Annotated in this window: 188 protein-coding genes, 6 tRNA genes and 2 pseudogenes (1 of these 196 running past the window's edge); 94 read left to right on the top strand and 102 right to left on the bottom strand. The window is 71.5% G+C overall.

The features are described from left to right. Positions 1-191 precede the first annotated feature (191 nt). Positions 192-3176, top strand: coding sequence for a beta-N-acetylglucosaminidase domain-containing protein (locus tag ACFYYH_RS07110; protein ID WP_388546988.1), 2985 nt, complete (start codon positions 192-194; stop codon positions 3174-3176). A 637-nt stretch (positions 3177-3813) separates the two neighbouring features. Here ACFYYH_RS07110 and ACFYYH_RS07105 read toward each other — a convergent pair. Then, positions 3814-4350: an HNH endonuclease gene (locus ACFYYH_RS07105; RefSeq protein ID WP_046504717.1), complete on the bottom strand. Its 537-nt coding sequence runs from the start codon at positions 4348-4350 to the stop codon at positions 3814-3816. Between the two features lie 270 nt (positions 4351-4620). Between ACFYYH_RS07105 and ACFYYH_RS07100 the strand changes: the two genes are divergently transcribed. The 14 genes from ACFYYH_RS07100 (at position 4621) to ACFYYH_RS07035 (ending at position 24565) form a co-directional block, all read left to right on the top strand. Next, the gene (locus tag ACFYYH_RS07100; RefSeq protein ID WP_388546984.1) at positions 4621-5688 is read left to right on the top strand and encodes a mechanosensitive ion channel family protein; all 1068 of its coding nucleotides are present in this window, start codon (positions 4621-4623) and stop codon (positions 5686-5688) included. Between the two features lie 170 nt (positions 5689-5858). Continuing rightward, the gene (locus tag ACFYYH_RS07095; RefSeq protein ID WP_388546981.1) at positions 5859-7082 is read left to right on the top strand and encodes an ROK family transcriptional regulator; all 1224 of its coding nucleotides are present in this window, start codon (positions 5859-5861) and stop codon (positions 7080-7082) included. Positions 7083-7191: 109 nt separating this feature from the next. After that, entirely contained in the window at positions 7192-8526 is a 1335-nt protein-coding gene (locus ACFYYH_RS07090) for an ABC transporter substrate-binding protein (protein WP_388546978.1), read from the top strand. An 18-nt stretch (positions 8527-8544) separates the two neighbouring features. Further along, positions 8545-9486 (top strand): carbohydrate ABC transporter permease, encoded by a 942-nt coding sequence (locus tag ACFYYH_RS07085; protein WP_388546975.1) that lies wholly within the window; start codon positions 8545-8547, stop codon positions 9484-9486. Between the two features lies 1 nt (position 9487). Next, positions 9488-10399 (top strand): carbohydrate ABC transporter permease, encoded by a 912-nt coding sequence (locus ACFYYH_RS07080; RefSeq protein ID WP_388546973.1) that lies wholly within the window; start codon positions 9488-9490, stop codon positions 10397-10399. Between the two features lie 5 nt (positions 10400-10404). After that, complete coding sequence (locus ACFYYH_RS07075; protein WP_388546970.1) at positions 10405-11670, top strand: 6-phospho-beta-glucosidase; 1266 nt, start codon at positions 10405-10407, stop codon at positions 11668-11670. Beyond that, positions 11661-12710 carry an N-acetylglucosamine kinase gene (locus ACFYYH_RS07070; protein ID WP_388546968.1) on the top strand — a complete coding sequence of 350 codons (1050 nt, stop codon included), beginning with the start codon at positions 11661-11663 and terminating at the stop codon, positions 12708-12710. Before ACFYYH_RS07075 ends, ACFYYH_RS07070 begins: the two co-directional genes overlap by 10 nt. Before the next feature lie 303 nt (positions 12711-13013). Then, on the top strand, positions 13014-14420 hold the full coding sequence (locus tag ACFYYH_RS07065; protein ID WP_388546966.1) for a hypothetical protein: 1407 nt from the start codon (positions 13014-13016) through the stop codon (positions 14418-14420). 146 nt (positions 14421-14566) lie between these two features. Beyond that, entirely contained in the window at positions 14567-15538 is a 972-nt protein-coding gene (locus ACFYYH_RS07060) for a glutamate ABC transporter substrate-binding protein (protein ID WP_388547271.1), read from the top strand. 154 nt (positions 15539-15692) lie between these two features. Then, complete coding sequence (locus ACFYYH_RS07055; RefSeq protein ID WP_388546963.1) at positions 15693-17024, top strand: hypothetical protein; 1332 nt, start codon at positions 15693-15695, stop codon at positions 17022-17024. Between the two features lie 52 nt (positions 17025-17076). Beyond that, entirely contained in the window at positions 17077-20223 is a 3147-nt protein-coding gene (locus ACFYYH_RS07050; protein ID WP_388546959.1) for a tetratricopeptide repeat protein, read from the top strand. A 3-nt stretch (positions 20224-20226) separates the two neighbouring features. Continuing rightward, positions 20227-21666, top strand: a complete 1440-nt coding sequence (locus ACFYYH_RS07045) for a protein phosphatase 2C domain-containing protein (protein WP_388546958.1) — start codon at positions 20227-20229, stop codon at positions 21664-21666. A 129-nt stretch (positions 21667-21795) separates the two neighbouring features. Further along, positions 21796-23154 (top strand): VWA domain-containing protein, encoded by a 1359-nt coding sequence (locus ACFYYH_RS07040; RefSeq protein ID WP_388546955.1) that lies wholly within the window; start codon positions 21796-21798, stop codon positions 23152-23154. A gap of 127 nt (positions 23155-23281) precedes the next feature. Then, entirely contained in the window at positions 23282-24565 is a 1284-nt protein-coding gene (locus tag ACFYYH_RS07035; RefSeq protein ID WP_388546952.1) for an FHA domain-containing protein, read from the top strand. On the opposite strand, the gene ACFYYH_RS07030 is transcribed toward ACFYYH_RS07035, so the two are convergent. Then, positions 24546-25682, bottom strand: coding sequence for a methyltransferase domain-containing protein (locus tag ACFYYH_RS07030; protein WP_388546949.1), 1137 nt, complete (start codon positions 25680-25682; stop codon positions 24546-24548). The genes ACFYYH_RS07035 and ACFYYH_RS07030 overlap by 20 nt on opposite strands. A 229-nt stretch (positions 25683-25911) precedes the next feature. Here ACFYYH_RS07030 and ACFYYH_RS07025 point away from each other — a divergent pair, with 229 nt between their 5' ends. Beyond that, positions 25912-26316: a globin gene (locus tag ACFYYH_RS07025; protein WP_388546946.1), complete on the top strand. Its 405-nt coding sequence runs from the start codon at positions 25912-25914 to the stop codon at positions 26314-26316. Positions 26317-26453: 137 nt separating this feature from the next. On the opposite strand, the gene ACFYYH_RS07020 is transcribed toward ACFYYH_RS07025, so the two are convergent. From ACFYYH_RS07020 to ACFYYH_RS06990, 7 genes are all read right to left on the bottom strand, one after another. Further along, the gene (locus ACFYYH_RS07020; protein WP_388547269.1) at positions 26454-27194 is read right to left on the bottom strand and encodes a hypothetical protein; all 741 of its coding nucleotides are present in this window, start codon (positions 27192-27194) and stop codon (positions 26454-26456) included. 14 nt (positions 27195-27208) lie between these two features. Beyond that, positions 27209-27646, bottom strand: coding sequence for an acyl-CoA thioesterase (locus ACFYYH_RS07015; RefSeq protein ID WP_388546945.1), 438 nt, complete (start codon positions 27644-27646; stop codon positions 27209-27211). 1 nt (position 27647) lies between these two features. Then, positions 27648-29312 carry an energy-dependent translational throttle protein EttA gene (gene ettA, locus ACFYYH_RS07010; RefSeq protein ID WP_388546943.1) on the bottom strand — a complete coding sequence of 555 codons (1665 nt, stop codon included), beginning with the start codon at positions 29310-29312 and terminating at the stop codon, positions 27648-27650. 384 nt (positions 29313-29696) lie between these two features. Further along, a complete protein-coding gene (locus ACFYYH_RS07005) occupies positions 29697-31130 on the bottom strand; it encodes a Cys-Gln thioester bond-forming surface protein (RefSeq protein WP_388546939.1) in 1434 nt (477 codons plus the stop codon). Between the two features lie 225 nt (positions 31131-31355). Next, positions 31356-31976 (bottom strand): single-stranded DNA-binding protein, encoded by a 621-nt coding sequence (locus ACFYYH_RS07000; RefSeq protein ID WP_388546936.1) that lies wholly within the window; start codon positions 31974-31976, stop codon positions 31356-31358. A 118-nt stretch (positions 31977-32094) separates the two neighbouring features. Further along, positions 32095-33984: a GTPase gene (locus tag ACFYYH_RS06995; RefSeq protein WP_388546934.1), complete on the bottom strand. Its 1890-nt coding sequence runs from the start codon at positions 33982-33984 to the stop codon at positions 32095-32097. A 346-nt stretch (positions 33985-34330) separates the two neighbouring features. After that, on the bottom strand, positions 34331-35920 hold the full coding sequence (locus tag ACFYYH_RS06990; RefSeq protein WP_388547267.1) for a dynamin family protein: 1590 nt from the start codon (positions 35918-35920) through the stop codon (positions 34331-34333). Between the two features lie 316 nt (positions 35921-36236). Between ACFYYH_RS06990 and ACFYYH_RS06985 the strand changes: the two genes are divergently transcribed. Continuing rightward, positions 36237-36309: transfer RNA gene (locus tag ACFYYH_RS06985), tRNA-Arg, on the top strand. A gap of 656 nt (positions 36310-36965) precedes the next feature. On the opposite strand, the gene ACFYYH_RS06980 is transcribed toward ACFYYH_RS06985, so the two are convergent. Then, positions 36966-37832, bottom strand: coding sequence for a helix-turn-helix transcriptional regulator (locus ACFYYH_RS06980; RefSeq protein WP_388546933.1), 867 nt, complete (start codon positions 37830-37832; stop codon positions 36966-36968). A 221-nt stretch (positions 37833-38053) separates the two neighbouring features. On the opposite strand from ACFYYH_RS06980, the gene ACFYYH_RS06975 reads away from it, so the two are divergent. Next, positions 38054-38830, top strand: coding sequence for an SDR family oxidoreductase (locus ACFYYH_RS06975; RefSeq protein ID WP_388546931.1), 777 nt, complete (start codon positions 38054-38056; stop codon positions 38828-38830). Between the two features lie 268 nt (positions 38831-39098). Here ACFYYH_RS06975 and ACFYYH_RS06970 read toward each other — a convergent pair whose 3' ends face one another. Beyond that, positions 39099-39842: a class I SAM-dependent methyltransferase gene (locus ACFYYH_RS06970; RefSeq protein ID WP_388546929.1), complete on the bottom strand. Its 744-nt coding sequence runs from the start codon at positions 39840-39842 to the stop codon at positions 39099-39101. Between the two features lie 131 nt (positions 39843-39973). On the opposite strand from ACFYYH_RS06970, the gene ACFYYH_RS06965 reads away from it, so the two are divergent. The 3 genes from ACFYYH_RS06965 (at position 39974) to ACFYYH_RS06955 (ending at position 44930) form a co-directional block, all read left to right on the top strand. Next, positions 39974-41560: a histidine kinase gene (locus tag ACFYYH_RS06965; RefSeq protein WP_388546926.1), complete on the top strand. Its 1587-nt coding sequence runs from the start codon at positions 39974-39976 to the stop codon at positions 41558-41560. Then, positions 41557-42213: a response regulator gene (locus tag ACFYYH_RS06960; RefSeq protein ID WP_388546924.1), complete on the top strand. Its 657-nt coding sequence runs from the start codon at positions 41557-41559 to the stop codon at positions 42211-42213. Before ACFYYH_RS06965 ends, ACFYYH_RS06960 begins: the two co-directional genes overlap by 4 nt. Positions 42214-42467: 254 nt before the next feature. Then, positions 42468-44930: a tetratricopeptide repeat protein gene (locus tag ACFYYH_RS06955; protein WP_388546921.1), complete on the top strand. Its 2463-nt coding sequence runs from the start codon at positions 42468-42470 to the stop codon at positions 44928-44930. A gap of 598 nt (positions 44931-45528) precedes the next feature. Here ACFYYH_RS06955 and ACFYYH_RS06950 read toward each other — a convergent pair. Then, positions 45529-46782: a hypothetical protein gene (locus ACFYYH_RS06950; RefSeq protein ID WP_388546918.1), complete on the bottom strand. Its 1254-nt coding sequence runs from the start codon at positions 46780-46782 to the stop codon at positions 45529-45531. A 521-nt stretch (positions 46783-47303) separates the two neighbouring features. On the opposite strand from ACFYYH_RS06950, the gene ACFYYH_RS06945 reads away from it, so the two are divergent. Then, positions 47304-50756 carry a tetratricopeptide repeat protein gene (locus ACFYYH_RS06945; protein WP_388546916.1) on the top strand — a complete coding sequence of 1151 codons (3453 nt, stop codon included), beginning with the start codon at positions 47304-47306 and terminating at the stop codon, positions 50754-50756. Positions 50757-51007: 251 nt separating this feature from the next. Further along, complete coding sequence (locus ACFYYH_RS06940; protein ID WP_388546913.1) at positions 51008-52234, top strand: YbhN family protein; 1227 nt, start codon at positions 51008-51010, stop codon at positions 52232-52234. A gap of 29 nt (positions 52235-52263) precedes the next feature. Here the strand turns inward: ACFYYH_RS06940 and ACFYYH_RS06935 are convergent, their stop codons facing one another. Continuing rightward, positions 52264-52929, bottom strand: coding sequence for a TetR/AcrR family transcriptional regulator (locus ACFYYH_RS06935; protein WP_388546910.1), 666 nt, complete (start codon positions 52927-52929; stop codon positions 52264-52266). A gap of 113 nt (positions 52930-53042) precedes the next feature. Here ACFYYH_RS06935 and ACFYYH_RS06930 point away from each other — a divergent pair, with 113 nt between their 5' ends. Continuing rightward, on the top strand, positions 53043-53843 hold the full coding sequence (locus ACFYYH_RS06930) for an SDR family NAD(P)-dependent oxidoreductase (RefSeq protein WP_388546908.1): 801 nt from the start codon (positions 53043-53045) through the stop codon (positions 53841-53843). 154 nt (positions 53844-53997) lie between these two features. Here the strand turns inward: ACFYYH_RS06930 and kdpC are convergent, their stop codons facing one another. The 4 genes from kdpC to kdpF form a co-directional block, all read right to left on the bottom strand. Next, positions 53998-54624 carry a potassium-transporting ATPase subunit KdpC gene (gene kdpC, locus ACFYYH_RS06925; RefSeq protein ID WP_388546905.1) on the bottom strand — a complete coding sequence of 209 codons (627 nt, stop codon included), beginning with the start codon at positions 54622-54624 and terminating at the stop codon, positions 53998-54000. A gap of 129 nt (positions 54625-54753) precedes the next feature. Continuing rightward, positions 54754-57015, bottom strand: a complete 2262-nt coding sequence (gene kdpB / locus ACFYYH_RS06920; protein ID WP_388546903.1) for a potassium-transporting ATPase subunit KdpB — start codon at positions 57013-57015, stop codon at positions 54754-54756. Next, a complete protein-coding gene (gene kdpA / locus ACFYYH_RS06915; protein ID WP_388546900.1) occupies positions 57015-58679 on the bottom strand; it encodes a potassium-transporting ATPase subunit KdpA in 1665 nt (554 codons plus the stop codon). Before kdpA ends, kdpB begins: the two co-directional genes overlap by 1 nt. A 37-nt stretch (positions 58680-58716) precedes the next feature. After that, on the bottom strand, positions 58717-58806 hold the full coding sequence (gene kdpF / locus ACFYYH_RS06910) for a K(+)-transporting ATPase subunit F (protein ID WP_388546898.1): 90 nt from the start codon (positions 58804-58806) through the stop codon (positions 58717-58719). A gap of 665 nt (positions 58807-59471) precedes the next feature. On the opposite strand from kdpF, the gene ACFYYH_RS06905 reads away from it, so the two are divergent. The 3 genes from ACFYYH_RS06905 (at position 59472) to ACFYYH_RS06895 (ending at position 62340) form a co-directional block, all read left to right on the top strand. Then, complete coding sequence (locus ACFYYH_RS06905) at positions 59472-60197, top strand: fasciclin domain-containing protein (protein ID WP_388546895.1); 726 nt, start codon at positions 59472-59474, stop codon at positions 60195-60197. Positions 60198-60430: 233 nt separating this feature from the next. Then, the gene (locus ACFYYH_RS06900) at positions 60431-61246 is read left to right on the top strand and encodes an ArsR/SmtB family transcription factor (RefSeq protein ID WP_388546893.1); all 816 of its coding nucleotides are present in this window, start codon (positions 60431-60433) and stop codon (positions 61244-61246) included. A 167-nt stretch (positions 61247-61413) separates the two neighbouring features. Beyond that, entirely contained in the window at positions 61414-62340 is a 927-nt protein-coding gene (locus tag ACFYYH_RS06895) for a phosphotransferase enzyme family protein (protein ID WP_388546890.1), read from the top strand. Positions 62341-62351: 11 nt separating this feature from the next. Here the strand turns inward: ACFYYH_RS06895 and ACFYYH_RS06890 are convergent, their stop codons facing one another. Then, positions 62352-62813 (bottom strand): DUF1772 domain-containing protein, encoded by a 462-nt coding sequence (locus tag ACFYYH_RS06890; protein ID WP_388546889.1) that lies wholly within the window; start codon positions 62811-62813, stop codon positions 62352-62354. 347 nt (positions 62814-63160) lie between these two features. On the opposite strand from ACFYYH_RS06890, the gene ACFYYH_RS06885 reads away from it, so the two are divergent. Next, the gene (locus ACFYYH_RS06885) at positions 63161-63958 is read left to right on the top strand and encodes a DNA-binding response regulator (protein ID WP_388546886.1); all 798 of its coding nucleotides are present in this window, start codon (positions 63161-63163) and stop codon (positions 63956-63958) included. Between the two features lie 22 nt (positions 63959-63980). Here ACFYYH_RS06885 and ACFYYH_RS06880 read toward each other — a convergent pair whose 3' ends face one another. From ACFYYH_RS06880 to iolC, 9 genes are all read right to left on the bottom strand, one after another. Next, positions 63981-64838 carry an ABC transporter permease gene (locus ACFYYH_RS06880; protein WP_388546884.1) on the bottom strand — a complete coding sequence of 286 codons (858 nt, stop codon included), beginning with the start codon at positions 64836-64838 and terminating at the stop codon, positions 63981-63983. Then, complete coding sequence (locus ACFYYH_RS06875) at positions 64835-67465, bottom strand: alpha/beta fold hydrolase (RefSeq protein WP_388546881.1); 2631 nt, start codon at positions 67463-67465, stop codon at positions 64835-64837. The genes ACFYYH_RS06880 and ACFYYH_RS06875 overlap by 4 nt, the downstream gene beginning before the upstream one ends. Before the next feature lie 117 nt (positions 67466-67582). Then, positions 67583-68179 (bottom strand): DUF4291 domain-containing protein, encoded by a 597-nt coding sequence (locus tag ACFYYH_RS06870; RefSeq protein WP_388546877.1) that lies wholly within the window; start codon positions 68177-68179, stop codon positions 67583-67585. A gap of 72 nt (positions 68180-68251) precedes the next feature. After that, a complete protein-coding gene (gene asnB / locus ACFYYH_RS06865) occupies positions 68252-70093 on the bottom strand; it encodes an asparagine synthase (glutamine-hydrolyzing) (protein WP_388546876.1) in 1842 nt (613 codons plus the stop codon). A gap of 388 nt (positions 70094-70481) precedes the next feature. Next, positions 70482-71981, bottom strand: coding sequence for a CoA-acylating methylmalonate-semialdehyde dehydrogenase (mmsA, locus tag ACFYYH_RS06860; protein WP_388546874.1), 1500 nt, complete (start codon positions 71979-71981; stop codon positions 70482-70484). Positions 71982-71992: 11 nt separating this feature from the next. Then, positions 71993-73879: a 3D-(3,5/4)-trihydroxycyclohexane-1,2-dione acylhydrolase (decyclizing) gene (iolD, locus tag ACFYYH_RS06855; protein WP_388546872.1), complete on the bottom strand. Its 1887-nt coding sequence runs from the start codon at positions 73877-73879 to the stop codon at positions 71993-71995. Next, the gene (iolB, locus tag ACFYYH_RS06850) at positions 73876-74838 is read right to left on the bottom strand and encodes a 5-deoxy-glucuronate isomerase (protein ID WP_388546870.1); all 963 of its coding nucleotides are present in this window, start codon (positions 74836-74838) and stop codon (positions 73876-73878) included. Before iolB ends, iolD begins: the two co-directional genes overlap by 4 nt. A gap of 16 nt (positions 74839-74854) precedes the next feature. Further along, positions 74855-75748 carry a deoxyribose-phosphate aldolase gene (locus tag ACFYYH_RS06845; RefSeq protein ID WP_388546868.1) on the bottom strand — a complete coding sequence of 298 codons (894 nt, stop codon included), beginning with the start codon at positions 75746-75748 and terminating at the stop codon, positions 74855-74857. Next, the gene (gene iolC / locus ACFYYH_RS06840) at positions 75745-76845 is read right to left on the bottom strand and encodes a 5-dehydro-2-deoxygluconokinase (RefSeq protein WP_388546865.1); all 1101 of its coding nucleotides are present in this window, start codon (positions 76843-76845) and stop codon (positions 75745-75747) included. Before iolC ends, ACFYYH_RS06845 begins: the two co-directional genes overlap by 4 nt. A 153-nt stretch (positions 76846-76998) precedes the next feature. Here iolC and ACFYYH_RS06835 point away from each other — a divergent pair, with 153 nt between their 5' ends. Both ACFYYH_RS06835 and ACFYYH_RS06830 read left to right on the top strand, forming a co-directional pair. Continuing rightward, the gene (locus tag ACFYYH_RS06835) at positions 76999-77910 is read left to right on the top strand and encodes a sugar phosphate isomerase/epimerase family protein (protein ID WP_388547265.1); all 912 of its coding nucleotides are present in this window, start codon (positions 76999-77001) and stop codon (positions 77908-77910) included. 244 nt (positions 77911-78154) lie between these two features. Next, positions 78155-78352: a helix-turn-helix transcriptional regulator gene (locus ACFYYH_RS06830; RefSeq protein WP_388546862.1), complete on the top strand. Its 198-nt coding sequence runs from the start codon at positions 78155-78157 to the stop codon at positions 78350-78352. Positions 78353-78574: 222 nt separating this feature from the next. On the opposite strand, the gene ACFYYH_RS06825 is transcribed toward ACFYYH_RS06830, so the two are convergent. Beyond that, the gene (locus ACFYYH_RS06825) at positions 78575-80827 is read right to left on the bottom strand and encodes an MMPL family transporter (protein WP_388546859.1); all 2253 of its coding nucleotides are present in this window, start codon (positions 80825-80827) and stop codon (positions 78575-78577) included. A gap of 142 nt (positions 80828-80969) precedes the next feature. Between ACFYYH_RS06825 and ACFYYH_RS06820 the strand changes: the two genes are divergently transcribed. After that, a complete protein-coding gene (locus ACFYYH_RS06820; RefSeq protein WP_388546856.1) occupies positions 80970-81659 on the top strand; it encodes a TetR/AcrR family transcriptional regulator in 690 nt (229 codons plus the stop codon). A gap of 48 nt (positions 81660-81707) precedes the next feature. After that, entirely contained in the window at positions 81708-82019 is a 312-nt protein-coding gene (locus tag ACFYYH_RS06815) for a heavy-metal-associated domain-containing protein (RefSeq protein ID WP_388546852.1), read from the top strand. Between the two features lie 480 nt (positions 82020-82499). On the opposite strand, the gene ACFYYH_RS06810 is transcribed toward ACFYYH_RS06815, so the two are convergent. The 5 genes from ACFYYH_RS06810 to ACFYYH_RS06790 form a co-directional block, all read right to left on the bottom strand. Then, on the bottom strand, positions 82500-83798 hold the full coding sequence (locus ACFYYH_RS06810; RefSeq protein ID WP_388546850.1) for a citrate synthase: 1299 nt from the start codon (positions 83796-83798) through the stop codon (positions 82500-82502). A 133-nt stretch (positions 83799-83931) separates the two neighbouring features. Continuing rightward, positions 83932-86163: an ATP-dependent RecD-like DNA helicase gene (locus ACFYYH_RS06805; protein ID WP_388546847.1), complete on the bottom strand. Its 2232-nt coding sequence runs from the start codon at positions 86161-86163 to the stop codon at positions 83932-83934. Between the two features lie 343 nt (positions 86164-86506). Further along, on the bottom strand, positions 86507-87298 hold the full coding sequence (locus ACFYYH_RS06800; RefSeq protein ID WP_388546844.1) for a sugar phosphate isomerase/epimerase family protein: 792 nt from the start codon (positions 87296-87298) through the stop codon (positions 86507-86509). A gap of 44 nt (positions 87299-87342) precedes the next feature. Continuing rightward, positions 87343-88503 carry a dihydrodipicolinate synthase family protein gene (locus tag ACFYYH_RS06795; protein WP_388546842.1) on the bottom strand — a complete coding sequence of 387 codons (1161 nt, stop codon included), beginning with the start codon at positions 88501-88503 and terminating at the stop codon, positions 87343-87345. Continuing rightward, complete coding sequence (locus ACFYYH_RS06790; RefSeq protein WP_388546839.1) at positions 88500-89651, bottom strand: Gfo/Idh/MocA family protein; 1152 nt, start codon at positions 89649-89651, stop codon at positions 88500-88502. Before ACFYYH_RS06790 ends, ACFYYH_RS06795 begins: the two co-directional genes overlap by 4 nt. Before the next feature lie 138 nt (positions 89652-89789). Between ACFYYH_RS06790 and ACFYYH_RS06785 the strand changes: the two genes are divergently transcribed. From ACFYYH_RS06785 to ACFYYH_RS06775, 3 genes are all read left to right on the top strand, one after another. Beyond that, the gene (locus ACFYYH_RS06785) at positions 89790-90881 is read left to right on the top strand and encodes a LacI family DNA-binding transcriptional regulator (protein WP_388546836.1); all 1092 of its coding nucleotides are present in this window, start codon (positions 89790-89792) and stop codon (positions 90879-90881) included. 262 nt (positions 90882-91143) lie between these two features. Continuing rightward, positions 91144-91920: a sugar phosphate isomerase/epimerase family protein gene (locus ACFYYH_RS06780; protein ID WP_388546834.1), complete on the top strand. Its 777-nt coding sequence runs from the start codon at positions 91144-91146 to the stop codon at positions 91918-91920. A gap of 278 nt (positions 91921-92198) precedes the next feature. Beyond that, positions 92199-94025 carry a glycoside hydrolase family 3 protein gene (locus ACFYYH_RS06775; protein ID WP_388546831.1) on the top strand — a complete coding sequence of 609 codons (1827 nt, stop codon included), beginning with the start codon at positions 92199-92201 and terminating at the stop codon, positions 94023-94025. Positions 94026-94187: 162 nt separating this feature from the next. On the opposite strand, the gene ACFYYH_RS06770 is transcribed toward ACFYYH_RS06775, so the two are convergent. The 6 genes from ACFYYH_RS06770 to ACFYYH_RS06745 all read right to left on the bottom strand — a co-directional run bounded on the left by ACFYYH_RS06770 (position 94188) and on the right by ACFYYH_RS06745 (position 105444). Further along, positions 94188-95630: a S28 family serine protease gene (locus tag ACFYYH_RS06770; protein ID WP_388546828.1), complete on the bottom strand. Its 1443-nt coding sequence runs from the start codon at positions 95628-95630 to the stop codon at positions 94188-94190. Positions 95631-95739: 109 nt separating this feature from the next. Further along, positions 95740-99648, bottom strand: coding sequence for an ABC transporter ATP-binding protein (locus ACFYYH_RS06765; protein WP_388546827.1), 3909 nt, complete (start codon positions 99646-99648; stop codon positions 95740-95742). A gap of 132 nt (positions 99649-99780) precedes the next feature. Further along, entirely contained in the window at positions 99781-100653 is an 873-nt protein-coding gene (locus ACFYYH_RS06760; RefSeq protein WP_388546826.1) for a serine hydrolase, read from the bottom strand. 231 nt (positions 100654-100884) lie between these two features. Continuing rightward, on the bottom strand, positions 100885-102555 hold the full coding sequence (locus ACFYYH_RS06755; protein ID WP_388546824.1) for a thiamine pyrophosphate-binding protein: 1671 nt from the start codon (positions 102553-102555) through the stop codon (positions 100885-100887). Then, positions 102552-103622, bottom strand: coding sequence for an agmatinase (speB, locus tag ACFYYH_RS06750; RefSeq protein WP_388546822.1), 1071 nt, complete (start codon positions 103620-103622; stop codon positions 102552-102554). Before speB ends, ACFYYH_RS06755 begins: the two co-directional genes overlap by 4 nt. 259 nt (positions 103623-103881) lie before the next feature. Next, positions 103882-105444, bottom strand: coding sequence for a sodium:solute symporter (locus tag ACFYYH_RS06745; RefSeq protein WP_388546818.1), 1563 nt, complete (start codon positions 105442-105444; stop codon positions 103882-103884). A gap of 115 nt (positions 105445-105559) precedes the next feature. Here ACFYYH_RS06745 and ACFYYH_RS06740 point away from each other — a divergent pair, with 115 nt between their 5' ends. Together ACFYYH_RS06740 and ACFYYH_RS06735 are read left to right on the top strand one after the other, a co-directional pair. Continuing rightward, positions 105560-107233 carry a PucR family transcriptional regulator ligand-binding domain-containing protein gene (locus ACFYYH_RS06740; RefSeq protein ID WP_388546815.1) on the top strand — a complete coding sequence of 558 codons (1674 nt, stop codon included), beginning with the start codon at positions 105560-105562 and terminating at the stop codon, positions 107231-107233. 151 nt (positions 107234-107384) lie between these two features. Further along, the gene (locus ACFYYH_RS06735) at positions 107385-108542 is read left to right on the top strand and encodes an acyl-CoA dehydrogenase family protein (RefSeq protein ID WP_388546812.1); all 1158 of its coding nucleotides are present in this window, start codon (positions 107385-107387) and stop codon (positions 108540-108542) included. A 102-nt stretch (positions 108543-108644) separates the two neighbouring features. On the opposite strand, the gene ACFYYH_RS06730 is transcribed toward ACFYYH_RS06735, so the two are convergent. Continuing rightward, the gene (locus ACFYYH_RS06730; protein WP_388546809.1) at positions 108645-109430 is read right to left on the bottom strand and encodes a phosphatase; all 786 of its coding nucleotides are present in this window, start codon (positions 109428-109430) and stop codon (positions 108645-108647) included. A gap of 230 nt (positions 109431-109660) precedes the next feature. Next, positions 109661-110284, bottom strand: coding sequence for a TetR/AcrR family transcriptional regulator (locus ACFYYH_RS06725; protein WP_388546807.1), 624 nt, complete (start codon positions 110282-110284; stop codon positions 109661-109663). A gap of 99 nt (positions 110285-110383) precedes the next feature. On the opposite strand from ACFYYH_RS06725, the gene ACFYYH_RS06720 reads away from it, so the two are divergent. From ACFYYH_RS06720 to ACFYYH_RS06700, 5 genes and pseudogenes are all read left to right on the top strand, one after another. Next, positions 110384-112015, top strand: a complete 1632-nt coding sequence (locus ACFYYH_RS06720) for a carboxyl transferase domain-containing protein (RefSeq protein WP_388546804.1) — start codon at positions 110384-110386, stop codon at positions 112013-112015. Between the two features lie 8 nt (positions 112016-112023). Then, positions 112024-114240, top strand: a pseudogene (locus tag ACFYYH_RS06715) (acetyl/propionyl/methylcrotonyl-CoA carboxylase subunit alpha); the annotation flags it as partial. Positions 114241-114407: 167 nt separating this feature from the next. Then, entirely contained in the window at positions 114408-115349 is a 942-nt protein-coding gene (locus ACFYYH_RS06710) for a hydroxymethylglutaryl-CoA lyase (protein ID WP_388546801.1), read from the top strand. A 7-nt stretch (positions 115350-115356) separates the two neighbouring features. Further along, a complete protein-coding gene (locus tag ACFYYH_RS06705) occupies positions 115357-116517 on the top strand; it encodes an acyl-CoA dehydrogenase family protein (protein WP_388546798.1) in 1161 nt (386 codons plus the stop codon). A gap of 167 nt (positions 116518-116684) precedes the next feature. Further along, on the top strand, positions 116685-117731 hold the full coding sequence (locus ACFYYH_RS06700; RefSeq protein ID WP_388546795.1) for an ABC transporter substrate-binding protein: 1047 nt from the start codon (positions 116685-116687) through the stop codon (positions 117729-117731). Between the two features lie 114 nt (positions 117732-117845). Here ACFYYH_RS06700 and ACFYYH_RS06695 read toward each other — a convergent pair whose 3' ends face one another. Continuing rightward, positions 117846-119543 carry a beta-N-acetylhexosaminidase gene (locus ACFYYH_RS06695; RefSeq protein ID WP_388546792.1) on the bottom strand — a complete coding sequence of 566 codons (1698 nt, stop codon included), beginning with the start codon at positions 119541-119543 and terminating at the stop codon, positions 117846-117848. Between the two features lie 209 nt (positions 119544-119752). On the opposite strand from ACFYYH_RS06695, the gene ACFYYH_RS06690 reads away from it, so the two are divergent. The 3 genes from ACFYYH_RS06690 (at position 119753) to glmS (ending at position 122971) form a co-directional block, all read left to right on the top strand. Continuing rightward, entirely contained in the window at positions 119753-120679 is a 927-nt protein-coding gene (locus ACFYYH_RS06690) for a DUF4429 domain-containing protein (protein ID WP_388546789.1), read from the top strand. A 145-nt stretch (positions 120680-120824) separates the two neighbouring features. Further along, positions 120825-121100: a hypothetical protein gene (locus tag ACFYYH_RS06685; RefSeq protein WP_388546786.1), complete on the top strand. Its 276-nt coding sequence runs from the start codon at positions 120825-120827 to the stop codon at positions 121098-121100. A 41-nt stretch (positions 121101-121141) separates the two neighbouring features. After that, positions 121142-122971, top strand: coding sequence for a glutamine--fructose-6-phosphate transaminase (isomerizing) (gene glmS / locus ACFYYH_RS06680; protein WP_388546784.1), 1830 nt, complete (start codon positions 121142-121144; stop codon positions 122969-122971). 252 nt (positions 122972-123223) lie between these two features. Here glmS and ACFYYH_RS06675 read toward each other — a convergent pair whose 3' ends face one another. Then, positions 123224-123802, bottom strand: coding sequence for an acetate uptake transporter (locus tag ACFYYH_RS06675; RefSeq protein WP_388546781.1), 579 nt, complete (start codon positions 123800-123802; stop codon positions 123224-123226). A gap of 170 nt (positions 123803-123972) precedes the next feature. Then, positions 123973-124494, bottom strand: a complete 522-nt coding sequence (locus ACFYYH_RS06670; protein ID WP_388546780.1) for a universal stress protein — start codon at positions 124492-124494, stop codon at positions 123973-123975. Between the two features lie 290 nt (positions 124495-124784). Between ACFYYH_RS06670 and ACFYYH_RS06665 the strand changes: the two genes are divergently transcribed. From ACFYYH_RS06665 to ACFYYH_RS06650, 4 genes are all read left to right on the top strand, one after another. Beyond that, positions 124785-125480 carry a hypothetical protein gene (locus ACFYYH_RS06665; protein ID WP_388546777.1) on the top strand — a complete coding sequence of 232 codons (696 nt, stop codon included), beginning with the start codon at positions 124785-124787 and terminating at the stop codon, positions 125478-125480. 386 nt (positions 125481-125866) lie between these two features. Beyond that, on the top strand, positions 125867-127084 hold the full coding sequence (locus ACFYYH_RS06660; protein ID WP_388546774.1) for a GlxA family transcriptional regulator: 1218 nt from the start codon (positions 125867-125869) through the stop codon (positions 127082-127084). Between the two features lie 10 nt (positions 127085-127094). Further along, positions 127095-127697 (top strand): oligoribonuclease, encoded by a 603-nt coding sequence (orn, locus tag ACFYYH_RS06655; RefSeq protein WP_388546771.1) that lies wholly within the window; start codon positions 127095-127097, stop codon positions 127695-127697. A gap of 123 nt (positions 127698-127820) precedes the next feature. Next, positions 127821-127893, top strand: a tRNA-His gene (locus ACFYYH_RS06650). Between the two features lie 156 nt (positions 127894-128049). Here the strand turns inward: ACFYYH_RS06650 and ACFYYH_RS06645 are convergent. Further along, complete coding sequence (locus ACFYYH_RS06645) at positions 128050-129117, bottom strand: LacI family DNA-binding transcriptional regulator (RefSeq protein WP_388546767.1); 1068 nt, start codon at positions 129115-129117, stop codon at positions 128050-128052. 294 nt (positions 129118-129411) lie between these two features. Between ACFYYH_RS06645 and ACFYYH_RS06640 the strand changes: the two genes are divergently transcribed. From ACFYYH_RS06640 to ACFYYH_RS06625, 4 genes are all read left to right on the top strand, one after another. Continuing rightward, positions 129412-130746 (top strand): extracellular solute-binding protein, encoded by a 1335-nt coding sequence (locus ACFYYH_RS06640; RefSeq protein ID WP_388546764.1) that lies wholly within the window; start codon positions 129412-129414, stop codon positions 130744-130746. Between the two features lie 3 nt (positions 130747-130749). Continuing rightward, a complete protein-coding gene (locus tag ACFYYH_RS06635; protein WP_388546762.1) occupies positions 130750-131853 on the top strand; it encodes a carbohydrate ABC transporter permease in 1104 nt (367 codons plus the stop codon). Between the two features lie 8 nt (positions 131854-131861). Next, positions 131862-132785: a carbohydrate ABC transporter permease gene (locus ACFYYH_RS06630; protein WP_388546759.1), complete on the top strand. Its 924-nt coding sequence runs from the start codon at positions 131862-131864 to the stop codon at positions 132783-132785. 238 nt (positions 132786-133023) lie between these two features. After that, positions 133024-134433, top strand: coding sequence for a GH1 family beta-glucosidase (locus tag ACFYYH_RS06625; protein ID WP_388546757.1), 1410 nt, complete (start codon positions 133024-133026; stop codon positions 134431-134433). Between the two features lie 307 nt (positions 134434-134740). Here the strand turns inward: ACFYYH_RS06625 and ACFYYH_RS06620 are convergent, their stop codons facing one another. Beyond that, positions 134741-136144 (bottom strand): sensor histidine kinase, encoded by a 1404-nt coding sequence (locus ACFYYH_RS06620; protein WP_388546754.1) that lies wholly within the window; start codon positions 136142-136144, stop codon positions 134741-134743. Beyond that, positions 136141-136845: a response regulator transcription factor gene (locus ACFYYH_RS06615; RefSeq protein ID WP_388546752.1), complete on the bottom strand. Its 705-nt coding sequence runs from the start codon at positions 136843-136845 to the stop codon at positions 136141-136143. The genes ACFYYH_RS06620 and ACFYYH_RS06615 overlap by 4 nt, the downstream gene beginning before the upstream one ends. 122 nt (positions 136846-136967) lie before the next feature. Here ACFYYH_RS06615 and ACFYYH_RS06610 point away from each other — a divergent pair, with 122 nt between their 5' ends. Then, positions 136968-137615 (top strand): hypothetical protein, encoded by a 648-nt coding sequence (locus ACFYYH_RS06610; protein WP_388546750.1) that lies wholly within the window; start codon positions 136968-136970, stop codon positions 137613-137615. Positions 137616-137783: 168 nt separating this feature from the next. On the opposite strand, the gene ACFYYH_RS06605 is transcribed toward ACFYYH_RS06610, so the two are convergent. Beyond that, the gene (locus ACFYYH_RS06605) at positions 137784-138644 is read right to left on the bottom strand and encodes a spermidine synthase (protein ID WP_388546747.1); all 861 of its coding nucleotides are present in this window, start codon (positions 138642-138644) and stop codon (positions 137784-137786) included. A 61-nt stretch (positions 138645-138705) separates the two neighbouring features. Beyond that, positions 138706-139110: a hypothetical protein gene (locus ACFYYH_RS06600; protein ID WP_388546745.1), complete on the bottom strand. Its 405-nt coding sequence runs from the start codon at positions 139108-139110 to the stop codon at positions 138706-138708. Between the two features lie 239 nt (positions 139111-139349). Between ACFYYH_RS06600 and ACFYYH_RS06595 the strand changes: the two genes are divergently transcribed. Then, on the top strand, positions 139350-140885 hold the full coding sequence (locus ACFYYH_RS06595; RefSeq protein ID WP_388546742.1) for a tetratricopeptide repeat protein: 1536 nt from the start codon (positions 139350-139352) through the stop codon (positions 140883-140885). Positions 140886-141021: 136 nt separating this feature from the next. Here ACFYYH_RS06595 and ACFYYH_RS06590 read toward each other — a convergent pair whose 3' ends face one another. Next, positions 141022-141618 (bottom strand): histidine phosphatase family protein, encoded by a 597-nt coding sequence (locus ACFYYH_RS06590; protein ID WP_388546741.1) that lies wholly within the window; start codon positions 141616-141618, stop codon positions 141022-141024. Positions 141619-141836: 218 nt separating this feature from the next. On the opposite strand from ACFYYH_RS06590, the gene ACFYYH_RS06585 reads away from it, so the two are divergent. From ACFYYH_RS06585 to ACFYYH_RS06555, 7 genes are all read left to right on the top strand, one after another. Further along, a complete protein-coding gene (locus ACFYYH_RS06585; RefSeq protein ID WP_388547262.1) occupies positions 141837-142856 on the top strand; it encodes a phosphatase PAP2 family protein in 1020 nt (339 codons plus the stop codon). After that, positions 142774-144102, top strand: coding sequence for a hypothetical protein (locus tag ACFYYH_RS06580; RefSeq protein WP_388546738.1), 1329 nt, complete (start codon positions 142774-142776; stop codon positions 144100-144102). Before ACFYYH_RS06585 ends, ACFYYH_RS06580 begins: the two co-directional genes overlap by 83 nt. After that, positions 144102-145808, top strand: a complete 1707-nt coding sequence (locus ACFYYH_RS06575) for a hypothetical protein (RefSeq protein ID WP_388546735.1) — start codon at positions 144102-144104, stop codon at positions 145806-145808. The genes ACFYYH_RS06580 and ACFYYH_RS06575 overlap by 1 nt, the downstream gene beginning before the upstream one ends. Next, positions 145805-147169 (top strand): AAA domain-containing protein, encoded by a 1365-nt coding sequence (locus ACFYYH_RS06570; RefSeq protein ID WP_388546733.1) that lies wholly within the window; start codon positions 145805-145807, stop codon positions 147167-147169. The genes ACFYYH_RS06575 and ACFYYH_RS06570 overlap by 4 nt, the downstream gene beginning before the upstream one ends. 129 nt (positions 147170-147298) lie before the next feature. After that, a complete protein-coding gene (locus tag ACFYYH_RS06565) occupies positions 147299-147646 on the top strand; it encodes a hypothetical protein (protein ID WP_388546730.1) in 348 nt (115 codons plus the stop codon). A 222-nt stretch (positions 147647-147868) separates the two neighbouring features. Further along, a complete protein-coding gene (locus tag ACFYYH_RS06560; RefSeq protein WP_388546729.1) occupies positions 147869-148561 on the top strand; it encodes a hypothetical protein in 693 nt (230 codons plus the stop codon). A 118-nt stretch (positions 148562-148679) separates the two neighbouring features. Beyond that, positions 148680-148753 (top strand) — tRNA-Lys (locus tag ACFYYH_RS06555). Between the two features lie 146 nt (positions 148754-148899). Here ACFYYH_RS06555 and ACFYYH_RS06550 read toward each other — a convergent pair. After that, positions 148900-150144, bottom strand: coding sequence for a M6 family metalloprotease domain-containing protein (locus ACFYYH_RS06550; RefSeq protein WP_388546726.1), 1245 nt, complete (start codon positions 150142-150144; stop codon positions 148900-148902). A 344-nt stretch (positions 150145-150488) separates the two neighbouring features. Between ACFYYH_RS06550 and ACFYYH_RS06545 the strand changes: the two genes are divergently transcribed. Continuing rightward, complete coding sequence (locus tag ACFYYH_RS06545; RefSeq protein ID WP_388546724.1) at positions 150489-152501, top strand: putative bifunctional diguanylate cyclase/phosphodiesterase; 2013 nt, start codon at positions 150489-150491, stop codon at positions 152499-152501. Positions 152502-152685: 184 nt separating this feature from the next. On the opposite strand, the gene ACFYYH_RS06540 is transcribed toward ACFYYH_RS06545, so the two are convergent. The 8 genes from ACFYYH_RS06540 to ACFYYH_RS06505 form a co-directional block, all read right to left on the bottom strand. Further along, positions 152686-152940, bottom strand: a complete 255-nt coding sequence (locus ACFYYH_RS06540; protein WP_388546721.1) for a hypothetical protein — start codon at positions 152938-152940, stop codon at positions 152686-152688. A gap of 12 nt (positions 152941-152952) precedes the next feature. Continuing rightward, the gene (locus ACFYYH_RS06535) at positions 152953-153840 is read right to left on the bottom strand and encodes a peptidoglycan-binding protein (protein WP_388546719.1); all 888 of its coding nucleotides are present in this window, start codon (positions 153838-153840) and stop codon (positions 152953-152955) included. A gap of 11 nt (positions 153841-153851) precedes the next feature. Next, positions 153852-154493 (bottom strand): hypothetical protein, encoded by a 642-nt coding sequence (locus tag ACFYYH_RS06530; RefSeq protein ID WP_388546716.1) that lies wholly within the window; start codon positions 154491-154493, stop codon positions 153852-153854. 63 nt (positions 154494-154556) lie between these two features. Continuing rightward, the gene (locus tag ACFYYH_RS06525; RefSeq protein ID WP_388546714.1) at positions 154557-154751 is read right to left on the bottom strand and encodes a hypothetical protein; all 195 of its coding nucleotides are present in this window, start codon (positions 154749-154751) and stop codon (positions 154557-154559) included. Then, a complete protein-coding gene (locus ACFYYH_RS06520) occupies positions 154748-157117 on the bottom strand; it encodes a hypothetical protein (protein WP_388546713.1) in 2370 nt (789 codons plus the stop codon). The genes ACFYYH_RS06525 and ACFYYH_RS06520 overlap by 4 nt, the downstream gene beginning before the upstream one ends. Continuing rightward, positions 157104-157949: a hypothetical protein gene (locus ACFYYH_RS06515; RefSeq protein ID WP_388546710.1), complete on the bottom strand. Its 846-nt coding sequence runs from the start codon at positions 157947-157949 to the stop codon at positions 157104-157106. The genes ACFYYH_RS06520 and ACFYYH_RS06515 overlap by 14 nt, the downstream gene beginning before the upstream one ends. A gap of 8 nt (positions 157950-157957) precedes the next feature. Continuing rightward, the gene (locus ACFYYH_RS06510; protein ID WP_388546707.1) at positions 157958-158944 is read right to left on the bottom strand and encodes a hypothetical protein; all 987 of its coding nucleotides are present in this window, start codon (positions 158942-158944) and stop codon (positions 157958-157960) included. A 20-nt stretch (positions 158945-158964) separates the two neighbouring features. Next, positions 158965-159588 carry a hypothetical protein gene (locus ACFYYH_RS06505; protein ID WP_388546705.1) on the bottom strand — a complete coding sequence of 208 codons (624 nt, stop codon included), beginning with the start codon at positions 159586-159588 and terminating at the stop codon, positions 158965-158967. Between the two features lie 38 nt (positions 159589-159626). Between ACFYYH_RS06505 and ACFYYH_RS06500 the strand changes: the two genes are divergently transcribed. Next, a complete protein-coding gene (locus tag ACFYYH_RS06500) occupies positions 159627-160043 on the top strand; it encodes a hypothetical protein (RefSeq protein WP_388546702.1) in 417 nt (138 codons plus the stop codon). An 82-nt stretch (positions 160044-160125) separates the two neighbouring features. Here the strand turns inward: ACFYYH_RS06500 and ACFYYH_RS06495 are convergent, their stop codons facing one another. The 7 genes from ACFYYH_RS06495 to ACFYYH_RS06465 all read right to left on the bottom strand — a co-directional run bounded on the left by ACFYYH_RS06495 (position 160126) and on the right by ACFYYH_RS06465 (position 163226). After that, positions 160126-160512, bottom strand: a complete 387-nt coding sequence (locus ACFYYH_RS06495) for a hypothetical protein (RefSeq protein ID WP_388547260.1) — start codon at positions 160510-160512, stop codon at positions 160126-160128. Next, complete coding sequence (locus ACFYYH_RS06490; RefSeq protein ID WP_388546700.1) at positions 160512-160817, bottom strand: hypothetical protein; 306 nt, start codon at positions 160815-160817, stop codon at positions 160512-160514. Before ACFYYH_RS06490 ends, ACFYYH_RS06495 begins: the two co-directional genes overlap by 1 nt. Positions 160818-160961: 144 nt before the next feature. After that, entirely contained in the window at positions 160962-161564 is a 603-nt protein-coding gene (locus ACFYYH_RS06485; RefSeq protein WP_388546697.1) for a phage tail protein, read from the bottom strand. A gap of 43 nt (positions 161565-161607) precedes the next feature. Continuing rightward, positions 161608-162009 (bottom strand): hypothetical protein, encoded by a 402-nt coding sequence (locus ACFYYH_RS06480; protein ID WP_388546694.1) that lies wholly within the window; start codon positions 162007-162009, stop codon positions 161608-161610. A gap of 218 nt (positions 162010-162227) precedes the next feature. Continuing rightward, positions 162228-162416 (bottom strand): hypothetical protein, encoded by a 189-nt coding sequence (locus ACFYYH_RS06475; protein ID WP_388546692.1) that lies wholly within the window; start codon positions 162414-162416, stop codon positions 162228-162230. Between the two features lie 19 nt (positions 162417-162435). Continuing rightward, positions 162436-162981, bottom strand: a complete 546-nt coding sequence (locus tag ACFYYH_RS06470) for a hypothetical protein (RefSeq protein ID WP_388546690.1) — start codon at positions 162979-162981, stop codon at positions 162436-162438. Next, positions 162978-163226, bottom strand: a complete 249-nt coding sequence (locus ACFYYH_RS06465) for a WhiB family transcriptional regulator (RefSeq protein WP_388547258.1) — start codon at positions 163224-163226, stop codon at positions 162978-162980. The genes ACFYYH_RS06470 and ACFYYH_RS06465 overlap by 4 nt, the downstream gene beginning before the upstream one ends. A gap of 389 nt (positions 163227-163615) precedes the next feature. Here ACFYYH_RS06465 and ACFYYH_RS06460 point away from each other — a divergent pair, with 389 nt between their 5' ends. Further along, positions 163616-163975 (top strand): helix-turn-helix domain-containing protein, encoded by a 360-nt coding sequence (locus ACFYYH_RS06460; RefSeq protein WP_388547256.1) that lies wholly within the window; start codon positions 163616-163618, stop codon positions 163973-163975. Positions 163976-164120: 145 nt separating this feature from the next. Then, positions 164121-164648 carry a hypothetical protein gene (locus tag ACFYYH_RS06455; RefSeq protein ID WP_388546688.1) on the top strand — a complete coding sequence of 176 codons (528 nt, stop codon included), beginning with the start codon at positions 164121-164123 and terminating at the stop codon, positions 164646-164648. A 28-nt stretch (positions 164649-164676) separates the two neighbouring features. Here ACFYYH_RS06455 and ACFYYH_RS06450 read toward each other — a convergent pair whose 3' ends face one another. The 3 genes and pseudogenes from ACFYYH_RS06450 to ACFYYH_RS06440 all read right to left on the bottom strand — a co-directional run. After that, positions 164677-165765 carry an LLM class flavin-dependent oxidoreductase gene (locus ACFYYH_RS06450; protein ID WP_388546686.1) on the bottom strand — a complete coding sequence of 363 codons (1089 nt, stop codon included), beginning with the start codon at positions 165763-165765 and terminating at the stop codon, positions 164677-164679. A 97-nt stretch (positions 165766-165862) separates the two neighbouring features. Beyond that, positions 165863-166582 (bottom strand): decarboxylase, encoded by a 720-nt coding sequence (locus ACFYYH_RS06445; RefSeq protein WP_388546684.1) that lies wholly within the window; start codon positions 166580-166582, stop codon positions 165863-165865. Between the two features lie 475 nt (positions 166583-167057). Then, positions 167058-167781 (bottom strand): annotated as a pseudogene (locus ACFYYH_RS06440) (decarboxylase); the annotation flags it as partial. 153 nt (positions 167782-167934) lie between these two features. On the opposite strand from ACFYYH_RS06440, the gene ACFYYH_RS06435 reads away from it, so the two are divergent. Both ACFYYH_RS06435 and ACFYYH_RS06430 read left to right on the top strand, forming a co-directional pair. Continuing rightward, positions 167935-168885 carry a D-2-hydroxyacid dehydrogenase gene (locus ACFYYH_RS06435; protein ID WP_388546681.1) on the top strand — a complete coding sequence of 317 codons (951 nt, stop codon included), beginning with the start codon at positions 167935-167937 and terminating at the stop codon, positions 168883-168885. Next, the gene (locus ACFYYH_RS06430) at positions 168878-170338 is read left to right on the top strand and encodes an amidase (RefSeq protein WP_388546679.1); all 1461 of its coding nucleotides are present in this window, start codon (positions 168878-168880) and stop codon (positions 170336-170338) included. The genes ACFYYH_RS06435 and ACFYYH_RS06430 overlap by 8 nt, the downstream gene beginning before the upstream one ends. 160 nt (positions 170339-170498) lie before the next feature. Here ACFYYH_RS06430 and ACFYYH_RS06425 read toward each other — a convergent pair whose 3' ends face one another. Then, positions 170499-170996: a DUF3830 family protein gene (locus tag ACFYYH_RS06425; RefSeq protein WP_388546676.1), complete on the bottom strand. Its 498-nt coding sequence runs from the start codon at positions 170994-170996 to the stop codon at positions 170499-170501. Between the two features lie 152 nt (positions 170997-171148). Between ACFYYH_RS06425 and ehuB the strand changes: the two genes are divergently transcribed. From ehuB to ACFYYH_RS06395, 6 genes are all read left to right on the top strand, one after another. Continuing rightward, positions 171149-172099: an ectoine/hydroxyectoine ABC transporter substrate-binding protein EhuB gene (ehuB, locus tag ACFYYH_RS06420; RefSeq protein ID WP_388546673.1), complete on the top strand. Its 951-nt coding sequence runs from the start codon at positions 171149-171151 to the stop codon at positions 172097-172099. After that, positions 172096-172770 carry an ectoine/hydroxyectoine ABC transporter permease subunit EhuC gene (gene ehuC / locus ACFYYH_RS06415; protein ID WP_388546670.1) on the top strand — a complete coding sequence of 225 codons (675 nt, stop codon included), beginning with the start codon at positions 172096-172098 and terminating at the stop codon, positions 172768-172770. The genes ehuB and ehuC overlap by 4 nt, the downstream gene beginning before the upstream one ends. Before the next feature lie 32 nt (positions 172771-172802). After that, positions 172803-173420 (top strand): ectoine/hydroxyectoine ABC transporter permease subunit EhuD, encoded by a 618-nt coding sequence (gene ehuD, locus ACFYYH_RS06410; RefSeq protein WP_388547254.1) that lies wholly within the window; start codon positions 172803-172805, stop codon positions 173418-173420. After that, positions 173410-174225 carry an ectoine/hydroxyectoine ABC transporter ATP-binding protein EhuA gene (gene ehuA, locus ACFYYH_RS06405; RefSeq protein WP_388546668.1) on the top strand — a complete coding sequence of 272 codons (816 nt, stop codon included), beginning with the start codon at positions 173410-173412 and terminating at the stop codon, positions 174223-174225. Before ehuD ends, ehuA begins: the two co-directional genes overlap by 11 nt. A 175-nt stretch (positions 174226-174400) precedes the next feature. Next, the gene (locus ACFYYH_RS06400; RefSeq protein WP_388546666.1) at positions 174401-175162 is read left to right on the top strand and encodes an IclR family transcriptional regulator; all 762 of its coding nucleotides are present in this window, start codon (positions 174401-174403) and stop codon (positions 175160-175162) included. Positions 175163-175315: 153 nt separating this feature from the next. After that, a tRNA-Lys gene (locus ACFYYH_RS06395) sits at positions 175316-175389 on the top strand. A gap of 120 nt (positions 175390-175509) precedes the next feature. On the opposite strand, the gene ACFYYH_RS06390 is transcribed toward ACFYYH_RS06395, so the two are convergent. The 4 genes from ACFYYH_RS06390 to ACFYYH_RS06375 form a co-directional block, all read right to left on the bottom strand. Continuing rightward, positions 175510-175998, bottom strand: coding sequence for a phospholipase (locus ACFYYH_RS06390; RefSeq protein WP_388546663.1), 489 nt, complete (start codon positions 175996-175998; stop codon positions 175510-175512). 538 nt (positions 175999-176536) lie between these two features. Then, on the bottom strand, positions 176537-177124 hold the full coding sequence (locus tag ACFYYH_RS06385) for a lytic polysaccharide monooxygenase (protein WP_388546660.1): 588 nt from the start codon (positions 177122-177124) through the stop codon (positions 176537-176539). Between the two features lie 142 nt (positions 177125-177266). Then, positions 177267-179336, bottom strand: a complete 2070-nt coding sequence (locus tag ACFYYH_RS06380; protein WP_388546658.1) for an SPFH domain-containing protein — start codon at positions 179334-179336, stop codon at positions 177267-177269. Between the two features lie 11 nt (positions 179337-179347). After that, positions 179348-180832 (bottom strand): peptidoglycan-binding protein, encoded by a 1485-nt coding sequence (locus tag ACFYYH_RS06375; RefSeq protein ID WP_388546656.1) that lies wholly within the window; start codon positions 180830-180832, stop codon positions 179348-179350. 181 nt (positions 180833-181013) lie between these two features. On the opposite strand from ACFYYH_RS06375, the gene ACFYYH_RS06370 reads away from it, so the two are divergent. The 3 genes from ACFYYH_RS06370 (at position 181014) to ACFYYH_RS06360 (ending at position 185545) form a co-directional block, all read left to right on the top strand. Then, a tRNA-Lys gene (locus ACFYYH_RS06370) sits at positions 181014-181087 on the top strand. Positions 181088-181574: 487 nt separating this feature from the next. Then, complete coding sequence (locus ACFYYH_RS06365) at positions 181575-183596, top strand: glycosyltransferase family 2 protein (RefSeq protein ID WP_388546653.1); 2022 nt, start codon at positions 181575-181577, stop codon at positions 183594-183596. After that, a complete protein-coding gene (locus ACFYYH_RS06360) occupies positions 183593-185545 on the top strand; it encodes a galactose oxidase-like domain-containing protein (protein ID WP_388546652.1) in 1953 nt (650 codons plus the stop codon). The genes ACFYYH_RS06365 and ACFYYH_RS06360 overlap by 4 nt, the downstream gene beginning before the upstream one ends. Positions 185546-185670: 125 nt before the next feature. On the opposite strand, the gene ACFYYH_RS06355 is transcribed toward ACFYYH_RS06360, so the two are convergent. The 6 genes from ACFYYH_RS06355 to ACFYYH_RS06330 form a co-directional block, all read right to left on the bottom strand. After that, positions 185671-186729 (bottom strand): glycoside hydrolase family 6 protein, encoded by a 1059-nt coding sequence (locus tag ACFYYH_RS06355; protein ID WP_388547252.1) that lies wholly within the window; start codon positions 186727-186729, stop codon positions 185671-185673. Between the two features lie 367 nt (positions 186730-187096). Beyond that, positions 187097-187387 carry a hypothetical protein gene (locus ACFYYH_RS06350; RefSeq protein WP_388546649.1) on the bottom strand — a complete coding sequence of 97 codons (291 nt, stop codon included), beginning with the start codon at positions 187385-187387 and terminating at the stop codon, positions 187097-187099. 1 nt (position 187388) lies between these two features. Further along, entirely contained in the window at positions 187389-187781 is a 393-nt protein-coding gene (locus tag ACFYYH_RS06345; RefSeq protein ID WP_388546647.1) for a hypothetical protein, read from the bottom strand. A gap of 92 nt (positions 187782-187873) precedes the next feature. Further along, positions 187874-188653: an HAD-IIA family hydrolase gene (locus tag ACFYYH_RS06340; protein ID WP_388546646.1), complete on the bottom strand. Its 780-nt coding sequence runs from the start codon at positions 188651-188653 to the stop codon at positions 187874-187876. A 323-nt stretch (positions 188654-188976) separates the two neighbouring features. Beyond that, the gene (locus tag ACFYYH_RS06335; RefSeq protein WP_388546643.1) at positions 188977-189939 is read right to left on the bottom strand and encodes a hypothetical protein; all 963 of its coding nucleotides are present in this window, start codon (positions 189937-189939) and stop codon (positions 188977-188979) included. Positions 189940-190240: 301 nt separating this feature from the next. Continuing rightward, a complete protein-coding gene (locus ACFYYH_RS06330) occupies positions 190241-191608 on the bottom strand; it encodes an ROK family protein (protein ID WP_388546641.1) in 1368 nt (455 codons plus the stop codon). Between the two features lie 47 nt (positions 191609-191655). Between ACFYYH_RS06330 and ACFYYH_RS06325 the strand changes: the two genes are divergently transcribed. Further along, entirely contained in the window at positions 191656-192759 is a 1104-nt protein-coding gene (locus tag ACFYYH_RS06325) for a Gfo/Idh/MocA family oxidoreductase (RefSeq protein WP_388546638.1), read from the top strand. After that, positions 192756-193319: a heme-degrading domain-containing protein gene (locus ACFYYH_RS06320; RefSeq protein WP_388546635.1), complete on the top strand. Its 564-nt coding sequence runs from the start codon at positions 192756-192758 to the stop codon at positions 193317-193319. The genes ACFYYH_RS06325 and ACFYYH_RS06320 overlap by 4 nt, the downstream gene beginning before the upstream one ends. A gap of 150 nt (positions 193320-193469) precedes the next feature. Here the strand turns inward: ACFYYH_RS06320 and ACFYYH_RS06315 are convergent, their stop codons facing one another. The 4 genes from ACFYYH_RS06315 to ACFYYH_RS06300 all read right to left on the bottom strand — a co-directional run bounded on the left by ACFYYH_RS06315 (position 193470) and on the right by ACFYYH_RS06300 (position 196604). Beyond that, positions 193470-194330 carry a fumarylacetoacetate hydrolase family protein gene (locus ACFYYH_RS06315; RefSeq protein WP_388546633.1) on the bottom strand — a complete coding sequence of 287 codons (861 nt, stop codon included), beginning with the start codon at positions 194328-194330 and terminating at the stop codon, positions 193470-193472. Between the two features lie 307 nt (positions 194331-194637). Next, positions 194638-195405 (bottom strand): YidC/Oxa1 family membrane protein insertase, encoded by a 768-nt coding sequence (locus ACFYYH_RS06310; RefSeq protein ID WP_388546631.1) that lies wholly within the window; start codon positions 195403-195405, stop codon positions 194638-194640. Between the two features lie 229 nt (positions 195406-195634). Then, entirely contained in the window at positions 195635-195973 is a 339-nt protein-coding gene (locus tag ACFYYH_RS06305) for a DUF6412 domain-containing protein (RefSeq protein ID WP_388546629.1), read from the bottom strand. A 100-nt stretch (positions 195974-196073) separates the two neighbouring features. Continuing rightward, the gene (locus ACFYYH_RS06300; protein ID WP_388546626.1) at positions 196074-196604 is read right to left on the bottom strand and encodes a winged helix-turn-helix transcriptional regulator; all 531 of its coding nucleotides are present in this window, start codon (positions 196602-196604) and stop codon (positions 196074-196076) included. A 61-nt stretch (positions 196605-196665) separates the two neighbouring features. Between ACFYYH_RS06300 and ACFYYH_RS06295 the strand changes: the two genes are divergently transcribed. The 3 genes from ACFYYH_RS06295 to ACFYYH_RS06285 all read left to right on the top strand — a co-directional run bounded on the left by ACFYYH_RS06295 (position 196666) and on the right by ACFYYH_RS06285 (position 202923). Continuing rightward, positions 196666-198318 (top strand): MFS transporter, encoded by a 1653-nt coding sequence (locus ACFYYH_RS06295; protein ID WP_388546623.1) that lies wholly within the window; start codon positions 196666-196668, stop codon positions 198316-198318. A gap of 365 nt (positions 198319-198683) precedes the next feature. Next, entirely contained in the window at positions 198684-199682 is a 999-nt protein-coding gene (locus ACFYYH_RS06290; protein WP_388547250.1) for an SEC-C metal-binding domain-containing protein, read from the top strand. A gap of 103 nt (positions 199683-199785) precedes the next feature. Then, a complete protein-coding gene (locus ACFYYH_RS06285) occupies positions 199786-202923 on the top strand; it encodes a DUF3427 domain-containing protein (RefSeq protein ID WP_388547248.1) in 3138 nt (1045 codons plus the stop codon). Positions 202924-203091: 168 nt separating this feature from the next. On the opposite strand, the gene ACFYYH_RS06280 is transcribed toward ACFYYH_RS06285, so the two are convergent. Next, positions 203092-203598, bottom strand: coding sequence for an ATP-binding protein (locus ACFYYH_RS06280; protein WP_388546620.1), 507 nt, complete (start codon positions 203596-203598; stop codon positions 203092-203094). Positions 203599-203683: 85 nt separating this feature from the next. Between ACFYYH_RS06280 and ACFYYH_RS06275 the strand changes: the two genes are divergently transcribed. Together ACFYYH_RS06275 and ACFYYH_RS06270 are read left to right on the top strand one after the other, a co-directional pair. Then, entirely contained in the window at positions 203684-204532 is an 849-nt protein-coding gene (locus tag ACFYYH_RS06275; RefSeq protein ID WP_388546616.1) for a helix-turn-helix domain-containing protein, read from the top strand. Next, on the top strand, positions 204529-204732 hold the full coding sequence (locus ACFYYH_RS06270; RefSeq protein ID WP_388546613.1) for a DUF397 domain-containing protein: 204 nt from the start codon (positions 204529-204531) through the stop codon (positions 204730-204732). Before ACFYYH_RS06275 ends, ACFYYH_RS06270 begins: the two co-directional genes overlap by 4 nt. 55 nt (positions 204733-204787) lie before the next feature. Here the strand turns inward: ACFYYH_RS06270 and ACFYYH_RS06265 are convergent, their stop codons facing one another. Further along, complete coding sequence (locus ACFYYH_RS06265) at positions 204788-205771, bottom strand: hypothetical protein (RefSeq protein ID WP_388546610.1); 984 nt, start codon at positions 205769-205771, stop codon at positions 204788-204790. Between the two features lie 234 nt (positions 205772-206005). Between ACFYYH_RS06265 and ACFYYH_RS06260 the strand changes: the two genes are divergently transcribed. After that, on the top strand, positions 206006-206314 hold the full coding sequence (locus tag ACFYYH_RS06260) for a hypothetical protein (RefSeq protein WP_388547246.1): 309 nt from the start codon (positions 206006-206008) through the stop codon (positions 206312-206314). A gap of 307 nt (positions 206315-206621) precedes the next feature. Here the strand turns inward: ACFYYH_RS06260 and ACFYYH_RS06255 are convergent, their stop codons facing one another. Continuing rightward, the gene (locus tag ACFYYH_RS06255; protein WP_388546607.1) at positions 206622-208184 is read right to left on the bottom strand and encodes a DUF445 domain-containing protein; all 1563 of its coding nucleotides are present in this window, start codon (positions 208182-208184) and stop codon (positions 206622-206624) included. 161 nt (positions 208185-208345) lie between these two features. Between ACFYYH_RS06255 and ACFYYH_RS06250 the strand changes: the two genes are divergently transcribed. Further along, a complete protein-coding gene (locus ACFYYH_RS06250) occupies positions 208346-209884 on the top strand; it encodes an SGNH/GDSL hydrolase family protein (protein ID WP_388546605.1) in 1539 nt (512 codons plus the stop codon). A gap of 132 nt (positions 209885-210016) precedes the next feature. Here ACFYYH_RS06250 and ACFYYH_RS06245 read toward each other — a convergent pair whose 3' ends face one another. The 4 genes from ACFYYH_RS06245 to ACFYYH_RS06230 are packed head-to-tail and all read right to left on the bottom strand — an operon-like array spanning position 210017 to position 213700. Then, a complete protein-coding gene (locus ACFYYH_RS06245) occupies positions 210017-210793 on the bottom strand; it encodes a DUF1707 domain-containing protein (protein WP_388546603.1) in 777 nt (258 codons plus the stop codon). Positions 210794-210824: 31 nt separating this feature from the next. Then, positions 210825-211934 carry an ATP-binding cassette domain-containing protein gene (locus ACFYYH_RS06240; protein WP_388546601.1) on the bottom strand — a complete coding sequence of 370 codons (1110 nt, stop codon included), beginning with the start codon at positions 211932-211934 and terminating at the stop codon, positions 210825-210827. A 22-nt stretch (positions 211935-211956) separates the two neighbouring features. Then, positions 211957-212853 (bottom strand): ABC transporter permease, encoded by an 897-nt coding sequence (locus ACFYYH_RS06235; RefSeq protein ID WP_388547243.1) that lies wholly within the window; start codon positions 212851-212853, stop codon positions 211957-211959. 46 nt (positions 212854-212899) lie between these two features. Continuing rightward, the gene (locus ACFYYH_RS06230) at positions 212900-213700 is read right to left on the bottom strand and encodes an ABC transporter permease (RefSeq protein ID WP_388547241.1); all 801 of its coding nucleotides are present in this window, start codon (positions 213698-213700) and stop codon (positions 212900-212902) included. Positions 213701-214056: 356 nt separating this feature from the next. Between ACFYYH_RS06230 and ACFYYH_RS06225 the strand changes: the two genes are divergently transcribed. Beyond that, a complete protein-coding gene (locus tag ACFYYH_RS06225) occupies positions 214057-216690 on the top strand; it encodes a transglycosylase domain-containing protein (protein WP_388546598.1) in 2634 nt (877 codons plus the stop codon). Between the two features lie 223 nt (positions 216691-216913). Here ACFYYH_RS06225 and ACFYYH_RS06220 read toward each other — a convergent pair whose 3' ends face one another. Together ACFYYH_RS06220 and ACFYYH_RS06215 are read right to left on the bottom strand one after the other, a co-directional pair. Next, positions 216914-217216 (bottom strand): co-chaperone GroES, encoded by a 303-nt coding sequence (locus ACFYYH_RS06220; protein WP_046506547.1) that lies wholly within the window; start codon positions 217214-217216, stop codon positions 216914-216916. 110 nt (positions 217217-217326) lie between these two features. Then, positions 217327-217650, bottom strand: coding sequence for a DUF3618 domain-containing protein (locus tag ACFYYH_RS06215; RefSeq protein WP_388546596.1), 324 nt, complete (start codon positions 217648-217650; stop codon positions 217327-217329). 148 nt (positions 217651-217798) lie between these two features. Here ACFYYH_RS06215 and bcp point away from each other — a divergent pair, with 148 nt between their 5' ends. The 5 genes from bcp to ACFYYH_RS06190 all read left to right on the top strand — a co-directional run bounded on the left by bcp (position 217799) and on the right by ACFYYH_RS06190 (position 221655). After that, a complete protein-coding gene (bcp, locus tag ACFYYH_RS06210; RefSeq protein ID WP_388546593.1) occupies positions 217799-218266 on the top strand; it encodes a thioredoxin-dependent thiol peroxidase in 468 nt (155 codons plus the stop codon). Between the two features lie 340 nt (positions 218267-218606). Continuing rightward, positions 218607-220091, top strand: a complete 1485-nt coding sequence (locus ACFYYH_RS06205; protein ID WP_388546591.1) for an MFS transporter — start codon at positions 218607-218609, stop codon at positions 220089-220091. A gap of 69 nt (positions 220092-220160) precedes the next feature. After that, positions 220161-220856, top strand: a complete 696-nt coding sequence (locus ACFYYH_RS06200) for an HNH endonuclease signature motif containing protein (RefSeq protein ID WP_388546589.1) — start codon at positions 220161-220163, stop codon at positions 220854-220856. Continuing rightward, positions 220853-221518 carry an HNH endonuclease gene (locus ACFYYH_RS06195; protein WP_388546586.1) on the top strand — a complete coding sequence of 222 codons (666 nt, stop codon included), beginning with the start codon at positions 220853-220855 and terminating at the stop codon, positions 221516-221518. Before ACFYYH_RS06200 ends, ACFYYH_RS06195 begins: the two co-directional genes overlap by 4 nt. 53 nt (positions 221519-221571) lie before the next feature. After that, positions 221572-221655: transfer RNA gene (locus ACFYYH_RS06190), tRNA-Leu, on the top strand. Positions 221656-221714: 59 nt separating this feature from the next. Here the strand turns inward: ACFYYH_RS06190 and rdgB are convergent. From rdgB to ACFYYH_RS06170, 4 genes are all read right to left on the bottom strand, one after another. Next, entirely contained in the window at positions 221715-222317 is a 603-nt protein-coding gene (gene rdgB, locus ACFYYH_RS06185; protein WP_388546584.1) for an RdgB/HAM1 family non-canonical purine NTP pyrophosphatase, read from the bottom strand. Between the two features lie 33 nt (positions 222318-222350). Beyond that, the gene (locus ACFYYH_RS06180) at positions 222351-222743 is read right to left on the bottom strand and encodes a hypothetical protein (protein ID WP_388546583.1); all 393 of its coding nucleotides are present in this window, start codon (positions 222741-222743) and stop codon (positions 222351-222353) included. Positions 222744-222915: 172 nt separating this feature from the next. Continuing rightward, on the bottom strand, positions 222916-223647 hold the full coding sequence (gene rph / locus ACFYYH_RS06175) for a ribonuclease PH (protein WP_388546580.1): 732 nt from the start codon (positions 223645-223647) through the stop codon (positions 222916-222918). Between the two features lie 191 nt (positions 223648-223838). Further along, positions 223839-224183, bottom strand: a complete 345-nt coding sequence (locus ACFYYH_RS06170) for a glucose PTS transporter subunit EIIB (RefSeq protein WP_388546577.1) — start codon at positions 224181-224183, stop codon at positions 223839-223841. A 163-nt stretch (positions 224184-224346) separates the two neighbouring features. Here ACFYYH_RS06170 and ACFYYH_RS06165 point away from each other — a divergent pair, with 163 nt between their 5' ends. Continuing rightward, positions 224347-225630, top strand: coding sequence for a PTS transporter subunit EIIC (locus ACFYYH_RS06165; protein ID WP_388546575.1), 1284 nt, complete (start codon positions 224347-224349; stop codon positions 225628-225630). Positions 225631-225860: 230 nt separating this feature from the next. After that, positions 225861-227138: a PTS transporter subunit EIIC gene (locus tag ACFYYH_RS06160; protein ID WP_388546572.1), complete on the top strand. Its 1278-nt coding sequence runs from the start codon at positions 225861-225863 to the stop codon at positions 227136-227138. Positions 227139-227320: 182 nt separating this feature from the next. Here ACFYYH_RS06160 and ACFYYH_RS06155 read toward each other — a convergent pair whose 3' ends face one another. From ACFYYH_RS06155 to ACFYYH_RS06135, 5 genes are all read right to left on the bottom strand, one after another. After that, positions 227321-228073 carry an MBL fold metallo-hydrolase gene (locus ACFYYH_RS06155; RefSeq protein ID WP_388546570.1) on the bottom strand — a complete coding sequence of 251 codons (753 nt, stop codon included), beginning with the start codon at positions 228071-228073 and terminating at the stop codon, positions 227321-227323. A 463-nt stretch (positions 228074-228536) separates the two neighbouring features. After that, positions 228537-229487, bottom strand: a complete 951-nt coding sequence (locus tag ACFYYH_RS06150) for a PLP-dependent cysteine synthase family protein (protein WP_388546568.1) — start codon at positions 229485-229487, stop codon at positions 228537-228539. Then, complete coding sequence (locus tag ACFYYH_RS06145; protein ID WP_388546566.1) at positions 229487-229789, bottom strand: MoaD/ThiS family protein; 303 nt, start codon at positions 229787-229789, stop codon at positions 229487-229489. The genes ACFYYH_RS06150 and ACFYYH_RS06145 overlap by 1 nt, the downstream gene beginning before the upstream one ends. A gap of 104 nt (positions 229790-229893) precedes the next feature. Then, a complete protein-coding gene (locus ACFYYH_RS06140) occupies positions 229894-230010 on the bottom strand; it encodes a putative leader peptide (RefSeq protein WP_363085678.1) in 117 nt (38 codons plus the stop codon). Positions 230011-230079: 69 nt separating this feature from the next. Continuing rightward, positions 230080-230686, bottom strand: partial view of an ABC transporter ATP-binding protein gene (locus ACFYYH_RS06135; protein ID WP_388546563.1) — the 3' portion only. The gene runs 182 nt beyond the window's last position; the window shows 607 of its 789 coding nt (coding positions 183-789); the start codon falls outside the window, past its right edge — the gene reads right to left on this strand; it ends in the stop codon at positions 230080-230082.

Below are 230686 nucleotides of genomic sequence, written 5' to 3'. Positions count from 1 at the left end.
GGAGCCGCAGACGCGTACCGCCGGTAAACGTGTGTCGAGTCACGGTCCGTTCCCTGTGCGGCAGTTGAAGGTCCTGCCTATCACAAACCGGCAATTGCGACACAATGGCCACGCGCATTGACACCTTCACCGCGCGGTGGTGGGGTCGTTGCCGCGTGGGTCGGGACCAGGAAGCACGAGGGGAGCAGGACATGCGGCTCGGGCGGAGAAGGGGCACCGCGACCGCCGTCGCGGTCGCCGTGATCGGTGGTCTGCTCGGTACCGCGCCGGGCGTGCTGGCCGCCCCTCATGATCCCGGGTCCCCCGCGGCCGCCACCCCCGGCCGCGAGGGCGGGGCCACGGTGCCCGCCGTGTGGCCCCGGCCGCAGACGATCGGCGCGGCCGGACGGGCCGTACCCCTCGGTGACGAGGTGACCGTCGTCGCGGACGCGGAGGCCGACGCGTACGCCGTGCGGGCGCTGACGGAGGTGCTGCGCGCGGCCGGTGTCCGTACCGTACGCACCGCCCCGTCCCCGTCCGCCACCGGCGGCGGGCCGCTCGTCCTGGTGGGCGGCCGCGGCGCGCGTGACGCGCTGCGCGCCCTGCGCGCGCCGGACAGCTCCGACCTCCCCGCCGGGGGCTACCGGATCGCCGTGGGCACCGTGGCCGGCCGGGGCACCGTCGCCCTGGACGGCGTCGGCGAGGACGGTCTCTTCCACGCCGCGCAGACCCTGCGCCAGCTCATCGTCGGCCGGGCGGGCCGGGCGACCGTCCCCGGGGTGGTCGTACGCGACTGGCCGGGCACCGCCGTCCGCGGGACGACGGAGGGTTTCTACGGGCAGCCGTGGGACCACCGCCGGCGGCTGGACCAGCTCGACTTCATGGGCCGTACCAAACAGAACCGCTATCTGTACGCGCCCGGCGACGACCCGTACCGCCAGGCGCGCTGGCGCGATCCGTACCCCGCCGCGCAGCGGACGGAGTTCCGTGAGCTGGCCGAGCGTGCCCGGCGCAACCATGTGACGCTCGCCTGGGCCGTCGCCCCCGCCCAGGCCATGTGCATGACCTCGCAGCGGGATCTCGGGGATCTCACCCGCAAGATCGACGCGATGTGGGCGCTGGGCGTGCGCGCGTTCCAGCTCCAGTTCCAGGACGTCAGTTACAGCGAATGGCACTGCGACCGGGACGCGGACACCTTCGGTTCGGGGCCGGGGGCCGCCGCGGCGGCCCAGGCGCGCGTGGCGAACGCGGTGGCGGAGCACCTCGGTGACCGCCACCCCGGCGCCGAGCCACTCACGGTGATGCCGACGGAGTACTACCAGGACGGCGCGACGGAGTACCGCACGGCGCTCGCCGAGGCGCTCGGCGCGCGGGTGCAGGTGGCGTGGACGGGGGTCGGGGTCGTGCCCCGCACGATCACGGGCCTGGAACTGGCGGGCGCGCGCGCCGCGTTCGGACGCCCGCTGGTCACCATGGACAACTACCCGGTCAACGACTACGAGCAGGGCCGTCTCTTCCTCGGCCCCTACACCGGCCGCGAGCCGGCCGTGGCCACCGGCTCCGTCGCCCTGCTCGCCAACGCCATGGCCCAGGCGTCCGCGTCCCGTATCCCGCTCTTCACCGCGGCGGACTACGCCTGGAATCCGCGCGGATACCGGCCGCAGGAGTCCTGGCGGGCGGCGATCGACGATCTCGCGGGCGAGGACGTCAGCGCGCGCGAGGCCCTCGCCGCCCTCGCGGGCAATGACGCGTCGTCGATCCTCAGCGCCTCGGAGTCCGCGTATCTCAAGCCGGCGCTGGCGGACTTCTGGCGGTCCCGCACGACCACGGACGGCAAGGCCAGAACGGCCGCGGCCGACCGGCTCAGAGCCGCCTTCACGGTGATGCGGGAGGCGCCGGCACGGCTGGCGGGGACCGCGGACGGCCGTCTCGACGACGAGGTACGGCCCTGGCTCGACCAGCTCGCGCGCTACGGCAGGGCGGGTGAGCTGGCCATCGACATGCTCCAGGCGCAGGACCGCGGCGACGGGGCGGCGGCCTGGCGGGCCTCGCTGGATCTGGAGCCGCTGCGCGAGGCGGTCCGCGAGAGCCGGGCCACGGTCGGCGAGGGCGTGCTCTCGCCCTTCCTGGACCGGGCCGTCGAGGAGTCGTCGGTGTGGACGGGCGCGGACCGGGCCGCGGACACCGAGCGGATCACCGGGGACGGCCGGTCGTACACCGTCGGTCTGGGGGCGGCGCGGCCCGTCGAGGCGGTGAACACCATGTCCGAGCCCGGCACGGGCGCCGGAGCGACCGTCGAGGCGCATGTGCCCGGCCAGGGCTGGCGCGCGCTGGGACCGCTCTCGACGAGCGGCTGGACCCAGTCGGACGCGAAGGGGCTGCGGATCGACGCGGTACGGATCGTCGCGCCCGGCGCGGGCTCCGGCGCGGGTGTCGCGGGTCCCGGCGCGCCGACGCCGTCCGTACGCCATGTCGTGCCCTGGTTCGCCGACGAGCCGCGGGCCCGGCTCGATCTCGTACGCGGCGAGGCGGACGCCCAGATCGGCGGCGAGCCGCAGAAGGTCGAGGCGCGGCTGGCGGCGCGGCGGCCGGGCGTGGTGCGGGGCGCGCTGACGGCGAAGGCGCCTTCCGGCATTCGGGTGACGGTGCCCAAGGAGACGACGGTGCCGCGGGGCTCTCGCACGAATGTTCCCGTCGAGGTCAGCGTCCCCGAGGGAACGCCCGCCGGCACGTACGAGGTGCCGCTCGCCTTCGCCGGCGAGGAGCGCACGCTGACGGTCCGGGCCTCGCCGCGCACGGGCGGTCCGGATCTGGCCCGTACGGGGACGGCCTCGTCCTCGGGCGACGAGACCCCGGACTTCCCGGCCGCGGCCGCGCTCGACGGCGACCCGGTGAGCCGCTGGTCCTCGCCGGTGGAGGACGGCGCCTGGTGGCAGCTCGAACTCGCGCGGCCCGCGCGGGTGGGCCAGGTGGTGCTGCACTGGCAGGACGCGTACGCGAGCCGCTACCGCATCCAGGTCTCGGCGGACGGGCGGAACTGGCGGACGGCGGCGACGGTGAGGGACGGGAAGGGCGGGCGGGAGGCGATCGGCATGGACGCGAAGGACACGCGGTTCGTCCGGGTCCAGGGCGAGGAGCGCGGAACGCGGTTCGGGTACTCGCTGTTCGCGGTGGAGGCGTTCGCGGTGGCGGGGTAGGTGGCGGTGCGCCTCCCGGCGGTGCGCCGTCCGGCGGGGGGTGCGGTGGGGGGTGCGGGTTGTGGGTGGTGCGGGTGCCGGGGCCTCCGGAGGTACATGTCCGGACGGCATGATTTACGGCGCCCCTGGGCGGCCGCTGGATACGGGCGTCCGGACGCCACAAATCACGCTTTAGTGTCCGAACACGCACCTCCTACGACCCCGACCCCCTCCCGCCCGTCGCCCACTGCGGGTGGCCGGGTGGGCATACGCCGGCCGCGGTGGCCTCCTGCCGGTGGGCCCCGTCCGGGTTCCGGATCACCCCGGCCGCCTCGGGGTGCGGACATGTCTCCGGCTGCTGTCGGCCGCCGGCGAGTGAGCCGAAGGGCGCGCCGCTGTCGAAAGGGAGAGCGCGCGGAGGCCGTGAGGAACGAGCGGCCGAGCACGGTCGACCGTCGACAGTGGCACCAAGCGCCCGGAGGCGAACCGAGCCCTCAAAAAAGAAGGTGCGTGAGCCGAAGGGGCGCGTCGGTGCCGAAAAGGAGAGCGCGCGGAGGTTCGTGAGGAACGAGCGAACCGAGCACGGTCGACTGTCGGCATCGACATGAGGCGCCCCGGAGGCGAACCGAGCCCTCAAAAACACAACTGACTCGGATCGTCAGGCTGAAATGCCGTCGATCCGAGCCATCGCGTCCTCCGCGCCGTACGGTTGCAAGTACGGCAACCAGCGCGGATCCCGGTGTCCGGTCCCGATGATCCGCCAGGCCAGGCCCGACGGCGGGGCGGGTTGTTGGTGGAGTCTCCAGCCCAGCTCCCGCAGATGGCGGTCGGCCTTCACATGGTTGCACCTGCGGCACGCCGCCACCACGTTGTCCCACACGTGCTGCCCGCCACGGCTGCGCGGAATGACGTGGTCGACGCTGGTTGCGACACCACCGCAGTACATACAGCGACCGCCGTCGCGGGCGAAGAGCGCACGGCGCGTCAGTGGAACGGGCCCCCGGTAAGGGACCCGTACGAAACGCTTCAGCCGTACGACGCTGGGTGCTGGGATGACTCGGGTCTCACTGTGCATGAAGGCGCCGGATTCCTCGAGGCAGAGGGCCTTGTTCTCCAGGACGAGGACGAGCGCGCGGCGGAGCGGTACGACGCCGAGCGGCTCGTACGACGCGTTGAGGACCAGGACATGCGGCACGGATGCCTCCTATTACGCCGGCGGCGCGTGGCTCGCGCCGGGACGATCTGCTCTCAGTCTCTCCTCATGCCTGGTCGAAACGCCACCACGTCCCGGTAACGGGCTGGGAGTGTTTTCGACCACAACCGGCCCCTTCCCCCGTATTCCGGGCCCTGTGGCGCCCGCCCAGGACCCGCGTGAGCCGTGTCTCTCCGCCGGGTACGGCACCGGAGGAGCCGCACTGCCCCGTTAGTGTGGTGGGACCGCCCGTACATACCTGGAGGTTCTGTCGTGTCCTGGTCCGCCCTCCCGGCCGCCGGTCCTTCGTCGTCCGACCCCGTCACCCTCGACGAGGCGGCCGCTCGGGCGACGGACGCGGCGGGGTGGCTGGAGCAGAACTGGGCGACCTGGCTCGGTATCGCTCTGCGGATCGTGCTGATCACGGTCATCGCGCTGGTGCTGCGCCATGTGATCCGGCGCGCCCTGACCAAGCTGATAGACCGGATGAACCGCAGCGTCCAGTCGGTGGAGGGCACCGCGCTGGGCGGGCTGCTGGTCAACGCCGAGCGGCGGCGGCAGCGCTCCGAGGCGATCGGTTCCGTGCTGCGTTCGGTCACGTCGTTCCTGATCCTGGGCACGGCGGCGCTGATGGTGCTGGGGGCGCTGAACATCAATCTCGCCCCGCTGCTGGCCTCCGCGGGGGTCGCGGGGGTCGCCCTGGGCTTCGGCGCGCGCAATCTCGTCACCGACTTCCTCTCCGGGGTCTTCATGATCCTGGAGGACCAGTACGGCGTCGGGGACACCATCGACGCGGGGGTGGCCTCGGGCGAGGTGATAGAGGTCGGTCTGCGGGTGACGAAGCTGCGCGGTGACAACGGCGAGATCTGGTACGTGCGCAACGGCGAGGTCAAGCGGATCGGCAATCTGAGCCAGGGCTGGGCGACCGCCTCGGTGGATGTGGTGGTCCGGCCGTCGGAGGACCTGGAGCGGGTCCGTGCGGTCATCGCCGGGGTCACCGAGCGGCTGGCCAAGGACGACCCGTGGAACGAGCGCCTGTGGGGCCCGGTCGAGATCCTCGGTCTGGACTCGGTGCTGCTGGACTCGATGACCGTACGGCTGTCCGCGAAGACGATGCCCGGCCAGTCGCTGGGCGTGGAGCGCGAGCTGCGCTGGCGGATCAAGCGCGCCTTCGACGAGGCGGGCATCCGGATCGTCGGCGGTCTGCCGCCCGCCGTGGAGCAGGATCAGGCGCCGGATCCGGCGGCCGGTGTGTCCGCGCCCTCGGCCCTGGCCAGCCCCACGTCCCCGCAGTCGCTGGCGGCGGCTCCGCTCAGCCCGCCGTCGAATCTGGCCAAGTGACGCGATCCGGCACGCTCACCCCCGCAGGTAACGCTTTGATTGCCGCGGGGGTGTGTTGTGCCGGAGAGTATTGACGCCCTCCTGACCCCCGGCTTACTTTCCTCGCACCCCAATAGGAAACCTTCCTAACAGTGTGGGAGAACGAGCAGCGAAAGGCAGGTGTCGCCTCCATGACCGATGTGGCCGGACCGCCCACTCCCTCACCGGGGACGCCGCGCGTGCTGCGGGCCATGAACGACCGGGCCGCGCTCGATCTGCTGCTGGCCCACGGGCCGCTCTCCCGTACGAGGATAGGCAAGCTGACCGGCCTGTCGAAGCCGACCGCGTCACAGTTGCTGGCCCGGCTCGAAGCCGCCGGTCTGGTCGTCGCCACCGGGACCACCGAGGGGCGGCCGGGACCCAACGCCCAGCTCTACGCCGTCAACGCGCGTGCCGCGTACGCCGCCGGGCTCGATGTGAGCCCGCGGCGGATCCTCGCGGCCGTCGCCGACCTCACCGGGACCACCGTCGGAGAGTTCGAACTGCCGACGCCCGGCCGTCGCGCCGAGAGCGTCGTACGGCAGGTGACGGACGCCCTGGAGGGGGCCGTCAAGGCGGCGGGGCTCACCCGCGCCGAGGTCCACCGCACGGTGATCGGGACGCCCGGCGCCTTCGACCCGTCGACCGGCCGGCTGCGGTACGCGTCCCATCTGCCCGGCTGGCACTCCGCCACGCTCCTGGACGAGCTGGCGGCCGTGCTGCCGATGCCCGTCGAGTACGAGAACGACGTCAACCTCGCGGCGGTCGCCGAGCAGCGGCTCGGCGCGGCGCGCGGCCACGAGGACTTCGTCCTGCTGTGGAACGAGGACGGCCTCGGCGCCGCCCTCGTCATCGGCGGGCGGCTGCACCGCGGCTTCACCGGCGGTGCCGGCGAGGTCGGCTTCCTCCCGGTCCCCGGCACTCCGCTGGTACGCCAGGTGGTCAGGGCGAACAGCGGCGGTTTCCAGGAGCTGGCGGGCGCCCAGTCCGTCCCCCGGCTGGCCAAGTCCCTGGGCATCGAGACTCCGGAGCAGCCGTACGCCGAGGTCGCGGCCGGTCTGCTGGCCCGCGCCGCGGCCGGGCACGAGCACGACCCCCGGCTGGCCGATCTGCTGCGGCTGTTCGCCCAGCGGCTCGCCACCGGTCTCGCCTCGGTGACCGCCGTACTCGACCCCGAACTGATCGTCCTCGCGGGCGGCCTGACCGCCGCGGGCGGTGAGCCGCTGCGCGCGCTCGTCCAGGCGGAGCTGGCCGAGCTGGCCGCCTCCCGTCCCCGGCTCCTCATCGGCGAGGTCCACCGACATCCCGTACTGCGGGGCGCCCTGGAGAGCGCCCTGTCGACCACGCGCGACGAGGTCTTCGACACCTCGCGCTAGCGCCCCGTCCCGCACGGTCCCCGACGTTCCCGCACGGCCGAACGGACACCGCCACACTCCCCACACACCCCTGTCCCGAACCCCGACCCATCCCCCCGGGAGTACCGCCATGCTCAGAAACCGCCGTTTCGCCGCCTCCGCAGTGGCGGTGGCCGCGATATCCGTCCTCGCCACCTCCTGTACCGGCCAGTCGGGCTCCGCCGCGTCCGACGACCCCAACGCCAGGACCACCATCACGTTCTGGCACGGCTGGAGCGCGCCGGCCGAGGTCAAGGCGATCCAGGACAACATCGACCGGTTCGAGAAGGCCCACCCGAACATCACGGTGAAGGTCGTCGGCAACATCAACGACGACAAGCTGAACCAGGCGCTGCGCGCGGGCGGTTCCCAGGGGCCCGACGTGGTGTCCTCCTTCACCACCTCGAACGTCGGCAAGTTCTGCTCCTCGGGCGCCTTCGCCGATCTGACCCCGTTCATCGAGAAGTCCGGGGTCGATCTGGAGAAGACCTTCCCGAAGGTGCTGCTGGAGTACACCCAGTTCGAGGGCAAGCGCTGCGCCCTGCCGCTGCTCAGCGACGCGTACGGGCTGTACTACAACAAGGACGCCTTCGCGAAGGCCGGTATCACCGCGCCGCCGAAGACCATGTCGGAGCTGGCGGAGGACGCCAAGAAGCTCACCGTCTCCAAGGGCGACAGCTATGAGCAGGTCGGTCTGATGCCGACCTACCACGGCTACGAGACGGTCGTCGACCACTACATGTCGAGCTGGGACCACGCGTACTTCGACGCGGACGGCAAGTCCAACATCGCCAAGGACCCGGCCTTCGCGGAGATGTTCACCTTCCAGAAGAAGCTGGTGGACGACCTCGGCGGCTACGAGAAGCTGGAGAAGTTCCGCAGCACCTTCGGTGACGAGTGGGGCGCCAAGCACCCCTTCCACACCGGCCAGGTCGCCATGCAGCTCGACGGCGAGTGGCGGCTCGGCATGGCCGAGGACGCGAAGGTCCCGTTCGAGATCGGCGTGGCGCCGATGCCGGTGGCGGACGACGAGGCGGACAGCTACGGCAAGGGCTTCCTCTCCGGCACGATCATGGGCATCGCCCCGCAGAGCACGAAGCAGAACGCGGCGTGGGAGCTGGTGAAGTACATGACCACCGACACCCAGGCGGTCGTCCAGTTCGCCAACGGCATCCGCAATGTGCCGTCGACGCTGGACGCGCTCAAGTCCCCCGGGCTGAAGTTCGACCCGCGCTTCAAGACCTTCCTCGACATCGCGCAGCACCCGAAGTCCAACACGCCGCCGGCCGCCATCAACGGCGCGACGTACCAGCAGACGCTCCAGGACTTCGGGTACCAGTACGAGCAGGGGAAGGTGAAGGATCTCAAGGCGGGTCTGGAGAAGACCGCCCAGCAGATCGACCGTGACATCGAGCAGGCCAAGTAGCGGGCCGGGACGCCACCCATGTCCACGCACACCCTCCGTTCGAAGCGTCGCAGGTCGGCGCTTCGGACGGCGGCGTTCATGTCGCCCTGGTTGATCGGCTTCACCGTCTTCTTCGCGTATCCGCTGATCTCGACCGTGTACTTCTCCTTCATGAAGTACGACGGCTTCAACACGCCCGTCTGGAACGGTCTCGGGAACTGGTCGTATGTCTTCTCCGACTACCCGATGTTCTGGCCGTCGCTGCGCAACACCCTCTGGCTCGTGGTGATCATGGTGGCCTGCCGGGTGGTCTTCGGACTGGGCATCGGCCTGCTGATCACCAAGATCAAGACGGGCACGGGAATCTTCCGCACCCTCTTCTATCTGCCCTATCTGGCGCCGCCGGTCGCCGCGACCCTCGCCTTCGTCTTTCTGCTCAACCCGGGGACGGGGCCGGTCAACACCATCCTCGGGGAGCTGGGCCTGCCCACCCCCGGCTGGTTCAACGACCCCGCCTGGTCCAAGCCGGCCCTCACCCTGCTGGCCGTCTGGGGCATCGGCGATCTGATGGTGATCTTCATGGCCGCGCTGCTCGACGTACCGAAGGAGCAGTACGAGGCGGCGGAGCTGGACGGCGCGTCGGCCTGGCAGCGGTTCCGGTTCGTGACCCTGCCGAACATCTCGCCCATCGTGATGTTCGCGGTGGTCACCGGGGTGATCTCGGCGATGCAGTACTACGCGCAGCCCCTGGTCGCGGGCAAGGTCGCCTCCGGCATCATCGGTGGCTCCGGCCAGCAGTTCGAGCCCGGATACCCGGACAAGTCCACGCTGACCCTGCCCCAGCTCGTCTACAACCTGGGGTTCCAGCGCTTCGACTACGGTGCCGCCTGTGTGGTCGCGCTGGTCCTGTTCGTCCTGGCCATGGCCTTCACCGCGCTGCTGATGCGGCGGCGCGGCGGACTGATCGGAGCGGGTGACTGAGATGACCTCCGTACTCGACCCCACCGACCGGTCCGGCACCCGGCGCGCCCCCGTACGGGACGACACGCCCGCCGCGCGGACCGCGCGCCGCAGGGCCCTGCTGCACTGGATCGGTGTTCACTCCCTGGGGGTGGCGGCGGCGCTGTTCTTCGTCCTGCCGTTCGTCTTCCTCTTCCTGACCTCGGTGATGAGCGACCATCAGGCGCTCACCCGCGATCTCACCCCCAACACCTGGGAGTGGGGCAACTACGCCAAGGTCTTCGACACCCCGGGCTTTCTGACCTGGTGGAAGAACACCCTGCTGTACGCGGGGCTCGGCACCGTGCTCTCCGTGCTCTCCTCGATCCCGGTGGCGTACGCGCTCGCCAAGTTCCGCTTCCGCGGCAGACAGCTCTCGCTCATGCTCGTCATCTCGATGATGATGCTGCCGCCCCAGGTGATCATCATCCCGATGTATCTGTTCTGGGCGAAGCAGCTCGATCTGTCGGGCTCGCTCTGGCCGCTGATCATCCCGATGGCGTTCGGTGACGCGTTCTCCATCTTCCTGCTGCGGCAGTTCCTGCTGACGATCCCCAACGAGTACCTGGACGCCGCGAAGGTCGACGGCTGCGGGGAGTTCCGTACCCTGATCAGGGTGGTACTCCCGATGGCGAGACCGGGGATCGCGGCCGTCGCGCTCTTCCAGTTCTTCTACGCGTGGAACGACTACTTCGGACCGCAGATCTACGCCTCGGAGAACCCGGCTGCCTGGACGCTCAGTTATGGCCTCGAATCGTTCAAGGGCGCGCACCACACCGACTGGAATCTGACCATGGCCGCGACCGTACTGGTCATGGCCCCTGTGATCCTCGTGTTCTTCTTCGCCCAGAAGGCGTTCGTCGAAGGAGTCACACTGACCGGAGTGAAGGGCTGAGACAAGTGAAGCTCGCAGTGGTAGGCGGGGGATCCACCTACACACCCGAACTCATCGACGGGTTCGCCCGGTTGAGAGACACCCTGCCCATCGAGGAGCTGGTGCTGATCGACCCCGCGGCCGACCGGCTCGAACTGGTCGGGGGGCTCGCCCGGCGGATCTTCGCCAAGCAGGGCCACCCGGGCCTCATCACCACCACCGCGGACGTGGACGCGGGGGTCGTCGGCGCCGACGCGGTCCTGCTCCAGTTGCGCGTCGGCGGACAGGCCGCCAGGAACCAGGACGAGACCTGGCCGCTGGAGTGCGGCTGCGTGGGACAGGAGACGACGGGCGCCGGCGGTCTCGCCAAGGCGCTGCGCACGGTCCCCGTGGTCCTGGACATCGCGGAGCGGGTCCGCCGCGCCAACCCCGACGCCTGGATCATCGACTTCACCAACCCGGTGGGGATCGTCACGCGCGCGCTGCTCCAGGCCGGCCACAAGGCCGTGGGGCTGTGCAATGTGGCGATCGGCTTCCAGCGCAGATTCGCGAAGCTGCTCGATGTCGCGCCCGCCGAGGTGTATCTGGATCATGTCGGGCTCAACCATCTGAGCTGGGAGCGCGGAGTGCGCCTCGGCGGCCCCGACGGCGCCGATCTGCTGCCCAGGCTGCTGGCCGAGCACGGCGACGCGCTCGCGGCCGATCTGCGGCTGCCGCGCGAGCTGCTCGACCGCCTCGGCGTGGTGCCCTCGTACTATCTGCGCTACTTCTACGCGCACGACGAGGTCGTGAGGGAACTGGGCACGAAGCCGTCACGGGCCGCCGAGGTGGCCGAGATGGAGAAGCGGCTCCTGGAGATGTACGGCGACCCGGCGCTGGACGAGAAGCCGGAGCTGCTCTCCAAGCGCGGCGGCGCCTTCTACTCGGAGGCCGCGGTGGATCTGGCGGCCTCGCTGCTGCGCGGCGGCGGCAGCCCGGTCCAGGTGGTGAACACGTACAACAACGGCACGCTGCCGTTCCTCGCGGACGACGCGGTGATCGAGGTCCAGGCCCGGGTGGGTACGGAGGGCGCGGTGCCGCTCGCGGTGCCGGAGCTGGACCCGCTGTACGCCGGTCTGATCGCCCAGGTCACGGCGTACGAGGACCTGGCGCTGGAGGCCGCGCTGCACGGCGGCAGGGACCGGGTCTTCAAGGCACTGCTGTCCCACCCCCTGATCGGCCAGTTCGAGTACGCCGAGGCGCTCACCGACAAGCTGATCGCGCACAACCGGGAGCATCTCGCGTGGGTGTGAGCGGGGCGGGGAGCACGGCCGGTACGGCGGCGGGGCGCGCGAGTGTCCTGGCCGTCGACGCCGGCAACAGCAAGACCGATGTGGCCGTGATCGGCGCCGACGGTTCGGTGCTCGGCACGGCCCGCGGTGGCGGCTTCCAGCCGCCGGTCGTCGGGATCGAGGCGGCCATCGACATCCTGGCGGAGGCGGTCGCCGGGGCGGCCTCGGCCGCCGGACTGCCGGAGCACGGCTTCGCCGAGCATGTGTCCGCCTGTCTGGCCAACGCCGATCTCCCGGTCGAGGAGCGGGAGCTGGCCGAGGCCGTGCAGGCGCGCGGCTGGGGCCGTACCACCGACGTGCGCAACGACACCTTCGCGATCCTGCGGGCCGGGCTGCCGAGCGGCGCGGCGCCCCGGGGCGTGGCCGTCGTCTGCGGCGCGGGCATCAACTGTGTCGGAATGCTGCCGGACGGCCGCACGGCTCGGTTCCCCGCGATCGGGCGGATCTCCGGTGACTGGGGCGGCGGTTCGGGCCTCTCCGAGGAGGCGCTCTGGTTCGCGGCGCGCGCGGAGGACGGCCGGGGCGAGCCCACGGAGCTGGTGCGGACCCTGCCGGGCCACTTCGGTCTGGGCTCGATGTACGAGCTGATCGAGGCGCTGCACCTGGGGCGTCTGCCGTTCGAGCGCAGGCATGAGCTGACACCGGTGCTGTTCGCGACGGGCGCGGCGGGCGACCCGGTGGCCCGGTCGATCGTGGACCGGCTGGCCGAGGAGGTCGTCGCGCTGTCGACGGTCGCGCTCGGCAAGCTCGATCTGCTGGACGAGGAGGTGCCGGTGCTGCTGGGCGGCAGTGTGCTGGCGGCCCGTCATCCCCAGCTCGACACCCGGATAGCCGAGCTGCTGGCGGCCAGGGCGCCGAAGGCGGTCGTCGAGGTCGTCACGGCGCCACCGGTGCTGGGGGCGGCCCTGCTGGGTCTGGACCATCTGGGAGCGGACGCGCAGACCCATGCCCGGCTCGGCGCGTACTACACCCGTCAGGGGGGTCCCAGGACGCCGCGGTAACACCTGTCCGGTAACACCCTTCCCCCCGGCGGGCGCTGGGCCGATCGTGTGGCAACAGCCCCTGGACGGGAACCGATCAGGGGCCCGCGGCGTATTCAGGGTGGGGGGATCGGACAGGGCAGGGTGACGGGGCCGGACGGCCGCGGCGGGAGCGACGGAATCGATACGTACGTGAGCGATACGTACAAGATCCAGTCAACCCTGGTGTGGTGGTCGGCCCCTGCGTCCATACTGGCGGCCGTAGTTGTCCCCCGGCCCGCCGGGGGCGGGTCGTCGTCGTCAGATGACCGAGGGGGAGGTCACGTGACATATCCGCCGAATGTGCGCACCGCGCCACCATCGGCTCCGACGCATGCGCCCATCGCGCCGCCGGACGGGGCCGCCCCGTCGGCACCGCCCCCGCGGCGCGGCGCGTGGGCCGAGACCACGGAGCGGCTGCGCACGGCGGCGACGACCGAGCCGGGCCGGCTGAGAATCATCGGCGCCGCCCTGGCACTGCTGGTCGTGGCGTTCGGCGCGGTCACCGCGTGGGAGGCGTCCGACCGGTTCTCCTCCGCCGACGACGTGGCGAGCCGCAGCCAGCCCCTCAGCGCCGACGCGGCGAACATCTACCGCTCGCTGGCCGACGCCGACACGGCCGCGGCCGGCGGCTTCCTGGCGGGCGCTCAGGAGCCCCTGGCGGTCCAGCAGCGGTACCGGAAGGACATCGAGACGGCGTCCAGGCTGCTGATCAAGGCGGCCACCCACACGGACAGCGCCAGCGAGTCCGGCCGCCAGATAGCCACACTCAACGAGGGACTGCCGCGCTACACCGGGCTGATCGAGCGGGCCCGCGCCAACAACCGCCAGGGGCTTCCGCTCGGCGGCGCCTATCTGCGGTACGCCAACCAGCAGATGACCAACGAGCTGCTGCCCGCGGCCGAGAGGCTGTACGCGGCGGAGACGGACCGGCTCGCCCGGGACAACGACGACGCGCGGCTGTGGCCCTTCGTCTCGCTGGTGCTGGGCGTGCTGGCGTTCGGCGCGCTCTTCTGGGCCCAGCGGCGCAACTACCTACTGACGAACCGGGTGTTCGACCGGGGCCTGCTCATCGCCACGGCCGCGGCCACCGTGCTGCTGCTCTGGCTCGCCGTCGGCCAGACCGTCGCAAGGACCGAGCTGAACAACGCCCAGGAACACGGCCAGAAGTCGCTGAAGGTCCTCAACGAGGCCCGGATCAACTCCCTCAAGGCCCGTGCGAACGAGAACCTCACCCTGGTCGCCCGGGGCGCCGTCCTCACCCCGGACGGCAAGAACGACAAGTACGAGACGGACTACAACACGGGCATGGACAGGCTGAGCACCGCGCTCGGCGAGGCCAGGAAGCTCGCGGACGACGGCGCGGGCGGCCGGCCGGTGGACGAGGCCATCTCCTCGGTCGCCCAGTGGCGCGAGCGCCACGCGTCGGCGAGCGCCACCGACAAGGCCGGCGAGTACGAGGCCGCGCTCGCCCGGGTCATCGGCGACAAGGAATCCACGGGCGAGTCGTTCGACCAGGTGGACGCGGCGCTGGGACGGGCAGTGGCACAGGAGCAGGTGGAGTTCACCCGGTCCGCCTCGGACGGACGGGACGCGCTGACCGGGCTGGCGGTCGGCGCGGGCGTACTGGCCCTGGTGGCCGCGGTGGGCGCGGTCCTCGGCGTAGGCCGCAGGCTTTCGGAGTACCGGTGAGAGGGGGAGAGATGGATTCCATGGACGGGCTCCGCCCGCCCCGCGGGCGCCGGCCGTTCGGCGGGCGCCGGCCGTTCGGCGGGCGCCGGCCGTTCGGCGGGCGCCGGCCGTTCGGCGGGCTCCGTGGCTGGGGCGGTGTCTCGGCGATGGCCGGCGCCTGTGTGCTGACGGCCTCGCTCACCCTGCTCCCGCTGTCCCATTCGGTCGAGGAGGACGCGGAGAGGTCCCCCCACCGGATCGCCACGGCCGTACCGGCCAAGGCCGACGAGTGCGAGAAGCCGGAGGCCAGCCTCCCGCCCTCCGCCGCCGACGGCCCCACCATCCAGAAGATCAAGGCCCGGGAGAACAGAAAGCTGATCGTCGGCGTCGACCAGAACAGCTACCGCTGGGGTTACCGCGATCCGGCGACCGGCGATCTCGAAGGCTTCGACATCGATCTCGCCCGTGCCATCGCCGAGAACATACTCGGTGATCCGAACGCCATCGTCTTCCGCGCCATACCGACCAACCAGCGGATCGGGGCACTGGAGAACGGCACGGTGGACCTGGTCGTCAGGACGATGACGATCAACTGCGCCCGCATACAGCAGGTCGCCTTCTCCACCGCCTACTTCCAGGCCGGGCAGCAGGTGCTCGCCCCCAGGGACTCGTCGGTGACGGGGTACAACGCGTCGCTCGCCGGAAAGCGGGTCTGCACGGCGGAGGGCTCGACGGCGTACGAGGCGCTGAAGGAGAAGTCGTTCGGCGCGGTGTTCCAGGACGAGCACGACGAACAGCCGTCCGACGAGGACCGGCTGACGGTGCCCAACCAGCTCGACTGCCTGGTCAGGCTCCAGTTGGGCGAGGTCGACGCGGTGGTGACGGACAACGCGCTCGCGGCGGGACAGGCGGCCCAGGACCCGGCGGTCGAGCTGCGGGGCGAGCCGTTCACCACCGAGTACTACGGCGTCGCGGCGAAGCTGGGCAACGAAGATCTGGTACGCCGGGTGAACCAGGTGCTGGTGGGGTATCGCGCCGGAGGGGACAACAGCCCCTGGATGACGTCGTACAAGAAGTGGCTGGAGGCGGGTCTGCCCGGAATCACCGCGCCGCCCGCCCCCACGTACAAGAACGGCTAGAACGGCCCGGCCGGCCGGGAAGCGGAACAGAACAGAACGGCCGGCCGGGGACGGTACGAAAAGGCCAGGGGCAGCACCGTCGGTCAGGGGCGGGCGCGGCCGGTCAGGAACGGAACGGCTCGTCACAGCCGGTGCGAGAGCGGAGAGGTGATCGATGAGCGGCACGGGCTCCTTTCCCGACTCGACGGGGAGGCCACCGGGACCGGTGCTGGACCGGGACGAGGTGGACCGTGCGCTGGCGCGCCTCGAAGCGGAGCACGAGGCGATCGAGACCTCACTGCTCGCCCTCCAGGACCACGCGGGCCGCAGACTGCTCGAAGGCGCGGAGCTGACCGGGGTCACCAAGGACCGCTGGGCCACCGCGGAACAGTCGATCACCCTGCTGTGGACGTACTTCGACAGCTACACCGCGGCGCTGGCCGGCGCCCGGGAGACCCGGGCCAGGCGGCGCTGGCTCAGCCGCGACGATCTGGTGGAGCTGACGGAGACGCTGCGCGGGCGCGGGGTCACCGTGGCGGGCACCCCCGCACACCGGCTCACCTCCCTGACCGGGCCCGCCAGGCTCTCCGAGCAGTTCACACTCGCCGAGCTGGTCACCCGGATGAACGAGTTGTACGCGAGCTCGCTCGACATGGTCGTGGCCGCGGACGCGGTGTGGTCCGCGCTGCCCGCCCGCATCGATCTGCTCTCGGCGGAGTTGCAGCGCACCCGCTCGCTGGCGCACTCCGTCGGCGTACGGCCCGGTGAACACCCGGCCGGGGACGACCTGGAGTCGATCACCCATGAGCTGAGCACCCTGCGCGCCCAGGTGGTCTCCGATCCGCTGGCCTTCTGGCGCCCCGCGCCCGGCAGTTCGGCGCCGGGCGGCGGCCGTCCCGACACCGAGCGGTACGACAGGGCCGCCCGCGCGCTGGAGGACGTACGCCGGGAGATCGAGGCCGTCCTCGCGGTGCGCCAGGACTCGGAGGAGCGGCTGATGCGGCTGCGCGACATGCTGTCGCGCGCGGACCGCACGCTCACCGAGGCCAGGTCGGCGCGTGGTGAGGTGCTGGCGAAGATCGCGGCGTCCGAGGTGCCCGCCGTCAGCGGTCCGCCGACCGCGCTCCAGGAGCGGCTGTCGACCGCCGCCGAGTACCGTCGGCACGCCCAGTGGCACCGGCTCTCTCCGCTCCTGGAGTCGCTGGAGCGCGAGGCCGAGGACGAACTGCTGCGGGCCCGTGAGTCCCTGACGGCGGTCACGGCGCCGCTGGCGGTCCGCGCGGAGCTGCGGGGCCGTCTCGACGCGTACAAGGCGAAGGTCGCCCGGCACGGGCTGGCCGAGGACCCGGAGCTGATGGAGCGGTACGACGCGGCGCGCCGGATGCTGTGGAGCGCGCCCTGCGATCTGCGCGTCGCCGAAGAGGCGGTGCTGCGCTATCAGCGGGCGGCGGCGGACCTGCTGGTCCCGCGCGGGCCGGGACCCGCGGACGCCGGGGGCACCGGGTGAGGACGGGAACGGACCGGGTGAGGACGGGAACAGAAGGGGAACGGGGGGACCGATGAGCGGGACGAACGCGTGCCAGCGCCCAGGCTGCGAGGGCTCGTACGAAGACATGGGCGGCGGCGAGCTGTACTGCGACACCTGCGGGCTGGCCCCTGTGATCTCGCCCAACGGCTCGCTCTCCTCGCCCCCCACGAGCATCGCGGGCGGCGGGAGAAGCGGCGGGAACGGCGGCAGCCGTCCGGGGAACGGCGGTTCGGGGCGCGGAGACTCAGGGAACGGCGGTCCGGGGAACGGTGGTGCGGGGAGCGGCGGTTCGGGGAGCGGTGGTGCGGGGAGCGGTGGTTCGGGGAGCGGCGGTGCCTCCCGTTCCTCCTCGCGCTCCTCCGGGGCCTCGTCCCGGGCCTCCGCCCGTTCCTCGTCGCGCTCCTCGACCTCCCGGCGCTCCGTCTCGGGCCGGCTGTCGCGCGCGCTCTCGGGGCGGCTGTCGTCCCGTTCGGTGTCGGTGCGCAGTTCGGGCACGGCCACGGCCGCGTCGGGGCGCAACCGGCTGGGCGCGGGCCTGGTCTCCGTACCGGACGTGCCGCGCCCCGACCCGCGGTCGGCGGTGATGGAGAACCCGGAGGTGCCCGAGCGCAAGAGGTACTGCTCGCGCTCCGACTGCGGCGCGCCGGTGGGCCGCGCGCGCGGCGACCGCCCGGGGCGGACGGAGGGCTTCTGCACCAAGTGCGGCCACCCCTACTCGTTCGTACCGAAGCTGTATCCGGGCAATGTCGTGCACGGGCAGTACGAGGTCGTGGGCTGTCTGGCCCACGGCGGCCTGGGCTGGGTCTATCTCGCGATCGACCGGGCGGTCTCGGACCGCTGGGTGGTCCTCAAGGGCCTGCTCGACACGGGCGACCAGGACGCGATGGAGGCGGCGATCTCCGAGCGCCGCTTCCTCGCCGAGATCGAGCACTCCAACATCGTCCGTATCTACAACTTCGTGGAGCATCTCGACCAGCGGACCGGCTCCATGGACGGCTATATCGTCATGGAGTACGTCGGCGGCAAGTCGCTCAAGGAGATCGCCAACGACCGGCGCACGGCGGGCGGCAGACGCGATCCGCTGCCGGTGGAGCAGGCGTGCGCGTACGGCATCGAGGCGCTGGAGGCGCTCGGCCATCTCCACAGCAGAAACCTGCTGTACTGCGACTTCAAGGTCGACAACGCGATACAGACCGAGGATCAGCTCAAGCTCATCGACATGGGCGCGGTCCGCAGGATGGACGACGACGAGTCGGCGATCTACGGGACGGTCGGGTACCAGGCGCCCGAGGTCGCCGAGGCCGGCCCGTCGGTGGCCTCGGACCTGTACACGGTCGCCCGCACCCTGGCGGTGCTGACGTTCGACTTCCAGGGCTACACGAACGTGTTCGTGGACTCGCTGCCCGACCCGGACAACATCGATGTGTTCCGGACGTACGAGTCGTTCTACCGGCTGCTGGTGCGGGCGACGGACCCCGACCCGGGGCGGCGGTTCTCCTCGGCGCAGGAGATGGCCGAGCAGCTCACGGGTGTGCTCCGGGAGGTGGTCGCGCTCCAGACGGGCCGGCCGCGTCCCGCGCTCTCGACGCTGTTCGGTCCCGAGCTGCGGGTCACGGACACCGAGTTGTTCGCGGAGCTGACGGAGGATGTCTCGCGGCTCGGTGTCCGTGCGCGGCCCGCGCGGCGCGGTGGCCGCTCCGGCCGCCGTGCGGGGGCGCTCGCGGCGGGCACGCCGGGCGCCGAGGCCCTCGCCCTGACCACGCCCGGTCTGCCGCCGGGCCCTGCCCCCGCGGCGCTCCCGGCCCAGGCGGGCCACGCGCCCCACGGCGGCCGGGGACCGGGTGCCGGTGCCCCGGTAACGGGATTCGGCGGCGCGGGCACAGGATTCGGTGCCCCGGGGACAGGATTCGGCGGCGCGGGCACAGGATTCGGTGGCCCGCCGTCAGCCGGTGGTCCGGGACCGGGTGCCCTGCCCGGCGCCGCAGCGGGCGCCGCGGGGCCGGGGCCGGGCGGCGCGCTGCCCGCGCCGGGAGCCAGGCCCGGGGTGCCGGGCGCGGCGGGTCTCGACCCCGCGCTCCCCTCCCCCGGCGCCGGGGCGCGGCCCGGCGGTCCCGGCCGTCCGGCCGGGGCGTACGGTCCCGCGCCCGTGTCCCCCGGCGTGCCCGCGCCACGCGCCGAGGGCTCGTTCGGTACGGTCACGGCCGCGCACGCCACGGGCGGCCCCCGGCTCGCGCCGCTCGACGCCGCGGCGACCGCGCTGGCCCTGCCCGTACCGAGAGTCGATCCGAACGATCCGAACGCCGGGTTCCTGGCGGGTCTGCTGGCCTCGGCGCCCGCCGAGGTGATCTCCGCGCTGGCCGCCGCCCCGGCCGACTCCGTCGAGCGCGGGCTGCGTGAGCTGCGCGCCCGGCTGGAGATGGGCGACCTGGAGACCGCCGCCGAGGCGCTGAGCGCGCTGGAGGCACGGCGGGCCGACGACTGGCGGGTCGTCTGGTACCGCGGAATCGCCTCGCTCTCGACCGGCGACCACGAGATCGCGGCGCTCTCCTTCGACGCGATCTACGACGCGTTCCCCGGTGAGCCGGCCCCGAAGCTGGCGCTGGGCGTCTGCGCCGAGGTGCTCGGTCAGCTCGACAACGCCGCCGAGTACTACCGCCTCGTCTGGACGACCGACCCGAGCCATGTCAGCGCCGCGTTCGGGCTGGCCCGGGTCCAGCTCGCCGCCGGTGACCGGGTCGGCGCCGTACGGACCCTGGAGTCCGTGCCCGAGGCGTCGATCCACTACACGGCGGCGCGGGTCGCGGCCGTACGGGCCAGACTGCGGCAGCGCTCCCTGGACACGCACGCGTCCGGCTTCGGCGCGGAGCCGCCGCTGATCGACGATCTGACGGCGGCGGCCCACCAGGTCTCCGCGCTCCAGCAGTTCGGTCTGGACGCGGTACGGCGCGAGCGGCTCGCGACGGAGGTACTGGGCACGGCGCTGGACTGGGTACTCTCCGGTAGTCCCGGGTCCCGTCCCGTGCGGGCCGTACTGCTCGGGAGTGAACTGGACGAGCGCGGCCTGCGTTTCGGGCTGGAACGCTCGTACCGGGTGCTCGCCCGGCTCGCTCAGCGGGGCGAGGAGAGGATCGAACTGGTGGAGCGGGCCAACCGTTTCCGCCCCCGGACGTGGGTGTGATTGATGTCCAAGATGCCCGAGTCGGTTGACCTGCCGACCTGCCCAGGCTGCGAGGAGCCGCTGGAGTCCGGCGACCGGTTCTGCGGCGCCTGCGGGTACGACCTGTCGGCCGTGCCGCCGCGACCCGCCGACCATCCCACCCTTGTCATGAACGGCATGGGAACGGCACGGCCCGGCGATCCCGCCGCGGGCGCGGAGTGGCCGGCCGCGCCCGTCCGTCCCCCGGACGGGGCGCCGGGTCCGGACCCGGCCGGGGGCCGGCCGCCCGCGCACCCCGGCGACTTCGAGCTGCCCGCGCCCCGGAGCGCCGCACCGGGCGGCGGCCCCACGGCCCCGGATCCGAGCGGCCCGACGGGCCCGTACGGCACCGGCGCGGCCCCGGATCCGACGGGCCCCTACGGCACGGATCCGGTCCGCACCGATCCGGTCGGCACCGATCCGGTCCCGGCCGATCCGCGCAGCGCGGGCACCGCCCCGGGCTTCCCGGGCTCTCCCGCCTCCCCGGCCGGTGCCAAGCTCTGTGTCGCCTGCCGCGCCGGGCGTGTCGACACGGACGGCTACTGCGAGAACTGCGGGCACGCCCAGCCGCGCGAACGGGACCATGTGGAGCGGGAGCTGGGCTCGGTGGCCGCCGTCAGCGACCGGGGTCTGCGCCATCACCGCAACGAGGACGCGTTCGCCGTGTCCTCCGCCGCCCTGCCCGACGGCTCGCCCGCCGTGGTCGCGGTCGTCTGCGACGGTGTCTCCTCGGCGACCCGTCCTGACGAGGCCTCGGCCGCCGCCGCCGCGTCCGCGAACGAGTCCCTGCTGGAGACGCTGGCGCGCGGTACACATCCGCAGCAGGCGATGCACGACGCGATCATCGCCGCCGCCGAAGCGGTCAACGCCCTCGCCCCGGTGCCCGCCGGCGCGCTGGACGCCGATCCGCACCGTCATCGCAACGCCCCCGCGTGCACGATCGTCGGCGCCGTGGTCGCGAACGGACTGCTGGTCGTCGGCTGGATCGGCGACAGCAGGGCGTACTGGGTGCCCGACGACCGCCAGGGCCCGCCCGCCCGGCTCACCGAGGACGACTCCTGGGCCGCCCAGATGGTCGCGGCGGGGCTGATGAGCGAGGCGGAGGCGTACGCGGACGAGCGCGCCCACGCCATCACGGGCTGGCTCGGCGCCGACGCGTACGAACTGGAGCCGCACACCGCGTCCTTCAAACCGGACCGCCCGGGTGTGGTGGTGGTCTGCACGGACGGGCTGTGGAACTACGCGGAGGGCGCCGACGAGATGGCCAGGACCCTGCCGGCCGACGCGGCGCGACGGCCGCTGCACGCCGCTCAGGTGCTGGTCGGACACGCGCTCGACGGCGGGGGCCACGACAACGTAACAGTGGCCGTACTGCCGTTCGCCGTCCCGCCGCAAGGGGCAGGATCCGCCTACGACACGGCGTGACCCCCGCTCCGCACACACGGACCGCCCCGGGCCGCCCCACCGGCCCCGCCCACCCGTCCCGCTTCCACCGAACCTGTTCTCACGTTCTCTCTCGTCTCCGCTGTGTGGAGCGTCAAGGAGCCGATACAGATGGCGAACTTCTCCAAGTCGACCGTGCCGCAGTTCTCCGTCGACGTGTACCAGAACGCGTACCTGCCCGAGGGCGGGCGCGAGGTCAACGCGATCGTCACCGTCACCTCCACGGGGGGCGGCACCACCGGCGGAGTGCCGCTGGCCGGACCCTCGTCCGCTCCCGTGTCCCGTCCCGGGGGCGGCCCGTCGGCGGCCGTGGTGATCATGGTCGACTGTTCGGGCTCGATGGACTACCCCGCGACGAAGATGCGCAACGCGCGCGACGCCACGGCCGCCGCGGTCGACACCCTGCGCGACGGAGTCGCCTTCGCGATCGTCGGCGGTACGCATGTGGCGAAGGAGATCTTCCCCGGCGACGGCCGGCTCGCGACGGCCGACGCCGGGACCAGACATCAGGCCAAGGAGGCGCTGCGCCGGATCAGCGCGGGCGGCGGCACGGCGATCGGCACCTGGCTGCGGCTGGCCGACCGGCTGCTGGCCACGGCCGATGTGCCGATCCGCCACGGCATCCTGCTCACCGACGGCCGGAACGAACACGAGTCGGCGGCCGATCTGAAGGCCACGCTCGACGCCTGCGCGGGCCGCTTCACCTGTGACGCCCGGGGTGTCGGTACGGACTGGGAGGTGAAGGAGGTCACCGGTATCGCCTCCGCGCTCCTCGGGACCGCCGACATCGTCGCCGACCCGGCGGGCCTGGCCGCGGACTTCACCACGATGATGGAGAACGCGATGGGCAAGGAGGTCGCGGATGTGGCGCTGCGGCTGTGGACGCCCGTCGGGGTCGAGATCGGCTTCGTCAAGCAGGTGGCGCCCACGGTCGAGGACCTGACCGGACGGCGCACGGAGGCGGGGCCGAGGGCGGGCGACTATCCGACCGGTTCCTGGGGTGACGAGTCGCGCGACTACCACGTGTGCGTACGGGTTCCGGAGGCCGGCATAGGCCAGGAGATGCTGGCCGCGCGGGTCTCGCTGATCCTCCCCGGCACCGGCGGCGGCGCCCCCGAGGTGCTGTCGCAGGGGCTGGTACGGGCGGTGTGGACGGATGACATGGCCGCCTCCACCTCCATCAACCCGCAGGTCGCGCACTACACGGGCCAGGCGGAACTGGCACAGGTCATCCAACAGGGCCTCGACGCCCGCAAGTCGGGCGATTTCGACGGCGCGACCGCGAAACTGGGGCGCGCGGTGCAGCTCGCCGCGTCGTCGGGAAACGCCGATACGGCGAAACTCCTTTCGAAGGTGGTGGACGTGGTCGACGCGGCGACAGGTACTGTGCGACTGAAGGCGAGGGTCGCGGACGCCGACGAGATGACTCTCGAAACGCGTTCCACCAAGACCGTTCGCGTGAAGAAGTAGGACCGGACGACCCGAGCAGAAGCACCAGGGTCAGCAGCACAGAGTCAGCGGCGGGGCAGCGGCACACGCGCTGTACCCGGGAGCAAGCGGCCTCCGGGCCGGAAAGAGGAGAGGGGGAAGCGCCGACATGCCGACCTGCCCGAACGGACACCAGTCGGGTTCCGAGGACTGGTGCGAGGTCTGCGGCCATCGCATGGCCGGGCCGGGCGCCGCGGCCGGCGCCGTACCGCCTCCTCCCCCGCCGCCGCCCGCGCCCGGTTACGGCTTTCCGCCGCCCGCCCCCGGGGCCACCGCCCAGGCCGAGCTGTGCCCGCAGTGCCGCACCCCGCGCGAGCCGATGGCTCCGTACTGCGAGGAGTGCCGCTGGAACTTCCTGACGAACACGGCGACGTCGTACACGCCGCTGGCTCCGCAGCACTCGAACCCCGGGGGGCGCGGTGGCCCCGGCGCTCCGGGCGGCCTCGGCGGTCAGCCGCCCGGGGGTCCCGGCGGCCCGGGGGGACCCGGAGGTCCCGGGGGTCCCCTCAGCGCGGTGCCCGGTCTGAATCTGCCGCCCGGTTTCCAGGCCCAGCAGGGGCCGCCCAGGCCGCACGACCCGTACGAGTACCAGAGTTCGCGCCCCTCGCAGCTCAACCGTCCCGCGGAGCCCCTGGCACCCGAGCCGCCCGCGCACTCCTCGCCGCCGTTGTCGCCCGTCCATCCGTCGCCGCAGGGCCCCCCGGCGCCCCCGCCGTACCAGCAGGGGCCGCCGCCTCCGCCCGTCTTCCAGCAGCAGTCCTCCGCGCCGCCCGCGCCGCCGCTGCCCCAGCGGACCGGCGACGACGACTGGATGCTGCCGCCGCCCTCGCACGGACAGGGGCCGCAGGGTCCCGCGCAGGGCGGACCGGGCCTGCCACCATACGGTCAGAGCCCGCTCGGCTCGCTCGCGCAGCCCGGAGCCCGGAGCCCCGACCCCATGCGTTCCGAGCCGATGCGCTCCGAGCCGATGGGCCAGTACGGCGCCCCGGCGGGCTGGACCGCGGTCATCGGACCCGACCGTGAGTACTTCATGGCGATGATGCAGCGCAGCGGCCCCGAGGCCACCGGGCTGAACCTGCCCGCGTACTCCCCGGAGCAGCGGCTCACGCTGGAGGGGAACCAGGTCACCATCGGCCGCCGACGGCACTCCACCGGCGAGTCCCCCGACATCGATCTGTCGGTCCCGCCGGAGGACCCGGGCGTCTCGCACCAGCACGCCGTCCTGGTCCACCAGCCGGACGGAAGCTGGTCCGTGGTCGACCAGAACTCCACCAACGGCACCACGCTCAACGGCGCCGAGGACCCGATACAGCCCTATGTCCCCGTCCCCCTCAAGGACGGCGACCGGGTCCATGTCGGCGCCTGGACGACGATCACTGTCCGCCGCGGCTGATCCCGCCGACGCTGAGGGGCCAGACGTACGGGCCCGCGGGGTCGTCCAGCCAGGCCCACTGACGGCCCCCGGCGATGGTGACGCCGAACCGCTCACGCCCGGGGCGGTGCTCACGCTCCCACAGGGAGAGCGCCTCGTGCGGATCCAGGCTGCCCGCGGTCAGCGCGAGCAGGAAGCGGAAGAGATCGTTCTCGATCGCGCGTCTGGGCAGTCCGCCGAGGGGACGGTGGATCAGCGCGGTGCCCGGCATGCCCCGCAGCGGGACGAAGAACGCGGCGGTCTGGAGGAAATGCCCCTCCGCGCAGGTTCCGCGCGCGCCGTCCCCCCTCCTCCCGACACTCCCGCCGTCCTCCGCGCTTCCCTTGTTTCTCCCGCTTCCCCCGCTTCCCCTGTTTCTCCCGTTTCCCCCGTCGCCGCCGCTGTCCTCGCTCCCGCCGTCCCCGACCCGTAGCGCGATCACGCCCGTGGCGAGCGGGGCCAGGATGCGCGCCCCGGGCCGGCACTGCTCCAGCCAGGCCGTCGGCACCGACGGCAGGGTGCAGGTCGCGATGATCCGGTCGTACGGAGCGCCCTCGGGACAGCCGCGCGCGCCGTCGCCGGTGACCACGGCGGGCCGGTAGCCGGCCGTCGCGAGATGGGCGCGGGCGGACTCGGTGATCTCCGGGTCCAGATCCATGGTGGTGACCAGCTTGTCGCCGAGCCGGTGGCAGAGCAGCGCGGCGTTGTACCCGGTGCCCGCGCCGATCTCCAGGACGCGGTCCCCGTCCCGTACCTCCAGCTCCGTCAGCATGCGGGCCATCAGGGAGGGCTGGCTGCTGGACGAGATCTGCTCGCCGTCGCGCACCCGGGTCGCCAGCGGCCCGTCCACATACGCCCCGTGCAGCCAGCGCCGCCGTCGCGCCGGGTCACGGTCCCCGCCCCACAGCCGGTCGTAGCCGCCGGGCCGCCCCACGAAGTAGTACGGCACGAAGACATGGCGCGGCACCTCCTCGAACGCCGCCCGCCAGGCCGGGTCGTCCAGCGCGCCGGTCCGCGCGATCTCCGCGACCAGCGCGGCACGCGCCTCGGCCGCCTCGGGATCGTCGGGACCGTACGCGTCGTCACGGTGTGCGCCCATCCCTCCACTGTCCTGGGTGAGCGCCCAGGAAGCGAGTGGGCCCGCCAGGTGGACGTCAGTACCGCCCGTACGACGGCAGGGCGTCGGGAAGAGCGGGCGGTACGGCACGCACAGGTCCTGGGACCGGACACGACCGGACAGGACCGGACGCGGACCGGACAGGACAGGGCAGGACAGGGCAGGACCTAGGCCCGAGGTCCTCGGCCGGTGCGTCTGAGACGATGGACGGGTGAACGAGATTCCGCACGGCACGCTTCAGGAGCAGACCTTCTACGAGCAGGTCGGCGGCGAGGAGACCTTCCGACGCCTGGTCCACCGCTTCTACCAGGGGGTGGCGGAGGACCCGCTGCTGCGGCCCATGTACCCGGAGGAGGACCTCGGCCCCGCCGAGGAGCGCCTCGTGCTCTTCCTCATGCAGTACTGGGGCGGCCCCCGTACGTACAGCGACAACCGCGGCCATCCCCGGCTGCGGATGCGTCATGCCCCGTTCACGGTCGACGCCGCCGCGCACGACGCCTGGCTGAAGCACATGCGGGTGGCGGTCGACGAGCTGGGACTGTCCGAGGAGCACGAGCGGCAGCTCTGGAAGTACCTCACCTATGCCGCCGCCTCGATGGTCAACTCCGCGGGCTGATCCCAGGGGTGGTCAGGCCACGCCCCCGGGCGGCCCCCGGCAGCCCCGGGGCCCGGCCCATCGGGACGGCGCACCACCGGGACGGGTGACGGTCCGGGGCGGCTGGCCCCGGACCGGTCGTCACGCCGGACCGGTCGTCAGGCCGGGGTGACGGACAGTCCGCCGAGGCCCGCGTGCCGTACCGCTATCGACCCGTAGGGCGTACGGAGCCGGAGCCAGCTTCCCGACTCCAGCAGCGCCACCGGCGTCGGTGTCGTCAGGGGCGCCGACGGATTCCCGGCCGCGGCGCGCGCGGCGGGCGCGGCGGGCGCGGACACCCTCTCCCGTACCGGCCGCAGAAAGCCCAGTGACTGTGCCGCGTGCACGGCCCGCAGCGGAAGCCGGGTCTCGCCGAGGGTCCGGGACCAGATCTCCCGGCCGATCCGGTCACGCTCGGCCCTGGTCCTGCTGCCGGGCGCCAACTGCTCGTCCCGGGAGCGGAATTCGGTGACCGCGGCCGACAGCGCGCCACGGATCGCCCCCTCGCCCGGCAGTCCCGCCACCTGCCGCCAGCCACCGCGCGGCGGCAGCACCCCGGCCCACGGGGGCCCGGTGACGGCCGGGGGCACGACCGCGTGGCCGGCGTGTTCGTCGATCGCTTCGAGCAGTTCACCGGCGGAGACGGTGACATCCAGTTCGTACGGCGCGGCCAGCCTGGCCGTACGGATCGCCAGCACCTCGAAGGACGCCGGCCGGCCGAACACCGCGAGCGCACCGCCCCCGGCCTGGAGCCGGACGGCGGCGGCACGGTCGTAGTGGATCAGCCGGGCAAGGAAGGCGCCGAGATCGGCGGCCTCCCGCGCGTCGGCGAACTCCAGTCTCTGCACGGGCTCAGGCATAGGCACGGACGCGGTCATGCCGCGATGGCATCCTTCTCGTCATCCAGATACTTCAGGAGGAAGGACCTCTCCTCCTCGGTGATCCGCCGGGGCCGTCCGGCGGCCAGGTCGTACGGTACGACGACCGTCGAGGCCCGTACGTACACCTCTTCGGAGTCCTCGTCGTCCTTGATCTGGTACGCGATCGTCAGCGACGCGGCCCTGATGCTCGTCACCCACGACTCCACGGTCACCGGGTGGTGCCGGTGGACGAGCGGTCGCTTGTAGTCGATCTCGTGCCGGGCCACGACGGACCCGCCGGAGAAGGACGGGGAGCCGTCCCCCGGCGCCAGCCGGAACATGAAGTCGATCCGCGCCTCCTCCAGATAGCGGAGGAAGACCACGTTGTTGACGTGCCCGAAGGCGTCCATGTCCGACCAGCGCAGGGGGCAGGTGTAGAAGTGCCGGGCCATCTCAGCCCCGGGTGAGCTTCTTGTAGGTGGCCCGGTGCGGGCGGGCCGCGTCCACACCGAGCCGCTCGACCTTGTTCTTCTCGTACGACTCGAAGTTGCCCTCGAACCAGAACCACTTGGAGTCGCCCTCGTACGCCAGGATGTGCGTCGCGACACGGTCGAGGAACCAGCGGTCGTGGGAGACGACCACGGCCGCCCCGGGGAACTCCAGCAGGGCGTTCTCCAGCGAGGACAGGGTCTCGACGTCGAGGTCGTTGGTCGGCTCGTCGAGGAGCAGCAGGTTGCCGCCCTGCTTGAGGGTCAGCGCCAGGTTGAGACGGTTGCGCTCACCGCCGGAGAGGACCCCGGCCGGCTTCTGCTGGTCCGGGCCCTTGAAGCCGAAGGCGGAGACATAGGCGCGCGAGGGCATCTCGACCTGGCCGACGTTGATGTAGTCCAGCTCGTCGGAGACGACCGCCCACAGCGACTTCTTCGGGTCGATGTTCGAGCGTCCCTGGTCGACATAGCTGATCTTGACGGTGTCGCCGACCTTGATGACGCCGGAGTCCGGCTCCTCGATGCCCTGGATCATCTTGAACAGCGTGGTCTTGCCCGCGCCGTTCGGACCGATCACACCGACGATGCCGTTGCGCGGGAGCGAGAACGACAGATCGTCGATCAGGACCTTCTCGCCGAACGACTTGGAGAGGTGCTCGACCTCGACGACGACACCGCCGAGCCGCGGGCCCGGCGGGATCTGGATCTCCTCGAAGTCCAGCTTCCGCATCTTGTCGGCCTCGGCGGCCATCTCCTCGTAACGGGCCAGCCTGGCCTTGGACTTGGCCTGGCGTCCCTTCGCGTTGGAGCGGACCCACTCCAGCTCTTCCTTGAGCCGCTTGGCGCGCTTGGCGTCCTTCTGGCCCTCGACCTTCAGACGCGTCTGCTTGGTCTCCAGGTACGTGGAGTAGTTGCCCTCGTAGCCGATGGCGCGGCCGCGGTCCAGCTCCAGGATCCAGCCGGCGACATTGTCGAGGAAGTACCGGTCGTGGGTGACGGCGACGACGGTGCCGGGGTACTTGGCGAGGTGCTGCTCCAGCCACTGGACCGACTCGGCGTCCAGGTGGTTGGTGGGCTCGTCGAGCAGCAGCAGATCGGGGGCTTCGAGCAGCAGCTTGCACAGCGCGACCCGGCGGCGCTCACCACCCGACAGGTTGGTGACGGGCCAGTCGCCGGGCGGGCAGCCCAGCGCGTCCATGGCCTGTTCGAGCTGGGTGTCCAGGTCCCACGCGTTGGCGTGGTCGAGGTCCTCCTGGAGCTTGCCCATCTCCTCCATGAGCGCCTCGGAGTAGTCCGTCGCCATGGCCTCGGCCACTTCGTTGAAGCGGTTGAGCTTGCCCATGATCTCGGCGGCGCCGTCCTGGACGTTCTGGAGGACGGTCTTGGACTCGTCCAGCGGCGGCTCCTGGAGGAGCATGCCGACGGTGTAGCCCGGGGAGAGGAACGCGTCGCCGTTGGACGGCTGCTCAAGGCCGGCCATGATCTTCAGCACGGTGGACTTGCCGGCGCCGTTCGGACCCACCACACCGATCTTCGCGCCCGGCAGGAAGCTCAGCGTCACGTCATCGAGGATGACCTTGTCGCCGTGCGCCTTACGCGTCTTGCGCATCGTGTAGATGTACTCAGCCAAGAGAAACCGTCCGGCAATCGAGAAGGGCCAATGTGCGGCTCCGCCGCGTGAGGGCAGATACACCCCATCTTGCCTGACGTCCACCCCCCGATGGAAACCAGCACCACCCCGCGAGACGGCCGCGCACCCGCGCGGAGCCCGGTGGGAGGACGGTGCGGTGCCGGTGGGGGACCCCGGCGGGAGACCGGTACGAGCCGCTGGGCCGGATGTCGGGCGGGACACCGGGCGGGGGCGGCAGGACACCGGGGCCGGGGCGGTCCCGCGGACCGCCCCGGATACGGGCGTGGCCCCCGGTACGCGGGCGCGTGCCGGGGGCCACGGTGCGCGTCGTATCACTCGGCGCGCGGGTGTACTCACTCTCGGGTCACTCCGTGGGGAAGCGGATCACTCCCCGGGGGTCGAGGCCTTCTTCTTGCGGAGGAAGAAGACAGCCGCGCCGCCGAGGACCACCAGGGCGATCGCGATCCCCGCGATGACCGGGGTGGCGCTGGAGGAGCCGGTCTCCGCCAGGTCGCCCGTGCCGGTCATGGTGCCCAGGCCGCCCGCGGCGACCCCGTCGGCCGGGACCGCGCCGGGCTGCGAGGAGGGCTGCTCGCTCGGCGCGGGGGCGGGGGTGCCGGTGGTCTCGCAGTCCAGCACGCCCTGGAAGTTCTGGGTGAACCCGGCGGGCCCGGTGATGGTGAAGTCGTACGCCTCGTCCTCACCGACCGGCACCGTGACGGTCTTGGTTCCGCCGGGCGCGACGGTGTGCTCGGAGCCGTTCAGCTCGAAGGTGAAGGGCTCGTCGCCCGTGTTGGCGGCGGTGACGTCGACGCCGCCCTCCGCGCAGTTCTTCTCCGCCGTGACCGCGGGGACCGCGCCCTGCTTGGCCCAGGCCGCGGTGGCCGTCGCGGAGACGGTGGACTCGCTGGACCCGGCCAGGATCTGGGTCTGGCTCTTGGTGACACCGGCGAAGGCGCGGCCGACCGGTACGGAGGTGGTGGCCTGCACCCCGAGCGAGGCCGTGCCGTCGGCGGCGTCGGAGGGCACGTCGAAGTACAGCTCGGTGCCGTTGGCGGCGGCGGTGACCGGCGCGCCGTCCTTGTCGGTGATCTTGACGCCGGTGGCCGCGTCGGCGGGCGGCGCCACCGTGACGCTGTCGGCGTCGGTGCGGACGGTGACAGGACCGATCTTCTCGCCGGCCTTGCCGGAGACCGCGCCGGGCTCCAGGGTGAGCGAGGCCTTGGGCTCGGCGCTGTCCTGCGCGCTCTTCTCCAGCCAGTCGGCGAGCTTCTCTGCCTCGGGGTCGCTCGCGTCGACCTCGGCGCCGTCCGAGTAGCGCCAGATCGCGACCTGGGTGCCCGCGGCGGCGGTCTTCTCGGTGAGCGGCCCGGTGCCCGCGGCCCCGGCCAGCGCCGAGAGGTCGTCGATCTGCGGGTAGGAGTGCTCCAGGATCCAGCGGATCTTGCCGGCGTTCTCGTTGGCGCCCAGCGAGGTCTGGTCCCAGGGGGTCTCCAGGTACTTCGCCTGCTCCTGCGTCGGGTTGTGGATGTCGATGCAGTACGTCTTGAGCTTGCCGCCGCCGTCGACGGTCATTTCGAACAGTCCGGCGGGAAGCTGCTGGTCCTTGCCGTTCACGTGGAGCACGGCGCCGTCGTAGGTCTTCAGGCCGTCGAGGGTGGCGGCGGCGCCGCCCGGGTGCTGGGGGGTCCCCTCGGCAACGGCCGCGCCGGCACCGGCCAGCGAGCCCATCGCGACCAGACCCGACACGAGAACCGCGGCGGCGAGACGGGCGGCGCCTCGCCTCCGTACGGATGACGCAGATATCGCAGAAAACACAGAATTCCCCTTCGGGCGAGGTTCTGTCGCGCTGTGAACGCGTGGGGGGATACCTCGCCGGCAGACACAAGTGCCCCGTGAGTACTCGCGAATCCTATGGATGGAGGCAACCACGAATGCCCACCCGCGCACCCAGGCAACCGTTCCGAATCGGAATCGTTATCGACACTCCGAGGCAACCATGGAATACGGCTGGGAATATCGACAAATCTCCACAACCGTCTCTCAGGCGACGGGGATCGCGCCGGGCAGGACATCACGCCCGGGATCCGGCGCCGCCGCCGGGGGTTCCGGACCGGGCGCGGGGACCGGACGCCCCGGCCCGGGAGCCGGGCCGGGCAGGGCGAAGGGGTCGGGTGCCGCCACCGGTCCGGCCACCGGGTCCGGTACGCGCCGCCCCTGCTCCACGCCCTGGTCCCGCTCCTGACCTCGGCCTTCGTCCTGACTCCGCGCCGCCTTTCCATGACGCTCCGTCAGGGGCGGGGACGCCCGGCCCGCACGTCTGAACGCGGAGGTCCCGCGTGTCAGATCGTGTCCCACCGCCACCGCGTCGATATCCGCCGAGACCCTGCGCTGTCCGTCCCGCTCGTCCTCCCTCACCCGCAGCCTGCCGTGCACCACGAGCGGCTCGCCGACGGACACCGAGGCCGCCAGATTGGCGCCCAGCGTCCGCCAGGCCCATACCGTGTAGAAGCTTGTCGGGCCGTCCGCCCACCCGTTTCTCTGCCGGTCCCAGCGGCGCGCGGTCACCGCGAATCGGAAGCGCGCCACTCCGCCCGCGGCCGACTCACGGAATTCCACGCCCGTGGCCACATTCCCCACCACCGTCACCACGGTGTCGTTCATAACGGCTTCTCCTGTCCGGTCCTCACTGACTGATTTCATGCTGGACCGGACGGAAGGAATGTGCTGGAGCCTGTGGATTACCCGTCAGTTGTGGAAAACCCCGTCACCCGCTTCGGCGTTATCGGCCCGCCCGGGACACGGCCACGTACTGGTCCCGCACCTCCCGGTAGCGCATCAGCTCCGCCGCGATCGGATCGAGCACCCGCGCCCGTCCGCATCCCGCCGCCGCCTCGCGCAGTTTCCGTTCGGCGTCCTGCCCGTACCGCCGCGCGGGTCCCCGCGCGGCGGCGCCGCAGGCCCACTCCACGAGCGGTCCGCCGATGATCCCGGCCAGCATCACCAGCGCGGGCGGGATCAGCCCCGGTTCCAGGACGCCGACGATCTGCCCCACCAGCCAGAGCGCGCCGAAGATCTGAAGCAGCGTCATGGCGGCCTGGACCAGTACGGCGGCGGGCCACCAGGCCGGCCGCGGCGGCCGGCCGCCCGGTGTCCCCGCCGCCACCGCCAGATCGTCCAGGGCCTCGGAGAGCCCCCGGGCGCCCCGTGCCGCCGCCTCGCGCACGGAGTTCGCCCAGGGCGCGGGCAGTCCCGCGGCCGCCTCCTCCGCGACCGTACGGACAGCCTGTTCCACCCGCTGACGTGCCGTCAGCTCCTCCTCCACGACGGCCTGGGGCCGCGCCGTCCCGTACCCGGGCATCCGCCGGCTCTCGTACCAGCGCCACAGCCGGAGCCAGGGAGTCCCGCACGCGCGCCCGGCGTTCCTGAGCCACTCGCGCTCCGCCGCCTCGCCCGCGGCCACCGCGCCGACCGCCCAGGCCAGCCGGTCCGCGAACTGGTCGCGCGAGCGCTCGCCGAGTCCGGGGCGCCCGTCCGCGACATACGAGGGCCGCAGCCGCCGGGCCGCCGCGTCCACATCGGCGGAGAGCCGCCGCGCCGCCGCGGTCCGGTCCTGTACGAAGCGCCCGAGCAGGTCCCGCAACTCCCCCACGCCCTGCCCGCCGAGCGCGGAGAGCGCGAGCACGGTGGCACCGGGCTCACCGTGCTCGCCGACGGCCATACCGTCCTCGTCCAGCAGCCGGCGCAGATCGTCGAGGACCAGGTCGGCGGCCTCGCCGGGCAGCCGGTCGATCTGGTTGAGCACGACGAAGGTGATCTCGGCGTGCCCGGCCAGCGGACGCAGATACCGTTCGTGCAGGGCGGCGTCCGCGTATTTCTCGGGGTCGACGACCCAGATGACCGCGTCCACGAGCGCGAGCACCCGGTCCACCTGCTCGCGGTGCTGGACGAGGGCCGAGTCGTGGTCGGGGAGGTCGACCAGGACGAGCCCGCTCAGCTCCTCGTCCCCGTCGCCGCCGGCCAGCGGTCTGCGCCGGAGCCGTCCGGGGATGGCCAGCCGGTCGAGCAGTCCGGCCGCGCCGTCCGACCACATGCAGGCGATGGGCGCGGAGGTGGTGGGCCTGCGCAGGCCGGTCTCCGAGATCGGCACCCCCGCCAGGGCGTTGAACAGCGTCGACTTGCCGCTGCCCGTCGCTCCCGCGATGGCGACGACGGTGTGGTGCGAGGAGAGCCGCTGGCGCGCTGAGGCCTCCTCCAGGACATGTCCGGCCTCCGCGAGCAGGGAGCTGTCCAGCCGGGCCCGGGAGAGCCCCACCAGTTCGCCGAGCGCGTCCAGACGCCGCCGCAGGGTGCCGCCGTACGCACCGCCGAGGGGCGTGTGCGCCTCGGTCCCGCCGGGGACACCGCCGTCCTCGCCGCCTTCGGGCGCGCCCGTCAGACCCGGTACGCCGTGTACGCCGTGTACCCCGTGTACGCCTTGTACGCCGCTGAGGTCGCCGACGCCGTCCAGTTCGTCCTGCTCGTCCGGATCGGCCGCGAGGGCATCCTTCCCGGCGGCGCGGCGGGCGATGAACCCGTCGTTCCAGCCGCCGGGAGATCCCTGGGCGGCACCCGCGTCGGCGGGGGCGAGGAGGGCGCCCACGGGGCCCGCGTCCCGGGCCTCCCTGTTCACCCCGGCCCCGGCCGCCCTCTCTGTCCCGGCCGCCCTGTCTGTCCCCGTTCTGTCCGTCCCCGTTCTGTCCGTCCCCGTTCTGTCCGTCCCCTCCCTCGTGTCCGTCGCGCCTGTCGTACCTGGGGCATCCGCCCTGTCCGTCCCCGCGGTCTTGCCGAACCTCTTCACGCTGTCCGCACCATTCGAATTATTTGCACTATTTACGTTATTCGCACCGCTTGCTTTATCTGCCTTACGCTCCCTACGCGTTCTGCCGGCCCTCTTCGCTTTTTCCGTCCCGCCGGCCTTTTCCGCCCCACCGGATTTCTCCGCCTTATCCGTAACAGCGGTCACGTCGGCCACTCGGTCATCTCTCCTTCTGGAGTACGGACAGCGCGGCGATCAGCTCGGCCTGCGGCTCGGGGTTCACATCGAGGGCATCGAGGGGTGCCAGCCGCCGGTCGCGTTCCGCGTGCAGGACGCGATCGATGTACGTGGTCACCAGCGCGCCGCCCCGGTCGCGCAGCCGCAGCGCCCCCCGTGCCCCGATCCGGTCCGCGAGCCGCTCCCCCGCCGCCCGTGCCCGACGGCCGCCCAGGAGGGCCGCGGCGAGCAGGGCCGCCACGGTCTCGGGGTCGGGAGCGCCGGCGCGGTCGAGGTGCCGCACCTCCTCCTCGGCCAGCTCCTCGAGCACGCGGCGCCAGCGGCGTACGGCGATCCCGACCCGCTCCGCCCCCTCACGGTCGGGACCCGGTGCGGGCAGGGCCGCGGCGGCGGGTTCGCGCTGCCACGCCTCGGTGACCCGTTCCTCGGCGGCGGCGACGGCGCACTGCAACAGCGCCCCCAGGCTCTCCGCCAGCGAGTCGAGCAGTTCACGGGCCGAGCTGTCCCGGGGGTAGCCGCGCCAGCGCGTACGCGCGTCTCCGGCGAGCACGGCACCGCGCTGGAGCTGTCTGCGCACCCGCTCGCTCTCGGCCGCGTACGCCTCCTCCACGGCGCTCGTGAGCCGTACGGAGGCGGCGTACTGGGCGGCCACCGCCCCGGCCAGTGCCGGCATCCGTACGTTCAGTGAATCGATCACCCCGGCCGCCGTACGGACCAGTGCCTGCTGGCGGGCCGCCGGGTCCTGGACCCGGTGCGCGAGCCAGCCGAGCAGCGGCGCGACGGCGGTGGTGGGCAGCAGTCCCCGCCCGCCGCCGGCCGACTCGGGCAGCTCGGGGATGGTGAACCGGGGTACGTCGCCCAGGCCCGCGCGCGTCATCAGCTTCCCGTACTGCCGCGCCACTTCGTCGATCATCTGGTGCGGCACCCGGTCGAGGACGGTCACCAGCGACGCGTCGTACTCCTTGGCGGTACGGAGGAGATGCCAGGGCACGGCGTCCGCGTACCGGGAGGCGGTGGTGACCATGACCCACACATCGGCCGCGCAGATCAACTCGGCGGCCAGCAACCGGTTGTCCACCACGAGCGAGTCGATGTCGGGGGCGTCGAGCAGGGCGAGCCCGCGGGGCAGGGAGGAGGCGGTCTCGACGCGCAGCGTGTTCTTCCCCAGGGTGTCAGGACCCCCCGCCGCGTCCTCCTCCTGCTGCGGCAGCCAGACCCGGGTGAGATGGGGCAGCACCCGCATCCCCGCGAACCAGTGGTGGTCCTCGGGATGGCAGACGAGTACGGGGGTCCTCGTGGTGGGCCGCAGCACCCCCGCCTCACTGACCCGCCGTCCCACAAGGGAGTTGACGAGCGTGGACTTTCCGGCACCGGTGGACCCTCCGACGACGGCGAGCAGCGGTGCTTCGGGGTCCCTGAGCCTCGGCAGCAGATAGTCGTCGAGCTGGGCGAGCAGCTCCGCTCGGGTCTGCCGGGCCCGCGGCGCACCGGGAAGAGGCAGTGGAAGACGCACGGCAGCGACACAGTCGCGCAGTGCGGAGAGTGCGTCGATCAGCTGGGGCCGTACATCCAAGGTCACCACATGCGAAGAATGCCCAATTTTGGAGCCTTTTTGAAGCGTATAGACATCTCTGCGCGCCGATCAAGCACCGGGGACAGACGGGACGAGTGGGGCGCAGGCATAACGAGTGCACAACACCCGGGGCGCGGGAGGCCAAAAGCGATGCGCAAATCGCACCTGCCTGCGATTATCGGTTCGCTTCACTGAACCTCCACAACGTGCCACGCACGTGAAGCAACCGGGTCAAGGGGATCGGAGCCCTATCCTTGTCCCGGCAAGGTCACGGAACCACCCACCCCGGGCTCCAGGTCACCGAGGCCACCATCCGGCCCCCGTAGCTCAGTGGATAGAGCAGGTGCCTTCTAAGCACTTGGCCGCAGGTTCGAGTCCTGCCGGGGGCGCTTCTACGCGCGGTGCGCGACCCTCCTACAGGGAGGGTATTTCCGCAGCTCAGAGGCAGCTTAGCGGGCACGGCGTAGGGGCGGCGTCAACGCCGGACCGGCCACCGCGACGAAGTCGGCGGAACCCGGTGTGCCCGACGCCGCACATAATGTGACGGCCGCCCTCCCCGGAAATTACCGACATTCCGCGGCCGAAGCGCCGGTGCGGTGCCCGTCGGCCCCGGCGCGGCGGCGGCCCGGAGACCGGGCGCGGCACCGCGGGGTCACCGCGTTCGGTACGGGACATTTCGGCATTCAGGCCGAAGAAGGGTGATTCCCTGATCATCTGTGCCGTCATGACTTTCGCCACTACCGCTGCCTCTCTTGTCGTCCCAGCCGCCCCTCCCGCCCCGGAGGTACCGAGGTTCCGGAGGCACCGGACCGCGAGGCCCGGTTCGACTACGACTCCTGACACACGAGTTCGTGCGGACGCGACCACATTCGCCCGTATCCCAGCGGCTGTGTCCCCCGGCGCTCGACCGTAGGGGACCCGTCGGCCGCCGGCACCCGGCCGACACGCGTCTGAAGACGGTGTCTACGGGCGGGAGGACGGGGAGACGGAGGACGGGAAGACGGAGGACGGGAAGACGGCAGGAGGCCCGGCCGTATCCGTGAGATCAATGAGGATCGGTGAGGGGCGCTGTCGCGTCCGGCGCGGTCCAGCTTCTGAGGAGGAGCAGGGACTGGGCGGTGGGCGAACCCGGCTCGGGGTTGTAGACGCAGAGTGTCTGATCGCCGTCGCCGGGGGGCTGGAGCGATTCGTAGGAGAAGTGCAGGTCGCCGACGAGGGGGTGACGGTAGTGCTTGGCACCATGGGTGCGGCGCAGGACGCGGTGGTCGTTCCACCAGGTGGTGAATTCGGGTGAGCGCAGGGTGAGTTCACCGACGAGATCGGCGAGTTGGCGGTCCTGGGGATAGCGGCCTGCTTCGAGGCGGAGCACGGCGACGGTTTCGGCGGCGATACGGTCCCACTCGCCGGTACGTTCGCGGGCCTCGGGGTCCAGCAGGTAGTAGCGTGCCAGGTTGCGCCGGGGGACCGGCAGGGCGTCGAAGTCGGTGAGCACCGCGCGGGCGAGGTGGTTCGATGCCAGCACATCGGTGCGCCGGCCGAGGATGAACGCGGGCACATGGTCGAGCGTCTGGAGCATCAGATGGAGACCGGGCCGCACCCGCTGGGGGCCGGCGGGCGCACGGCGCGCGGGGGTGGGGCGGGCGAGCAGATCGCCGAGATGTTCGCGCTCGGCGGGGTCGAGGTGGAGCGCACGCGCGAGGGCCTCGACCACCTCGGGTGAGGGATGCGTGGCCCGGCCCTGTTCGAGGCGGGTGTAGTACTCACTGCTGACTCCGGCGAGGCGGGCGGCCTCCTCCCGGCGCAGACCGGGTACGCGCCGGGCGCGGCCGTCGCTGGGCAGGCCGGCCTGGTCGGGCGTGATCCGGGCACGACGGCTGCGCAGGAAGTCGGCGATCTCACGGCTTCGCTCCATACACCCAGTGTGGCTGGGCGGTGGCCCGTGTGCCGCCCGGCGGGTGGTCCTGCCGGTACCTGCCTGGCCAGGGCCAGCGCCGACGCTGCGGGACGGGCCGGGCGGTGGTGTGCTGGAAGTGGGGCGAGTGGTCCGGCGGAACGCCGTCCCCCATTCCCGTACACGCCGTCCCCCATTCCCGTACACACAGTCCCGACACCGTCATGGAAGGTGCACTGATCATGACCATGGAAAACCCTGCCAAGCCCCTGCACGGCCGTGTGGCGGTCGTCACCGGCGCTTCCAGCGGTATAGGCGAGGCCTCGGCCGAGCATCTGGCCGCGCTGGGTGCGAAAATCGCGGTCCTGGCACGACGCGCGGAGCGGCTGGACGATCTGGTCGCCCGGATCGAGAAGAACGGCGGCACCGCGATGGCCTTCGCCGCCGATGTGACCGACAGCGCGGCGGTGCAGCGCGCCGCCGACCAGGTGGAAGCCGAACTGGGCGGCGCGGACCTGCTGTTCAACAACGCGGGCGTCATGCTGCCGGCCCCGATCGAGGAGCTGCGCACGGACCAGTGGCGGCAGCAGATCGACGTCAATGTCACCGGGCTGATGAATGTCATCGGCGCGTTCACCCCCCAACTGGTCAGGACCGCGGGTGAGCGCGGTGTGGCGGATCTGATCAACACCTCGTCGATCGGGGCGCAGAACATCTTCCCTAACTTCGCGGTCTACTCCGGTACCAAGGCCTATGTCACGCATCTGTCCCGGCATCTACGGGTGGAGCTGGGCCCGAAGAACGTCCGGGTGGCCGCCATCGAGCCGGGCATCGTCGGAACCGAGTTGCAGGGCCATGTCACCGACGACGGCGCGCTGGAATGGCTGGCCGGTTCCAAGGAGACGATCGAGTGGCTCACGCCGGAGGACATCGCCGAGACCGTCGGCTTCATCGCCACGCTGCCGCCTCGGGTCAACCTCCAGCAGGTCGTCGTCATGCCGACGGGGCAGCCGAGCTGACGCCGCCGGTCCACGGCCGGGCAGCCGGGCGGGCGCCGCGCGCGGGTCACCGGCCGGCCGCCGCGCGCGCGGGACACGGGCCGGGCGCCGCGCGTTCGCGACACCGGGCGGGCATCGCGCGTGCGTGACCGTGACACCGGGCGCGCACCGCAGGTGCGTGACCCCGGGCGGCCGCCGCCTCCCCCGCGCCGGGCCCGCCGACCGGCCCGCGCCGGGCAGTGGGCCGGGCGCGGCCGGCCTCGGCCTGACGACGGGAAGCGGCTCGCTCTCAGATGGACAGTCCGGCCCGGGACGGTATGGACAGGTTCCAGACGCGCGCCGGAGGGACATTGGCCCATACGGTGCGGCAGCCGGTGGCATGGGCCCGCTGGAACGAGTCGAGGACGTGCACCACGCCCCCGTGCCGCGCCAGGCTCGACGAGGACCCCGTGAGCGCGCGCAGCCGTGCGGTGCCCCGGTAGCCGAAGTACGTCAGGTGCCCGCCGGGGTTGAGCGCCGAGAGATACCGCGTCAGCAGGTCCGAGACCTCCTCGGGACGGAAATTGGCGAACGGCAGCCCGGAGACGATCACGTCGTACCGCGCTTCGGGATCGATCTCCGCCACCGGCCCGGCGATCAGGCCGATGCGCTCCCCGTGGACCGCCAGCCGGGGATCCGTACGCAGGTCCGTCTCCAGCACGCGCGCGAAGCGGGGGTTGGACTCGACCAGATCCAGTGTGTCGTCGGGCCCCAGCAGATCCGCCAGTATCCGCGAGACCGCGCCGGTCCCGGCTCCCACTTCGAGTACGGCGCGCGGCCGCCCGGCGGGACGCGCCAGCGGCGCGGCGAGTGCCTCGGCGAGGCGTCGGCCGCTCGGGGTCACGGCCCCGGTCGTACGGAAGGTCCGGAACGTCTCGGCGAGGAACAGCCGGCGGTCGGCGAACCGCCGGGCCGCCGACCGCTCGGAAACGGACCTGCGCGTCCGGCGTGCTGCTGTGCGGGGCCCTGGAGTGCGGGGCGAGGTAAGAGCCATGTCCAGAACGCTAGGGAGCGGCGAGCGGCGGGAGATCCGCTGTTGTGCGACGGCGGAGTACGACGAAAGTCGGGGGTGCCGGTGCCCGGTCGTCGGGGGGCACGGCCTTTGCCCGTCCCTAGGATGGCCGGGTGAGAACCGAGCCCGGACGCGGTGTCCCGATGTGGGTGGAGGCGCCCTCCGCGGTGGCGCTCGCCCTGATGTCCCTGCTGGAAGGCTTCCGGTCGGCCGGCGGCACCCTGACCGACCCCGCGCCCTGGGTGGGCGTGATCGCCTCGTTCTACGCCCTCGGCCGCTATCGGCTTCCCCGTAGCGTCGCGGCCCTCGCGCTGGTGTCGGTCGCGCTGGGCTGCGTGCTGCCCCTGCTGGTGACGCTGTACCACTTCGCCTCACGCAACCGGCTGCGCGAGGTGTGGGTGTGCCTGGCGATCGCCGTGGCGGCCGGACTGCCGTGGCTCATCCTCGCGCTGGTGCGGAACCAGTCGCTCCTCGAAGGCCGCGTCGCTACCTGGACCGGCTTCGGCAACCCCGTACTGGCGGGCCTGGCGCTCGCCCTGGGCATGTGGGCGGGCAGCCGGCGACGGCTGATGGAGGCGCTGAAGGACCAGGTCGAGCAGTTGAGGGTGGAGCGCGAACTGCGCGCGGAGCAGGCGCGCTCGGCGGAACGGGCCAGGATCGCCCGCGAGATGCACGATGTGCTCGCCCACCGGCTGAGCCTGCTGATGCTGCACACCGGGGTGCTCCAGGTGCAGGCGGAGACCCTTCCTGACGCCACCTCCGCACGGATCGCCCTGCTGCGCGGGACGACCCGCCAGGCGCTGGACGATCTGCGTGAAGTGCTGGGGGCGCTGCGCTCGGACGAGCCGGGGGAGACAGCCGGGGCGACGGGCGTGGGGACGCCTGGAGGGGCGGGGCGCGGGTCGGCCGTCCCCGCCCCGGCGCTCCAGGATCTCGCGGAGCTGCTGGCCGAGGCACGCGCCGCCGGTCAGCAGATCGACTCGGAGATCTCCGGTGATGTGGCGAGCGCCTCCACCAGTCATCGGCTGGCGGTGCACCGGCTCGTACGGGAAGCCCTGACGAACGCCCGCAAGCACGCGCACGCGACACCCGTCGGCGTACGGGTGCACTACGGACCACCGGCGACAACGGTCGAGGTGGTCAACGGACCGGCCGGGGACACCGACGAGTTCAGGGTGACGGACGTGACGGACGTGAACGAGGCGAACGAGGCGAACGAGGCGACGGAAACCAAGGAAACCGCGCAAGCCATGGAAGCCACGAAAGCTGCGGAAGCGATGAAAACAACGAAGGTGCCACAACTGACCGCGCTGACGCCGCCGGCAGCGAGGACGGCGGCAAAGGCGTCGGCGGAGGTGACGGGGGGTGTGACGGCGGGGGTGACAGGACCCGCGTGCGTGACGGGGCCTTCCGGACCCGGGGATTCCGCTGCGTCACCGCAGTCCGCCGTGTCCGGGAACGGCGTTCCGGCGTACGCCACGCCCCGGGACAGCGCCCCGGCGCCCGCCGAGGCCTCACCCCTGGAGGCCCCCGTACCCACGGATTCCGCGCTGCCCGGTGGTTACGGCCTGATCGGTCTGGCCGAGCGGGTCTCGGCACTGGGCGGCCACCTCTACACCGGTGCCACCGGTGGCGGTTGGCGGCTCTCCGCCCGGCTGCCGGTCTCCTCCGCCGACCTCACCCGGCCCTCTCTTTCATGATCAACGTACTGGTGGCCGACGACGACGCCCTGGTACGGCTGGGGCTGGTCGATCTGCTGGCCACCGACCCCGGACTCACCGTCGTCGCCGAGGCGGCGGACGGGCTGGCCGCCGTCGACCAGGCGGGCCGGCACAGCATCGACGTCGCGCTGGTCGACGTACGGATGCCGCGCATGGACGGCATCACCGCCACCCGGCGTCTCCGCGCACTCCCCCGCCCGCCCCGGGTGATCACCCTGACCACCTTCGACCTGGACGAGTACGTGTACGACGCGCTCACCGCCGGCGCGGACGGCTTCCTGCTCAAGGACACGGATCCGCGCGAGATCATCCGGGCGGTCCATGTGGTGGCGGCCGGCCAGGGCATGCTGCACCCCGCCGCCGCCCGCCGGCTGATCGACCGCTACCACCACGCCGCGCGCCCGGCCGCGCGGGAGGCGCGCGAGAGGGTCTCCCGGCTGACGCCCCGCGAGACCGACGTACTGGCCCGGCTGGCTCTCGGCGACTCCAACGCGGAGATCGCGACGGCGCTCGGTATGCGCGAGAGCACGGTGAAGGCGCATGTCAGCCGGATCCTCACCGCTCTCGGCACCGGCAATCGCGTCCAGGCCGCTCTGCTGGCCCGCGACGCGGGACTCGGAGACCACAACTGAGCGGGACTCGGAGGCCCCGGCTGAGCAGAACTCGGAGACCACGGCTGACCGGTGACGTCGGGTCCGGTGGAGCGGTCGGACGGAGTCGGGCGCGATGAAGTGGCCCGGTGGGTGGACCCGTGGAGCGGTCCGGCGGAGCAGTCCGTGGAGCCGGGTCCTGAGGCTTCTGATCAGCCAACAGATCCGAACGTTACCGCTCGGTTGTGATTTCGAAGGTCCGTACGGAAAGGATGTTTCCCAGGGACGGTACTGACATGTGCGAAGGGGGACAGGTGCGGGGGCCTGAAGAGGACCGGGAGAGACGCGACCACAACGAGCTGGGCGGGACGGTGCACGGCACCGCCGTCCAGGCCGGCACGGTGTACGGCGGGATCCATATCCGTTCGGAGGCCGGGGCGGGGGACGGCACCCCGCATGTGCCATGGCAGCTCCCCCCGTCGGCCCCCATCACCAACCGCACGGCCGAGCTGGACGCGCTGGAGCGCCACCGCGCCCGCGCCGCCCGGGACGGCCATCCCACGCTCGCGGCGATCAGCGGTCTGGGCGGCGTCGGCAAGACGGCGGTCGCGCTGGCCTGGCTGCACACACTGCGCTCGCACTTCCCCGGCGGTCAGCTCTACGCGGATCTGGGCGCCCAGTCGCCGAGCGGCCCCGCGACACCGGGCGAGGTGGTCAGCCGGTTCCTGCGCGCGCTGGGCGTGCCGACCCAGCAGGTGCCCGCCGCGTTTCCCGAGCGGGCCGCGCTGTACCGGTCGTTGACCGCGGGCAGACGGCTTGTCGTACTGCTCGACGACGCCGCCACCGCCGCCCAGGTCAGACCGCTGGTGCTCGGCGGCCAGAATGTGACGGCCGTGACCAGCCGCTGGCGGATGCCGGGGCTGACCGTGGACGGCTGCTACTCCATCCATCTCGGCCCCCTCGCCCCGGAGGCGGCGGTCGAACTGCTGGATGTCACCCTCGCGGACGGCCGTGTGGCCGCGCAGCCCGACGACGCGCGCGCACTGGTCGAGCTGTGTGCCGGGCTGCCCCTCGCGGTCCGGGTCGCCGGTGCCCGGCTCGCGGCGCGCCCCCGGCGCGGTATCGCCACGATGGTGCGCGCGCTCACCGAGGAACACGACCGGCTGGAAGCGCTGGCCATCGAGGGCGACCACAATGTGCGGGCGGCGCTTGACCTGTCGTACACAGGGCTGCCACCGGCGGCGGCCCGGCTCTACCGGCTGCTGGGGCTGCACCCGGGGCCCGAGTTCAGTGGCGCGGCGGCGAACGCGGTGCTGGCGGAGGACGCGACCGAGCTGCTCGATGTGCTGCACGACGCGAACCTGCTCATCGACGCGGGGACCGGGGGCGCGTCCGACCCCGCGTACGGGCAGGGGGCGGGGCAGGGGTCCGAGTACGCGCCGGGTTCCGGGTCCGCACCCGAGTCCGCGTCCGGGTCCGGATCCGCGTCCGCGTCCGGGGCTGCGTCCAGGTCCGGGGCTGCGTCCGGGTCCGGGGCCGGGTCCGCGACGGGGTACGGCACCGAGGAGGAGCGCTACGGCTTCCACGCCCTCGTACGGCTGCACGCCGCCGCCAAGGCGCGCGAGGACGAACCCCCGTCGGAACGTGAGGCCGCCCTGCGCCGTATCGCCGACCACTATCTCGCGAGCGCCACCCGCGCCGAGGAGATCGTCGACCCCCAGCACCGCACGCTGGACCGCGACTACGGCGACGGACCGGTCCTCGTCGCGGACTTCGGCGACGACCCCGAATCCGCGCTGGACTGGCTGGAGCGCGAACTGCCCAATCTGATGGCGGTGATCCATCGCGCGCGCCCCGCCGGCTTCCCCTCGGTCGGCTGGCAGCTCGCGGACGCCCTGTGGCCGCTGTTCCTGCGGCGCAAGTTCTACGAGCAGTGGCGCGCGGCCCACGAGGAAGGGCTGATCGCCGCCCGGGAGTCGGGAAACCGGGCGGCCGAGTGCCGGATGCTCACCTCCGGCGGGGTGGGCGAGCTGGGCATGGGGAGCCATGAACGGGCTCTGGAGATGTTCGAACGGGCAGCGGAAACGTTCCGCGCCGACGGGGACGCGCTGGGCCACGCCCGTACGCTCAACTACCGGGGGCTCGCGCACCAGAGACTCGGCCGCCTGGACCGCGCGGCCGAGTTCTTCGGACGCGCCGCCGCGGAGTTACCGGGATGCGGCGACCCGCGGGCCGGCGGTCTGGCCCGGCTGAACCTCGCCGATGTCGCCCTCGCGCGAGGGCTCCACGAGCAGGCGGCCACCGACGCCGACGCCGCGTACACCACGCTGCGGGACGAGGGCGACCCCTACAACGCGGCACGCGCGACCACCCTGCTGGGCCGCGCGTACCTCGGTCTGGACCGGCTCGACGAGGCGGAGGACCGGCTCACCGTGGCGCTGAGCGCGCTGCGCGCCACGGCGGCCGACTACGAGACGGCCCGCGTCCTGGAGAGCCTGGGCGGGCTCGCCGAACGACGCGGGCAGCCGGGCCTCGCGAGAGACCGCTACCGGGAGGCGCTGGAGCTCTACTCCGCGGCGGGACGGTCGGAATCGGATGGTGCGCGGACGGTACGGGTGGGGCTCGAACGGCTGGCGGAACGGTCGGCCGAACAGCCGGACGTCCGGCCCGACAAGCAGCCCGACAAGCGGCCTGACAAGCAGCCTGACGAACAGTCGGAGAGACAGTCGGGGGGAGAGACGGAGGGACAGACGGAGTAACGGTAGGGCGAACCGCCTGGGCACTGACCGAACAGCCGGGCTGACGGCGTACCGGAGGACATCGCCCCCGGTCCGGACGGCAGGAGCCGGACCGACACCGACGCCAGCTCCTCCCAGGGCAGTCCCGCCACCGCCCACGTGTGGACCAGCGAGGCCCAGATTCCCCAGTCCGGTGCCGGCGCCGGCGTCGACGCCCGTCGCGGGGTCGGCGGCGGTGCCGGTCGCGGTGCCGACGCAGGCATCGCCGCCGGTGACGGCGCTCTGAGCGTCAGTTCCGTGCCGTCCGAACCGAGCCGCAGCCGGCACACGGGCCCCTCCCGCACCCCCGCCACCAGCGCCCCCGGGTGACGCGCGGCCAACTCCGCCGCGCTGGCCGCCCCGTCGCCGTCGCCGTCGCCCAGCAGTACATCGGCGAGTACGGGCCATGGGTCGGGGGCCGGAAGCACCACCCGGAGATGTTCGTCCAGGACCGGGAGACCGGTGTCCGGGTGCACCAGCGCCACACGGACCCGCCGTACCGCCCCGCCCTGCTGTACCGCCCCGCCCCGCCGTTCCGCCCCGGACATGACCGTCTCCGAGACGACCACCGTCAGCCCCGTCATGACGCCACGCTGCCCGGTTCGTCGTACCGCAGGGTGACCGGCAGGCGCGCGGGCTCGGTGGTCGGCCGTACGGCGGGCGCGCGCAGCCGCAGCTTCCGGTAGATCAACGCGCGCATCTTCCGGGCGAACCGGCCCGGCTCCGAGGTGATCCGGGCCGCGACCTGTTCGTACTGCCGTGCGCGGTACGTGGCGGAGCTGCGGTCGAGCTGCCTGCGCAGCGGACGGTCCGCGTGCAGCCGGGGCGCGAAGGAACGCAGCTCGGCCAACGGCGATCCGGGATCCAGATCGGGATCCGGGAAACCCGCCATCAGGACGGGTACGCCGGTCATCGCGCCGTACAGGGCGATGGAACCGTGGTCGCCCACGATGTAGTCGGCGGCGGCGACCGCGCCGACCCAGTCGCCGTACTGGCTCACCACGGTGAGTCCGGCACGGGCGAGCCCGGCCAGCCAGCTACGGATCTGCCATTCGCCGTGGGCGTTCCACACATTCGGATGCAGCAGGGCGGCGACCCGGAACTCGTCCCTGGGCAGTTCCCCGACCAGCCGCTCCAGCAACTCCGTCCCCTGCCCCAGCAGCGAATGCGGTCCCCAGGTGGAGCAGACGAGTACCAGCCGCTGATGGGCCCTGGTGCGCAGGGCCTCACGGTAGAGCGCACGTGAGGGCAGGCTCGCGACCATCCGGTCGTAGCACGGGTCACCGACCACCTCGGCGGCGGGCAGCGCCTCGGGGCACTCACGGCCGAGCCGGGTCCGCTCCTCCTCGTGGGCCAGCACGATCGATTCGGGCACCACCGCGCCATCCCTGATCAGACGCTGCCTGCTGAGTCCGTACACCCCGCGCTCCGCGACCGTACGGCCACGCCCCCCACCGGGAGTGATCTTGTTGTGACCGGCACCGTGCGGCAGCACGATCACCGGGGCATGCAGTTCGTGCAGGCTGCCGTGGGCGGCGGCCAGCGCGAGGTCGAACGGGGTCTGTACCGCCTGGCTCCAGGGCAGTACCAGCCCTTTCAGCTCCTCCAGGAAGGAGGCCACACCATTGCTGAAGACGTCGGGCGCCGAGGTGAAACAGACCTGGACCCGCGTGTCGCCCTCCAGCAGCCGGATCGCGTCGAGCAGCCGCTGCCCGGCGGTCACCGTGTGCACCACGGCCAGAACCCTCCTGCTGATCTTGCGCGTGGCCCAGCGTTCGACGTCCAGGCGCACCGGCACGGGCGGCCAGTGCGCTTCCAGACTTGTCACACTCATGGATTCGATCCCCCGTAACTCCGCTCCGGCCGAGCTCTCGGCCGGGTGGGCCGCGAGGATTCACGGCCGCAAGGACAGGAATCCCCCAGGGGGTGGACAGTCGGCTTGCGGGAATCCTGCACTCCGCGTGCAACGGGCATGATGCGGGCACGGAGCAGGCACAAGGCGGGCAACGGTCCGCCGCGAGACGGGCACCGGGCAGGTGTGAGGCAGGCACCGGGCAGGTGCGGCGCGGGCGCGAGGCGGAGGGCGAGGCAGGCTCGATGCGGGGTGTGAGGCGGGGGAGCGAGGCGGGGGACGAGACAGGCTCGATGCGGGGTGTGAGGCGGGCGTGACGGCCTCGCTCCGGCCCCTACGGCCACACCCCGGAGCCGTGCGCCCGTCCCCGGAGCCGTGCGCCCGCCACGCTTCCATGCGCGTCTGTCCGCTCCCCCTGGCGCTACGGCAACAGTGGGTGGAGTTACGCGCAGATGTGCGGGCGCTGCCGGATACGGCAGGAAGAAGCACACCCATCGGGGGCGATGGTGGACCTTCTTGCTCTGGGACCCCTTGAACTGTGGCACGAAAACAAGCAGTTCAGGATCGGTACGGTGAAGGAGCGCTGTGTGCTCGCCGTACTGGTGCACGCCCGGGGCGAACCGGTCACGGTGGACGCGCTGCTGGAACGCGTCTGGGACGACGATCCGCCGCCCACGGGTGTGGACACACTCCAGAGCAATGTGTCGCGATTACGGAGACGGCTGCGCGAGGCGGTCGGTGATCTCCTCGTGGTGGACCGGCGCGGACCACGGCAGTACCAGCTCCTCGCCGATCCGGAGGACATCGATCTGCTGCGGTTCCAGCGGCTGCGCAGGGAGGCGGGGGCGGCGGCCGTGCGCGGCGAGCGCGATCTGGCCCTCGGTCTGCTGCACACCGCGGAATCCACCTGGCGGGGCGAGCCGCTCGCCGAGTTCACCAGTACATGGGCGACGACGGCCCGCGCCCGTCTGATCGAGGACTACCGCCAGGTGCGGGAGGAACGGATCCGGCTGGAGCTGGAGCTGGGGCGGCACGCGGATCTCATCGGCGAGCTCCAGGAGCTGGCCGCGGAGAATCCGCTCGCCCAACGGGTGATCGCCTCACTGATGCTGGCGCTGTACCGCTCGGGCAGGCCCGACGAGGCGCTCACCCTCTACCGCACCACGCGCCGGCGTCTGCACGAGGGCCAGGGGATCGAGCCGGGGACGGAGCTTCAGGATCTCCATCTGCGGATCCTCGGACAGGACCGGGCGTTGGAGACCGGCGCCGGTTTCGGCTTCGGCATCGGCCCGGGTTCCGGGCCGGGGTCCGGCTTCGGCTCGGGTTCGGCCGCCGGTCCCCGCTCCCGTTCCGGTTCCGGTTCCGGTCCCACAGGTGTCGAACCGGCGGACGGTTCGGTGGCAGTGGGCGCCGCCGCGCCGGAGGAGCCCCGTAACAACCTGCCGCGCGACACACGGGACTTCACCGGCCGCGCGAGCGAACTGCGCAGCCTGCTCAAGGACTCCGGAGCGGACTCCACCGAGGCTTCACCGAAGGCCTCCCCGAAGTCTTCCGCGAAAGACACCGCCAACGCCTCCGCCGAGGATCCCACGACTGACTCACCGGCCGACTCCACCACCGGCTCCACGGACGCTTCCGCCGAGGCCTCCACCGAGTCCTCCGCCAGGTCCTCCACCAAGTCCTCCGCGCCCGAGGGCCGTGCCACGACCGCTCTCCCGTTGACGGTCGTGCACGGTATGCCGGGAATCGGCAAGACGGCCCTGGCGATCCATGCCGCGCACAGGCTGCGTACGTCGTACCCCGACGGGCAGTTCTATGTCGATCTGGGCGCCTACAGCGGCCGGCGGCCCCACGAACCGGCCGAGGTGCTCGGTGTACTGCTCCATGCTTCCGGTTCGTCCGAGCCGCTGCCCGACTCGCTCGACGAACGCGCGGCGCGCTGGCGGGAGTGGACCGCCCGTCACCGTGCGCTGGTGGTCCTGGACAACGCCCGGGACGTCGCCCAGGTCAGCCCGCTGCTGCCGGGCGCCGCCACCTGCCGCGCGATCGTCACCAGCCGGAACCGGCTGACGGGCCTCGCCGGCGCCAACCTGGTCTTCGTGGATGTCCTGTCCGAGGCGGAGGCCGCGTCGCTCTTCACCCGGATCGCGGGCCCCGCCCGGGTGTCCGCCGACCCCGCGGCCCTGCGGGCGGTCGTCAGCGCATGCGGTCGGCATCCGTTGGCCATTCAACTTTTGGCGAGCCGCTTCCGGCACCGGGACTCCTGGGATCTGCGTCATCTGCTCGACCGGCTCGCCCGAGCGGCCGACCCGCTCGACGAGTTCGACGACTCCGTCGCCTCGGTGTTCCGGTTCACCTACGAGGAACTGAGTCCTCCCGCTCAGGAGTTGTTCCACCGGCTGGCCCTGCACCCGGGCCCCGACCTGACGGTGGACGCGGCGGCCGCGCTCGTCGGCTCGGACATCGCGCGAATCCGCCGGTGCGTCGAGGAGTTGCAGGACTGCCACCTGCTGGAGGAGCCCATCCACGACCGCTACCGGCTCCATGATCTTGCCCGTGCCTTCGGCCTCCAGATCGGCGCACGGACGGAGCCGGAGTCCACGCGCCGCGAGGCGGTCGACCGGCTCTTCGCGTACTACCTCACCTCCGCGCACCGCGCCGACCGGCTCGTCCACCCGCACCGCCGTACCCTCCCGCCACGGCCGGAGCAGGAATCCCCCTACGGACGCCGGTTCGCCGACCCGGACGAGGCGTCGGTGTGGCTGACCGTGGAACGCTCCAACCTTCTCGCGGTCGCCCGCCACGCCGCCGTCGAGGCCCCGGCGTACGCGGCGCTCTTCCCGCACGTACTCATCACCTCGTTCAAACTCTGGGGAACGTGGGACATCGCGGCGGAACTGTACGGCGCGGCCGTGTCCGCCCTCCGTGCGAGCGGCGACCGGAAAGCCCTGGCCAGAGCACTCGTCGAACACGCGGAGGCCTTGGCGCGAAAGGACCACGACACGGCGCTACGCCACGCAACAGAGGCTTTGGCCGTGTTTCAGGAACTCGGTGATTCTCATGGCTGCGCCGACGCGCTCCTCCAATCGGGCCGCGCGCATGTCGCAGCGGGCGAGGGCGAGACAGCACTGCATGTATTGGATTCAGCCTTGACTCTGTATAGAAAATACCTAGACCAACACGGCGAAGCCGAGTGCCTCAATGTTCAGGGTATAGCCCTGTTTTACGCGGGGCGGTACGAGGATGCACTGCAAAGGGTCCGAACGATGTTCGGCATTCACGAAAAGCTCAGCAATCTCTTGGGCCAGGTCAAAGCCCTGAACAATTTGGGCGAATTATCGTACATTCAAGGGCGCTACGAGGATGCCCGTGACTATTACGAACGTTCACGCGCGCTCGCAGAGCGAAGCGGGGGGCGACAGGAGTTCGCCATTCTGGATGCCAATATCGGCTCAATCCACCGAGTCAAGGGGCAAACAGCCACCGCGCTGACATATTTCCAGAGAGCTCTGCGCAGTCGCCAAGCCAGCGGAGATATTTCAGGCGAAGCTAGCGTATTGATTGGCCTGGGTACGGCATACGCGGAAGCAGGCCGTAGAGGAGAGGCGCTGCTGCATTTCACCAAGGCAGAAGAGGTCGCCCGCAGCATCGACAGCCCCTTCGACCAGCAACGCGCACTTGTCGGCGTCGCCGATATTCAGCGCGAATCAGGACGGCTTGACATCGCCCGCACGACCTACGAGCAGGCTCTGGGCGTGGCCCGGAATATCGGCTTTCCCCTTGGTGCCGCCCACGCACTGACAGGTCTCGCTCGAACAGCACTGTCCTCGCACAGCCTCAACCTCGCACATGACTACGCCGATCAGGCGGTCATTATCTATCGGAGCCTTGGCGCCGAGGCCGAGTTGGAAGGCCTGCGGCGCCTGCTCGACGAGCAAGGCGTAGCCGGCTCCTGAGGGACCCTGAGAGAAGCCGAAACGCCGCACCAACGGACAGGGTCAGGCGACCGACCCGCCCCTCGGCGTCACCACATCCACTCGCACGGGAACTCGTCGGCAGCGAGGGCAGTGAAGTTGCACATGCTTACGTTCTCCAACGGGTTGATCGGTTGTTGCTGAGCCCCGAACTTACCCGCTCAGCAAACCTCTGTCTAAACGCAGCACGAGGAGCAACCGGGATGGTATTGGGGGCCGTGTGCGCAGGAGCAATGCCCCCCGCACGCCGTATCGTGGGCTCTGTGGAGGCCCGTCGGCAGGGGCAGGACCATCAGGGGGAGCACGGGGGGCCGGAGCCCGCGGCTCCGCCGGCGGTACGGCCCGTCTGGTGGGTGGTGGCCGCCGTTCTCGTCGCGGCCGCCGTGGTCGTCGCGATCACACGGCGCCATGAGTTGGTCACCGCCGTGGACCTCATCGCCCATGTGCGCCCGTCGCGGCTCATTCTGAGCGCCGCGTTCGAAGCGGCGTCACTGCTGTGCGTGGCGATGCTTCAGCAGTGGCTGCTGCGGGCGGGCGGTGCGCGGCTGCGGCTGTGGGGGGTTTCCGCCATCGTGCTGACGGCCAACGCCATCGCCGGAGCACTGCCCGGCGGGGCCGCGTTCGCCGTGGCCTGGGTGTTCCGGCGGCTGCGCCGCTGGGGCGTGGGGCAGGTGCTCGCGGGAACCGTGCTGGCGGTCTCGGGCCTGCTGTCCGGGCTGAGTCTGCTCGTCCTGCTGCTGGCCGGTGTGCTGGCGAGCGGTTCCGCGGGGCCCGTCGCCGGGGCGCTGCCGCTGGTCATCGGTCTGCTGGTCCTCGCGATCGTGGTGGTGGGCGCGGCGGTCGGCCTGTCCCGGTTCCCCCGGGTGAAGCGGCGCGCGTGGCGTGTCTGGCGGCGTATCGGTCTGCGGTCCCGGCGGCTTTTCGAGCTTGAGGAGTCACTGACCCAGTTGGGCCGTCAGATCCGCAGGACACGCCCGGGGGTACGGCCCTGGGCCTGGCCGTTCGTGCTGGCACTGCTCAACTGGGGCTTCGATCTGGCGTGCCTGGTCGCCGCGACCTGGAGTCTCGGTATCGATGTGCCCTGGCCGGGAATCCTGGTGGCGTACGGGCTGACGCAGTTCGCGGGCAGTCTGCGCCTTACGCCGGGCGGCCTCGGCGTGGTCGAGACGAGCCTTACGGCGCTGCTCGTGCTCTACGGGATGCGGGCCGATCAGGCGATCGCCGTAACGCTCCTCTACCGCGTGGTCAGTTTCTGGGCGCTTCAGCCGATCGGCTGGGCGAGCGGGCTCGTACTGACCCTGAAGCGGGGCGGCGCCACGCGAAAGCCGGAGCCGGGCCCGGAGCCGGAGCCGGCGGGGGAACACGAACGGGCCCAGGAGCAGGAGCAGGCTCAGGAGCAGAAGCAGGAGCAGGGGGAGGAAGGCCAGGGGGATGAGCGGCAGGGACGCCCCGACCGGTAGGCAGTACGCGCCAGGCGGTGGGCCAACCGTCAGACGTCGTTCCGGGCCCGGCCCTCGCCGTCCCCCGCACCCTCGACCAGCACCCTCAGCATCGCCTCGATCCGCCGGGCGAGCGGACCGGGATCCGCCTCCACGAGCGCCGTGGTGCCGATGATCCTGCGCATCATCCAGACACCCGTGATCAGCGAGAGGACCAGTTCCGCGCGCTCCGCGGCGTCGGCGCGGGCGTCGCCGTCGCCGTCGCCGATGCCCTCGGGCAGCAGATCGCGCAGGTCACGGCCGACATGCCGTTCCATGGCGGCCCGCATGATCTCCGCGGCGCGCGGATTGGACGCGGACCGCAGCATCAGCAGGAACGGATCGAGATGATCGGAGTCCGGCGCCGTCCTGGCGGTCAGGGACCGGGCGATGTCCCGGCTGAGTGTGGCGACATCCCCGGTGACCACGGTCCTCGGCGCGAAGGACACGTCCACCGCCTCGGCGAAGAGCTGCTCCTTGGAACCGAAGTAGCGATTGACCAGCATGGCGGTCACCCCCGCCCCCTGCGCGATCTCCCGCACCCCGACACCGTCGTAGCCGGCCCTCGTGAAGGCCACCACGGCCGAATGCAGGATCGCGTCGCGCGTCGCGGCGGCGTCGCGCCGCCGCCCGGCCGTGGTGCCGCTGTCATCGGTTCGGTGATGTCCGGAAGCCATGTATACCACTGTAGACATGACCCTCCGCTAAGTCTACAGTCGTATACATAGCTCACTGCCCATGGCGGAAGCGACAGCGCGAAGCGAAGAAAGAACAGGAAGCGGAGCAGGCGATGGACCTTCGACTGACGGACAAGAGAGCCCTGGTGACCGGATCGACCTCAGGACTCGGCGAGGCCATCGCCCGGATGCTGGCCGCCGAAGGAGCGGCGGTGGTGATCCACGGCCGTGACCGGGGCCGGGCGAAGGCGGTGGCCGAGGCCGTGCGCGCCGGGGGAGGCCGGGCCGACATCGCCGTGGGCGACCTCGCCACCGACGCGGGCGCCGATGCCGTGGCCGACGCGGCGCTGGCGGGCGGCCCTGTCGACATCCTGGTCAACAACGCGGGCGCGTACGACCATCTCTCCTGGTCGGACTCCGCCCCGGCCGACTGGGCCGCGTCGTACGACGTCAACGTGGTCTCGGGGGTACGGATGATCCGGCGCCTCGTACCGGCGATGCGGGAGCGGCGCTGGGGACGGGTGATCCAGATCGGCGGCGGTCTCGCCCTCCAGCCCATGCCGATGCAGCCGCACTACAACGCGACGCTGGCGGCCCGGCACAATCTCGCGGTCTCGCTCGCGCGGGAACTCAAGGACACCGGGGTGACCTCGAACGTCGTCGCGCCCGGCGCCATCCTGGTGGACTCGGTGCGGAAGCTGCTCACCGACATCGCGCCCGGCCACGGCTGGGGCGAGAGCTGGGAGGAGATCGAGCGGGCCGCGGCGCGGGAGTTCGTACCGAACGACATCGGCCGCCTGGGCAGGCCCGAGGAGATCGCGGGCGCCGTGGCCTATCTGACGGGCCCGCTGGCGGACTACATCAGCGGCGCCACGATCCGCGTCGACGGCGGAACGATCCGTTCCGTGCACTAGGCGCAAGGCACCAGGGTCTTTCATCGGGAGCTTGCCGGGCTCGCGCGCTCCGCCACCGCGCCTCGCCGGGTTGTCGACGCTCATGAGGAGCGAGTCCCTGGCCTCGGCCCGGCAACAACCGGGCACCCGTATCGCGAGCGACATTCCCGGCCGCTCACCTCAGTCCCGCCACATCGCGGTTCAGCTCCACCACATTCACGGCGTCCCCCTGCCCGAGAAAGCCGCCGCCGCGGCTCTCGACGTGCCGGACGATCAACTCCCGTACCGTCGCCGGGCTCAGTCCGCGCGCCCCGGCCACCCGGTTGACCTGCTGATACGCGTACGCCTTCGAGATATGGGGATCGAGTCCCGAGCCCGAGGCGGTGAGCGCGTCGGCGGGTACCCTGCTCGGCCGCACCCCGTCGAACGCGGCCACCGCGGCCCGACGCTCCTTGATCATCCTGACCAGATCCGGGTTGTTCGGCCCCAGATTGGAGGCGCCCGAACTCCTCGGGTCGTACCCCGGGCCCGCCGCCGAGGGACGGGGCTGGAACCACTGAGGGTCCGGCCCTCCGCGCTTCCCGCCCCTCCCCGGCAGATCGAAGGTCTGGCCGATCAGCCGGGACCCGACCGATCCGCCGTTCCCGCCGATCAGCGAGCCGGCGGCCTGGGCGGGGAAGGCCGCATGGGCGATGCCCGTGATCAGCAGCGGATAGCAGACACCGGTGATCACGGTGAGGACGAGCAGCATCCGCAGCGCCGACAGATGGTGCCTGAGAAGAGTCGGGAGAGTCAGGGGCATGGCAGTCGCCTTCTGGTTCGGCGGGACGGGATCGGAGGGACGGGCTCGGAGGGACGGGATCAGCAGGACACGGCTGGCAGGACACGGCCGGCGGGACGGAATCGGCGGCAACGACGCATCGCGGAGGGATCAGCGCAGGCCGGGGATGAACTGGATGATCAGATCGATCACCTTGATCCCCACGAACGGCAGGACCAGCCCGCCCAGTCCGTACAGCCAGATGTTGCGCCGCAGAAGCGCGGAGGCGGACGAGGGACGGTAATGGACCCCGCGCAGCGCGAGCGGGATCAGCGCCACGATGATCAGCGCGTTGAAGATGATCGCGGCGGAGATCGCGGAGGTCGGGCTGTGCAGCCGCATGATGTTGAGGTTGTCGAGGCCCGGATACACCACGGCGAACATCGCGGGGATGATCGCGAAGTACTTGGCGACGTCGTTGGCGATCGAGAACGTGGTCAGCGCGCCGCGCGTGATGAGCAACTGCTTGCCGATCGCGACGATCTCGATCAGCTTCGTCGGGTTGGAGTCCAGGTCCACCATGTTCCCGGCCTCCTTGGCGGCCGACGTGCCAGTGTTCATCGCCACGCCCACATCCGCCTGCGCCAGCGCCGGGGCGTCATTCGTACCGTCACCCGTCATCGCGACCAGCTTGCCGCCACCCTGCTCCCCCCTGATGAGCGCCATCTTGTCCTCAGGAGTGGCCTCGGCGAGGAAGTCGTCCACCCCCGCCTCCTGCGCGATCGCCCGCGCGGTCAGCGGATTGTCCCCCGTGATCATGACCGTCCTGATACCCATCCGCCGCAACTCCCCGAACCGCTCCCGCATCCCCTCCTTGACCACATCCTTGAGATGCACGACCCCCAGCACCCGGGCGCTCCGGGTGCCGTCACGGCGTGTCACCTCGGCAACGACCAACGGGGTACCGCCGCTCGCCGAGATGGCGTCCACGATCCCGCCGGCCGCGACCATGGCCGCTCCGGAAGCCCCACCGGGAGCCCCGCCGAAAGCCCCGCCGGAGGTTCCACCGGAAGCCCCGCCGGAGGCCGTGCCCGAAAGGCCGCCGGAAGTCCCGCCGTCCCCGCCCCCTCCGTTCTCCCGCACCCAGCGCATCACCGCCGCCGCCGCTCCCTTGCGCAGTGAGCGGCGGCCGTCCGGGAGGGGCAGATCGACCCCGCTCATCCGGCTCTGCGCGGAGAACGGTACGAACTCGGCGCCCGCCAGCTCTCCTTCCTCCCTTCCCCGCAGCGCGTACCGTTCCTTGGCGAGTACCACGATCGAGCGGCCCTCCGGCGTCTCGTCCACGATCGACGAGAGCTGGGCGGCATCGGCCAGTTCCTCGACGCCGACACCGTCCACCGGGAGGAACTCGGCGGCCTGACGGTTGCCCAGGGTGATCGTGCCGGTCTTGTCGAGCAGCAGCGTGTTGACGTCCCCGGCCGCCTCGACCGCACGGCCGGACATGGCCAGCACATTGCGCTGCACGAGCCGGTCCATCCCCGCGATCCCGATGGCGGAGAGCAGAGCCCCGATGGTGGTGGGGATCAGCGCCACCACCAGGGCGATCAGGACGACGATCGGCTGTTCGGCGCGCGCGAAAACCGCGAACGGCTGGAGCGTCACCACGGCGATCAGGAAGACGATGGTCAGCGAGGCGAGCAGGATGTTCAGCGCGATCTCGTTGGGGGTCCGCTGCCGGGCGGCGCCCTCGACCAGGGCGATCATCCGGTCGATAAAGGTCTCTCCGGGCCTGGAGGTGATCCGTACGACGATACGGTCGGACAGCACCTTCGTTCCGCCGGTCACCGCCGAACGGTCGCCGCCCGACTCACGGATGACCGGTGCCGACTCCCCCGTGATGGCCGACTCGTCCACACTCGCGACGCCCTCGACCACATCGCCGTCGCCCGGGATGGTCTGTCCGGCCTCCACCACCACATGGTCGCCGAGCCGCAGTTGTGTGGCCGACACCCGCTCTTCCTCCGGGTCCTGTGTGCGCGGGCGCCAACCTGGGGGAAGGCGGCGCGCGACGGTGTCCGTCTTGGCCCGGCGCAGCGTCTCGGCCTGCGCCTTCCCCCTGCCTTCGGCGACGGCCTCCGAGAGATTGGCGAAGACCGTGGTCAGCCAGAGCCAGACGGTGATCACCCACGCGAAGACGCTGGGATCCTTGATCGCCGACAGGGTGGTCAGGACCGCGCCCACCTCGACGACGAACATCACGGGATTGTGGACCATGACCCGGGGATCGAGTTTGCGCAGCGCGTCGGGCAACGAGACGACCAGTTGCCGGGGATCCAGCAGCCCACCGGAGACACGACGGCGGTTCCGGTTCGGATCCGGCTTCCGGTTCGGATCCGGCTTCCGGTTCGGATCCGGCTTCCGGTTCGGGGGCATCAGCGCAGCCCTTCCGCGAGGGGCCCCAGCGCGAGCGCGGGGAAGTAGGTGAGGCCGACGACAATGAGGATCACGCCGGTGAGCAGGCCGACGAAGAGCGGCCGGTGCGTGGGCAGCGTGCCCGCGTTGGCGGGGACCGGCTGCTCGGCGGCCAGGGATCCGGCGAGGGCCAGCACGAACACGACGGGCAGGAAACGGCCGACGAGCATCGCCAAACCGAGGGCGGTGTTGTACCAGACGGTGTCGGCGGACAGACCCGCGAAGGCCGAGCCGTTGTTGTTGGCGGCCGAGGTGAACGCGTACAGCACCTCCGAGAAGCCGTGCGGTCCCGGATTGAGCATCGCCGCGCGCTCCCCCGGCAGCGCCATGGCGATCCCCGCGCCGGTCAGCACCACGGCGGGGGTGGTGAGGATATAGAGCGAGGCGAACTTCATCTGCCGGCCGCGCAGCTTCTTGCCCAGGTACTCGGGCGTACGGCCGACCATCAGCCCCGCCACGAAGACGGCCACGACCGCCAGCACGAGGATGCCGTAGAGGCCGGATCCCGTACCGCCCGGGGCGATTTCGCCCAGCATCATATTGAAGATCGTCATCCCGCCACCGCCCGGTGTGTACGAGTCGTGGAAGGAGTTGACGGCGCCGCAGGACGTCAGTGTGGTGGCCGCCGCGAAGAGCGCCGACGACCAGATGCCGAAGCGCTGTTCCTTGCCCTCCATCATCGCGCCGGCCGTGTGGCCCGCCGTACTGCTCACGCTGTACAGCTCGTTGGCCGTGACGACGGCGGTGGAGGCGGCCCAGATCAGGGCCATGACGCCGAGGATCGCGTATCCCTGGCGCCGGTCGCCGGCCATCGTGCCGAAGGTGCGCGGCAGCGAGACGGCGATCACCAGCAGCAGATAGATCTCCAGCCAGTTGGTGAAGCCGTTCGGGTTCTCGAAGGGGTGGGCCGAGTTGGCGTTGTAGAAGCCGCCGCCGTTGGTGCCCAGCTCCTTGATGACTTCCTGCGAGGCGACCGGGCCGCCGGGAATGCTCTGGGAGCCGCCCGAGAGCGTCGTGACCGTATGAAAACCATGGAGGTTCTGCACCACGCCCGCCGCCACCAGCACGATCGCGAAGACCACACAGAGGGGAAGCAGTACGCGCATCACGACCCTGGTGAGGTCCACCCAGAAATTGCCCACCCGGTCGGTGTGGTGACGGGTGAATCCACGGATGAGGGCGGCCACCACCGCGATACCGACGGCGGCGGAGACGAAGTTCTGCACCGCGAGCCCCGCCATCTGTACGAGGTGGCCGAGCGCCGACTCACCCGCGTACGACTGCCAGTTCGTGTTCGTGACGAAGGACACCGCCGTGTTGAACGACTGGTCGGCGTCCATGGCGGGGGTGCCGAGGGAGAGCAGGAAATGGTTCTGGAGGCGCAGGAATCCGTAGAGGAACAGGACGGAGACGAGCGAGAACGCGAGCACACTGCGGAGGAAGGCGGTCCAGGTCTGGTCGGCGTCCCCGGAGACCCCGCCGAGGCGGTAGAGCAGCCGCTCGACCCGCCAGTGCCGGGGTGAGGTCAGGACGTACGCCAGATAGTCGCCCAGCGGACGGAAGGAGAGGGCGAGCGCCACCACCAGGGCGAGAATCTGGAGCCATCCCGCGAGGGTGTCGTTCATGGGGGACCTTTCCTGGGCCTTCCTCCGGTGGGAGAGGCTAGAAACGCTCGGGAAAGAGCAGGCAGAACACGAGATAGACGACAAGGAGCACGGCGACGACCAGTCCGACGACGTTCTCGACGGTCACAGCCGGCCCGCCCCCTTCGCGACCAGTCCGATCAACGCGAAGACCACGAGGGTGAGCACGACATGGATGAGGTCGGACATCTGCACCCCGTGGAGGATCGGGACGGGCGGGGACGGCTATGACGGAAACAGCTGTGACGGAAATCTGTGACGAGGACAGGTGTGACGAGGACAGGTGTGACGGGACGCGTATGACGGGGGACGGAGCCGGTCGCGGGGCCCGCCAGCCGTGCGCGACGCGGGCGGCAGCGGACGTTTGACGCTATCGGCCACCCGACTGGCGGGCTCCTGACACGCCGGAGCCGATCGAGTGGCCGCCCGTCGAGGGTCCGGCCGACGGCCACGGAGCGTGAGTGACCGGGCGTGCGATACCAGTAATCGTGGCGCTCCGCCCGAGATGCTGAGCCCTCGGAGTCATGACTACGCTTTACGGGCGGCTTGATCGATCACCAGGATCGAACGCAGGACGGACCGGCCGGTCAGAACCGAGCCGGGCCGAGAACGGACCAGACCGAACCGGATCGAACGACGGACATCACACGCCGGGTGGGTGAGAGCGCCCCGTCCGGCACTCCCCGGGCCATCCCAGGACCCGCCGATCCAGCCGCGTCGACGCCTCCGGGCCCGAACCGGGGCCCCTCCTCCCACAGGAAGAGGAATCGAACCATGAACCGCACCCGTCTGCGCACCACAGCCATGTCCACGGCCGCCGCGCTGGCCCTCCCGCTCTCGCTGGGAGCCATGGCCCCGCACGCCTTCGCCGCCCCGACACCGAGCACCTCCGCCTCGGCCGGTACGTCGGTGTCGCCCAGCACCTCCGCCTCACCCAGCCCGTCCACCTCGCCGAGCACCTCCACCTCGCCGAGCGCATCGGCCTCACCGTCGCCCAGCACATCCGCGTCCCCCGGTGCGGCCGTGCCCTTCGGCCCGGGGTGCTCCTCGCTGCTGCGCCAGGGCGTCGGGGGCAGCTTCGAGCGGATGGCGACCCAGCCGGTCGCCACCGCCCTGGCCGAGAACACGCATCTGTCCACCTTCGTCGCCCTGGCGAAGAAGGCCGGGCTGGTCGACAAGCTGAACTCCACGGAGGACATCACCGTCTTCGCCCCGACCAACGCCGCCTTCGCCAAGCTCAGCAAGGCGCAGCTCGATTCGCTCCGCACCAACGAGGCCCAGCTCAGGAAGGCCCTGAACTACCACGTGACGGAGAAGAGGGTCGCCCCCGACCAGCTCCCCGACGGTTCCTTCAAAACCCTGGAGGGAAGCACGCTCACCACGTCGGGCTCCGGTCAGTCGTTCAAGGTCAACCGGACGACGAACATCGTCTGCGGTGATGTCAGGACCGAGAACGCCACCGTGTACGTCGTCGACAGCGTGCTGATGCCGCCGAGCTGACGCGGCGGTACGGCTCCCGTCCTCGCCCACCGGCCGGCGCCCGGTCTCCCACGGAGGGAGAACGGGCGCCGGTCGTCTCCCCGCCCACCCCACTCGCCCGCTCACCCCGCACCCCGCATCCCGCCCGCATCCCGCACCCCGCACTCGGCGTCCCGTATCCGGCGTCCGGCGTCCGGCATCCCGAGCGCTCGACAGGCAACCGATTGGTTGCCTATGCTGCCGTGGAGATGACGATGGACGCGGTATTCAAGGCGCTCGCCGATCCCAGCCGCAGGCTCCTGCTGGACCGGCTCAACGGGCGCAACGGACAGACCCTGCGGGAGCTGAGCGAGGGGCTGGCCATGAGCAGACAGGCGGTGAGCAAACATCTCGCCGTGCTGGAGTCGGCCCTGCTGGTCACCTCCGCGCGGCGGGGCCGGGAGAAGTTCCACTACCTCAGCCCCGTGCCCATCCAGGACATCGCCGACCGCTGGATCGGCCAGTACGAGCGCGGCCGGATGGCCGCGCTGTCCCATGTGAAACGGACCTTGGAAGGACGACCACCCCCCATGAGCAAGCCCGAGTTTGTGTATGTGACCTATATCCAGACCACTGCGGAGAAGCTCTACCAGGCGCTCACCGACCCCGAGTTCATCAAGGCCTATATGGGCGGCACCGGCCCGGAGTCGACCTGGGAGGTGGGCGCCCCCCTTCGCTGGAAGTCCGACCCGAGCGGCGAGTTCAAGGATCTCGGTCAGCGGGTGCTGGAGGCGGAGCCCGGCAAGCGGCTCTCTTACACCTGGCACACCCTTCAGCCCATGCACCGAAACCTGTTCGACTCGGACGAGGCGTTCGCGAAGGCCCGCGAGGAACGCTCCAGGGTCACCTTCGACATCGAACCGGCCGAGGTGCCGATGATGGGGATCAAGCTGACCATCACCCATGACGGGTTCGACAGCCCGGAGAGCAAGATGCTGGAAGGCACCAGCGGCGGCTGGATCATGATCCTCTCCGCGCTCAAGACATTCCTGGAGGGCGGAAAGCTCGTCTCCGAACAGCAGACCGGCTGAGGACCGTATGCGGCGCGGCGCTCGGTGAGGCGCCCCGGTCACCGGAGCGCCTCACCGAGAACTATCGAACGCATGTTCTATGATTCCCCCGGCATGCCCCGTAACAGGCCCTTGATCAGGTCCGTTCTCCGGGCGCCCGCCCCGCCGCCCGCACCTCCGGAGGAATCATGCGCCCCGCCAAGCCCCTGCCGTCGTCGCTGCGGGCATGGGCCGAGCAAGCCGTCGGCCCCCTCTCCTGCGTACGGGACGCCTCCCACCCCCGGGAGAACTCGCGCGTCTGGGACATCACCGACTCCCTCGGCCGACGGTTCTTCGTCAAGCAGTCGCCGACAGCCGCGTTCTACGAGCGCGAGACCTTCGGCTACCGGTCCGCCGTACCCGCGCTGGGGTTCGGCCGCGCTCCGCGCCTCGTGGACACCGATGCCCGCCGACTGGCGATGCTGCTCACCGCCGTTCCCGGTACGCCGGTCTCACGGCTCACCCTCACCGTCCCGGAACACCGGGCCGCGCACCGCCAGTTCGGCGCGCTGCTGCGGCGGCTGCACGGCACGGAGAAGATGCCCGCGCAGGGTCGCCGGGCGGCCGAAGCGGCCGCCGAGCGCACGGCCGCCGATGCCGGGAAACACCTGGCACGCGTGGGCGACCGGCTCTCCGGAAACCGGCGCGCGCTCGTACGCCGTGCGGCCGACCACGTACTGCGGCTGGCCGATCTGCTCACCCCGGGCCATATCCACGGTGACGCGCGGGAGCGCAATGCCCTCTGGTCCCGGTCCGGGCCGGCCGCCGCCCCCGCCGGGATGCGGTCGTCCGGGCGGCTGTCCATGATCGACTTCGAGCGGTCCCGGTACGCCCCCGTCGTCCAGGACTTCGTACGGCTGGCCTGTGGGCCCTGGCAGGACCGCGACGATCTGCGGACCGCCTTCTTCCAGGGCTACGGCCGCCCGCTGACCGATGCCGAACGCCAAGCCCTGCCGTGCTTCGCGGCGCTGGACGCCGTGAGCTGTCTGGTCCATGGCCCGGCCCACGGCGAACACGAGGTCACCGAGCGGGGGCTGCGCACGCTCGACCGGCTGGAGAGAGGCACATTCCTCTGACGCCGGACCCGTTACGAGAGGGTGGCGCTGACCACCAGCACGAAGGCGGCGACGGAGAACAGGGTGCGGGCCCGGTGGCAGGCGTTCCAGCGGGACTCGAAGGCCTTGCGCGCCACGCTGTCGGGCGAGGAGGTCGACGCCGCCAGCGCGTTGTTGAGCGGGACATTGCCGCCGATGGTGATGAAGTGATTGATGAGCGCGCAGACCAGTCCCGCGACCAGAAGCCACTTCTGGTTGTCCGAACGGCCGTCCACGGGAACGGCGAGGGCCGCGATCGGGAACCCCACGATCGCGAAGAAGGTCAGCAGGAAGAGCGGGCGCGGCACCAGCTCGTTGATCCTGCGCATGGCCGGGACGAACTGCTCGTCCGTCAGCCGGGCGAGGGCGGGCATGACACCGGTCTGGAATATGAGGAAGTTCCCCGCGTACAGACCTGTGGAAATCGCGGAGAGAGCGAGCAGCAATGTGGCCATGGGCACATCATCGCGCACCAAGAGGCAGGTGTGGGACGGTTCTTGAGCGCTCCTCGATCACTGCGGAGGGCGCCCTGAGCGGGTCATCCGAACCGGTGGAGGACGGGCCGGTCGTCGGCGGGTCATTGTCCTCTTCCCTTCGTCTCGCGTGTCTCACTTGTCACGGGTTGTCCCGGACGGCTTGTCTCGTTTCATACCGAGTGATCACCAGCGTGCGCCAGCAAAGACGGATCTCCGAGGCTCTGGCATAGAGTCGCCACTCTCTGAACTGCACTTGTCACGGTGAGCGATGATGTGCGTACATGGAGTGGCGTACGGCTCCGAGGGGATGGCGGGGGTGGTCAGCCGTGGCGGATGTTTCAGGATCCGTACTCAACAGGTCGGCGCTGTCGTTGGGCGTGATGCGGGAGGACGTGGTGGACACGCTCCATCCTCCCGGCCGGCAGATCCGCGGGGTGCGTCAGGTGACGGCCACCCTCACGGCCCTGGTCCGCTCGGCCCGTCGTGAGCTGCTGATCTTCGACGATCCGGGAAGCTGTCTGGGGCAGTGCATTCCCGAGCAGTTCCTGGAGTTCGCCGGTGCCTGTGTCAGGGCGGCGGGCGATCTGGACTGGCAGGACGGCGGTCCCGGCGCGGGCCCCGGCGCCGGCGGAAAGGGGCGTGGCCGCTCCCCCGCGGTCGGTGTCCGCAGGATCGTGCCCCGGCACGGGCTGGCCGGGCTTCCGTACCCTCTGCCGCGCCAGCTCCCCGGCCGAGCCAGACAGACGGACTCGATCCCGTTCAAGATGATCCTGGTCGACCGGGCGGTGGCGGCCGTCCCGCTCGATCTCCAACTCCACTACCACGGACTGCTGCTGATCCGCGATCCGGTGGTCGTCCAGGCGCTGGTCCGTACGCATCAGACATGGTGGGAGACGGGCGAGGAGCTGCCCACCGCCACGCTCCCCACCCCCGGGGTGCTGCCGGGACAGCTCCGGCCCGTGCTGGAGGCCCTGCTGGCCGGGCTCACGGACGAGACGGCGGCGACCCGGCTGGGAATGTCGAGCCGGACCTACAGCCGCCGCGTGGGCGATCTCCTCACCGCCCTCGGCACGACGAGCCGCTTCCGGGCGGGGGCGGAAGCGGCTCGAAGAGGGTGGATCTAGAAAGGGGTGGATCCGAGAGGGCCTAGGAAACGATGTCCTTACGGGAGAAGCCGCGGAAGGCCAGGGCGAAGAGGATCAGGGCATAGGTCACCGAGATCGCCGAGCCCTTCAGCATGCCGCCCCATTCGAGCTGCGGCTGAAGCGCGTCCGCCCAGGCGAACTGCCAGTGCGCGGGCAGGAAGTCCCGCCAGGACCCCAGCGCCGTCACGGCGTCCAGCACATTGCCGACGATCGTCAGCCCGACCGCGCCGCCGACGGCCCCCAGCGGGGCGTCGGTCTTGGTCGACAGCCAGAACGCCAGTCCCGCGGTGACCAGTTGGGAGACAAAGATGAACGCGACGACCAGAGCCAGCCGCGGCAGGGCGTCGGCGGAGGCCAGTGAGCCGCCCGTGGGCAGCTCCAGTGGCCGCCAGCCGTACGCCGCCGTGCCCACCGCCAGCCCGACCAGCGGCAGCAGGACCATCGCCGCCGCGCTCATACCGAGCGCCACCACCAGCTTGCTCCAGAGCAGCCGGGCCCGGGGCACGGGCGCGGCCAGGAGATAGCGCAGCGAGGACCAGCTCGCCTCGGAGGCCACGGTGTCCCCGCAGAACAGCGCGACGGGCACCACCAGCAGAAAGCCCGCGGAGACGAAGAGGCAGGTGACGGCGAAGTTGACGCCGGAGGCAGTCGCGGTGTCGATCAGCGTCACCCGGTTGTTCTCACCGCCGTCCGGAGTGCCACCGATCGCGAAGGCCGCGACCAGGATGAAGGGCAGAGCGGCCAGCACCCCGCCCATCGCCAGCGTCCGTCTCCGCTTGAGCTGGCGCAGCGCCTCGACCCGCAGCGGCAGGGTGCGCCGGGTCCGGTAGCCGGGGGCCGATTCGATCAGCGCGCTCATGCGGAGCCTCCTGCGATCAGGGTGAGGAACGCGTCCTCCAGGCGGCGGTGCGGCCCGACGCCCGTGAGCGGTACGTCCAGCCGTACCAGCTCGGTGATCAGGGAACTGCTGCTCGCGCCGTCGAGCTGTACGAGCAGTCCGCCGTCCGTGCGTACGGCGGAGCCGATCCCCGCCAGCGCGGCGATCTTCTCCACGACGGGCTCGGACACCTGCTCGGCGGTCGTGATGAGCAGGGTGTCGCCGGAGCCGGTGATCTCCTCGACCGGACCGGCCTGGATGAGCTGACCGCGGTGCATGACCACCAGATGCGTACAGGACTGCTCGACCTCGGAGAGGAGGTGGCTGGAGACAATGACTGTCCTGCCACCGGCCGCATATCTGATCATCACATCCCGCATCTCACGGATCTGTGGCGGGTCGAGACCGTTGGTCGGTTCGTCGAGGATCAGCAGATCCGGCATACCGAGCATGGCCTGCGCGATGGCCAGCCGCTGCCGCATGCCCTGCGAGTAGGTGCGCACGGCCCGTGCGAGAGCGTCCCCGAGCCCGGCGATCTCCAGGGCCTCGTCCATCCGGGAATCCTCGGCGGGGCGGCCGGTGGCCTGCCAGTACAGCTCCAGATTGGCCCGGCCCGAGAGATGCGGCAGGAAGCCCGCTCCCTCGACGAACGAGCCGACCCGGGAGAGCACCGGAGCGCCCGGCCGCACGGCGTGCCCGAAGACCCGGATCTCCCCGGCGTCGGGGCTGATCAGCCCCATCAGCATGCGCAGGGTGGTGGTCTTGCCCGCACCGTTCGGGCCGAGCAGACCGAGCACCTGCCCCTTCTCCACCTGGAAGGAGAGGTCCCGCACCGCGTAACGGTCGGAGGACTTGGCGTACCGCTTGGTCAGTCCGGTGATCCGCAGGGGCACCTCGGCGAGCGCGGGATCGGGCGCCGGGGCGTTGGTGCGGCGCCGTGCAGTGAGCAGCAGGGCGCCCGCGATCAGCGCGCCCGCGGCCGGCAGGCCCCAGACCCACCAGGGCAGCCCGGTGGAGCCGGTGGTGAGGGCGGGCACGGTGGGCACGCTCAGCGGACCGCCCAGGGAGACCCGGTAGGTGGCCGGCGCGGCCGGTGAGGCGTAGCCGAGGTCAGTGGCGGAGAAGACGACCCGGAGCCGGTGGCCGGGCACGACCTGGTGGTCGACCGCGGGCAGCGTCAGCTCGACGGTCCTGCCCCGGCGCGCGTCCGCCACCCGTACGGGCGCGACGAGCTGTGCGGGCAGCACCTGCGAGCGGCCGTCGGGGCCGATGTCGTACACCTTGGCGAAGAGCACCGCGTCACCGCTGCTGGAGGAGACCGTGGCCCGGACGGTCGGTGAGCCGGTGATCCGCAGCGAGTGTTCCAGCGGCCGGGAGTCGAAGCTCGCGTACTGCCCGGGGAAGTCACGGGAGAGCCCCACGCCGAGCGAGGAGAGCTGGGAGATCCCGCCGGTCAGTCCGGGGACGGCCGAGACGGCGGGCGGGCTCGCGCCGGCCGGGTTGGCGAAGGTCCGGGTGCCGCCGGCGAGCGGGACGGTGGTGGAGCCGTTCGCCAGCCCCGGGTAGCGGTCGCTGCTCGCGCCCCTGATCCGGGTCTCGCCGTCGGTGGAGTCGATGCCTCCGGTCCGGCTGACCCGGAAGGCGGGTCCGGTGTCCGTGGCCTTCTCGTCCTTGAGATAGCGGTCGAACCAGGAGGAGATCCTGCCCTGGAGCCGTTCGCTCTCCTGGTCCCCGCCGTCGTGGCCGCCCGCCATCCAGTCGACGTCGACGGGGGCGCCGTTGCCGCTGATCGCCTTCGCCATCGCGTCGGCCTGGCCGAGCGGGAAGAGGGAGTCGGTCTGGCCCTGCACGATCAGCGCGGGCACATCGATACGGTCACCGACGGCGGACGGGCTGCGCTCCTCCAGCAGTTCACGGGCGGCGGTGTCCGGTGTGCCGGAGACGGCGACCCGCTGGTACATCGCGCAGAGCCGCTTCTCGAAGGTGGTGCAGCCGCCGCCCGTGGAGAAGAAAATCCCGGCCCAGAGCTTCTTGAAGACCCCGTCGGGGAAGAGCGCGTCGGCGAGGTTCCAGTAGGTGATCAGCGGGGCGATCGCGTCGACCCGCTGGTCGTATCCGGCGGTGAGCAGCGAGACGGCGCCGCCGTAGGAGGCACCGGTCACCCCCACCCGGGGGTCGCCCTTGCCGTCGAGCCGGACCTCGGGCCGCTTCGCCAGCCAGTCGATCAGCCGGGAGACGTCCTTGACCTCGTGGTCGGGGTCGTTGAGGCCGATCTCGCCGGTGGACTTGCCGAAGCCGCGCGCGGACCAGGTCAGTACCGCGTATCCGTCGCGTGCGAGTTTCTGGGCCTGGGCCCGTACATCGTTCTTGCTGCCGCCGAAGCCGTGCCCGATCAGCACGGCGGGTCTGCGTCCGTCGCCCGTGGTGAAGTACGAGGTGTCGATCCGGGCGCCGGGCATGTTGAGCACCTGGTCCTGCTGGTGCACGGCGGGCGGGCCGTCCGAGGCGACGGCGGTCCAGGTCCCGGCTCCGACGAGCACGGCGAAGGCGGCCACGCCCACGAGCCAGCGCGGGCGTGACCGGGACCGGCGGGGGGTTGGGGTCTCCATGCTTGAACCCTAAACGGGCCCTGGCACCGACAGCGCCGACGCCGGTCTGAACTCGGCAGCCTCCTCGAGTAGTACGGCGAGGGCGCCGCGTACACCAGACGCGGTACGCGACCCACCTCAGGCGCCCACCAGATGTCCCAGAAGCGCACCGTCGGCCGGGTAGACGGACTCGGCGGGCAGCAGCTTCGCGGCGCCGGCGCGGTCCCCCTCACGCACCAGGACGCGGACCCGGTGCGCGAGCGCGGTCACATCCGTGATGGCGACCGTCCACTCGTCCGCGTAGCGGCGCGCGGCCTCGCCGGACAGGCCGAGCTGGAGCGACCGGTAGGGCAGAGGCGCGAGAGCCAGATCGCGCTCCGGGTCCCACTGGACCCGGGCGGCAGCCGCCCTCAGCTCCCGCCGCCAGGCCGCCTGGTCGGCGTGTACGGCCCGGTCGTAGTGCGACAGACACGCGTTCCGCAGCGCCCATTCGAAGCCGTCCCGGGTGATCTCCACGGCCAGTACGGTCTCCTGCCCCTCCTTGGTTGCCCAGCCGCAGCGGTACATCATCCACAGGAACGACGGCTTGATCCAGGTCATACGGTCGCGCTTCCAGGCGCCGGGGAATCGGCCGTCCTGGGCCGCGGGGCGGCCGATGGCCGGGGGATAGGCCTGATAGACGGTGATCGTCGTCGGCGTGTGCAGCGCTCGGATCCGGTGCTTCGGTTCTGGCATGGAGCCAGCGTGCTGCGGCGCTCGGCCGGCGGGCCAGTGATTTACGGGGCGCGTGGGCCGGGGTGACGGGGGTCAGGTGAGGGTGATCTCGGGGTGGTACTGGTCCATCCAGACCGCCATGTCCAGCGTGCGCTCAAGACCGCGCCGTGAGGCCATGGTGATCTGCGGGGTCTCGCGTTCCGCCGCCTGGCGGACCCGGTCGGGGTCGAGCACGGCGAAGACCGGGTGCGAGGGATCGGCGAGCAGGTCCTTGGTCTGCTGCTGGAGGACGATCGCGTACTTGGGGTCCTGCGTGGAGGGGTACGGGCTCTTCACCCGGTCGTAGACCGACTTGGGCAGCAGATCCGCCGTCGCCTCCCGCAGCAGGCTCTTCTCCCTGCCGTCGAAGGACTTCATCGACCATGGGGCGTTGTACACGTACTCGACCAGCCGGTGGTCGCAGAACGGCACCCGGACCTCGAGTCCGACCGCCATGCTCATCCGGTCCTTGCGGTCGAGCAGCAGCCGGACGAAGCGGGTCAGATGGAGCCGGCAGATCTTCCGCATCCGGTACTCGAAGTCGCTCTCGCCGTCCAGGCGCTCGATACCGGCGATGGCCGTGGCGTAGCTGTCGCGGACGAATCCCCGCAGGTCCAGGGCCTTGGTCACTTCGGGCCGCAGTACGTCGGCGTCGTCCCCGATGTAGTCCTCGAACCGCACCAGCCAGGGGAACATCTCGGCCTGTCTGGCCTCCTCGTCGAAAAACTGGAGGTAGCCGCCGAAGACCTCGTCGGCCGACTCGCCGGAGAGCGCGACGGTCGAACGCTCACGGACCTCCCGGAAGAGCAGATAGAGCGAGGCGTCCATGTCGCCCAGCCCCATGGGAAGGTCACGGGCCCTGATCACCCTGGCCCGTACCTCGGGGTCGGCCAGGGCGATCGAGTCGAGCACGATGTCCTGGTGCCGGGTGCCCGAGGCGCGCGCGACATCGTGGACGAAGGGGGCGTCCGGGGTGGTACGGAGTTCATCGGCGACGAAGTGCTCCGTCTGGCCCACGAAGTCGACAGCGAAACTGCGGACCTTGTCGCCGGTCTCGGCGAGCTGCCGGGCGGCCAGCGCCGTCATCGCGGAGGAGTCCAGTCCGCCGGACAGCAGGGTGCAGCGCGGTACGTCGGAGACGAGCTGGCGGCGCACGATGTCGTCGAGGAGCGTGCGCACCCGCCCCAGCGTGGTGTTCCGGTCGTCGGTGTGCGGGCGGGTCTCCAGTGACCAGTAGACATGGTGGTGCAGGCCGTTCCTGTCCATGGTCACGAGGGTGCCGGGCTCGACTTCGCGCATACCGTCCCAGACCGCCTGGCCGGGCGTTTTGACGAAGCCGAACAGTTCGCGCAGCCCGTCGAGGCCGACCCGGGCACGGGCGAGCGGGTTGGCGAGGATCGCCTTGGGCTCGGAGCCGAACAGCACACCGCCGGGAATCGGATGGTAGTAGAAGGGCTTGATGCCCATCCGGTCGCGGATCATCACCAGCTTCTGGTGCCGGCCGTCCCAGATCGCGAAGGCGTACATCCCGTTGAGGCGTTCGGCCATGGCCTCGCCCCACTCCAGATAGCCGTGCAGGACGACTTCGGTGTCGGAGTCGGTGGTGAACCGATGGCCGCGCCCGGTCAGCTCCGCGCGCAACTCCGTGAAGTTGTACGTCTCGCCCGAGTAGACGAGTACGAGCGTGCCCCCTGGTGTCGCGAGGGTCATCGGCTGCCGCCCGCCGGGCAGGTCGATGATCGCCAGTCGGCGGTGTCCGAGGGCGGCGGGTCCGCTGATCCAGGTGCCGCCGTCGTCGGGGCCCCGGCAGGACATCGTCTCCGTCATCGCGTCCAGGGTTTCGGACGCGTCGAGGAGTGCACGGTCGAAGGAGACCCAACCGGTGATGCCGCACATGTGTCCTCCAGCTCCGGCCGCCGGACCAGTTGTATCCAGCACCTACTTATCGAGCGTCCGCCATGCCGGTACACCCGGTCAACGCGAGCGTTTCCCCGATGGTCACAGGGGACGGCGTTTTCGACGCTCTCCGGCGGGACGCGGAGGGGTGCCGCCGCCCCGGCCGCGGGGCGGCACAAGGCCTGTGAGGCGTCGGAGGAGCCCGCTCGGAGCTACAACCGGACCGCGGGCAAAGACTTCCCCAATTACCCCGAACGGCCCATACCGGGACACACTGCCTTGCCCATACCGGGACGCCCGCAGGAACGAGCGGCGGCCCGTACGGACGGTGCTGTCCGTGCGGGCCGCCGCTCAGGTGCTCCGACGGCCGGGCTTCGCCGGCGGCCGGTCAGTGGTTGCGCGGGAATCCCAGGTCCACGCCCGCCGGGGCCTCGGACGGGTCGGGCCAGCGCGTGGTGACCACCTTGCCGCGCGTGTAGAAGTGCACGCCGTCGTTGCCGTAGATGTGGTGGTCACCGAAGAGCGAGTCCTTCCAGCCGCCGAAGGAGTGGTAGCCGACGGGTACCGGGATCGGCACATTGACCCCGACCATGCCGGCCTCGACCTCCAGCTGGAACCGCCGGGCCGCGCCGCCGTCACGGGTGAAGATCGCCGTACCGTTGCCGAACGGCGAGGCGTTGATCAGCTCCACGCCCTCCTCGTAGGTCTCCGTGCGCAGCACGCACAGGACCGGGCCGAAGATCTCGTCGCGATAGGCGTCGGACTCGGTGGAGACCCGGTCGAGCAGGGAGAGGCCGATCCAGTGGCCGTCCTCGAAGCCGTCGACCGTGTATCCCGTGCCGTCCAGGACGACCTCGGCGCCCTGGGCCGCCGCTCCCGTGACGTAGGAGGCGACCTTGTCGCGGTGCGCCTTGGTGATGAGCGGGCCCATCTCGGAGGAGGGGTCGGCGCCGGGACCGATCTTGATCTTCTCGGCGCGCTCGCGGATCTTGGCGACCAGTTCGTCACCGATCGCTCCCACCGCGACGACCGCCGAGATCGCCATACAGCGCTCACCGGCCGAGCCGTACGCCGCGGAGACGGCCGCGTCGGCGGCGGCGTCGAGATCGGCGTCCGGCAGGACGAGCATATGGTTCTTGGCGCCGCCGAGCGCCTGCACCCGCTTGCCGTTGGCGGAGGCCGTGGTGTGGATGTGGCGGGCGATCGGCGTGGAGCCGACGAAGGAGACGGCCGCCACGTCCGGGTGCGCGAGCAGGGAGTCCACCGCGACCTTGTCGCCGTGGACAACATTCAGCACACCGTCGGGCAGCCCCGCCTCGGCGGCCAGCTCCGCCAGCAGATTCGACGCCGAGGGGTCCTTCTCGCTGGGCTTCAGTACGAAGGTGTTCCCGCAGGCGATCGCCAGGGGGAACATCCACATCGGCACCATCGCGGGGAAGTTGAAGGGGGTGATGCCCGCGACGACCCCCAGTGACTGGCGGATGGCCGCGACATCCACCCGGCTGGAGACCTGGGTGGACAGCTCCCCCTTGAGCTGGGTGGTGATCCCGCAGGCCAGCTCGACGATCTCCAGACCCCGCGCGACCTCGCCGAGCGCGTCCGAGTGCACCTTGCCGTGCTCGGCGGTGATCAGCGCGGCGATGTCGTCACGGTGCGCGTCGAGCAGCGCGCGGTAGCGGAAGAGAACACCGGTGCGCTGGGCCAGGGAGGAGGTGCCCCAGGTGGCGTACGCGGCCTTGGCCGCGGCGACGGCGCTGTCCACCTCCTCGGCGGAGGCCAGCGCGACCTGGGTGGTGACGGCGCCGGTCGCCGGGTCGGTCACCGGACCCCAGTTGCCCGACGCGCCCTCGACGGTCTTGCCACCGATCCAGTGGTTGACGGTCTTCATTGCGTGCTCCTTCACAGATGACGGCGCCGGGCGGCAGCGTGCCGGTCGTACTCCTCGCGGGCCTTGACCGCGGGCGTACGGGTCGCTGTCTCGGCCACCGGAACATCCCACCATGCCTGGGCCGGGGGCACGCCGGACATAGTGTCTGCCGTTTCGGTCTCCACGTAGACACATGTGGGGTCGTCGGCCGCACGCGCCTCGGCCAGGGCTTCGCGCAGGTCACGGACGGTCTTGGCGCGGATCACCCGCATGCCGAGGGAGGCCGCGTTGGCCGCCAGATCGACGGGCAGGGGGGCGCCGGTGTACGTACCGTCGGGCGCCCGGAAGCGGTAGGCCGTACCGAACCCCTCGGCGCCGACCGACGCGGAGAGACCTCCGATGGAGGCATAGCCGTGGTTCTGGAGGATCACCACCTTGAGGGGCAGCCGCTCCTGGACCCCGGTGACGATCTCCGTGGGGTTCATCAGATACGTGCCGTCACCGACCAGGGCCCAGACCGGCCTGCCGGGGTCCGCGAGGAGAACACCGAGGGCGGCCGGGATCTCATAGCCCATGCAGGAGTAGCCGTACTCCACGTGGTACTGGTCGCGCGACCGGGAGCGCCACAGCTTGTGGAGATCGCCGGGGAGCGAGCCGGCCGCGTTGATGAGGATGTCCTCACCGGTGACCAGCGCGTCGAGCACCCCGAGCACCTGGGCCTGGGTGGGCCGGACCAGATCCTCGTCCGCGGTGAACGCGGCCTCGACGCGGTGCTCCCAGCGCTCCTTGTCCTCGCCGTACTCGGCCGCGTACGAGGGGGCCACCCGATGGCCGCCGTCCTCTGCGGTGAGCGCGGCGGTCAGCCCCTCCAGGGCGGTACGGGCGTCCGCCACCAGCGGACGGGCCGCGAGCTTGTGGGCGTCGAAGCCGGTGACATTCAGATTGAGGAAGCGGACGGCCGGGTTGGCGAAGAGCGTGGCGGACGCGGTGGAGAAGTCCGACCAGCGGGTGCCGACGCCGATCACCAGATCCGCGGTCCTGGCCAGCTCATCGGCGGTGGCGGTGCCGGTGTGACCGATCCCGCCGACATCGCAGGGGTGGTCGTGCGGCAGCGAGCCCTTGCCCGCCTGGGTGGAGGCGACCGGGATGCCGGTGGCGTCGGCGAAGGCGGCGAGGGCCTCCTCCGCCGCGCTGTGGTGGACCCCGCCGCCCGCGACCAGCAGCGGACGGGCGGCTGCCCGGACCAGCCGCACCGCGTCGGCGAGTTCCTCCGGATCGGGCGCCTGCCGGCGGACCCGCCAGACGCGCTCGGCGAAGAACTCCTCCGGCCAGTCGTATGCCTCCGCCTGGACGTCCTGAGGCAGTGCGAGGGTGACCGCGCCGGTCTGCGCGGGGTCACTGAGCACCCGCATCGCGGCCAGCGCGGCCGGGATCAGCGCCTCGGGGCGGGTGACCCGGTCGAAGTACACCGAGACGGGGCGCAGGGCGTCGTTGACCGAGACATCCCCCGCGGAGGGGACTTCGAGCTGCTGGAGAACGGGGTCGGCGGGACGGGTGGCGAAGGTGTCACCGGGGAGCAGCAGCACGGGGAGGCGGTTGATGGTGGCGAGTGCCGCACCGGTGACGAGATTGGTGGCGCCGGGGCCGATGGAGGTGGTCACGGCATGGGCGGAGAGGCGGTTGCTCTGACGGGCATAGCCGACGGCGGCGTGGACCATCGCCTGCTCGTTCCGTCCCTGCAAGTACCTCATCTCGTCCGTGGACTCGACAAGGGCCTGTCCGATGCCCGCCACATTGCCATGCCCGAAGATGCCCCAGACGGCGTTGACCAGGCGCTTTCTGCTGCCGTCCCGTTCGGTGTACTGCCGGGACAGAAAGGTGACCAGCGCCTGGGCGACGGTGAGACGGCGTGTGCTCATCGGGGGCCCTCCTCGGCTCCGTGCGGGGGCGGCGCTCCGTGCGACCGCGGTTCCGCACCGTACAGCGGCAGGCGCGGGTCGACGGCGAGCTCCGGCCAGGTGTCCCTGATCCAGCCGTGGTCGGGGTGGTCGCGGATCAGCCACTCCCTGGACTCGCCCGGCCCGGCCATCACATTGAGGTAGTACATGTCGCGTCCCGGCGCGGCGATGGAGGGACCGTGCCAGCCGTCCGGGATCAGGACGGTGTCGCCCGTACGGACCTCGGCGAGCACATCGGTGCCGCCGGGGCGGGAGGGCGACACCCGGTGGTAGCCGAGGCCGCCGCCGTCGATCTCGAAGTAGTAGATCTCCTCCAGCTCGGACTCCTCGCCCGGGTGGTGCTCGTCGTGCTTGTGCGGCGGGTACGACGACCAGTTGCCGCCGGGGGTGAGCACCTCGACGGCGATGAGCCGGTCGCAGTCGAAGACACCGGCGGCCGCGAAGTTGTTGACCTGGCGCGAGCAGGTGCCCGCGCCGCGCAGCTCGACCGGTACCTCCGGCGCGGGACCGTAGCGAGCGGGGAGTCGTCGCTCGCACCTCGCTCCTGCCAGGGCGAAGCGGCCTCCCGCACCGGAGGCGATCTGTGCGTGGGCGTCGCGCGGAACATATGCGAAGTCCGTGACTCCGCTGAACACGCTTTCCCTGCCCAGCAGTTCAAAGAACTCGCCCTCTGTGTGCACCGTACAACCGCCGGTGAGCGGAAGCACGATCCACTCGCTGTTCCCGGTGGCCAGGGAGTGGGTGCCACCGGGCGGGAGTTCCAGGATCCGGAGACTGCTGTGGGACCAGCCGGCCCGGCCGGGATCGATGTCGAGGGCGTACGGTCCGGCGGAGGCGCTGCCCGCGGGCACATACCGCTCCGGCTGTCCGTTCCGCTCCCGCCGGCCGTGCGGGCCACGCGGCTGCTGGTCGGTCGTCATGATGTCTCCGTACCCACTAGAGCAGCCCCACGGCGGTGTCGACGGCCCCGGCCACATCGCCGTCGACCGGGTAGAGCAGCGAGCGGCCCACGACCAGGCCCTGGACGGTGGGCAGCCGCAGTGCCTTGCGCCATTTCTCGTACGCGCCCTCCTGGTCGCCCCCGATCTCGCCGCCCAGCAGGACGGCGGGGAGTGTCGAGGTCTCCATCACCCGGGCCATATCGTCGGGGTCCTGGGTAACGGGAACCTTCAGCCAGGTGTACGCGGAGGTACCTGCCAGCCCCGATGCGATGGCGATCGAGCGGGTCACGGCCTCCGCGCCCAGATCGGTACGGAGCCGTCCCTCGACCCGGCGGCAGATGAACGGCTCGACGAAGACCGGCAGCCTGCGCTCGGCCATCGCGTCTATGGCGCGCGCGGCGGAGTACAGGGTGTCCAGGGAGCCGGGGTCGTCGTAGTCGATACGGAGCAGCAGCTTGCCCGCGTCGAAGCCGAGCCTGGCGAGGTCCTCGGGGCGGTGTCCGGTGAAACGGTCGTCGAGTTCGAAGGCGGCGCCGGCGAGACCGCCGCGGTTCATGGAGCCGACGACGACCCGGTCCTCCAGGGCGCCGAGGAGCAGCAGGTCGTCCAGGATGTCGGCGCTGGCGAGCACCCCGTCGACGCCGGGGCGCGACAGGGCCAGACAGAGCCGTTCCAGCAGATCGAGACGGCCCGCCATGGCGAGCCCGCGGTCCCCGACGGCGAGGGCGCCCCGGGCCGGATGGTCGGCGGCGATGATCATCAGCCGGCCGGTGGAGCGGTCGGTGGAGCGCAGCAGGGGACGGCGGGCCCGGCGGGCGGCGGCCTCGGCGACGGCCTCGGGGTGGTGCGTACGCAGCCGGACCAGCTCCGACACGTCGACGCCGGTCATGACGGGCCCCCCGGGGTCGGTGTGGCGGACGGAGCGGTGGTGGACGCGCCAGGGGCGGACGGGGCGGTGGGCGCGGCGGTCGGGGCGGCGTCCGGCCGGGGCCCCGGGAGGGGGTCCTGCGCCGGGACCGGCCCGCCCGCGAGCACCTCGGCGACCTCGTGCTCGTACGGCATGGCGGAGGAACAGGCGAGCCGGGCCGCGACGATGGCGCCCGCCGCGTTGGCGTACCGCATGATGTGCTCCAACTCCCAGCCCGCGAGCAGCCCGTGGCAGAGGGCGCCGCCGAACGCGTCCCCGGCGCCGAGGCCGTTGACGACCTCCACCGGGACGGGCGGCACCTCGGCCCGGGTGCCGTCGCGATGGACGGCGAGCACGCCCTTGGGCCCCTGTTTGACGACGGCCAGTTCCACCCCGGCCGCCAGCAGCGCCCGCGCGGCGGCCTCGGGATCCCGCTCCCCCACGGCCACCTCGCACTCGTCGAGATTGCCGACGGCGACCGTGGCATGGCGCAGGGCCCGCCCGTACAGCTCACGCGGATCGGCACCGCTGAACCGGCCCTCGGTGTCCGTCGGCCAGAACATCGGCCGCCAGTCGAGGTCGAAGACGGTGATGCCGGATCCGGCGCGCGACTCCAGCGCGGCGAGCGTCGCCGTACGGCTGGGCTCCGCGCACAGACCGGTGCCGGTCATCCAGAAGATCCTGGCCGCCCCGATCGCGTCCAGATCCAGTTCCCGCTGATGGATCTCCAGATCGGGGGCCTTGGGCAGCCGGTAGAAGTAGAGGGGGAAGTCGTCCGGCGGAAAGACCTCGCAGAAGGTGACCGGGGTGGGATACCGGTCGACCGCCGTCACCCAGCGGTCGTCGACCTCGAACTCCCTCAGCGCCTGGTGCAGATAGTCCCCGAAGGCGTCGCGCCCGGTGCGGGTGATGACGGCGACGCGCCGGCCCAGCCGGGCCGAGGCGACCGCGACATTGGTGGCGGAGCCGCCGAGGAACTTCCCGAAGGTGTCCACCTGCGCGAGGGGAACGCCGGTCCGCAGCGGATAGAGGTCGACCCCGATCCGGCCCATGGTGATCACGTCGTACGGCGCGGTCATACGCGGTCCCTTCGCTTCGGCGGCCATGACCGGATCTGCGGCCGTCTGCGGCCCACCCCAGGTGTAATGCTCCCTCCGGAGCCTGTCAATGTTTTGTCCTGACATTCGGACGAAGGCTTGACACTCTTTCTGGGCGGCCGGAAGCTGACCGCCATGACCTCCTCCGTGCCCACGCTGAACCGCATCCGGGTCGGGTCGGCCCCCGACTCCTGGGGGGTGTGGTTTCCCGACGATCCCCAGCAGGTCCCCTGGCGGCGCTTCCTCGACGAGGTCGCCGAGGCCGGCTACGAGTGGATCGAACTCGGGCCCTACGGCTATCTCCCGAGCGATCCCGCCCTGCTGGCCGACGAGACCGCCCGGCGCGGGCTGAAGGTCTCGGCGGGGACCGTCTTCACCGGACTGCACCACGGGCCCGCCGTCTGGGAGAAGACCTGGGCGCATGTGGCCGACATCGCCGCGCTCACCCGGGCGATGGGCGCCGGCCATCTGGTCGTCATCCCCTCCTTCTGGCGCGACGACAAGACCGGGGCGGTGCTGGAGAACAGCACCCTCACCGCCGCGCAATGGCGCGATCTGACCACCCAGACCGAGCGCCTGGGCCGGGAGGTGCGGGACCGGTACGGGCTGCGCATCGTCGTCCATCCGCATGCCGACACCCATATCGACAGCGAGGAGAACGTCAGCCGCTTCCTCGACGCCACCGATCCCGGGCTGGTCTCCCTCTGTCTGGACACGGGGCACTACGCCTACTGCGGCGGTGACAGCGTCAAGCTGATCGAGACCTACGGCGAGCGGATCGGCTATCTCCACCTCAAGCAGGTGGATCCGGAGATCCTCGCCGACGTCGTGGCGAACCAGGTGCCGTTCGGGCCGGCCGTCGGGCGCGGGGTGATGTGCGAGCCGCCGGGCGGCGTGCCCGCGCTGGAACCGGTCCTGGCGGCGGCACAGCGGCTGGACGTCGATCTCTTCGCCATCGTCGAGCAGGACATGTATCCGTGTCCGCCCGACAAGCCGCTCCCGATCGCCACCCGCACCCGCCGCTTCCTGCGGAGCTGCGGCGCCTGACCGTCACCCCGGGCACCCGTTGGATATGCACCTGTCACATGTGCCGTAACTGTCACAAGAGTCCCTCCAACGTCACACATATCTCCATTACGCGGGTCTTCCGTCACAGGGAGGCGACAATTCCGCTTTCTCCATCACTCTGTGTCGCCCGTCGGGCACAGGCTGGGTGATCGCCAGCGCCTCAGCCGCAGCTCCCCCGACGGTCGACAGACCTTCCTGCGGCCGGCGCAGGGAGGTGCCACAGATGACGGACAGAAGGCTCTGGTCCTACAAGGAGATCGCGGCGCACATCCGGGTCCAACCGGACACCGTCCGCTCCTACCGCAAACATGGACTGCTTCCGCCGCCCGACCATGTGGAGAACGGCAAGCCCTACTGGTACGCGGACACCGTCCGCGCCTGGGTGGCCAAACGCCCCGGCAACAGAGGCAGCAGAGGCTGACCGCACCGGCCTACGCCGTGAACCGACGAGCGTGAAGTGACCGTGAAGTGACGAGGTGAAGGGACGAAGGACCGGGCGGAGGGCCCGTACCGAATCCGGTACGGGCCCTCCCCCTGCGCTCCCCCGCGTTCCCCTGCTCCCCGCTCCCCCGCGCCCCGTTCCCTCGCCGCCCGTTCCCTCGCCCTGCCTTGCCCTGCCCTGCCCTGAACGGAGCGCCGTATCTCAGACTCCCGCCGTATCCCGGTCCCGGTCCTCGTCACGGCCCTCGCCCTTGGCCGGAGCGCTCGTGGCGGAGGACCCCGGCCGCTTCCCGGCGGCCGGTATCGACTCGCCCTCACTCAGGCCGAACCGGGCGTGGAAGCGGCGCAGCGGCCCCGGCGCCCACCAGGTCGCCTTCCCCGTCAGCTTCATCACCGCGGGGACCAGCAGACTGCGCACCACCATGGCGTCCATGATCACCGCGAGCGCGATCCCGAGCCCCAGCATCTTCGTATTGGTCACCCGCGAGGTGCCGATGGCCACCATGACCAGCGCCAGGATCACGGCGGCCGCGGTGATCAGCCCTCCGGTGCGCCGCAGCCCGAAGGCCACCGCCTGCTCATGGTCCCCGCTGCTGTCGTACTCCTCCTTGATCCGGGAGAGCAGGAAGACCCCGTAGTCCATGGAAAGTCCGAAGGCGACACAGAACATCAGGACCGGCAGGGTCGTCTCTATGTCGCCGGTGGAGGTGAAGCCGAGCAGCCCCGACAGATTGCCGTCCTGGAAGACCCAGACCACCGCGCCGAACATGGCCGTCAGGCTCAGTGCGTTGAGCACGACCGCCTGGATGGGTATCAGCACACTGCCGGTGAGCAGGAAGACCAGCAGCAGGGTCACCACGACGATGATGCCCGCCGCCCAGGGCAGCCGGTCCGCTATGGCGTTCTTGGAGTCGACCAGCACGGCCGCGGTACCGGTGACCGAGGTGTCGAACGGAGCCTGTTCGGCGCGGATGTCACGGACGAGCTGCTGGGCCCCCTCTCCCACCGCCTCACCCTTCGGCAGGACCGTGAAGTACCCGTGCTCCCCGGCGGTGACGGGACCGTCGATCCTCGCCACCTCGGGAAGGGCGGAGATCCGGCTGCGGTAGTCGGCGAACTCGGCGGGTGTGGCGGAGCCCTCGGTGAGGATCTCCAGCCCGCCACTGGGGCTGCCGGGGAAGCCGTCCTGTATCCGCTCCTGGACCACCCGGGATTCGGCACCCGCCGGAAGCTGACGGTGGTCGGCCGTGCCGAACGTGGCTCCCAGGAACGGCAGTCCGAGCAGTACCAGCCCGGCCGTCGTGGCGATCGCGAAGACGGGGGCCCGGCGCATCACCAGCGCCGACACACGCGCCCATCCCGCCCCTTCCGCCCGTGGGGAGGTACGCGGACCCCGTCGCAGCAGCCGCCGCAGATCCAGGGCGTTGACCCGGTGGCCCAGCAGCATCAGCGCGGCCGGCAGCAGTACCAGCGCCGCCAGGGCGGCCAGCAGCACCACGGCGATCCCGGCATAGGCGAAGGAGCGCAGGAAGTACTGCGGGAAGACCAGCATGGCGGCCAGGGACACCGCCACGGTCAGCGCCGAGAACAGCACCGTGCGCCCGGCGGTGCGCAGGGTGGTGCCCACGGCCTCGCGCACCTCGGCCCCCTCGGCCAGTTCCTCGCGGAACCGGCGCACGATGAAGAGCGCGTAGTCGATGGCCAGTCCGAGTCCGAGAGCCGTGGTGAGGTTCTGTGCGAAGACCGAGACATCGGTGAATTCGGTGATGCCGCGCAGCACCGCGTTCGTCCCCAGGATGGCGACGATGCCGAGCCCCAGCGGCAGCAGGGCGGCGACCGCGCTGCCGAACACCATCACCAGCAGCACCAGTGTCACGGGCAGCGCGATCAGCTCGGCCCGCAGCAGATCTTCCTGGATGATGCTCTGCATCTCGTGCCGCACGGCGACGGGCCCGCCGACCGAGACCTCCAGCGGTCCGTGTGTGCCGCGGTACGCGGGAGCTATCCGGTCCAGGACCTCGCCGGCGGCTTTCTCGTCCCCCTCGATCCGGGCCGCGATCAGCGCCTCCCGCCCGTCCTCGGCGCGCAGCGCGGGCGCCCCCGTCTGCCAGTAGGAACCGACCCCGGTGATGCCCTTCTCCGCCGTCAGACGGTCGGTGAGGCGCCGGGCCTCGGCGGCCACGGCCGGATCGTCCACACTCCGGCTCCCGCTGTCGAGGAGCAGCAGGAGATTCGGCTCGGAGGCGGGGAACTCCCGCTCCAGTGCCGTGGTCGCGTAGGTCGACTCGGCGTCCGGGTCCTCCCAGCCACCGCTGCCCATGCGGTCGGCGACCCCGCTTCCCGCGAAGACCGCCAGGGCCGTGATCACCAGCGCGACCAGCAGGGAGAGCCTGGGCCGCGCGGTGACGAACCGGGTCCAGCCCCCGGAACGCCGGCCGGTGTTGACTTCGGACATGGTGCGGTGTCCCCTTCACCGTGACCCATACATGGGTCAGCCATTGCCATAGAACGACAAACACGAGCCATCGCTCGCATTTCTCAATAATGCGAGCCACCGCTCGCGTTTGTCAACGGATCCAGGAAAGCCGGGGACTGACATGCCGGAGCCGAAGAGCGACGCCACGGGAACGGGGAAGCCACGACGGCGCCAGGCCCGCGGCGAGCGCCGTATCGCCCAACTCCTCGACGCGGCGGCCCAGGTCTTCTGCACCACCGGCTACAGCGCGGCGAGCACCAACTCCATCGCCCGGGAGGCCGGCGTCTCCCCCGGCACGCTCTACCAGTTCTTCCCCAACAAGGAGGCCATCGCCATCGAGCTGGGCGACCAGCTCCTGACACGCTGGCGCGCGACCTACGGACAGGCGTTCCTCCCCGCCCATCTCGAACTCCCCCTGGACCAGCTCCTGGACGCCGTCCTCGACCCGCTGATCCAGTTCAACTACGAGAACCCGGCCTTCGGCGTACTGATGCACGGCTCCGACATCCCCGGCCAGGTCACCCGCGAGCACGAAGCCCTCCACTCCTCCATGCAGGCCCGGGTCGAGGAGATCCTCGGCGGCTATCTCCCCGAGGCGCCGGAGGCCGACATCACCCGCGTCGCACGGACGGTCTTCACCGTCTTCAAGTCCGGCCTGGACCTGATCCTCGCCGCGGAGCCTGACCAGCGGGACGCATACGTCGCGGAGATCAAGACGGTCCTCTTCCGCTATCTGCAACCGCTCGTCGGGGATCCCCGGCCGGACACCGGGGAGCGGCACGGGCCCGGCGCTCACCCTCATACCCCCTAGGGGTACGATCGGTGCGGCAACCGCCCACACCCCGACAAGGAGAACGCCATGACCGCCGAGACGAAGACCGGGACGACCGGAACCTCCGGCTCCTGCTGCTCGCCCACCGGCTCCTGCCACAGCGGCGCGACCGACGGCGCGACGGACCAGGTCACCACCGTCTACCAGGTCACGGGCATGACCTGCGGCCACTGCGAGGGCGCCGTCACCGGCGAGATCTCCGGGATCGAGGGCGTCGTCTCCGTCCAGGCCGTCGCCGCCACCGGACAGGTGACCGTCGTGTCCCGCGCCGCGCTGGACGAGGAGGCCGTACGCGCCGCCGTCGACGAGGCGGGATACGAGCTGGCCGGACAGGCCTGACCGCACCCGCCCCACCCGCCCCGCGCGTCCGCACCCTCCGCGCCCCGGGCAGTTACCAAATCTTTGCGCCGGTGGTCCTTCACATGAACCACAAGTCCTTCACAAGGAGATCTAGATCACATAGATTGGGGGGTAACCATCCGGGGGGCTCGCGAGTCTAAGAGGACAATGCCAGAGAACGTCTTGGGGGACGTTCGAAGGGATGTCATGAGATGTCTTGGGGGACATCTCGGACGAGCGAATTGACCGGGGCACGTGCACTGGGGAGCTTTGAGCGGCCCTCCCGTACGTACCCCGGTCAGACCGCGCGAGTAAGCCGCTGCTGGTTACGGCAGACGCCCGGCCGGATCCCGTGGGGGGAATCCGCTCCGGGGATATGGAAAGCGCCCCGCTCGTCGACCCGTGGGGGGATCGGCGGCGGGGCGCTTTTCGCTCCGTACGCGCCGTACGGCGGATGCCGCACGGCGCGGAAAGGCCGTGTCAGCGGGCCTCGACCGGGACGAAGTCGCGCAGGACCTCGCCGGTGTAGATCTGGCGCGGGCGGCCGATACGGGAGCCCGGCTCCTTGATCATCTCGTGCCACTGGGCGATCCAGCCGGGCAGCCGGCCGAGCGCGAACAGCACGGTGAACATCTCGGTCGGGAAGCCCATGGCCCGGTAGATGAGACCGGTGTAGAAGTCCACGTTCGGGTAGAGCTTGCGCGAGACGAAGTAGTCGTCGGCGAGGGCGTGCTCCTCGAGCTTGAGCGCGATGTCGAGCAGCTCGTCGGACTTGCCGAGCGCCGAGAGGACATCGTGCGCCGCCGCCTTGATGATCTTCGCCCGGGGGTCGAAGTTCTTGTAGACGCGGTGCCCGAAGCCCATGAGCTTCACGCCGTCTTCCTTGTTCTTCACCTTGCGGATGAAGCTGGTGACATCGCCGTCGGCGGCCTGGATGCCTTCGAGCATCTCCAGCACCGACTGGTTGGCACCGCCGTGCAGCGGGCCCCACAGGGCGCTGATCCCGGCGGAGATCGAGGCGAACATGTTCGCCTGCGAGGAGCCGACGAGACGCACGGTGGACGTCGAACAGTTCTGCTCGTGGTCCGCGTGCAGGATCAGCAGCTTGTCGAGCGCGGAGACCACGACCGGGTCCGGCACGTACTCCTGCGCCGGCACGGAGAAGGTCATCCGCAGGAAGTTCTCGACGTACCCCAGGTCGTTGCGCGGGTAGACGAAGGGGTGGCCGATCGACTTCTTGTACGCGTACGCGGCGATGGTCGGCAGCTTGGCGAGCAGCCGGATCGTGGAGAGATGGCGCTGCTTCTCGTCGAACGGGTTGTGGCTGTCCTGGTAGAACGTCGACAGCGCGCTGACCACGGAGGACAGCATGGCCATCGGGTGGGCGTCGCGCGGGAATCCGTCGTAGAAGCGCTTGACGTCCTCGTGCAGCAGCGTGTGCTGGGTGATCTCGTTCTTGAACGAGGCCAGCTCGTCGACCGTCGGCAGCTCGCCGTTGATCAGCAGATACGCCACCTCGACAAAGCTGGACCGCTCGGCGAGCTGCTCGATGGGATAGCCGCGGTAGCGCAGGATGCCCTGTTCGCCGTCGAGATAGGTGATACCGGACTTGTAGGCCGCGGTATTGCCGTAGCCGCTGTCCAACGTCACCAGACCGGTCTGGGATCGGAGCTTCCCGATGTCGAAGCCCATGTCGCCGACGGTGCTGTTGATCACCGGGTAGGTGTACTCGCCGTCGCCGTACCGCAGTACTACCGCGTTGTCGCGTTTCTCGCTCACGTCATCCCTCACCGACGTAGTGCCTCTTCTTCGAGGTGCCCTGACTGTCTCTACCATCCCCCATTTGGCTCAGGAGAGTGCACTCGGGGTCGGCCATTCGGCCTTTTGGCGGCACTCAGTGCCGCCAACCTCCTCATCCTGCCCCCTTCGCCCCGGTTGCGGAAGTCCCCGTGAGCCGGTGGTCCAGAGCGGTGAAACGCCTGCCCGCCGACACCGTCCGCACCGCCTGTCCTATGGCCTTGCGGGAGCCGACCAGCACCACCAGCTTCTTGGCGCGGGTGACGGCCGTGTAGAGCAGATTGCGCTGGAGCATCATCCAGGCACTCGTCGTGACCGGGATGACCACGGCCGGATACTCGCTGCCCTGGGAGCGGTGGATCGTCACGGCGTACGCGTGGGCCAGCTCGTCCAGCTCGTCGAAGTCGTACGGCACCTCCTCGTCCTCGTCCGTCCGCACCGTCAGGCGCTGGTCGTCCAGGCTGAGCGAGGTGACCACACCCACGGTGCCGTTGAAGACGCCATTCTCCCCCTTCTCGTAATTGTTGCGAATCTGGGTGACTTTGTCGCCGACACGGAAGACCCGGCCGCCGACCCGCTTCTCGGGCAGATCGGGCCTGGCGGGGGTGATGGCCTGCTGGAGCAGGGCGTTGAGCGCGCCCGCGCCCGCCGGTCCGCGGTGCATCGGCGCCAGGACCTGCACATCACGCCGGGGATCGAGCCCGAATCTGGCGGGGATCCGGCGGGCGGCCACATCGACCGTGACCCGGCCCGCGTCCTCCGTCTCCTCCTCGGCGAAGAGGAAGAAGTCCGGGAGGCCCTGGGTGAGGGGCTGCGCTCCCGCGTTGATGCGGTGGGCGTTGGTGACCACACCGGACTGCTGGGCCTGCCGGAAGATCCGGGTCAGCCGGACGCGCGGCACCGGGCCGCCCTCGGCCAGCAGATCACGCAGCACCTCGCCCGCCCCGACCGACGGAAGCTGGTCCACATCCCCCACCAGCAGCAGATGCGCGCCCGGCGCCACCGCCTTGACCAGCTTGTTCGCCAGGAGCAGATCCAGCATGGAGGCCTCGTCCACCACCACCAGATCGGCGTCGAGCGGGCGGTCCCTGTCGTACGCCGCGTCCCCGCCCGGCTTCAGCTCCAGCAGCCGGTGCACGGTCGACGCCTCGGCGCCGGTCAGCTCGGAGAGCCGCTTGGCCGCCCGCCCCGTGGGGGCCGCCAGCACCACCTTGGCCTTCTTGGCCCGCGCCAGCTCGACGATCGAGCGGACCGTGAACGACTTGCCGCAGCCGGGCCCGCCGGTCAGGACGGCGACCTTCTCGGTGAACGCGAGCCGGACCGCCTGCTGCTGCTCGGGGGCCAGCTCCGCGCCCGTACGGCCCGCCAGCCACGTCAGCGCCTTCTCCCAGGCCACGTCCCGGAAGGCCGGCATCCGGTCCTCCCGGGTGCGCAGCAGCCGCAACACCTGGGCGGACAGGGACAGCTCGGCGCGGTGGAAGGGGACCAGATAGACCGCCGTCACCGGCTCCCCGCCGTCCGGTCCCGGCACCGTCTCCCGTACGACCCCCTCGTCCTCCCCCGCCAGCTCGGCCAGGCAGTCGATGACCAGGCCCGTGTCGACCGCGAGCAGCTTCACCGCGTCCGAGATGAGCTGCTCCTCGGGCAGGAAGCAGTGCCCCTGGTCGGTCGACTGGGACAGGGCGTACTGGAGGCCCGCCTTGACCCGCTGGGGGCTGTCGTGGGGTATGCCGACGGCCTGGGCGATCCGGTCGGCGGTGAGGAAGCCGATGCCCCAGACGTCCGCCGCCAGTCGGTACGGCTCGTTCCTGACGACCGAGATCGAGGCGTCCGCGTACTTCTTGTAGATACGCACGGCGATGGAGGTGGAGACACCGACACCCTGGAGGAAGACCATGACCTCCTTGATGGCCTTCTGCTCCTCCCAGGCGGCGGCGATGCGCTTCGTCCGCTTGGGTCCGAGGCCGGGCACCTCGATCAGCCGCTTGGGCTCGTCCTCGATGATGTCGAGCGTGTCGAGGCCGAAGTGCTCGACTATCCGGTCCGCGAACACGGGGCCGATGCCCTTGATCAGACCTGAGCCCAGATAGCGGCGGATGCCCTGGATCGTGGCCGGGAGGATCGTCGTGTAATTGTCCACCGTGAACTGCTTGCCGTACTGGGGGTGCGAGGCCCAGCGGCCCTCCATCCGCAGCGACTCGCCCGGCTGCGCGCCGAGCAGGGCGCCGACCACGGTGAGCAGATCGCCACCGCGGCCGGTGTCGACCCGGGCGACCGTGTAGCCGTTCTCCTCGTTGGCGTAGGTGATCCGCTCGAGAACGGCTTCGAGCACTGCTGGACTGGACATGCCCCGACGCTATCGCCCCGCTCCGACAGCACGACGGGCCTGTGGACAACTCCGGTTCCCCGGGGGCCCGGCCGGGAGGGCCCGGCGCCGCAAGGGGCCCGGTCCGATGAACCGGGCCCCACGTGCTCCCCCCTCCGACAGAGCCTTCCGATCCCCCCGGATCCCTCCCCGAAGGCCCTGATGGCATGTACGACCGACGTCACCCGGGAAGGGTTGTACGGTTTCGCCGCGTCATTCCCGGCGTTCGCCGATGCCGTTCCGAGCCGATGCCGTTCCGAGGGCCCGTCGCCACCGTTGTTCTCAGGGCCCGCCACCGTCGTTCTGAGGGTCCGTCGCGTCGCACTCAGCGGGCGTGCCGGACGTACCGGTCGACCACCTCGGCCAGGACCTCCACGCCGTCCCGGCCCCACAGCTCCTCGTTGAACAGCTCCACCTCGACCGGGCCCGAGTACCCCGCCGCGTCGACCCGTTCGCGCCAGGCGCGCAGGTCGACCGCTCCGTCGCCGAGCTGGCCACGGCCGTTCAGCACCCCCGCCGGCAGCGGTGTCGTCCAGTCGGCGAGCTGGAAGGAGAAAATCCGTCCGGCCGCGCGCCCGACGGCGGCGGGCGCCCGGTCGTCCCACCAGACGTGGTAGGTGTCCACGACCACGCCGACCTGTCCTGCCGGGAAGCGCTCGGCCAGTTCGAGGGCCTGGTCGAGGGTGGAGACCACACAGCGGTCGGCCGCGAACATCGGGTGCAGCGGCTCGATCGCGAGCCGGACGCCCCGCTCCGCCGCGTACGGCGCCAGCTCGGCCAGCCCGTCGGCGACGCGTTCCCGTGCCGCGCTCAGATCCCGGCTGTCCGCCGGAAGCCCTCCGGAGACCAGGACGAGGGTGTCCGTCCCCAGGACGGCCGCCTCGTCGATCGCCGCGCGGTTGTCCGCCAGTGCCTCGGCGCGCCGGCCGGGCTCTGTCGCGGTGAGGAAGCCGCCGCGGCAGAGCGTGGTGACGGCGAGTCCGGCCTCCCGTACGAGCTTGGCGGCGGCCTCGGCCCCGTACGCCCGGACCGGTTCGCGCCACAGGCCGACGGCCGGCACTCCGAGGCGTACACAGGCCTCCGTCAGCTCGGGCAGGGTGAGCTGTCTGACCGTCATCTGGTTGATGCTGAGGCGGCTCAGACCGCCGTGCGACGGGCCCCTCACGCCGGTGCCCCGTACACGCCAAGCAGCGATCTCATCCGGGCCTCGGCCCGCCCGGGATCGGGGAACAGCCCGAGTCCGTCGGCCAGCTCGTAGGCCCGTGCGAGATGGGGCAGCGAGCGGGCCGACTGGAGGCCTCCGACCATGGTGAAGTGGTCCTGGTGACCGGCCAGCCAGGCCAGGAACACCACGCCCGTCTTGTAGAAGCGGGTGGGTGCCCGGAAGAGATGGCGGGCCAGTTCGACGGTGGGGTCGAGGAGTTGCCTGAAGCCCTTCGTGTCCCCCGTGTCCAGGACGCGGACGGCCTGTGCCGCCACCGGCCCCAGCGGGTCGAAGACACCGAGCAGCGCGTGGCTGAAGCCCCGTTCGTCGCCCTCGATCAGCTCCGGGTAGTGGAAGTCGTCGCCCGTGTAGCAGCGCACGCCCGCCGGCAGCCGGCGGCGCAGCTCGATCTCGCGGCCGGCGTCGAGCAGGGAGACCTTGATCCCGTCGACCTTTGCCGGGTGTTCGGCGATGACCTGGAGGAAGGTCTCGGTCGCCGTGTCGAGGTCCGCGCTGCCCCAGTAGCCCTCCAGGGCCGGATCGAACATCGGGCCGAGCCAGTGCAGCACCACCGGTGCGGCGGCCTGCCTCAGCAGGGGGGCGTAGACACCGAGGTAGTCGTCGGGGGTGGTCGCGGCGGCGGCCAGGGCGCGGGAGGCCATCAGAACGGCCTGGGCGCCGCTCTCCTCGACCAGCGCGAGCTGCTCCTCGTACGCCGCGCGCACATCGGCCAGGGAGGCGGGTCCCGGGGCCAGTTGGTCGGTGCCCGCCCCGCAGGCGATCCGGCCGCCGACCGCCTTCGCCTCGGCGGCGGAGCGGCGGATCAGCTCGGCGGCCCCCGCCCAGTCCAGGCCCATACCGCGCTGCGCGGTGTCCATGGCCTCGGCGACCCCGAGGCCGTGCGACCACAGATGGCGGCGGAAGGCGAGTGTGGCGTCCCAGTCGACGGCGGCCGGCGCGTCGGGGCTGGTGTCGGCGCGGGGATCGGCGACGACATGGGCGGCGGCGAGGACCGTACGGGAGACGAGGGGCGCCCCTCCCCCGGTGAACCGGGCGGGCTCGGAACGCGGGGTGTACGGATACGATCCGCCCCCCGCGGAAGGCAGCCGAAGGGTCACAGCGTCAGCTCCGGCACGTCGAGGCGACGGCCCTCCGCGGCGGACCGCAGCCCCAGCTCCGCGAGCTGCACCCCGCGCGCGCCCGCGAGCAGATCCCAGTGGTACGGCTCGTCGAGCGCCACATGGCGCAGGAACAGCTCCCACTGGGCGCGGAAGCCGTTCTCGTACTCGCTGTTGTCCGGGACCTCCTGCCAGTGGTCGCGGAAGGACTCGGTGGCGGGGAGATCGGGGTTCCAGACGGGCTTGGGTGTGCTGCCGCGGTGCTGGATCCGGCAGTGGCGCAGGCCCGCGACGGCCGAGCCGTGGGTGCCGTCGACCTGGAACTCGACCAGTTCGTCGCGGTGGACCCGGACCGTCCAGGAGGAGTTGATCTGGGCGACGGCGCCGCCGTCCAGTTCGAAGATCCCGTACGCCGCGTCGTCCGCGGTCGCCTCGTACGGCTCGCCCCGCTCGTCCCAGCGCCGCGGGACATGGGTGGTGATGAGCGCCTGGACGCTGGTGACCCGTCCGAACAGCTCGTGCAGGACGTACTCCCAGTGCGGGAACATGTCGACGGTGATGCCGCCGCCGTCCTCGGCGCGGTAGTTCCAGGAGGGGCGCTGGGCCTGCTGCCAGTCGCCCTCGAAGACCCAGTACCCGAACTCACCCCGTACGGAGAGGATCTCGCCGAAGAAGCCTCCTTCGACGAGGCGCCTCAGCTTGAGCAGACCGGGCAGGAAGATCTTGTCCTGGACGACGCCGTGCTTGACGCCGGCGCTCGTGGCGAGCCGGGCCAGGTCGAGGGCGGCGGCGAGGTCCGTCGCGGTCGGCTTCTCCGTGTAGAGGTGCTTGCCCGCCGCGATCGCCTTCTTGAGGGATTCGACGCGGGCGGAGGTGACCTGGGCGTCGAAGTAGATGTCGACCGTGTCGTCCGCGAGGACCGTGTCGAGGTCGGTGGACCACTCGGTGAGGCCGTGCCGCTCGGCGATCTCCCTGAGGGCGTGCTCGCGACGGCCGACGAGGACGGGCTCGGGCCACAGGACGTCGCCGTTCCCGAGATCCATGCCGCCCTCGTCGCGGATCGCGAGGAGCGAACGCACCAGATGCTGCCGGTATCCCATGCGCCCCGTGACGCCGTTCATGGCGATCCGCACTGTCCTGCGTGTCACGAAGTTCCCTCCATACGGCCGCAGCAAGCGCTTTCTATGAGGTAGAAAGCTAGCCTGCGACAGCGGCCGGTACAAGAGCCCGCCCCGATCTCCCGCGCGCACTTCCGGAGATCCCCCTCGTGCCCCTCGGAGGAAGCGATGACAGTCACCCTGGCGGATGTGGCGGCCCGCGCCCGGGTGTCGCCCGCCACCGTCTCCCGCGTGCTGAACGGCAACTACCCGGTGGCCGCCGCCACCCGGGAACGCGTGCTGCGGGCGGTGGACGAACTGGACTACGTGCTGAACGGACCCGCCAGCTCGCTCGCCGCCGCCACCTCCGACCTGGTCGGCATCCTGGTGAACGACATCGCGGACCCGTTCTTCGGCATCATGGCCGGGGCGGCCCAGACCGAGATCGGCGGCCAGGAGGGCACCGGCAGGGCGGGCGGCGAGAAGCTCGCCATCGTCTGCAACACGGGCGGCTCGCCCGAACGCGAGCTGACCTATCTGACCCTGCTCCAGCGCCAGCGGGCCGCGGCCGTCGTCCTGACAGGCGGGGCGCTCGAAGACCCGGCGCACACGGCCGCGATGACCGCGAAGCTGGCGCGACTGGCCGACGCGGGGACCCGGGTGGTGCTGTGCGGGCGCCCCCCGCTGCCGGACAGCGAGGCGATCGTGGCGGCGCTGGCCTTCGACAACCGGGGCGGCGGCCGGCGGCTGACCGAACACCTGCTGGCGCTCGGGCACCGGCGGATCGGCTATGTCGCGGGCCCGGTGGAGCGTACGACCACCCGGCACCGGCTGGAGGGGCACTGGGCGGCGATGGCGGCGGCGGGGCTGAGCGGGGGGTGGCGGACCGGAGAGAGCGCCGGGGAACGGGAGCCGCTGACGGTCCACGGGCCGTACACCCGCCGCTCCGGATACGAGGCGACGCTGGAGCTGCTGCGCCGCGCACCGGGCCTGACGGCCGTGGTCGCGGCCAATGACACGGTGGCGCTGGGGGCGTGCGCGGCCATCCGCGACCAGGGGCTGCGCATTCCGCAGGACGTCTCGGTGGCGGGCTTCGACGATCTGCCGTTCGCGGTGGACGCGGTGCCCGCGCTGACGACCGTACGGCTGCCGCTGTACGAGGCGGGGGCGCGGGCGGGACGGCTGGCGATGGGGACGGAGGCGCCGCCGCCGGGCGGGATCGCCACGATCGGGGCGGAGCTGATGGCACGGGCGTCGACGGCACCGCCACGGACGGACTGAGGCGCGCGCAGGGGCGGGCCGGCGTGCGGGTACGGGCGGACGTGGGTGCGGGTACGGGCGGACGTGGGCGCGGGTACCGACGGGCTGACATCCGCGCGCGGGCGGACCGAGGGCGCGGGCATGGAAGGACCGGGGCGCGGGCACGGGACAGGACGGACTGGGCCGACCAGGCGTGACGGCTTCCGTTCCGGGCAGAAGCGGTCATACCTCCGGAAGGACGACGATCATCTTTCCGGAAGAACATGAGGAAAGGAACAGGCCCATGAAGCTCGCCTTCTCGACCCTCGGGGTGCCGGGGCTGCCCATCCCCGAGGTCGTGGCACTCGCCTCCTCGACCGGGTACCAGGGGGTGGAGCTGCGCGCCCACCCGGAGGAGCCCGTGCACCCGGGGATCGGGGCGCGCGAACGGGCCGCGGTGGTCGACGAGTTCAAGCGCGCGGACATCGAGATCCTGACGGTCGCGGGATACACCCAGGTGGCGAGCGCGACGGCCGATGAGGACCGGTTGCGCCAGGAGCTGGACGAACTGCTCTGGCTGGCACGCGATCTGGGCGCCTCGTTCATCCGTGTCTTCCCGGGCGGCGGTGACCAGGATCCGGCCGACGCCGACGCGACGGCGGCGCGACGGCTGGCCACGGCGGCCGAACTGGCGGCGGACTTCGGCGTACGGATCCTGATGGAGACCCATGACTCGCACCGGACGGGAGCGGACGCGGCCCGGGTGCTGGGGCCGGTGGGGCATCCGCAGGTGGGAGCGGTCTGGGATGTGATGCACACCTGGCTGGGCGGGGAGGACCCGGTCACCACGCACGCGGCGCTCGGCCCCTATCTGGGCTATGTCCAGGTGAAGGACATCGCCTCGGCGGAGGACACGACACCGCTGGCGCTGGGCGCGGGAGTGCTGCCGCTGGGCGAGTGCCTGGCGCTGCTCGACGACGACTGCTGGGTGTGCTGGGAGTACGAGAAGCGCTGGTACCCGCAGGCGGCCGAGCTGCCGGAACTGCTGGCGGCGGGCCGGCGGCACCTCCTGGCCCTCTAGAAAAGGCCAGGAGGGACAGGAGGGCGGTGCGCCGCCGACCGCACCCGGCGGCGCCCGGCCGCACCCGGTGACACGCATCCGCACCCGCTGACGGCCGCCCGGTGGCGGTTCGGCCGCGCGCCCCGCGGAAGCGCCCCCGCGGAAGTGCCCCTGTGGAAGCGCCCTGTGGAAGCGCCCTCGGCGGCAGAACCCTTGACTGGCAGTTACTTTCCGGATATGCGTTGCACTTTGGAAGTTTCCTTCACCCCCCTCGCAGCGCACAGCCGGAAGGAGCACCAGTGCACGACCGGACCATCTCCCGACGCGCTCTCCTCACCGCGACCGCCGTAGCGGCGGCGGCCGTTACCGCCTCGGCCGCCCCCGTGGCCGCCGTCCCCCCGCATCCGGCCCCGGACCGCCGTGACCGCCTCCGCCGCCTCATCTCCCGTATGAGCCTGGAGGAGAAGGTCGGCCAGCTCTTCGTCATGCGGGTGTACGGCCACTCCGCCACCGCTCCCGACCAGGCGGACATCGACGCCAACCTCGCCGAGATCGGGGTCCGTACGGCCGCGGAGCTGATCTCGACGTACCACGTCGGCGGCATCATCTACTTCGCCTGGGCGCACAACACCCGTAATCCGCGCCAGATCGCAGAACTCTCCAACGGCGTCCAGAAGGCCGGTCTGGCCCAGAAGACGCCGGTCCCGCTGCTGATCGCCACCGACCAGGAGCACGGCATCGTCGCCCGGGTCGGCAAGCCGGCCACGCTGCTGCCGGGCGCGATGGCGCTCGGCGCGGGCCGCTCGCACGCCGACGCCCGTGAGGCCGCCAGGATCGCCGGCGTGGAGCTGGCCGCGATGGGCATCAACCAGAACTACGCGCCGGACGCGGACGTCAATGTCAACCCGGCCAACCCCGTCATCGGCGTACGGTCCTTCGGCGCAGGTCCGGAGGCCGTGGCGGGTATGGTCCGCGCCCAGGTGACGGGCTATCAGAGCGCCGGGATCGCCACCGCGGCCAAGCACTTCCCGGGCCACGGTGACACGAAGGACGACAGCCACTACGCGCTGCCCACCATCCACCACACCCGTGAGCAGTGGAACGAGCTGGACGCGCCGCCGTTCCGGGCCGCGATCGCCGCCGGTGTCACCTCGATCATGACGGCGCACATCGTCGTGCCAGCCCTGGACCCCAGCGAGGACCCGGCGACGCTCTCGCACCCGATCGTCACCGGCGTACTGCGCGAACAGCTCGGCTACGACGGCGTCGTGATCACCGACGCGCTGGGTATGGAGGGCGTACGGCAGAAGTACGGCGACGACCGGGTGCCCGTGCTCGCGCTCAAGGCGGGCGTCGACCAGTTGCTCAATCCGCCGAATCTCCGGCTCGCCCGCGACGCCGTCCTGGCGGCGGTCGGGAGCGGCGAGATCAGCGAGGCACGGATCGAGGAGTCCGTCCTCCGTGTCCTCGAACTGAAGGACAGGCTGGGTCTGTTCCGCGGCGATGCCGCTGTGTCGTTGCGGGACGTGGACCGCAAGGTCGGCACCCGGGCCCATCTCGCCGCCGCCGACCGGATCGCCGAGCGGACCACCACCCTGCTCGTCAACGAGAAGAAGCTGCTGCCGCTGAACAGGCGGCGGAAGAGGAATCTGCTGGTCGTCGGGGCCGATCCGGCCTCGCCGTCCGGGACGACGGGACCGCCGACCACCGTGCTCGCCACGGCGCTGACCGAGCTGGGTTTCACCGCCACGGCCCTGTCCACCGGTACGGCCCCGAGCGCGGCGCAGACCGACGCCGCGGTGGCGGCCGCGCGGGGCAAGGACGCGGTCGTCGTGGCCACGTACAACGTCTCGGCGACCAGTTCGCAGCGCACTCTGGTCGACGCGCTCGTCGCGACCGGTGTGCCGGTGATCACGGTCGCCATCCGCAACCCCTACGACATCGCGCGGCTGTCCGGCGTCAAGGCGTCCCTCGCCGCGTACTCCTGGACGGATGTCGAGGTGCGGGCCGCGGCGCGGGTGATCGCGGGACGGGTCAGGCCCCGGGGCGTCCTGCCCGTGCCGGTGCAGCGCGCGGACGATCCGACGCGGGAGCTGTATCCGATCGGTCATGGTCTGTCCTACTGACCGGCCGGGCGCCCGAGCCGTCACACAGCCGTGCCCGCCGTTCCCGGGACCCTCGGGTCCGGCAGCGGCGGGCACGGTCGGCCCGGCACGGTCCCCGTCGGCACAGGGCCGCGCGGACCGGTGGCGGGGCCGCGCCCCGCGGGTCACGGCCCTGCCGACGTGCTACGGCCTCAGCGTGTGCTCACGCTCGGCCTTCTGCCGGTCCAGCCTGGAGTCGAACGGCGCCAGCGGCTTCGCCTTCGCCGCGTCCTGCTGGACGGCGGCCGGGGCGACGCCCGCCCACGCCAGGATCCTGGCCGTGGCCTTCGCCTGCTCGTCCGGGACGAGAGCGGCGACATTGGCGCCGTGGTTGGCGCCCGGCGCGACATACACATAGCTGTCACGCGCGCCGTGGCCGAGGCGGAAGGGCTCCGCACCCCACGGGTCGTTCTGTCCGTACACGAACAGCATCTGGTTCGCGTGGCGACGGACCCAGGAGTCGACGTCCGGCATCGTGGAGGGGTCGAACCTCATCGGGATGGAACGCGGTACGAAGTTCCGCGGCGGCTGGTAGCCGTAACGGCTCAGCTTGCCCAGGTGCGGCTGCTTGATGTCGGGCGAGCCGAGCTGGGTGCCCGCCTGGTAGTAGTACGGCGCGTAGGTCTCCAGACCCTGGTCCGTGTAGGCGGAGAAGCCGGAGATCGCGTCGATGGTGTCGTAGATCTCCTGGTCGGAGGCGGTGGCCGCGACCGGGATGAACTCGCAGTCGGAGAGCAGGCTGTACTGCCAGAACGCCCAGACGAAGTCGAGCACCACGGCCTCGTACGCCTTGTCCAGCGAACCGACGGTGGTGAAGGTGTACCCGTTGGCGTCCGCCCACTCCTGGTACGTCGTCTCCAGCGCCCCGCGCCGGACCAGCGCCTCGCGCTGCACGCCGTTGAGCTTGTCGCGGCACTCCTTGGTGCCGACCCGCTCGAAGAACCGGTCGTACGCCGAGTCCTCCTTGTTCACGACGTCGTTGGGCGCGACGTACGCGACGACGCCGTCCATGTCACGCGGGTAGAAGCGCTCGAAGTACGTGGCGGTCATACCGCCCTTGGAACCGCCCGTGGAGAGCCACTTCTTGGGGTAGATCTTCTTGAACGCCGAGAAGATCCGGTGCTGGTCGCTGGCGGCCTGCCAGATGTCCAGCTTCGACCAGTCGGCCGGCTGCGGACGGGACGGCGTGAAGAAGCGGTACTCCATGGAGACCTGGTTGCCGTCGATGATCCGCGTCGGCTCACTGCGGCTCGGGTTGGTGGAGACGTTGTAGCCCCCGGTGAAGAAGACCGTCGGCCGGCTGGTGTCCTTGTGCAGCAGGGTGACGCGCTGCTGGAAGGTGCCCTTGGACGGATGACGGTGGTCCACCGGCTGGGTGTAGTTGAGAACGAAGTAGCGGTAGCCCTCGTACGGCTTCTCCTGGATCAGACTCATCCCCGGGATGGCGAGGACCCGGTCCTTGATGTCGGTGGTGTCGGTGGCGGTCTGGTGGTCCGCACCCCGATCGGCGGCGGTGGCCGCACCGGCCGTGGCCACCGTGCCTATGATCAGCACGAGCGACAACAGCCATCTCAGCGCCTTGCGCATTCACACTCCCTGTGTTCATGACAGACGCCGTGAACCTAGCGGGATGCATGCCCGACCCGCCAGTGCCGTCCCGGCACTGATCCGGCCGGCCGGGCCGGCCCCCGGGGTCTCAGACCACCGCGGCCGGCTCCTCCTCGCCGAGGAAGCTCCGCCACAGCTTGGCGTACCGGCCCTCCAGCGCGAGCAGTTCCTCGTGCGTACCGTCCTCCACGACCCGGCCGTGGTCCATCACGACGACCCGGTCCGCGCGGGCCGCGGTGGTCAGCCGGTGGGCGACCACCAGGGTGGTACGGCGGCCCGTCAGCCGGTCGGTGGCCTGGTTGACCAGGGCCTCGCTGGCCAGGTCGAGGGCCGCGGTGGCCTCGTCGAGCAGCAGTATGTCCGGGTCGACCAGTTCGGCACGGGCCAGGGCGATCAACTGGCGCTGTCCGGCGGAGAGATTGCGGCCCCGCTCGGCGACCTCGTGCAGATAGCCGCCGTCCAGGGTGGCGATCATCTCGTGCGCGCCGACCGCGCGGGCCGCCGCCTCCACATCCGCGTCGCGCGCCTCGGGCCGTCCGTAGGCGATGGCGTCCCGGACCGTGCCCGCGAAGAGATACGCCTCCTGCGGTACGACGCCGAGCCGGTGCCGGTACGCCGTCAGATCCAGCTCCCGCAGATCGGTGCCGTCCACGGTGACCCGGCCGCCGGTCGGGTCGTAGAACCGCGCGACCAGTTTGACCAGGGTGGACTTGCCCGCGCCGGTCTCGCCGACGAAGGCGACGGTCTGGCCGGCCGGTATCCGCAGATCGACACCGGTCAGGGCGGCCTCCCCGGAACGCGCCGCATCCGCCGCATCCGCCACTCCCGTCGCACCCGCCGTATCCGCCACTCCCTCGGAGCCGACGGGGGACGCGGGGCTCACGGGGGACGCGGGGCTCACGGGGCTCACAGGGGCCGCTGAGTCCACGGCTCCCCCGGCGCCCGCCGAGTCCTCCTCGGAGGCGAGTCCGTGGTAGGTGAACTCCACGCCCTCGAAAGCGATCTCGCCGCGCAGCGACAGCACGTCCAGCGGCTCCTTCGCGGAGGCCGTCGAGGTCGGTTCCCGCAGCAGCTCCTGGATACGGCCGAGCGAGACGCTCGCCTGCTGGTACCCGTCGAAGACCTGCGAGAGCTGCTGCACCGGGGCGAAGAACAGATCGATGTAGAGCAGATACGCGACCAGCGCGCCGGTCGTGAGGGTCCCCGCCTCCACCCGGCCCGCGCCGACGATCAGCACGGCCGCCGCGGCCACCGAGGACAGGAGCTGCACGAAGGGGAAGTACACCGATATCAGCCACTGGCCGCGCACCCGGGCCGCGCGGTAGTGGTCGCTGCGCCGGGCGAAGCGCTCCGCGCCGTCCTTCTGGCGCCGGAACGCCTGGACGATCCGCAGCCCGGACACCGACTCCTGGAGATCGGCGTTGACGACACTGATGCGTTCCCGGGCCAGTTCGTACGCCCGCACGCTCTTGCGGCGGAAGTAGACCGTACCGACGATCAGCACGGGCAGGGTCGCGAAGACCACCAGCGCGAGCTGGATGTCGATCACCAGCAGCACGACCAGAATGCCGAAGAAGGTGACGACGGAGACGAAGGCGGTGACCAGACCGGTCTGGAGGAACGTCGACAGCGCGTCCACGTCGGTCGTCATCCGCGTCATGATGCGCCCGGTCAGCTCCCGCTCGTAGTAGTCGAGGCCGAGCCGCTGGAGCTGCGCGAAGATCTTCAGCCGCAGCGCGTAGAGGACGCGTTCCCCGGTCCGTCCGGTCGTGCGGGTCTCGCCGATCTGCGCCGCCCACTGGACGAGCACGGCCGCCAGTCCCAGCGAGGCGGCCACCCATACGGCGCCGAGCGCGAGCCGCTCCACGCCCTGGTCGATCCCGTGCCGGATGAGGACCGGCAGCAGCAGGCTCATCCCGGCGTCGACGGCGACGAGCGCGAGGCTGACCAGCAGCGGGAGCCCGAAGCCGCGCAGCAGCCTGCGCAGCCCGTACGAGTCCTCGGCGGCGACGGCGCGCGCCTCGTCGACCTCGGGGAGGTCGGTGGCCGGGGGCAGCGCCTCCACCTGGGCGAGCAGTTCGGGGGTGGCGCCGGGTGCCGCCGCGTCGGAGGCGGCGTACGACCTCTCCTCCCGTATCCACAGCGCGGGGGTGACCCCGCGCCCCGCGTCGAACTCGGCGTCGATCTCCCGCTGGAGGGCGCCGGCCTCCTCGGGCGTACGGATGTCCTCGGGACACTCGGCGGTGACCGGGGAGTGGCCGGGCGAGACCTCGCCCAGCTCGTCCGGATCGGTCAGCAGCCGCCGGTAGAGGGCGGACCGCTCCTGGAGCTCCTCGTGGGTGCCGATGTCGGCGAGGCGGCCGCCGTCGAGCACGGCGATACGGTCCGCCAGGCCCAGGGTGGAGCGGCGGTGGGCGATGAGCAGCGTCGTACGGCCGGCCATCACGGCGCGCAGCGCCTCGTGGATCTCGTGCTCCACCCGGGCGTCGACGGCGGAGGTGGCGTCGTCGAGCAGGAGCAGCCGGGGGTCGGTGAGGATGGCGCGGGCCAGGGCGATGCGCTGGCGCTGTCCGCCGGAGAGGGTGAGGCCCTGCTCGCCCACCTTGGTGTCGTAGCCGCGGGGCAGCTCGCTGATGAAGCCGTGGGCCTGGGCGGCGCGGGTGGCCTGGAGGATCTCCTCCTCGGTGGCGTCCGGCCTTCCGTAGGCGACATTGGCGCGGACGGTGTCGGAGAAGAGGAAGCTGTCCTCCGGTACGAGACCGATCGCGGCCCGCAGGGAGTCGAGGGTCAGTTCGCGCACGTCGTGGCCGCCGACGAGGACCGCGCCGCGCGTCACGTCGTAGAAGCGGGGCAGCAGGAGCGAGACCGTGGACTTGCCGCTGCCGGAGGAGCCGACGACGGCGACGGTCTCGCCGGGCCGTATCTCCAGCGAGAAGCCGTCGAGGACGGGCCTGCCGTCCTGGTACGCGAACGACACGTCGTCGAACTCGACGGAGGTCCCGGCGTCGGCAGGCAGCTCCTTGGTGCCGTCCTGGAGGGTCGGCTCGGTGTCGATCAGCTCCAGTACGCGTTCCACCCCGGCCCGTGCCTGCTGGCCGACGGTCAGCACCACGGCGAGCATCCTGACCGGGCCGACGAGCTGGGCGAGATAGGTGGAGAAGGCGACGAACGTGCCGAGGGTGATCTCACCGCGCGTGGCCAGCCAGCCGCCCACCGCCAGCATCGCGACCTGCCCGAGCGCGGGGACGGCCTGGAGCGCGGGGGTGTAGCGGGCGTTGAGCCTGATGGTGCGCAGCCGTCCGGCGAAGAGCCTGCGGCCGGCCTCGCGGAGCTTGCCGGTCTCCTGGTCCTCCTGGCCGAAGCCCTTGACGACACGGACCCCGGAGACGGCGCCGTCGACGACCCCGGCCACGGCCGCGGCCTGCGACTGGGCGTACCAGGTGGCGGGGTGCAGCCGGGTGCGGCTGCGGCGTGCGATGTACCAGACGGCCGGGGCGACGGCCAGCGCGACCAGGGTCAGCGGCGGTGAGAGCCACGCCATGATCACCAGGGACACGAGGAACAGCAGGACGTTGCCGATGGTCATCGGCAGCATGAAGAGGAGGCCCTGGATGAGCTGGAGGTCACTGGTGGCGCGGCCGACGACCTGTCCGGTGGAGAGGCTGTCCTGACGCCGCCCGTCGAGGCGGGCGATCGTGGCGTACATGTCCGTACGCAGATCGTGCTGGACGTCGAGCGCGAGCCGTCCGCCGTAGTACCTCCGCACATAGGCGGTGGCGTAGACCACGAGCGCGGCGAGGATCAGCAGTCCCGTCCAGACGAGGAGGGAGCGATGTCCGTCCCCGATGACATCGTCGATGACGACCTTGGTGATCAGCGGGACGAGTGCCATCACCCCCATGCCGGCGAGGGATGAACCGAGCGCCAGGACCACATTGCGCCGGTAGCGCCACGCGTACCCGGCCAGCCGCCGTGCCCAGCCCTCTTCCGCCGCCACTGATGCCTCCCGGTCGTCCTGATCTGCCGGAATGCCCAACGCGGGCGGCGGCGGATTTCATCCCTCCGCAACAAACCGCGGCAAAGACCGGTCCCGGATCCTAGGACGGGTCCTAGGACCCGGGGTGCCGTGTCACTTGGCGGCGGCGAGATCCTTGTGGACGACACGGGCGACGGCCTGGATCGTGTTGACGCCGTCGTTCATGGTCTTGTTGTCGTGGGTGAGCACGGTGATCAGATAGTTGTTGCCCTTGCCGGTGAACGCGCCGACGCTGTGCACGCGCCAGCCGTGGGTGGACCGCTGGAGCCAGCCGTTCTTGAGCTGGACGGTGGCGGATGCGGGGGCGCCCGACGGGACACCCCAGCGCTGGGACGCGACCACCCGGCGCATCCGGTCAAGGATGTAGCTGCGGGCGTTGTCGCTGAGCACCGCGTTCCTGGCGGTCACCAGGGTCAGGAGCTGCTGCTCGTCACGGGCGGTGATCTGGGTGAGGCCCCAGGAACCGTTGGCGCCCGGCGTGGTCTGGGTCATGCCCGCCGCCTTGAGGAAGCCCTTGACCTTCGTCAGCCCGAGCTGCTTCCACAGGGTGCTGGTGGCGGCGTTGTCCGACTTGGTGATCATGGCGGTGGTGAGATCGACCTCGCGCTGGGTCAGATAGCGGTTCGTCTTCTTCGCGTCCCAGAGCAGGGTCGCGAGGACAGTGACCTTGACGACACTGGCGGAGTCGAACTTCTGCGTGGCGCGGAGGGTGCAGCGCGTGTTCGTCGTGCGGTCGTACAGCGCGACGGCGGTGGTGGACTTCCTGGACTTGAGCGCCGCCGTGATGTCCTTGGACAGCTTGGCGGCGAGGCCCGCCCTGCCCGAGGTACAGGCGACGGCGGGAGCCGCGGCCACGGCGGGAGCCGCTCCGGCGGCGACCGGTACGAGCCCCGCGGTGAGGGCGACGGAGAGCGCGCCCCGGGCGCGCCAGGATATTCGCTGGTGAGTCATGAGCTGGTGAGTCATGAAGAGAGTCCCGCCCCTGCCGCTGTCGCGTCCGCGAGCACCGCCGTCCGGCGCGCTCGCAGACATGATGCACAGCGAGGGGTCAATGGTTGTATGGGCTCGAACACAATGACCGGTCGAAATCAAATCGTGTTCGTCCGAACGGGACGGAACCGCCCGTCGGCGGACCGCAGACCGGGGCCGGGGCTGGGCCGGGTTGGACCGGGGCAGGGCCGGGACTGGGCCGGCCCCTCAGAGATGCGTCGGCGCGAACATCCTGAGCAGGGCGGGCAGCACGACCACCGAGGGCCCCGGGGCGGCCAGCGACGCGGCGAGGTCCTCGCGCAGCGACTCCGGGGTCGTACGGACCGCCGGGACACCGAAGGAGTGCGCGAGGGCCACGAAGTCCGGGCGGGACAGCTCCGTACCGCTCGCCTCGCCGAAGGCGCCCGTCATGTACTCGCGCAGGATGCCGTATCCGCCGTCGTCGACGATCAGCCAGGTGACCGGGAGGTCGTACTGACGGGCGGTGGCCAGCTCCGCGATCGAGTACATCGCACCGCCGTCGCCAGAGACGGCCAGGACCGGTCTCGTACGGTCGGCCGCCGCGGCGCCGAGGGCCGCGGGGAAGCCGTAGCCCAGGCCGCCCGCGCCCTGGGCGGAGTGCATCGGTCCCGGCCAGGCCGCCCAGGCCCAGTAGGCGAGGATCGTCATGTCCCAGAAGCTGGGGGACGTGTCCGGCAGGGCCGCGCGGACGGCGGCGAGCACCTGCCGCTCCAGGGTGAGGTCCTGGGCCTCGATCCTGTCCCGTACCTTCGCCAGGACCGTACGGACCGACGCGGCGGCGGCCGGGTCCCGGCGCCCGGTCACCGACTCCAGCAGCGCGGCCAGCGCGGCCCTGGCGTCGGCGTGCACACCGAGCGCGGGATGGTTGGACTCCAGCTTGCCGAGGTCCGCCTCGATCTGGATCATCCGGCCCCGGGGGCGGAACGTGTGGTAGTTCGAGGACAGCTCGCCGAGACCGGACCCCACGACCAGCAGGACGTCCGCTTCCTCCAGGAAGTCGGTGAGGTGCCGGTCCTCCAGCCAGGACTGGAGCGACAGCGGATGCTCCCAGGGGAAGGCGCCCTTGCCCCCGTAGGTGGTGACGACCGGCGCGGCCAGCTTCTCGGCGAGGGCGAGCAGCTTGCCGGAGGCGTCGGACCGTACGACTCCGCCGCCCGCGACGATCACCGGACGCTCGGCGTGGGACAGGGCGTGCGCCGCCACGGCGGTCAGCTCGGGGCGGGGAGGCAGCTCGCGCGGGGTGGCGTCCGGCACCGTGACGACGGGCAGCGCGGTCGGGGCGAGCAGCACGTCCTGCGGGATCTCCACCCAGACCGGGCCGTGCGGGGCGGTGAGCGCGGACTCCCAGGCGGCGGCGATCGCGGAGGGTATCTGCGAGGCGGTGCGGACCAGGTGCACGGACTTCACGATGTCGCGGAAGGACGCCTGCTGGTCGCGGAGTTCATGCAGATAACCGTGGCGTCCGCCGCCGAGACCGGCGGCCGGCACCTGACTGGAGATGGCCAGGACCGGGGCGGAGGCCGAGGCCGCCTCCTGGAGCGCGGGCAGTGAGGTGAGCGCACCGGGGCCGGTGGAGAGCAGCAGCGGGGCGACCTCGCCGGTGACCCTGCCGTACGCGTCGGCGGCGAATCCCGCGTTGTTCTCGACGCGCAGCCCGACATAGGCCAGATCGGAGCGGCGCAGGGCGTCGAACATGCCGAGCGCGTGCTGTCCGGGGAGCCCGAAGACGGTGGTGGCGCCGAGGCCGCGCAGGGTCTCCACCACGAGATCACCGCCGTTGCGCCCGGCCGGGGGGTTCAGCGCGGCCTTGGTCTGGGCCTCGGTGAGGCGCGGCACCGCGTCGTGGTCGTGGGTCACTTCGACGTCCCCCCGGCGGACGGGGCGCCGTGCCCGGACCCGGCGGTGGCCGCGGCCGCCTGTCCGGCGGCGGTCCGCGCGGCGGCGATCCGGCGGGTCATCAGCGTGGTCAGTTCGTACGCCGTGTGCGAGGCGGCGACGGAGGTGATCTCGGCGTGGTCGTAGGCGGGCGCGACCTCGACGACATCCGCCGAGACCAGATCGCAGGAGGCCAGCCCCCGGAGGATCTCCAGCAGCTCGCGGGAGGTGAGCCCGCCGGCCTCGGGGGTGCCGGTGCCGGGCGCGTGCGCCGGGTCGAGCACATCGATGTCGACGGAGATGTACAGCGGGCGGTCGCCTATCCGCTGCCGTAGCTGGTCGGCGATCTCGTCGACACCCCGGCGCATCACATCGGCCGAGGTGACGATGCCGAAGCCCATCCTGGCGTCGTCGTCCAGATCCTTCTTCCCGTACAGCGGGCCCCGGGTGCCGACGTGGCAGAGCGCCTCCGTGTCGAGGATCCCCTCCTCGAAGGCCCGGCGGAACGGTGTGCCGTGGGTGTACGCGGCGCCGAAGTAGGTGTCCCAGGTGTCCAGGTGCGCGTCGAAGTGGAGCAGCGCCACCGGTCCGTGCTTCTTCGCCACCGAGCGCAGCAGGGGCAGCGCGATGGTGTGGTCGCCGCCGAGGGTCATCAGCCGCGCCCCGGTGCCGAGCAGTTCGTCGGCGGCGGCCTCGACGGTCTCGACGGCCTCGTCGATACGGAACGGATTGGCGGCGATGTCCCCGGCGTCCGCGACCTGCGCGAGCGCGAAGGGCGAGGCGTCCTGGGCCGGGTTGTACGGACGCAGCAGCCGGGACGCCTCACGGATCGCGTTCCCCCCGAACCGCGCGCCCGGCCGGTAGGACACCCCCGTGTCGAAGGGGACACCGACGACGGCGACATCGGCGGTGCCAACCTCGTCGAGCCGGGGCAGCCGGGCGAACGTGGCCGGTCCGGCGTACCTCGGCACACGCGACGAGTCGACGGGGCCGCGCGGGCCGTCCTCGCGGCCGGCCGGGGCCGGGTGTACCTGTCCGTTGCTGCTCATCGTCGGGCCTCTCCGGGTGATGGGTGATGCGTGCGGCCACGCGGTGCTCCGCGGCGCGCTGTCACGCACGGGTGGGTCTGTGTTGTCGTGTCGCCGTGTCGCCGTGTCGCCGTGTCGTCGTGTTGCCGCGGCGTCATGGCGCCGCGTTTGCGGTGCTGGGGCGTCGCGGTGTTGTGTCGCTGCGTCAAGGATGGACCGGGCCCGCGACCTGAGTCCCAGCCTGTGGATAACCTGGCTCCAGCCCTGTGGAAAACCGCCCTCAGGCCAGCGGCGCCACGGGAGCGGGGGTGCTCGCCGATGCCTCCTCGGGCGCCTCACCAGCCAGGCGCCGGCGCCAGGCCACCAGCACCGCCTCGTCCGTCGGCCTCGTCACCAGGCTGACGATCAGATAGGCGGCCAGCGAGGAGAGCAGCCCGTAGTAGATCGGTTCCGTGGCGAGGATGCCGTACGCCGCCATCAGCCCCACGACCGCCCCGCCCCCGGCGACCACGGCGGCCAGCGCGCCATACACCGTGCCGCGCCGCCACAGCAGCCCGCCGAGGATCGGTACGAGCAGTCCGGCGACCAGCAGGTTGTACGCGACGGTCAGCGCCTCGACGACATTGTTCAGCGCGATCGAGATGGCGATCACGGCGATGCCCATGATCAGGATGAAGAGGCGGTTCCCCCGCACCTCGTCCCGCGCCTCGCCCGCCCCGTCCGGTGCCTCGCCCGCCTTGTCGGGTCCCCCGCCGTGCGCCGCGCCCGCCCCGTCCGGTGCCTCGCCGGGGTCCGTGCCCCTCCGTCCGCCACCGCCGCCCCGCAGCCGCGACCAGATGTCGTTGTTGGCGACGGTGGCGCACGCGATCAGCGCTCCCGAGGAGGTCGACATCACGGCCGCGAGGGCCGCGGCCAGCACCAGCCCCCGCACCCCCATGGGCAGCTCGTCCTTGACGATCGTCGCGAACGCGTCGTCCGCGCTGCCCAGATCCGGGTAGAGCACCTTGGCCGCCGTCCCGATGACCGCGCCGGCCAGGGCGTACACCAGACAGTACGTACCGGCGACCGTGCCGCCCCAGCGCGCCACCTTGTCACCGCGCGCGGTGAACACCCGCTGCCAGATGTCCTGTCCGATCAGCATGCCGAAGGTGTAGATCAGCACATAGGTGAAGATCATCTCGCCACCGATGCCGAACGGCGCGAAGTACTCGTCCGGCAGCTTCGCCCTCATCTCGTCGAAGCCGCCCGCCTTGACCACCGCGATGGGCAGCAGAAGCAGCAGCACCCCGATCGTCTTGACGACGAACTGCACCATGTCCGTGAGGGTGATGGACCACATACCGCCGAGCGTCGAGTACGCGACGACGATCGCCCCGCCCAGGACGATCGCGATCGTACGGTTCAGGTCGAAGAGGACATCGAAGATCGTGGCGTACGCGATGGTCGAGGTGACCGCGAGCATCAGCGTGTACGCCCACATCACGAGGCCCGAGATCACCCCGGCCCGGCCGCCGTACCGCAGATCGAGCATCTCGGAGACGGTGTAGACCTTCAGCCGGGCGATCCGCGCGGAGAAGAAGACGGAGAGCGCCAGCAGACCGAGGCCGATGGTGAAGACCATCCAGGCGCCCGAGAGGCCGTGGCGGTAACCGAGGCCGACACCGCCGATGGTGGAGGCGCCGCCGAGGACGATGGCGGCCATCGTGCCGGAGTACATCCAGGGTCCGAGCCTGCGTCCCGCGACCAGGAACTCGCTCTTGGACCGGGCGCGGCGCATGCCCCACCAGCCCATGGCGAGCATGCCGGCCAGATAGACGACGATCACCGCGTAGTCGACAGCCATGGGCTTCCTCCGTCTCGTCCCGCCTCGTCCGTGGGTCATGACGGTAGGTGGCCGGAAAGCAACGCTGAAGTGTACGTTTCATCCATTCCACGCACCGCCGACGGATGGACCATCCATGCCTGATCCCGTCACCGCTCCCGCCCCGCCCCCAGGTACCCCGTCCGCCCGGCCTGCCCCGCCCACCCCGCCGATTCCCCTGGCGGCGCTGCTCGCGGACCGGAGCCTCGGTCTGCGCCGGATCGCGGGCCCCTCCCACACCACTGCCACCAGCGCCACCACAGCCACTACAGGCACCACTGCCAACGCAGGCACCACAGCCCCCACCGTCACCGCGGCGGCGGCCGGGGCCACCGCCATCCACTGGGTGCACACCTCGGAGATGGCCGATCCGTATCCGTATCTGCTGGGCGGCGAACTGCTGCTGACCGCCGGTGTCCAGCTCACGGCCGCCCACTCCGACAGCTATGTGGCGCGGGTGGTGGAGGCGGGGGCGGCGGCGCTCGGTTTCGGCGTGACACCCGTGTACGACACCGTCCCGGCGGCCCTCGTGGAGGCATGCGACCGGCATGGGCTGCCGCTGCTGGAGGTGCCGCCGCGCACCCCGTTCACGGCGGTGGCCCGCGCGGTGTGGCGGCTGATGGCGGAGGCCCGCCACCGGGAACTGCGCCGGGTCAGCGAGGCCCAGCAGGGGCTCGCCGCCGCGGCGGCCCGCCAGGACCCGGTGCCCGCGGTGCTGCGTCAGCTCGCGGCACGGCTGGAGGGCCGCGCGGTGCTGTTCGCACCGGACGGCACCGAGGTGTACGCGACGGGGAGGGCCCTCTCCCCGGCGGCGGGGAAGGCCCTCGCGCGACTGACCCGGGTGGTCGTCCCGGGCGCCGGTCCAGGTCCCGCACCGGGTCACGGTCCGGGCGCCGGTCCGGGGCACGCACCGGCCCCCGGACCGAGTTCGTCACTCCCGTCACCCCCGTCAGCCCTGTCACCCCCATCACCCCCGTCGGCCCCCTCCTCCGCCACCGACACCGCCGACGGCACCCCTCTCGCCGCCTACGCGCTCGGCGGCGGCCGGGGCCTGGTCCTCGGCGTGGCCGCCGGGTCCCGGGAGAGCGGGGACCACACCATCGCCGGCGTCGCCGTCGTCCTGCTCTCGCTGCTGACCGCACCCCACCAGGGCGCGGCGGAGGCGGGCCGCTCGGCCGCGCTCCTGCGGCTGCTGCTCGGGGCCCCGCCCGCCGAGGCCGCGCCCCTGCTCGGCGCCGGGCCCTGGACGGTCGTCCACGCGCGCGGCGGCACCACCCCCTTCGCCGCGGGCGCGCTCGCCGCCGCCCTGGGCAGCGCGCTGGTCGAGGCGGACGCCACGACGGTCCGCGTCCTCACCGACCGCGAGGTCACCGCCCAGCCCGGCTGGACCCTGGGCGTCAGCGATCCCGTCGCTCCGGCCGGACTCGCCGCCGCCGACTCCCGCGCGGGGCGCGCGCTGCGCCGCGCCGAGGCCACCCGTACCCCGCTCGTACGCCACCACGAGACGGGACTCGGCGCACTGTTCGACCCCGAGGAGGCCGCCGCCCACGCCCGTACCCGGCTGGCACCGCTGGCCGGCTCCCCCGCCCTGGTGGAGACCCTGCGCGCCTGGCTCTCGCTGCACGGGAGCTGGGACCGTACGGCGGTGGCCCTGGCCGTCCACCGCAATACGGTCCGCCAGCGCGTCGCCCGCTGCGCCGCGCTGCTCGACGCCGATCTGGACGACGCCGACGTACGGATGGAGCTGTGGTTCGCGCTGGGCCGGCTCTGAGGCGCCCGGCCCCGGGCCCTGGACACCCCGACTGACCGCCGGGTAACTTTTCCTGAGCAAGCGCTTAATCGAATGCTCCGGCTCAATCGAAACCGAAGGCTCCGGCTTCGTCGAACGCTCGGGCCGGCCGTGAACCGCAGGAGGTTTTCCCGTGCGTCGTACCGTCTACAACGAGGACCACCAGGCGTTCCGGGAGACCATCCGCGCCTTCATCGAGGCCGAGGTCGTCCCCGTGTACGAGGAGTGGTACGCGGCGGGCCAGGCGCCCCGCGACTTCTACTACAAACTCGGTGACCTGGGCGTCTTCGGCATAGAGGTGCCGGAGGAGTACGGCGGCGCGGGCGAGGAGTCCTTCAAGTTCCAGGCGGTCATGACGGAGGAGGCCGCGCGCGCCGGTGTCTCCTTCGGCGGCTCCGGCGTCCATGTGGCGCTCTGTCTGCCCTATCTGAAGGCGTACGCGACCGACGAGCAGAAGAAGCGCTGGCTGCCGGACTTCGTCAGCGGCCGGACCATGTACGCCATCGCCATGACCGAGCCGGGCACCGGCTCCGACCTGGCCGGTATGAAGACGACCGCCCGGCTCTCCGAGGACGGCACGCACTATGTGCTCAACGGCGCCAAGACCTTCATCACCGGCGGTGTCCACGCGGACCGGGTCATCGTCTGCGCCCGTACGGCCGCCCCGACCCCCGAGGACCGCCGCCACGGGATCTCCCTGCTGGTCGTGGACACGAGGTCGGAGGGGTACGCGGTCGGCCGCAAGCTCGACAAGCTGGGCCTGAGGACCTCCGACACGGCCGAGCTGTCCTTCACCGATGTGCGGGTGCCGGTCGGGGATCTGCTCGGCGAGGAGAACAAGGGCTTCTCCTACCTCGGCCAGAATCTGCCCCAGGAGCGTCTGGGCATCGCCGTCGGCGCCTACGCGCAGGCCGCCGCCGCCGTGCGGTTCGCGCAGCAGTACGTCCAGGAGCGGACGGTCTTCGGCAAGTCCGTCGCGTCCTTCCAGAACACGAAGTTCGAACTGGCCGCCTGCAAGGCCGAGGTGGACGCGGCGGAGGCCGTCGTCGACCGTGCGCTGGAAGCCCATGACCTGGGCGAACTGTCCGCCGCCGAGGCCGCGTCCGCGAAGCTCTTCACCACCGAGGTCGCGCATCGCGTCATCGACAAGTGCCTTCAGCTCCACGGCGGCTACGGCTATATGAACGAGTACCCGATCGCCCGGCTGTACGCGGACAACCGGGTCAACCGGATCTACGGCGGCACCAGCGAGGTCATGAAGATGATCATCGCCAAGTCGATGGGGCTCTGAGACAGCCGCGCGCGGGGGCCACGGGAGTCCCGACGGAGGTCACCGGGGTCGCGGCGGGGGCCACCGGGGTCCCGACGGGGGTCACTGCCGGAGCACACCGGCTCACTGCCGGAGCAGACCGGCCTCGTTGAGCAGATACGCGGTCATCGGGTCGTAGAAGCGCGGGTCCGTGACATGGTCGTCCAGCGGGACCGTCACCTCCATCGTGCCCTCCGCCTCGGCGATGAAGAGCGCGGGGTCGTTGCAGTCCGCGTATCCGACCGAGTCCAGCCCGCGCTGGGCCGCGCATCCCGCCCAGCCGTGGTCGGCGACCACCAGGTCCGGCAGTGGTCTGCCCTCGCTCTCCAGAGCGTCCAGGATCGCGCGCATGGGCTCCGGCGAATGGGTGTGCCAGAGGGTCGCGCCGCGCTCCAGCATCGCCACATCGGCGAACTGGAAGACCATGCCCTCGTCGGCGGTGAGTCCGCCGGGGATCCGGATGATCTCGCAGCCCGCGGCGCGCAGCCCGTCCGCGGTCTGCCGGTGCACATCGAGCAGTCCGCCCGGGTGGCCGGTCGCGAACAGCACGCGCTCCCTGGCCAGGACGGCCTTGCGCAGCCGGGCGGCCATCCGCTCCAGGGCGCCGACGGTCAGTTCGGGGTCGATGGTGTCCTGGCCGACCCGGTGCTCGGGGTCGTCGCTGACGCCGCACCGCTCGGCCATCACGGCGAGAACGTCCTGCTCATCGGTCCAGCGGTCACCCAGCTCCAGGCCCAGCCAGTAGTGGCGGTCACCGTTGGCGAGCTTGCGGTAGTGGGAGAGGTTGTTGTCGCGGGGGGTGGCCACGTCTCCGGCGATACGGGTCCGGACGAGGTGGTCGACAAGAGCGGCGCGGCTGGGTATCGGCATGAGCCCATTGTGCCGTCAGGCGTGCGCCCCGCGCCGGATGTCCCGGACCCCGGACCGCTCACCGGACCGCCCCCCGGACGGCCACGTACGGCCACGTTCGGCCACTGACGGCCACGAACGGCCCTGAACCGGCCCCGGACCCGCCCGGAACGTTCCCGCGCCCCCGTCCACGAATGGCCTACGGGGGTCCCCGCCGGCCGTCGCATCGCCCGGCGGGTCCCCGTCGGCCGTCACACCGCCCCCTGCACCGCGCCCTCGTCGCCCAGTGCCGCGAAGGCCCCGTGGGCGAGCCGGCGCAGCAGGGACTCCGTCGCCGCCCGCCCCGGCAGACCGCCGCCGTACGAACCGAGGTGCGGCGTCGAGTTCAGCAGCCCGAAGACGGCGTGGACCGCGCCGCGCGCCTGGGCCTCGGGCACGTGCGGGTACAGCTTCCGTACGACCTCGACCCACAGCTCCACGTACTGCCGCTGGAGCTGGCGCACCAGCTTGCGGTCGCTGTCCCTGAGCCGGTCCAGTTCCCGGTCGTGCAGGGTGATCAGCGGGCGGTCGTCGAGGGCGAAGTCGATGTGCCCGTCGATCAGCGAGGCCAGCACGGTGGCCGGGTCCCCGTCCTCCCCCGCCCCGCGCACCCGCAGCCTGCCGCCGTCCAGCAGCCGTCCGCTGATGCCGACGAGCAGTTCGGCGAGCATCGCGTCCTTGCCCGCGAAGTGGCGGTACAGACCGGGGCCGCTGATACCGACGGCCGCCCCTATCTCGTCGACGCCGACCCCGTGGAAGCCACGCTCGGCGAACAGGCGCGCGGCGTGCTTGAGGATCTGCTCGCGGCGGGTCGGGGCGGCGGTCCTGGTGCTCATGGGAAATCATTCTAGACAGGGCTGTTAGCGGTCGTTAACCTTATGGCAACAACGTTAACGGTCACTAACCCGACGGGCCCAGCGAGGGAGCTACGAGCGATGCAGCAGGCACCGGTGCTGGCGAGCGCCGCGGATCCGGCCGCCGAGTCCTGGCGGATCAACGAGGCGGCGCACGAGGAGCTGGCGGCCGGTCTGCGCACCCGGCTCGCGGCGGCCCGGCTCGGCGGCGGCGAGAAGGCCCGCGCCCGGCACACGGCGCGCGGGAAGCTGCTGCCGCGCGACCGGGTGGACACCCTGCTCGACCCCGGCTCGCCCTTTCTGGAGCTGGCGCCGCTCGCGGCCGAGGGGATGTACGGGGGCGCGGCCCCGGCCGCCGGGGTGATCGCCGGGATCGGCCGGGTCAGCGGCCGTGAGGTGGTGATCGTCGCCAATGACGCCACGGTCAAGGGCGGCACGTATTACCCGATGACGGTGAAGAAGCATCTCCGCGCCCAGGAGGTGGCCCTGGAGAACCGGCTGCCGTGTCTGTATCTGGTGGACTCCGGCGGCGCCTTCCTGCCCATGCAGGACGAGGTCTTCCCCGACCGCGACCACTTCGGACGGATCTTCTACAACCAGGCCAGGATGTCCGGCGCGGGCATCCCGCAGATCGCGGCGGTGCTCGGGTCCTGCACGGCGGGCGGCGCGTATGTCCCGGCGATGAGCGACGAAGCGGTGATCGTGCGCGGCCAGGGCACGATCTTCCTGGGCGGACCGCCCCTGGTGAAGGCGGCCACGGGCGAGGTGGTCACGGCCGAGGAGCTGGGCGGCGGCGAGGTCCACTCCCGGGTCTCCGGCGTCACCGACCATCTCGCGGAGGACGACGCGCACGCGCTGCGGATCGTCCGCACCATCGTCTCCACCCTGCCCGCGCGGGGCGCGCTCCCCTGGTCCGTCGAGCCGGTCGAGGAACCCAAGGCGGATCCCGCCGGGCTGTACGGAGCGGTGCCGGTGGACTCCCGTACGCCCTACGACGTCCGCGAGGTGATCGCGCGGCTGGTGGACGGCTCGCGGTTCGCCGAGTTCAAGGCCGAGTTCGGCACGACCCTGGTGACGGGGTTCGCGCGGATCCACGGCCATCCGGTCGGGATCGTCGCCAACAACGGCATCCTGTTCTCCGAATCCGCCCAGAAGGGCGCGCACTTCATCGAGCTGTGCGACCAGCGCGGCATCCCGCTGCTCTTCCTCCAGAACATCTCCGGCTTCATGGTCGGCAGGGACTACGAGGCGGGCGGGATCGCCAAGCACGGCGCGAAGATGGTGACGGCCGTGGCCTGCGCGCGGGTGCCGAAGCTGACGGTCGTGATCGGCGGTTCGTACGGCGCGGGCAACTACTCGATGTGCGGGCGGGCCTACTCCCCCCGCTTCCTGTGGATGTGGCCCAACGCCAAGATCTCGGTCATGGGCGGTGAGCAGGCCGCGTCCGTGCTGGCGACCGTCAAGCGCGACCAGATCGAGGGGCGCGGCGAGGAGTGGCCGGCCGAGGACGAGGAATCGTTCAAGTCGCCCGTCCGCGCGCAGTACGAGACCCAGGGCAACGCCTACTACGCGACGGCGCGCCTGTGGGACGACGGTGTGATCGACCCGCTGGAGACCCGGCAGGTGGTGGGTCTGGCCCTGACCGCGTGTGCCAACGCCCCGCTGCCCCCGAGGGACAGCGCGGCGCAGGGCTTCGGCGTCTTCCGGATGTGAGGGTGGGAATGTTCGACACGGTTCTGATCGCCAACCGCGGCGAGATCGCGGTGCGTGTCATCCGTACCCTGCGGGGTCTGGGGGTGCGCTCGGTGGCGGTCTTCAGCGACGCGGACGCGGACGCCCGGCATGTGCGGGAGGCCGACACGGCGGTGCGCATCGGTCCGGCCGCCGCGTCCGAGAGCTATCTCTCCGTCGACCGGCTGCTGGCCGCTGCGGCCCGTACGGGGGCGCAGGCGGTCCATCCGGGGTACGGCTTCCTCGCGGAGAACGAGGCCTTCGCGCGGGCCTGCGCGGACGCGGGGCTGGTGTTCATCGGGCCGCCCGCCTCCGCCATCGAGCTGATGGGCGACAAGATCCGCGCCAAGGAGACGGTACGGGCGGCGGGGGTCCCGGTGGTGCCCGGCTCCTCGGGCAGCGGTCTGACCGACGCCGAACTGGCCGCGGCGGCGGCCGGGATCGGTATGCCGGTGCTGCTCAAGCCCTCGGCGGGCGGCGGCGGCAAGGGCATGCGTCTGGTGCGTTCGGAGTCCCTGCTCGCGGAGGAGATCGCGGCGGCCCGGCGGGAGGCGCGCTCCTCCTTCGGGGACGACACGCTGCTGGTGGAGCGCTGGGTGGACCGGCCCCGCCATATCGAGATCCAGGTCCTGGCGGACGGCCATGGCCATGTGGTGCATCTCGGCGAGCGCGAGTGCTCGCTCCAGCGCCGCCATCAGAAGATCATCGAGGAGGCGCCGTCCGTCCTGCTGGACGAGGCGACCCGGGCGGCGATGGGTGAGGCTGCCGTCCAGGCGGCGCGCTCGTGCGGGTACACGGGCGCGGGAACGGTCGAGTTCATCGTGCCGGGCCGCGATCCCGCCTCGTACTTCTTCATGGAGATGAACACCCGCCTCCAGGTGGAGCACCCGGTCACGGAGCTGATCACGGGCCTCGATCTGGTCGAGTGGCAGCTACGGGTCGCCGCCGGGGAGGAACTGCCCTTCGCCCAGGCCGACATCACCCTCACCGGCCACGCGGTGGAGGCCCGGGTCTGCGCGGAGGACCCCGCGCGGGGGTTCCTGCCCACCGGCGGTACGGTCCTGGCGCTGCGCGAGCCGCGGGGCGACGGCGTACGGACGGACTCGGGCCTCTCCGAGGGCTCGGACGTCGGCAGCGCCTACGACCCGATGCTCTCCAAGGTCATCGCCCACGGGCCCGACCGCCCCGCCGCCCTGCGCGCGCTCCGGGCGGCCCTCGCCGGGACGGTCACCCTGGGCGTCCCCACGAACGCCGGCTTCCTGCGCCGTCTCCTCGCCCATCCCCCGGTGGTCGCGGGCGATCTGGACACGGGCCTGGTGGAACGGGACGTGGCGTCGCTGCTCCCCGACGGGGTCCCGCAGGAGGTCTACGCGGCGGCGGCGCTGCTGCGCCACAGGGCCCTGGCACCGCGTGCGGGCGACATCGAACCCGGCGGGACCGACGGAACCAACGACACCGGCGGCGCCCCCGGGACCGGCGGTACCGGTGCCGGGGGCGCACCGGGCGCGGCGTCCCCGGCCGGGACAGGGGCCTCCGGCCCCGGCGGCTGGACCGACCCCTTCTCCGTCCCCAGCGGCTGGCGCCTCGGCGGCGAGCCCGCCTGGACGGCGCACCCCCTGCGCGTAGCGGGCCAGGACCCCGTGACGGTCCGGCTGCGGGGAGCGGCCGGCGCCGCGCGGCTGCTGTTCGACGGCGGTGGGCACACCGGGGCGTCCGGCGCGGTGGCCTCCGGCCCGGCACCGTCTCCCGCGACGGCCCCGGTCGCGACGGCCCCCGCGGCGGACCCAGTCGCGACGGCCTCCGTCGCGGCCCGTGTCGTGCGCGCCGACGCGGCGCGGGTCACCGTCGAGTGCGACGGCGTCACCCACACCTTCGCCCATGCCCGGAGCCCGGAGGGCGTCTGGCTCGGCAGGGACGGGGAGAGCTGGCATGTGGTGGACTTCGACCCCGTCGAGGCCGCCCTGCGCGGGGCCGGCGCGGCGGCCGGGGCGGACGCGCTGACCGCGCCCATGCCGGGCACCGTCACCGTGGTCAAGGTGGGCGTCGGGGACGAGGTGGCCGCCGGGCAGAGTCTGCTCGTCGTCGAGGCGATGAAGATGGAGCACGTCATCTCCGCCCCGCACGCGGGCACCGTCACCGAGCTGGATGTCACGCCCGGCTCCACCGTCGCCATGGACCAGATCCTGGCGGTCGTGACCCCGGCCGCCGCGCCCGACAACATGCCCGACACCGCGCCCGACCGCACGCCCGGCACCACGCCCGACAGCACGCCCGGCACCGCGCCGTCCCGGGGGCAGGGTCCCGTGGCGGGTCCCGCGCCCTCCGTCTCCGTGCCGGACACGGCCCGGGGCACCACCGTTCCCCAGGAGGAGTCATGACCGACGGACTGCCGATGGCCGTCCCGGTGGAGGGGCTGCCGCCCCGGGTGCGGATCCATGAGGTGGGCGCCCGCGACGGGCTCCAGAACGAGAAGGCGGTCGTACCGACCGAGGTCAAGGCGGAGTTCATCCACCGGCTGGTCCACGCCGGGCTGACCACCGTCGAGGCCACCAGTTTCGTACGCCCGGAGTGGGTGCCCCAGCTCGCCGACGCCGAGGAGCTGTTCCCCCTGCTCGGCGATCTTGACCCGGAGATCGCACTCCCCGTCCTCGTGCCGAACGCCCGCGGTCTCGACCGGGCCATGGCCCTCGGCGCCCGCCGTGTCGCCGTGTTCGGCAGCGCCACCGAGTCCTTCGCCCAGGCCAATCTCAACCGTACGGTCGACGAGTCGCTGGCCATGTTCGCACCGGTCGTCGAGCGGGCCCGCGCGGACAGGATGCATGTCCGGGGCTATCTCTCCATGTGCTTCGGCGATCCCTGGGAGGGCCCCGTCCCCGTCCACCAGGTCGTCCGGGTGGCCAAGGCCCTGCTGGACCTGGGCTGCGACGAACTGAGCCTCGGCGACACCATCGGCGTCGCCACCCCCGGCCATGTGCGCACGCTCCTCGCGGAGCTGAACGAGGAGGGCGTGCCGACCGATGTCCTCGGGGTGCACTTCCACGACACCTACGGGCAGGCGCTCGCCAATACCCTCGCCGCGCTCCAGCACGGTGTGACCACGGTGGACTCCTCGGCGGGCGGCCTCGGCGGCTGCCCGTACGCGAAGAGCGCCACCGGAAACCTCGCCACCGAAGATCTCGTGTGGATGCTCGACGGCCTCGGTGTCGCAACCGGCGTCGATCTCGGCCGGCTCACCGCCACCAGCGTCTGGCTGGCCGAACGGCTGGGCCGCCCCAGCCCCTCCCGTACCGTCCGAGCCCTCTCCCACAAGGAGTGACGCACCCATGTCCCTGGACCACCGGCTCTCCGCCGAGCACGAAGAACTGCGCCGCACCGTCGAGGAGTTCGCCCACGACGTCGTGGCGCCCAAGATCGGCGACTTCTACGAGCGGCACGAGTTCCCGTACGAGATCGTCCGTGAGATGGGGCGGATGGGCCTGTTCGGCCTGCCCTTCCCCGAGGAGTACGGCGGTATGGGCGGGGACTATCTCGCGCTCGGTATCGCGCTGGAGGAGCTGGCCCGTGTCGACTCCTCCGTGGCGATCACCCTGGAGGCCGGCGTCTCGCTCGGTGCCATGCCCCTCCATCTCTTCGGTACGGAGGAGCAGAAGCGGGAGTGGCTCCCCGGTCTGTGCGCGGGCGAGGTGCTCGGCGCGTTCGGCCTGACCGAGCCGGAGTGCGGTTCCGACGCGGGCGGCACCCGCACCACCGCCGTGCGCGACGGCGACTCCTGGGTGATCAACGGCAGCAAGTGCTTCATCACCAACTCCGGGACGGACATCACCGGTCTGGTCACGGTCACGGCCGTCACCGGCCGCAAGGAGGACGGCCGGCCGGAGATCTCCTCGATCATCGTCCCGTCCGGCACCCCCGGTTTCACGGTCGCCGCGCCCTACTCCAAGGTCGGCTGGAACGCCTCGGACACCCGTGAGCTGTCCTTCTCGGACGTCCGGGTCCCGCTGGCGAATCTGCTCGGCGAGGAGGGCCGGGGATACGCCCAGTTCCTCCGCATCCTCGACGAGGGCCGGATCGCGATCTCCGCGCTGGCGACCGGTCTCGCCCAGGGGTGTGTGGACGAGTCGGTGGCGTACGCGAAGCAGCGGCACGCGTTCGGCCGGCCGATCGGCGCCAACCAGGCCATCCAGTTCAAGCTCGCGGACATGGAGATGCGCGCGCACATGGCGCGGATCGGCTGGCGGGACGCGGCCTCCCGGCTCGTCCACGGTGAGCCGTTCAAGAAGGAGGCGGCGCTGGCGAAGCTGTACTCCTCGACGGTCGCCGTCGACAACGCCCGCGAGGCCACCCAGATCCATGGCGGCTACGGCTTCATGAACGAGTATCCGGTGGCCAGGATGTGGCGCGACTCCAAGATCCTGGAGATCGGCGAGGGCACCAGCGAGGTCCAGCGGATGCTGATCGCACGGGAGTTGGGCCTGACGGGCTGAGCCGGCGCCCCCGAGGACGGCGCGACGGGCGCGGCCGGCGGGGCAGGAGGAATCCCGCGTACGGGCGGGGCGGGCCGGGGCCCCGGGAATTGATCACTAAGGTTAGGCTAACCTTCCTTTAACTGATCCATCAGCCGGACCCCGGCACGCAGGAAAGCGGACCCGTCATGCCCCGAGCCCGAACATCCCCCCTCACCCGTCGCGGACTCCTGGCCGCCGGCGGCGCCGTCGGACTGGCCGCCGCGCTCGCCGCCTGCGGCGACGGCGGTGCCGACGACGCGAAGGACGGCTCGGGTGCCACCGGCGAGGACGCCGGTACGGCGGGCCCCTGGACGTTCGAGGACGACCGGGGCCTGACCTCGAAGGCCGACGGCACCCCCAGGAACATCGTGGCCTTCACCGGCACGGCCGCCGCGCTGTACGACTACGGCGTCGAGGTGAAGGGCGTCTTCGGCCCCACGAGGACGAAGGACGGCGGGCCCGATGTCCAGGCGGGCGACCTCGACATCGACAAGGTCGAGATACTCGGCAATGTCTGGGGCGAGTTCAATGTGGAGAAGTACGCGGCCCTCAGGCCCGATCTGCTGGTCACGGCGATGTGGATCAAGGACGCCCTCTGGTATGTGCCGGACCAGTCCAAGGACAAGATCGTCAAGCTGAACCCGAATGTCGTGGCCCTCTGGGCCGCCGAGACCACCATCCCCAAGGCGATCCAGCGCCACGCCGAGCTGGCCGAGTCCCTGGGCGCCGATCTCAGGGCCCCGAAGGTCACGCAGGCCAAGGCGCGCTTCGAGAAGGCCGCGGCGCGGCTGCGCCGGGCCGCCAGATCGAAGCCCGATCTCAAGGTGCTGATCGCCTCGGCCAGCCAGGACCTCTTCTACATATCCCTCGCGAAGATGTCCGCCGACACGCTCTACTTCCAGGAGCTGGGCGTGCGGTTCATCGAGCCCGAGGTGAACTCGGGCGGCTTCTTCGAGGAGCTGAGCTGGGAGAACGCCGGCAAGTACCACGCGGACATCATCATGATGGACAACCGCACCTCGGCCCTCCAGCCCGACGCCCTGACGTCCCGTCCGACCTGGGCGCGGCTGCCCGCCGTGAAGGCGGGCCAGGTCATCCCGCGCACCACCGAGCCGATCTTCTCGTACGACAAGTGCGCCCCGATCCTGGAGGATCTGGCCGAGGCCATCGAGAACGCGAAGAAGGCCGGCTGACCCTCAGGACGAGGGCGGGGGCCCGCCCCGTCGTGTTCCCTTCCCCTCCGGGCCGTACGGGCGCGGCGGGTGCCGGGGCGGTGATGGCCCCGGCACCCACCGCGCGTGGGTCCGTCAGTCGGCCGGCCAGGGCACCAGCGGCGAGCGGTAGTAGTCGATCCCGAGCGCCGTCATACGCGGTCCCTGCGCCGCCAGTCGGACCTTGTACGTGTCCCAGTCGTGTGTGGCCGCCGGGGACCAGCCCAGTTCCGCGACACCGAGCAGCCGGGGGAACGCCATGAACTCCAGCTGGTCGCTGGTCGCCAGGGTCTCCGTCCAGAGCGGGGCCTCGATACCGAGCACCGCGTCCGCGGGCACGCCCGCGTCCGCGAGATAGGTCGCCGGATCCCAGTCGTACGACCGGTCCACCTCGGTGTACCCGGCCCAGGACTGGCCCAGGACGGTGCTTCTGTCGTACTTCATGTCGAGGTACACCCGGTCCGCCGGGGAGAGGATCAGCCCGGTGCCCCGCGCGGCCGCCGCCGCGACCTGCGCGCGCTCGGCGGCGCCCGTGGCGTCGTACCCCCAGTACTGGGCGACGGCTCCCGCGACCGGTGTGGCGCCGGTGAGCTGATGCCAGCCGACGACGGTCTTGCCGTGGGCGCGCACCGCGGCCTGGGCCCGGTCCATGAAGGCGACGTAGTCGGCATGGCTGGTGGCGTGCGCCTCGTCGCCGCCGATGTGCAGATATCTGCCCGGGGTCAGCGCAGCCAGCTCACGGACCACATCGTCCACGAAGTCGTACGTCACCTCCTTGTTCACGCACAGGGAGCTGAAGCCGACGCTTGTGCCCGTGTAGAGCGGGGGCGCGACGCCGTCGCAGTTCAGTTCGGCGTACGAGGCGAGCGCCGCGTTGGTGTGGCCCGGCATGTCGATCTCCGGGATCACCTCCAGCTCGCGGGAGGTCGCGTACCGGACCAGATCGCGGTACTGAGCCTTGGTGTAGTACCCGCCGGGACCACCGCCGACCTGGGTGGAACCGCCGTAGGTGGCCAGCCGCGGCCAGGAGTCGACGGCGATCCGCCAGCCCTGGTCGTCCGACAGGTGCAGATGCAGCTTGTTGATCTTGTAGAGCGCCAACTGGTCGATATAGAGCTTGACCTGATCGGGCGTCAGGAAGTGGCGCGAAACATCGAGCATCGCGCCCCGGTACGCGTAGCGCGGGGTGTCCGTGATGGTGCCGCCCGCGACCGTCCAGGGGCCCCGCTGTCCGCTCCGCTTCTCCACGGCGGCCGGGAGCAACTGGCGCAGCGTCTGGACGCCGTGGAAGAGCCCGGCGGACTCACGGGCGGTGATCGTGACGCCGGCGCGCCCGGACTCCAGCCGGTAGCCCTCCGCGCCCAGGCTACGGTCGCCCGCGCCGAGCCGCAGCAGGATCCCGCCCCGCGCGCCCCGGTCGGTGACCGGCAGGGCGTAGCCGGTGGAGGGGCGGAGCACCCCGGCCAGATAGGAGCCGATCCGCCGCGCCTCGCGGGCGTCGTCGCGCGAGCGGCCGTCGACGAGGATGCGGGTCGCCGCGGTGAGGGTGTACGGCGAGCCGCCCGGCCGTACGCGCTGCGGCGCGGGCACGATCCGGTCCAGCGGACGCGCGGCGGATCCGGGCGCGGAGCCCGCTCCGCCCCGTTCGGGCGCGGCGGCGCCGGGGGCCAGGGCCGGGGCCGTGGGCGCGGCTCTGCTCACGGCCGGGGCCGCGGCCGCGACGCCGGAGACACCGGCCGCCGTGACGAGCAGCAGCGAACCGAACAGCCGGGGTAGCGCTCTGGGCAGTCTCACAAGGTTGTCCCTTCGACGGGGTACTCACCTGCGGTGCGGAGCAAGGAACTCCCCAGGCGCGGCCGGGGCGGCCTGGGCGGCCGCAGGAGGCGCGGAAAGCCCCCCGGAAGCCGGGACGCCGTGGGAGAACCCTCCCCATGGGACCCGTACGCCCCACCGGCGGTCAAGGTGTAGACCAATTTCCACCCTCCTGATGGAAGAATCCCCGCATGGCGGAAATAATCCAGAAGGACGGCACCTGGATCTTCGACGGGGAGACCGTCCGCATCGTTCCCGGCAAGGACAGGGGTGTGGGTCTGCTCCGCGGGACGCTCGGTGAGATCACCGTGCCCCTGGGGGCGTTGGCCGGGATCTCCTTGGAGGCGGGACGGAAATCCGGGCGGCTGCGGCTGCGCCTGCGGGACGGCGCCGACCCGCTGCTCCAGCTCACCGCCGGGAGGCTGGAGGACGGCAGCGACCCGTACCGGCTGACCGTGGAGAACGACCGCTCGGGGGTCGCGGAGTATCTCGTGGACGAGGTGCGCAACGCCCTGCTGCTGGACGGGGTGGAGTCCGGCCCCGTCGACCGCTTCCTGCTGCGAGGGCCCGCCGTGCCGATCACCGTGAGCGCGGGCGACGGGACCGTCTTCTTCGACGGGGAGCGGATCAGGCTGGAGTGGAACTGGAAGACCGAGGAGTCCAAGTCCTCGGGCGGTGCCAGATCCCTGGAGCTGGGCGATCTGGAGTCGGTCGAGTGGCGGTCGGCCGCGGGGCTGGAGAACGGCTTTCTGCGCTTCCGGGTGGCCAGGAGTCCGGCGTCCGTACCGGCGAAGTACGACCCGCACGCGGTGGAGCTGTGGGGGTTCAAGAAGGACCCGCTGATGGCGCTGGCCGGGGCCGCCGTGGTGGCGCGGCTGCCGCATCCGTACGCGGCGGCGTCCTCGGCGTCCGCCCCGGCCGGCCCGGCCCCGGGCCCGGCCCTGGCCACGACCCCCTTATCCGCCCCGGCCCCGGCGGACGCCGCGGGACCGGCCGGCGGTGACGACCCGGACGCGCTGCTGCGCAGGCTGCGGGAGCTGGGTGAGCTGCATCAGGCGGGGATCCTCACGGCCGAGGAGTTCGCCACCGCCAAACAGGCCGTCCTGAAGCGGCTCTGAGACCCGGCCCGGCGGCCCGGGATGGCACCCCCCGTCCTCGCCGTTTCGGTAATTCTTCCCCCTTTCGGCCCTCGACAGGGCCGACTCCTGCCCGATTCCGGGCAGATTTGTTGCGAACGCCCTCCCGTACCCGCACTATCGATCCGTGCTGGAACGCCGCGCGTCGTACGACGACCTCATCGACCATCTCGTCCGCAGCACCGCGCTCCAGCGCGGTGAGGCGGCCCGGGTGGTGCTCGACGTGCTGGCGTACTTCGACGAGACGACCGAGGAGTTCGTCCGCCGCCGCCACCGGGAGATGCAGTCCGGCGGCGGAACCAACGCGGAGATCTTCGAGCGGATCGCGGCCGAGCTGCCGCACCGGGCGGTGGCGCCGCCGGAGCTGTCGCTCCGGCAGTTGCGCCGCATCGTCTACGGCTGAAGTGATCCACGGTTCAACCGATCAGGAGGGGCAGAGACCGTATGTGCGGAATCGTCGGATACATCGGCAAGCGCGATGTGGCACCACTGCTGCTGGAGGGCCTTCAGCGGCTGGAGTACCGCGGATACGACTCGGCGGGGGTGGTCGTCACCGGCAAACCCGCCGCGGGCAAGGCCGCCACGCTGAAGATGGTCAAGGCCAAGGGACGGGTCCGTGATCTGGAGGCCCGCGTGCCCAAGCGCTTCGCGGGCACCACCGGTATCGCGCACACCCGCTGGGCCACGCATGGCTCACCGAGCGACGAGAACGCGCATCCGCACATGGACGCCGAGGGCAAGGTCGCGCTCGTCCACAACGGCATCATCGACAACGCCACCGAGCTGCGGGTGAAGCTGGAGGCGGACGGGGTGGTGTTCCTCTCCGAGACGGACACCGAGGTGATGACCCACCTCATCGCCCGCTCCCAGGCCCCGACCCTGGAGGAGAAGGTCCGCCAGGCGCTCAAGCTCATCGAGGGCACCTACGGCATCGCCGTCCTGCACGCCGACTTCCCGGACCGTATCGTCGTCGCGCGCAACGGCTCCCCGGTCGTCCTCGGCATCGGCGAGAAGGAGATGTTCGTCGCCTCGGACGTGGCGGCCCTCGTCTCGCACACCCGCCAGGTCGTCACCCTCGACGACGGCGAGATGGCCACCCTCAAGGCCGACGACTTCCGCACGTACACGACCGAGGGGTCCCGTACCTCGGCCACGCCGACCACCGTGGAGTGGGAGGCCGAGTCGTACGACATGGGCGGCCACGACACGTATATGCACAAGGAGATCTCGGAGCAGCCCGACGCCGTGGACCGGGTGCTGCGCGGCCGGATCGACGACCGGTTCTCCACCGTGCACCTCGGCGGCCTCAACCTGGACGCCCGTGAGGCCCGCGGGGTGCGCCGGATCAAGATCCTGGGCTGTGGCACCTCGTACCACGCGGGTCTCATCGGCGCGCAGCTCATCGAGGAGCTGGCGCGGATCCCCGCGGACGCCGAGCCCGCCTCCGAGTTCCGTTACCGCAATCCCGTGGTGGACCCGGACACGCTGTACATCGCGGTGTCCCAGTCCGGCGAGACGTACGACGTGCTGGCCGCGGTGCAGGAGCTGAAGCGCAAGGGCGCGCGGGTGCTGGGCGTGGTCAATGTCGTGGGCTCGGCGATCGCCCGGGAGACCGACGGCGGTGTGTATGTGCACGCGGGCCCGGAGGTCTGTGTCGTCTCCACCAAGTGCTTCACCAACACCGTGGTCGCCTTCGCGCTGCTGGCCCTGCACCTCGGCCGGATCCGCGATCTGTCGGTCGCGGACGGCAAGCGGATCATCGAGGGGCTGCGCAGGCTGCCCGCGCAGATCTCCGAGATCCTGGAGACGGAGGAGGACATCGCGAAGCTGGCGGCCCAGTACGCGGAGTCCGCCTCGATGATGTTCATCGGCAGGGTGCGCGGCTATCCGGTGGCGCTGGAGGCCTCCCTGAAGCTCAAGGAGATCTCCTACATCCACGCCGAGGCCTACCCCGCCTCGGAGCTGAAGCACGGCCCGCTGGCGCTGATCGAACCGGCGCTGCCGACGGTCGCGATCGTCCCGGACGACGATCTGCTGGAGAAGAACCGCGCGGCGCTGGAGGAGATCAAGGCGCGCAGCGGGCCGATCCTGGCGGTGGCGCACCAGCCGCAGGAGAAGGCCGACCACACGATCGTGGTGCCGAAGAACGAGACGGAGCTGGACCCGATCCTGCTGGGGATCCCGCTCCAGCTTCTGGCGTACCACACGGCGCTGGCGCTCGGCCGGGACATCGACAAGCCCCGCAACCTCGCGAAGTCCGTCACCGTCGAGTGACCCGGCGCCGGGGCCGGTGACCCGCACCCGCGCGGAAGCCGGGGGCCGGTGACCCGCACCCGCGCGGAAGCCGGGGGCCGGTGACCCGCACCCGCGCGGAAGCCGGAGCCCTCGGCGGGACCGCCCCTGACCCGGGCCCGGCCGGCACCCCGGGCCCGGGGTGCGAGAGCGCCCCCAGCGCATGCCGCCCGGCGCGCTGGGGGCGCTCTCCGGAGGGGCCGGCGGCTGCCCGGTCGCCGGCCCGCGGCTGCCTCAGCCGGTGGCCGTCACCCCCCGGCCGGCAGCGTGACGGCGCGGCAGCGCGCTCGGCCAGTTGGCGAGCGCGGCGGTCGCTCCGTACCAGGCGGCGAGCCCCGCCAGGGCGGCCACCCAGCCGCCGGCCTTGGCGAGCACCGAGCTGTCGGCGAACTGCCCGACGGCGAGCAGCAGCAGTGCGGCGCAGAGCAGTCCGTACGTGCCCTGGAGCAGCGGCCCCGCGCCCGCCGCGCCCAGGGTGAGGCTGAGCGCCAGCAGCGCCCACAGGAGGAGGAAGAGGCCGGCCGCGTCGGCGGAGACCTGCTCGCCGACGCCCGTCCCCCAGGTGAACCAGAAGGCTCCGAGGCCCGCGAAGGCCGTACCGGTGAACGCGTCGCCCGCCCGGAGCGCGAGCAGTCCGGCGGCGAAGAGCGCGACACCTCCGACATACAGCGCGAGCGTGACGGCGTCGGCCGCCGTCACTCCGTCGATCACGGCGGTGTGGCCGATACCGAAGGCGAGCAGGGTGAGTCCGAGCGCGAGATGGCCGAGAACCGAAGTCGAAGTGGTGCTTCCCGCAGAGACGTCGTTGTCCACGGCGGGCTCCCTTCATGGAGGTGCGGGTGTGCTGTGTCCCAGCGACCGGTATGTACCCTTCACAAGCGCACAATTCACCTCTGCGCGTGAGTAAATTCACGGTGGGCGCACGGGAGTTGACACATATTCAGACGGTGTGGGGCTCGGCGGGCGGCAGGTGCGCGAATCCGTCAGGGAATGACCACGACGGGCCGCTGCGCACGGCGCGCGAGCCGGCCCGCCACCGAGCCGAAGATCCGTCCGACGATGCCGTGGGTGGAGCCGACGACGATCGCGTCGGCGGAGTACTCCTCGCCCACCTCTTCGAGCTCGTGGCAGATGTCCCCGCCGCGCTCGACCAGGATCCAGGGCACCTCGGCGAGATAGTCGGCGCAGGCCAGCTCCAGGCCGAGCACCTCGGTGCGGTGGTCCGGCACATCCACGAAGACCGGGGGCTCACAGCCCGCCCAGACGGTGGTCGGGAGCCGGTTGGCGACATGGACGATGATCAGGCCGGAGCCCAGCCGTTTGGCCATGCCGATGGCGTACGCGAGCGCCCGCTCGCTGGAGGTCGAGCCGTCGAAGCCGACCACCACCCCGTGCCGGAAGGCGGGATCACAGGAGGCGCGCGTCTGTTCCGCCGCTCGCAGGTCCGACAGAGGGTCGGCCACCTGCTTGCGGTCAGCGGGTTCGGGGATTTCGTGACCAGCCATGGCGTCTCGGCGAAAGAGGTCCTCTTGGGAAGGGACAACGATGGTCGTGGCGGGAGTCGTGCTGGGCGGGGCCGTGTCCGGGAATCATCTTCCCAATCCGTACCCATCAGGGTACGGCGACACTCATGTGATGCCCAGAGCCCGCCGCCCCACACGCGGCGTTCCAGGGAGCATGCACGAGGGCGCCCAGGATCGCAATGCCGAATGCCCCCTACAGTTGTCCGAGGAGTGACCGGAGGGTTCCGCTCCTCGTTGGCCATCGGTCATCTCGTCGCCTCCAGGGAGCTTCCGTGCCCGCATCACCGACCGCTCAGGCCACTCCGGACGCTCCGCACCACACCGCGCGGGAGGCTCTCCAGGAGAGCCCGGCGGCGGGCGGGTCGGACACCGGCGGCGGCGGGCCCGCCGCACCCCTCGCCGGGGCCCGCGCGGCACGGGCCGCGGAAGTGGCGGCCGGGCCGCCCGCGCACCGCGCGGCGGGGCGGGCCACCGGACGGTCCGGCGGGCCGTACGGCGTTCCGTACGGGGAGCCCGCCGCGGACACCGCGCGGACGCCCTCGGGGGACCCGGCGGGCGAGCTGGTCCGCTGGGCGACGCTGGGCTGTCTGCTGGTCCCGGTGGTCCTCGCCGGGTACGGAACGTCCTTCGGCGGCACGGTCGTCACGACGCTCGGCCTCGCCGCGGTGACGGCGGTCTGCCGGCTGCCGCTGCGGCGCCCCCGGCCCGCCGGGCGCTCCGGGCGCCCCGCGGCACAACCACGGTCGGCGCGGGGGAAGATGGGGGCACGGCCGGGGCCGGGCGCGCGAACGCGGACGCGGGCGAAGGCGGTCGGCCGGACGGGCACGGGACGGCGGGCGTGCGGCCGAGCGAGGAACGGGGTAAGGATGTACGGAACGTACGGAACGTCCGGAAGCCGACGGTCCTCGGGCGGTTGGGGGGCGCGTCGAAGCTCACGCGCGCGCGAGGGTGGTGCGCCGGGAGATTGAACGGTTCGCACAGACACACCCATCGCTTTTCAGCCAACTTCACACCGGTGGAGAACCCTTGGCGAAATGGCCTGCCAACCCCCTTGCCACCAGGGAAGAAAGGACCGACCCGGTCCTCCGCACCCTACGGGGACGGGCCATGCACGCGAGGCCCACTTCCACTCTCGGCTCCCGAGTGGAACGCTTCGTGATCGAATGCTTCGCGCCAAGTTGCCTTGTCGACATAGCGCCGGATGGAGAACTTGTCACGCCGGCACCACGGGACGCAGTAGATTCGATCATGAGTATCGAAGGCTGGGGACCCGTGCAAAACCGAGGGGAATCGTGCAGGAGCGAGAGGCCCGACAAGAACGGGGAGACGCGAACACCGAGGGGGGCTTAGCGCCATGAGCCAGGACTCCACTGCCGCACCGGAGTCAGCACGGAAGCTTTCCGGGCGTCGCCGCCGGGAAGTCGTCGCCGTGCTGCTCTTCAGTGGTGGCCCCATCTTCGAGAGCTCGATCCCGCTCTCGGTGTTCGGAATCGACCGCCAGGACGCCGGGGTTCCCCGCTACCGCCTGCTCGTGTGTGCCGGGGAGGACGGACCGCTGCGCACCACCGGCGGGCTCGAACTCAGCGCGCCGTACGGCCTGGAGGCGATCAGCAGGGCGGGCACCGTGGTCGTGCCGGCATGGCGGTCGATCACATCGCCGCCACCACCGGAGGCGCTGGACGCGCTGCGCCGGGCTCATGAGGAGGGCGCGAGAATCGTCGGTCTGTGCACCGGCGCGTTCGTGCTCGCCGCGGCCGGACTGCTGGACGGCCGGCCCGCCACCACCCACTGGATGTACGCGCCGACGCTGGCCAAGCGCTATCCGTCGGTGCACGTGGATCCGCGTGAGCTGTTCGTCGACGACGGCGATGTGCTGACGTCGGCGGGCACGGCGGCCGGAATCGATCTGTGTCTGCATATAGTCCGGACGGACCACGGCGCCGAGGCCGCGGGCGCGCTCGCCCGCAGACTGGTCGTACCTCCCCGGCGCAGTGGCGGTCAGGAGCGCTATCTGGACAGGTCTTTACCAGAGGAGATCGGCTCCGACCCGCTCGCCGAGGTCGTGGCCTGGGCGCTGGAGCATCTGCACGAGCAGTTCGACGTGGAGACGCTCGCGGCCCGCGCGTACATGAGCCGCCGTACCTTCGACCGGCGGTTCCGCTCCCTCACCGGAAGCGCGCCGCTCCAGTGGCTGATCACCCAGCGGGTGCTCCAGGCACAGCGGCTGCTGGAGACCTCCGACTACTCCGTCGACGAGGTCGCGGGCCGCTGCGGCTTCCGCTCCCCGGTGGCGCTGCGGGGCCACTTCCGGCGCCAGCTCGGCTCCTCCCCCGCGGCCTACCGGTCCGCCTACCGGGCCAGGCGCCCGCAGGGCGAGCCGATGACGCCGGGGGTCATGGAGTCGGTCGTACCGGCGCAGGCCTCCCCGCACTCCCGGCGGGCGGCCGCCGCGGCCGGTGTGCCGGGCCAGGCGGCGGCGTCGGCGGCGGTGCAGGACGGCAAACCGAGTTCCGACATGTACGCAACAGGTCTGGGCCGTCCGAGTCTGCCCGGCCAGCGGAGCGCCCCGTAGGGTGAGGCGTATGAACGACCGCATGGTGTGGATCGACTGCGAGATGACCGGGCTCTCGCTGGCGGACGACGCACTCATCGAGGTGGCCGCGCTGGTCACCGACTCGGAGCTGAACGTGCTCGGTGAAGGGGTGGACATCGTGATCCGCCCGCCGGACGCGGCGCTGGAGACCATGCCCGAGGTGGTGCGGCAGATGCACACCGCCTCGGGCCTCCTCGACGAGCTGGCGGGCGGTACGACGCTGGCCGCCGCCGAGGAGCAGGTCCTCGCGTATGTACGCGACCATGTCAAGGAGCCGGGCAAGGCTCCGCTGTGCGGGAACACGGTCGGTACCGACCGTGGCTTCCTGCTGCGCGACATGCCGACGCTGGAGAGCTATCTCCACTACCGCATCGTGGATGTCTCCTCGGTCAAGGAGCTGGCCCGCCGCTGGTACCCGCGGGCCTACTTCAACAGCCCGGAGAAGGCCGGCAACCACCGCGCGCTCGCCGACATCCGCGAGTCCATCGCGGAACTGCGTTACTACCGTGAGGCGGTCTTCGTCCCGGCGCCGGGACCGGACTCCGACACGGCCAAGCAGATCGCGGCGAAGCACGTGCTCCGCACTCCGTAGCCGCGCCGCGGGCCACCCCCGCACCCCGGGGGCGGCCCCCGCCGCCCCGGCACGAATGCAGGCGCGAGCACCCTCGCGGACCCTGTACACTTTTCCTCGGCCGGTCGGAAACGACCGGTCGTGGTGGGTATAGCTCAGCTGGTAGAGCACCTGGTTGTGGTCCAGGATGTCGCGGGTTCGAGTCCCGTTACTCACCCTGAACGATCAAGGCCCGGCCTGCGGGAAGCAGGCCGGGCCTTTGTCGTGCTCCGCGCCGCACCGGGTTTTCGCGCCGCGCCGGGTGTCCGCACCGGGTGTCCGCGCCGGGTGTCCGCACCGCTCCGGCGGACGCGCCGCCGGACGGGGCCCGGGGTCAGGAGGAGGCCCGGACGACGAGCCGGGTGGGGAGCACGATCCGGGGCGGGGGTGTCCGGCCCGGCGCCGGGCGGGTCGCGATCTCGGTCAGGACCAGCCGGGCCATCGCACGGCCCATCTCCTCGATCGGCTGGCGGACGCTGGTCAGGGGCGGGTCCATATGGCGTGCGGTCGCCGAGTCGTCGAAGCCGACCAGGGCCACATCGTCCGGGACGCGGCGGCCGGCGGCGCGCAGGGCCTGGCGGGCGCCCGCCGCCATGACGTCGGAGGCGGCGAAGACCGCGTCCAGATCCGGGCGGCGGGCCAGCAGCTCGCCCATCGCGCGGCGTCCGCCGTCCTCGGTGAAGTCCCCCACGGCCGTCAGCCGCCCGTCCGGGGCGTGTCCGGCCTCCGCGAGGGCCCGGCGGTAGCCGTCGAGGCGGCAGGCCGCGCCGTACACCTCCAGGCGGCCGGTGACGGTCGCGACGGTACGGCGGCCCCGGGCCAGAAGATGGGCGACGGCCGCACGGGCGCCCTCGGTGTTGTCCGAGTCGACCGCGGGCAGCGGTTCGGCGGCCGAACGCCGGCCGCTGATGACCGTCGGGACGCCGAGCCCGGCCAGCAGCTCCGGCAGCGGATCGTCCGCGTGGACCGAGACCAGCAGCGCCCCGTCGGCGCGGTGCGCCGCCAGATACCGCGCGAGCCGCCGGCGCTCACGGGCGCCGCCCGCGAAGGTGAGCAGCAGTTGCATCCCCGTCTCCGCGAGGACCTCACCGACGCCGCTGACGATGTCCGAGAAGTACGGCTCGGTGAAGAACCGGGTCTCGGGCTCGGGCACCACCAGGGCGATCGCGTCGGCCCGGTTGGCGGCGAGCGCGCGGGCCGCGCGGTTCGGTACGTACCCCAGCTCCGCGACCGCCGCCTCCACCGCCGCCCTCGTCCGCTCGCTGACCCTCGGGGAGCCGTTGATCACCCGGGAGACCGTGCCGCGGCCGACCCCGGCCCGTACGGCCACCTCTTCGAGCGTGGGCGGTCTGCCGCCGCGCGCCCGCGCCCCGCCCGTCCCCCGGGCCTCCCGAGACGCCATCTCCGCCCTCCCCCACCGACCCGCCGTCCGCGCGGCACCCGTCCCGGCCCCGCTCCCCCGAAGTAATTCGACAAACCCAACAAACGGATAAACGAGCCACCTCGCGCCGCCCGGTCCCTTGACACCCCTACGGGGACCCGCGACGCTTCAACACATCACACATGGGAGCGCTCCCACGGTACCTGACCCATACAAGCCCCGCACGTATCCCGACCGCACCGGCCCCCGCCCAACCGCCGAGCTGCACAGAGCAGTTGGCCGGAGCCCGGTACGTCGGTGCATTAGGAGGACGTAATGCGCACACGTACTCGCTCGCCCCGCCGGGCGGTGGTCCTCGCGGCCGTCGCCGCGCTGGCCGCCGGAGTCCTGGCCGGCTGCGCGGAGGACACCGACGACCCCTCCGGCAGCGCCCCGGGCGGCGGTGAGGGCGGCAAGGGCAAGACCACGATCACGGTGGGGGTCTTCGGCGCCTTCGGTCTCAAGGAGGCCGGACTCTACGACCAGTACATGAAGCTCAACAAGGACGTGGTCATCAAGCAGACCTCCATCGAGCGCAACGAGAACTACTACCCGCAGCTTCTCACCCACCTCGGCAGCGGCAGCGGACTCGCCGACATCCAGGCCGTCGAGGTCAACAACATCGCGGAGATCACCGCCACACAGGGCGACAAGCTGGTCGACCTCGGCACGGCCGACGGCGTACAGAAGGACAGCTTCCTGCCGTGGAAGTGGTCGCAGGCCACCACCAGCGCCGGCAAGACCGTCGGACTCGGCACCGACATCGGCCCGCAGGGCATCTGTTACCGCAAGGACCTGTTCGCCCAGGCGGGCCTGCCCACCGACCGGGAGGCGGTCGGCAAGCTGTGGGCCGGCGACTGGCGCAAGTACCTCGACGCCGGAAAGCGGTTCAAGGCCAAGGCGCCCGAGGGCACGGCCTTCGTGGACTCGGCGAGCGGTGTGATGGCCGCCATCACCGGCTCCAACGCCAACCGTTTCTACGACAAGGACGGCAAGGTCATCTACAAGACCAACCCGTCCGTGCGCCAGGCCTGGGACACCGCGGCGGAGTTCGCGGGCGCGGGACTGACCGCCAAGCTCCAGCAGTTCACCCCCGGCTGGGACCAGGGATTCGCGAACGGCACCTTCGCCACGGTCTCCTGCCCGGCCTGGATGCTGGGCTACATCCAGGACAAGGGCGGTGAGGCGGGCAAGGGCAAGTGGGACGTGGCCGCCGCGCCCAAGCCCAGCAACTGGGGCGGCTCCTTCCTGGTGGTGCCCGAGGCGAGCAAGAACAAGGAGGCCGCGGCCAAGCTCGTCGCCTGGCTGACCGCACCCGAACAGCAGGCCACGCTCTTCGCCGAGCGTGGCAGCTTCCCCAGCTCCCAGGCCGCGTACGCGCTGCCGGCCGTCTCCGGCGCCAAGCACGAGTACTTCGACAACGCCCCCATCGGTGAGATCTTCTCCGCGGCCGCCAAGGGCGTACCGGTCCAGATCGTCGGGCCGAAGGACCTGATCATCGCGCAGAACCTGGCCGACATCGGCATGCTCCAGGTCGACCAGAAGGGCACGTCCTCCAAGGACGGCTGGAACGCCGCCGTGAAGGCGATCGACAACGCGCTGGACCAGTGACCGATGCCCAGTGACGCACGTGCCGCCGCGCCCTCCGAGGAGGAGGGCGCGGCCCCGGCGCCGGACCCGGCCGTCACGGACGGCGGGCCGGCGGCGGGGCCCGCCGGGGGCCGCGACCGGACCCCCGGCACCTCTTCCGGAACCCACCCCGACCCACCGCGTGAGGAACGCCGCGAGCAGCGCGAGGAGCGGCGCCGGGAGCGGCGCAGCCGCTGGTACCGCCGCGATGTGCGATGGAGTCCGTACGCCTTCGTCGCCCCGTTCTTCGTCTTCTTCATGGCCTTCGGGCTCTTCCCGCTGCTCTACACCGGCTGGGCCTCGCTGCACCGCGTGGAGCTGACCGCGCCCACCGACATGGAGTGGGTGGGACTGCGCAACTTCTCCCGGCTGCTCGGCGACGAGTTCTTCTGGAACGCGCTCCAGAACACCGTCACCATCGGGGTGCTCTCCACGGTCCCGCAGCTTCTGATCGCGCTCGGCATCGCCCATCTGCTCAACTACCGGCTGCGCGGCTCGATGTTCTTCCGGGTCGCCGTACTCACCCCGTACGCCACCTCGGTGGCCGCCGCGACGCTGGTCTTCGTCCTGCTGTTCGGCCGTGACTACGGAATGATCAACTGGCTGCTCGGGCTGGCCGGGTTCGACGCCGTCGACTGGCAGAACGGCACCTGGACCTCGCAGCTCGCGGTCTCCACGATCGTCATCTGGCGGTGGACCGGCTACAACGCGCTGATCTATCTGGCGGCGATGCAGGCCATCCCCAACGATCTGTACGAGTCCGCGGCCCTGGACGGGGCCTCGCGCTGGCAGCAGTTCATCCATGTGACCGTGCCCTCGCTGCGCCCGACGATCCTGTTCACCTGTGTGGTCTCGACGATCGGCGCGACCCAGCTCTTCGGTGAGCCGCTGCTCTTCAACGGCGGCGCGGGCGCGACCGGCGGGGCCAGTCACCAGTTCCAGACGCTCGGGCTCTATCTGTACGAACAGGGCTGGGTGAATCTCCACCTCGGCCGGGCCTCGGCGATCGCCTGGACGATGTTCCTGATCCTGCTGATCATCGGTGCGGTGAACTGGGCCATCGGCCGCCGTCTCCGCAAGAGCGCGTAGGGGCACCCATGTCCACGACATCACAGACACTCACGGATCCGCGGACACCCTCCGGCCCCGGGCCGGGCGCCGGACCGCGCCGCTCACGGCCGAAGAGGGGCGGCGCGGGCCGGCAGCTCCACGGCGGCCGGATCACCTACGCCGTACTGATCCTGTTCACCGCCGGCTCGCTCTTCCCGCTGGTGTGGACGGCGATCGCGGCCTCCCGCAACAACACCAGGCTCGCGCAGACCCCGCCGCCGTTCTGGTTCGGCGGAAACCTCTTCAAGAATCTGGAGATCGCCTGGACCGACGCCAATATGGGCACGGCCCTGCTCAACACGACGGTGGTCGCGGGCGCGATCGCGGCGGGCACGGTGCTCTTCTCCACGCTCGCCGGTTTCGCCTTCGCCAAGCTGCGCTTCCGGTTCCAGAATCTGCTTCTGCTGCTGGTGATCGGCACGATGATGGTGCCGCCGCAGCTCAGCGTCGTACCGCTGTACATGCTGATCGCCGAGCTGTCCTGGACCGACCAGCTCCAGTCCGTCATCCTGCCCACCCTGGTCAGCGCCTTCGGGGTGTTCTTCATGCGGCAGTATCTGATCGGGGCGCTGCCCACCGAGCTGATCGAGGCCGCCCGGGTGGACGGCGCGAGCAGTTGGCGGGTGGTGTGGCACGTGGTCTTCCCGGCCGCGCGGCCCGCGATGGCCGTGCTGGGGATGCTGACCTTCGTGATGGCCTGGAACGACTTCTTCTGGCCGATCATCGCGCTCACCCAGAACGGCAATCCGACCGTGCAGGTGGCGCTGACCGGGCTCGGCCGCGGCTATATCCCCGACCAGTCGGTGATCATGGCCGGGGCGCTGCTGGGCACGCTGCCGCTGCTGCTCGCCTTCGTGATCTTCGGCAGACATATCGTCGGCGGGATCATGCAGGGCGCGGTCAAGGGCTGAGCGCCGGTCGCCCGGCGCGCCGGGCGTCGTCGCGCCACGGGCCGTCACCCGCCGTCGTCGCACGACGGGCCGTCATGCCGGCCCGTGGTGACGGGGGTGACGGCCCGCCGGTCCGTGCCCCGGCCCGGCGGGGGCGGGCCGCCACCCCCGGCCCGCGCCCGGCCTCCCTCGCGGGCCGCCGCCCGTCCCGCGCCCCGCACCCCCGCACCTCATCACTACGGTCTACGGGAGCTGCTCCATGTCCGACACCTTTCCGCCCGGCTTCCTGTGGGGCACCGCCACCGCCGCGTACCAGATCGAGGGCGCGGCCCGGGAGGACGGGCGCACACCGTCCATCTGGGACACCTTCAGCCATACGCCCGGCAAGGTCGCGCAGGGCCATACCGGCGACATCGCCGTCGACCACTTCCACCGCAGGGCCGAGGACGTCCGGCTGATGGCGGGCCTGGGGGTGAACGCGTACCGCTTCTCCGTCTCCTGGCCGCGCGTCCAGCCCACCGGGCGCGGCCCCGCCGTCCAGCGCGGTCTCGACTTCTACCGCGCCCTGGTCGACGATCTGCTCGGCCACGGCATCGAGCCCGTCCTCACCCTCTACCACTGGGATCTGCCGCAGGAGCTGGAGGCGGCGGGCGGCTGGCCCCGGCGTGAGACGGCGTACCGCTTCGCGGAGTACGCGCGGCAGGTCGGCGAGGCCCTCGGTGACCGCGTCGCGCGCTGGACGACCCTCAACGAGCCCTGGTGCAGCGCCTTTCTGGGGTACGCCTCCGGGGCGCACGCCCCGGGCCGTACGAACCCGGCGGCGGCCCTGCGCGCCGCGCACCATCTCAGCCTCGGCCACGGCCTGGCCGCGCAGGCGCTGCGCTCCGTGCTCCCGGCGGGCCGCCGGCTCTCGGTGAGCCTCAACCCGTCGGCCGTACGGGCCCGTACCCGCTCGCCCGAGGACCTGGACGCACAGCGCCGTATCGACGCGCTCGCGAACCGGATCTTCACCGGTCCGATGCTGGAGGGCGCGTACCCCGAGGATCTCTTCGCGGACACCGCGCGGATCACCGACTGGTCCTTCGTCCGCGCCACGGACCCGGCCACGATCCGGCAGCCGCTGGACTCGCTGGGCATCAACTACTACGCGCCCACGGTGGTCTCGGCCGCCACGGACGCGTTCGCGGGCCGTCATGACGGCCACGGCGAGGGCGGTCACTCCCCCTGGCCCGGCGCCGACTCCGTCGCCTTCCACCGGCCGCCCGGCGAACTGACCGAGATGGGCTGGCCGGTCGATCCGAGCGGGCTGTACGACCTGCTGCTGCGGTACACGCGCGAGGCGCCGGGGCTGCCGCTGATGGTCACCGAGAACGGCGCGGCGTACCCGGACAGACCCGGCGCCGACGGCACGGTCCACGACCCGGACCGGATCCGCTATCTGCACGGCCATCTCGCGGCGGTGCGGCGGGCGATCGACGACGGGGCCGATGTCCGCGGCTACTTCCTCTGGTCGCTGCTGGACAACTTCGAGTGGGCGCACGGCTACGGCAAGCGCTTCGGCGCGGTGCACGTGGACTACGAGACCCAGCGCCGTACGCCGAAGTCGAGCGCGCTCTGGTACGCCCGGCTGGCCGGTACGGGTGTGCTGCCGGAGGTTCCGGTCGGCTGACGGGGGCCCTGGCCGGCCGACGGGGGCCCCGGCCGGTTGTGGGGGATCCGGCCGGGGCGGAGGGGGGTGGCTGGTGGGGCAGCCATGACAGGCACGCTAGCCGCCCCGGCACGGACAAAGGGGCCGTACCGGACAGGGGCCGTGGTTCTTAGGGCACGCTTAAGGAACGCATCGGAGCGGATTAAAGGTCGGGCCCGCCGCCGGGCCGGCGCCCGCCCCGCCTTGACGGTCCTGACGGCCCCGCCCTGACGGTCCTGACGGCCCTGACCGCCCGTGCCGGCGGCGGGCCCGGCGGACCCGCCCCGGCTCAGACCTCCGCCGTCCTGCGTCCCTGCGCCGCGCGCTTGCGGCGGCCCAGGCGGTGGCCGCGCGGGGCGTCCGGGGCCCGCCAGCCGTCGAGCCCGATCCAGATCCGTACCTCGGTGCCGCCGAGCACCGAGCGGCCGATCCGCACGTCCCCGCCCGTCGACTCGGCCACCCTGCGCACGATGTCGAGGCCGAGGCCGGTCGAACCGTCCTTCCCGCCGCTGTTGCCCCGCGCGAGCGCGGCACGGGGATCGGCGATCCCGGGGCCCGCGTCGGAGACCAGGACGATCACGGCGTCCTCGCCGTTGTGCACATCGACGGCGAACTCCGTGCCCTCGGGCGTGTGGCGGAAGACATTGCCGAGCAACGCGTCGAGCGCGGCGGCCAGTTCGGCCCTGACCACCGGGATGCGCACCGGTCCGCCGATCCCGGCGACCCGTGCCGTGCGCCCCTCGTCCTCGGCCAGCGCCGACCAGAAGTCCATCCGCTCCCGTACGACCTCGGAGACGTCACAGCCCCCGGCGGCCCCCGCCGCCACCGTCTGCGGCTTGGCCTCCCGGGCGGTACGGATGATCGTGTCGACCTCGCGCTCCAACTGGGCCACCGCGGCCCTGGTCTGATCCGCGGCCGGTCCCTCGCCCAGTGAGGCGGCGTTGAGGCGCAGCACCGTGAGCGGGGTGCGCAGCCGGTGCGAGAGATCGGCGGCGAGTTCCCTCTCGTTGGCGAGGAGCTGGACGACCTGGTCGGCCATCGAGTTGAACGCGACGGCCGCGGAGCGCAGTTCGGGCGGTCCCTCCTCCGGGACCCGCGCGCCGAGCTTTCCCTCGCCGAGCGCGTGTGCCGCGTACGCGAGGCGCCGCGCGGGTTCGACCATGCGCAGCCCGAGCCGGTCGGCGACCGCGACGGAGCCGACGACCAGCGCGAGACCCACGCCCGCCAGCACCAGCCAGGCGGTGGTGACCCCGTTGGAGACCTCGTCGTCGGGGACGAAGATCTCCACGACCGCGATCCTGGCCTGGCTGAGCGCGGTCGGCTGGAGCAGCGCGAAACCGTCCGCGACCTCGGTGATGGAGGCGCGGCCGATCCGCCGGACGGTCCGCAGGTCCTTCTCGGCGGCCCTGCGCGTACCGATCTCCAGCGGCAGGGCGCCCGGTCCGCCGTCGGCCGGGACATGGACGGCCATCCGTCCGTACGCGCCGGCCTGGGTGGAGGCGACGGCCCGTTCCAGTTCCTCGCGGTCGGTGGTGATGGAGAGGGTCGGGCCGATGGTGGCGGCCTGCCGCTCGGCGTTGCTGAAGGCCCGGTCCCTGGCCATCTCCTTGATGACCAGCCCGAGCGGTACGGCGAAGGCCACGACGACCATCACGGTGACGGCCAGGGCGACCTTGACCAGCGCCCATCTCATACGGGCGGCTCCGGCGCGGGCGGCTCCAGCTTCACCCCGACGCCGCGCAGCGTGTGCAGATAGCGCGGTCGGGCCGCCGTCTCCCCGAGTTTCCGGCGCAGCCAGGAGAGATGGACGTCGATGGTCTGGTCGTCGCCGTAGGACTGCTGCCACACCTCGGCGAGCAGTTCCTTGCGGGGGACGACGACCCCCGGGCGCCCGGCGAGGAACGTCAGCAGATCGAACTCCCGCCGGGTCAGGTCCAGGGGGGACCCGTCCAGCTCGGCCTGGCGGCGCAGCGGGTCGACGGAGAGCCCGCCGACCCGGATCACGCGCGAGGGGGTGGCCTCGTCCGCGCCGGCGCGCGAGCGGCGCAGGACGGCCGCCATCCTGGCCGAGAGGTGCTCGACGGAGAACGGCTTGGTGAGATAGTCGTCGGCGCCGTCGTTGAGGAGCCGTACGATCTCCGTCTCGTCGTCCCGCGCGGTGGCGATGATCACCGGCACATCGGTGATGCCGCGCAGCATCTTCAGCGCCTCGGCGCCGTCGAGATCGGGCAGCCCGAGGTCGAGGATGACCACGTCGAACCGGAAATGGGCCACTTCGCGCAGCGCCTCCAGGGCCGTGCCGACGCTCCGTACGGTGTGGGAGGCCTCGGTCAGATGCCTGATGAGGGCTGAGCGCACGAACTGGTCGTCCTCGACCACGAGCACACTGGGCATGGGCGGCACCGTACGCCATCCGGGGAACGCGGGGAGGCCGGTCGCGGCGGTCCGTCCCCCGGGGAGGCCGGGCCGGTGACACACGGGGCGTGTGTGGCGCGGGTGTTGCGGGGTGCGGCACTATGACGGGGATGCGCAGAGGACTCGTACACGCGATGGCCTGGTCGCTCGCCACCGGGGCGGCGGTCACGCTCTCGTGGTGGGGCGTCCGTACGGTCATGGCCGGCACGGCCTACGACCCGCCGCGCGCGATCGCGCTCCCCGGGGACAACGCGGCCGTGCCACGGCCCAGTCCGGTCACCTCGTCCACGCGGCGGCCCCCGGCCCCGTCCACGAGCCCGAGCCGCCCGGCGGGATCCGCCGGGACGGACACCGGCACGGAGGGCGGCGCGGGCGCCGGGGCGCACCCGGGAGCGGGCGGCAAGACGCCGGACGCGGCGCACCCGCCGTCCCCCCGGCCGTATCCCTCGGCGGGCGGACCGGCACAGGGCGCGCAGGGCACACAGGGCACACAGGGCTCTGCCGGTGACGCGGAACCGGCCGCCTCGGGACAGGTGAAGAGCTATACGGTCGACGGCGGCCGGGTCGCCTTCGACATCGGCGAGGTCTCGGCCGAGCTGGTCTCGGCGACACCGGACCCGGGCTGGCAGATGCAGGTGTGGACGCAACCGGCCTGGATCCGGGTGACGTTCACACAGAACGGCCGGGAGGTCTCGGTGTTCTGCACCTGGAACGACCATCCGCCGATGGTCCAGTTCGACGACCGCTGAGGGACCGCCGGACACGACGGTCGCGGGCTTCGGGCTGACAGCTGACGGGCTCCGGGCTGACAGCCGACGGCTGACGGCTCCCGGGCTTCGGGGTTTCGGGGTTTTCCGGGCTTCGGGCTTCGGGCTCCCGGCCTCGGGCTTCGGACGGCGTGTGCGGCGTCGGGGCCGTCAGGCGGTGAACGCGCCGGGCGGAGGCGGGGGCGACGGCTTGGCGCTCGCGTCCGTGACGGCGGGCGCCCCACCGGTGAAGTCGGCCAGCGCGCGCCCGTGTTCCACCCGCCCCGGGTGCGGGTCGCCCGCGACCCTGCGGGTCAGCTCGGCGACGGGCAGTTCACGGTCGGAGGCGACCAGGACGGCGTTGCCGAAGCGGCGCCCGCGCAGCACCGCCGGGTCGGCGGCGAGCGCGAGCTGCCCGAAGGCGCTCGCGGCGGTGGCGATCTGACCCCGTAGATGGCCGAGCGGCGGTCCGTCGGCGAGATTGGCGGCGTACCAGCCGTCCGGCCGCAGCACCCGCCGCACCTCCCCGAGGAACTCGGCACTGGTGAGATGCGCGGGGGTGCGGGCCCCGCTGAACACATCGGCGATCACCAGATCCGCCCAGCCGTCCGGCACCTTGGCGAGCCCCGCGCGGGCGTCGGCCGAGCGCACGCGTATCCGGGCGGCGGGATCCAGCGGGAGCCGCGTACGGACGAACCGGACGAGCGCCGCGTCCACTTCGACGATCTGCTGGGTGGAACGGGGGCGGGTGGCGGCGACATAGCGGGCGAGGGTGAAGGCACCGCCGCCCAGGTGCACGGCCTGGAGGGGCCGGCCCGCGGGTGCCACCAGATCGGCGACATGGCCCAGTCTGCGCTGGTACTCGAAGGAGAGATACCGGGGATCGTCGAGGTCGACATGGGACTGCGGGGCCCCGTCGATCAGCAGCGACCACGCGCGGGGCCGCTCCCGGTCGGGTATCAGCTCGGCGCTGCCCCCGTCGACGGCCTCCACCACGGCCGTCTCCGCCGCACCACGCCTGTTTCTCGCCACCCGCCCATTATCGGCCCACCACTCCGTCAGCGGTCGGCCGGTCCCGGGCGCCGGGCCACCGTCAGCGACATCGGTCCACCACCTCGATGAGCCGCGCCGCCTGCCCCAGCGCCTCGCGGAGCACCGCCGGGTCCGTGACCGCCCCCGTGGCGTCGGGGGGCAGCAGCCAGTTCGAGCCCGTGACGGGCGGTTCCGCGGGCAGGCGCACACCGCGGCCGTGGGTCTGCGTACACGCGCTGCCCGGCATGTCCCAGCCCGCCGCCGTGCCCGGTGGCACCAGAAAGCCGAGGGTGTCGCAGGGCGCGTCATGGAGCACGGGTCCCATCACGGGGGTGCCCCCGCGCCGCAGGATGTCCACCGCTTCGAGCCCCTGCCGGGCCGGAACGGTCACCAGGTCGCAGGGCTCCCCCGCTTCCCCGGAACGCGCGCCGGACTCCTGGCCGTTCGTGTGCTGAGACTCCAACACGGGAACCCCTCCTCGTCGAGCGCAGACGCCCTGAGCGTCTCCAGGGGGTACAACGCGGGACGGCGTCAACGGCTACGGCGGCACGCCGCCGCAAAGGATGGCAGTTCATAGCAGATCACGGGCGAGATATCCGTTTTGTCAGCAAACCCTGTGTGTGCGGCCTGTCACAGCCGGTACGTTCTAGCTCCGCCGGAGGTGAACCGGCGGCTCCGTCGGCTGTACCAGGAGAGGGCTCGGTCATGGCGTCGTCCCGGGCAGTTCCCAACCATGCCTTCCGCGGGCTGCGCGCACAGCGCTCGCCCGCGGAGTTCGCCGCCGCCGTACGCAGAGCCGCCCGGGAGATCGGTGAGCAGGTCGCCTGCGACGCACGGTACATCGGACGGGTGGAGGCGGGTGAGATCCGCTGCCCCAACTACGCGTACGAACGGGTCTTCCTGCATATGTTCCCCGGGCTGACCCTGAAGGACCTGGGGTTCTCCGCGCGGGAAGAGGTACGCGGCAGGGCGGCCAGGATCCTGGCGGGGGCCCGGCGGCCCCGGGCCTCGGCCACCGGTGGTGACACGGACGACGGCACCACCTCGGCCGGCGCCGACGGCGCCGCCGACGGCATCGGAGGCATCGGTGGCCTCAGCGGCATTGGCGGCCTCGGCGGGGCAGGCGGCCTCGGCGGGGCAGGCGGTACCGGTGACACCGGCACCGGCGACACCGGCCGTACCCGAGACAGCAGTGACAGCCGAGACAGCGGTGACACCAGCGAGGAGAGCGACGTGCTGCGTCGCGCATTCATGACGAGCGGCCCCGTCACGGTCATGGCCGCGTCCCTCGGCCTCGGCGGCACGCCCGCCGCGGCCGTGCCCGCCCCGAGGCGGATCGGCGAGGCCGAGGTGACCGCCGTCGAGCAGGCCGTACGGCGGATCCGGCTGCTCGACGACCGCCATGGCGCCGACGGGCTCTACCGGCAGGCCGCCCGTCCGCTGCGGGCCGCGTACGCGTTGCTCGACGCGGGCACGGCCACCCGGCAGGCCACCGCCGACCGGCTGCACTCGGGCGCGGGCGAGCTGTCGATCTCGGTGGGCTGGCTCGCCCATGACTCCGGCCGGTTCGACGAAGCGCGCTCGCACTACGCGGAGGCGCTGGCGACCTCACGGGTCGCGGGCGATCCCGCGCTGGAGGCGCACGCCTTCTGCAACATGTCCTTCCTGGCCAGGGATTCGGGCCGGTACCGCGAGGCCGTGCGCGCCGCGCAGGCGGGTGCCCGCGCGGCCCGGCCGCTCGACTCGCCGCGGCTGCTGTCGCTGCTCGCCCTGCGCGAGGCGGGCGGCTGGTCCGGGCTCGGCGACCGTACGGGCTGCGAGCGGGCGCTGTCCCTGGCGCACGCCCTCTTCGGGCGCGGGCCCTCGGACGCGGACCCCGAGTGGATGTCCTTCTTCGGCGAACCCGAGCTGGAGTCGCAGGAGGCGCTCTGCCACGAGTCGCTGGGCGACTGGGCGCGGGCGGCCCGTCACGCGTACCGCGCCACGGTCCTCCAGGATCCGCACTTCGCCCGCAATCTCGCCCTCTACCGCGCGGAACTCTCCACCGACCTGGCCCGCGCGGGCTCGCCCGACGCGGCGGCGGTGGCGGGCCGGCAGGCGCTGGATCTGCTGGACGGGGTCCAGTCGTCGCGTATCCACGCGAGACTCGCGACCACGGCCCGGGTGCTGCTGCCCCGGCGCCGGCTGCCGGAGGTACGGGCCTTCCTGGACCGGCACGCCTCGACGAACAGCCGCCCGTAGCAGCCGACAGGAGCCCGCAGGACAGCGCCGGTCCGTCCGAGGCCGGTCCGCCGAGCATCAGGCCATCGGGCATCAGGCCATCGGGCATCAGGCCGTCGGGCGCCGGTCAGCGGATCAGCGGATCGGGTGCCGGATGTCAGTCCGCCAGGTGCGCCGTGTCGTTCCAGACCTCGATCGCCGGATCCCCGTACGCCCAGCCCAGCACCGAGACCGACGTCGGGTCGAGCCGGACACGCGCCGCGAACGAGATGTCCTCCCCCAGCCAGCGCGCCCCTATCGCGCGCAGGATGTGGCCATGAGCGAAGAGCAGCACATCGCGGTCGGCCGAGCGCGCCCAGGCGATGGCCTCGTCCGCGCGGGCGGAGACCTCCGCCAGGCTCTCGCCGCCGGGGACCCCGTCGCGCCAGATGAACCAGTCCGGGCGGTCCGCCTTGATCTCGGCCGGTGTCATGCCCTCGTACGCGCCGTAGTCGAACTCCATCAGCGTGTCCCACTCCTCGGCCCGGTCGCCGAAGCCCGCCAGCGCGCAGGTCTCGCTCGCGCGCACCAGCGGACTGGTGCGTATCTCGACGTCCTCCAGCCCCGACCAGGGGGCCCGGCGCAGCCGCTCGCCCAGCAGTTTCGCGCCCCTGCGGCCCTCGTCGAGCAGCGGTATGTCCGTCCTGCCCGTATGGCGGCCGGAAAGCGACCAGGCTGTCTGGCCGTGCCGGGCGAGAAGGATGCGCGGTGCCATGGAGGCTCTCCCTGAAGTTCACAACCGGTGCCGCACCATCATCGCGTACCTGAACGAAGGGCAACCTCCAGGGGGACAGGGGCGTCCCCTTCACCGTCGGCGGTGATTGCGCCGAACGAGGATCCGGGGGCACACCCGGCCGAGGAAAGCGGTGTCGTACACCGTACGGTTGAACACCGGCCAAAAACCGCGTGAAGAAGACGATGGAGACCGTTCGCATGCCGCACCGCGCCGCCGCCCGCGCCACCGCCAGCGCCCGCGTCGGCGACCCGCGACAGCCGGGTCTCCGGCCCCGCTGGTGGGCGGAGCTGACGCTCGTCGTCCTGGTCTACGCCGCCTATTCGGCGGGCCGACTGCTGGCGCGCGACAACGGGCCGGCCGCCGTCGACAACGGGCTGGCCATCCTCCGCATCGAGAAGGCGCTCTTCCTGAACGCCGAGCATCCGCTCAACCGGCTCTTCACCACCACCCCGGCGCTCGCCGTCCCCGCCGACTTCGTCTACGCCTCGCTCCACTACCTGGTCACCCCGGCCGTGCTCGTCTGGATCTTCCGACGGCGCGCCGCGCTCTACCGGAGCGCGCGGAGCTGGCTCACGGTCTCCACCCTGCTGGGCCTGGTCGGCTTCACCCTGCTGCCCACCTGCCCGCCCCGGCTGCTCGACCCCCGGCACGGTTTCGTCGACACCATGGCGCAGTTCAGCGCGTACGGCTGGTGGGGCGACGAGGCGAGCGCGCCCCGCGGTCTGGGCGAGATGACCAACCAGTTCGCCGCGATGCCGAGCCTGCACGTCGGCTGGGCCCTGTGGTGCGGGGTGCTGCTGTGGCGGCACGCGCGTACCCCGCTGGTGCGGTGGCTGGGCGCCCTCTATCCGGTCGTCATCACCGTGGTGGTGATGGGCACGGCGAACCACTACCTCCTGGACGCGGTCGCGGGTGCGCTGGTGATGGCGGTGGGGGCGCTGCTGACGAAGCCCGCGATGCGGGCGGCGGACCGGGTGCGCGCGGCGGTGACGGCCCGCCGCTCCGGGGCCGCGCCGGTCCCGTCCCCCGTCCACGCGCCGGTCCCGTCGCCGACCCCTTCCCACGGCCCCGCGCACCCCTCCTCCCGTCCCCGCCCGGCCCCGATTGTCAGCGGCGGATGCGAGACTTCCGCGGGTGAGCGATTCCCTGGGCGGCGGACCCGCGACAGCACCTCCGGCACCTCCTCCGCAGACGACACTCCGGCGACGGCTCGCTGAGCTGCGCGGCCCCGCCGTCGCGCCGCATCCGCTCGATGCCCGCGCGCTGGCCGCCCTCGCCGCGAACCCGGGCTGCCGGCGGCGTGCCCTGCTGGACGGCGCCGGGGTCGACAAGGCGGCGCTGGCCGAGGCGCTCGGCTCCCCCGCGCCGTTCGGACAGTCCCAGTTCGCGTTCATGCGGGGGAACGCGTTCGAGGCGAAGGTCAAGGCCGACGGCGGTACGGAGCTGATGCGGCTGCTCTCGGAGCGGCTCGGCGGCCAGGAACCGCCGCCCGCGCCCGGCGAGGTCGCGGTCCCCGATCTGTCGGCGGCCGGCCCCGAGGGGCGGGTGGCGCGTACGGCACTGGCCCTGCGCGAGGCCACGGAGGCCGGCACCTGGGCGCTGCTCGACCATCCGCTGCTGGCCCTGGAGGTGGCGGGCTCGCCCGCGTATCTGGAGCCGGACGCGGTGGTGGTGCGTCCCGACGGCCGCTGGGCGGTCGTGGAGATCAAGTCCTTCCCGATGATCGACGGTTCGGCGGACGCGTCGAAGGTGGGCGCGGCGGCACGGCAGGCCGCGGTGTACGTACTGGCCCTGGAGCGGGTCGCGTCCCGTACGCCGGGGGCGGAGGTGGGCCACCAGGTGCTGCTGGTCTGCCCCAAGGACTTCTCCAACCTGCCGACCGCGTCCGTGGTCGATGTGCGCAAGCAGTTGTCGGTGACACGTCGTCAGCTCGCCCGGCTGACCAGGATCGAGGAGATCGCGGACACGCTCCCCGAGGGCACCACCTTCGACCTGGACCGCTGCTCGGGCGCCGAACTGACCGGCGCGGTGGACTCGGTCGCCGCGGCCTACGCCCCCGAGTGCCTCTCCGCCTGCGAACTGGCCTTCCACTGCCGGGCCCGTGCGCGGGAGAGGGGCGCGGTGGAGGCGCTGGGCCGCAGCGTACGGGGCGAACTGGGCGCCCTGACGACGGTCACCGCCGTGCTGTCGGCGGCCCATGGCGACACGGGCGACCCGCGCGACCCGACGGTCGCGGCGCTCCGCCGGGCGGCGGCGCTGCGGGCGGAGGCCCTGGCGGCGGCCGGGACGGCCGGAGGCGCGGCCGGGCCGGGGACCGGAGCCGTCGCGGACCGCGGGCGTCATCCGGACCGTACGGATGATCCGCGCCCGACGGATGGTCCGGGCCGTACGGATGGTCCGGGCCGTACGGACGATCCGCGCCCGACGGATGGTCCGGGCCGTACGGGCCGTACGGAGGGCTGATGTCGCTGATCAGTACGCTCGCGCGGCTGGAGGCCGTGGCGAGCGGGCAGGCCCAGCCGCTGACCACCGTCCGGCACCGGCGGATCTCCGACCGGCCGCTCGTGCTGGTGCCGTTGACCACGGCGGGCGAGGCGGGCGCACCGCTCGGCGCGCTGGTCGGCACGGACCGGGACGCGCCCCGGCTGCTGACCGTCGCGCAGCCGCGCGACCGCGATCTGCGGTTCGCCTTCCTCGGCGAGCTGGCCGAGGCCGTGCTCCCGCATCTGGACGCGTACGCCGAGGTGGTCGAGCCCGCCGAGCGCGGCGAGACCGACCCGGAGACCGGGAAGCGGGTCAAGGTCGAGGTCGAACTGTGCGTGGACGCGCCGCAGTTGATCGTGCCGAGCCGGCCCGGCATCGACTTCGTACGGCTGCTGGGACGGTCGATGCGGTTCCGGCGCACCGCCGAGGACGACCCCGACACGCCCTACCCCGCGCCGCCGCGCGTGCCGCTGCTCGGCCGCTGGCTGACGCACTACGGCGAGCGCGCCCGGGTGCCCGGCTCCTCGCTGCTGCTCGCGGCGACCGATCTGCTCAACCGTCACTGGGCGACCGGGCAGTCGAGCCTGGAGGACCAGCACCTCGGCGCGCTGCTCGCCTGGATCGATCCGCCCGGGGCGCTGTCGGGCGCCGAGGCGGCGCTGCGGGCGGAGCTGGAGCGGGACAGGGACGGGCAGTTGGCGTGTCCGCCGGCCGGCCCCGCGACGGACCCGGCGTTCGACAACAGACTGCTGGCGCCCGCGATCGAGCGGTACGACCGGGCGCGCCAGGAGCTGGGGGCGGCCGAGGACGGACCGGACGCGGAGGAGCGGCTGGCCCGGCTCACGGCCGCCGAGCGGGACATCCGCGCGCTGCTTCTCGGTGTCCTGCGGCCGACCTGGGACGCGGTGTGGCACGGCCTCGACCTGCTGCGCGCACTGCCGGAGGGGGCGCGGGTGGAGGAGCGCTGGACGCGCGACCGCTGGTCGTTCACCGGCCATCGCGACCGGGTGCGCGCCGGTGAGCCGCCGCAGCCCCGGCGCGACGACGCCGTCACCGCCGCGCAGAAGCTGGCCTCGCGCGAGACGGCACAGGCGCAGCTGGAGGCGGCGGAGGCACTGGACGATCCGCTGGTGCTCGCGGGACGCAGGCTGTCGGGCGAGGCGTTTGTCGGGGAGGTGACGGAGGTGGTGATGGCGTACAGCGAGAGCAAGCGCCCGACCCCCCGTCCGCTGATCACGGTGCGCACCGACGACCGGCCGCATCTCGGCGAGCGTACGAAGGTGTTCCGCTCGCTGGACGGCAAGCCGCAGTCGGCGGAGTTCGTACGGTACGGGGACGACCACGACGGCCCGGACGGCCCGGACGACCAGGACGGCCCGGCGGGCGAGGACGGGGCCGACGGCGGTGCCGGGGAGGGGCCCGGGGCCGGCGGCACGCTCGTGCTGCGGCTGACCGACCGTATGGGCCGGGGCAAGGAGCCCGCGCCCGGCTCCGTGCCGGACAAGGGCGACCGGATCGCCTGGACGCTCTTCGAACACGACCAGCGCGGCGGCCCCAAACTGCCGGACCCGGAGGAGACGCCCTGGACCCATGGCGGTCCTCCGGGCGCGGACGGGACGGAGGGCGCGGAGGGCACGGCCCCGCGCCAGGCTCCGGACCCGGTGACCGAGGAGGACTTCCTGTGACCCGCCCCCTCTCCGGCCCCGCGCCGGACTCCGCGCCCTTCGACCCGGGCGCCGCCGCCACGCGGGCCACCGACGCGATCCTCCGGGACACGCTGCACGGCACCCACCGCGGGGTCGTCGTCGACTCGCCGCCGGGGGCGGGCAAGTCGACGCTCGTCGTCCGGGCCGCACGGGAACTGGCGGCGGCCGGACGTCCGCTGATGGTGGTCGCGCAGACCAACGCGCAGGTGGACGATCTGGTCGCCCGGCTCGCCGAGAAGGATCCCGAGCTGCCGGTCGGCCGACTGCACAGCAATGACCCCGATCCGTACGACAAGGCGCTGGACGAGCTGCCGAACGTCCGGAAGTCCGCGAAGGCGGCCGATCTGGCGGGACTCGACATCGTCATCTCGACCGCCGCGAAATGGGCCCATGTGCAGGGGGTCGAGCCCTGGCGGCACGCCATCGTGGACGAGGCCTACCAGATGCGCTCGGACGCGCTGCTCGCCGTCGCCGGGCTCTTCGAGCGGGCGCTGTTCGTCGGTGATCCGGGACAGCTCGACCCGTTCAGCGTGGTGGGCGCCGACCAGTGGGCGGGGCTGTCGTACGACCCGTCCGCGAGCGCGGTCACCACGCTGCTGGCGCACAACCCCGAGCTGCCCCAGCACCGGCTGCCCGTCTCCTGGCGGCTGCCCGCGTCGGCGGCGCCGCTGGTGTCGGGCGCGTTCTATCCGTACACCCCGTTCCGCAGCGGTACGGGCCACGGGGACCGGCGGCTCGCCTTCGGGGTGGCGTCCGACGGCTCGGGCCCCGACCGGGTGCTGGACGAGGCGGCGGAGTCGGGCTGGGGACTGCTGGAGCTGCCCGCCCGGCGCACGCCCCGTACGGACCCCGAGGCGGTACGGGCCGTGGCCCTGGTGGTGCGCAGACTGCTGGACCGCGGGGGCGTGGCCGTGAGCGAGCGCTCCCCCGGACCGGCGCCGGTGACCGCCGACCGAATCGCGGTCGGCACGGCCCACCGCGACCAGGCGGCGGCCGTCCGGGCGGCCCTCGCGGAGCTGGGGGTGACGGGGGTGGCCGTGGACACCGCGAACCGTCTCCAGGGCCGTGAGTTCGATGTCACCGTCGTCCTCCACCCCCTCTCGGGCCGCCCCGACGCCACGGCGTTCCATCTGGAGACCGGCCGTCTCTGCGTCCTCGCCTCCCGCCACCGGCACGCCTGTGTCGTGGTCTGCCGCGCGGGCGTGGCGGAGCTCCTCGACGAGCACCCGTCCACCGAGCCGGTCCAGCTCGGGGTGACGGTGAAGTTCCCGGACGGCTGGGAGGCGAACCACGCGGTGCTGGCGCGGCTGTCGGAGCACCGGGTGAGCTGGCGGCCGTAGGCCCCCGCCGAGCGGATTCCGCGGGCCCCGCGCGCACCCGGTGGCGCACGCCCCGAACGCCCCCTTGCGGCGGGCGGGACAATGGACGGTGGTCGCAGGGCCTGTACACGTACGAGCAGGAGGAACGAGATGCCGGATCCCGAGCGGAGCGAGCGGCGGCTACGGCCCGCACCGCTGCTCTTCGAACCCTCGGAGGCGGTCGCCGACCCCGAGCACTTCTTCGATCTGGAGTCCCTCGACGACCCCGGGGAGCTGCTGGCCAGAGCGACCGAGCTGACTCTCGCGTTCCGTGCGGCCACCGACCGGGCGGTCGAGTTCCAGGCGGTGGCCGCCGCCCAGCTCGCCGATCCGCGCCGCTTCGACCGGCTCACGACGGAGGACATCGCCCGCCGCGCGGAGTGGACCGAGGACTATGCCAGGAAGATGGTCGAGTTCGGCCGGGACCTGCTGCGCGGCGAGGGCGTCGCGGGTCCCTAGGCCCGGTCCCGGCCTCGGCCGTCAGGCGTACGGCCCCGGTCCCGCCGGGGTCGTACGGCCGGAAACGGCCGGTCCGCGGGCCCGGCGGAGAGGGGCGGGGCGGGGCACGTTCACCCGTCTGGCATATGCCGAGGGGGCAGGTTACCCGTCCCCCGCCCGCGCTGTCCCGGTTTCCCCGAACTCCCCGGGGCCGGGCCGTTACTCGCGGTAGACCTGAATGCCATGAGCGCATGGTTACGAGATGAATCCCCGCCGAGCCCCGGCCCGGCCGACGACGGACGGCGCGCCGACACGTTCGCTCTCCTCCAGGACGAGGGCCATCGTCCCGCCGCGCCGGTCACCCAGGCCGGCGCGGACTGGCTCGCCTCCTCCGGACCGTATCCCCGCTCCACGCTCTCCCACTGGGCCGCCCGGCCGACCGCTCCCGGGGTACTGGCCTGCGGCTCCGTCTTCGACGTGGTGAACGTCCCCTGGGTCTTCGGCCGCCGCATGCTGGACCGGCTGTGGTCCGAGGGGCCCGGTTCGGGGCCGGTCGCCGTACACCGCGGCCGTACGCTCCTCTTCGCCGCGCCGGGCACCGCCCAGCGGCTGCCGTCCCTGCTGTCCTGGGAGGAGTGGGGCGGCGGAGGTACGGAGACCGGCGGCACGGACCCGGCCGCCCCGCCGCCGCTGTTCTGTCACGGCGTGGGCGACGCCGTGACCGTACCGCCGCTCACACCGGGCTCCGCGTCGGCCCCGCGCTGGGTGATCGCCCCCGACACCCGCCATCCCTGGCTGCCGGGGCCCGAGGTGCTCCTCTGGGCCTGTGTACGGGCCGCCCGCGCGAGGGCGGGGACCACCCGCGCCGGCACGGGAACCATCCCCCACCCCAGAGCGGCGGCCATGGTGGAGCTGCTGCCGCAGTCGTGCTCCTGACCACCGGAAACGGGCCCGGTCCGGGCCCGGAACCGCCTCATGACGGCCCCGGAGCGGCCCTCCGTATATCGATTTTTCCTCCCGCCGATCCGGGTGCTAAGGTCTACGACGTCAGCAGGCGCCGCTAGCTCAGTTGGTTAGAGCAGCTGACTCTTAATCAGCGGGTCCGGGGTTCGAGTCCCTGGCGGCGCACCGACGGAAGAGGCCCCTCGCGAGAGCGAGGGGCCTCTTCGTGTTCCAGGGGCCAGAGGAGAGCGGGGGCCCGGGGGGGCGGGGAGTCCCGGAGCGAGGGGCCCCGGGGGGGCGGGGCCCGGAGCGCGAGGGGGGCCTCCCCGGCGTCATGAGCCCGGGGTGACCTTGACCGTCCACGCGCCCCCGGCCGTACGGTCCGCCACCTCGACCTTCGTCCGCTCCCCCGGCACCGTGAACGTCTCGCCGACCCCCAGCGGCGCGTCCGCGAGCGGCGGATACACCGACTGGTCCCAGCAGGCCTGGCTGTCCGGATGGGTGTCCACCACCTCGACCGGGCCGCCGCCCGACGGCGTACCGCCCCGCACCCGGTAGATCAGCACGCCCTCGGAGCAGGTCTGGAGATCGTTGCCGGTCGCTGAGCGGGCCTCGATGGCCAGGGCGGAGTTGTCACCGGTCCTGACGACCGCCAGCCTCGTGCCCGTGGTCCCGGCGACGGACGCCGCGGCGGCGATCGGCTCCAGGCTGAGCAGGCTCGTGCCCGACGGGCCCACGCACCGCACCTGGCTGCGGTCGAGCCAGCCCAGCTTCCACTTGTGCCAGCCGAAGAGATCGGGCGACATCCCGAACTGGCTGCCCATCACATCCCAGTCGCCGACATAGGTGTCCCAGTCGCCCTTGCCGTCCACGGGCCGGTGGTAGAGATCCGGCAGGTCGAAGACGTGCCCGGTCTCGTGGGCCAGCACATTGCGGTCCGGGGGATGGCGCTCGAAGACGGTGACGATGCGCTTGATCTCCGTGCCGTCGGCCTTCATCGGCTGCTCGAAGTTGACCACCTTCGTGGCGTCGGAGTCGACGCCCGGCGCCTCCGGGTCGGCGACCAGATAGACGACGTCGTAGCGCGAGAAGTCGACCAGCGGATCGGCGGCGTTCACCGCGTCCCGCAGATAGGCCGTGCGCCGCGCCGGCTCCCAGTCGCGCCGCATCCCGTACGCGGTCGAGGCGTGCGGCATCCGTGCCCAGCGGAGCTCCGGGTGCGCCCGCAGCGCGAACTTCCCGTACGAGGCCTGGTCGTAGAAGCGGCTGGTGGCCGGGAAGTGATCGGCCGCCAGCTCCGCCGGATCGGGCAGCTTCCTGGAGTCGGGAAAGGAGAGAAAGATCATGACGGCGTCGAGGGCGCGGTCGGGCCGGGGGTAGGACTCGTTCCAGGTGTCGAGGCCGAGGGAGTGGTGGGCGGAGGTACGGGTCAGCGCGCAGGGGCCCTCGGGAACCGCGTCCGCGGCGGGCCCCGTGACCAGGGAGGTGGCGGCGAGCGCCATGAGGGAGGTGCAGGCGGCCGCGGTCCTGCGCAGGCGGGGCCGGTCCACTCCGCCCGGTGGCTGCGGACGCTCCACATCGACCTCCGCTCCGGATTGGGGATACCTCACCCACCCTGTGCCGTTTTACTGCGATACGCCCTGTTCCGCTGCCCCACACGGGTGAGGAGCGTCACGCGTGCCGTCCGACACCCCGACGGGTCACGGAAAGTCACCGGGGATCACGGCGGGGCCGACCGGGCCACAGCCGGGCAGAAACGATCGTCCGGGGGCGGAGCGGCGGTCCGTGACGTTCCCGTCGCGCGGACCGGAGCTGGAACGGCCGCCCGGCCTCCCTCTATGATCGGCACACTTTCCCTGGCCGGCCGTCCCGACCACCCTGTACGACTCTGTACGACACCACTGCACCGCGGGAGCGAGCCGTGAGCGGAACCTCCGAAGGGCCGCAAGGACCGCGTCATACGGCGGTCGCCGCGCACGGCGGCGACCGCCCCCCGGCCGGTGGGGCGGCCCGGCAGCCGGCCGAGGATTTGATTACGGAGCGTCATCTCATCAGTAAAGCTAGCGACATGTCCGTCGACCGGCCCCACAGGCCGGCCGCCCACGGCCACGGACCCGACGGCCGGACCGGCGGTGGCCACGACGGCGCGGACGAGCGCGACTACCGCGCGGCGTTCCAGGTCTCCCAGCTCGCCATGGCCCTCCTCGACGAGGAGGGCACCGTCATCCGCGCCAACGACGCCCTCGCCGCCCTCCTCGGCACCCGGCCCGCCGCGCTCCTCGACCAGTCCGCCGCCGATCTCGTCGATCTCGCCTCGGACGGCCGCACCTGGCACGCCTATCGCGCGGTGCTGGACAGCCGCCGTTCCCCCTTCCGCTGCACCCGGCGCCTGAAGAACCCCGACGGGCGGACGCTCTGGGCCGAGGTCACGGTCGCGCCCGTACCGGAGAGCGGCACGGCGCTGCTGTCGGTCGCGGACATCAGCGACCGCCGTGAGCTCCAGGCACGGCTGCGCCATCTCCAGATGCACGACCCGGTGACCCGGCTGCCCAACCGCACCCTGTTCTTCGAACGGCTCACCGCCGCGCTGGAGACCTCGGCGCCGGACGTCCACGGCGGCGGGACGTACGACGCCGGGGCCTATGCCCAGGGCCCGTACGGCGACGGCGGAGGCAATGGCAGAACAGGGCGGATCGGTCTCTGCTACCTCGATCTCGACGGCTTCAAGGCCGTCAACGACACCCTCGGCCACCGCACCGGCGACCGGCTGCTCGCCGCCGTCGCCACCCGGCTGACCCGGTGCGCCGACCAGGACGGCTACACGCGCAGCGGCGGCCATCTGGTCGCCCGGCTCGGCGGTGACGAGTTCGCGATCCTGGTCGAGGACTCCATCGGCACCGAACAGCTCGCCGATCTCGCCCGCTCCGTACTCACCGCGCTCCAGCGCCCCTTCGACCTGGCCGGGCAGCGGCTCTCGGTGTCGGCCTCGATCGGGGTCGTGGAACGCGCCGCGGAGGGCACCACCCCGACCGGTCTGATGCAGGCCGCCGACACCACGCTGTACTGGGCGAAGGCCGACGGGAAGGCCCGCTGGACCCTCTTCGACCCGGAGCGCAACGCCCACCGGATGACACGGCAGGCGCTGACCTCCCGGCTGCGCCCGGCGGTGGAGCGCGAGGAGTTCGTCCTCCAGTACCAGCCGCTGGTCGGGATGGCCGACGGGGTGGTACGGGGGGTGGAGGCGCTGGTGCGCTGGAACCACCCCCAATTCGGGACGCTCACGCCGAATCGGTTCATCGGGATCGCCGAGGAGGACGGCTCGATCGTGCAGCTCGGCCGGTGGGTGCTGGCCACGGCCTGCCGCCAGGCACGGCGGTGGCAGCTCGACCATCCGGGTGCCCGGCCGCTCTTCGTCAGCGTCAATGTCGCCGTACGCCAGGTGTGGGACTCCGATCTGGTCGCGGATGTGGCCGGCATCCTCGCGGAGACCGGACTCGCGCCGCATCTGCTGCAACTGGAGCTGACGGAGTCGGCGGTGATGGGCTCGGCGGGCCGGCCGCTCCAGGCGCTCCAGGCGCTGAGCGACATGGGTGTACGGATCGCCATCGACGACTTCGGGACGGGCTACTCGAACCTCGCGTACCTCAGCAGGCTGCCGGTCTCGGTGCTGAAGCTGGACGGCTCGTTCGTCCGGGGCTTCCGCTACGACGAGGGCGTCCATCCGAACCCGGCCGACGAGACGATCGTGGAGGCCCTGGTCCAGCTCGCCCACCGGCTGGGGCTGACGGTCACCGCGGAGTGCGTGGAGACCTCGGGCCAGGCGGCCCGGCTCCAGCGGATCGGCTGTGACACGGGGCAGGGCTGGCTCTTCTCCCGCCCGGTGGCGCCCGAGCGGATCGCGGAGATGATCGCGGCCGCCCCGCCCCGGGCCTGACCGAGGCCGTCGCCCCGGACCTGACCGAGACCGTCCCGTGGGCATGACCCGGGCCGTCCCGTGGGCCTGACCGAGACCGCGTGAGGGAGGGGCTCCCGGGGGTCATGGCATGTCCCCCGGGAGCCCCTCCATGGCGTGTTCACCGACGCGGTGTCCGCCCACGAGATGTGCTGCCCACGGGAGGTCACTTCCCCGAGGACTGCCACAGCGTGAGGACCAGCGCGGTGCACGAGGTCACCGCGGCCAGCGACGGCAGCGGCCAGCGCGTGCGCTCCAGCGCGTCGAGACGCTCCTCGTGTTCCCCGAGCGCCTTGTCGGTCTGATCGGCACGCTGGAGCAGCAGCGCCAGATCGCCCCGGGTGGTGGCGAATCCGACATCGACGGAGCGGTGCAGCCGCTCCAGTTCCAGGGCGATGTCCTCGGCCTCGGACCGGGTCATACGGGCCCCTCCTCAGATACGGGGGACGCGCAGCCGGTCCCAGCTCGCGCGGCCCGGAACGCCGTCGGCCGCGCTGCCCCGGTAGCCGAGCACGCGCTGCCAGGCGGCGTACGACCGGCCGTCGGCCTCGGTCCAGACCGGCCCGGGGCCGATCGTGTACCGGCCGCAGCCCTCGGCGACCAGCCGCTTGCCGACGGCGGTGATCAGCGGGCTCCTCCTGCCGGGTACGAAGAAGGCGGCGCCGGGGAAGGGCTCGTACGCGGACGGCACGGGCCCGGCGGGCGTGGCGGGCCCCGGCGGCCTGGCAGGACCGGCGGGTGCCGCCCCGAGGCGGGCCCCGATCCGGCCCCGCATCCCCGCCATCGAGAACGACGGATCGATCTTGCGCCGGGTCCACTCCTTGTGCCCGATCACGCTCCGCGCCGACCAGCCGTGCGCCCGGCACAGCGCGGTGGACAGCCGCTCGACGGCGTCGAGTTGGGCAGCCGGGTACGGATCGCCGCCGTTCCCGAGGTTCTCGATCTCGAAACCGTAGAACCGTGCGTTGCCGTCGGTCGTGTCGGGGCCCGGCGCGGGCGGCGGCGCTTCGGCGAGGACGGCGGCGAGGACGGCGGCCGAGCCGCTGCCCGCGTGGTTCGTCCGGCCGTGTCCGAGGAGATGGACGGTGCCGTCCTTGGCGACCAGGCCGGCGCAGAGCGGGCCGGGCAGGGCGGAGGTGCCCGAGCGGCAGAGCGCGAGGCTGTCGACGCCCGCGGTGTGGTGCAGCATGACACCGTGCACGGGGCCCCAGGGGCCCCGGTGATCACGGTTGTGGGTCTTCCAGTCGCCGTGCTCGGCGACGCGGACGCCCTCGCCGCGCAGGGCGCGGGCGAGAGCGTCGGCGGACAGCGGTGTGGCCATGGTCGGGGACCTCACATCAGGGGAGTCACGGTCACGAATCGGTTGGTGAAGGTCGCGGTGTTGGTGGTGGCGGCCGACTTGTAGGCGGCCGTCGCGGTGCAGACGGCTCCGGCCGTGAGCCCGTTGACCTGGAACTGGGTCGACGCGGAGCACTGGTTGGTGCCGCTGACGATCGCCGCGCGCGTGTCCGCGGCGGCGAGGGTGAGCGTCGTACCGGTGCGGATGTTCGCCGACATCAGACAGGCCACGGCCGCGCTCCCGCTGATGCGCGCGCCCACCGAGACGAGGACCGAACCGGAGGGCGGGGCGGTGAAGGTGACCGCCGTGGGGTCGCCGGTGGAGCCGGTGAGCGTCTCGGAGTAGGCGGTGGCCGCGAGGGTGCCGGCCGTGGTGTTGGCCTTGTGCACGGGGCCCGGGACGACCGGCTGCCACTGGCCCCCGGTGTAGTGGACGTAACGGCCGGGGCTGGTGAGCCAGACGAGCATGCCGGCGACCGGCGCGGTGACCTTGGCGTCGCGGGCGGCGGCGTCGGCGAAGCGCAGCACGGTGCGGCCGTCGACGGCCTCGGCGAGGGACTGGATATGGAGCGGGACATTGGCGGCGTCGGCGGCCTGCGGGTAGGGCAGATTGCCGAGCGGGGTGAGCAGGGCCATGCGAGGACCTCCTGCGGTGCGCGGGGCCGGAACAAGGACAGGAACCTACTTTCGAAACACGCCCTAGCCGTCGCGGGAGGGCGGGAGGACGCCCGGGTCCGTTCCCTCGTCGCCCGCGCGCGCGGCGGGGCTGTCCACCAGGACAGGGGGTTCCGGGACCACGGGTCCGTCCACGGGCGGTTCCACCGGGTCCTCGCGCGGATCGAGCGGCGGATCGAGGGGCGGGACGGAGGGCGGGGCGGAGGGCTGCTCGCTCACGTCGTGCCTCCTGTCGCCCTCAGCAGGGCCCGGTAGTCGGCCTCGCCCGCCAGCAGTTCGGCGAGCGTCCCGTACTCGGCCGTGACCTGCGCGTATGTGCGCTGTGTCCCGTATGCCGGGTCGAGCGGCCCGTCGGGACTCAGCCCCACGTCCCTCGGCACCCCGTTGTACGACGTGCCGCGCAGCGTCAGCGTCTGCTGCGGCGCGCTGCCCGCGGTACAGGCGGTGCGCGTCCCGACCACCCAGGCGAGCGTGTCGAGCCGTGCCCCCGTCGTGTCCACCACCCTTACGGCGTCGCCGAGTTGCACGCGTGGATCGTGCAGGATCTCGACCTCGCCCAGCACGGGGACCGGATAGCGGCCGGCGTTGAGCATGGTCTGGGCGAGATCACTGGCCGTGGCACTGTTCTGGACCCACTCGGAGGCGGGGGCCGTGTACTGCTGCCTGCCGTAGTACCTCTGGCTGTCCGGACTCCACCAGGCCGCCTGGCGCTGCTTCGGATCGGCGCTCGCCTTCAGGGAGTAGATCCGTACCGAGGGCCTGCCGTCCTTGGTGACCGTCCAGAGGGGCACGGACCCGGTGTTGGTGAAGCGCGCGACATAGGTGGGACCCTCGCGGCGGCAGCTCACCGTGACCACGCCCTTGACGGCCGTGCCCCCGGTCTCCGCGGTGCCGAAGCGCACGCCGTGCCCGGTGAACACCGCCGAGTCGTCGGTCACGACCAGCGGTCCGATGTCGAACTCGTCCTCGGCGACGGCGTACGGGACCTCCACCGACGCGCCGGGGGCGATCCTCCGTACCTCCGTGTCGTCCACGACGCTGCCGGCCGTGCTGTCGACACCGCCCCAGTCCTGGTAGGGCTGTTCGCAGTGGTTGCGGCAGGCGTCGATCTCCTCGCCCACGGTCAGCGAGGCGATGTCCCTGCGGGTGGTGACGGTGAGCGCGGGCTCGGCGGGCACCCGGGCGAACCGGGAAGGACCCCGCCAGTGGAAGACGCCCTGCTCGTCGAACTCGGCCGTGGACATGCTCGCGCGCGCGATCTCCGTGATCACGTCCCACTGCGAACCCGACACCTTGGGCATGTTGTAGACCGGCAGCGCCTCGGCGTCGAGCACCGCGCCCTTGGTCCATCTCCCCTTCTGCTCCCAGTCGTCCCGGGTGAAGGAGGGGATGTCGGCCGCGACCCGGTCGGTCACCTGGAGGCACTCCACCGCCATGTCGGTGGCCAGATCGACCCGGTACAGCTCCGCACGCGGCTGGGCGGCCGACGGGTCGACATAGCTGCCGAGGCCTCCGGCGAAGTACGACCCGTCGGGTCCGGTCAGCCGGGGCTGTACGACCGGCAGCACCGTGGTCCCCGTCGACCGGGTGTCGACCAGCACCCCGAGGTGCCATCTGCCCCGGAGAGCGGCCAGCTTGCTGTAGGTCCACTCGAAGTACCAGCCCGCGCCCGACTGCGTACCGGAGTAGATCCGGAACGTCCCCGCGGCGATGTCGAGGACCCCGCTCAGATAGCCGTACGCCCCGCCGCTGCGGTCGAACACCGCCTTCATCTCGATCTTGTTGCCCTTGGCCAGGGCGGTGTTGACCCAGCATTCGAGCAGGAAGACCTTGCCGGGGGTGACGAACCGCGAGCGCGGCATCCAGGAGGCGGTCAGCCCGGCGGCCCTCGGCATCAGGGCCATCTCGAAGGGCGCGCCCTCCCGTATCCAGTCGTAGTCACCGTTCCAGGGCACGTTCTCGGGCTGGCCGTAGGTCGCGTTGACGCCGCCGTGCAGTGAGGCGTAGAGCGCGGTGAAGGCGTCGGCGTCGGTCTCCGCCAGCGGCGCGCGGGGCGGCGGGCAGGTGTGGATACCGCCCTGGCGCAGCAGTTCGTCCACGCACCACGGGGCGGAGGCGATACGCCGTCCTGTCAGGACCCCGTGGTACGGACGGGGCAGTGAGGCGGGTCCGCGCAGCCGCTCCGCGCCGTCCAGGGCCTGGACGGTGACGGTGTCACTGCCGGACGCCGCGGTACGGGACCGTACGGTGCCGCGGAAGGCCGGCAGCGTACGGCCGTTGACTCCCGCCGCGTGCACGACGGACTGCCCGGGGCGTACGGCGTCGCCCGTCGCGCGGCCCGCCCAGGCGGAGTACAGGCGCGGGGCCGGCTCTCCGTCGCGGCCCGCGAGCTGCGCCTCGAACTGCGCCGAGGCGCTGCCGCTGAACGCCCTCACGGCCTCCGGGAGATCGGTGCTGTAGGCGCGCTCGACCTTCCAGGACTGGATCTGCTCCCCGAACTCCCGGCCGCCGAGGCGGGTCGAGTGGACGGGGGTGCGCTCGGGAGCGGCCAGGGCGGCGTCGAGCCGCTCGTCAGAGGACTGCACCGGTCACCTCCACAAGATCGATGCTGATGTTCCGGTAGGGGAGCCGGGAGGCCGGCACATCGGAGCAGCCGGTCACGGCCATCGCCGGGCAGCCCTCGCCCAGCGCGAGTGCCACCGGCTCCTCGCCGATGGTCAGACAGGCCCCGGCGAGCCCGGTCGTACCGGTGGCGCCGGGACCGCCGACGGGAGTGACGAAGGCGGCGCCCTCGGGGGCCGTCCCCGTGACCGTGGGTCCGGTGGCGGACACGGTGGCCAGATGGCCGCCGTCCCGGTCCTTCCAGTCGAGCTGGGCGACGCACACGCCGGGGTCCCAGTCCGGCGGCAGCAGCCAGGAGACCCGCATGGCCGGCATCACCGGCCAGCCCGGCCAGGCGCCGTGCCGCCAGCCGATCCGGGTGGCCGGGTCCTCGCAACTGCCGAGCACGACATCGTCGACGGACGGGGTGACGGTGAACGACCCCCGTGCGGTGAACCAGTGGTCGGTGCTGCCGGGGAGGGCGCTCTGTCCGGCCGCCTGGTACGGGTCGAGCAGATTGACGGACGCCGGGTCGAGAACGGCGACGGACCGGCCCGCGTACACCGCGCGTCCCAGCATCCCCGGGCCGTTGACGCGCCGCGCGAGCCGCACCAGATGGTCGGCGTCGGCGGGCTCCAGCCACTCCCAGGAGAACTTGAGCCTGCGGGTGGTACGGGCGGGCGCGACGGCGGTGATCTGGCCCTCCAGCGATGTGAACTCACTGACCTGGAGTTCGGCGCTGCGGTCCCAGCTCTTCGCCTGGGTCGTGATCTCCCGCAGCAGTCCCGGCTTGCCTATCCAGAGATTCCTTGCCATGTCCGTTCTCACCTCCGGGCGAGCTTGCGCTGTCCGACGAGGACGGCGCGGGCGATGGTCTGGGAGTCCACCTCGACCTGGACGGGCCGCTCGGCGAGCCGCTCGACGGCCTCGGCGAGCCGGTGCAGCGCGGCCCCGCCGCCGGGGTGGTGGCCGAGCATGCGCTCCAGCCTGGAGAGCGGGATGACGGCCTCGGACTCACCGCCCTCGCCGATGAGCGCGAGCCGGCCGCCGGAGCGGGCCTCCACGATGCCGCCGTCGGCGAGCTGCGGCACGGGTATCCGGGGGAGGTTGAACTGGAAGCCCTTGCCACCGATGACCGGCACCCAGTCGGGGACCTTGAACTTGACCTGGTTGAGCCCGCTGATCAGGGCGTTGAGTCCGCGCACCAGCATGCGGGTGGGCGTGAGGAAGGCGTTGACGACCCCCTTGAAGAGGGGCTCCAGGAACCTGGCCGCGGCCGAGGCGGAGCTCCTCATCGCGCTCCACGCGGCGGTGAAGCCCTTCTTCGCCACCGCGACGACCTTGTCGACGCTGACGAACCGGGCGATCAGCGGCGTGAGCAGCGTCATGATCAGCCCGAACGGACTCGCCGCCATGGCGAGGTTGAGCCCTCGCTGCGCCAGCGACGCCCCCTTGAGCCCGCTGCCGAGGCCGCTCATGGACTTCCCGCCCCGGTCGGCGTTCTTGCCGGCCTTCCCGACGGAATTCTCGACGGCGTCGGCCTGCCGCTTGACGTCCTGGAGGGACTGTCTCGTGCGGTCGGCGGCGCCCTTGAGCCTGCCCAGGGAGGACGTGAACCTGTCGGTGCCGGTCCTGGCGGTCCCGAGCCCGCCGCCGACGGAGGTGAGCGTCCCCCGCAGCCGGCCCACGGCGGTACCGCCGGTGTTGACGGCGTTCATGAGCCGTGTCATCGCCGTGCTCGTCGTACCGGTGCCGGTGCGGAACCGGTCGAGACTCACGGTGGCGTTCATGAGGGATTGCTTCAGCTTCATGGGTGAATTCCTCCTCTCTTTCAGGAAAGGGCGGCCGCGAGCAGATTGACCCGCCTTTCCAGCAGGGTGACCTGGCTGGTCGTTCCGGAAAGATCGGGAGAGGAGTCCATATGACGAATCTGCTGTCTGGCCACGTTGGACCTGGTGTCCATACGGGACACCCTCCTTTCCAGCGCCTGAATACGGGTGTGGGAGTTACGGATCTTGCTGTGCGCGCCGGTGGTCAGATCCTGGAGGCGCGCGATTCCCTTTTCCATTCTTTCCAGTCGCGCTCTCGCGTCGGCGATCTCCCGGGCGCGTCGCTGCCGCTCCTCGGCGGCGACGCGCCACATGAAGCCGAACCTGTTGCGCTCGACGTCGTACCGCTTCAGAAAGGCGTCGATGGCCGGCTCAAGACTGAGCAGCGGGGCCAGTTCGAGCTTCACCACCGTAAGGGCGGTGACCAGACCCAGGAATTCCGGGTCCTTGACGGTCTCCCAGAGGCTGCTCGCCGTCTCCTTCTTGACCCAGGATTCGGTCGCTATCGCCTCGGGGTCCGCCTCGAAGGCGACGTCCTTGATCTTCTGCGCGTCCGCTTTTCGCCCGAGATTCTCCCTCATTTCCTGGACTTCGGCGTCGAGTTGCGCGATTGTCTTGTCTGCCATCACTCCTCCTGCGGTGGCGGAGTTGCTACGATTCCCGCATGAATCTTGCGACCGTCGCGGCCTGTGCCGAGATACTGATCGGCGTGGGGGCCGTCCTGTGGGGAACACTGCTGACGCGCTCGTGCCGGCACGAGCACCGCAGGAGCCGGACGGTGGAAATGGAGATACTGGACCGGATAGAACTGTCGGCGGGCACCTCCTACCGTCTTTCGCCGGTCGAGGGACGGACGAACGGTCCGGGAACGGAGCCGCCGTGGGTGGCGCTGACACCACGGAAATTCGGGGACCGCGCTTTTCCGGACGGTGGGACGGTGCTCGTCGACTACGACCCCGGGCAGCCGGCGTTCTGCTATCCCCCGGGCGCCTATCCCCGGCTCAGGCTGTGGCCTCTGGCACTGGCCGCGGCCGCGGCCGGAATCATCACCCTCACCTTCGGCCTGATCAATCTCGTATGACGGCTGTGACGGCTGTGACGGCCGTGGCGGCGGGTCCGCTGTGCGCTGGCGGCCGTCCACCGGCCGCGCGATGCCCGCGCCGTCAGGAGAAGAACAGCGCGAGATCGGACGCATCCGGCGGGTCGGGCGCCGCGGCGGGTGTGCTCCCCGCCACCGCGCCGGAGGCGTCTCCCGGACGGGGTAGGGGCTCCGGGGCGTCGGGCGGATCGGCGTCCTCGTCGCGGTTGACCGCGGCGAACATCCAGTTGGCCTCGGCGAGCCGGTCCACCGCGTGGGCCAGGAGATGGTCCGTCACCGACCAGTCGGCCGCCTCGCCGTGGAGGTCACGGGCGAGGGCACTCTCGCGCGGCAGATGGCGGACCAGTACCGCGACGCGCCGCGACGAGAGCCGGCCGCGGTGCCAGTCCAGCAGGTCTGTGCCGTAGTACCGCAGCAGGTCGGCCTCCAGGGCCTCGGCGTGCTCTTCGATCAGCTCGCCGAGGCCGAGTCTTCCCCCAGGCCGAGCCCGGTCTCCTTGCCGTACGCCTCCAGGATCGCCGCGATGTCCTGCATCGTGACGTCGTGCCGCTCGAAGCGGAGGAACTGCCGGTCGCCGAGCAGGAGCCGGAGCAGTCCGTCGACGTCGTTGTCGTCGAGATCGCGCAACTGGCGTGCCGTGGCACGGGTCAGCTCGGTCGGCAGCTCGAACGTGTCGTCGTCGAGGTCGAAGGTCCAGGCCCGGCCGAGCGCTTCGAGACGCTGGGCACGCGCGGCGTTCACATTGAATCCGGTCATCCGAGACTCCTGTTCGCGGAGAGGGACAAGAAGGACGAGGGACAGCAGAGGAACAGCAGAGGGAAGAAGGGGGAGAGAAGAGGGACACGGGCGGTGCCCGGCGTGCGCCCGTGGGGCACACCGGGCACCACGGAGAGCGGGGCTCTACGCGTAGGCCGCGTCCTTCATCAGCCAGGTGGCGAGCGGGAGGGTGGTGTCGTCCTGCGCGTACGCCGTGAACGTGACGCCGAGCTTCATCGCGCCCGTGCGGGTCATCGAGATCTCCTCGGTCTCGGTGACCTGTCCCCGCGGGATGACGAAGCGGTACGTGACGTCCCCGGCGCCGTTGCTGTCGGTGAACTCGAAGCCGAGCTGGCGCTCGTCCGCCTTGGGATTGGCGGAGAGGTCGTACTTGTACGTACCGGCCGCGGCCGGGGAGGCCAGGAGCGAGGTGGCGCCGCCGCCCATGAAGAAGGGCAGGGTGTTCTTGTTGATCTGGAGGAGCTGGAACTTCACGGTCAGCTCACGGTCGGAGTAGATGTAGCGCAGCGCGCTCACCGACTGCCAGCCGTCCACCTGGTCGATCTTGTCCTTCTTGCTGAGCTTGATGCCGTCGGTGGTGGTGTAGCCCAGCTCGGTCCAGCCGGTCCACGCCACGGTGGTGTCGATCGGGGCGGCGGGAGCGCCGGTCCCTCCTGACGGCGCCACCAGCACCTTGCCGGTGCCTGCGACGCGGATCTCCTTGCTGCTGTTGGGACCGGTAGCCATGCGAACTCCTTCTGAGGCGAGGGGAGACAGGGTGCGGGCCCGCCTACGCGGGCCGGATCGAGAGCCGGACCGTCGAGAGATAGCGATGACCGGCCGGCCGGTTGTAGTCGGGCAGCCAGCGGGGCCCGTCCGCCTCCGCGACATCGGTGACGGCGGCCGTGCCGTACCGCGTACCGGCCAGCTCCAGGACACAGGCGCGCGCGGCGAGGGCCACGGTATGGGCCGTCGTCTTGTCCGGGCCGTAGACCTCCAGGTCCAGCAGCGGCTGGTCCAGATGGAGATCATCGACCCACGCGCCGCCGACACGGGAGACGAGGACGGCCTTCTGCGTGCCGTCGAACCCGGCGGGCGGGCGGTTGTCGACCGTGGTGCCGGCCAGTTCGGGCCGGTCCTCCAGAAAGTCGACGACAAGCCGTTCCGCGTCGGGAAAGTTCAGAACACTCACATGGACGCTCCCTTCGGAGGGGCGGATGGGATGTGATTCCGGGCAACACGAAGCGGCAGGACCGCCGCCCCTGGGAAGGGGCGCAGCTCTGCCGCTGCCTCAAGTGTGATCGAGGGTGTCCGATCCCGCAACTCACCTGTGGACAAAGGGAGTTGGGGACACCGGACAACGGAGGAGGGCCCCACCGTCATCCGGTGGGGCCCTCCGGGCTCCCGCGCTCAGGAGCCGACCCGCCCGCGGTGGACCGCCCGTTCCGCCGCGAAGACGTCCTCCAGCCGGTAGAGCAGGCGTCTGCCCTGCCGTCCCGCCGCCGTGAGGTGCCCGAGCTGGACCCACTTGCGGATGGTCGCCGGCGACACCGCCACCTCCGCCGCGGCGAGGTCCCCCGAGATCAGTGCCGTACTCATGGCGCGTCCCCCTCCAGCCTCATGACGCGTCCCCCTCCAGCGTGTGGCGGCAGACGGGGTTCACACAGATCACGGCCGCCCGCTCGGGGAACGCCCGCAGCGACACGGAGTCGCAGACGGGACACCGTCCCGCGACCCGGACGAGCTGCTCGGGATCGCCGAGCGCCCGCGCGCAGCGGCGCGCCATCCGGCGGGTCTCGTCCTCGACATGCGCGGCCAGGTCCGGCAGCGCGTCGATCCGCTCCAGAAGTCCGGCGATCCGGCGCAGGCGCACGGGTACGGGCGCGGCGGCGACCCGGCGCAGGCCCAGCCGTTCCCGTACGGCCTCCTCCAGCTCCACCACCCCGTCGGTGATGTCACGGAGGGCGTCCGACACATGGAGCCGGACCGGAGCGACGGTGCCGGCGGCCGGCGCACCGCCGCGCCGCTCTCCCGGGCCGCGGCCCGGACCCGGGACCAGTTCCTCGACGAGTTCGGGAAGACTCCGGATCAGTGAGGCGATCCACAGTGCGCCGCCCCCGCCGGTCACACCGTCCCGGCCGGTCACACCGTCCCCGCCCGTCACACCGTCCGCCTTACCTCACGGCCGTTGCGCCAGAGGCGCCCGCCGCTGACCCCGTCGAACCAGGTGTGCCGGGGGTCGACGACGGCCTCGCACTCCTTCCGGATCGGACAGTGATTGCAGGCGCGCAATACCGGTTCGGCTTCCGACGCGCTCCTGGTGAAGACGGACCGCTGAGGCAGATGGGCGCAGGCGGCTGCCCTGCGCCAGTCGAGTTGATCATTCCTATAAGAGAAACCCGAGGTCACGGCGGCTTTTGCCGCCGTCGTCCGTGGAGACACGTGCAACCCCTCCCCATGTATGGGAACATTTGTTCGACAGTTGCGAACGCCCGCTCAGAGTTACATGGTGCGAGCGCGTGCGCAAGCGACTACGCTCCGTCGTGGAGGTGACCGCCCATGCCCTGCTTCCCGTGTGCCGGCCGCGCCGCGTACGGCATCCGCACAACTACGCGCGAGCGCGCACACCTCTGGATGCGCGCGCGATCGGTACGCTGTCCCGGCGACGAGGGGAGAGCGACAACATGGGAACAAGCTCGTGGGCGGGTGCCCGTAACGAGCCGGGCTTCCGCGGCGGTGACGGCGTCAGAAGTCGCGCCGACGGACTGGAGGCGTTCGCCGGCTGGGTCGAGGCGCTCATGCGCCGCCGGGGATACGACATCGACAGTCCGCGCGGCGGCGGCAAGTCGAAGCTCGCCGACGACGCGGGGGTGCACCGGGCCGCGGTCAGCCGTCTGCTCCAGCGCCAGAGCATGCCCGATCTGGAGACGATGCGGCGGCTCGCCGGGGTACTGGGGGTGCCGCTGCGGGACATGCTGATCCGCTCGGGACGGCTGTCCGAGGACGATCTGCCGGTCGCGTCCCGGCAGCAGTCCGACACGGCGGACGACTCCCCGGAGCTGAGTCCGGAGGAGGCCGCACGGAGAATGGGAGTACCTCCTGAACTGCGGGAGGTCTTCGTCAGGGTGGTGAAACAGTTTCTGCCGCAACGCGGTTAGGGTCATTCGTTCGGATCAGGCCGGACCGGGGAGCGGGGGCCGGAACGGTGCCGGGGCACGCGAGCCCGGCGCGATCCGAACGAGAGGCCCTGGGCCCGGGGGGCTGGCTCGGCAGCCCTGTGGGGGGGCATGAGGGAGGGCACGGATGGCCAACGAGGAGAACGGCGGTGCTGGTTCCGGCCAGCAGGACCGCGTCGCCATGCTGCTGGGCGCCTTACTGATCGAACTCGGCCAGAAGGTCCAGCGGGCCGGCGTCGAGAGCGTCCATATCCTCACCGACGAGGACATCGAGCGTGATCAGGTGCTCTGGTACCGCACCGGCTGGGACGAGCACGCCCGCGCGGCCGATCCGCGGCGGCCCGGGGCCGCGGGCCACCCGGACACGGAGGACTTTCCCGTCCCGCCGGGCCGGCTGATCCGCTTCCCGGACCAGCCGTCCGGGGGCATCCCGCCCGAGCCGCCCCTGCCGCCCCGTGCCCGAGGGTATGAGTACGGGCAGCGGCCAGGACAGGAGCACGGGCAGGCTCAGCAGGGGCACGGACAGGCTCAAGGACCGCCGCACGAGCGGCCGTCGCCGTTCTCGGGCGGCGGCGCGGGCGACGCGGACGTACGCGATCTGATGCCGCACCGCCCCCGGCCCCGCCGCGCGCGGGAGCACGGGGACGAGAGATGAGCGCCGGCGCCGCCGCTCGGACGGTCCGTCAGACGGGCAGGGCGTAGGCGTCCGCGATCAGTTCGTAGCTGCGCAGACGCGCCTCTCCGCCATGGGCGTTGGCGGTGATCATCAACTCGTCGGCACCCGTGCGCTTCTGGAGGTCGTTGAGGCCGTCGCGGACGGCGTCCGGGGTGCCATGGACGATATTGGTGAGCCAGGTGTTCACGAACTCCTGCTCCAGGGAGCTGAACTGATACGCCTCGGCCTCCTCCGGGGTCGGCACGAGACCCGGACGGCCGGTGCGCAGCCGCACCATGGAGAGGGCGCCGGTGAGGACCTGGCGGCGGGCCTCGCGCTCGTCGTCACAGGCCAGCGCCGCGACCCCGATCAGCGCGTACGGGGCGTCCAGCACCTCGGAGGGGCGGAAGCTCTCCCGGTAGAGATCGAGCGCCGGGATCGTGTTCTGCGCCGAGAAGTGGTGGGCGAAGGCGAAGGGCAGCCCCAGCACACCGGCCAGCCGCGCGCTGAAACCGGACGAGCCGAGCAGCCAGAGCGGCGGACGGGCGGCGGGGCCCTGGACCGGCCCCGGGACCGCGTGGATACGGGAGTAGGGGTGGCCGTCGGGGAAGTCGTCGTCCAGGAACCGGGTCAGCTCGGCGAGCTGCTGCGGAAAGTCGTCGGCGCCCTCGTTCAGCCGGTCGGAGTGGCGCAGGGCCGCCGCCGTGGCGCCGTCGGTGCCCGGAGCGCGCCCGAGGCCCAGATCGACCCGGCCCGGGGCGAGCGCCTCCAGCGTGCCGAACTGCTCGGCGATCACCAGCGGCGCGTGGTTGGGCAGCATCACCCCGCCGGAGCCGAGCCGGATGCGCTCGGTGTGGGCGGCGAGATGGGCGAGGATCACCGCGGGCGACGAGGACGCGACCCCCGGCATGGAGTGGTGCTCGGCGACCCAGTGCCGGTGGTAGCCCCTGCTCTCGGCGAGCCGCGCCAGCGCGACGCTCGTACGGAGCGACTCGGCGGCGGTGGAACCCTGGCCCACCGTGACCAGGTCCAGCACGGAGAGCGGTACGGGCGCCGCCCCCTGTGCCGTACCCCGAATCGCGTCCGTCGTGCCTCGGCTCGTGTCGTGGTCGTCCACCGGTCTGACCCTTCTGCGCGGAAGTGCGTACACGTGTACAGAAGGGGTGCAACAGGAGGGGCTCTCCGGTTATTCCTCACCGCCGCCCCGCCGCGTGCTACTCCCTGCTCGCGAACAGCGTGCCCAGCTTCGGCGCCCACACCTTGCGCTGCGCCAGCCGCAGCCCCTCCCAGACCGAGACCTGGTTGGCGGTCAGGACCGGCTTCCCGAGGGCCTCCTCCAGCTCGGGCACATACGCCGCCGTGTGCAGGGCCGTGTCCGGGAGCAGCACGGCCTGCGCCTCCGGGTGGTCGCCCGCGCGGGCCAGCGCCAGCACCTGGTCCCACTCCCAGGTGCCGACCTCGGCCGCGGTGATGATCCCACTGGCCCGGTCCGCGACCACCTCGATCCCGGCCGACTTCAGGAACGCGGTGAAATGGCCGGTGACATCCTCCGGATAGGTGGCCGCGACGGCGACCCGCTCGAAGCCCAGTTCCCTCGCGGCGTGGACGAAGGCGAACGAGGTGCTCGACGCCGGCAGCCCGGCGGCCCTGGCCAGGGTCCGCGTCTGCTCGTGGGCGCCCTCCCAGCCGTAGACGAAGCTCCCGCTCGTACAGGCCCAGACCACGGACTGGGCGCCCGCCAGCCGGAGCTCCGCCACCCCTTCGGCCAGCCGGTCCGGCGAGCCCATCTCGATCAGCGCGTCGACCCGGTGGGCATCCTCACCAATATCGGTGTGGACGACGGCCAGCCGGATGTCGATGCCGAACAGCGCCTCCATACGGGGATAGTCGTCCTCGGCGGAGTGTCCGGGGTAGAGGAATCCGACGGTGGTCATGTCCAGCCTTCCTACTCATCGGGCAGCGGCTCCGGAAGGGACTCGTGCGGCGGTCCTGGCAGCGGCTCCACGGACGGTTCCGCCCGTGACGACGGCTGCGACGACGGCTGCGGGGCCTGCGGGGCGGCCTGCGACGCGGGCGTGGCGGGGCCGGGGGCCGGGGCCACGGGACCGGCCGGCCCCATCGGCCCGATCGGGGCGACCGGCCCCATCGGCACCACCGGCGGCAGGGCCTGTATCGAGGGGATCGGCGCGACCGGAACGGCCGGAGCGGCCGACGGACCGGCCGAGACCGACGGCGCGGACGGGACAGGGGGCAGCGCCGGGGCCGTCGGCGGCGGCGGGACGGGCAGGACCGACACGTCCCGTGTCTCCTGCGTCTCCTGCGCTCCTCGCATCTCCAGCACCTCCCGTGCCTCTCCGGCCTCCTGCGTCTCCCGCGTCTCCTGGGCGCCGCCCGCCTCGCGCCGGTCGAGCAGCAGCCCCTGGTAGGGACCGACCGCCCGCGCCCCGAGCCTGCGCAGTGCCGCCCACATCGTCACCTGGTTGGCGGACAGCACCGGCATCCGCAGCTCCGCCTCCAGCTGCGGAATCGCGTCGTACGTCGGCAGATTCGTGCAACTGATGAAGAGCGCGTCCGCCGACCCGACCACGGCCTCCCGCGCCATGTCCACGACCGAGCGGTACGGCACCTTCCAGATGTGCCGCGTCAGCCCCAGAAAGGCGCGCCCAGTCACGGTTACCCCGACCTCCGCCAGATAGTCCTCCAGTGCCTGGGTGACCGACTCCGTATAGGGCGTGACCAGCGCGATCCTGCTGGCGCCCAGCTCCTCCAGCGCCTCGACCAGGGCGCCCGTCGTGGTGAGCGACGGCACCTCACCGGCCCGGTTCATCGCCTCGCACATGGCGCGCTCGCCCGCCGGTCCGCCGACGAAACTGCCCGACGTGCAGGCGTACGCGATGACCTCGGGCTCGGACGCGCCGAGGGCCCGCACCGCCTCGCCGAGCGTCTCGTGCTCGCTGACCAGCCTGGCCAGATCGAGGGAGACCTCGACGGGGACATAGGGCGTCCTGGTCACCCGCAGCGAGATGTCGTCGGGCACCCAGCGCCACAATTCGCGGTCAAGGGCGAAATCGAAAGGGGCGACCACACCCACTCCACGCTGCGGTTGTGGTCCACCCAGAAAGGAGACGTGCAAGACGGGCCCCCTTAGCCTGTTATTGACGACGGTAAGAGCCAGGTGCAAGCGTGGTCAATCCGCACATCTCAGACGTTGCACGGATTTTCCCCGGTGGAAATCATTCGCACCATCAGACCCGTCCGACCGGTTCCGGCAGAAGGGCTCCTCGCCATGCCAGCACCCACCCTCCTCGTACTGGAGGCGGATCCTCCCCCGCGGCTCGGCCGGCTCACCGGCAGGGCGCGGATCCGCCACTGCGACGAGAACGGCCTCGCGGCGCAACTCCCGCACGCCGATGTTCTGCTGGTGTGGGACTTCACCTCCGACGCGGTACGGAACGCCTGGCCGGGAAAGGGCCCGAGGCCCCGCTGGGTGCATACCGCGAGCGCGGGCGTGGACCGGCTGCTCTGCCCCGAGCTGATCGGTTCCGACACGGTCGTGACCAATGCTCGGGGCATTTTCGAGGAACCCATCGCCGAATATGTCGCCGGACTGGTGCTCGCCATGGCGAAGGACCTGCCCGGCACGCTGGAGCTCCAGCGTCAGCGCCGCTGGCGCCACCGCGAGGCGCTCCAGGTCACGGGCAGCAGGGCCGTCGTGATCGGCGCGGGCCCCATCGGCCGGGCCGTGGCCCGGACGCTGCGGACCCTGGGGGTGACGGTGGCGGTCACCGGCCGTACGGCACGCCCCGGGGTGCACGGCCCGGAACAGCTCGACCGGCTGGTGACCAGGGCCGACTGGGTGGTCGGCGCGGCGCCGCTGACGGACGCGACCCGCGGGATGTTCGACGCGCGCCTCTTCGGTCTGATGCAGCCCTCCGCCCACTTCATCAATGTGGGACGGGGACAGCTCGTCGTGGAGGGCGATCTGATCGCCGCGGTGTCCAAGCGGTGGATCGCGGGTGCGGCGCTCGATGTCTTCGAACACGAGCCGCTGGCCCCCGAGAGCCCGCTGTGGGACGTTCCCGGGCTGATCGTCTCCCCGCACATGAGCGGTGACACGGTGGGCTGGCGCGACCGCCTGGGCGCACAGTTCGTGGAATTGTATGAACTTTGGGCCGCCGGAAAGCCCCTCCCCAACGTGGTGGACAAGAAACGTGGGTACGTCCCCATGCATGACTGATCACACGCACCGGACCGACCCGCGGGCCCCGTCCGGCCCGTCGGGGCTCACCGGCCTCGCCGGCCTCACCGCGCGGCAGCTCCTGGCCGGCTACGAGCGGGGCGAGTTCTCGCCCGTCGACGCGACGCGCGCGGTGCTGGAGCGGATCGAGGCGGTCCAGCCGCTGGTCAACGCCTTCGTCCGGGTCGACGCCGAGCCGGCGCTCGCCCAGGCGGAGGAGTCGGCGGGCCGGTGGCGCGCGAAGGAGCCGCGGGGCCTGCTGGACGGGGTGCCGGTCTCGGTGAAGGACATCTTCCTCCAGCGCGGCGGCCCCACCCTGCGCGGTTCGAGGACCGTACGGCCCGAGGGGCACTGGGACGAGGACGCGCCGGCCGTGGCACGGATGCGGGAGCACGGCGCGGTTCTCGTCGGCAAGACCACCACGCCGGAGTTCGGCTGGAAGGGGGTCACGGACTCGCCGCTGTCCGGGGTGACCCGTAATCCCTACGACCACTCCCGTACGGCGGGCGGATCCAGCGGCGGCAGCGCGGCGGCGGTCGCGCTCGGCGCGGCGCCGCTGTCGATCGGCACGGACGGCGGCGGCTCGATCCGTATCCCGGCCTCCTTCTGCGGGATCTTCGGGCTCAAACCGACCTACGGGCGGGTGCCGCTCTACCCGTCCAGTCCGTTCGGCACGCTCGCGCACGCCGGTCCGATGACCCGGGACGCCGAGGACGCCGCGCTGCTGCTGGATGTGATCAGCGGCCCGGACTGGCGGGACTGGTCGCAGCTCGCCCCGGCCCCGCCCCTGAGCGGCTCACTGGCCGACGGGGTGCGCGGGCTGCGCGTCGCCTACTCCCCGTCGTTCGGCGGCCAGGTCGCGGTGCAGCCCGCGGTGGCCTCCGCCGTACGGGGCGCGGTGGGCCGGCTCGCCGAGCTGGGCGCGTATGTGGAGGAGGCCGACCCGGACATCGCCGATCCGGTGGAGGCCTTCCACACGCTGTGGTTCGGCGGCGCGGCCCGGCTGACGCAGCCGCTCGGCCAGGAGCAGCGGCGGCTTCTCGATCCGGGGCTGCGGCAGATCGTCGCGACCGGCGCGGGCTACAGCGCCCTGGACTATCTGGCCGCGGTGGACGCGCGGATGGAGCTGGGGCGGCGCCTCGGCCGGTTCCACGAGTCGTACGACCTGCTGGTCACCCCGACCCTGCCGATCACCGCGTTCGAGGCGGGGACGGAGACCCCGGCGCGCTCGGGGCTGCACCGCTGGACGGGCTGGACGCCATTCACGTACCCGTTCAATCTGACGCAGCAGCCCGCGGCGACCGTGCCGTGCGGGGTGGACGGGGACGGGCTGCCGATCGGGGTGCAGCTGGTCGCGGCCCGGCACGGTGACGCGCTGGTGATGCGCGCGGCGCACGCGCTGTACGCGTCGGGCGCGGCCCGGATCCCCGCGCCGGCCGCAAGCCCGAGCTGACCGGACGCGCCTCAGCGGTGTCCTGGGGCGCCGGGGTGTCCTGCGGCGCCGGTCCGGTGTCGGTGCCCACCGCCGCGGTGCCCGCCGCCGCGGTGTCCGCTGCCGTCGGCACGGTGTCCGGTGCCGCCACTGCGGTCTCCGGTGCCGTGCCCGGCGGAGGCTACGCCCGGCGGAAGCTGAGCGTCTCGCCGACGGCGCCCGCTCGCCAGAGGTCCTGGCAGGCCTCGGCCATCCGGTCGAGGCCGTCGACCACCGAGCCCCAGACGATGCCGGGGATCCACCCCATGTCGCCGTTGATCAGCAGATTGTTGCGCTCGTAGAAGAGCGCGAGATCGACGACCGTGCGGCGTCCGCGCACGGCCTGCTCCTCGTAGCCGTAGGACGCCGTGCCCAGTTCCGTCTCGGAGAAGGTGAAGTAGCAGAGGTCGCCCGGGATGGGGGTCACGGTCGGATTCTCCAGCGGCGGTTCCTCGGCGGCGAAGGCCGGGAAGAGCGCGTAGATCTCATTGCGGGCGTACTTGGCGTGATACACGTCCGAGCCCAGCGGCAGCGCCTCCCACACCGCCGCGCAGGTGACCGGAGCCCGGTCATCCAGGAGTTTCGCGGTGCACTCGACCCCGCGCTTGTCCAGCGACACAGTCACAAATCGGTCGGTCATGATCCCCATCGTCCTCGTCCGACCCATCGAGTCAAGGCCGCGTGCTCCGCTCGGAAGAGGCCCGTGACCGCGCGGGAACCGGCGCGCGGCCGACCCGAAATCGGCTCGAAAACATGTGCATAACCCGAATGGACTCGGGTAGCCGCGCGCCCATGGCTTCACCACCAGAGCACGAGACGGAAAGAACGGCCGTACGGCGCTCACCTCCGCGCCGGCCCCTCGGAAGCCGCTCCCTCGGAAGCCGCCCCCTCGGGCGCCGCTCCCTTCTGCTGGGCACGACGGCACTGGGCGCCGCCGGGGCGATCGGCGCCGCCGGATGCGGCAGGATCCCCTCCGGCGACACGCTCGCCCGGCTGAAATCGCAGCGCACGGTGCGGCTCGGAATCGCCGGTGAGGCGCCGTACGGGTTCGTCGACGAAGAGGGCCGGTTCACGGGCGAGGCGGTGGAACTCGCCAAGATCATCTTCAAGCGGCTCGGAGTCGGCGGCGTACAGCCGGTGGCCACCGATTTCTCCTCGCTGATCCCCGGGCTGAACTCCCAGCAGTTCGATGTGGTCTCGGCCGGGATGTACATCAACAAGGAGCGCTGCGCGCAGGTCATCTTCGCCGATCCCGAGTACCAGATGCTCGACTCGTTCCTCGTGCGCAGGGGTAACCCCAAGAAGCTCCGCTCGTACCAGGACGTGGTGAGGACCGGGGCGAGACTCGCCACCGGCACGGGTTACGCGGAGATCGAGTACGCGATATCCGCCGGTGTACCGGAGAAGGAGATCATCATTCTCCAGGACCCCGTGGCCGGACTGAACGCCGTCGAGTCCGGCCGGGTCGACGTGTTCGCGGGCACCGCGCTCACCGGCCGCAGTGTGGTGAAGAAGAGCCGCAGGGCCGAGGCCACGGAACCGTTCGCCCCGGTCGTGGACGGAAAGAAGAAGATCGACGGCGGCGGTTTCGCGTTCCGGCCCACCGACACGGATCTGCGGGACGCCTTCAACACCGAGATCCACAAGATGAAGAGGAGCGGCGAACTCTTCCGCGTCCTGCGGCCGTTCGGCTTCACCGAGGCCGAGATGACCACGCTGACGGCAGAGGAGCTGTGCGCATGACCGCCGGCCTCTGGACACACTGGGTACTTCCCGGCATCTGGATCACCGTTCAGCTCACCCTGTACAGCGCCGCGCTGGCCACCGTCGTCGCCTTCGCCGTGGGAACCGCCCGTACCCACCGCTCGCGCGCGGTCCGCTTCCTCGCGGGCTTCTACACCGAGATCTTCCGTGGCACCTCCGCGCTGGTACTGATGTTCTGGCTCTTCTTCGTCATGCCGAGCCTGTTCGGCTGGGCGCTCGTCCCGATGTGGGCGGCCGTCCTGGCGCTCGGCCTGTCGTACGGGGCGTACGGCGCCGAAGTGGTGCGCGGCGCGCTCAACTCGGTGGCCCCGGCGCAGCGCGAGGCGGGTATCGCGCTGAACTTCACACCCTGGCAGCGGATGCGGCTGATCCTGCTGCCGCAGGCGGTGCCCGAGATGATCCCGCCGTTCTCCAACCTGCTCGTCGAACTGCTCAAGGGGACCGCGCTGGTCTCCCTGCTCGGGGTCGCCGATGTGTCGTTCGCCGCCTATCTGGTCCGGCTGGCCACCCAGGAGAGCGCCCAGATCTACTCCGTGACGCTGGTGATCTACTTCGTGCTCGCCTTCGTCCTCACCCGTGGCATGCGGGCGCTCGAACGGAAGACAAAGGCCGGGATCGGCATCGCCACCACACCGGGAGGTGCCCGGTGAACAGCTGGGACTGGTCCGCGGTCGCGGACTTCATGCCTCGCTTCTGGGACGGTCTGCTCCTCACCCTCCAGGTGCTGGTGCTCGGCTCGCTCCTCTCCTTCACGCTCGGTCTGGTCTGGGCGATCGGATTCCGGGCGGGACCGCGCCTGCTGCGCTGGCCGGTCCATGCCGTCACCGAGTTCATCCGGAACACCCCGCTGCTGGTGCAGCTCTTTTTCTTCTTCTTCGTCCTGCCCGAGTGGGGTGTGCAGTTCTCCGGGCTGACCACCGGAACCCTCGCGATCGGGCTGCACTACTCGACGTACACGGCCCAGGTCTACCGGGCCGGCATCGACGCGGTGCCGGCCGGCCAGTGGGAGGCGGCCACGGCGCTGAGTCTGCCCACCGGCCGGACCTGGACGGCGGTGATCCTGCCGCAGGCCATCCGCAGGATCGTGCCCGCGCTGGGGAACTACGTCATCTCGATGCTGAAGGACACACCGCTGCTCGCCGGGATCAGCGTGCTGGAGATGCTCCAGCAGTCCCGGCTGGAGAGCGCGGCCACCTTCCAGTACACCGAGCCGCTGACCGTGGTCGGTGTCGCCTTCATCCTCATCGCCTGTCCGGCTTCTCTTCTGATGCGAGCCCTGGAGCGTCGTCTTGTCCGCTGACCTTCCGCACCCGACCACGAGCGCCGGCACGGGCGCCACTCCGGCCGGTCCGCACGCGCACGCGAACCCCGCCGAGCTGATCCGCTTCGACAAGGTCACCAAGAGATTCGGGAAGAACACCGTCCTCGACGACCTCTGTTTCTCGGTGCGGCCGGGCAGGCATGTGACCCTGATCGGCCCGTCCGGCTCCGGCAAGACCACGATCCTGCGGCTGCTGATGACCCTGGTGCGCCCGGACGAGGGCACCATCACCGTCGACGGCGAGAAGCTGTTCCCCGCCGACAGCAAGCATGTCCGTGACGTGCGCAAGAGCATCGGCATGGTCTTCCAGCAGTTCAATCTCTTCCCCCATATGAACGTGCTGCGCAATGTGACCGAGGCGCCGGTCCGGGTGCTGGGACTGAGCCGGGACGAGGCGGAGCGGCGCGGCCGTGAACTGCTCGATCTGGTGGGTCTCGGCGACCGCCACGCGGCGAAGCCGAGCCAGCTCTCGGGCGGTCAGCAGCAGCGGGTGGCGATCGCCCGCGCGCTCGCGATGCGGCCCCGGATCCTGCTGCTGGACGAGGTGACCTCGGCGCTCGACCCCGAACTGGTCGCCGGCGTGCTGGATGTGCTGCGGGACATCGCCCGCACCACCGACATCACCATGCTCTGTGTGACCCACGAGATGAACTTCGCCCGGGACATCTCCGACGAGGTCCTGATGTTCGATTCGGGCAAGGTCATCGAGTCCGGTCCGCCGGAGAGAATCTTCTCCGAGCCGGAGCACGAACGGACACGCGAATTCCTCGGCGCGGTCCTCTGACCTCCCACTCCGACGATGACGTATGCCAGTGGCATATGCCACGGTGGCCCGGCCCAGCGTACGGCCGGGGGTCGCGCGTTTCTGGTAACCGGCGGAAACCCCGTACCGGGCCCTTCGCGGCTATCGTGGTGCGGGAAGCGGGGACGGACAGTGACGGCAAGCCCTAGGGGGGACCGTGGCGTTGAAGCCTGAGCCGACCGCGCCGTTCCACTCGGTGCGGTATGTGCTGCGTGTGCTGGAAGCCATCTCCAAGTACGGCGGCGCCGGGGTGACGGATGCCCAGATCGCCCGTGAGAGCGGGCTGCCGGGCGGACATCTCGCGCCCCTGCTCTCGATGCTGCGGCGCGAGGGCTATGTGGAGCGGGTGGCGGACGGTGCCTATGTGATCGGTGACTCGCTGGCGCTGCTCGGCTCGGGGCCCGCCCGGCGGCAGGCGCTGGAGGCCAGGCTTCAGGAGTCCCTGGACGAGCTGCGCGACTCCGTCGGCGCGGCCGTCTATCTCAGCCGGTACATCGACGGCGAGATCAAGGTCAGCCTGGTCGCCGACGGTCCGCTGACGCCCGCGGTCAACGAGTGGGTCGACTTCCGCTCCACGGCCCATGCCAGCGCGATCGGCAAGTGCCTGCTGACCCAGCTCGACCAGGACGGCCGCCGGGAGCATCTCGCCCGTCACAAGATCGCCCGCTTCACCTCCCGGACGATCACCAGCGAGCGGCTGCTCCTCTCCCGGCTGGACAGCCAGCCGCCGACGGTTCCCGTGCTCGATCTCCAGGAGTACGCGGTCGGGACGGTCTGCGCGGCGGTCCCGCTGACGGCGGGGTCCACCGTGGGCTGTCTGGCGCTCTCGCTCCCGGTCGAGTTCGCGTACCGGCTGCGCGCGGCGGCGGAGAAGCTGAACCGCGGGGCGGCGCCGATGGCGCTGTCCCTGACGATCTGAGGGCTCTCCCGTCATCCCCGTCACCCCCGTCACCCCCGTCATCCTCGGCGGGCTCGCGGCGAGCCCGCCGAGGATGACGGGGCGGCCCTTGGGGACTCCCGGACGGTGGTCCTGAGCACTCCGGAGCACCGGGTATTATTTTCGAGTCGGCAGGCGCCGCTAGCTCAGTTGGTTAGAGCAGCTGACTCTTAATCAGCGGGTCCGGGGTTCGAGTCCCTGGCGGCGCACGGACAGGACGGTGGCCCCTCGCGGAAGCGGGGGGCCACCGCTGTCGTACGGGCTGTCCTCGGGCGGCGGGCCTCAGGCCTTCAGGGCTCGGCTCCGGGATCCCGGTTCGGGCCGCGCGATCAGGCGACCGCGCGCGAACCGTCCACCATGGGGCTCACACCGAAGATGTCGACCGCGTGGTAGTACGTCCACGCCAGTCCGTCGCAGGACACCTTCGTCGCACCCGAGTACTTCGCGCAGACCCGCTTGAGGTCCGCGTAGAAGGCCGAGTCGATCCGTGCCTTGTTGGCGCTGAACGTACCGGCCGCCTTGTAGTTGCGGTAGCCGAAGTCATGGCGCACACAGGCGTTCTGGAACGGGAAGCCGAAGGGGTTGTCCGGGGAGGACGAGCAGTAGTCCGTGGACCAGTCGAAGCCGTACGCCGACCAGGCACCCTGGTTGCCCCGGGCCGCCACGAAGGAGTTGTAGCTGCTCGCGGACTCCTGGGTCCAGCCGCTGAGGACCTGCGGCTTGTCCGCCGGCGCGGCGGTGGCCGACGTGGCCGTCAGCAGGGAAGCGGCGAGGGCGAGTACGGCCGAGGCGAGCGGAAGGGCCAGACGTCTGCGCATGACGGAACAACCTCCGGACGGATATGGGGGGAATCGCCCCCTGCCCGGGTTGGCACGGAGCGCCGTAAGCGTGAAGGGCGCGGCTGTCGCACGGGTCTACGCGCGATGACCGCCGCGGGAATGGTCCCCCAAATCCCGGCGCGGGCAAACCCCTTTCACATCGAACTCGCCTCTGAGTGCTTCCAGTTGACGGTTCCGTCCCAGTTGCCCGGTTCCCGGCGGGAGTCACCGCGGGGGCGCTTGCGGGGCATGACGGCGTTCACCGGGGCGCGTGATACGCCGGACGTCCGGGCGGGCACGGCTGATGGCCCGCTGTCCGTTCCTCGACCGCGCCCGACCACGGGACACGGGAGGGGAGGCCGCGGCCCGCACGGGCGGCGGCGCGCCTGGGGTCTTTCGTTCGGATCTGGCTGAGCCCAGCGAGATCCGAACGAGAGGCCCCTCGGGGAGCACGGACCGCACGGCGGCGGACCGGACGGCACCGCGCCCCCCGAGGTTCCTACGATCTCTTACGGCTGATCCCGACGCCGACTACGCGTCAGAACTGGACGTCGGAGCAGGCGTAGAACGCGTTCGACGTGTCGGCGATGGTCCACACCGCCAGGATCACATGGCGGCCCGACCTCGACGGCAGGTTGCCCGAGTGCGAGAGCGTCGCGGGCGGCTGCTGGTTGTTGTACGGCACCGTCAGGAACGGCTGGGTGTCCAGAGCGGCACGCGTCAGCGGCTGCGAGGAGTTCCACCCGTTCTTGGTGATGTAGTACTTGAAGTCGCTCGTGGCATGCCTGGCCGTGAACTGCCAGCGGAAGTTGTAGCTCTGGCCACCCGAGACCTTGGTGGTCGGCCAGGAGCCGCCACGCGGGTCGTCGAGCTGCGCGAACTGGCCGAGGCCGCCCGAGCACAGCTTGCCGTCGGCGGGGCCGCCGGCCGGGAAGCCCTTGGGCCCCTCGACACTCTGCGGCTCCCACTGGATGTTGCCGCAGTTCGACACCGTGCCGTTGGCACAGAGCTTCTGACGGCTGATGGGTGAGTCCGTGTAGCCATGGCTACTTGCGCTGCTGGTGGCGAGCAGGGATGCACCCGCCACGGCGAGGCCCACTACGGCCGCGCCTATCTTCTTTCGCATGCTTCGCTCCAGAGAACGTGGGGAGTTCGGTGAGCCGTACTGCACGCGTGCAGGGGAGAACAGTCTGCGGTCTAGACCAAGCTCTAGAGTATTAACGGAACTTGACCGTGTCCATAACACGTACGCGCCAGGTCCAGACCAATTACAGCCTCTCCCCGGCCCCGTGACGCCCGGTGTAGAAGGCCACGGTGAGGTCCTTCACCAGCACCTTGCGCTCGTAGTCGTCCAGTTCGACCAGCCCGCGCGAGGTCAGACGCTCCACCGTGTCCTCCACCGCGTCCACCACCGAGGTGAGGACACCGTCCCGGTGCTTGGCGTCGATCGCGGCGATCCGGCTCCGCTGCATCGCCGCGGCGATCTCCGGCGCGTACTCGATCCGGGTCGGCTGCGCCGAGAAGACATCGACCCCGACGGGCCGGCACTCCGCCGCGAGCATGCGGGTCAGCGCGTCACCGACGGCCTCCGCGTCGCGCAGGGTCGGGGCCTCCTCGTGGAAGGCGTCGGCGGGCAGTTGGGAGAGCACCCGCGCCATCGCCGCCTCGACCTGCTCGCGCAGGTACTCCTCGTGGTCGCGGACGCCGAGGGTCGCGCGCACGGTGTCCCTGACCCGCCAGACGACCAGGACGACGACCCGCAGCGCGGTGCCGTTCGCGTCGACCGCGGGCATCGGCTCGCTGCGCCAGTGCCGCAGCCGTACGTCCACCCTGCGGCGCACCAGCAGCGGGCTCACCCAGAGCAGTCCCGTACGGCGCACGCTGCCCCGGTAGTCGCCGAAGAGCGTCAGGACCCAGGCCTGGCCGACCTGGCCCCGGCCGAGCCCGCCGAACGCGAAGAGCGTGAAGGTCCCGCCGAGCGCGAGCAGGGCCCACTGCCCGAGCCCGATGCCACGGTCCGGTTTGGGCCGCAGTCCGAGCGGCCTCGCCACCGCGTCCGGTACGGCCCCGGCCCACCAGAGCAGCCCCGCGCAGGCCATCAGGGTCAGGAACCCGACGAGCGTGGCGGCCCAGCCGGGCAGTACGGGTCCTGGCCGCTCGGCCAGCCGGGGATCGACGGGCGGCGCGGGCCGTGCCGGTGCGGCGGTCACGGGGACGGGCGCGGGCGGCGCGGGCACGGGCACGGCGGGCACGGGCGGGGAGACCGTCCGTACGCGCGGCTGCTCGCTGGTCCCCCGGCGCCGTCTGACGACCGTGGGCGGCCTGACACCGGCCGGTTCGTCGCGGAAGAGCAGATGGACGGGGATCTCGTGGGTGGACTCGCCGACGATGAGCGGACTCCACCGGGGGCTCTCCCCGCCGCCCTGACGGCCCACCGGCCCCGGCCGACCGGACTGTCCCGGCTGTCCCGGCCGCTCCCGGGGGCCGGGCTCGGCGGACGGTTCGTCCGTCTCCGTGGCGGCCGGCCGGCCCGTCGGGTGACCGGCGCCGTCGGCCGTGTCCCGCGCCCGGTCCGCCTCCGCGCCCGAGGTCCCGTCGCCGTGATCAGCGCCAGGACCGGCGCCGTGATCCGCACCGTGACCGGCGCCCCGAGGCGTGCCGGGCCCCGCGCCGTGACCGTGACCGTGGCCGGGATCCGCGTGCCCGCCCGGGTCCCGGGCCGTATCGCGGGCCCCGTCGCGGGCCCCGTCCCGGGCCGTATCGCGGGCCGCGTCCCGGGCCGTATCGCGGGCCGCGTCCCGGGCCGCCGAATACGTCCACGGCTGTACGGACGTCTCCCCGGCGCTCCCCGCGCGCACCGAACCCCGCGCGGCCTGCGCGATGAGCGGCGCGTGCACCGGACCGCCCCCGGACCCGAGCCCGCCCGTACCGCGCGGCCTGTCCTCGCCGCCGGCCGGGAACGGCTCGTCGTCGAAGGGCGCGGACACCGGATCGTCCCGGAAGAAGTGCCCGAAGGTGTGCTCGACGGTCCGCTCGGCCGGTCCGCGCCCGAAGAGCGTGGCGCCCTGGTCCCGGGGCTCCGCCGTCGCGGTCGGCACCCACATCTCGGCACCGAACACCGAGCGGGCCGAGCGGCCCCCCGGCGCCCCCCGGCTCTCGGCGGACGTCTCCCCGCCGTCTCCCGCCGGGGCCGGTGGCCCTGCCGGGGCGGGGGCCGGGGCGGCCACGGACCCGCCGCCCCCGTCCGGCGCCGGAACGGTCGGGGGGTGCTCGCCGTCCGCCGGGGGCACGGCGGGCGCCGGGTCCTCGTCGTTCGGGTGCGAGGTCGTCGTCGTCATCCTTGCCTCCGTCATGCGAAGAGTCGCTGCCAGGTCTGTGGGCCGGGGTAGCCGTCGGCTTGGGCACCGCGCCAGCCCTGTGCGCGCTGGAACGCCTCGACATTGCGCCGGTCCGCCTCGGTCCAGACCCGTCCCGGACCCGAGGTGTAGTACCTGCCGAAGCCCTTCTTCACGAGCTGCCTGCCGAGCAGCTCGACATACGTACCGCCGCCGCCGGGCCGGAAGTGCCGCGCGCCGGGATACACGGGCACCCGCCCCGGCGTGCCCCCCGCCCCGGTGGCACCGCTCCCGCCGCCCGCGGCGCCACCGCCGCTTCCTCCCGCGCCCGCCGGCGGAATGTCCTTGCCGAGGCCCCGCACCAGATGGCGCCAGGTGCCGGGGCCCGGCCGCCCGTCCGCCTCGGCGCCGCGCCAGCCCTGCGCGCGCTGGAACGCCTGGGTGGCGAGCCGGTCGGCCTCGCCCCACCGGGGTCCGGGTCCCTGGCGGTAGAACCGTCCGGCCCCGCGCCGCACCAGCATCCGGCCGAGCTGTCTGACGTGCGCGTTCTCGGCGCCCGGCCCGAACGCCCCGGCGCCGGGGTACGCCGCCGACGCGCCCGTCCCCGCGCCCGGCCCCTTGGCATGGCCGCTCCCGGCCAGCCCCCGGTAGCGGTACGGGACATAGCGGCCGGAGTTGCTCCAGTACGCCATCGGCGTGGGCTGAAAACGGGCGTGCGGCTGGGCCTGCTCGTACGCCAGATAGGAGGAGCGCGTGCGGTCGGCCCAGCCGCCGAAGATCGTGACGTGCGACCCCTTCACCGGGCTGGCCGGATTGTGGAAGAGGAGCATGTCGCCCGGCTGGAGGTCCTCCTCGTCGATCACCACGCCGTACCGCGCGAGGGTGCCCGTCCACTCGTTCCCCGCGAGGTTCCAGGCCATCGAGACAAAGCCGGAGCAGTCCTGGCGGTACCCGTCCGACCAGAATCTCGCCATGCTGTACGGGACTCTCGCGGACGCCCAGCGCTTGGCGCGCTTGATGATCTCGGCGCGGGTGGATCTGCGCAGCGACGTCGGAGGCCGGTGCGCGCCGGGGCCCGGCAGCGGCCGTCCGTGGAGCGGGGCGCTGCCGCCCTGCGGGGTCGACGGCACCGGATCGGCGGCGGCCACCCGTCCGTACACCCCCGGGCCCGCCGCCGCCCCGACCGTCGCCACCCCGCTGACCGCCGCCGCCCTGGCCGCCGCCACCGTCGCTTCCGTCGCTTCCGTCCTGTGCGCCTGCCGCCCCGCCGCCCGCGCCGTCCCCGCGTCGGCCCATGCCGCTCCCGCGTCCGCCGCCGTCACCCCGAGGGCAACGCCCGTCGCCGTGGCCAGAAGCAGCGCCCGCCGGACGCCGTGTGCGGCCGGACGGCCGACCGCGCACACCGGCAGGCCCCTGTCCGGATCGCGCCGCTGTTCGGCACATCCGGCGCAGGGGCAGTCACGAGCGGGCTCGTACTCCTCGAAGACCGGGACGGTCATGCGTTCCCCTCGACACTCATCAAGATCTTTCCGACGCGATGGACGGGCCAGTGTCTCAACTGTCCGAACAAATCGCATTTTGACGGATCAAGGGGAAGAAAAGACAATCCGACAGGCCGCAACGGCGATCAAATGGTCCGGGGCACCTCACCGGATCCGGTAGAGTTCTCCAGGTCAGCAGGCGCCGCTAGCTCAGTTGGTTAGAGCAGCTGACTCTTAATCAGCGGGTCCGGGGTTCGAGTCCCTGGCGGCGCACGCACAGTGGAAGCCCCCTCATCACCCATGAGGGGGCTTCACTCGTTACCGCGCGCCGTCCCTCATCGCCGCGCGCCTTCACCCGCCACCACGACGCTTCCCTCGGGGCCGCGACCGTCGACGCGCGAACGCGTACGGAGCGGTACGAAGTCACACCGCGTCTGGCGCAAGCTCGCCAACACACCGACCGGACCGGCCTATCAAATCGCCCAGAAGACCGGCAATCGGTCTTTTTCTTCCTTGCGATCACGACCTCGGTCGGACAACCTATCCTGAACACATTGACTCCAATGGGGCATGCGGTCCGAACAGTTGGACGCGGCGCGAGGGAATGTCCCCATGGACGGGTGCAACCGGACGACCACTGTTCTCTGTCTGCCATGACGGGGCCGCATTGACGCGTCCGGACCGGTGGTCGAGGGGGACCGTTCCGGCCGAAACGTTCGATACCAATCACGCGGCAGCCGCGCGTGCGGGGGGATGACTCATGACGTCGATGCCAGACGGCCCACGCCAGGAGAGCGACGTCTCCCGGACCACCCAGCTCCGCATACCCGGGCACCTCAGAAGCGGGGGACAGCGCCCCCGGCCCCGGAAGACCGCGCTGCCCAAGTACGACTACGAGCACTACAGCCGGCTGGCGGGACCGCTCACCCAGCCCGACCCCGCCAAGCCGTACACCGTTCAGTACCGCTCCCTGCTCTCCCAGGAGCCGCACCGTATCCGTGCCGCCCTGCTGCTCGGCGCGGCGCCGCTGCTCTCGCTGGGGCTCTTCGTCTGGCTGATGCAGCCCCAGCACTGGACCGAGCGCGACCCGAACCTCAAGAACGACACCCTCCTCGTCCTCGACATCGTGATGCTCGTCTCGATCGGGCTGATCGAGCTGTTCCGCACGATGAACGTCCTCTCGAACGCGCACGCGACGCTGGTGGCGCGCGATCCCGTGCCCGTCGTGCCGGAGAGCGGCACCCGCGTGGCCTTCCTCACCTCCTTCGTGCCGGGCAAGGAGCCCCTGGAGATGGTGACGAGGACGCTGGAGGCGGCGGTCAGGATCCGCCACCGCGGGCTGATGCACGTATGGCTCCTCGACGAGGGCGACGACCCCGCCGTCAAGGAGGTCTGCGCCCGCCTCGGTGTGCACCACTTCTCCCGCAAGGGCGTGGCGAAGTGGAACCAGCCCAAGGGAGCCCACCGCGCGAAGACGAAGCACGGCAACTACAACGCGTGGCTCGACGCGCACGGCGACGACTACGACTTCTTCGCCTCCGTCGACACCGACCATGTCCCGATGCCCAACTATCTGGAGCGGATGCTCGGTTACTTCCGCGACCCGGACGTCGGCTTCGTGATCGGCCCGCAGGTCTACGGCAACTACGACACCTTCGTCACCAAGGCCGCCGAGTCGCAGCAGTTCCTCTTCCACGCCCTGATCCAGCGCGCGGGCAACCGCTACGGCGCGCCCATGTTCGTCGGCACGAGCAACGCGGTGCGGATCAGCGCGCTCAAGCAGATCGGCGGTCTGTACGACTCGATCACCGAGGACATGGCGACGGGCTTCGAGATGCACCGCGCCAGGAACCCCCGCTCCGGCAACAAGTGGCGCTCGGTCTACACCCCGGACGTGCTGGCCGTCGGCGAGGGCCCGACCGCGTGGACCGACTTCTTCACCCAGCAGCTCCGCTGGTCGCGCGGTACGTACGAGACGATCCTCAAGCAGTACTGGCGCGGCTACGGCACCCTGCCGCCCGGCAAGCTCTTCAACTACACGATGATGATCATCTTCTATCCGATGTCGGCCCTCAACTGGATCCTGGCGGCGCTGAGCTGTGCGCTGTTCCTGGGCATGGGTGCCTCGGGTGTGCAGATCGACCCGGCGATCTGGATGATGCTGTACGGCAACGCCTCGGCCCTCCAGATCGGGCTCTACATCTGGAACCGCCGCCACAATGTCTCGCCGCACGAGCCCGAGGGCTCCGGCGGACTGGCCGGCATGGTGATGTCCGCGCTCTCCGCGCCCATCTACGCGCGCTCCCTGATGGACGCCGTACTGCGCCGCAAGAGCTCCTTCGTCGTGACGCCCAAGGGCGACTCGTCCAGTCCGGACACCCTCTTCGGCACCTTCCGTATCCATCTCTTCTTCATCCTGGTCTTCGGCGGATCCCTGAGCTCCTCCTTCTACTTCGGGCACGACCATCCGGCGATGATCGTCTGGGCGTCGCTGGCCCTGCTGATCACGGCGGCGCCGATCCTCACCTGGCGCTGGGGGATGCGGCAGGAGAAGAGGAAGCGCCGGGGCGCCCACCGGGGCGGCCGGCCGCCGGGCGGGGCCGCGCCCTCCGGCGCGGAGGCGCCCTCCACCGCCGCGGCACCGTTCGTACCGCGGCAGTCCGCCGGCACGGCCCCGCCGGCCGTCGGCCAGGCCGCTCCGGCTCCGGACGCCGCGCACCCCGTGCCCACCGTGACCACCGATCAGACCGTACAGATTTCCCTTGGGGGACCTAAGCAATGAGCGCCCTTCCCGTCCGGCAGAACCACCGCAGAAACCGCGCCCGTCGCATAGCGATAGGCGCCGCGGTGGTCGTCGTGGTGGCCGGGATGAATGGACCGGCGCTCTACCGGTTCGGCTCGGAGAAGTACCACGAGTACAAGATCAACCGGCCCGAGTACAAGGCCGAGAACGGGCACTGGGACTTTCTCGACATCCCGGCCGAGTTCAAGATCAATTCAATTCACGCCTCCCTGCTGCACACCGGGAAGGTGCTGCTCATAGCGGGCTCCGGCAACAACCAGAAGAACTTCGACGCGGGCAGGTTCGAGTCGGTCCTCTGGGACCCGAAGACCAACGCGTACAAGATGATCCCGACGCCCAAGGACATGTTCTGCTCCGGGCACACCCAACTGCCCGACGGGAACCTGCTGGTGGCGGGCGGCACCAAGCGGTACGAGAAGCTCAAGGGCGATGTCACCAAGGCCGGCGGCCTGATGATCGTCCACAACGAGGACCCGGACAAGCCGATCACCCTGCCCGCCGGCACGATGTTCACCGGCAAGGAGAACGGCAAGACCTTCGTCTCCAAGGACCCCGTCCTGGTCGAGAAGGCGAAGAAGGTCTTCGACCCGGAGACCGGCGCGTTCCTGCGGACGGAGGCGGGCCTCGGCCGTATCTATGTCGAGGCGCGGAAGTCCGGCAAGAAATTCGAGACCGGCACCGAGGACAACTACCGGGTGCAGGGCATGAAGGGCTCCGACGCCCGCAATGTCTACGGCATCGCGCAGAAACTCGCGCTCGACAAGAAGGACTTCCAGGGCATCAAGGAAGCCTATGAGTTCGATCCGGTGGCGGAGAAGTACATCACCGTCGACCCGATGAACGAGGCCCGCTGGTACCCCACGCTGACCACGCTCAGGGACGGCAAGGTGCTGGCGCTCTCCGGTCTCGACGAGATCGGCCAGATCGTCCCCGGCAAGGACGAGATCTACGACCCGAAGACCAGGTCGTGGGAGTACACCGGGATCATCAGGAAGTTCCCGACCTATCCGGCGATCTTCCTGATGGACAACGGCAAGCTCTTCTACAGCGGTTCCAACGCCGGCTACGGACCGGCCGACGTCGGCCGTGACCCCGGTGTCTGGGACCTGAGGACGAACAGGTTCGACAAGATCCCGGGGCTGAGCGACCCCGACCGGATGGAGACCTCCGCGACGGTCATGCTGCCGCCCGCCCAGGACCAGAAGTTCATGGTCATCGGCGGTGGCGGGGTGGGCGAGTCCGAGAAGTCGAGCGAGAAGTCCCGGCTGGTCGACCTCAAGGACCCCGAGCCCCGGTTCGAGGACGGGCCGACGCTGGACAGGGGCACCCGCTACCCGAGCGCCTCGCTGATGCCCGACGACTCCGTACTGATCACCGGCGGGTCCGAGGACTACCGGGGGCGCGGCGGCTCGGACATCCTCCAGGCGCGGATGTACGACCCGGAGTCGGCCACGTACAAGCGGGTCGCCGACCCCGCGGTGGGGCGCAACTACCACTCGGGCTCGGTCCTGCTGCCCGACGGCCGGGTCCTGATCTTCGGCTCGGACCCGCTCTACGCCGACCAGGCCAACACCAAGCCGGGCGTCTTCGAGCAGCGGGTCGAGATCTACACCCCGCCGTATCTCTTCCGCGACATACGGCCCGAGCTGTCGGGTGGGCCCAAGAGCGTCAAGCGCGGCGGCACGGCGGTCTTCAGGACGGCTGACCCCGGCTCGATCAGCACGGCGAAGCTGATGCGGCCGAGCGCGGTCACCCATGTCACCGATGTCGAGCAGCGCTCGGTGGCGCTGGATCTGAAGAAGACCGCGGACGGTATCGAGGTCACGGTCCCGAAGAACAACGCGCTGGTCCCGTCGGGCTGGTACATGCTCTTCGTCACGGACGAGAAGGGCACGCCGTCCGAGGGCGTGTGGGTGGAGATCCCCTGAGGGCTGTCCCGTGGGCGGGGGAGATCCTCTGGCCGGTGGAGATCCCCTGGCCGGTGGAGATCCCCCCGGTGGAGATCCCCCATGGCCTGTCCACGCCTGAGGGCTGATCCCGTAGGCCACGCGATCTACTTGGTGTTGCGCGCCAGTTCCAGGGCGTAGTCCGGATACCAGTCGCCCGCCTTCGGGCCGCCCTTGCAGTCGCCGTCCGACTCCCCGGGCCGCTTCACCCACAGATACGCCTTGACCAGCGGGTCACCGGTGTCGGTGGTCGGCGCCTCGCCGAGGGCGCGGCCCGGCGGGTTGCACCAGTTCTCGGCGGGGTCGCCCCCGGTGTACGGGCCGTTGCCGTTGCGGCTGGTGTCGATCACGAACGGCTTGCCGCCGACCTTCTCGGAGAGCCGTCTGCCGAAGTCCGCGCTCGCCGCGGTCGGATAGAAGTTGGAGACATTGACGGAGAACCCGTCCGCGTCCGCGATGCCCGCCCACTGGAGCGGTTCGAAGAGGGCGTCGGGCGACTGCCAGCCCGCGTTGCCCGCGTCGAGGTAGACCGACGTGCCCGGCTGCTCCTTGAGCCGCTTGACGGCGCCCTTGAGCAGGTCGTACCGCTCCTCGTGGTACGCCTCGGGCGTGCAGCCGTCCACCAGGTGCAGCACGGCGTCGGGCTCCAGGATCACCGTGGCGCGGCGGTCGCCGATGCCCTGGGCGACCTGGTCGACCCAGGCCCGGTACGCGTTGCCGTCCGAGGCCCCGCCCTTGGAGAACTGGCCGCAGTCGCGGTGCGGGATGTTGTAGAGGACCAGCAGGGCCTCCCGGTCGGCCTTCGTGGCCGCCTCGGTGAAGCCCCTGGCCTGTGCCTCCGGGGTGTCGGGGCCGATCCACTCGGCGGCCGGCTGCGCGGCGATCCTCCTGATCAGCGCGGCGCTCCGGGTGTCTCCCCCGTCGGTGTACGCGGCGGACTGACGGGCCGCCGTACCGTCGGGGTTGACCCAGTACGGGGCCTCCGCCTTGGGCCGCTGGCCTATCGGCGCCGCCTTCGTACCGCCGTCGCCGTCCCCGTCCCCGCCGCCGTCACCGCCGGAGGAACAGCCCGCCACCAGCAGTGCGGCCCCCACCGACGCGCCCACCGCCCCGGCCCGCAGCACCGCGCGTATCCGCGCAGCACGACCGGAATAACTGCCGTACATCCACTCCCCCTTGGTGGCCCGTGCCGAGGCCGCCAATCCTGGCATACCGCCACCGGCCGTCAGGCGGATCGTTCCGCTTCGTGGACGAGCCGTGACCGCCGCGCCGGGAGGGACCGGGTGCCGTACGTCGGCTGACGACCCGTACCTCGTACGCGAGGCGGAGATCCGCGTCTCCCCCGCCGGGCGGGGATCGGCGGCTCGGCCCCGGGCAGGGACTCGTACCCCCGATGGGGACACGTATCTCGTGCGTCGGGCGGGAATCGGCGGCTGGTGCGGCAGCCGGGAATCGGCGGCTCGCGGGGCGCCGGGGCCGTGCGGCAGGCAGGGGCCCGGGGCCGTGCGGCAAACGGGGGCCCGGGGCCGTGCGTCAGAGGGGGATCCGCGCCTCGCGGAGGGCGATCCCCTCGGCCGGTCCCTGGAAGAGCGCCGGTTCCGGCCGCCGCGGCGGTGCCGGATCCCCCGCGGCGCGCCCCGGCGGCAGGGCCAGACCGGCGGGGCGGCCGACCGCCGCCACATCGCCGGTGGTGGGGACCGCGGGACCGGTGGCGGGGCTCGCCCCCTTGTCACGTCCCCAGTACCAGAGCGCCAGCAGAAGCACGGCACAGGTGACTCCGGTCAGCAGCCTGCCGACCCCCGCGAAACGGTCCCGGGTGTTCATGTCAGTCCGACCCCCGTGAGACGTCGCGCTGCCGCCGCGCGCTTCGCCGCCCCACCGCGACCGCCGCCACTCCCGCCAGGACCAGGCCGACGACCGCCTGCGGGGCGCCGGGCCCGGTCGATTCGACGGGCTCCGCGGGCTCGACGGGCCGGACGGACTCGGCGGGTCCGACCGACGCGGCGGGCCCGGCGGGCCCGAACGGCTCGACGGGCCCGAACGGCTCGACGGGCCGCGCGGGTCCGGTGTGCACGGCTCCGGCCGCGGCCGGTGCCGCGGACACCGGACCGCTCCCGTCGTCGGCCTGGACGGCGGTCGTGCCGAACACCGGTACGGCCACCAGGACGGCGGCCGCGCACGCGGCACGGAGACGGAGAGGGGGCAGCCCTGAACGCATCGTGAACCTCCTGATACTCAGAGACTCACCGGTACGACGGCCTTCCGCATCCGCTGCACGCGGCTAACGCGCGGCACCCCGCGCTGACGTGCTCAGATGAGATCCACAAGATCGGCGATCGAGTCAACGACCGTGGAGGGGCGGAAGGGATAGCGGTCGATGTCGGCGGGAGTCGTCACCCCGGTCAGCACCAGGAAGGTCTCCACCCCCGCCTCCAGACCGGCCAGCACATCGGTGTCCATCCGGTCGCCGATCATCGCGCTGGTCTCGGAGTGCGCCCCTATCGCGTTGAGCCCGGTCCGCATCATCAGCGGGTTGGGCTTGCCCGCGAAGTACGGCTCCTTGCCGGTCGCCTTGGTGATCAGCGCGGCGACCGCGCCCGTCGCGGGCAGCGGACCCTCGGTCGAGGGACCCGTCTCGTCGGGGTTGGTGCAGATGAACCGCGCCCCGCCGTTGATCAGCCGGATGGCCCTGGTCAGCGCCTCGAAGCTGTAGGTACGGGTCTCACCGAGCACCACATAGTCCGGCTCGTGGTCGGTGAGGATGTAGCCGATGTCGTGCAGCGCGGTGGTCAGACCCGCCTCGCCGATGACATAGGCCGTGCCGCCGGGGCGCTGGGCCTCCAGGAACTTGGCGGTGGCGAGTGCCGAGGTCCAGATGTTGTCGACCGGCACGTCGAGCCCCATGCGGGCCAGCCGCGCCTGGAGGTCGCGCGGTGTGTAGATGGAGTTGTTGGTGAGGACGAGGAAGGGCTTGCCCGACTCTCTCAGTCGCTTGACGAACTCGGCGGCGCCGGGGATCGGGATCCCTTCGTGAATGAGCACACCGTCCATGTCGGTGAGCCACGACTCGATCGGCTTGCGCTCTGCCACTGGACTGTTCTCCGCTCTGCGGTGGCCAATACTCCATGGTCCGATCCGCCCAGCCTAACGAGGGCGCGCCCTGGACGGTAAAGGCGTCCGGGGCGCGGCCGGAACACCCCCGGGCGGCCCCATCCGCCGACGGCGGACACCACCGGCGAGCGCACTTCCGCGCCGCCCAACTCCCCTCGCGGGGCGGTGAGATGGACCTGACGGCGCGGTGAGGGGGATGGTGGGTGGGCCTCCGGAGCGCGTCAGGGCCGGTCGCTGTCGGGGTCGGCCTGGCATCAGGACCGATCGCCGTCAGGACCGATCGCCGTCAGGACCGGCCGGTGTCAGGGACCGGGCTTCGTACGGAGCCGTCGGACGCCCATGGCCAGGACGGCTCCGGCCAGCAGCAGTGCGGTGACCGCGGCGGTACGGCCGAGGAGATCACCGTCGGACGCGGTACGGGCGAGGTGCGAGGACCCGGGCAGCCGGTCGCGGGGGTCGGGGTACCCGGCGGTAGGGGCGGGCGTACGCGGAACACCGCGGCCACCGTCGTGCGCGCCGTTCCCGCCGGGGCCACCGCGTTCGGGTTCGCCACCGGGCCCGTGGTCCGCGCCGTCCCGGTGGCCGCCGCTGTCCCCGTCGCCTCCGTCCGCGCGGACGGAGAGACGGTAGGCGTTGGACTCACCGACCCACTCGCCGTCACTGCCCCGGCGCTGCACGGTCGCGGCCGTGACGATGACCTTGTTCGCCTCCGTGCCCGCAGCGAACGCGAGCCGCGCGCGGACGCTGACGGTACGGCCCGCCGGTACGGCGAGGCCCGGCGAGCCGTCGTCGAGGACACCGATGATCTCGTCCTGCTCGGTCTTCTCCAGCGGCAGGGTCCGCCAGCGCCCCTCGCCGTCGGTGATCTCCAGGGTGAGCTGGGAGACGCCGAGCGCCCGGTGGCGGTCGACCAGGACGAGGACGGGATGGATGTCCCGGCACGCCTCACCGGTGGTGTTGGTGAGATCGAGGGTCCAGGTGCCCGCGCTGCCGCCGGGCCGGTAGTCGTCGGGTCCGCCGTGGATCTCGGTCGTGATCGGGAACTCGGGGTCGGACACCTTGCCGCACCTCGGTTCGCGCATCCTCGTGGCGGCGGCGGTGACGGCGCTGACGAGGGCGGGCGCGGTGGTGGGGGTCGGGCTGGGGGCGGTCCTGGGCGGCGCGCCGGCCGCCGCCGTCGGCGCGCCGGTCAGGGCGGCGGCGACGGCCGCGACGGTCACGGCGGCTGCGGTGACTCCGGCGGCGGGGACGGGACGCAGTCGCATGGATGACATGGCGGTGACAGGGCCTTTGCTGATCGCGAGGCGGTCGGGGCGGTCGGACGGTCAGGGCGCGTTACCCGCTGGAGGTCGGGAACGCTCCTCTGACGGCCCGGCCGCCACCAGAACCTCCGACGCTGTCATGCGACCGCCGGCCGGCCGGGACGCCACCACCCCAGACGGTCGGAAAATCACACAAATACACTCCCCCGGCCCAGCCCACCTCACCCCGGCGCACCTCACCTCGCCTCAGCTCAACTCCGCAGCCCGGCTCAGCTCCGCGCCGCCCGGCGCGACTCCGCTCAGCTCAGCTCAGCTCCGCGGCCCGCCGATGCCCGAAGAGCGGCGCGAGGACGAGCTGCGCCGCCCCCTCGGCGACCGGATACGGACCGCCGTCGGCCGCCGTGACCGGGATGACCGCGCCCCGGGCGCGATCGGCCACGACGGCACCCACTCCCCGTACGAAGCACTCTTCGTGCGCGGCCACCGTCCGCCCACCCAGCAGCACCCGGTCGATGTCGAGCAGCCCGACGAGATTCGCCGCCCCGGCGCCGAGCACCCGCGCGGCCTCGGCCAGATCGCCACGGGCGACGGCGGCGAGGCAGAGCGCCTCCACACAGCCACGGTTGCCGCAGTCGCACGGGGGGCCGTCGAGCTGGATGACCTGATGGCCGAACTCCCCCGCCCCGGTACGGGCCCCCCGGTGCAGCGCGCCGCCCAGGACGAGCCCGGCGCCCAGCCCCGTACCGAGATGGAGATACGCGAAGGAGTCGCCCGGCCCGCGCGGCGCGAGGCCGAGGGCGGCGGCATTGGTGTCCTTGTCGAGCACGACGGGGAGCTGAAGCCGGGCGGCGAGCGCGTCGCGCAGCGGAAACCCCTCCCACTGGGGAAAGCCGGTGACGCGCCCCGGCACGCCGGTGCGATGGTCGAGCGGTCCCGGCATGGCGACCCCGACCCCGAGCACGTCGCGCACCTCGGGCCGTACGGGTTCCCGCCGTACGGGCCCGGCGCGCAGCGCCTCGCCGTGCGCGGACCCGGCCTCGCCGTGCGCGGACCCGGTACGGGCCGCCCCGGTACGCGCCGCTCCGCCGTGTCCCGACCCGGTGTGTCCTGCCCCGGTGTGTCCTGCCCCGGTCCGGGCGGGTCCGGTACGAGCCGGGCCGGGCCGTGCGGGTCCGGTGCGTACGGGACCAGGGCATACCGACCCGGCTCGCGGCGCCGACCCGGCTCGCAGTACTTCCGCCCGTACCGCGTCGACCTGGACCGCCGCCGCCTCGACCACCCGTTCCGCCCCCGCGCCGAGATCGAGCGGAACCGTCCGTACGGCGACCGGCGCCCCGGACAGGTCCACCAGGACCGCCGTCAGCTCGTCGCGGTCCAGATGCAGACCGACGGCGTACGCGGCGGACGGGACCAGCCGCAGGACGGTCCTCGGCTTGCCACCCGTGGAGGCGCGGCGTCCGGCCTCCGTCGCCATGCCCTCCGTACGCAGCCGGGCCGTGATCTTGCTGACCGCCTGCGGCGTGAGCCCGGTCCGCTCGGCCAGTTCCAGTCTGCTGATCCCGCCGTCGCCCGCCGCGCGCAGCAGGCCGAGCACCAGCCCCGCGTTGTAGCTGCGCGGCGTCGGCGGACCGACTTCCCCGGCATCCCCGTTTCGTCTCTCCACGTACGCCATTGTCCCCCGTGGTTGCACTTTGGCAACGCCGTTGCTTAAGTGGCACCATGACCTTGACTGGCACCCGCACCGGCCCCCCTCTGCGCGTCGGACTCGTGGGCTACGGCCTCGCGGGCTCCGTCTTCCACGCCCCGCTGATCACCGCCACGGACGGACTCGTCCTCGACACCGTCGTCACCGGTAACCCCGAACGACGGGAGCAGGCGCGGGGCGAGTTCCCCGACCTGCGGTTCGCGGCGTCGCCGGACGAGCTGTGGGAGCGCGCCGGCACACTCGATCTGATCGTCATCGCCTCCCCCAACAAGACGCATGTCCCGCTCGCGACAGCCGCTCTCCAGGCCGGACTGCCGGTCGTCGTGGACAAGCCCGTCGCGGGCACCGCGGCCGAGGCGCGCGCACTGGCCGCGCTCGCCGAGGAGCGCGGGCTGCTGCTCTCCGTCTTCCAGAACCGCCGCTGGGACAACGACTTCCTCACCCTCGCCCGTCTTATCGACACCGGGCGGCTGGGCGAGGTGCAGCGCTTCGAGTCCCGTTTCGAACGGTGGCGGCCGGAGCTCAAGGGCGGCTGGCGCGAGTCGGGCGCGGCGGAGGAGTTCGGCGGGCTGCTCTACGACCTCGGCAGCCATGTGGTGGACCAGGCGCTGGTCCTGTTCGGCCCGGCGGAGCAGGTCTACGCGGAGGTGGACGTACGCCGTTCCGGCGCCGCGGCCGACGACGACACCTTCCTCGCGATCACCCACGCGAACGGGGTCCGCTCCCATCTCTACGCCAGCGCCACCGCGGCCCAGCTCGGGCCGCGCTTCCGGGTGCTCGGCTCCACGGCCGGCTATGTGAAGTACGGACTCGATCCGCAGGAGGCCGATCTGCGCGAGGGCAGGCGGCCGGGCGCGGACACGAGCTGGGGCGTGGAGCCGGAGTCCCTGTGGGGGCGGATCGGCGCGGGGGAGTCACCGCTCTCGGGAGGCGGCCACCCGGTGGAGACCGAGCCGGGCGACTACCCGGCGTACTACGCGGGGATCGCCACCGCGCTGCGCAAGGGCATCGCGCCCCCGGTGACGGGATACGAGGCCGCGGCGACGCTCGACGTACTGGAAGCGGCGCGCCGCTCGGCCCAGGAGGGCACCACGATCACCCTGGACACCGAGTCATGAGCGCCCCCGTACCCGGGCCGGAGCCGATCCCCGAGCCCCAGCCGGATCCCGTACCTCAGCCGGATCCCGTACCGGGACCGGATCCCGTACCCGAACCGGATCCCGCTCCCACGGTGGCCGAACTCGAAGCGCAGGAGGCCCGTCTGATCCTGCGTCACTTCACCTACGACGACGCCTGGGCCCTGGGCGGTCTGCTGGTGAAGCTGGCACGCGAGCGGAACGCGCCGGTGGCGATCGACATCCGCCGGGGCGCCCAGCAGCTCTTCCACTGCGCGCTCCCCGGCTCGTCGGCGGACAACGACGCGTGGATCGACCGCAAGCGCCGGGTCGTGGAGCGGTACGGCGCTTCCTCGTTCCTCGTGGGCGCGCGCTTCCGCGCGAAGGGCACCACGTTCGAGGAGTCCTCCCGCCTCGACCCGGACCGGTACGCGGCCCACGGCGGTTCGTTCCCCCTCACGGTGGAGGGCGCGGGCGTCGTCGGTACGGTCACGGTCTCGGGACTGCCGCAGGCCGAGGACCACGCGATGGTGGTGGCGGCCCTGGAGGAGTTCCTCGGCTGAGCCCGCCGGGGCATGGGCGCGAGCGGTGCGGCCGACGCGAGTCCCCGCGCCGCTCGGCGGGCCGGGCGGCGCGGGGACCGATGCCCCGCGCCGCACCCCACCACGTGCCGCCCGCACCGCGCCGCACGGGCCTCGCGCCCGCCGGGGGCGCTACGCGTCCTTGAACTCCTGGCGCTGCGTGCCCAGCCCGTCGATCTCCAGCTCGACCACATCACCCGCCCGCAGATACGGCTTGGGCTCCGGCTTGCCCAGCGCCACGCCGGCCGGTGTCCCCGTGTTGATGACATCGCCCGGGTACAGCGTCATGAACTGGCTGACGTACCGCACGAGTTCGCCCACCCCGAAGATCTGGTCGGCGGTCGTCCCGTTCTGCTGGAGCTCCCCGTTCACCCGGAGCCTCAGCGGCAGCGCCTGCGGGTCGGGCACCTCGTCCGCCGTCACCAGCCAAGGACCCAGGGGGTTGAACGTCTCGCAGTTCTTCCCCTTGTCCCACTGGCCGCCGCGCTCCATCTGGAACTCGCGCTCGGAGACATCGTGCGAGACCGCGTACCCGCCCACATGCGCGAGGCCCTCCTCCGCGGAGTCGAGATAGCGCGCGGTCTGTCCGACGACGACCGCGAGTTCGACCTCCCAGTCGGTCTTGCGGCTGCCCCGGGGGACCAGAACCGTGTCCTCAGGTCCGACCACTGTGTCCGGCGCCTTGAAGAAGATGATCGGCTCGGCCGGTATCTCCGCACCGGTCTCGGCGGCGTGATCGTGGTAGTTCAGCCCGATACACACGATTTTTCCGATCCGGCCGAGCGGGGGGCCGATCCGTACGCCCTCGGCGTCGAGTACGGGCAGTTCGCCCGAGGCGGCCGCGGCCCTGATCCGGCCCAGCGCGTCCTCGTCGGCGAGCAGGGCCCCGTCGATGTCCGTGACCAGCGCGGACAGATCCCGCAGGGTCGTCCCGTCCTCATCGAGCAGCGCCGGGCGTTCCGCCCCCGCCGTACCGACACGCAGCAGCTTCATTCCTCTGTCTCCCTCTGGTCGAGCGATTGCCAGGCCGATGGGCATGGCCATCGGGGGATCGGCTGATCCTCCAAGACATCGGATCACTCCGCAAGTCCCGGTTCACAGCCTGGACCGCCCCGCGCCACACCCACCAGGACCATCCCCACCAGGGCTCTCCCCACCCCTGCGCTCTGTTGTCCCCCGCCCTCCCCCTGGCGGGCGGTCCGTACCCCCGTCACCCCCGTCCGCGTCGCGTCCGCGCCTCCGTCGCGCCTCACCCGCGCTCGTCGCGCTCGTCGTGCTCGTCGGGCTCGTCGTGTTTCGTCTACGCCGCGGCGGCCGGCACCACCCCCGCCACCGGCATGTCGCGGTAGAGGAAGTACCGCTCGACCGCCGTCCAGGTCGTACTGGTCACCACGTACAGCGCCGCCGCCAGCGGCACCACACCGACGGTGAAGAGCGTCGCGAAGGAGAGCAGCGGCATCATCTTCGTCATCGCGCCCATGCCGGGGACCTGCCGGCCGTCCGGTCCGGCCGGCATCGCGGGCGCGTTCGCGAGCTGGATCCTCATCCGCCGGTAGGTGAAGGTGGCGACCCCGGCGACGATCGCGAAGAGGGCCAGGTACACCAGCCCCGCTCCCCCGAACATCCCGCCGTGCGCGAGCGCGTCGGTCCAGCGGTCGCCGAGGGGCGCGGCGAAGAGGGAGTGACCGAGCAGTTCGTTGGGACCGCCGCCGATCGTCCGGTTGGAGAAGAGGTGGTACATCAGGAAGAACGCGGGCATCTGCGCCAGGCTGGGCAGACAGCCGGACAGCGGCGAGACCTTCTCCCTGGCGTGCAGTTCCATGAGCGCCTTCTGCATGCGCTCGGGGTTCTTGCCGTGCTTCCTGCGCAGTTCGGCGATCTGCGGGGCGAGCCTGGTACGGGCCTTCTGGCCACGGGCGGACGCGCGGGACAGGGGATGGACCGCGAGCCGTACGCAGGCGGTGAACAGGATGATCGCGGCGGCTGCCGCTCCCGTGTGGAAGAGCGGCTGGAGCAGATCGGCGAGACCGGTGACCAGGTTCGCGAAAAGGGACATGAGAACGGACAAGGTGAGCCCTCCGAGGGGTCTCGTCGTGCCGGATGGAGGCGGCCCGGCCGCGGTACGCGCGCGGTGAGCGCGCGGTACGGCTGGGGAACCGCCGGTCCGCCGAGAGGCGGCGATACGGCGTGACGACCCGCGTGGGATGACGTGGGGTTACCGGAATCGGTACGCCCCGGAGCCCCTGCGCCCTAAGAGCCTGCGCTCTTGGGACCCCGGGAGCCTGTGCCCCTGGGGCTTACGCCCACGCAGACGTCGCGGGGCGGCGTCCGGGTGCTCGGGGGCGGGTGCGGCCCGACGCGTCGGGATCCCGTTGCGGGAGGAAGGCGGTGCGTTGCTCGCGGTCGCGGATGGCCGTCCGTACCCGGTGCGGCGGGTGGGCCGGCACGGAACGCGCGCTGATGACGGCGCAGACGGCGAGCGCGGAGCCCGCGGCGGCGGTGGCGGCGAGCGCGACGGCGGCGGAGAGGCTGCCGGCGTCGAGGAGCAGGACCTCGGTGAGCAGGAAGAGCAGCAGCCCGGCGGGGCGCAGCAGCCGGAGCGCGCTGCGCACCATGGCCTGCCCCTTCCGTCTCATGCTCGTCCTCACACTCGCTCTCGCCGTACCCGTCCTCGCACGGCCACAGCCACGGCCACGGGCACGGGTCGTACTCGTACGACTCCTACCGCTTCAGCCGTTATACACGATCGGCCTCAAGGGGCTGAAGCAGTCGGCGGGGCCCGAGCAGGGCCCGGCCGACCGGATTACGGGGCTCCGGGTCCAGCCCTTCGCCCGGCAGCATCTCCACGTCCCGGGGCGGTACGGCCGTACCGCAGGCCGGGCATTCGCCGTACGCGCCCAGTTCCGTACCGCAGACGGCGTGCGTGAACACGCGCAACCGCTCCGTATCGTCCACATGCTCGGTGCCCCAGACGGAGAGCGACCGGAGGACCGGCCAGAGGGCGAGCCCCCGGTCGGTCAGGACGTACTCGTCACGCGGGGGCGCGTCCTGGTACCGCCGCTTCTCCAGGACACCGGCCCGCTCCAGGGCCTGGAGGCGGGCGGCGAGGACGGCACGCGGCAGACCGAGATGGACGAGGAAGTCGTTGTAGCGCCGGACGCCGTAGAAGGCGTCCCGGACGACCAGCAGCGTCCAGCGCTCACCGACGACCTCCAGCGCGCGGGCCATCGAGCACTGCTGTGTCACGTAGTCCTTGCCCAGAGCCATGGAATCACCTTAACCAGGTTTGGGTTCAATGAATGAACCTACGCTGCTAGGGTCGGCCGGGGTGGTGAGTTCATTCACCGAACCCGTGCAGACCGAAGAGACCAGCCGCCGAGGGAACGAGATCGTCATGGCCCAGGCCCAGCCCACGCCCCAGCCCACGCATCGGACCGCACAGCGGCCCGAGGAGCCACCCGGGACCGGAACCGGTACGGGGGCGGCAGCGGCAGCGGGACCGGGATCGAGGAGCGCGCAAGCGACCGAAACCGGAACCGGTACGGGGACGGGAGCCGGGACGGGGACGGGAACAGGGGCCCGGACGGGGGCCGGCGCCACGATCGTCCACGCGCCCGCGCCTCCGCACCCCGCCGCCACGCTCGCGGTGACCAGCGCCGCCACGACCGTCGCCCTGATGAACTACACCGCCCCGCTGCTCACCCTCCCGAGCATGACCGCCGCCTTCGGCACCCCACTCTCCGGCCAGGCCTGGCTGCTGAACGGCGCACCGCTCGGCCTCGCGGCCGTCCTGCTCATCGCGGGCAGCCTCGCGGACGACTTCGGCCGACGCCGGATCTTCCTGCTGGGCACCCTCGCCCTCGGGATCACCACCGCGCTCGGCGGCCTCACCGACAGCACGCTTCTGTTCACCCTCGCCCGGGTCGCGCAGGGCGCGGCGAGCGCCGCGATCATCGCGAGCAGTCTCGGACTGCTGGTCCACGCGTTCCCGGCCGGTCCGGCGAGGATCAAGGCGACCGGGGTGTGGGGCGCGTTCGTCAGCGCGGGGATAGCCCTGGGACCGCTACTGGCCGGCGGACTGAACGGACTGAACGGCTCCGGCTGGCGGCTGACCTACGGGGTCCTCGCGGCGGCCGCCCTCGTCACCGCCGGCTTCGCCGTCCGCGCGCTGACGGAATCGAGGGCGGCCCGGCGGAACAGACCCGATGTGCCGGGTGCGCTGGCCCTCGCCCTGGCCTTCACCGCGCTGCTGAGCGCGCTCACCCTGGGGCGCGACGGCTGGCTGCGGGCGCCCGTTCTGCTTCTGCTGCTGGCCGCGGTCGTCCTCGTCGCCCTCTTCGCGGTCGTCGAACGCCGCACCGCCGCACCGCTCTTCGATCTGGGGCTGCTGCGCCGGCCGCTGTTCGGGGCGGCGTCGACGGGCGCGCTGTTCACCGGGCTCGCGGTGATCGGTCTGATGAGCTATCTGCCGTCGCTGCTCCAGCAGACCATCCATATGTCGGCGCTCGGGGCGGCCTGGCTCTTCCTGCTCTGGTCGGGTACGGCGTTCCTGGTGGCCCTCCAGGTCCGGCGGCTGTCGGGGCGGGTGGCGGCCCGCCACCAGTTGGCGCTGGGCTTCGTCCTGCACACGGCGGGCGCCCTGGGGATGCTGGGCGCGCTGGACGCGGGGTCCTGGGTGCGGCTGGTGCCCGGCCTGTTCGTCGCGGGGGTGGGCAGCGGTCTGCTGAACGCCGCGCTGCCCCGGCTGTCCGTCGAGTCGGTCCCGGCGAAAAGTGCCGCGATGGGCTCGGGCGCCAACAACACCGCCCGCTATCTCGGTTCGTCTGCCGGTGTCGCGCTGATCATCGCGGTGGCGACCTCGGTGGCGGACCCGGCGCACGGTACGGACCTGGCGATGCTGGTCTCGGCGGGCCTCACGCTCCTGGGCGCGGCGGCGGTGCTGGCGCTACGGGAGCGCCGCGGCCAGAGCCCGACGCCGTAACGGCCGCCCCGGCGGGCCGACCAGGGGGCCCGCCGGAACCGCCACCCCGACGACCGGCGACGCCGGCCGAACCGTCGGCGCCCTCGGATCCGTCGGCGCCGCGCGACCGGGGACGCACCCGCGTGTGCCCGGGGGCGCAGCCGCACACGGACGGGCGACCGCACGGGGGAAGAACCGTCGCGCCGAGCGGCCACCGTGCGAGAAACGCCACGCCAGGGAGACGCCGGGGATACGCCGGGGACCACGGGGTCCACACGGTCCGCCCGGGACGGACAAGGGCGGTGTCGGAGCACGTCAGGACCTCGGACGAGCCGGGCGTGGCCTTCCCCTCCGCCCGTACCCCGTACAGCAGTACGGTGTGCACCATGCGCCCCGACATGCCTGCCGACCACCCCACGGAAGCCGAGCGCCTGCTGCGCACGGCGGCCCAGTACCCCGAGGATCACGAGCCCCTGCTCCTCCAGGCCGCGGCCCATCTGGAGCTGGCCGGCGACCGCGACCGCGCCACCGGCCTCTACGACACCCTCCTCGCGGGCTCCCCGGACCACCCCCATCTGGTGAAGGCGCTCAAGGCCGCCAACCTCTGGGAGTACGGCCACGAGGCCGAGGCCCGCGCCATCATCGACGGCCTGCGCTCCGCCGCCCCGCTGGATCCGGCGCCCTGGGAGATCGTGGCCGAGACGCTGGAGTCCCACGACGAACTGGCGGCGGCCCACGACGCCTTCACCACAGCCCTCAATCTGCTGCTCACCCCCGGCGAAGAGGTCCCCTACCCGACCCACAGCCTGCTGGTGGGCCGCCATCGCGTCCGCCGTCTGCTGGGCCTGGACCACGACGACTGGGACGGCCTCGCCGACCGCGTCCACCCCTCGTCGGTCCCCCTGGACGAGCTGCACGACCCCAAGCGCCTCTGGGCCCTCGGCTCCGACAACCCCGCCGAACTCCAGGCCGAGATCACCCGCCTCCGCGCCGAACTGGGCTCCTACCGCACGGCCCTGTCCCGCCCCTTCCCCGTGGCGGTCCTGCACTGGCCCGAGCCGGAGCTGGCCGAACTCCTCACCGCGTACCCCACCCTGGCCACCGAGTACCCCTCCCACGAGGCCCACCTCTCCCAACTGGAGGCCTCCCTCCGCGACCTGGCCGCCACCGGCACCCCCAACCTGGGCATCGTCACGGCCACCGTCCCCTCCTACGAGGCCTTCGCCGCCTCGGAGCAGTCCTCCCCCTCCAACACCGCCCTGCTCCCCCAGTACGCCACCACCCTCGCCGCCCGAGGCCGAGCCACCCCCTGGCCCCCACCCCGCAACGCCCCCTGCTGGTGCACCTCAAACACCCCCTACCGCGACTGCCACGGCACCAGCTAACGGCTGCCCCGCTGGACCCGCAGTGGTTCCCCTCGTCGGTGGAGTGTCAGTGGCTGCTGGAAAAATCAAAATCGAGCTTGAGGCTTCGATGAAGGGGACATGGATGACGGACGCGCTGGACGACAGTTCCCCGGCAGCCGGGCTCTACGAGCAACTGATCACACTGCGGCTCGAAGACCGTCTCAAGGTGATGGAGGGCACGGGGTGGCGAACGATCGATGCCGAAGTGGGTGTCGAATCCACGCCTCATGTCCTGGCCCGGCATGTTGCTGAAATCGTCCGGCGCGTCCTCCGGGGCCTTCCTGAGAACGAGCGTGTCCACGCTGCGAACCATATCCTCGAGTCCGTCAGCACGTTGGCTGGCGCAAGAGAGTGGGTGGACATGGTGGCCGAGGGCCCTCGGCAGCTCATGGCCATCGCACAACAAGAGGCACCGGGGGTCTACACCGTCCGTCCGGCTACCCCTCTCTCCGACACTGCCCTGCTGACGAACTCTCCCGAGGATCCCAATCTGGGGTTCGAACTTCGTGCGGAACTGGCCACCGCGGACCGAGTTGACCTACTTTGCGCCTTTGTGAAGTGGCACGGACTACGCGTCCTTGAAGGCGCTCTCCGCACAGCCCGCGAACGCGGAGTGCCGATCCGAGTCATCACGACCACCTACATCGGCGCTACTGAACGGCGGGCTCTGGATCGCTTGGTCCAAGAGTTTGGTGCTGAAGTGAAGGTCAATTACGAGCTTCGCTCCACCCGCCTCCATGCCAAGGCATGGCTTTTCCGACGAAGCTCTGGATACGACACGGCGTACGTCGGAAGCTCGAATCTCTCCAAAGCCGCCCTCCTCGATGGGCTTGAGTGGAATGTCCGCCTCTCATCGGTCGCAACACCGCATGTCATAAAGAAGTTTGAGGCCACCTTTGACTCCTACTGGAGCGAGGCAGCTTTCGAGTCATACGACCCTGCACTTCATGGGGATCGCCTGGACGCGGCTCTACGAGAAGCCAGCGGAGGTAGTGGGGCCACCAACGGGCGGAGCATCACCCTCTCAGGGTTGGAGGTACGCCCATACCCACATCAGCAGGACATGCTGGAACGCCTTGAGGTTGAGCGGGATGTCCATGATCGGCATCACAATCTCCTCGTGGCTGCTACGGGCACAGGCAAGACGGTCATGGCCGCGCTTGACTACAAGGCGCTATGCAGGAAGGCGGGCCGAAAGCTACGCCTCCTTTTCATTGCTCATCGCAGGGAGATCCTGGAGCAGTCTCTCCGCACTTACCAAGGAGTTCTCGATGATGGGAACTTTGGCGAGCTACTCTTCAGCGGCGAGATTCCCTCTCACTGGAACCATGTTTTCGCTAGCGTCCAGTCCCTCAATGCTCGCACTCTAGACAATATCACCCACGATCACTTCGACATTATCGTCATTGACGAGTTCCACCACGGCACCGCGCCGACTTATCGAAAGATCATTAATCATTTCACACCCCTAGAGCTCCTCGGCCTCACGGCTACTCCTGAGCGCATGGATGGCTTGAACATTCAAGACGAGTTCTTCAATGGGCGAATCGCCGCAGAAATGCGCCTATGGGAAGCTCTAGAGAATGACCTTCTCTCACCCTTCCATTACTTCGGAATCACAGACACCACTGACCTCACTGCTATCCAGTGGAAGCGCGGCGCATACGATGCCACGGCGCTCAGCAACCTCTTTACCGGAAACGATGCGCGTGCCCGCCTAGTGGTGAAAGCCATCGAAGATAAGATCGCCGAGCCAGGTCGCATCCGCGCTCTGGGATTCTGCGTATCCGTGGCTCACGCGCACTTTATGGCGGAATTCTTCCGCCGGGCTGGCCTCAACGCCATTGCCTTGTCGGGCGATACTCCCGGCGACCAACGAAAATCCGCATTGAGCGCGTTGAGGGCTGGCGAACTGCAAGTAATTTTTTCTGTAGATCTATTCAACGAGGGCCTCGATATTCCCGATGTCGATACGCTACTTCTGCTACGCCCGACATCGAGCGCAACAGTCTTCTTGCAGCAACTCGGACGCGGCTTGCGCCGCTCCGAGGGAAAAGCGGTACTCACCGTGCTGGACTTTATCGGCCAGCATCGCAAGGAGTTCCGTTTCGAGGAACAATTCCGATCCCTCACAAACCTCACCCGAAACCGCCTGGTCTCAGCTATCGAGCACGACTTCCCGCAACTGCCGTCAGGCTGTCAGATCATCCTTGAGCCAAAGGCCAAGGAACTCATCATTGAGAATATTCGCACTCAGATCAGCGTGAATGTAGCTCAACTCGCCAACGAGGTACGGCAATTCGGGGAGCGACGCCTCTCCATGTATCTGGCAGAGAGCGGCCGCGAGATCAAGGAGCTCTACCGAGGAGCAAACCACTCATGGACGGCACTACTGCGACGAGCAAACCTTCTGCCGACCCAGGCACCTGACGGCGAGGCAGCACTGCTCAAGCGGGCCTCGGCCTTCCTCCACGTAGATGACCCAGCCCGGGCCTCCGCCTATACCCGCTTGCTAGAGGACGACGCGCCCCCTTATGAAGAGCTCAGCGAGCTGGACCGCACCTACGCACGGATGCTCTTCTTCACACTCTGGCCGTTGGGAGGCTTCAACTCCTACCAAGCCGGCCTCACCTCACTGCGCCACCAACACACCGTGCGGGACGAGTTGCGCCAAATTCTTGCCCATGTCCTCGATCACCTTGATCACGTCACACCCGCTCTTACCGGCGCACATAGCAACCTGCCCCTCCGAGTACACGCTTCCTATAGCCGTGAGGAGATCCTTGCAGGGCTAAGCGAATCCACTATCGATGGCTTGATGCCGGGCCACTTCCGCGAGGGTGTGCGCTGGTGCGATCACGCCAAGACCGACGCTCTCCTCATCACCCGCGAAAAAGACGAAAAGGATTTCTCGCCGCAGACTCGCTACAAGGACTACGCGATGAGTGACACTCTCTTTCACTGGGAATCGCAGAATCAAACGTCAGAGTCCTCACCCACGGGCATCCGCTACCAGGCCCACCAGGCCAACGGAACTCACGTACTGCTCTTTATCCGCCGCTACAAAAAGACAGACATCGGCGGACCCCAGCCATGGATGCTACTCGGCCCGGCCGACTATGTGTCACACGAGGGCAGCAAACCGATGGGCATCACCTGGAAGCTCCACACCCCACTCCCCGCGGACGTCTGGACCTACTCGGCCATCGCCGCGGGCTGACCGCCTAGATCCACAAATCTCACGCATATCAGAACCTCATCGGCATCAACCTGGGTTCAAGATCCGCCAAAATCGACAACGCGCTCGGATAAATTGCTGCTCTACACGATGTTGCTCACACCGCCCGAACGCGTGTCCAGAATTGAGCATTGGTTGACCTGAAAGGGCTCAGTTCACCTCGTCAAGTTCCACCTCGAACCGAGCCAGGGCATGATTCAAAGCTTCGCCCGGTTCGCAGCCGTGAACTCGGAGCCAACGAAGGAGATCGGCGATCGTCCCGATCACCGCCTGCTCCGCCGCGGCAACCGACAGCGAATAACTCAAGTCGGCCTCAAAAGGACGTGTGACTCCACAGCACTTCAAGAGGGCTTCAGCCCGTGTGACCTGTAGGCCGCCCGTGTGACCGGACTGAGAGGTCAAGGTCGTGGCGAGCTCACACCACTCGATCTTCGATTCTGTACCGAGAAGCACACCCCACCGGTCCGCCAGCTCATCAACCAGCATCATTCCGCGCCCCGACTCAGCGTCCGATTCCGGAGCGACCAACGTGGGAAGCGCACGGGTTTCCGGATCTCGGACCTCGATGCACACACGCGTACCCCGCATCGAGACCATGAGGGTGGTCGGCGTGCCCTCGCCCACATGCCTGATCACATTGGCCACCAGTTCACGCACACAGATCTGGGCAGGCGCAATGACCTCCGAGAGCCCCCCAGAGCCCCAGATGCATGCGCAAAACGCGACGCAACGGGGAGTTGAAGTGGCCAGGTCACCTACTGCGCGACGCCGTCGGCTGGCGATCGAGGTCAAGAAGCTACGTGACGAAGCGGGACTGACCTGCAATCACGTGGAGAAGGCGCTCGACTGGAGCGGCTCCAAGGTCAATCGCATGGAGACGGGCCAAGGGCGAGTACAGCCCTCCGATGTCGATGCTCTGTGCCGTTTCTACGGCACATCCGACGAGTTGCGTGAGCTATTGAAGTCTCTCGCCAAGGAGTCGAAGACCAAGGGGTGGTGGCACGCCCACGGAGATGCCATCCCGCCGCGGTTCTCCGTGTACGTAGGGCTCGAACAGGCCGCTGCCAATCTGCACACCTACCAAAGCGAGTTCGTCCCCGGGTTGCTTCAGACACCGCAGTACGCCACCGAGTTGAGCCGTGTCACTCCTGACCTGGCACATGACGAAGTCCCACGGCTCGTCGATGTGCGGATGCGACGGCAACAGTTGCTCACCGAGGCTCCTAGGCTCGACTTCTGGGCCCTAGTGCACCAGAGCGTGGTCACTCAGGTGATCGGGAATCGTCGGGTGATGGTGGGGCAGCTCGAACGTGTGCTGGAAATGACCCGGTTGGGGAATGTGACGGTTCAGGTCCTGCCGTACGACGCGGGAGCCTATCCGAGCAGCGGCCCCTTCACCGTGCTCGGCTTTCCTGAGCAGGAGGACCCCGACGTGGTGTATCGAGAGGGCTTGACGGACTCGGTCCATCTCGAACTCCCGGCGGAGGTAAGCATCTACACAAAGGCGTTCAACCATCTCGGAGCCCTGGCCCTGAGCCCACAGCGATCGGTCTCGCTGATCCAGTCAGCCTTGGAGGATCACGCCCGATGACCCAACTCCTCACCACGCCTCGGTGGCGAAAGAGCAGCTACAGCAACGGCGCCGGTGGTGAGTGCGTGGTGGTGGCGGAGATGACGACAGGTGGTGTCGGTGTGCGTGACTCGAAGCGGTCGCAGGGACCTCGTGGCGTTGTTCGGCGGGGCACGTGGGCAGGGTTCGTCACCGCTCTGTGTGGTGAACGGCTCGGCTGAGCACGCCTGCTCTCCGCGCCCCGCTGGTGGGCGGGGTGGCTGGTGGGCGGGGTGGTCAGAGGTAGGGGCGGATGATGACCTCGGGGAGGGTGGGGCGGGAGGTGGCCTGGTGGAGTTTGGTGCGGACCGCGGCCACCAGTTCTTCGGGGTGATCGCGAATCAGGGCCGGGACCGCGCTGATCACGTCCACTCCGTGGGCTTCCAGGCGGAGGCGGCGGCGCAGGGTGGTGCGGTAGGCGGTGATGCCCAGGTGGAATTCCTCCGAGTCGACTTCCAGGGCTACTCCCGCGTGCGCCCAGTAGGCGTCCGGGCGGGCGAGGAAGGTGCCGCTGGGGGTGAGCAGGACCGGGTTCCACAGGGGGTGCGGGAGGCCCGCGGCGAGAAGAGTGTCGCGGGCCTGGCCCTCGGCGATGGAGCGGGTGCCCGCGCGGAGTTCGTCCACGACCGCGCGGACCGCCGGGTTGCGGAGGGCGTGGGAGGCGCGCAGTTCGGCGTGGAGGTCCTCCGGGTGGCAGCTGCACGTCTGGACCGTCGTCGCGAGGATCGCGCGGACGCGTTCCTCGGACGGTTCGTGGGCGGCGAAGTCGGACGCCGCGCGGACCGGGCGTACGCAGGGGATCCCGTTGACCAGCAGGGTCGGCGGCCAGCGGCTGGTGCGGCGCAGACGTACGTACGCTCGGTCGCGCAGACCTCGGCGCGCGCCGATCAGCACGTCGGCGCGCCCGGCCGTGGCGCCCCGTACCCCGTACAGCGTCAGCGCCGCCTCGCCCGTCAGGACCGCCTTCGTCCCCGAGAGCGCTGTCGTCCCGCCGTCCCCGTAGAGGACCGCGGCGAGAAGCCGCTGACGTGGATCGGGTTCGCCGGTCTGTATCAGGACAACGCCGGGCAGCGGGCGCTGCCAGGGTCCGCCCGGCGCACAGCGGCCGGTGGCGGTACTGGCGGCGAGGCCGGTGGCCCGTAGCTGACCGGCCGTCGCCAGGCGCATCTGCGTACGGGAGAGACAAGCGATGGCCGCGTCGGCGGCGGTGGTCCTGGGCATACGGGTCTTCTGCCCATGCGCCGGTACGAAGCGGACACGCGTCGGCGGGCTGTGACGATCTCTTGTGTCCTCGGTTGCGTTCCGGGCCTATCTTCCGACTCCTGCCACTCTGGTTAGGCTCGGCTGTGTCAGAAGACCCGAAAAGCGGCAAAGGCGGCGGACATGACAGCGACTGCGACGGCGACTGCGTCGGTAACGGCGACAGCGGCACGCCTTGCGGCAGCGGCGGCGAGAATGCCGGCGGGGGCCGTGGCGGCCGGCGCGGCGGCCGGCGGGCTCGTCGGGGGTTACGGGATCGCCCGGTGGACGAAGAAGCGCCCCCTCGGCGGAGTCGCCCTCGCCGCCGCGGGCGCCGTGGCCGCCCACCAGTGGCAGCGGACCGGCGGGACGAAGGCCATGGTCGGGCTGAGCGCCGCGTACCTCGCCGCCTTCGCCGGTTCGCATCCGCTGGCCAAAAAGATCGGGGCCTGGCCCGCCGTCCTCACCGTGGCGGGCGCCGTCGCCGCCGCGTCCTATACGGTCACCCGCCGCGCGGCCGGATGAACCCGACGCCGGATGGTGCCGACCCCGTCGGCCGAGTGCGCGGGCACGCGGGTGCGGGTGCAGGGGCGGGTACGGGTACAGGTACGGGTGCAAGGGCGGGTATGGGTACGGGCGCGGGTGCGGCGGTCGTCCAGACGCCGCACGGCCGGACGACCACCGCGCGGCCGGACAACCGCCGGACGCCCGGACAACCGCCGGACGAGGGAAAGATTCTCCGGCCGCCGCTGAACGGCCACGCCCCGCCCTCCGTACCTAAGAGCAACTCCCCCATGGTGGCTGGGCGCGTGAACGGACGATCTGGTCCGGATCACGCGCCTAGCGCATGCGCCACCGTATAGATCAGCAGCCCCGCGAGCGCCCCGACCACCGTGCCGTTGATCCGGATGAACTGGAGGTCGCGGCCGATGTTCGCCTCGATCTTCTTGGAGGTGTCGGCGGCGTCCCAGCTCCGCACGGTGTCCGAGATCAACGACGTGATCTCGCCCCGGTACGTGGAGACCACATACCCCGCCGCGTCCTCGACCCAGCCCTCCAGCTTCCCCTGGAGCCGGCCGTCCGTCGCCAGCCGCGCGCCCAGGGAGAGCAGCGAGGCACGCGCGCGCAGACGCAGTTCGCTGCGGTCGTCCTCCGCCGCGGACATGATCATCGCGCGTACGGAGGCCCAGGCGGAGGCGATGATGTCCTGCACCTCGGGGCGCGCCAGCAGCTCCGACTTCAGCCGCTCGACCTTCGCCCGCGTCTCCGAGTCCGACTGGAGATCCACGGCGAAGTCCCGCAGGAAACGGTCGATGGCGCCACGCGCCGGATGGTCGGGCATGTCCCGCATCTCCGTGACGAACCGCAGCAGCTCCTTGTAGACACGGTCACCGACCTTGCGGTCGACGAAACGCGGTGTCCAGCCCGGCGCCCCGCCCTGGACCGCGTCCATCACCGAGTCCGCGTGCTCGACCAGCCAGTCGTGCGCGCGGACGCAGATCAGATCCACGGCGCGGTGGTGCGCACCGTCGGCGACCACCCGCGCCAGGGTCTTGCCTATGCCCGGCGCGACCTCCGCGGCGTCCGCGCGGCGGGTGATCGCCTCACCGACGATCGCCTGTACGTCGGAGTCCCGCAGCACCCGCAGCGCACCGCGCAGCGCCGTGGACAGCTCGGCGGTGACACGGTCGGCATGGGCCGGTTCCGCCAGCCACGTACCGAGCCGGCCGCCGATGCCGAGGGCGCGCAGCCGGGTCCTCACGACCTCGGCCGACAGGAAGTTCTCCCCCACGAACGAGCCCAGCGAGGCCCCGAGCTGGTCCTTCTTGTGCGGAATGATCGCGGTGTGCGGGATGGGGAGCCCGAGCGGATGCCGGAACAGCGCCGTCACCGCGAACCAGTCGGCCAGCGCGCCCACCATGCCCGCCTCCGCCGCCGCGGCGACATAGCCGGTCCAGCCGCCCGCGCCGGAGTTCTTCGCCCAGGTCGCGAGGACATAGATCAGGGCGACGAGCAGCAGCAGACCGGTGGCGGTGGCCTTCATACGGCGTACGCCGCGCCGCTTCTCCTCATCGGCGGCGGTGTACGAGAAGGAGCCCAGGGTGACCCCCAGGGGCGAGCGCTTGCCGGAGGCGCCGACCGCACCGGGCACACCGGCCGCACCGGGTCCACCGGGCACGCCGGGCTTGCCAGAGGCACCGGGCACGCCAGGGCCGCTCGGTCCACCGGAGGCACCCGGCACGCCGGGGCCGCCGCGTCCGCCGCGTCCGCCGGAGCCACCTGGGCCGCCCGCGCCGGTGCCGGAAGCGCCCGCGCCACCGGGCAGCGCGGACGCGCTCGGGGGCCCCGCACCGTCGCCGGCTCCCGCCGCCTTCTCCGGATCCGTACGTTCCATTCCGCTCCACCCGTCCGCGTACGCTTCGTGCCCGCAAGCCCGCCTTACAACATTGTCTCTAGCCTCTGGTACTCCCGGGGCATGCGGCGAGTTCCCGCGCGATGCCGGATGATGTCTTCTGTGCCGAGGTACCTGGGGAACGCGAGGGGGGACACCGGGGCATGACAAGACAACGCGCATACGCCCTGTTGGGGGCGATGGTGGCGCTGGTGGCGCTGGTCTGCACGGCCATCGTCGGAGGGTTCGACCTGCTGGGCGGCGCCGCCCGCGCCGGTGGCGGCCACGGGAATGGCACAGGCACAGGCGACGGCACGGGCATCGGTCTGGGACAGGGCCAGGGTCTGAGCACGGGCTCGGGTTCGGGCTCGGACTCGGACTCGGGTTCTGGTTCGCACCACGCGAACGGCACCGGCAGCGGCACCGGCGGAGACGCGTGGTCCTCCCGCCCTCCGGGCCGTACCCCTGTCGGCAACGCCGACCCCGCCTCCGCCGAGTCCTGGAGCGGCACGTGGGCCGCCGCGCCGGGCGGCGCCGAACCGGGCGCACCGATCGGCCACCCCGGGCGTTCCATCCGTAACGTCATTCACACCAGCATCGGCGGCACCGGCGTCCGGGTCACCCTCTCGAACCTCTACAGCCCCACCGCCCTGCTGATCGGCCATGCCTCGGTCGCCATCGGCACGGGCGGAGGTCAGCGGGGCACAGACGGCGGCGGAGACGGACGCGGAGACGGAAGGGGTGAGGGCGGTGGAGGCGGTGGGAGCGGCGCCGAGGCCGTCGCCGGCACCATGCGGAAGCTGACCTTCGGCCGGCAGTCCGCCGTCACCGTGCCGCCGCGCGGGCAGATCGTCAGTGACCCGGTGGAACTGCCCGTGCCGTACGACGGCGATCTGCTGATCACGCTCTACACCCCGGCCCCGGGCGGGCCGGTCACGTACCACCCGCAGGCCTACCAGACCTCGTACCTCGCCCAGGGCGACCGTACGGAGGACCTCGACGGCACCGCGTACACCCAGCCGACCCCCTTCTGGCGCTATGTCACCGCCGTCGACGTGCTCAACCGGGAGTCGCCGGGCGCGGTGGTCGCCTTCGGCGACTCGATCACCGACGGCGACGGCTCCCTCCACGACGCGAACCGCCGCTGGCCCGATGTGCTCGCCGCCCGGCTGCGCGACCGGCACATCGGCGTGCTCAACGCGGGTGTCAGCGGAAACCGCGTGCTGGGGGACGAATCACGGCGCGGCTGCGGCGCGAGCGGGCTCTCCCGCTTTCGGCACGATGTCCTCGGCAGGACCGGGGTCAGGGCCGTCGTCATCGACCTCGGCGTCAACGACATCCTGCGCGGCGGCGAGCGCGACCCGCGCCGCATCACGGCCGGGCTCCGGGAACTGACCCGGCAGGCGCACGCCCGCGGGGTACGCGTCATCGGCGCGACGCTGGCGCCGTTCGGCGGGCACCGCGGATACAGCGCGGCCACCGAGTCCGTACGCCAGCGGGTCAACGAGGAGATCAGGTCCGGCGGGATCTTCGACGAGGTCGTGGACTTCGACCAGGTGCTGCGCGATCCGTACGCGCCCGACCGGCTCAGGCCCGTGTACGACTCCGGGGACGGGCTGCATCCGAGCGACGCGGGCTACCGGGCGATGGGCCGCCATCTCGACCTGGAGTCACTGGAGGGGAAGGTCCCCGCCCAGCTCTGATGCGTACGGTCGCGGTCGCGGCTACGGCTACGGCTACGGCTACGGCTACGGCTACGGCTACGGCTACGGCTACGGCTACGGCTACGGCTACGGCTACGGCTTACAGACCCCGCGTCCGTCAGTCCAGTTCCTTCAGTCCAGTTCCTTGCGTTCCTTCTTCTCCAGCCGCTGCCGCTTCCGCTCCTCCTTGAGCCGCCGCTTCTCCGACTCCCTGATCTTCCGCTCCACCCCGACCCCGCCCATCAGCGCGAACCCGGTGACGATCACCCGTGGCGACCCGGGGCTGACCTCCCCCTCGCCCGCCTCGCCGAAGCCGCCCATGAAACCGAATCCCCGGACCTCGACCTCCATGTCCGGCGGCACGGTGACATGGACACCGCCCATGACCGTGAAGCAGCGGATCACGACATCGCGCTCCTCGAACCGCGCCTCGCGCAGATCGATCTCGCCGCCCGCCTGGAAGACGACCGCGGTGAACGTACGGCCCACCGTCCAGGTGCCCTTGCGGCCGAAGCCGCCCCAGAACGCGAAGGCGCCCTTGGACGTGGCCCGTTCCCGGCCGATCCGGTCCGACCAGGTGCTCACGCCACCGCCCGACGAGGAGGACGCGCGCGCCAGATCCGTCGTCGTACCGGGTGCGGGGAGATCCCGTACGAGCGGCGCCAACTCGCCATGGGTGCGCGCCTTGTACGCGGCTTCCAGGCGCTCGTCGAACTCCTCCATGTCGAGCCGGCCCTCGGCCACGGCCTCGCGCAGCCGCTCCGCGATCTGCTCCCGCTCGGCATCGGAGGCACGGGTGCCAGCACCAGCACCAGGACCAGAAACAGCACCAGGGCCAGGGCCAGAAACAGGACCAGAGACCGGACCGGAATCAGGACCTGGACCGGGCACAGGCCGTTCACTCGTCATGGCAGCAGAGTAGTCACCGCCGGGGCCCGCGTCACACAGCTGATCGATCGGCATACATCTTCGCGATGACCGCCTCGATGTCGGGCTCCCGCACCGACAGATCCAGCAGCGGATACTCCGCCGCAGTCCGGGCCACCAGCGGCGCCGCCGACTCGTTCGCGGGGAAGGCGAGCCACTGTCGCGGCCCCTCGACCTTGACCACGCGCGCGCCGGGCAGTTCGATCGGCGGAAGCTCACGCTCCAGATCCACCACGAGGGTCCGCTCGCTCTCCCCGACCTCGTGCAGTCCGGCCAACGCGCCGTCGTACAGCAGCCGGCCGTGGTCGATGACCATCACCCGCTTGCAGAGCTGTTCGATATCGGTCAGATCGTGGGTGGTCAGCAGGACGGTCGTGCCGCGTTCCGCGTTCAGGTCCCGCAGGAACTCCCTGACCTTGGCCTTGGAGATCACATCGAGACCGATGGTCGGCTCGTCCAGATACAGCACCTCGGGGTCGTGCAGCAGCGCCGCCGCGATATCGCCGCGCATCCGCTGGCCGAGCGAGAGCTGCCGTACGGGTACGTCCAACAGCTCGGCCAGATCGAGGAGTTCGACACACCGCTCCAGATTCAGCCGGAACCGCGCGTCGGGGACGCGGTACATCCGGTGCATCAGACGGTACGAGTCGATCAGCGGCAGATCCCACCAGAGCGTGGTGCGCTGCCCGAAGACCACGCCGATACGCTGCGCCAGCCGCGTACGCTCCCGGGACGGGTCGATGCCCGCGACGCGCAGCCGCCCGCCGCTCGGGGTCAGAATGCCCGTGAGCATCTTGATGGTGGTCGACTTGCCCGCGCCGTTCGGGCCGATGTAGCCGACCATCTCGCCGCGCGGCACCCGGAAACTGATGCCGTCGACGGCCCGTACCTGATGCTTCTCACGGCGCAGCAGACCCGCTCGGCGCCGGACGTCGAAGACCTTCTCGATCCCGTCCAGCACGATGAAGTCCGCGTCGCCACCGTCGCCACCCGGGCCACTCGCGTCGCCACCCGGACCACCCGTGCCACCCGAGCCACCCGTGCCGTGCACACCACCCGGGCTCGCCGGGCCGCCGCCCGTGCCGTCCGCGTCGCCACCCGGGCCACCCATATCCGTACTCATGTTCATGCTCATCAGCTTCCCGTCAGCTCCCCGTACTCCTGTAGGCACGCAGCCCCGCCCGCCACGCGAGCCCCGCCAGCGCACAGCTCACCGCCGCCACCACCGGCGGCAGGAACGCGACCGCTTCCGGCAGCCCCAACGGGTCCTCGCGGCCCAGGACATACAGCGCCGGGATCCAGTTGACGAAGGCCAGGGGCACCAGGAACGTCACCCCGCGCACCAGGTCCTTCGCGAAGACCGTGGGCGGGTACTGCAACAGCGTCGTCCCGCCGTACGTGAACGAGTTCTGCACCTCCGCGGCGTCCTGCGCCCAGAACTGGAACGCCGCGCCCGCCACGAACACCGCCGAGAAGATGGCCGCCCCGCTCACCACCATCATCGGCAGCATCAGCACCCGTACGGCCGTCCAGTCGATGTCCAGCGCCACCAGGGCGTAGACCAGCACCAGCAGCCCCTGGGTGACCCGGCCGAGGCGGCGCAGCGCGAACCGGTCCGCCGCCACCTGCGCCAGTACGGGTACGGGCCGCAGCAGCAGCGTGTCGAGCGTGCCGTCCCGCACCCGGCGGCCCAGCCGGTCCATCGAGCCGAGCAGCAGATCGGCGAGACCGAAGGCGGTCGCGGACGTCCCGTACAGAAAGGCGACCTCGGGCAGCGAGTAGCCGCCCAGGACATCCACATGGGCGAACATCAGCAGGATCGCGACGAAGTCGAAGGCGGTCGCCGCGAAGTTCCCGAAGGCCGTCATCGCGAAGGACGCGCGGTACGCCATCGTGGAGCGCATCCACATCGCCACGATCAGGCCGTACGCCCGGAACCCGTCCCGTACGGCGGCGCGCCGCGACAGCCGCGGAATCCACCGTTCCGCCCGTGCCTCCGCCGGCGCCCCCGCCGGCATCCCCGCCGACGCCCCCGCCGGCATCCCTGCCGACGGCTCCGCGGACATCTCCGCGGGGGACTCCGCCTGCTCAGCCACCCTGGACCACCACCCTCCGGGTCGCGACGGACTGGAGCAGCCGCCCCAGCGCCAGCAGGGCCAGCGCCCAGCCCGCCTGGAACGCGTACGCCTCGACGAGTCCCCATCCCGTGCGCCTGCCGAGGAAGACATCCGCCGGGACCTGGAGCAGCGAGGACCAGGGCAGCGCCCGCGCCACATCGCCCAGCAGCCCGGGGAAGAGATTGAGGGGCAGCAGCAGCCCGGAGAAGAACATCCCGGCCAGCATCGCCATCTGCGCCACCCCGGCGCCGTCCATCAGCCAGAACGCCGAGAGGGCGACGAGAAAGCGGATCGCGAAGCTGACGACGACCCCGAGCAGCACCGCGAGGAAGAACGCGGGCCAGATCAGCGGATCCGTGGGGAGCGCCAGCTCGAAGGCGAAGGCGCCGAGCACCATCGGTACGATGCCGCGCCCCAGCAGATGGAAGACGGCGCGGCCCAGATCACCCGCCAGCCACCACAGTTGGAGATCGACGGGGCGGTAGAGATCGACGGCGATATCACCCGTACGGATTCGTTCGATCAGCTCGTCCTCGAAACCGCCGCCCATCATGGCGCAGGTCATCAGCAGCGCCTGGCCGAGCCACACATAGGTGACGGCCTGGGACATGTCGTAACCACCGAGCCGGGGGCGCTCGTCCCAGAGGGCTATATAGGTGTACGCCACGATGAAGCCGAAGACCGTATTGGTGAACACCCCGGCGAATGTGGCCACGCGATACGTGGCATAGCGCCGGAACCCACCCGCGGCCACCACGGCATACAGCCGCACCATAGCTCCCCTCGCTCGTTCCCTCGGGCTCGTTCCCTCGGGCGGCGTCGACCCGCCGACCACCCCGCACCCGCCGCCCGCCATCCGGGCCCGCCGCCCGAGCCCGCCGCCCGGGCCCGCCATCTGGGCCCGCCATCCAGCACCAGCCGCCCGCCGTCCGGCACCAAAGCGCCCGACCCTAGTCCACCGGGGTCGGCCGCCGCGACCCGTTATCGGAGCGACGGCGCTCATCCGTTCTGGCCGTGTTTCATGGGGCCGCACAGCGTTTCGTGGCTCTGTGACGGGAATCGCCTGATACGACACCGTTATGCCGGAGGGAGCGAACCACCGGCCGCGGCCGAGGAGTCTTCACACTGATGAGCGACGTGCGACAGCAGCAAGGCTGGGCCCCCCGGGATCTCTCGGCCCCCGGCCCCGCGGTCCCCCGCTTCCCACCCGTACGAAAGAGCCGGCAGCGGAGCCGTCCGCGCCGGACCGGTCTGCGCCGGCTCGTCCCCACCCGGCGGGCCCTGCTCGGCACCCTGCTGTTCGGCACGCTGCTCTTCGGCGGCGGCCTGATCGCCGGGTACCACTTCGTCGCCATCCCGGCCGCCAACGCCACCGCGACCGCCCAGTCCAATCTGTACCTCTACGCGGACGGCACCCAGCTCGCCCGCGACGGCGAGATCAACCGCGAGAACGTCCGGCTCGCCCAGGTGCCGAGGGCCGTACAGCGCGCCGTCCTGGCCGCCGAGGACCGCGACTTCTACAGCGAACCCGCCATCGACCCGCAGGGCATGATCCGCGCCGTCTGGAACACCGTCACCGGCAAGGGCACCCAGGGCGGCTCCACCATCACCCAGCAGTACGTCAAGAACTACTACCTCGGCCAGGAACAGACCGTCGTACGCAAGGGCAAGGAACTCTTCATCGCGGTCAAGCTCAACCGCGAGGCAAGCAAGCAGACCATCCTCCAGGGCTATCTCAACACCAGCTACTTCGGCCGCAACGCGTACGGCATCCAGGCCGCCGCCCAGGCCTACTACGGCAAGGACGTCGAGCACCTCGACGTCGCCGAGGGCGCCTATCTGGCGGCGCTCCTCAATGCGCCCAGCGACTTCGACGTGGCCGTCAGCCCGGAGAACCGGCCCGCCGCGGAAGCCCGCTGGAACTACGTCCTCGACGGCATGGTCAAGGAGCACTGGCTCAGCCCGGCCGACCGGACCGCGCTGGACTTCCCCGCGCCCGGCGGGATCCGGCACTCCAGCAACGGACTCTCCGGACAGCGCGGCTATGTCGTCCAGGCCATCGAGGACTACCTCACCAGCAACAAGATCATCGACGAGAACACCCTGGCCGCCGGCGGCCACCGCATCACCACCACCCTGGAGCGGGAGAAGCAGGAGGCCTTCGGCAGGGCCGTCGACGACGTCGTGCTAAGCCGTCTCGACACCGGACGCCCCGCCGACCGCAACGTACGCGTCGGAGGCACCGCCATCGACCCCGCGACCGGCAAGGTCGTCGCCATGTACGGCGGGATCGACTACACGCGGCAGTACGTCAACAACGCCACCCGCCGCGACTACCAGGTCGGCTCCACCTTCAAACCGTTCGTCCTGGCCGCCGCCGTCGAGAACCACTCACGGACCCGGTACGGGGAGCCCATCACCCCCAACACCGTGTACGACGGCAACAACGAGCGCATGGTCGAGGGCGCGGACGGCCCCACCGGCTACGCCCCGGCGAACGAGGACGACATCAACTACGGCCCCCTGTCCATCCGCGAGGCCACCGACAAGTCCGTCAACGCCGTCTACGCGCAGCTCGCCGAGGACATCGGCCCGGCCACCGTCAGAAACACCGCCATCGCCCTGGGCCTCCCCGGGAACACCCCCGATCTGACGGCCTCCCCGTCCATCGCGCTCGGCCCGGCCAGCGCCAGCGTGCTCGACATGGCGAAGGCGTACGCGACGCTCGCCAACCACGGCAGACACGGCACCTACACCCTGGTCGAACAGATCAGCAGGAACGGTACGGACGTCAGGCTGCCCCGCCAGCGGTTCCGGCAGGTCATCAGCCGCGAGGCCGCCGACACCACCACCGCCGTGCTGCGCGGTGTCGTCGAGGGCGGTACGGGCACCGCCGCGCTCGCCGTCGGCCGGCCGGCCGCGGGCAAGACGGGCACGGCGGAGGACGACAAGGCGGCCTGGTTCGCCGGCTACACCCCGGAGCTGACCACCGTCGTCGCGATGATGGGCGCCGATCCGAAGACCGCGGCGCAGCGGCCGCTGTACGGAGCGCTGGGCCAGCCCCGTATCAACGGCGGCGGACCGCCGGCCGAGATCTGGGCCCGGTTCACGGCCGACGCCCTCACCGGCACCGAGACCAGGGACTTCGATCTGATGCTGGACAACGGGGCGGAGGAGATGCTGTCCCCGGAGGACGGGACGGACCCGTTCGACGAGTACGGTGGCGCACCCCCGGCCGACGGCGAGGAGATGCCGGAGGAGGGCGGGGAAGCGCAGGCGGGGCCGGAGGACTGGTCCGTCGGCGGGCCCCCCGGACGGGCCGGGGTCCCGGCGCACGGCCCCACGGGCCGGTCCGCCGGCGCCCGGCTCCCGGGGCAGGTCCAGGAGTCCCAGGAGCTTCAGCGGCAGACGCCGCAGCAGGAACAGCAGCAGGTGCCGCCGCTCGGTCAGGACAAGGCCCAAGGTCAGGGGCTGGGGCAAGGGCTGGGGCAGGTCCAGAGGCCCGCGCACGGACCGTCGCACGGGCTGTCGCAGCGGCACGAGGAAGGCGCCGCCGCCTCCCCCGGAGGCGCCGGTCCGGGCGACGGAACGGCCGACGGCCGCAGGGCCCGGAGCCTCGGCAGGCGGAGCGGCCGGGGCAGAACAGGGCGCGGTGGAAGCGGCGCGGGCGGAGGAGGCCGAGGCGGCCGGGCGGACGGCTCCGGACGGGGTACGGGCGAGGCTCCGGGGCGGGGAGGACTTTCTGCCGCTCCCGGCAGGTGATCCGGCGGGCCGCCGCCATGCCCCCGCCCGCGTACGTACGTACGCCCGCCAGGCGCGGCCCGGCGCGTATCCAGCCACCGCGCGCCCGGCCGTGGCACTACCGGTCCAGGTGTACCGAGATCGGTCCTGGCGTACCAAGACCGGTCCTGGCGTACCAAGACCGGTCCGGGTGTGCCGAGACCGGGCGAGCCGCGAATGGTCCGGCCATGGCGCGCCCGGCGAACTACAGATAGAGCCCGGTGGAGTCCTCGGAGCCCTCGAACCGGTCGGCGGCGACCGCGTGCAGATCGCGCTCCCGCATCAGGACGTACGCCACCCCGCGCACCTCGACCTCGGCGCGGTCCTCGGGGTCGTACAGCACCCGGTCCCCCGGCTCCACCGTCCGTACGTTCTGCCCCACGGCCACCACCTCGGCCCAGGCCAGCCGTCGGCCGACCGCCGCTGTCGCGGGAATGACGATGCCGCCGGACGAACGCCGTTCGCCCTCCGGAATGTCCGTCCTGACCAGAACACGGTCATGGAGCATGCGGATGGGCAGTTTGTCGTGCTGGCTGTGGGGTTTCTCGCTCACAACCCAGAACCTACCTGCTGACGCCCGCGCCGTGAGCCACAGGGGTGAGCCGGGCGCGGGGCGCCTCAGGCACGGCGGCGCCGCTTCGACGAGACCGCGAGCAGCCCCACGACCCCGACGACGACCAGCGCCACCGGGACCAGCCGCTCCAGCCGCGGCCCGCCGTCCAGCCCGATGAACGGCGCCCTTATCCCCGACACCGCCCTGTTCACCGCGACGAACGCGCGCCCGGCCGTGTGATCCACACTGGAGACCACCCGGGCCTTCGCGTCGCCGACGATCGTCTTCGGGTGCACCCGCACCCCGATCTCGTCCAGCGTCTCGGCGAGCTGCCCGCGCCTGCGGACGATGTCCGCCTCGATCTGCGCCGGGGTCCTGGAATCCGACACCGCGCTGCCTCCGTCGTCGTGTCCGGTAGTCCTTCATCAGTACCGCGTCAGTACTTCCTCGACAGTCTGTCAGCTTCGCCGTGACCGCACCCGACGGCACCCCCGATTACGCTCGGCCACGTACACCCGAACTCCACCGAGGAGAACCATGAGCGAGCGACTCCAGCCCGGCGACACCGCCCCCGCCTTCACCCTGCCCGACGCGGACGGCACCGACGTCTCGCTCGCGGACCACAAGGGCCGCAAGGTCATCGTCTACTTCTACCCCGCCGCCCTCACTCCAGGCTGCACCAAGCAGGCCTGCGACTTCACGGACAATCTCGGGCTGCTGGCCGACGCCGGCTACGACGTGATCGGGGTGTCGCCCGACCGGCCCGAGAAGCTCGCGAAGTTCCGCGACAAGGAGAACCTCAAGGTCACGCTGGTCGGTGACCCGGACAAGGAGGTGCTGGCGAGTTACGGGGCCTTCGGCGAGAAGAAGATGTACGGCAAGACCGTGACCGGCGTGATCCGCTCCACGATCGTCGTCGACGGGGACGGCAAGGTCGAGCACGCCTTCTACAACGTGCGGGCCACCGGCCATGTCGCGAAGATCATCAAGGATCTCGGCATCTGACACCGGGGCGCCGGGGGCGCCGGGACGCCGGGGGCCCCTGGGGCGCCGGGACCGGGGGTGCTGCGGCCGCCCCGGACGCCGGGGGTGCCGGGACCGGCCCGGACGGGCCGGGGACCGGCCCGGACGCCGGGGGCGCTGCGGCCGGCCCGGACGCCGGAGGTGCCGGGACCGGCCCGGACGCCGGGGGTGCTGCGGCCGGCCCGGACGCCGGGGGACGCCGGTCCGGAAGCGGAGATCCGGACCGTGACCGGGGTCCCACCCGCGTGGGACTTCGGTTTGGCGCCGCCCCGGCCGCGCAGAAGGTTCCCTTGGACACGTTCACCCGAGGAGAGGACCCGCCATGGCCGGCCAGGAGCACGGCAAGGAGGAGGACCCGGCCGCGGTCAGGCGCCATCCCGCCCTCTTCCGCGCCGCCCGCCGGCGGACGAACCCCGCCCCGCGCCGGTCCGACATCACCGTGACCGACGAGCGCGCGGTCAGACGGGCCGTCAAGGCCGCCGCCCTGGGCAACGCCATGGAGTGGTTCGACTTCGGCATCTACAGCTATCTGGCGGTGACGATCGGACATGTCTTCTTCCCGTCGGGGAACGCCACGGTCCAGTTGCTCTCCTCCTTCGCGACCTTCGCCGTGGCCTTCCTCGTACGGCCCCTGGGCGGCATGGTCTTCGGCCCCCTGGGCGACAGGGTCGGCCGCAAGAAGGTCCTCGCGCTGACGATGATCATGATGGCGATCGGCACCTTCGCCATCGGCCTGATCCCCGCGTACGCGACGATCGGCTTCTGGGCGCCGGTCCTGCTGATCCTCTTCCGGCTGGTCCAGGGGTTCTCCACCGGCGGCGAGTACGGCGGGGCGTCCACGTTCATCGCGGAGTACGCGCCCGACAAGCGGCGGGGCTACTACGGCAGCTTCCTGGAGTTCGGCACCCTCTCCGGATACATCGGCGCGGCGGGACTGGTCACCGCGCTGCACGCCGGGGTCGGCGCGGACTCCATGGAGGCATGGGCATGGCGGGTGCCCTTCCTGGTCGCTGGTCCGCTGGGGCTGGTCGGGCTGTATCTGCGGCTGCGGCTGGACGAGACGCCCGCGTTCCGGAAACTGGAGTCGGAGAGCGCGCGCTCCGCCGGGACGGCGGCCCCGGCGGAGACCACGGTGAAGGGCGATCTCGCCAAGATCTTCCGGCTGCACTGGCGGACGCTGATCCTGTGCGTCGCGCTGGTCGGCGCGTACAACGTCACGGACTACATGCTGCTGTCGTACATGCCGACGTACCTCTCCGACGAACTGGGCTACAGCGACACCCACGGACTGCTCGTCCTGCTGGGCGTGATGGCGTTCCTGCTGCTGATCATCAACTGGATCGGCAGGCTCAGCGACCGCTTCGGCCGCAAGCCGCTGCTGATGACGGGCATGCTCGGGTTCCTCCTCCTCTCCCTGCCGGCCTTCCTGCTGATCTCCCAGGGCGGCATCCCGGCGATCACGGCGGGCATGCTGATGCTGGGACTGTCCCTGGTCTGTCTGCTGGGCACGATGTCGGCGGCGCTCCCGGCGCTGTTCCCGACGGACGTCCGCTACGGCTCGCTCTCCGTCGGCTACAACCTCTCCGCGTCCCTGTTCGGCGGCACGACCCCGTTGGTGATCACGGCCCTGATCAGTGTCACCGGCAGCAATCTGACGCCGGCGTACTACGCGATGGCGGCGGCGCTGGTGGGAATCGTGGCGGTGGCCCTGATGAAGGAAACGGCCCAACGCCCCCTGCCCGGCTCACCGCCGTCGGTGGCGACGGAGGCGGAGGCGGCGCGACTCCTCTCCGATTTCCGGACGTGACCACCCGCCATCCGGTTCGTTACTCAGTGCGACGTCGCGAACACGCGGCCGGACCGAGAGGGACGAACCATGCCGGTGAGCCCGTACACACGGGAACGTCTCGCGGAGGCGGCGAGCACATCGAAGACCCTGTCCGAGGCGCTGACGAAGCTCGGGGTCGATCCGAAGGCCTCGTCACGGCGCACGTACATATCCGGGCGGATGAGGAAACTCGGGGTCGACACCACGCACTTCGAACGTGAGGCCGGCCGGTGGACCAGGGAGATACTCGAATCCGCCGTCAGCGCCTCCACGAACATGTACGAGGTGCTGCGTCACCTGGGCATTGAACTCGTGGGCGGCCAGTACACCCACATCAGCCGCCGGGTCAGAGCGTTCGGTATCGACACCTCGCACTTCACACCAGGGGCGCGCACGCGGAACGTGCACGGCAATCGGCGCCGCCGGTCGACCGAGGAGATTCTGGTCGAGGACAACTCGGCACAGGCACGCCGCACTCCCAGCTCACGGCTGAAGCGAGCCCTGCTCGAACTCGGCGTCGAGGAGCGCTGTGCGCTCTGCGGCTGCGAGGCGCGGTGGCGCGGCCACCCACTCCCCCTGGAGGTGGACCATCTCGACGGCAACTGGCGCAACAACCGCGTCGAGAATCTCCGGATCCTGTGCCCGAACTGCCACTCCACCACAGACACTTACCGCGGCCGCGGCAAGGTCCGCCGAGCGACAGCCCCCGGCCGACCGTCGCGCATCGGGGACGACGGCCGGTGAGCGACGTTCAGCGGTACACACGCGAGAGGCTGTCGGAGGCCGCGGCGCGATGCGGTGACCTCGACGAGGTGGTCGCCTTCCTCGGTACACGCCCTTACAGCCGCCTCAACCGGTACCTGTCACGCCGCTTCGCCCACTTCGGGATAGACATCTCGCACTTCCGTCGTGGCGGCAGCCGCACAGCGAGGACACGGCCCGAGAGCAGCGCACTTCGCGATGCGGTCACCCAGTCGCTTTCCATAGCCGCGACACTGCGACGGCTCGGCCGGCCCGACACCAGCCACCAACGAGCCCTGCTCCGTGAATGGACCACAGCGGACGGCATCTCGACGTCGCACTTCCTGGGGCAGGCGCACCAACGAGGAAGACCGGGCACGACCCCGCCGAAACCGGCGGACCGGATACTCGTCAAGCACACCGACGGGCGGCGCACCAGGACCGTTCGGCTACGCCGGGCACTCGATGAGATCGGGGTCCCGCACGAATGTGCCGAATGCGGGGCCGGTCCCGTCTGGCAGGGCCGGTCCATGACGCTGGAGATCGACCACATCAACGGCGACCGGAGCGACGACCGTCGGGAGAACCTCCGGCTGCTGTGCCCCAACTGCCATGCGGTCACAGCCACCTGGTGCCGAGGCGGCAGCCGCCCCGGGAGCCGCTAGAGCTGTGCCGGAACCACGCTCGGCCGCCTGCCCGGTACGATGGCAGACGGCTGGCGGCGGTGGCGCAGTGGCGACGCAGCAGACTTAGGATCTGTGGCCCGTGACCGGGCTTGAGGGTTCGAATCCCTTCCGCCGCACACGATTGGCCTGTGAATCGAAAGATCGATTCACAGGCCATTTCTCTGGGCCGGGCAGCTCAGCCCAGTAGGTCCCGGACCGCCGGGACCAGGGCGCGGAAGGCTTTGCCTCGGTGGCTGATGGCGTTCTTCTCGGCCGGGGTGAGTTCCGCGCAGGTGCGGGTGTCGCCGTCCGGCTGGAGGATCGGGTCGTAGCCGAAGCCGCCCGTGCCGGTGGGGGAGGTGCGGAGGGTGCCGGAGAGGCGGCCCTCGACAACGCGTTCCGTGCCGTCCGGGAGCGCCAGGGCCGCGGCGCAGGCGAAGTGGGCGGTGCGGTGGGGCGCGGCGATGTCGGAGAGCTGGGCCAGGAGCAGGCGGAGATTGGCCGTGTCGTCGCCGTGGGTGCCCGCCCAGCGGGCGGAGAAGATGCCGGGGGCGCCGCCGAGGACGTCGACGCAGAGGCCCGAGTCGTCGGCGACGGCGGGCAGGCCGGTGGCGTCGGCGAGTGCGTGGGCCTTGAGGAGCGCGTTCTCGGCGAAGGTGACGCCGGTCTCCTTGACGTCCGGGATGTCGGGGTAGGCCTCCGCGCCGACGAGGTCGTGGGGCAGGCCCGCGTCGGCGAGGATGGCCCGGAGTTCGGTGATCTTCCCGGCGTTCCGGGTGGCGAGGATGAGGCGGGTCATGCCCTCAGTATCCGTTCCCGCCCGGGGTGTCCGTCAGGGGGTGCAGATGTTGCCGATCTCGGCCGCGGCGTCGGAGACGGGGCTGAGGTCGGGGGTGTTGTCGCCGTTCTCGATGGCGGTGCGGACGCTGTCGACCCCCTTGCCGAGGTCGCCGACGGCCTTGCTGAGGTCGGCGTTGTCGGTGGTGTCCTTGAGGTTGTCCAGTTCGGCGTCGATGTCGTCGAGTGCCTCGTCGACCTTGAGCGGGTCGTCCCCGATGCTGGAGATGGCCTGTTCCAGGTTGCCGACGTTGGTGGCTATGGCATCGGCGGTGGCCACGCAGTCCATCGCCTTGTCGAGGGCTCCGCAGCCCGCGGTGAGCGGCAGGGCCAGGGCTGCGGCGCTGAGGGCCAGGGTGATGCGGCGTCGGCGTACGGGCGCGGGCATGGCGCGGGTTCCTCCCCAGGGTGCGGACGGGCGCACGTTTCTGTCCGTGCGCCCGTGCGGGTGGAGACGCCCCGTGGCTGTGCACGGTTGCCTTTCCTCCGGCGGGAGTTGGCTCACCGCGCCGGCGGGACGGCCGCCACCTGGTGGTCTTCCGTGGTGTCGCGGTGTTCCGTTACCGGGTCTGTTCGAGGGCGGAGCGCTGGAGCGCGGCGAGATCGGTGCAGCCCGCGGTGGCGAGGTCGAGGAGCGCGTTCAGTTCCTTGCGGTCGAAGGGCTCGGCCTCGGCGGTGCCCTGGACCTCGACGAACCGGCCGTCGCCGGTGCAGACGACGTTCATGTCGGTCTCGGCGCGGACGTCCTCCTCGTAGCAGAGGTCGAGGAGGGGCGCGCCGTCGACGATGCCCACGCTGACGGCGGCGACGGTGCCGGTGAGGGGGCGCCGGGCGGGCCTGATGATCTTCTTGCCCTGGGCCCAGGCGACGGCGTCGGCGAGGGCGACATACGCGCCGGTGATCGCGGCGGTGCGGGTGCCGCCGTCGGCCTGGAGCACGTCGCAGTCGAGGACGATGGTGTTCTCGCCGAGGGCCTTGTAGTCGATGACGGCGCGCAGGGACCGGCCGATGAGGCGGCTGATCTCGTGGGTGCGGCCGCCGATCTTGCCGCGTACGGATTCGCGGTCGCCGCGGGTGTTGGTGGAGCGGGGCAGCATCGAGTATTCGGCGGTGACCCAGCCTTCGCCGCTGTTCTTGCGCCAGCGCGGGACACCCTCGGTCACCGAGGCGGTGCAGAAGACTCTGGTGTCACCGAAGGAGATGAGGACGGAGCCCTCGGCGTGCTTGCTCCATCCGCGTTCGATGGTGACGGGACGGAGCTGTTCGGGGGTGCGGCCGTCGATTCGTGACATGCGGTGAGCCTATCGGCACGCGCTTTCCCCGGGCGTCCCGGTCACGGCCGCCCGCCCGCCGCCCGCGGCCGTGGGCCGGGACGGGCCGGAACGGGCCGGACGGCCGGGGACGGGCGGAGCCGGGGCCGGGACGGGCCGGGGACGGGCCGGGGACGGTCGGAGGGCCGGTTCCGGTCAGTTCGGGAAGCGCTTCACATCATGTCTTCGATGTCGGCGGCGATGGGGTCGGCGTCCGTGCCGATGACGACCTGGATCGCGGTGCCCATCTTGACGACTCCGTGGGCTCCGGCAGCCTTGAGGGCGGTCTCGTCGACCAGGTCGGGGTTGACGACCTCGGTACGGAGGCGGGTGATGCAGCCCTCGATCTCTTCGATGTTGTCGAGTCCGCCGAGCCCGGCGACGATCTTCTCAGCCTTGGTGGCCATGTCTCTCTCCCTGACTGTCGAACTGACTGCCGAAAAGCCCTGTACCGACCCGTCTCCGGCCGACTCGCCCCGCCCGTTCTGTTTCGTCACGGTAACGCACAGTTGGACCATCTTCGCGGGCGCACCTTCACGACGTACCCAATGATGACGATCACCGGCACCCCGCCCGCGACCGGCTCGACCGGCCCGACCGGCCCGACCGGCCCAGGGAGCCTACCGCAACTGGTCTACACCAGTCGGGGGCCACCGGCCGCGGCACGACGGAAGGACGCCGATGAGCGCCGACAGCACGCCAGCGTCCCCGCCGGGGCGGGCGGGTCCGCGGAGGTCGTGGTGGAACGGCCTGTTCCAGGGGCTCCAGAAGATCGGCCGCAGCCTTCAGCTCCCGGTGGCCACGCTGCCGGCCGCCGGTCTGCTGGTCAGTCTGGGGAATCTGTTCTCCGCCTCGCTGCACGGCCCGTTCTGGGACCGGACGGCGAAGGTGCTCAGCCTCGGCGGTGGCGCCGTCCTGGACGGGGCGTTCGGCCTCCCGCTGCTCTTCTGCGTCGGGGTCGCGATCGGCTTCGCCAAGAAGGCGGACGGTTCGACCGCGCTCGCCGCGGTCACCGGTTTTCTCGTCTACCACGGCGTGCTGGCCGCTTTCCCGGTCGGCGGCTCGGTGACCGAGGACCGGCCCGACGGCACTCCCCAGAACCCCGGTGTGCTCGGGGGCATTCTGATCGGACTGCTCACGGCGGTCGTCTGGCAGCGCTTCCACCGGACGAGGCTGGTCGACTGGCTCGGCTTCTTCAACGGCCGTCGGCTGGTGCCGATCCTGATGGCCTTCCTCTGCACGCTGCTCGGGGTGGCCTTCGGGCTGCTGTGGGAGCCGGTGGGGGACGCGCTGACCGCGTTCGCCAAGCAGCTCATCGATCTGGGCGCCTGGGGGGCGGGTATCTTCGGGGTCGCCAACCGGCTGCTCATCCCGATCGGTCTGCACCAGTTCCTGAACACCTTCTTCTGGTTCCAGGCCGGTACGTACACCGAGCCGGACGGCACGGTGGTGATGGGCGATCTGACCCGGTTCTTCGCCGGGGACCCCTCGGCCGGCCAGTTCATGTCGGGGTTCTTCCCGGTGATGATGTTCGGGCTTCCGGCCGCCGCGCTGGCCATCGCGCACTGCGCGCGCCCCGAGCACCGCAAACGGGTGGGCGGGCTGATGTTCTCCGTCGCGCTGACCTCGTTCGTGACGGGGGTGACCGAGCCGCTGGAGTTCTCCTTCATGTTCGCGGCGCCGCTGCTGTACGGGGCGCACGCCCTGCTGACCGGGGCGTCGATGGCGATCACCTGGGGGCTGGGGGTGCACGCGGGCTTCAGCTTCTCGGCCGGTCTGATCGACTACGTCGTGAACTGGCATCTGGACACCAGGCCCTGGCTGATCATCCCGATCGGTCTCTGTTTCGCGGTGGTGTACTACGTCGTCTTCCGTGTCGCGATCACGCTCTTCGACATCCCGACGCCGGGGCGGGAGCCCGAGGAGCTGGAGCGGGAGACCGAGCAGGACAACACCAAGGTCTGAGCGGCACGAAAGCCTTCCCGACCCCCGCAGCCCCTTCCCGACCCCCGCCGCCCCCGGGCCCCGGGCGGTCGTCCGAGGCGGTTGCCCAAGCCCCCTCGCCTATGGCCCAGGCCACAGTTTTCGCAGGTTCCTCAGCCGGTCCCCGCCGTGTTAGAACAGGTCTACACCACCGAGTGGTGTAGACCACGCGGCCGTGCGCGCCGCGTCCGGGTACCGGTGGGAGGATCTTGATGAGTACGGCCGACGTCGCCCCCGCGGCGAAGAAGGAGCCCTCGGCGACGAGGGGCAGCCGCGCGATGGCGGTGATGCAGCGCATCGGCCGCAGTCTGATGCTGCCCGTGGCCGTGCTGCCCGCCGGCGCCCTGCTGGTACGCCTCGGCAACCCCGACATGCTCGGCCGTGAGTCGTTCCCCGCGTTCCTCACCAAGATCGCGAGCTTTATGGCCGCGGGCGGCAACGCCATCCTCGACAACATGCCGCTGCTGTTCGCCGTCGGTATCGCGATCGGCTTCGCCAAGAAGTCCGACGGCTCGACCGCGCTCGCCGCCGTCACCGGTTATCTGGTCTTCAAGAACGTCCTGGGCACCTTCACCGACCCCAATCTGCCCGAGGTGGCGCAGGTGGTGGACGGGAAGATCGTCATGGTGGACGCGCCCGTCGACGCGAAGGTCCTCGGCGGTGTCGTCATGGGCATCGTGGTCGCCCTGCTGTACCAGAGGTTCTACCGGACGAAGCTGCCGGACTGGGCGGGCTTCTTCGGCGGCCGCCGGCTGGTCCCGATCCTGTCCGCCTTCGCCGGTCTGGTCATCGGCGTCGTCTTCGGCTACATCTGGCCGGTGCTCGGCACGGGCCTGCACAACCTCGGTGAGTGGCTGGTCGGCTCGGGTGCCGTCGGCGCCGGGATCTTCGGTGTCGTCAACCGCGCGCTGATCCCCGTCGGCATGCACCACCTGCTGAACTCGTTCCCCTGGTTCCAGGCCGGTACGTACGAGGGCAAGAGCGGCGACATCAACCGGTTCCTGGCGGGTGACCCGACGGCGGGACAGTTCATGACCGGCTTCTTCCCGATCATGATGTTCGCCCTGCCCGCGGCCTGTCTCGCGATCACCCACTGTGCCCGCCCCGAGCGCCGCAAGGTCGTCGGCGGCATGATGCTCTCGCTGGCGCTGACCGCGTTCGTCACGGGGGTGACGGAACCGATCGAGTTCACCTTCATGTTCATCGCGCCGGTGCTGTACGCGATCCACGCGGTGCTGACCGGTGTCTCCATGGCCCTCACCTGGGGGCTCGGTATGAAGGACGGTTTCGGCTTCTCCGCCGGGGCGGTCGACTTCTTCCTCAACCTCGGTATCGCGACCAACCCCTGGGGTCTGGTGCTGGTCGGTCTCTGTTTCGCGGCGGTCTACTACGCGGTGTTCCGCTTCGCGATCGTCAGGTTCAACATCCCGACGCCGGGCCGCGAGTCCGACGAGGAACTCGCCGAGCTCCAGAAGGCCGAGGCCAAGTAGGCCCGCGCCGCCCCTGCCACGCGCCGCCCCCTGCCACGCGCTGCCACTGCCACGCGCCGCCGTGCCACGCGCCGCACAGCCCCGTGGGCCCCGCCGTTGTCAGGAACGGCGGGGCCCACGGTTGGTTGCCATGCTGTCAGCCACCGGCGGCCACCGGCCGGAAGGCGCGCGCGGACCCTCGGTCAGATCTCGTACACCGCGCCGGGAACGGCCAGTTCCGCCGGGCCCGCGTAGACCTTGCGGGCATCGGCCAGATTCTGTTCGCCGTCCGTCCAGGGCGGGATATGGGTGAGGACGAGCCGGCGCGCGCGGGCGCGGGCGGCGTGGGCGCCTGCCTCGCGGCCGTTGAGATGGAGGCCGGGAATGTCCTCCTTGCCGTAGGTGAAGGCCGCCTCGCAGAGGAAGAGATCCGTGTCCTGGGCCAGCTCGACCAGTGGTTCGCAGACGCCGGTGTCACCGGAGTAGGTGAGCGACCGGCCGCCGTGCTCGATCCGGGCGGCGAAGGTCTCTATGGGGTGGGAGACCTTCTCCGTACGGACCGAGAAGGGGCCGATGTCGAAGGAGCCCGGCTTGAGCGTGTGGAAGTCGAAGACCTCGCTCATGGACTTGTCCGTCGGGGTGTCCGCGTAGGCCGTGGTGAGGCGCTGCTCGGTGCCCTCGGGCCCGTACACCGGGATGGCGTCGCAGCGACCGCCCTCGAAACGGTAGTAGCGGGCGACGAAGTAGCCGCACATGTCGATGCAGTGGTCCGCGTGGAGATGGCTGAGGAAGATGGCGTCGAGGTCGTAGAGACCAACGTGGCGCTGCAACTCGCCAAGGGCGCCATTACCCATGTCGAGGAGCAGCCGGAAGCCGTCGGCCTCTAGGAGGTAGCTGGAGCAGGCCGATCCCGCGGAGGGGAACGAGCCCGAACAGCCGACGACGGTGAGCTTCATGGAACGTGAACCTCCGTGGCGTGGAAGGGGGGCGACGGGGGTTGTGCGGTCCGTCGAGCGTAAAGCGCGAAACGGCTGGTCGCTCCTCCACAGCGGTCCGTTGTGGGAGAACTCACCTGCGCTGTCACCGGTTCGGATGGACGGGGACGGCGGGGTGACGACGGGTCCGGCCGGGGCCGTACACGCGTCCGGCCCCCTGCCCGGATCGGGCGGAGGGCCGGTGCGCGGTCCGCGGACGCGGTCCGGGGCGGCCGCGCGGGGACGGGCCGGGACGCGGGGCCGGACACCGGATGGTGCGCGGGGCGGGACGCCGGATGGCGCGCGGGGCTGGACGCCGGATGGGATACGGGGCGGGACGCGGTGCGCGGACGCCGGACGGGGAGCACGGCCGCCGTCGGACGGCCGTGCCGGACGCCGGGACGGCCGGTTCGGGCCCGGCTCATGTCCCGGACCGGGTCCGGGGTCACGCCCAGAGCTGGCCGTGCAGGGTCTCGATGGCCTCTTCCGTGGTGGCCGCCGTGTAGACGCCCGTGGAGAGGTATTTCCAGCCGCCGTCCGCGACGACGAAGACGATGTCGGCGCTCTCCCCGGCCTTGACCGCCTTGCGCCCGACGCCGATCGCCGCGTGCAGCGCGGCGCCGGTCGACACCCCCGCGAAAATGCCCTCCTGCTGGAGCAGTTCACGGGTACGGGTGACCGCGTCGGCCGAGCCGACGGAGTAACGCGTGGTGAGTACCGACGCGTCGTACAGCTCGGGAACGAATCCCTCGTCGAGGTTGCGCAGGCCGTAGACGAGGTCGTCGTAGCGCGGCTCCGCGGCGACGATCTTGATGTCGGGCTTCTGTTCCCGCAGGAAGCGTCCGACGCCCATCAGCGTGCCGGTCGTGCCGAGCCCGGCCACGAAGTGGGTGACGGACGGCAGGTCGGCGAGGATCTCGGGGCCCGTGGTGGCGTAGTGGGCGCCCGCGTTGTCGGGGTTGCCGTACTGGTAGAGCATCACCCAGGAGGGATTCTCGGCCGCCAGTTCCTTGGCGACCCGTACCGCCGTGTTGGAGCCGCCCGCCGCCGGGGACGGGACGATCTCCGCGCCCCACATCGCCAGCAGGTCGCGCCGCTCCTGGGAGGTGTTCTCCGGCATCACGCAGACGATGCGGTAGCCCTTGAGCCTGGCCGCCATGGCGAGCGAGATACCGGTGTTGCCGCTGGTGGGCTCCAGGATGGTGCAGCCCGGGGTGAGCCGGCCGTCCTTCTCGGCCTGCTCGACCATATGAAGGGCGGGCCGGTCCTTGACCGAGCCGGTCGGGTTGCGGTCCTCCAGCTTGGCCCAGATCCGGACGTCGTCCGAGGGGGACAGCCGGGGGAGCCGTACCAGAGGGGTGTTGCCGACCGCCGCCAGCGGGGAGTCGTAGCGCATCAGGCCGGGATCGCTTCGAGCGCGCCGCCGGCCACCGCGGGGAGGATGGTGACGCTGTCGCCGTCGGCGAGCTTGGTGGAGACGCCGTCGAGGAAGCGGACGTCCTCGTCGTTGAGGTAGACGTTCACGAACCGGCGGAGCTGGTTGCCGGCGGCCGGGTCGAGGAGCCGCTCCCGGATACCGGCGTGCCGGGATTCGAGGTCGGCGAACAGCTCGGAGAGCGTGTCACCGGTGCCCTCGACGGCCTTCGCGCCGTCGGTGTAGCTGCGGAGGATGGTCGGGATGCGGACCTCGATGGCCATGGCATGGGCTCCTGTCGGGAGATGGCGTGACGGGCGCGCGGCGCGGGCCCCCGCGCGAGGGGGTGTGGTGCGGATACGGCCGGACGGCGCTCGGGGGCTGTCGCTCAGCCGGCGGCGCTGTCGGGACAGATGGCACTGGCGAGGCGGCACAGATCGACGTGCAGCCGCGCCACGAGCAGCGGGGTGCTCGGCGTCTTGTCGCTCACGTCGGTGAAAACCATGGCTTCATGGTATCGATTCCCGGTCGCCGCCCCGGTAGGGGATCTCGCGGGACGGACGACCGGTGTTCGTCAGATGGACGGCGGCAGATAGACGACGGTGGGGGCGCCGGTGACCGGATGGGTGGTGACCTCGGCCGATACCCCGTAGACCCGCGCGAGCAGCTCGGGGGTCAGAACGGAGCGGGGGGTTCCGGAGGCGACGATCCGGCCGCCCTGGAGCACATGGATCCGGTCGCAGTAGTAGGCGGCGAGGTTCAGATCGTGCAGGGCCAGCAGATTGGTGGTGCCGGACCCTCTGATCAGGGTGAGGACATCGAGCTGGTACCTGATGTCGAGATGGTTGGTCGGTTCGTCGAGTACGAGCAGGGACGGGCGCTGGACCAGGGCGCGGGCGATGAGCGCGCGCTGCCGTTCACCGCCGGACAACGAGGGGAAGGCACGGTCCGCGAGGGCGGCGATCCCGACCCGGCCGAGCGCCGCGTCGGTGAGGGCGGTGTCGGCGGTCGTGTCGGCCTCCCAGAAGTGTTTGTGCGGCGAGCGGCCCATGGCGACGACCTCGCGCACGGTCAGCTCGAAGTCGGACCCACCGTCCTGCGGGACGGCGGCGACACGGCGTGCCCGTGCCTTGGCCGTCATGGTGTGCAGATCGTCGCCGTCGAGCAGGGCGTGTCCCGCG

Origin of the sequence: Streptomyces sp. NPDC002018, from assembly GCF_042890865.1 — a bacterium.
Taxonomy (GTDB): Bacteria; Actinomycetota; Actinomycetes; order Streptomycetales; family Streptomycetaceae; genus Streptomyces.
This window is presented reverse-complemented; position numbering and strand designations above follow the sequence as displayed.

What these genes read in the sequence shown, in the direction of transcription:
- ACFYYH_RS07110 (WP_388546988.1), top strand. Translation starts at nt 192, where the DNA reads ATGCGGCTCGGGCGGAGAAGGGGCACCGCGACCGCCGTCGCGGTCGCC.
- ACFYYH_RS07095 (WP_388546981.1), top strand. Translation starts at nt 5,859, where the DNA reads ATGACCGATGTGGCCGGACCGCCCACTCCCTCACCGGGGACGCCGCGC.
- ACFYYH_RS07090 (WP_388546978.1), top strand. Translation starts at nt 7,192, where the DNA reads ATGCTCAGAAACCGCCGTTTCGCCGCCTCCGCAGTGGCGGTGGCCGCG.
- ACFYYH_RS07085 (WP_388546975.1), top strand. Translation starts at nt 8,545, where the DNA reads ATGTCCACGCACACCCTCCGTTCGAAGCGTCGCAGGTCGGCGCTTCGG.
- ACFYYH_RS07080 (WP_388546973.1), top strand. Translation starts at nt 9,488, where the DNA reads ATGACCTCCGTACTCGACCCCACCGACCGGTCCGGCACCCGGCGCGCC.
- ACFYYH_RS07060 (WP_388547271.1), top strand. Translation starts at nt 14,567, where the DNA reads ATGGCCGGCGCCTGTGTGCTGACGGCCTCGCTCACCCTGCTCCCGCTG.
- ACFYYH_RS07055 (WP_388546963.1), top strand. Translation starts at nt 15,693, where the DNA reads ATGAGCGGCACGGGCTCCTTTCCCGACTCGACGGGGAGGCCACCGGGA.
- ACFYYH_RS07050 (WP_388546959.1), top strand. Translation starts at nt 17,077, where the DNA reads ATGAGCGGGACGAACGCGTGCCAGCGCCCAGGCTGCGAGGGCTCGTAC.
- ACFYYH_RS07045 (WP_388546958.1), top strand. Translation starts at nt 20,227, where the DNA reads ATGTCCAAGATGCCCGAGTCGGTTGACCTGCCGACCTGCCCAGGCTGC.
- ACFYYH_RS07040 (WP_388546955.1), top strand. Translation starts at nt 21,796, where the DNA reads ATGGCGAACTTCTCCAAGTCGACCGTGCCGCAGTTCTCCGTCGACGTG.
- ACFYYH_RS07035 (WP_388546952.1), top strand. Translation starts at nt 23,282, where the DNA reads ATGCCGACCTGCCCGAACGGACACCAGTCGGGTTCCGAGGACTGGTGC.
- ACFYYH_RS07030 (WP_388546949.1), bottom strand. Translation starts at nt 25,682, where the DNA reads ATGGGCGCACACCGTGACGACGCGTACGGTCCCGACGATCCCGAGGCG.
- ACFYYH_RS07020 (WP_388547269.1), bottom strand. Translation starts at nt 27,194, where the DNA reads ATGCCTGAGCCCGTGCAGAGACTGGAGTTCGCCGACGCGCGGGAGGCC.
- ACFYYH_RS07015 (WP_388546945.1), bottom strand. Translation starts at nt 27,646, where the DNA reads ATGGCCCGGCACTTCTACACCTGCCCCCTGCGCTGGTCGGACATGGAC.
- ACFYYH_RS07000 (WP_388546936.1), bottom strand. Translation starts at nt 31,976, where the DNA reads ATGAACGACACCGTGGTGACGGTGGTGGGGAATGTGGCCACGGGCGTG.
- ACFYYH_RS06980 (WP_388546933.1), bottom strand. Translation starts at nt 37,832, where the DNA reads ATGGAGCGAAGCCGTGAGATCGCCGACTTCCTGCGCAGCCGTCGTGCC.
- ACFYYH_RS06975 (WP_388546931.1), top strand. Translation starts at nt 38,054, where the DNA reads ATGACCATGGAAAACCCTGCCAAGCCCCTGCACGGCCGTGTGGCGGTC.
- ACFYYH_RS06970 (WP_388546929.1), bottom strand. Translation starts at nt 39,842, where the DNA reads ATGGCTCTTACCTCGCCCCGCACTCCAGGGCCCCGCACAGCAGCACGC.
- ACFYYH_RS06960 (WP_388546924.1), top strand. Translation starts at nt 41,557, where the DNA reads ATGATCAACGTACTGGTGGCCGACGACGACGCCCTGGTACGGCTGGGG.
- ACFYYH_RS06955 (WP_388546921.1), top strand. Translation starts at nt 42,468, where the DNA reads ATGTGCGAAGGGGGACAGGTGCGGGGGCCTGAAGAGGACCGGGAGAGA.
- ACFYYH_RS06950 (WP_388546918.1), bottom strand. Translation starts at nt 46,782, where the DNA reads ATGAGTGTGACAAGTCTGGAAGCGCACTGGCCGCCCGTGCCGGTGCGC.
- ACFYYH_RS06945 (WP_388546916.1), top strand. Translation starts at nt 47,304, where the DNA reads ATGGTGGACCTTCTTGCTCTGGGACCCCTTGAACTGTGGCACGAAAAC.
- ACFYYH_RS06940 (WP_388546913.1), top strand. Translation starts at nt 51,008, where the DNA reads ATGCCCCCCGCACGCCGTATCGTGGGCTCTGTGGAGGCCCGTCGGCAG.
- ACFYYH_RS06935 (WP_388546910.1), bottom strand. Translation starts at nt 52,929, where the DNA reads ATGGCTTCCGGACATCACCGAACCGATGACAGCGGCACCACGGCCGGG.
- ACFYYH_RS06930 (WP_388546908.1), top strand. Translation starts at nt 53,043, where the DNA reads ATGGACCTTCGACTGACGGACAAGAGAGCCCTGGTGACCGGATCGACC.
- kdpC (WP_388546905.1), bottom strand. Translation starts at nt 54,624, where the DNA reads ATGCCCCTGACTCTCCCGACTCTTCTCAGGCACCATCTGTCGGCGCTG.
- kdpB (WP_388546903.1), bottom strand. Translation starts at nt 57,015, where the DNA reads ATGCCCCCGAACCGGAAGCCGGATCCGAACCGGAAGCCGGATCCGAAC.
- kdpA (WP_388546900.1), bottom strand. Translation starts at nt 58,679, where the DNA reads ATGAACGACACCCTCGCGGGATGGCTCCAGATTCTCGCCCTGGTGGTG.
- ACFYYH_RS06905 (WP_388546895.1), top strand. Translation starts at nt 59,472, where the DNA reads ATGAACCGCACCCGTCTGCGCACCACAGCCATGTCCACGGCCGCCGCG.
- ACFYYH_RS06900 (WP_388546893.1), top strand. Translation starts at nt 60,431, where the DNA reads ATGGACGCGGTATTCAAGGCGCTCGCCGATCCCAGCCGCAGGCTCCTG.
- ACFYYH_RS06895 (WP_388546890.1), top strand. Translation starts at nt 61,414, where the DNA reads ATGCGCCCCGCCAAGCCCCTGCCGTCGTCGCTGCGGGCATGGGCCGAG.
- ACFYYH_RS06890 (WP_388546889.1), bottom strand. Translation starts at nt 62,813, where the DNA reads ATGGCCACATTGCTGCTCGCTCTCTCCGCGATTTCCACAGGTCTGTAC.
- ACFYYH_RS06880 (WP_388546884.1), bottom strand. Translation starts at nt 64,838, where the DNA reads ATGAGCGCGCTGATCGAATCGGCCCCCGGCTACCGGACCCGGCGCACC.
- ACFYYH_RS06875 (WP_388546881.1), bottom strand. Translation starts at nt 67,465, where the DNA reads ATGGAGACCCCAACCCCCCGCCGGTCCCGGTCACGCCCGCGCTGGCTC.
- ACFYYH_RS06870 (WP_388546877.1), bottom strand. Translation starts at nt 68,179, where the DNA reads ATGCCAGAACCGAAGCACCGGATCCGAGCGCTGCACACGCCGACGACG.
- asnB (WP_388546876.1), bottom strand. Translation starts at nt 70,093, where the DNA reads ATGTGCGGCATCACCGGTTGGGTCTCCTTCGACCGTGCACTCCTCGAC.
- mmsA (WP_388546874.1), bottom strand. Translation starts at nt 71,981, where the DNA reads ATGAAGACCGTCAACCACTGGATCGGTGGCAAGACCGTCGAGGGCGCG.
- iolD (WP_388546872.1), bottom strand. Translation starts at nt 73,879, where the DNA reads ATGAGCACACGCCGTCTCACCGTCGCCCAGGCGCTGGTCACCTTTCTG.
- iolB (WP_388546870.1), bottom strand. Translation starts at nt 74,838, where the DNA reads ATGACGACCGACCAGCAGCCGCGTGGCCCGCACGGCCGGCGGGAGCGG.
- ACFYYH_RS06845 (WP_388546868.1), bottom strand. Translation starts at nt 75,748, where the DNA reads ATGACCGGCGTCGACGTGTCGGAGCTGGTCCGGCTGCGTACGCACCAC.
- iolC (WP_388546865.1), bottom strand. Translation starts at nt 76,845, where the DNA reads ATGACCGCGCCGTACGACGTGATCACCATGGGCCGGATCGGGGTCGAC.
- ACFYYH_RS06835 (WP_388547265.1), top strand. Translation starts at nt 76,999, where the DNA reads ATGACCTCCTCCGTGCCCACGCTGAACCGCATCCGGGTCGGGTCGGCC.
- ACFYYH_RS06830 (WP_388546862.1), top strand. Translation starts at nt 78,155, where the DNA reads ATGACGGACAGAAGGCTCTGGTCCTACAAGGAGATCGCGGCGCACATC.
- ACFYYH_RS06825 (WP_388546859.1), bottom strand. Translation starts at nt 80,827, where the DNA reads ATGTCCGAAGTCAACACCGGCCGGCGTTCCGGGGGCTGGACCCGGTTC.
- ACFYYH_RS06820 (WP_388546856.1), top strand. Translation starts at nt 80,970, where the DNA reads ATGCCGGAGCCGAAGAGCGACGCCACGGGAACGGGGAAGCCACGACGG.
- ACFYYH_RS06815 (WP_388546852.1), top strand. Translation starts at nt 81,708, where the DNA reads ATGACCGCCGAGACGAAGACCGGGACGACCGGAACCTCCGGCTCCTGC.
- ACFYYH_RS06805 (WP_388546847.1), bottom strand. Translation starts at nt 86,163, where the DNA reads ATGTCCAGTCCAGCAGTGCTCGAAGCCGTTCTCGAGCGGATCACCTAC.
- ACFYYH_RS06800 (WP_388546844.1), bottom strand. Translation starts at nt 87,298, where the DNA reads ATGACGGTCAGACAGCTCACCCTGCCCGAGCTGACGGAGGCCTGTGTA.
- ACFYYH_RS06785 (WP_388546836.1), top strand. Translation starts at nt 89,790, where the DNA reads ATGACAGTCACCCTGGCGGATGTGGCGGCCCGCGCCCGGGTGTCGCCC.
- ACFYYH_RS06780 (WP_388546834.1), top strand. Translation starts at nt 91,144, where the DNA reads ATGAAGCTCGCCTTCTCGACCCTCGGGGTGCCGGGGCTGCCCATCCCC.
- ACFYYH_RS06770 (WP_388546828.1), bottom strand. Translation starts at nt 95,630, where the DNA reads ATGCGCAAGGCGCTGAGATGGCTGTTGTCGCTCGTGCTGATCATAGGC.
- ACFYYH_RS06760 (WP_388546826.1), bottom strand. Translation starts at nt 100,653, where the DNA reads ATGACTCACCAGCTCATGACTCACCAGCGAATATCCTGGCGCGCCCGG.
- speB (WP_388546822.1), bottom strand. Translation starts at nt 103,622, where the DNA reads ATGAGCAGCAACGGACAGGTACACCCGGCCCCGGCCGGCCGCGAGGAC.
- ACFYYH_RS06745 (WP_388546818.1), bottom strand. Translation starts at nt 105,444, where the DNA reads ATGGCTGTCGACTACGCGGTGATCGTCGTCTATCTGGCCGGCATGCTC.
- ACFYYH_RS06740 (WP_388546815.1), top strand. Translation starts at nt 105,560, where the DNA reads ATGCCTGATCCCGTCACCGCTCCCGCCCCGCCCCCAGGTACCCCGTCC.
- ACFYYH_RS06730 (WP_388546809.1), bottom strand. Translation starts at nt 109,430, where the DNA reads ATGCCGATACCCAGCCGCGCCGCTCTTGTCGACCACCTCGTCCGGACC.
- ACFYYH_RS06725 (WP_388546807.1), bottom strand. Translation starts at nt 110,284, where the DNA reads ATGAGCACCAGGACCGCCGCCCCGACCCGCCGCGAGCAGATCCTCAAG.
- ACFYYH_RS06720 (WP_388546804.1), top strand. Translation starts at nt 110,384, where the DNA reads ATGCAGCAGGCACCGGTGCTGGCGAGCGCCGCGGATCCGGCCGCCGAG.
- ACFYYH_RS06710 (WP_388546801.1), top strand. Translation starts at nt 114,408, where the DNA reads ATGACCGACGGACTGCCGATGGCCGTCCCGGTGGAGGGGCTGCCGCCC.
- ACFYYH_RS06705 (WP_388546798.1), top strand. Translation starts at nt 115,357, where the DNA reads ATGTCCCTGGACCACCGGCTCTCCGCCGAGCACGAAGAACTGCGCCGC.
- ACFYYH_RS06700 (WP_388546795.1), top strand. Translation starts at nt 116,685, where the DNA reads ATGCCCCGAGCCCGAACATCCCCCCTCACCCGTCGCGGACTCCTGGCC.
- ACFYYH_RS06690 (WP_388546789.1), top strand. Translation starts at nt 119,753, where the DNA reads ATGGCGGAAATAATCCAGAAGGACGGCACCTGGATCTTCGACGGGGAG.
- glmS (WP_388546784.1), top strand. Translation starts at nt 121,142, where the DNA reads ATGTGCGGAATCGTCGGATACATCGGCAAGCGCGATGTGGCACCACTG.
- ACFYYH_RS06670 (WP_388546780.1), bottom strand. Translation starts at nt 124,494, where the DNA reads ATGGCTGGTCACGAAATCCCCGAACCCGCTGACCGCAAGCAGGTGGCC.
- ACFYYH_RS06660 (WP_388546774.1), top strand. Translation starts at nt 125,867, where the DNA reads ATGAGCCAGGACTCCACTGCCGCACCGGAGTCAGCACGGAAGCTTTCC.
- orn (WP_388546771.1), top strand. Translation starts at nt 127,095, where the DNA reads ATGAACGACCGCATGGTGTGGATCGACTGCGAGATGACCGGGCTCTCG.
- ACFYYH_RS06645 (WP_388546767.1), bottom strand. Translation starts at nt 129,117, where the DNA reads ATGGCGTCTCGGGAGGCCCGGGGGACGGGCGGGGCGCGGGCGCGCGGC.
- ACFYYH_RS06640 (WP_388546764.1), top strand. Translation starts at nt 129,412, where the DNA reads ATGCGCACACGTACTCGCTCGCCCCGCCGGGCGGTGGTCCTCGCGGCC.
- ACFYYH_RS06635 (WP_388546762.1), top strand. Translation starts at nt 130,750, where the DNA reads ATGCCCAGTGACGCACGTGCCGCCGCGCCCTCCGAGGAGGAGGGCGCG.
- ACFYYH_RS06630 (WP_388546759.1), top strand. Translation starts at nt 131,862, where the DNA reads ATGTCCACGACATCACAGACACTCACGGATCCGCGGACACCCTCCGGC.
- ACFYYH_RS06625 (WP_388546757.1), top strand. Translation starts at nt 133,024, where the DNA reads ATGTCCGACACCTTTCCGCCCGGCTTCCTGTGGGGCACCGCCACCGCC.
- ACFYYH_RS06620 (WP_388546754.1), bottom strand. Translation starts at nt 136,144, where the DNA reads ATGAGATGGGCGCTGGTCAAGGTCGCCCTGGCCGTCACCGTGATGGTC.
- ACFYYH_RS06615 (WP_388546752.1), bottom strand. Translation starts at nt 136,845, where the DNA reads ATGCCCAGTGTGCTCGTGGTCGAGGACGACCAGTTCGTGCGCTCAGCC.
- ACFYYH_RS06610 (WP_388546750.1), top strand. Translation starts at nt 136,968, where the DNA reads ATGACGGGGATGCGCAGAGGACTCGTACACGCGATGGCCTGGTCGCTC.
- ACFYYH_RS06595 (WP_388546742.1), top strand. Translation starts at nt 139,350, where the DNA reads ATGGCGTCGTCCCGGGCAGTTCCCAACCATGCCTTCCGCGGGCTGCGC.
- ACFYYH_RS06590 (WP_388546741.1), bottom strand. Translation starts at nt 141,618, where the DNA reads ATGGCACCGCGCATCCTTCTCGCCCGGCACGGCCAGACAGCCTGGTCG.
- ACFYYH_RS06585 (WP_388547262.1), top strand. Translation starts at nt 141,837, where the DNA reads ATGCCGCACCGCGCCGCCGCCCGCGCCACCGCCAGCGCCCGCGTCGGC.
- ACFYYH_RS06575 (WP_388546735.1), top strand. Translation starts at nt 144,102, where the DNA reads ATGTCGCTGATCAGTACGCTCGCGCGGCTGGAGGCCGTGGCGAGCGGG.
- ACFYYH_RS06565 (WP_388546730.1), top strand. Translation starts at nt 147,299, where the DNA reads ATGCCGGATCCCGAGCGGAGCGAGCGGCGGCTACGGCCCGCACCGCTG.
- ACFYYH_RS06560 (WP_388546729.1), top strand. Translation starts at nt 147,869, where the DNA reads ATGAGCGCATGGTTACGAGATGAATCCCCGCCGAGCCCCGGCCCGGCC.
- ACFYYH_RS06540 (WP_388546721.1), bottom strand. Translation starts at nt 152,940, where the DNA reads ATGACCCGGTCCGAGGCCGAGGACATCGCCCTGGAACTGGAGCGGCTG.
- ACFYYH_RS06535 (WP_388546719.1), bottom strand. Translation starts at nt 153,840, where the DNA reads ATGGCCACACCGCTGTCCGCCGACGCTCTCGCCCGCGCCCTGCGCGGC.
- ACFYYH_RS06530 (WP_388546716.1), bottom strand. Translation starts at nt 154,493, where the DNA reads ATGGCCCTGCTCACCCCGCTCGGCAATCTGCCCTACCCGCAGGCCGCC.
- ACFYYH_RS06515 (WP_388546710.1), bottom strand. Translation starts at nt 157,949, where the DNA reads ATGGCAAGGAATCTCTGGATAGGCAAGCCGGGACTGCTGCGGGAGATC.
- ACFYYH_RS06510 (WP_388546707.1), bottom strand. Translation starts at nt 158,944, where the DNA reads ATGAAGCTGAAGCAATCCCTCATGAACGCCACCGTGAGTCTCGACCGG.
- ACFYYH_RS06505 (WP_388546705.1), bottom strand. Translation starts at nt 159,588, where the DNA reads ATGGCAGACAAGACAATCGCGCAACTCGACGCCGAAGTCCAGGAAATG.
- ACFYYH_RS06500 (WP_388546702.1), top strand. Translation starts at nt 159,627, where the DNA reads ATGAATCTTGCGACCGTCGCGGCCTGTGCCGAGATACTGATCGGCGTG.
- ACFYYH_RS06490 (WP_388546700.1), bottom strand. Translation starts at nt 160,817, where the DNA reads ATGACCGGATTCAATGTGAACGCCGCGCGTGCCCAGCGTCTCGAAGCG.
- ACFYYH_RS06485 (WP_388546697.1), bottom strand. Translation starts at nt 161,564, where the DNA reads ATGGCTACCGGTCCCAACAGCAGCAAGGAGATCCGCGTCGCAGGCACC.
- ACFYYH_RS06475 (WP_388546692.1), bottom strand. Translation starts at nt 162,416, where the DNA reads ATGAGTACGGCACTGATCTCGGGGGACCTCGCCGCGGCGGAGGTGGCG.
- ACFYYH_RS06460 (WP_388547256.1), top strand. Translation starts at nt 163,616, where the DNA reads ATGCGCCGCCGGGGATACGACATCGACAGTCCGCGCGGCGGCGGCAAG.
- ACFYYH_RS06455 (WP_388546688.1), top strand. Translation starts at nt 164,121, where the DNA reads ATGGCCAACGAGGAGAACGGCGGTGCTGGTTCCGGCCAGCAGGACCGC.
- ACFYYH_RS06445 (WP_388546684.1), bottom strand. Translation starts at nt 166,582, where the DNA reads ATGACCACCGTCGGATTCCTCTACCCCGGACACTCCGCCGAGGACGAC.
- ACFYYH_RS06435 (WP_388546681.1), top strand. Translation starts at nt 167,935, where the DNA reads ATGCCAGCACCCACCCTCCTCGTACTGGAGGCGGATCCTCCCCCGCGG.
- ACFYYH_RS06430 (WP_388546679.1), top strand. Translation starts at nt 168,878, where the DNA reads ATGACTGATCACACGCACCGGACCGACCCGCGGGCCCCGTCCGGCCCG.
- ACFYYH_RS06425 (WP_388546676.1), bottom strand. Translation starts at nt 170,996, where the DNA reads ATGACCGACCGATTTGTGACTGTGTCGCTGGACAAGCGCGGGGTCGAG.
- ehuB (WP_388546673.1), top strand. Translation starts at nt 171,149, where the DNA reads ATGGCTTCACCACCAGAGCACGAGACGGAAAGAACGGCCGTACGGCGC.
- ehuC (WP_388546670.1), top strand. Translation starts at nt 172,096, where the DNA reads ATGACCGCCGGCCTCTGGACACACTGGGTACTTCCCGGCATCTGGATC.
- ehuD (WP_388547254.1), top strand. Translation starts at nt 172,803, where the DNA reads ATGCCTCGCTTCTGGGACGGTCTGCTCCTCACCCTCCAGGTGCTGGTG.
- ACFYYH_RS06390 (WP_388546663.1), bottom strand. Translation starts at nt 175,998, where the DNA reads ATGCGCAGACGTCTGGCCCTTCCGCTCGCCTCGGCCGTACTCGCCCTC.
- ACFYYH_RS06385 (WP_388546660.1), bottom strand. Translation starts at nt 177,124, where the DNA reads ATGCGAAAGAAGATAGGCGCGGCCGTAGTGGGCCTCGCCGTGGCGGGT.
- ACFYYH_RS06380 (WP_388546658.1), bottom strand. Translation starts at nt 179,336, where the DNA reads ATGACGACGACGACCTCGCACCCGAACGACGAGGACCCGGCGCCCGCC.
- ACFYYH_RS06375 (WP_388546656.1), bottom strand. Translation starts at nt 180,832, where the DNA reads ATGACCGTCCCGGTCTTCGAGGAGTACGAGCCCGCTCGTGACTGCCCC.
- ACFYYH_RS06365 (WP_388546653.1), top strand. Translation starts at nt 181,575, where the DNA reads ATGACGTCGATGCCAGACGGCCCACGCCAGGAGAGCGACGTCTCCCGG.
- ACFYYH_RS06360 (WP_388546652.1), top strand. Translation starts at nt 183,593, where the DNA reads ATGAGCGCCCTTCCCGTCCGGCAGAACCACCGCAGAAACCGCGCCCGT.
- ACFYYH_RS06355 (WP_388547252.1), bottom strand. Translation starts at nt 186,729, where the DNA reads ATGTACGGCAGTTATTCCGGTCGTGCTGCGCGGATACGCGCGGTGCTG.
- ACFYYH_RS06350 (WP_388546649.1), bottom strand. Translation starts at nt 187,387, where the DNA reads ATGAACACCCGGGACCGTTTCGCGGGGGTCGGCAGGCTGCTGACCGGA.
- ACFYYH_RS06345 (WP_388546647.1), bottom strand. Translation starts at nt 187,781, where the DNA reads ATGCGTTCAGGGCTGCCCCCTCTCCGTCTCCGTGCCGCGTGCGCGGCC.
- ACFYYH_RS06335 (WP_388546643.1), bottom strand. Translation starts at nt 189,939, where the DNA reads ATGCGACTGCGTCCCGTCCCCGCCGCCGGAGTCACCGCAGCCGCCGTG.
- ACFYYH_RS06330 (WP_388546641.1), bottom strand. Translation starts at nt 191,608, where the DNA reads ATGGCGTACGTGGAGAGACGAAACGGGGATGCCGGGGAAGTCGGTCCG.
- ACFYYH_RS06325 (WP_388546638.1), top strand. Translation starts at nt 191,656, where the DNA reads ATGACCTTGACTGGCACCCGCACCGGCCCCCCTCTGCGCGTCGGACTC.
- ACFYYH_RS06320 (WP_388546635.1), top strand. Translation starts at nt 192,756, where the DNA reads ATGAGCGCCCCCGTACCCGGGCCGGAGCCGATCCCCGAGCCCCAGCCG.
- ACFYYH_RS06315 (WP_388546633.1), bottom strand. Translation starts at nt 194,330, where the DNA reads ATGAAGCTGCTGCGTGTCGGTACGGCGGGGGCGGAACGCCCGGCGCTG.
- ACFYYH_RS06305 (WP_388546629.1), bottom strand. Translation starts at nt 195,973, where the DNA reads ATGAGACGGAAGGGGCAGGCCATGGTGCGCAGCGCGCTCCGGCTGCTG.
- ACFYYH_RS06300 (WP_388546626.1), bottom strand. Translation starts at nt 196,604, where the DNA reads ATGGCTCTGGGCAAGGACTACGTGACACAGCAGTGCTCGATGGCCCGC.
- ACFYYH_RS06290 (WP_388547250.1), top strand. Translation starts at nt 198,684, where the DNA reads ATGCGCCCCGACATGCCTGCCGACCACCCCACGGAAGCCGAGCGCCTG.
- ACFYYH_RS06285 (WP_388547248.1), top strand. Translation starts at nt 199,786, where the DNA reads ATGACGGACGCGCTGGACGACAGTTCCCCGGCAGCCGGGCTCTACGAG.
- ACFYYH_RS06270 (WP_388546613.1), top strand. Translation starts at nt 204,529, where the DNA reads ATGACCCAACTCCTCACCACGCCTCGGTGGCGAAAGAGCAGCTACAGC.
- ACFYYH_RS06265 (WP_388546610.1), bottom strand. Translation starts at nt 205,771, where the DNA reads ATGCCCAGGACCACCGCCGCCGACGCGGCCATCGCTTGTCTCTCCCGT.
- ACFYYH_RS06260 (WP_388547246.1), top strand. Translation starts at nt 206,006, where the DNA reads ATGCCGGCGGGGGCCGTGGCGGCCGGCGCGGCGGCCGGCGGGCTCGTC.
- ACFYYH_RS06255 (WP_388546607.1), bottom strand. Translation starts at nt 208,184, where the DNA reads ATGGAACGTACGGATCCGGAGAAGGCGGCGGGAGCCGGCGACGGTGCG.
- ACFYYH_RS06250 (WP_388546605.1), top strand. Translation starts at nt 208,346, where the DNA reads ATGACAAGACAACGCGCATACGCCCTGTTGGGGGCGATGGTGGCGCTG.
- ACFYYH_RS06245 (WP_388546603.1), bottom strand. Translation starts at nt 210,793, where the DNA reads ATGACGAGTGAACGGCCTGTGCCCGGTCCAGGTCCTGATTCCGGTCCG.
- ACFYYH_RS06240 (WP_388546601.1), bottom strand. Translation starts at nt 211,934, where the DNA reads ATGAGTACGGATATGGGTGGCCCGGGTGGCGACGCGGACGGCACGGGC.
- ACFYYH_RS06235 (WP_388547243.1), bottom strand. Translation starts at nt 212,853, where the DNA reads ATGCCGGCGGGGGCGTCGGCGGGGATGCCGGCGGGGGCGCCGGCGGAG.
- ACFYYH_RS06225 (WP_388546598.1), top strand. Translation starts at nt 214,057, where the DNA reads ATGAGCGACGTGCGACAGCAGCAAGGCTGGGCCCCCCGGGATCTCTCG.
- ACFYYH_RS06220 (WP_046506547.1), bottom strand. Translation starts at nt 217,216, where the DNA reads ATGCTCCATGACCGTGTTCTGGTCAGGACGGACATTCCGGAGGGCGAA.
- bcp (WP_388546593.1), top strand. Translation starts at nt 217,799, where the DNA reads ATGAGCGAGCGACTCCAGCCCGGCGACACCGCCCCCGCCTTCACCCTG.
- ACFYYH_RS06205 (WP_388546591.1), top strand. Translation starts at nt 218,607, where the DNA reads ATGGCCGGCCAGGAGCACGGCAAGGAGGAGGACCCGGCCGCGGTCAGG.
- ACFYYH_RS06200 (WP_388546589.1), top strand. Translation starts at nt 220,161, where the DNA reads ATGCCGGTGAGCCCGTACACACGGGAACGTCTCGCGGAGGCGGCGAGC.
- rdgB (WP_388546584.1), bottom strand. Translation starts at nt 222,317, where the DNA reads ATGACCCGCCTCATCCTCGCCACCCGGAACGCCGGGAAGATCACCGAA.
- ACFYYH_RS06180 (WP_388546583.1), bottom strand. Translation starts at nt 222,743, where the DNA reads ATGCCCGCGCCCGTACGCCGACGCCGCATCACCCTGGCCCTCAGCGCC.
- rph (WP_388546580.1), bottom strand. Translation starts at nt 223,647, where the DNA reads ATGTCACGAATCGACGGCCGCACCCCCGAACAGCTCCGTCCCGTCACC.
- ACFYYH_RS06170 (WP_388546577.1), bottom strand. Translation starts at nt 224,183, where the DNA reads ATGGTCCAACTGTGCGTTACCGTGACGAAACAGAACGGGCGGGGCGAG.
- ACFYYH_RS06165 (WP_388546575.1), top strand. Translation starts at nt 224,347, where the DNA reads ATGAGCGCCGACAGCACGCCAGCGTCCCCGCCGGGGCGGGCGGGTCCG.
- ACFYYH_RS06160 (WP_388546572.1), top strand. Translation starts at nt 225,861, where the DNA reads ATGAGTACGGCCGACGTCGCCCCCGCGGCGAAGAAGGAGCCCTCGGCG.
- ACFYYH_RS06155 (WP_388546570.1), bottom strand. Translation starts at nt 228,073, where the DNA reads ATGAAGCTCACCGTCGTCGGCTGTTCGGGCTCGTTCCCCTCCGCGGGA.
- ACFYYH_RS06150 (WP_388546568.1), bottom strand. Translation starts at nt 229,487, where the DNA reads ATGCGCTACGACTCCCCGCTGGCGGCGGTCGGCAACACCCCTCTGGTA.
- ACFYYH_RS06145 (WP_388546566.1), bottom strand. Translation starts at nt 229,789, where the DNA reads ATGGCCATCGAGGTCCGCATCCCGACCATCCTCCGCAGCTACACCGAC.
- ACFYYH_RS06140 (WP_363085678.1), bottom strand. Translation starts at nt 230,010, where the DNA reads ATGGTTTTCACCGACGTGAGCGACAAGACGCCGAGCACCCCGCTGCTC.